Annotated in this window: 220 protein-coding genes, 1 pseudogene and 4 riboswitches (1 of these 225 cut by a window edge); of the genes and pseudogenes, 111 read left to right on the forward strand and 110 right to left on the reverse strand. The window is 74.6% G+C overall.

Translation table 11 applies throughout. The features are described 5' to 3' along the window. Window positions 1-105: 105 nt before the first annotated feature. Entirely contained in the window at window positions 106-1,062 is a 957-nt protein-coding gene (locus DQ244_RS12455) for a hypothetical protein (protein WP_113811802.1), read from the forward strand. Between the two features lie 16 nt (window positions 1,063-1,078). On the opposite strand, the gene purU (DQ244_RS12460) is transcribed toward DQ244_RS12455, so the two are convergent. Then, on the reverse strand, window positions 1,079-1,951 hold the full coding sequence (gene purU, locus DQ244_RS12460; protein ID WP_113811803.1) for a formyltetrahydrofolate deformylase: 873 nt from the start codon (window positions 1,949-1,951) through the stop codon (window positions 1,079-1,081). A 250-nt stretch (window positions 1,952-2,201) separates the two neighbouring features. On the opposite strand from purU (DQ244_RS12460), the gene DQ244_RS12465 reads away from it, so the two are divergent. Continuing rightward, on the forward strand, window positions 2,202-2,831 hold the full coding sequence (locus DQ244_RS12465; RefSeq protein WP_233491353.1) for a hypothetical protein: 630 nt from the start codon (window positions 2,202-2,204) through the stop codon (window positions 2,829-2,831). 18 nt (window positions 2,832-2,849) lie between these two features. On the opposite strand, the gene DQ244_RS12470 is transcribed toward DQ244_RS12465, so the two are convergent. From DQ244_RS12470 to DQ244_RS12525, 12 genes are all read right to left on the reverse strand, one after another. Further along, window positions 2,850-3,869, reverse strand: coding sequence for an amidohydrolase family protein (locus DQ244_RS12470; protein ID WP_113811804.1), 1,020 nt, complete (start codon window positions 3,867-3,869; stop codon window positions 2,850-2,852). Further along, window positions 3,866-4,645, reverse strand: coding sequence for an NAD(P)-dependent oxidoreductase (locus DQ244_RS12475; RefSeq protein ID WP_113811805.1), 780 nt, complete (start codon window positions 4,643-4,645; stop codon window positions 3,866-3,868). The genes DQ244_RS12470 and DQ244_RS12475 overlap by 4 nt, the downstream gene beginning before the upstream one ends. Continuing rightward, a complete protein-coding gene (locus DQ244_RS12480; RefSeq protein ID WP_113811806.1) occupies window positions 4,642-5,607 on the reverse strand; it encodes a VOC family protein in 966 nt (321 codons plus the stop codon). The genes DQ244_RS12475 and DQ244_RS12480 overlap by 4 nt, the downstream gene beginning before the upstream one ends. Before the next feature lie 25 nt (window positions 5,608-5,632). Then, window positions 5,633-6,709 (reverse strand): 4-oxalomesaconate tautomerase, encoded by a 1,077-nt coding sequence (locus DQ244_RS12485; protein WP_113811807.1) that lies wholly within the window; start codon window positions 6,707-6,709, stop codon window positions 5,633-5,635. Next, the gene (locus tag DQ244_RS12490) at window positions 6,709-7,410 is read right to left on the reverse strand and encodes a 4-carboxy-4-hydroxy-2-oxoadipate aldolase/oxaloacetate decarboxylase (protein WP_113811808.1); all 702 of its coding nucleotides are present in this window, start codon (window positions 7,408-7,410) and stop codon (window positions 6,709-6,711) included. Before DQ244_RS12490 ends, DQ244_RS12485 begins: the two co-directional genes overlap by 1 nt. Beyond that, window positions 7,407-8,057, reverse strand: coding sequence for a GntR family transcriptional regulator (locus DQ244_RS12495; RefSeq protein WP_113811809.1), 651 nt, complete (start codon window positions 8,055-8,057; stop codon window positions 7,407-7,409). Before DQ244_RS12495 ends, DQ244_RS12490 begins: the two co-directional genes overlap by 4 nt. A gap of 155 nt (window positions 8,058-8,212) precedes the next feature. Beyond that, window positions 8,213-9,475, reverse strand: a complete 1,263-nt coding sequence (locus DQ244_RS12500; RefSeq protein ID WP_113811810.1) for an ABC transporter substrate-binding protein — start codon at window positions 9,473-9,475, stop codon at window positions 8,213-8,215. Beyond that, complete coding sequence (locus DQ244_RS12505; protein WP_113812024.1) at window positions 9,472-10,599, reverse strand: branched-chain amino acid ABC transporter permease; 1,128 nt, start codon at window positions 10,597-10,599, stop codon at window positions 9,472-9,474. Before DQ244_RS12505 ends, DQ244_RS12500 begins: the two co-directional genes overlap by 4 nt. Then, window positions 10,599-11,480, reverse strand: a complete 882-nt coding sequence (locus DQ244_RS12510; protein ID WP_113811811.1) for a branched-chain amino acid ABC transporter permease — start codon at window positions 11,478-11,480, stop codon at window positions 10,599-10,601. The genes DQ244_RS12505 and DQ244_RS12510 overlap by 1 nt, the downstream gene beginning before the upstream one ends. 1 nt (window position 11,481) lies before the next feature. Then, window positions 11,482-12,192, reverse strand: a complete 711-nt coding sequence (locus tag DQ244_RS12515) for an ABC transporter ATP-binding protein (protein WP_113811812.1) — start codon at window positions 12,190-12,192, stop codon at window positions 11,482-11,484. Next, a complete protein-coding gene (locus DQ244_RS12520) occupies window positions 12,179-12,934 on the reverse strand; it encodes an ABC transporter ATP-binding protein (protein WP_199580370.1) in 756 nt (251 codons plus the stop codon). The genes DQ244_RS12515 and DQ244_RS12520 overlap by 14 nt, the downstream gene beginning before the upstream one ends. A gap of 198 nt (window positions 12,935-13,132) precedes the next feature. Continuing rightward, on the reverse strand, window positions 13,133-14,389 hold the full coding sequence (locus DQ244_RS12525; RefSeq protein ID WP_147251520.1) for a CynX/NimT family MFS transporter: 1,257 nt from the start codon (window positions 14,387-14,389) through the stop codon (window positions 13,133-13,135). A 282-nt stretch (window positions 14,390-14,671) separates the two neighbouring features. On the opposite strand from DQ244_RS12525, the gene DQ244_RS12530 reads away from it, so the two are divergent. The 6 genes from DQ244_RS12530 (at window position 14,672) to DQ244_RS12555 (ending at window position 20,380) form a co-directional block, all read left to right on the forward strand. After that, on the forward strand, window positions 14,672-16,072 hold the full coding sequence (locus DQ244_RS12530) for an aminomethyltransferase family protein (RefSeq protein ID WP_113811815.1): 1,401 nt from the start codon (window positions 14,672-14,674) through the stop codon (window positions 16,070-16,072). A gap of 194 nt (window positions 16,073-16,266) precedes the next feature. Continuing rightward, window positions 16,267-17,850 carry a histidine kinase gene (locus DQ244_RS12535; RefSeq protein WP_233491355.1) on the forward strand — a complete coding sequence of 528 codons (1,584 nt, stop codon included), beginning with the start codon at window positions 16,267-16,269 and terminating at the stop codon, window positions 17,848-17,850. Then, window positions 17,847-18,509: a response regulator transcription factor gene (locus tag DQ244_RS12540; protein WP_113811817.1), complete on the forward strand. Its 663-nt coding sequence runs from the start codon at window positions 17,847-17,849 to the stop codon at window positions 18,507-18,509. Before DQ244_RS12535 ends, DQ244_RS12540 begins: the two co-directional genes overlap by 4 nt. A gap of 150 nt (window positions 18,510-18,659) precedes the next feature. Then, window positions 18,660-18,953: a 2Fe-2S iron-sulfur cluster binding domain-containing protein gene (locus DQ244_RS12545; protein ID WP_233491356.1), complete on the forward strand. Its 294-nt coding sequence runs from the start codon at window positions 18,660-18,662 to the stop codon at window positions 18,951-18,953. A 37-nt stretch (window positions 18,954-18,990) separates the two neighbouring features. Further along, window positions 18,991-19,854 carry an alpha/beta fold hydrolase gene (locus tag DQ244_RS12550; protein WP_113811819.1) on the forward strand — a complete coding sequence of 288 codons (864 nt, stop codon included), beginning with the start codon at window positions 18,991-18,993 and terminating at the stop codon, window positions 19,852-19,854. Window positions 19,855-19,909: 55 nt separating this feature from the next. Continuing rightward, window positions 19,910-20,380, forward strand: coding sequence for a hypothetical protein (locus DQ244_RS12555; protein ID WP_158544557.1), 471 nt, complete (start codon window positions 19,910-19,912; stop codon window positions 20,378-20,380). A 62-nt stretch (window positions 20,381-20,442) separates the two neighbouring features. On the opposite strand, the gene DQ244_RS12560 is transcribed toward DQ244_RS12555, so the two are convergent. After that, complete coding sequence (locus DQ244_RS12560; RefSeq protein WP_113811821.1) at window positions 20,443-21,192, reverse strand: IclR family transcriptional regulator; 750 nt, start codon at window positions 21,190-21,192, stop codon at window positions 20,443-20,445. A 79-nt stretch (window positions 21,193-21,271) separates the two neighbouring features. Here DQ244_RS12560 and DQ244_RS12565 point away from each other — a divergent pair, with 79 nt between their 5' ends. From DQ244_RS12565 to DQ244_RS12625, 13 genes are all read left to right on the forward strand, one after another. Next, window positions 21,272-22,249 carry a PDR/VanB family oxidoreductase gene (locus DQ244_RS12565; RefSeq protein WP_113811822.1) on the forward strand — a complete coding sequence of 326 codons (978 nt, stop codon included), beginning with the start codon at window positions 21,272-21,274 and terminating at the stop codon, window positions 22,247-22,249. A gap of 20 nt (window positions 22,250-22,269) precedes the next feature. Then, the gene (locus DQ244_RS12570) at window positions 22,270-23,496 is read left to right on the forward strand and encodes a cytochrome P450 (RefSeq protein ID WP_199580371.1); all 1,227 of its coding nucleotides are present in this window, start codon (window positions 22,270-22,272) and stop codon (window positions 23,494-23,496) included. Window positions 23,497-23,600: 104 nt separating this feature from the next. Then, on the forward strand, window positions 23,601-24,962 hold the full coding sequence (locus tag DQ244_RS12575; RefSeq protein ID WP_113811823.1) for an aminomethyltransferase family protein: 1,362 nt from the start codon (window positions 23,601-23,603) through the stop codon (window positions 24,960-24,962). Between the two features lie 148 nt (window positions 24,963-25,110). Beyond that, window positions 25,111-25,827, forward strand: coding sequence for an alpha/beta fold hydrolase (locus tag DQ244_RS12580; protein WP_113811824.1), 717 nt, complete (start codon window positions 25,111-25,113; stop codon window positions 25,825-25,827). A gap of 1 nt (window position 25,828) precedes the next feature. Further along, complete coding sequence (locus tag DQ244_RS12585; protein WP_113811825.1) at window positions 25,829-26,131, forward strand: muconolactone Delta-isomerase family protein; 303 nt, start codon at window positions 25,829-25,831, stop codon at window positions 26,129-26,131. Next, the gene (gene ligA / locus DQ244_RS12590; RefSeq protein ID WP_233491357.1) at window positions 26,128-26,538 is read left to right on the forward strand and encodes a protocatechuate 4,5-dioxygenase subunit alpha; all 411 of its coding nucleotides are present in this window, start codon (window positions 26,128-26,130) and stop codon (window positions 26,536-26,538) included. The genes DQ244_RS12585 and ligA overlap by 4 nt, the downstream gene beginning before the upstream one ends. Then, the gene (locus DQ244_RS12595; RefSeq protein WP_113811826.1) at window positions 26,531-27,379 is read left to right on the forward strand and encodes a class III extradiol dioxygenase subunit beta; all 849 of its coding nucleotides are present in this window, start codon (window positions 26,531-26,533) and stop codon (window positions 27,377-27,379) included. Before ligA ends, DQ244_RS12595 begins: the two co-directional genes overlap by 8 nt. A gap of 46 nt (window positions 27,380-27,425) precedes the next feature. Next, entirely contained in the window at window positions 27,426-28,289 is an 864-nt protein-coding gene (locus DQ244_RS12600; RefSeq protein ID WP_113811827.1) for a methylenetetrahydrofolate reductase, read from the forward strand. Between the two features lie 84 nt (window positions 28,290-28,373). Next, entirely contained in the window at window positions 28,374-29,234 is an 861-nt protein-coding gene (gene folD, locus DQ244_RS12605) for a bifunctional methylenetetrahydrofolate dehydrogenase/methenyltetrahydrofolate cyclohydrolase FolD (protein WP_113811828.1), read from the forward strand. Next, complete coding sequence (pabB, locus tag DQ244_RS12610) at window positions 29,234-31,015, forward strand: aminodeoxychorismate synthase component I (RefSeq protein ID WP_113811829.1); 1,782 nt, start codon at window positions 29,234-29,236, stop codon at window positions 31,013-31,015. Before folD ends, pabB begins: the two co-directional genes overlap by 1 nt. A gap of 33 nt (window positions 31,016-31,048) precedes the next feature. Then, entirely contained in the window at window positions 31,049-31,678 is a 630-nt protein-coding gene (locus DQ244_RS12615) for a cyclodeaminase/cyclohydrolase family protein (RefSeq protein ID WP_113811830.1), read from the forward strand. Beyond that, the gene (gene folP / locus DQ244_RS12620) at window positions 31,675-32,637 is read left to right on the forward strand and encodes a dihydropteroate synthase (RefSeq protein ID WP_233491358.1); all 963 of its coding nucleotides are present in this window, start codon (window positions 31,675-31,677) and stop codon (window positions 32,635-32,637) included. The genes DQ244_RS12615 and folP overlap by 4 nt, the downstream gene beginning before the upstream one ends. Further along, window positions 32,634-34,130, forward strand: coding sequence for an aldehyde dehydrogenase family protein (locus DQ244_RS12625; RefSeq protein ID WP_113812028.1), 1,497 nt, complete (start codon window positions 32,634-32,636; stop codon window positions 34,128-34,130). Before folP ends, DQ244_RS12625 begins: the two co-directional genes overlap by 4 nt. A gap of 51 nt (window positions 34,131-34,181) precedes the next feature. Here the strand turns inward: DQ244_RS12625 and DQ244_RS12630 are convergent, their stop codons facing one another. After that, on the reverse strand, window positions 34,182-34,781 hold the full coding sequence (locus DQ244_RS12630; protein ID WP_113811831.1) for a 5-formyltetrahydrofolate cyclo-ligase: 600 nt from the start codon (window positions 34,779-34,781) through the stop codon (window positions 34,182-34,184). Window positions 34,782-34,871: 90 nt separating this feature from the next. Here DQ244_RS12630 and DQ244_RS12635 point away from each other — a divergent pair, with 90 nt between their 5' ends. Continuing rightward, on the forward strand, window positions 34,872-35,738 hold the full coding sequence (locus tag DQ244_RS12635; protein ID WP_113811832.1) for a siderophore-interacting protein: 867 nt from the start codon (window positions 34,872-34,874) through the stop codon (window positions 35,736-35,738). Window positions 35,739-35,912: 174 nt separating this feature from the next. Here the strand turns inward: DQ244_RS12635 and DQ244_RS12640 are convergent, their stop codons facing one another. Further along, window positions 35,913-36,395, reverse strand: coding sequence for a DNA-directed RNA polymerase subunit alpha C-terminal domain-containing protein (locus DQ244_RS12640; RefSeq protein ID WP_147251521.1), 483 nt, complete (start codon window positions 36,393-36,395; stop codon window positions 35,913-35,915). 111 nt (window positions 36,396-36,506) lie between these two features. Here DQ244_RS12640 and DQ244_RS12645 point away from each other — a divergent pair, with 111 nt between their 5' ends. Together DQ244_RS12645 and DQ244_RS12650 are read left to right on the forward strand one after the other, a co-directional pair. Continuing rightward, complete coding sequence (locus DQ244_RS12645; protein WP_113811834.1) at window positions 36,507-37,328, forward strand: SDR family NAD(P)-dependent oxidoreductase; 822 nt, start codon at window positions 36,507-36,509, stop codon at window positions 37,326-37,328. Beyond that, window positions 37,325-38,071: an SDR family oxidoreductase gene (locus tag DQ244_RS12650; protein ID WP_113811835.1), complete on the forward strand. Its 747-nt coding sequence runs from the start codon at window positions 37,325-37,327 to the stop codon at window positions 38,069-38,071. The genes DQ244_RS12645 and DQ244_RS12650 overlap by 4 nt, the downstream gene beginning before the upstream one ends. Before the next feature lie 18 nt (window positions 38,072-38,089). On the opposite strand, the gene DQ244_RS20075 is transcribed toward DQ244_RS12650, so the two are convergent. From DQ244_RS20075 to DQ244_RS12665, 3 genes are read right to left on the reverse strand one after another with little or no spacing between them, the layout of a single operon-like run. Next, window positions 38,090-38,692: an MFS transporter gene (locus tag DQ244_RS20075; RefSeq protein WP_113811836.1), complete on the reverse strand. Its 603-nt coding sequence runs from the start codon at window positions 38,690-38,692 to the stop codon at window positions 38,090-38,092. Next, entirely contained in the window at window positions 38,605-39,186 is a 582-nt protein-coding gene (locus tag DQ244_RS20080) for an MFS transporter (protein WP_113811837.1), read from the reverse strand. Before DQ244_RS20080 ends, DQ244_RS20075 begins: the two co-directional genes overlap by 88 nt. A gap of 9 nt (window positions 39,187-39,195) precedes the next feature. Further along, entirely contained in the window at window positions 39,196-39,399 is a 204-nt protein-coding gene (locus DQ244_RS12665; protein WP_113811838.1) for a hypothetical protein, read from the reverse strand. A gap of 132 nt (window positions 39,400-39,531) precedes the next feature. Here DQ244_RS12665 and DQ244_RS12670 point away from each other — a divergent pair, with 132 nt between their 5' ends. Next, window positions 39,532-41,187, forward strand: a complete 1,656-nt coding sequence (locus DQ244_RS12670) for an AMP-binding protein (RefSeq protein WP_113811839.1) — start codon at window positions 39,532-39,534, stop codon at window positions 41,185-41,187. 49 nt (window positions 41,188-41,236) lie between these two features. On the opposite strand, the gene DQ244_RS12675 is transcribed toward DQ244_RS12670, so the two are convergent. Both DQ244_RS12675 and DQ244_RS12680 read right to left on the reverse strand, forming a co-directional pair. Then, window positions 41,237-42,481, reverse strand: a complete 1,245-nt coding sequence (locus tag DQ244_RS12675) for an MFS transporter (RefSeq protein WP_199580372.1) — start codon at window positions 42,479-42,481, stop codon at window positions 41,237-41,239. An 84-nt stretch (window positions 42,482-42,565) separates the two neighbouring features. Beyond that, window positions 42,566-43,522, reverse strand: coding sequence for a LysR family transcriptional regulator (locus DQ244_RS12680; RefSeq protein ID WP_113811840.1), 957 nt, complete (start codon window positions 43,520-43,522; stop codon window positions 42,566-42,568). Window positions 43,523-43,607: 85 nt separating this feature from the next. Between DQ244_RS12680 and DQ244_RS12685 the strand changes: the two genes are divergently transcribed. From DQ244_RS12685 to DQ244_RS12735, 11 genes are all read left to right on the forward strand, one after another. Further along, window positions 43,608-44,606: a cyclase family protein gene (locus tag DQ244_RS12685; protein ID WP_113811841.1), complete on the forward strand. Its 999-nt coding sequence runs from the start codon at window positions 43,608-43,610 to the stop codon at window positions 44,604-44,606. Between the two features lie 10 nt (window positions 44,607-44,616). After that, the gene (locus DQ244_RS12690) at window positions 44,617-45,747 is read left to right on the forward strand and encodes an FAD-dependent monooxygenase (RefSeq protein ID WP_113811842.1); all 1,131 of its coding nucleotides are present in this window, start codon (window positions 44,617-44,619) and stop codon (window positions 45,745-45,747) included. A 9-nt stretch (window positions 45,748-45,756) separates the two neighbouring features. Then, entirely contained in the window at window positions 45,757-46,695 is a 939-nt protein-coding gene (locus DQ244_RS12695; RefSeq protein WP_113811843.1) for a VOC family protein, read from the forward strand. Beyond that, complete coding sequence (locus DQ244_RS12700; protein WP_113811844.1) at window positions 46,695-47,657, forward strand: fumarylacetoacetate hydrolase family protein; 963 nt, start codon at window positions 46,695-46,697, stop codon at window positions 47,655-47,657. Before DQ244_RS12695 ends, DQ244_RS12700 begins: the two co-directional genes overlap by 1 nt. Window positions 47,658-47,671: 14 nt before the next feature. Continuing rightward, window positions 47,672-48,847: a S9 family peptidase gene (locus DQ244_RS12705; RefSeq protein ID WP_113811845.1), complete on the forward strand. Its 1,176-nt coding sequence runs from the start codon at window positions 47,672-47,674 to the stop codon at window positions 48,845-48,847. 10 nt (window positions 48,848-48,857) lie between these two features. Next, the gene (locus DQ244_RS12710; protein WP_113811846.1) at window positions 48,858-49,343 is read left to right on the forward strand and encodes a heme-degrading domain-containing protein; all 486 of its coding nucleotides are present in this window, start codon (window positions 48,858-48,860) and stop codon (window positions 49,341-49,343) included. Window positions 49,344-49,578: 235 nt separating this feature from the next. Then, a complete protein-coding gene (locus DQ244_RS20165) occupies window positions 49,579-49,896 on the forward strand; it encodes a WhiB family transcriptional regulator (protein WP_113812030.1) in 318 nt (105 codons plus the stop codon). 38 nt (window positions 49,897-49,934) lie between these two features. Next, the gene (locus tag DQ244_RS12720; protein WP_113811847.1) at window positions 49,935-50,918 is read left to right on the forward strand and encodes a YihY/virulence factor BrkB family protein; all 984 of its coding nucleotides are present in this window, start codon (window positions 49,935-49,937) and stop codon (window positions 50,916-50,918) included. Between the two features lie 51 nt (window positions 50,919-50,969). After that, window positions 50,970-52,847 (forward strand): helicase-related protein, encoded by a 1,878-nt coding sequence (locus DQ244_RS12725; RefSeq protein WP_233491359.1) that lies wholly within the window; start codon window positions 50,970-50,972, stop codon window positions 52,845-52,847. A gap of 70 nt (window positions 52,848-52,917) precedes the next feature. Further along, a complete protein-coding gene (locus tag DQ244_RS12730) occupies window positions 52,918-53,955 on the forward strand; it encodes a uroporphyrinogen decarboxylase family protein (RefSeq protein WP_113811848.1) in 1,038 nt (345 codons plus the stop codon). A gap of 7 nt (window positions 53,956-53,962) precedes the next feature. Beyond that, window positions 53,963-54,403 (forward strand): hypothetical protein, encoded by a 441-nt coding sequence (locus tag DQ244_RS12735; protein ID WP_113811849.1) that lies wholly within the window; start codon window positions 53,963-53,965, stop codon window positions 54,401-54,403. A 45-nt stretch (window positions 54,404-54,448) separates the two neighbouring features. On the opposite strand, the gene DQ244_RS12740 is transcribed toward DQ244_RS12735, so the two are convergent. Genes DQ244_RS12740 through DQ244_RS12750 form a run of 3 tightly spaced genes read right to left on the reverse strand, consistent with a single transcriptional unit; the run spans window position 54,449 to window position 58,444 of the window. After that, complete coding sequence (locus tag DQ244_RS12740) at window positions 54,449-55,912, reverse strand: YdiU family protein (protein WP_113811850.1); 1,464 nt, start codon at window positions 55,910-55,912, stop codon at window positions 54,449-54,451. Window positions 55,913-55,951: 39 nt separating this feature from the next. Beyond that, window positions 55,952-56,761 carry a TSUP family transporter gene (locus DQ244_RS12745; RefSeq protein ID WP_113811851.1) on the reverse strand — a complete coding sequence of 270 codons (810 nt, stop codon included), beginning with the start codon at window positions 56,759-56,761 and terminating at the stop codon, window positions 55,952-55,954. Between the two features lie 54 nt (window positions 56,762-56,815). Then, on the reverse strand, window positions 56,816-58,444 hold the full coding sequence (locus DQ244_RS12750; RefSeq protein ID WP_113811852.1) for a bifunctional 3'-5' exonuclease/DNA polymerase: 1,629 nt from the start codon (window positions 58,442-58,444) through the stop codon (window positions 56,816-56,818). A gap of 70 nt (window positions 58,445-58,514) precedes the next feature. On the opposite strand from DQ244_RS12750, the gene DQ244_RS12755 reads away from it, so the two are divergent. From DQ244_RS12755 to DQ244_RS19670, 5 genes are all read left to right on the forward strand, one after another. Next, window positions 58,515-58,802, forward strand: coding sequence for a hypothetical protein (locus DQ244_RS12755; protein WP_233491360.1), 288 nt, complete (start codon window positions 58,515-58,517; stop codon window positions 58,800-58,802). Between the two features lie 9 nt (window positions 58,803-58,811). Next, the gene (locus tag DQ244_RS12760) at window positions 58,812-59,744 is read left to right on the forward strand and encodes an MBL fold metallo-hydrolase (protein ID WP_113811853.1); all 933 of its coding nucleotides are present in this window, start codon (window positions 58,812-58,814) and stop codon (window positions 59,742-59,744) included. A gap of 109 nt (window positions 59,745-59,853) precedes the next feature. Further along, complete coding sequence (locus DQ244_RS12765; protein ID WP_233491361.1) at window positions 59,854-61,116, forward strand: multidrug effflux MFS transporter; 1,263 nt, start codon at window positions 59,854-59,856, stop codon at window positions 61,114-61,116. 32 nt (window positions 61,117-61,148) lie between these two features. Further along, window positions 61,149-61,508 (forward strand): ArsC/Spx/MgsR family protein, encoded by a 360-nt coding sequence (locus tag DQ244_RS12770; protein ID WP_113811854.1) that lies wholly within the window; start codon window positions 61,149-61,151, stop codon window positions 61,506-61,508. Window positions 61,509-61,555: 47 nt separating this feature from the next. After that, window positions 61,556-61,711, forward strand: coding sequence for a hypothetical protein (locus tag DQ244_RS19670; RefSeq protein ID WP_199580373.1), 156 nt, complete (start codon window positions 61,556-61,558; stop codon window positions 61,709-61,711). A gap of 28 nt (window positions 61,712-61,739) precedes the next feature. On the opposite strand, the gene DQ244_RS12775 is transcribed toward DQ244_RS19670, so the two are convergent. Further along, window positions 61,740-62,588, reverse strand: coding sequence for a hypothetical protein (locus tag DQ244_RS12775; RefSeq protein WP_113811855.1), 849 nt, complete (start codon window positions 62,586-62,588; stop codon window positions 61,740-61,742). Between the two features lie 275 nt (window positions 62,589-62,863). Further along, window positions 62,864-63,025, reverse strand: a riboswitch (cyclic di-AMP (ydaO/yuaA leader). Window positions 63,026-63,301: 276 nt separating this feature from the next. On the opposite strand from DQ244_RS12775, the gene DQ244_RS12780 reads away from it, so the two are divergent. Continuing rightward, window positions 63,302-64,954 carry a GGDEF domain-containing protein gene (locus DQ244_RS12780; protein WP_233491362.1) on the forward strand — a complete coding sequence of 551 codons (1,653 nt, stop codon included), beginning with the start codon at window positions 63,302-63,304 and terminating at the stop codon, window positions 64,952-64,954. A 6-nt stretch (window positions 64,955-64,960) separates the two neighbouring features. Here the strand turns inward: DQ244_RS12780 and DQ244_RS12785 are convergent, their stop codons facing one another. Continuing rightward, on the reverse strand, window positions 64,961-65,797 hold the full coding sequence (locus DQ244_RS12785; protein WP_113811856.1) for a CoA ester lyase: 837 nt from the start codon (window positions 65,795-65,797) through the stop codon (window positions 64,961-64,963). 69 nt (window positions 65,798-65,866) lie between these two features. Next, window positions 65,867-67,312: a lipase maturation factor family protein gene (locus DQ244_RS12790; RefSeq protein WP_113812035.1), complete on the reverse strand. Its 1,446-nt coding sequence runs from the start codon at window positions 67,310-67,312 to the stop codon at window positions 65,867-65,869. Window positions 67,313-67,498: 186 nt separating this feature from the next. On the opposite strand from DQ244_RS12790, the gene DQ244_RS12795 reads away from it, so the two are divergent. Together DQ244_RS12795 and DQ244_RS12800 are read left to right on the forward strand one after the other, a co-directional pair. After that, the gene (locus DQ244_RS12795) at window positions 67,499-68,674 is read left to right on the forward strand and encodes a DUF222 domain-containing protein (RefSeq protein ID WP_369832110.1); all 1,176 of its coding nucleotides are present in this window, start codon (window positions 67,499-67,501) and stop codon (window positions 68,672-68,674) included. A gap of 103 nt (window positions 68,675-68,777) precedes the next feature. Then, window positions 68,778-70,313 carry an ATP-dependent DNA ligase gene (locus DQ244_RS12800; protein WP_113811857.1) on the forward strand — a complete coding sequence of 512 codons (1,536 nt, stop codon included), beginning with the start codon at window positions 68,778-68,780 and terminating at the stop codon, window positions 70,311-70,313. On the opposite strand, the gene DQ244_RS12805 is transcribed toward DQ244_RS12800, so the two are convergent. Together DQ244_RS12805 and DQ244_RS12810 are read right to left on the reverse strand one after the other, a co-directional pair. Then, complete coding sequence (locus DQ244_RS12805; protein WP_113811858.1) at window positions 70,310-71,344, reverse strand: LLM class flavin-dependent oxidoreductase; 1,035 nt, start codon at window positions 71,342-71,344, stop codon at window positions 70,310-70,312. The genes DQ244_RS12800 and DQ244_RS12805 overlap by 4 nt on opposite strands. A 106-nt stretch (window positions 71,345-71,450) precedes the next feature. Further along, window positions 71,451-72,683 (reverse strand): trans-acting enoyl reductase family protein, encoded by a 1,233-nt coding sequence (locus DQ244_RS12810; protein ID WP_113811859.1) that lies wholly within the window; start codon window positions 72,681-72,683, stop codon window positions 71,451-71,453. A 135-nt stretch (window positions 72,684-72,818) separates the two neighbouring features. Between DQ244_RS12810 and DQ244_RS12815 the strand changes: the two genes are divergently transcribed. Beyond that, a complete protein-coding gene (locus DQ244_RS12815; protein ID WP_113811860.1) occupies window positions 72,819-74,453 on the forward strand; it encodes a glycoside hydrolase family 13 protein in 1,635 nt (544 codons plus the stop codon). A gap of 3 nt (window positions 74,454-74,456) precedes the next feature. Here DQ244_RS12815 and DQ244_RS12820 read toward each other — a convergent pair whose 3' ends face one another. Further along, the gene (locus DQ244_RS12820) at window positions 74,457-75,092 is read right to left on the reverse strand and encodes a hypothetical protein (protein WP_113811861.1); all 636 of its coding nucleotides are present in this window, start codon (window positions 75,090-75,092) and stop codon (window positions 74,457-74,459) included. A 220-nt stretch (window positions 75,093-75,312) separates the two neighbouring features. Here DQ244_RS12820 and egtA point away from each other — a divergent pair, with 220 nt between their 5' ends. The 6 genes from egtA to DQ244_RS12850 are packed head-to-tail and all read left to right on the forward strand — an operon-like array spanning window position 75,313 to window position 81,626. Next, entirely contained in the window at window positions 75,313-76,563 is a 1,251-nt protein-coding gene (egtA, locus tag DQ244_RS12825) for an ergothioneine biosynthesis glutamate--cysteine ligase EgtA (protein WP_233491363.1), read from the forward strand. Continuing rightward, entirely contained in the window at window positions 76,560-77,843 is a 1,284-nt protein-coding gene (egtB, locus tag DQ244_RS12830; RefSeq protein WP_113811863.1) for an ergothioneine biosynthesis protein EgtB, read from the forward strand. Before egtA ends, egtB begins: the two co-directional genes overlap by 4 nt. A gap of 2 nt (window positions 77,844-77,845) precedes the next feature. Next, window positions 77,846-78,550 carry an ergothioneine biosynthesis protein EgtC gene (gene egtC, locus DQ244_RS12835; protein ID WP_113811864.1) on the forward strand — a complete coding sequence of 235 codons (705 nt, stop codon included), beginning with the start codon at window positions 77,846-77,848 and terminating at the stop codon, window positions 78,548-78,550. Then, complete coding sequence (gene egtD / locus DQ244_RS12840) at window positions 78,547-79,524, forward strand: L-histidine N(alpha)-methyltransferase (protein WP_113811865.1); 978 nt, start codon at window positions 78,547-78,549, stop codon at window positions 79,522-79,524. The genes egtC and egtD overlap by 4 nt, the downstream gene beginning before the upstream one ends. Window positions 79,525-79,559: 35 nt before the next feature. Continuing rightward, window positions 79,560-80,765 (forward strand): MFS transporter, encoded by a 1,206-nt coding sequence (locus DQ244_RS12845; protein ID WP_113811866.1) that lies wholly within the window; start codon window positions 79,560-79,562, stop codon window positions 80,763-80,765. Window positions 80,766-80,774: 9 nt separating this feature from the next. Then, complete coding sequence (locus tag DQ244_RS12850; protein ID WP_113811867.1) at window positions 80,775-81,626, forward strand: DUF1028 domain-containing protein; 852 nt, start codon at window positions 80,775-80,777, stop codon at window positions 81,624-81,626. A gap of 22 nt (window positions 81,627-81,648) precedes the next feature. Here DQ244_RS12850 and DQ244_RS19935 read toward each other — a convergent pair whose 3' ends face one another. From DQ244_RS19935 to cobN, 3 genes are read right to left on the reverse strand one after another with little or no spacing between them, the layout of a single operon-like run. Continuing rightward, window positions 81,649-81,846, reverse strand: coding sequence for a hypothetical protein (locus tag DQ244_RS19935; RefSeq protein ID WP_233491364.1), 198 nt, complete (start codon window positions 81,844-81,846; stop codon window positions 81,649-81,651). Further along, window positions 81,804-82,112 (reverse strand): SRPBCC family protein, encoded by a 309-nt coding sequence (locus DQ244_RS12855; protein WP_233491365.1) that lies wholly within the window; start codon window positions 82,110-82,112, stop codon window positions 81,804-81,806. Before DQ244_RS12855 ends, DQ244_RS19935 begins: the two co-directional genes overlap by 43 nt. A gap of 39 nt (window positions 82,113-82,151) precedes the next feature. Continuing rightward, window positions 82,152-85,769 carry a cobaltochelatase subunit CobN gene (cobN, locus tag DQ244_RS12860; RefSeq protein ID WP_113811868.1) on the reverse strand — a complete coding sequence of 1,206 codons (3,618 nt, stop codon included), beginning with the start codon at window positions 85,767-85,769 and terminating at the stop codon, window positions 82,152-82,154. Between the two features lie 54 nt (window positions 85,770-85,823). Further along, window positions 85,824-85,899: riboswitch (cobalamin riboswitch) on the reverse strand. Between the two features lie 105 nt (window positions 85,900-86,004). Here cobN and DQ244_RS12865 point away from each other — a divergent pair. The 6 genes from DQ244_RS12865 (at window position 86,005) to DQ244_RS12890 (ending at window position 92,826) form a co-directional block, all read left to right on the forward strand. Further along, window positions 86,005-86,712, forward strand: a complete 708-nt coding sequence (locus DQ244_RS12865) for a DUF4383 domain-containing protein (RefSeq protein ID WP_113811869.1) — start codon at window positions 86,005-86,007, stop codon at window positions 86,710-86,712. 10 nt (window positions 86,713-86,722) lie between these two features. Further along, window positions 86,723-87,874: a precorrin-3B synthase gene (gene cobG, locus DQ244_RS12870; protein ID WP_113811870.1), complete on the forward strand. Its 1,152-nt coding sequence runs from the start codon at window positions 86,723-86,725 to the stop codon at window positions 87,872-87,874. 256 nt (window positions 87,875-88,130) lie between these two features. Beyond that, a complete protein-coding gene (locus DQ244_RS12875) occupies window positions 88,131-89,375 on the forward strand; it encodes an HNH endonuclease signature motif containing protein (RefSeq protein ID WP_113811871.1) in 1,245 nt (414 codons plus the stop codon). A 49-nt stretch (window positions 89,376-89,424) separates the two neighbouring features. Further along, window positions 89,425-90,051, forward strand: coding sequence for a precorrin-8X methylmutase (locus tag DQ244_RS12880; protein WP_113811872.1), 627 nt, complete (start codon window positions 89,425-89,427; stop codon window positions 90,049-90,051). After that, window positions 90,048-91,544: a precorrin-2 C(20)-methyltransferase gene (locus DQ244_RS12885; RefSeq protein ID WP_113811873.1), complete on the forward strand. Its 1,497-nt coding sequence runs from the start codon at window positions 90,048-90,050 to the stop codon at window positions 91,542-91,544. The genes DQ244_RS12880 and DQ244_RS12885 overlap by 4 nt, the downstream gene beginning before the upstream one ends. A 49-nt stretch (window positions 91,545-91,593) precedes the next feature. Then, window positions 91,594-92,826, forward strand: coding sequence for an MFS transporter (locus DQ244_RS12890; RefSeq protein ID WP_233491366.1), 1,233 nt, complete (start codon window positions 91,594-91,596; stop codon window positions 92,824-92,826). Window positions 92,827-92,832: 6 nt separating this feature from the next. On the opposite strand, the gene DQ244_RS12895 is transcribed toward DQ244_RS12890, so the two are convergent. The 3 genes from DQ244_RS12895 to DQ244_RS12905 form a co-directional block, all read right to left on the reverse strand. Then, window positions 92,833-93,450, reverse strand: a complete 618-nt coding sequence (locus DQ244_RS12895) for a flavodoxin family protein (protein WP_113811875.1) — start codon at window positions 93,448-93,450, stop codon at window positions 92,833-92,835. 72 nt (window positions 93,451-93,522) lie between these two features. After that, entirely contained in the window at window positions 93,523-94,047 is a 525-nt protein-coding gene (locus DQ244_RS12900) for an FBP domain-containing protein (RefSeq protein WP_233491367.1), read from the reverse strand. Between the two features lie 18 nt (window positions 94,048-94,065). Beyond that, on the reverse strand, window positions 94,066-94,818 hold the full coding sequence (locus DQ244_RS12905; RefSeq protein WP_199580374.1) for a cobalt-precorrin-6A reductase: 753 nt from the start codon (window positions 94,816-94,818) through the stop codon (window positions 94,066-94,068). Between the two features lie 26 nt (window positions 94,819-94,844). Between DQ244_RS12905 and DQ244_RS12910 the strand changes: the two genes are divergently transcribed. Further along, window positions 94,845-95,930 carry a cobalt-precorrin-5B (C(1))-methyltransferase gene (locus DQ244_RS12910; protein WP_113811876.1) on the forward strand — a complete coding sequence of 362 codons (1,086 nt, stop codon included), beginning with the start codon at window positions 94,845-94,847 and terminating at the stop codon, window positions 95,928-95,930. Here DQ244_RS12910 and cobM read toward each other — a convergent pair. The 4 genes from cobM to DQ244_RS12930 are packed head-to-tail and all read right to left on the reverse strand — an operon-like array spanning window position 95,927 to window position 98,955. Further along, a complete protein-coding gene (cobM, locus tag DQ244_RS12915) occupies window positions 95,927-96,667 on the reverse strand; it encodes a precorrin-4 C(11)-methyltransferase (RefSeq protein ID WP_113811877.1) in 741 nt (246 codons plus the stop codon). The genes DQ244_RS12910 and cobM overlap by 4 nt on opposite strands. Then, window positions 96,664-97,899 carry a precorrin-6y C5,15-methyltransferase (decarboxylating) subunit CbiE gene (cbiE, locus tag DQ244_RS12920; RefSeq protein WP_113811878.1) on the reverse strand — a complete coding sequence of 412 codons (1,236 nt, stop codon included), beginning with the start codon at window positions 97,897-97,899 and terminating at the stop codon, window positions 96,664-96,666. Before cbiE ends, cobM begins: the two co-directional genes overlap by 4 nt. Before the next feature lie 11 nt (window positions 97,900-97,910). After that, entirely contained in the window at window positions 97,911-98,369 is a 459-nt protein-coding gene (locus tag DQ244_RS12925; protein ID WP_113811879.1) for a hypothetical protein, read from the reverse strand. Continuing rightward, the gene (locus DQ244_RS12930; RefSeq protein ID WP_199580375.1) at window positions 98,359-98,955 is read right to left on the reverse strand and encodes a TetR/AcrR family transcriptional regulator; all 597 of its coding nucleotides are present in this window, start codon (window positions 98,953-98,955) and stop codon (window positions 98,359-98,361) included. The genes DQ244_RS12925 and DQ244_RS12930 overlap by 11 nt, the downstream gene beginning before the upstream one ends. 83 nt (window positions 98,956-99,038) lie before the next feature. Then, a riboswitch (cobalamin riboswitch) is annotated at window positions 99,039-99,171 on the forward strand. A 54-nt stretch (window positions 99,172-99,225) separates the two neighbouring features. Here DQ244_RS12930 and DQ244_RS12935 point away from each other — a divergent pair. Genes DQ244_RS12935 through cobA form a run of 8 tightly spaced genes read left to right on the forward strand, consistent with a single transcriptional unit; the run spans window position 99,226 to window position 107,406 of the window. Next, window positions 99,226-101,268, forward strand: a complete 2,043-nt coding sequence (locus DQ244_RS12935; RefSeq protein ID WP_113811880.1) for a putative cobaltochelatase — start codon at window positions 99,226-99,228, stop codon at window positions 101,266-101,268. 1 nt (window position 101,269) lies between these two features. Continuing rightward, entirely contained in the window at window positions 101,270-101,884 is a 615-nt protein-coding gene (gene cobO, locus DQ244_RS12940) for a cob(I)yrinic acid a,c-diamide adenosyltransferase (RefSeq protein WP_113811881.1), read from the forward strand. After that, window positions 101,881-103,266 carry a cobyrinate a,c-diamide synthase gene (locus DQ244_RS12945; protein ID WP_113811882.1) on the forward strand — a complete coding sequence of 462 codons (1,386 nt, stop codon included), beginning with the start codon at window positions 101,881-101,883 and terminating at the stop codon, window positions 103,264-103,266. Before cobO ends, DQ244_RS12945 begins: the two co-directional genes overlap by 4 nt. Continuing rightward, a complete protein-coding gene (locus tag DQ244_RS12950) occupies window positions 103,253-103,945 on the forward strand; it encodes an energy-coupling factor ABC transporter permease (RefSeq protein ID WP_113811883.1) in 693 nt (230 codons plus the stop codon). The genes DQ244_RS12945 and DQ244_RS12950 overlap by 14 nt, the downstream gene beginning before the upstream one ends. Then, the gene (locus tag DQ244_RS12955; protein WP_113811884.1) at window positions 103,942-104,247 is read left to right on the forward strand and encodes an energy-coupling factor ABC transporter substrate-binding protein; all 306 of its coding nucleotides are present in this window, start codon (window positions 103,942-103,944) and stop codon (window positions 104,245-104,247) included. The genes DQ244_RS12950 and DQ244_RS12955 overlap by 4 nt, the downstream gene beginning before the upstream one ends. After that, a complete protein-coding gene (gene cbiQ / locus DQ244_RS12960) occupies window positions 104,244-104,978 on the forward strand; it encodes a cobalt ECF transporter T component CbiQ (protein ID WP_113811885.1) in 735 nt (244 codons plus the stop codon). Before DQ244_RS12955 ends, cbiQ begins: the two co-directional genes overlap by 4 nt. Beyond that, the gene (locus DQ244_RS12965; RefSeq protein ID WP_113811886.1) at window positions 104,975-105,820 is read left to right on the forward strand and encodes an energy-coupling factor ABC transporter ATP-binding protein; all 846 of its coding nucleotides are present in this window, start codon (window positions 104,975-104,977) and stop codon (window positions 105,818-105,820) included. Before cbiQ ends, DQ244_RS12965 begins: the two co-directional genes overlap by 4 nt. Further along, entirely contained in the window at window positions 105,817-107,406 is a 1,590-nt protein-coding gene (gene cobA / locus DQ244_RS12970) for a uroporphyrinogen-III C-methyltransferase (RefSeq protein ID WP_113811887.1), read from the forward strand. The genes DQ244_RS12965 and cobA overlap by 4 nt, the downstream gene beginning before the upstream one ends. A 63-nt stretch (window positions 107,407-107,469) precedes the next feature. Here the strand turns inward: cobA and DQ244_RS12975 are convergent, their stop codons facing one another. Together DQ244_RS12975 and DQ244_RS12980 are read right to left on the reverse strand one after the other, a co-directional pair. Then, entirely contained in the window at window positions 107,470-108,306 is an 837-nt protein-coding gene (locus tag DQ244_RS12975; RefSeq protein ID WP_113811888.1) for an ABC transporter permease, read from the reverse strand. Beyond that, a complete protein-coding gene (locus DQ244_RS12980; RefSeq protein WP_113811889.1) occupies window positions 108,303-109,289 on the reverse strand; it encodes an ATP-binding cassette domain-containing protein in 987 nt (328 codons plus the stop codon). Before DQ244_RS12980 ends, DQ244_RS12975 begins: the two co-directional genes overlap by 4 nt. Window positions 109,290-109,568: 279 nt before the next feature. On the opposite strand from DQ244_RS12980, the gene DQ244_RS12985 reads away from it, so the two are divergent. Then, on the forward strand, window positions 109,569-111,179 hold the full coding sequence (locus DQ244_RS12985) for a peptide chain release factor 3 (protein ID WP_113811890.1): 1,611 nt from the start codon (window positions 109,569-109,571) through the stop codon (window positions 111,177-111,179). Window positions 111,180-111,185: 6 nt separating this feature from the next. Here the strand turns inward: DQ244_RS12985 and DQ244_RS12990 are convergent, their stop codons facing one another. Beyond that, entirely contained in the window at window positions 111,186-112,052 is an 867-nt protein-coding gene (locus DQ244_RS12990; RefSeq protein ID WP_113811891.1) for an alpha/beta fold hydrolase, read from the reverse strand. 31 nt (window positions 112,053-112,083) lie between these two features. On the opposite strand from DQ244_RS12990, the gene DQ244_RS12995 reads away from it, so the two are divergent. Continuing rightward, window positions 112,084-112,446 (forward strand): DUF1330 domain-containing protein, encoded by a 363-nt coding sequence (locus tag DQ244_RS12995; RefSeq protein ID WP_113812039.1) that lies wholly within the window; start codon window positions 112,084-112,086, stop codon window positions 112,444-112,446. 22 nt (window positions 112,447-112,468) lie between these two features. Here DQ244_RS12995 and DQ244_RS13000 read toward each other — a convergent pair whose 3' ends face one another. The 4 genes from DQ244_RS13000 to DQ244_RS13015 form a co-directional block, all read right to left on the reverse strand. Then, on the reverse strand, window positions 112,469-114,100 hold the full coding sequence (locus DQ244_RS13000; protein WP_113811892.1) for a thiamine pyrophosphate-binding protein: 1,632 nt from the start codon (window positions 114,098-114,100) through the stop codon (window positions 112,469-112,471). After that, a complete protein-coding gene (locus tag DQ244_RS13005; protein WP_113811893.1) occupies window positions 114,097-114,873 on the reverse strand; it encodes a cyclase family protein in 777 nt (258 codons plus the stop codon). The genes DQ244_RS13000 and DQ244_RS13005 overlap by 4 nt, the downstream gene beginning before the upstream one ends. 90 nt (window positions 114,874-114,963) lie before the next feature. After that, window positions 114,964-115,146, reverse strand: a complete 183-nt coding sequence (locus tag DQ244_RS13010) for a PspC domain-containing protein (protein WP_113811894.1) — start codon at window positions 115,144-115,146, stop codon at window positions 114,964-114,966. Between the two features lie 40 nt (window positions 115,147-115,186). Next, window positions 115,187-116,521, reverse strand: coding sequence for an alpha-amylase family glycosyl hydrolase (locus tag DQ244_RS13015; RefSeq protein WP_113812040.1), 1,335 nt, complete (start codon window positions 116,519-116,521; stop codon window positions 115,187-115,189). Between the two features lie 244 nt (window positions 116,522-116,765). Between DQ244_RS13015 and DQ244_RS13020 the strand changes: the two genes are divergently transcribed. From DQ244_RS13020 to DQ244_RS13030, 3 genes are all read left to right on the forward strand, one after another. Further along, entirely contained in the window at window positions 116,766-116,969 is a 204-nt protein-coding gene (locus DQ244_RS13020) for a cold-shock protein (protein WP_104524457.1), read from the forward strand. Between the two features lie 85 nt (window positions 116,970-117,054). Continuing rightward, entirely contained in the window at window positions 117,055-117,291 is a 237-nt protein-coding gene (locus tag DQ244_RS13025; RefSeq protein ID WP_113811895.1) for a hypothetical protein, read from the forward strand. A gap of 102 nt (window positions 117,292-117,393) precedes the next feature. Further along, window positions 117,394-119,154: a SpoIIE family protein phosphatase gene (locus DQ244_RS13030; protein WP_113811896.1), complete on the forward strand. Its 1,761-nt coding sequence runs from the start codon at window positions 117,394-117,396 to the stop codon at window positions 119,152-119,154. On the opposite strand, the gene DQ244_RS13035 is transcribed toward DQ244_RS13030, so the two are convergent. Then, a complete protein-coding gene (locus tag DQ244_RS13035; RefSeq protein ID WP_113811897.1) occupies window positions 119,151-119,876 on the reverse strand; it encodes a dienelactone hydrolase family protein in 726 nt (241 codons plus the stop codon). The genes DQ244_RS13030 and DQ244_RS13035 overlap by 4 nt on opposite strands. 61 nt (window positions 119,877-119,937) lie before the next feature. Beyond that, complete coding sequence (locus DQ244_RS13040; RefSeq protein ID WP_113811898.1) at window positions 119,938-120,378, reverse strand: flavodoxin family protein; 441 nt, start codon at window positions 120,376-120,378, stop codon at window positions 119,938-119,940. A gap of 38 nt (window positions 120,379-120,416) precedes the next feature. Here DQ244_RS13040 and DQ244_RS13045 point away from each other — a divergent pair, with 38 nt between their 5' ends. Further along, window positions 120,417-120,686 (forward strand): YciI-like protein, encoded by a 270-nt coding sequence (locus DQ244_RS13045; protein WP_113811899.1) that lies wholly within the window; start codon window positions 120,417-120,419, stop codon window positions 120,684-120,686. On the opposite strand, the gene mug is transcribed toward DQ244_RS13045, so the two are convergent. From mug to DQ244_RS13060, 3 genes are read right to left on the reverse strand one after another with little or no spacing between them, the layout of a single operon-like run. Continuing rightward, a complete protein-coding gene (mug, locus tag DQ244_RS13050) occupies window positions 120,676-121,185 on the reverse strand; it encodes a G/U mismatch-specific DNA glycosylase (RefSeq protein WP_113811900.1) in 510 nt (169 codons plus the stop codon). The genes DQ244_RS13045 and mug overlap by 11 nt on opposite strands. Before the next feature lie 5 nt (window positions 121,186-121,190). Next, window positions 121,191-121,835, reverse strand: a complete 645-nt coding sequence (locus DQ244_RS13055) for a histidine phosphatase family protein (protein ID WP_113811901.1) — start codon at window positions 121,833-121,835, stop codon at window positions 121,191-121,193. Continuing rightward, on the reverse strand, window positions 121,826-122,893 hold the full coding sequence (locus DQ244_RS13060; RefSeq protein ID WP_113812041.1) for a phosphotransferase family protein: 1,068 nt from the start codon (window positions 122,891-122,893) through the stop codon (window positions 121,826-121,828). The genes DQ244_RS13055 and DQ244_RS13060 overlap by 10 nt, the downstream gene beginning before the upstream one ends. Before the next feature lie 258 nt (window positions 122,894-123,151). Here DQ244_RS13060 and DQ244_RS13065 point away from each other — a divergent pair, with 258 nt between their 5' ends. Next, a complete protein-coding gene (locus DQ244_RS13065) occupies window positions 123,152-123,622 on the forward strand; it encodes an STAS domain-containing protein (RefSeq protein WP_113811902.1) in 471 nt (156 codons plus the stop codon). Between the two features lie 12 nt (window positions 123,623-123,634). Here DQ244_RS13065 and DQ244_RS13070 read toward each other — a convergent pair whose 3' ends face one another. The 4 genes from DQ244_RS13070 to DQ244_RS13085 all read right to left on the reverse strand — a co-directional run bounded on the left by DQ244_RS13070 (window position 123,635) and on the right by DQ244_RS13085 (window position 126,269). Next, window positions 123,635-123,868, reverse strand: coding sequence for a ketohydroxyglutarate aldolase (locus DQ244_RS13070; protein ID WP_113811903.1), 234 nt, complete (start codon window positions 123,866-123,868; stop codon window positions 123,635-123,637). Window positions 123,869-123,893: 25 nt separating this feature from the next. Then, entirely contained in the window at window positions 123,894-125,210 is a 1,317-nt protein-coding gene (locus DQ244_RS13075; protein WP_113811904.1) for a S8 family serine peptidase, read from the reverse strand. Window positions 125,211-125,333: 123 nt separating this feature from the next. Further along, window positions 125,334-125,735, reverse strand: coding sequence for a VOC family protein (locus tag DQ244_RS13080; RefSeq protein WP_113811905.1), 402 nt, complete (start codon window positions 125,733-125,735; stop codon window positions 125,334-125,336). Window positions 125,736-125,816: 81 nt separating this feature from the next. Then, window positions 125,817-126,269 carry a helix-turn-helix domain-containing protein gene (locus DQ244_RS13085; protein WP_233491368.1) on the reverse strand — a complete coding sequence of 151 codons (453 nt, stop codon included), beginning with the start codon at window positions 126,267-126,269 and terminating at the stop codon, window positions 125,817-125,819. A 136-nt stretch (window positions 126,270-126,405) separates the two neighbouring features. Between DQ244_RS13085 and DQ244_RS19440 the strand changes: the two genes are divergently transcribed. After that, complete coding sequence (locus tag DQ244_RS19440; RefSeq protein ID WP_158544559.1) at window positions 126,406-126,549, forward strand: hypothetical protein; 144 nt, start codon at window positions 126,406-126,408, stop codon at window positions 126,547-126,549. A gap of 15 nt (window positions 126,550-126,564) precedes the next feature. Here the strand turns inward: DQ244_RS19440 and DQ244_RS13090 are convergent, their stop codons facing one another. Then, window positions 126,565-127,170 (reverse strand): TetR/AcrR family transcriptional regulator, encoded by a 606-nt coding sequence (locus DQ244_RS13090; protein ID WP_113811907.1) that lies wholly within the window; start codon window positions 127,168-127,170, stop codon window positions 126,565-126,567. Between the two features lie 96 nt (window positions 127,171-127,266). Between DQ244_RS13090 and paaA the strand changes: the two genes are divergently transcribed. The 5 genes from paaA to paaE all read left to right on the forward strand — a co-directional run bounded on the left by paaA (window position 127,267) and on the right by paaE (window position 131,053). Beyond that, the gene (paaA, locus tag DQ244_RS13095) at window positions 127,267-128,226 is read left to right on the forward strand and encodes a 1,2-phenylacetyl-CoA epoxidase subunit PaaA (protein ID WP_113811908.1); all 960 of its coding nucleotides are present in this window, start codon (window positions 127,267-127,269) and stop codon (window positions 128,224-128,226) included. Then, window positions 128,223-128,513 carry a 1,2-phenylacetyl-CoA epoxidase subunit PaaB gene (gene paaB, locus DQ244_RS13100; RefSeq protein ID WP_113811909.1) on the forward strand — a complete coding sequence of 97 codons (291 nt, stop codon included), beginning with the start codon at window positions 128,223-128,225 and terminating at the stop codon, window positions 128,511-128,513. The genes paaA and paaB overlap by 4 nt, the downstream gene beginning before the upstream one ends. 82 nt (window positions 128,514-128,595) lie before the next feature. After that, window positions 128,596-129,498, forward strand: coding sequence for a 1,2-phenylacetyl-CoA epoxidase subunit PaaC (gene paaC, locus DQ244_RS13105; protein ID WP_113811910.1), 903 nt, complete (start codon window positions 128,596-128,598; stop codon window positions 129,496-129,498). Between the two features lie 23 nt (window positions 129,499-129,521). After that, window positions 129,522-129,995 (forward strand): 1,2-phenylacetyl-CoA epoxidase subunit PaaD, encoded by a 474-nt coding sequence (paaD, locus tag DQ244_RS13110; RefSeq protein ID WP_233491369.1) that lies wholly within the window; start codon window positions 129,522-129,524, stop codon window positions 129,993-129,995. After that, window positions 129,995-131,053 (forward strand): 1,2-phenylacetyl-CoA epoxidase subunit PaaE, encoded by a 1,059-nt coding sequence (paaE, locus tag DQ244_RS13115; RefSeq protein ID WP_113811912.1) that lies wholly within the window; start codon window positions 129,995-129,997, stop codon window positions 131,051-131,053. The genes paaD and paaE overlap by 1 nt, the downstream gene beginning before the upstream one ends. A gap of 11 nt (window positions 131,054-131,064) precedes the next feature. On the opposite strand, the gene DQ244_RS13120 is transcribed toward paaE, so the two are convergent. Further along, window positions 131,065-131,916, reverse strand: a complete 852-nt coding sequence (locus DQ244_RS13120) for a formate/nitrite transporter family protein (protein WP_113811913.1) — start codon at window positions 131,914-131,916, stop codon at window positions 131,065-131,067. A 219-nt stretch (window positions 131,917-132,135) separates the two neighbouring features. Here DQ244_RS13120 and DQ244_RS13125 point away from each other — a divergent pair, with 219 nt between their 5' ends. Beyond that, window positions 132,136-133,344 (forward strand): alcohol dehydrogenase catalytic domain-containing protein, encoded by a 1,209-nt coding sequence (locus DQ244_RS13125; RefSeq protein ID WP_113811914.1) that lies wholly within the window; start codon window positions 132,136-132,138, stop codon window positions 133,342-133,344. 87 nt (window positions 133,345-133,431) lie between these two features. On the opposite strand, the gene DQ244_RS13130 is transcribed toward DQ244_RS13125, so the two are convergent. Continuing rightward, a complete protein-coding gene (locus DQ244_RS13130; RefSeq protein WP_233491370.1) occupies window positions 133,432-135,153 on the reverse strand; it encodes a protein kinase domain-containing protein in 1,722 nt (573 codons plus the stop codon). Between the two features lie 166 nt (window positions 135,154-135,319). On the opposite strand from DQ244_RS13130, the gene DQ244_RS19680 reads away from it, so the two are divergent. Then, window positions 135,320-135,469: a hypothetical protein gene (locus DQ244_RS19680; RefSeq protein WP_199580377.1), complete on the forward strand. Its 150-nt coding sequence runs from the start codon at window positions 135,320-135,322 to the stop codon at window positions 135,467-135,469. A 40-nt stretch (window positions 135,470-135,509) separates the two neighbouring features. On the opposite strand, the gene DQ244_RS13135 is transcribed toward DQ244_RS19680, so the two are convergent. The 4 genes from DQ244_RS13135 to DQ244_RS13150 form a co-directional block, all read right to left on the reverse strand. Continuing rightward, on the reverse strand, window positions 135,510-136,373 hold the full coding sequence (locus DQ244_RS13135) for a dioxygenase (RefSeq protein WP_113811915.1): 864 nt from the start codon (window positions 136,371-136,373) through the stop codon (window positions 135,510-135,512). A gap of 80 nt (window positions 136,374-136,453) precedes the next feature. Next, on the reverse strand, window positions 136,454-137,425 hold the full coding sequence (locus DQ244_RS13140; RefSeq protein ID WP_113811916.1) for a zinc-binding dehydrogenase: 972 nt from the start codon (window positions 137,423-137,425) through the stop codon (window positions 136,454-136,456). Between the two features lie 4 nt (window positions 137,426-137,429). After that, on the reverse strand, window positions 137,430-138,260 hold the full coding sequence (locus DQ244_RS13145; protein WP_113811917.1) for a citryl-CoA lyase: 831 nt from the start codon (window positions 138,258-138,260) through the stop codon (window positions 137,430-137,432). After that, window positions 138,257-139,459 (reverse strand): CaiB/BaiF CoA-transferase family protein, encoded by a 1,203-nt coding sequence (locus tag DQ244_RS13150; RefSeq protein ID WP_113811918.1) that lies wholly within the window; start codon window positions 139,457-139,459, stop codon window positions 138,257-138,259. Before DQ244_RS13150 ends, DQ244_RS13145 begins: the two co-directional genes overlap by 4 nt. Window positions 139,460-139,693: 234 nt before the next feature. Here DQ244_RS13150 and DQ244_RS13155 point away from each other — a divergent pair, with 234 nt between their 5' ends. The 3 genes from DQ244_RS13155 to pdxY all read left to right on the forward strand — a co-directional run bounded on the left by DQ244_RS13155 (window position 139,694) and on the right by pdxY (window position 142,987). Further along, a complete protein-coding gene (locus DQ244_RS13155; RefSeq protein WP_113811919.1) occupies window positions 139,694-141,184 on the forward strand; it encodes an amidohydrolase family protein in 1,491 nt (496 codons plus the stop codon). A gap of 60 nt (window positions 141,185-141,244) precedes the next feature. Next, complete coding sequence (locus DQ244_RS13160; protein ID WP_113811920.1) at window positions 141,245-142,072, forward strand: IclR family transcriptional regulator C-terminal domain-containing protein; 828 nt, start codon at window positions 141,245-141,247, stop codon at window positions 142,070-142,072. A 63-nt stretch (window positions 142,073-142,135) separates the two neighbouring features. Continuing rightward, complete coding sequence (gene pdxY, locus DQ244_RS13165; RefSeq protein WP_113811921.1) at window positions 142,136-142,987, forward strand: pyridoxal kinase PdxY; 852 nt, start codon at window positions 142,136-142,138, stop codon at window positions 142,985-142,987. Window positions 142,988-142,996: 9 nt separating this feature from the next. On the opposite strand, the gene DQ244_RS13170 is transcribed toward pdxY, so the two are convergent. Together DQ244_RS13170 and DQ244_RS13175 are read right to left on the reverse strand one after the other, a co-directional pair. Beyond that, entirely contained in the window at window positions 142,997-143,818 is an 822-nt protein-coding gene (locus DQ244_RS13170; protein WP_113812043.1) for a hypothetical protein, read from the reverse strand. 23 nt (window positions 143,819-143,841) lie between these two features. Continuing rightward, a complete protein-coding gene (locus DQ244_RS13175) occupies window positions 143,842-145,266 on the reverse strand; it encodes an NADP-dependent succinic semialdehyde dehydrogenase (RefSeq protein ID WP_113811922.1) in 1,425 nt (474 codons plus the stop codon). Window positions 145,267-145,392: 126 nt separating this feature from the next. Here DQ244_RS13175 and DQ244_RS13180 point away from each other — a divergent pair, with 126 nt between their 5' ends. Beyond that, the gene (locus DQ244_RS13180) at window positions 145,393-146,418 is read left to right on the forward strand and encodes a sensor histidine kinase (protein WP_233491371.1); all 1,026 of its coding nucleotides are present in this window, start codon (window positions 145,393-145,395) and stop codon (window positions 146,416-146,418) included. Between the two features lie 34 nt (window positions 146,419-146,452). Here the strand turns inward: DQ244_RS13180 and DQ244_RS13185 are convergent, their stop codons facing one another. Then, window positions 146,453-146,758 carry a zf-TFIIB domain-containing protein gene (locus DQ244_RS13185; protein ID WP_233491372.1) on the reverse strand — a complete coding sequence of 102 codons (306 nt, stop codon included), beginning with the start codon at window positions 146,756-146,758 and terminating at the stop codon, window positions 146,453-146,455. Between the two features lie 246 nt (window positions 146,759-147,004). On the opposite strand from DQ244_RS13185, the gene DQ244_RS13190 reads away from it, so the two are divergent. Beyond that, on the forward strand, window positions 147,005-147,802 hold the full coding sequence (locus DQ244_RS13190) for a CoA transferase subunit A (protein ID WP_113811925.1): 798 nt from the start codon (window positions 147,005-147,007) through the stop codon (window positions 147,800-147,802). Next, complete coding sequence (locus DQ244_RS13195) at window positions 147,802-148,470, forward strand: CoA transferase subunit B (protein WP_113811926.1); 669 nt, start codon at window positions 147,802-147,804, stop codon at window positions 148,468-148,470. Before DQ244_RS13190 ends, DQ244_RS13195 begins: the two co-directional genes overlap by 1 nt. Before the next feature lie 91 nt (window positions 148,471-148,561). Here the strand turns inward: DQ244_RS13195 and pcaC are convergent, their stop codons facing one another. Genes pcaC through pcaH form a run of 5 tightly spaced genes read right to left on the reverse strand, consistent with a single transcriptional unit; the run spans window position 148,562 to window position 152,486 of the window. Continuing rightward, a complete protein-coding gene (gene pcaC, locus DQ244_RS13200; RefSeq protein WP_113811927.1) occupies window positions 148,562-148,963 on the reverse strand; it encodes a 4-carboxymuconolactone decarboxylase in 402 nt (133 codons plus the stop codon). Continuing rightward, complete coding sequence (gene pcaD, locus DQ244_RS13205; RefSeq protein WP_113811928.1) at window positions 148,960-149,736, reverse strand: 3-oxoadipate enol-lactonase; 777 nt, start codon at window positions 149,734-149,736, stop codon at window positions 148,960-148,962. The genes pcaC and pcaD overlap by 4 nt, the downstream gene beginning before the upstream one ends. After that, on the reverse strand, window positions 149,733-151,058 hold the full coding sequence (pcaB, locus tag DQ244_RS13210; RefSeq protein ID WP_113811929.1) for a 3-carboxy-cis,cis-muconate cycloisomerase: 1,326 nt from the start codon (window positions 151,056-151,058) through the stop codon (window positions 149,733-149,735). Before pcaB ends, pcaD begins: the two co-directional genes overlap by 4 nt. Window positions 151,059-151,083: 25 nt before the next feature. Then, on the reverse strand, window positions 151,084-151,743 hold the full coding sequence (gene pcaG, locus DQ244_RS13215; RefSeq protein ID WP_233491373.1) for a protocatechuate 3,4-dioxygenase subunit alpha: 660 nt from the start codon (window positions 151,741-151,743) through the stop codon (window positions 151,084-151,086). After that, on the reverse strand, window positions 151,740-152,486 hold the full coding sequence (pcaH, locus tag DQ244_RS13220) for a protocatechuate 3,4-dioxygenase subunit beta (protein WP_113811930.1): 747 nt from the start codon (window positions 152,484-152,486) through the stop codon (window positions 151,740-151,742). The genes pcaG and pcaH overlap by 4 nt, the downstream gene beginning before the upstream one ends. Window positions 152,487-152,558: 72 nt before the next feature. Between pcaH and DQ244_RS13225 the strand changes: the two genes are divergently transcribed. Genes DQ244_RS13225 through DQ244_RS13235 form a run of 3 tightly spaced genes read left to right on the forward strand, consistent with a single transcriptional unit; the run spans window position 152,559 to window position 154,839 of the window. Beyond that, window positions 152,559-153,335, forward strand: coding sequence for an IclR family transcriptional regulator (locus DQ244_RS13225; protein WP_113811931.1), 777 nt, complete (start codon window positions 152,559-152,561; stop codon window positions 153,333-153,335). Window positions 153,336-153,384: 49 nt separating this feature from the next. Next, entirely contained in the window at window positions 153,385-154,557 is a 1,173-nt protein-coding gene (locus tag DQ244_RS13230; RefSeq protein ID WP_113811932.1) for a 4-hydroxybenzoate 3-monooxygenase, read from the forward strand. A gap of 45 nt (window positions 154,558-154,602) precedes the next feature. Next, window positions 154,603-154,839 carry a hypothetical protein gene (locus DQ244_RS13235; RefSeq protein WP_113811933.1) on the forward strand — a complete coding sequence of 79 codons (237 nt, stop codon included), beginning with the start codon at window positions 154,603-154,605 and terminating at the stop codon, window positions 154,837-154,839. Window position 154,840: 1 nt separating this feature from the next. On the opposite strand, the gene DQ244_RS13240 is transcribed toward DQ244_RS13235, so the two are convergent. Then, window positions 154,841-156,253, reverse strand: a complete 1,413-nt coding sequence (locus tag DQ244_RS13240; protein ID WP_233491374.1) for a mannitol dehydrogenase family protein — start codon at window positions 156,251-156,253, stop codon at window positions 154,841-154,843. Between the two features lie 211 nt (window positions 156,254-156,464). On the opposite strand from DQ244_RS13240, the gene DQ244_RS13245 reads away from it, so the two are divergent. The 3 genes from DQ244_RS13245 (at window position 156,465) to DQ244_RS19445 (ending at window position 160,298) form a co-directional block, all read left to right on the forward strand. After that, window positions 156,465-157,640, forward strand: coding sequence for an acyl-CoA dehydrogenase family protein (locus DQ244_RS13245; protein WP_113811935.1), 1,176 nt, complete (start codon window positions 156,465-156,467; stop codon window positions 157,638-157,640). A gap of 6 nt (window positions 157,641-157,646) precedes the next feature. Then, a complete protein-coding gene (locus tag DQ244_RS13250) occupies window positions 157,647-158,795 on the forward strand; it encodes an acyl-CoA dehydrogenase family protein (protein ID WP_113811936.1) in 1,149 nt (382 codons plus the stop codon). Between the two features lie 219 nt (window positions 158,796-159,014). Continuing rightward, on the forward strand, window positions 159,015-160,298 hold the full coding sequence (locus tag DQ244_RS19445; protein ID WP_158544561.1) for a hypothetical protein: 1,284 nt from the start codon (window positions 159,015-159,017) through the stop codon (window positions 160,296-160,298). A 72-nt stretch (window positions 160,299-160,370) separates the two neighbouring features. Here the strand turns inward: DQ244_RS19445 and DQ244_RS13260 are convergent, their stop codons facing one another. The 3 genes from DQ244_RS13260 to DQ244_RS13270 form a co-directional block, all read right to left on the reverse strand. Next, window positions 160,371-161,168: an SDR family oxidoreductase gene (locus tag DQ244_RS13260; RefSeq protein WP_113811937.1), complete on the reverse strand. Its 798-nt coding sequence runs from the start codon at window positions 161,166-161,168 to the stop codon at window positions 160,371-160,373. A gap of 67 nt (window positions 161,169-161,235) precedes the next feature. Next, the gene (locus DQ244_RS13265; RefSeq protein ID WP_113811938.1) at window positions 161,236-162,075 is read right to left on the reverse strand and encodes an HDOD domain-containing protein; all 840 of its coding nucleotides are present in this window, start codon (window positions 162,073-162,075) and stop codon (window positions 161,236-161,238) included. After that, on the reverse strand, window positions 162,072-164,147 hold the full coding sequence (locus DQ244_RS13270) for a bifunctional diguanylate cyclase/phosphodiesterase (protein WP_233491375.1): 2,076 nt from the start codon (window positions 164,145-164,147) through the stop codon (window positions 162,072-162,074). The genes DQ244_RS13265 and DQ244_RS13270 overlap by 4 nt, the downstream gene beginning before the upstream one ends. Before the next feature lie 307 nt (window positions 164,148-164,454). Between DQ244_RS13270 and DQ244_RS13275 the strand changes: the two genes are divergently transcribed. The 4 genes from DQ244_RS13275 (at window position 164,455) to DQ244_RS13290 (ending at window position 168,982) form a co-directional block, all read left to right on the forward strand. Further along, window positions 164,455-166,014, forward strand: coding sequence for a Re/Si-specific NAD(P)(+) transhydrogenase subunit alpha (locus tag DQ244_RS13275; protein ID WP_113811939.1), 1,560 nt, complete (start codon window positions 164,455-164,457; stop codon window positions 166,012-166,014). Further along, on the forward strand, window positions 166,011-167,417 hold the full coding sequence (pntB, locus tag DQ244_RS13280; RefSeq protein WP_113811940.1) for a Re/Si-specific NAD(P)(+) transhydrogenase subunit beta: 1,407 nt from the start codon (window positions 166,011-166,013) through the stop codon (window positions 167,415-167,417). The genes DQ244_RS13275 and pntB overlap by 4 nt, the downstream gene beginning before the upstream one ends. A gap of 62 nt (window positions 167,418-167,479) precedes the next feature. After that, window positions 167,480-168,340 carry an MEDS domain-containing protein gene (locus tag DQ244_RS13285; protein ID WP_147251523.1) on the forward strand — a complete coding sequence of 287 codons (861 nt, stop codon included), beginning with the start codon at window positions 167,480-167,482 and terminating at the stop codon, window positions 168,338-168,340. 195 nt (window positions 168,341-168,535) lie between these two features. Next, a complete protein-coding gene (locus tag DQ244_RS13290; RefSeq protein ID WP_113811942.1) occupies window positions 168,536-168,982 on the forward strand; it encodes a hypothetical protein in 447 nt (148 codons plus the stop codon). Here DQ244_RS13290 and DQ244_RS13295 read toward each other — a convergent pair. Beyond that, complete coding sequence (locus DQ244_RS13295) at window positions 168,976-169,377, reverse strand: hypothetical protein (protein ID WP_113811943.1); 402 nt, start codon at window positions 169,375-169,377, stop codon at window positions 168,976-168,978. The two genes, DQ244_RS13290 and DQ244_RS13295, sit on opposite strands and share 7 nt — an antisense overlap. A 146-nt stretch (window positions 169,378-169,523) precedes the next feature. Between DQ244_RS13295 and DQ244_RS13300 the strand changes: the two genes are divergently transcribed. Further along, window positions 169,524-170,702 carry a glycoside hydrolase family 3 N-terminal domain-containing protein gene (locus DQ244_RS13300; RefSeq protein ID WP_113811944.1) on the forward strand — a complete coding sequence of 393 codons (1,179 nt, stop codon included), beginning with the start codon at window positions 169,524-169,526 and terminating at the stop codon, window positions 170,700-170,702. 4 nt (window positions 170,703-170,706) lie between these two features. Here DQ244_RS13300 and DQ244_RS13305 read toward each other — a convergent pair whose 3' ends face one another. The 5 genes from DQ244_RS13305 to DQ244_RS13325 all read right to left on the reverse strand — a co-directional run bounded on the left by DQ244_RS13305 (window position 170,707) and on the right by DQ244_RS13325 (window position 175,745). Continuing rightward, complete coding sequence (locus DQ244_RS13305) at window positions 170,707-171,435, reverse strand: DUF72 domain-containing protein (protein WP_113811945.1); 729 nt, start codon at window positions 171,433-171,435, stop codon at window positions 170,707-170,709. A 79-nt stretch (window positions 171,436-171,514) separates the two neighbouring features. Further along, on the reverse strand, window positions 171,515-172,288 hold the full coding sequence (locus tag DQ244_RS13310; RefSeq protein WP_113811946.1) for a transglycosylase SLT domain-containing protein: 774 nt from the start codon (window positions 172,286-172,288) through the stop codon (window positions 171,515-171,517). 196 nt (window positions 172,289-172,484) lie between these two features. Next, window positions 172,485-172,642: riboswitch (cyclic di-AMP (ydaO/yuaA leader) on the reverse strand. A gap of 112 nt (window positions 172,643-172,754) precedes the next feature. Next, window positions 172,755-173,408 (reverse strand): methyltransferase, encoded by a 654-nt coding sequence (locus DQ244_RS13315; RefSeq protein WP_113811947.1) that lies wholly within the window; start codon window positions 173,406-173,408, stop codon window positions 172,755-172,757. A 4-nt stretch (window positions 173,409-173,412) separates the two neighbouring features. Further along, a complete protein-coding gene (locus DQ244_RS13320) occupies window positions 173,413-174,261 on the reverse strand; it encodes an SDR family oxidoreductase (RefSeq protein ID WP_113812046.1) in 849 nt (282 codons plus the stop codon). Next, entirely contained in the window at window positions 174,261-175,745 is a 1,485-nt protein-coding gene (locus tag DQ244_RS13325) for an NAD(P)/FAD-dependent oxidoreductase (protein ID WP_113811948.1), read from the reverse strand. The genes DQ244_RS13320 and DQ244_RS13325 overlap by 1 nt, the downstream gene beginning before the upstream one ends. A 163-nt stretch (window positions 175,746-175,908) precedes the next feature. Here DQ244_RS13325 and DQ244_RS13330 point away from each other — a divergent pair, with 163 nt between their 5' ends. After that, window positions 175,909-176,562: a TetR/AcrR family transcriptional regulator gene (locus DQ244_RS13330; protein ID WP_113811949.1), complete on the forward strand. Its 654-nt coding sequence runs from the start codon at window positions 175,909-175,911 to the stop codon at window positions 176,560-176,562. A gap of 1 nt (window position 176,563) precedes the next feature. Here DQ244_RS13330 and DQ244_RS13335 read toward each other — a convergent pair whose 3' ends face one another. The 3 genes from DQ244_RS13335 to DQ244_RS13345 form a co-directional block, all read right to left on the reverse strand. Continuing rightward, window positions 176,564-177,484 (reverse strand): SMP-30/gluconolactonase/LRE family protein, encoded by a 921-nt coding sequence (locus tag DQ244_RS13335; RefSeq protein WP_113811950.1) that lies wholly within the window; start codon window positions 177,482-177,484, stop codon window positions 176,564-176,566. A gap of 70 nt (window positions 177,485-177,554) precedes the next feature. Beyond that, entirely contained in the window at window positions 177,555-178,049 is a 495-nt protein-coding gene (locus DQ244_RS13340; RefSeq protein WP_113811951.1) for a universal stress protein, read from the reverse strand. 49 nt (window positions 178,050-178,098) lie between these two features. Further along, window positions 178,099-178,833, reverse strand: a complete 735-nt coding sequence (locus tag DQ244_RS13345) for a hypothetical protein (protein WP_147251524.1) — start codon at window positions 178,831-178,833, stop codon at window positions 178,099-178,101. Window positions 178,834-179,111: 278 nt separating this feature from the next. On the opposite strand from DQ244_RS13345, the gene DQ244_RS13350 reads away from it, so the two are divergent. Both DQ244_RS13350 and DQ244_RS13355 read left to right on the forward strand, forming a co-directional pair. Continuing rightward, the gene (locus tag DQ244_RS13350) at window positions 179,112-180,257 is read left to right on the forward strand and encodes an LLM class flavin-dependent oxidoreductase (protein WP_113811953.1); all 1,146 of its coding nucleotides are present in this window, start codon (window positions 179,112-179,114) and stop codon (window positions 180,255-180,257) included. Continuing rightward, window positions 180,254-180,874, forward strand: coding sequence for an FMN reductase (locus DQ244_RS13355; protein ID WP_113811954.1), 621 nt, complete (start codon window positions 180,254-180,256; stop codon window positions 180,872-180,874). The genes DQ244_RS13350 and DQ244_RS13355 overlap by 4 nt, the downstream gene beginning before the upstream one ends. Before the next feature lie 25 nt (window positions 180,875-180,899). Here the strand turns inward: DQ244_RS13355 and DQ244_RS13360 are convergent, their stop codons facing one another. The 4 genes from DQ244_RS13360 to DQ244_RS13375 form a co-directional block, all read right to left on the reverse strand. Continuing rightward, the gene (locus tag DQ244_RS13360) at window positions 180,900-182,474 is read right to left on the reverse strand and encodes an FMN-binding glutamate synthase family protein (protein WP_113811955.1); all 1,575 of its coding nucleotides are present in this window, start codon (window positions 182,472-182,474) and stop codon (window positions 180,900-180,902) included. Between the two features lie 72 nt (window positions 182,475-182,546). Next, the gene (locus tag DQ244_RS13365; RefSeq protein ID WP_113811956.1) at window positions 182,547-184,004 is read right to left on the reverse strand and encodes a GntP family permease; all 1,458 of its coding nucleotides are present in this window, start codon (window positions 184,002-184,004) and stop codon (window positions 182,547-182,549) included. Window positions 184,005-184,022: 18 nt separating this feature from the next. Beyond that, a complete protein-coding gene (locus tag DQ244_RS13370; protein WP_233491376.1) occupies window positions 184,023-185,597 on the reverse strand; it encodes a gluconokinase in 1,575 nt (524 codons plus the stop codon). A gap of 56 nt (window positions 185,598-185,653) precedes the next feature. Beyond that, window positions 185,654-186,970, reverse strand: coding sequence for a nitrate/nitrite transporter (locus DQ244_RS13375; protein ID WP_233491377.1), 1,317 nt, complete (start codon window positions 186,968-186,970; stop codon window positions 185,654-185,656). A gap of 100 nt (window positions 186,971-187,070) precedes the next feature. Here DQ244_RS13375 and DQ244_RS13380 point away from each other — a divergent pair, with 100 nt between their 5' ends. Further along, window positions 187,071-187,703 carry a TetR/AcrR family transcriptional regulator gene (locus DQ244_RS13380; RefSeq protein WP_113811958.1) on the forward strand — a complete coding sequence of 211 codons (633 nt, stop codon included), beginning with the start codon at window positions 187,071-187,073 and terminating at the stop codon, window positions 187,701-187,703. A gap of 15 nt (window positions 187,704-187,718) precedes the next feature. Here the strand turns inward: DQ244_RS13380 and DQ244_RS13385 are convergent, their stop codons facing one another. Beyond that, window positions 187,719-189,551 carry a hypothetical protein gene (locus tag DQ244_RS13385; protein ID WP_158544563.1) on the reverse strand — a complete coding sequence of 611 codons (1,833 nt, stop codon included), beginning with the start codon at window positions 189,549-189,551 and terminating at the stop codon, window positions 187,719-187,721. Window positions 189,552-189,908: 357 nt separating this feature from the next. Between DQ244_RS13385 and DQ244_RS19940 the strand changes: the two are divergent. Then, a pseudogene (locus DQ244_RS19940) lies at window positions 189,909-190,832 on the forward strand (acyltransferase family protein); the annotation flags it as partial. Window positions 190,833-190,848: 16 nt separating this feature from the next. Here DQ244_RS19940 and DQ244_RS13395 read toward each other — a convergent pair. From DQ244_RS13395 to DQ244_RS13405, 3 genes are all read right to left on the reverse strand, one after another. Further along, window positions 190,849-195,177, reverse strand: a complete 4,329-nt coding sequence (locus DQ244_RS13395) for a DUF3367 domain-containing protein (protein ID WP_113811961.1) — start codon at window positions 195,175-195,177, stop codon at window positions 190,849-190,851. A gap of 36 nt (window positions 195,178-195,213) precedes the next feature. Beyond that, window positions 195,214-196,185: a DUF3068 domain-containing protein gene (locus DQ244_RS13400; RefSeq protein ID WP_113811962.1), complete on the reverse strand. Its 972-nt coding sequence runs from the start codon at window positions 196,183-196,185 to the stop codon at window positions 195,214-195,216. Window positions 196,186-196,419: 234 nt separating this feature from the next. After that, a complete protein-coding gene (locus tag DQ244_RS13405; protein ID WP_199580379.1) occupies window positions 196,420-197,145 on the reverse strand; it encodes a bifunctional 2-polyprenyl-6-hydroxyphenol methylase/3-demethylubiquinol 3-O-methyltransferase UbiG in 726 nt (241 codons plus the stop codon). A gap of 70 nt (window positions 197,146-197,215) precedes the next feature. On the opposite strand from DQ244_RS13405, the gene DQ244_RS13410 reads away from it, so the two are divergent. Beyond that, complete coding sequence (locus DQ244_RS13410; RefSeq protein WP_199580380.1) at window positions 197,216-198,586, forward strand: glycosyltransferase family 4 protein; 1,371 nt, start codon at window positions 197,216-197,218, stop codon at window positions 198,584-198,586. Here the strand turns inward: DQ244_RS13410 and DQ244_RS13415 are convergent. Next, a complete protein-coding gene (locus DQ244_RS13415; RefSeq protein ID WP_147251526.1) occupies window positions 198,478-200,211 on the reverse strand; it encodes a hypothetical protein in 1,734 nt (577 codons plus the stop codon). The two genes, DQ244_RS13410 and DQ244_RS13415, sit on opposite strands and share 109 nt — an antisense overlap. 67 nt (window positions 200,212-200,278) lie before the next feature. Between DQ244_RS13415 and DQ244_RS13420 the strand changes: the two genes are divergently transcribed. The 5 genes from DQ244_RS13420 to DQ244_RS13440 all read left to right on the forward strand — a co-directional run bounded on the left by DQ244_RS13420 (window position 200,279) and on the right by DQ244_RS13440 (window position 206,749). Further along, complete coding sequence (locus tag DQ244_RS13420; RefSeq protein WP_113811964.1) at window positions 200,279-201,571, forward strand: polysaccharide biosynthesis protein; 1,293 nt, start codon at window positions 200,279-200,281, stop codon at window positions 201,569-201,571. A gap of 126 nt (window positions 201,572-201,697) precedes the next feature. After that, window positions 201,698-202,099 (forward strand): cupin domain-containing protein, encoded by a 402-nt coding sequence (locus tag DQ244_RS13425; protein ID WP_113811965.1) that lies wholly within the window; start codon window positions 201,698-201,700, stop codon window positions 202,097-202,099. A gap of 103 nt (window positions 202,100-202,202) precedes the next feature. Continuing rightward, window positions 202,203-205,058: an FAD-binding and (Fe-S)-binding domain-containing protein gene (locus DQ244_RS13430; protein WP_113811966.1), complete on the forward strand. Its 2,856-nt coding sequence runs from the start codon at window positions 202,203-202,205 to the stop codon at window positions 205,056-205,058. A 35-nt stretch (window positions 205,059-205,093) separates the two neighbouring features. Continuing rightward, on the forward strand, window positions 205,094-205,579 hold the full coding sequence (locus tag DQ244_RS13435; protein WP_113811967.1) for a cation:proton antiporter regulatory subunit: 486 nt from the start codon (window positions 205,094-205,096) through the stop codon (window positions 205,577-205,579). A 6-nt stretch (window positions 205,580-205,585) separates the two neighbouring features. Further along, window positions 205,586-206,749, forward strand: a complete 1,164-nt coding sequence (locus DQ244_RS13440; protein WP_113811968.1) for a cation:proton antiporter — start codon at window positions 205,586-205,588, stop codon at window positions 206,747-206,749. Between the two features lie 15 nt (window positions 206,750-206,764). Here the strand turns inward: DQ244_RS13440 and DQ244_RS13445 are convergent, their stop codons facing one another. The 13 genes from DQ244_RS13445 to DQ244_RS13505 form a co-directional block, all read right to left on the reverse strand. Further along, window positions 206,765-207,394 (reverse strand): SGNH/GDSL hydrolase family protein, encoded by a 630-nt coding sequence (locus DQ244_RS13445; protein ID WP_113811969.1) that lies wholly within the window; start codon window positions 207,392-207,394, stop codon window positions 206,765-206,767. A 129-nt stretch (window positions 207,395-207,523) separates the two neighbouring features. Then, entirely contained in the window at window positions 207,524-208,291 is a 768-nt protein-coding gene (locus tag DQ244_RS13450; RefSeq protein WP_113811970.1) for a crotonase/enoyl-CoA hydratase family protein, read from the reverse strand. 79 nt (window positions 208,292-208,370) lie between these two features. Continuing rightward, window positions 208,371-209,147, reverse strand: coding sequence for a 3-oxoacyl-ACP reductase FabG (gene fabG, locus DQ244_RS13455; protein ID WP_113811971.1), 777 nt, complete (start codon window positions 209,145-209,147; stop codon window positions 208,371-208,373). A gap of 140 nt (window positions 209,148-209,287) precedes the next feature. Continuing rightward, window positions 209,288-210,583, reverse strand: a complete 1,296-nt coding sequence (locus DQ244_RS13460; protein ID WP_113811972.1) for an AI-2E family transporter — start codon at window positions 210,581-210,583, stop codon at window positions 209,288-209,290. A 64-nt stretch (window positions 210,584-210,647) separates the two neighbouring features. After that, on the reverse strand, window positions 210,648-211,043 hold the full coding sequence (locus tag DQ244_RS13465; protein WP_113811973.1) for an ankyrin repeat domain-containing protein: 396 nt from the start codon (window positions 211,041-211,043) through the stop codon (window positions 210,648-210,650). A 4-nt stretch (window positions 211,044-211,047) separates the two neighbouring features. Further along, window positions 211,048-211,488: a GNAT family N-acetyltransferase gene (locus DQ244_RS13470; protein ID WP_113811974.1), complete on the reverse strand. Its 441-nt coding sequence runs from the start codon at window positions 211,486-211,488 to the stop codon at window positions 211,048-211,050. A 47-nt stretch (window positions 211,489-211,535) separates the two neighbouring features. After that, window positions 211,536-212,288, reverse strand: coding sequence for a dienelactone hydrolase family protein (locus tag DQ244_RS13475; RefSeq protein WP_113811975.1), 753 nt, complete (start codon window positions 212,286-212,288; stop codon window positions 211,536-211,538). A gap of 6 nt (window positions 212,289-212,294) precedes the next feature. Further along, window positions 212,295-212,840, reverse strand: coding sequence for a hypothetical protein (locus DQ244_RS13480; protein WP_113811976.1), 546 nt, complete (start codon window positions 212,838-212,840; stop codon window positions 212,295-212,297). 71 nt (window positions 212,841-212,911) lie between these two features. Beyond that, window positions 212,912-215,356, reverse strand: a complete 2,445-nt coding sequence (locus DQ244_RS13485) for a hypothetical protein (RefSeq protein ID WP_113811977.1) — start codon at window positions 215,354-215,356, stop codon at window positions 212,912-212,914. 10 nt (window positions 215,357-215,366) lie between these two features. After that, window positions 215,367-216,014 carry a hypothetical protein gene (locus DQ244_RS13490; protein ID WP_199580381.1) on the reverse strand — a complete coding sequence of 216 codons (648 nt, stop codon included), beginning with the start codon at window positions 216,012-216,014 and terminating at the stop codon, window positions 215,367-215,369. Window positions 216,015-216,102: 88 nt separating this feature from the next. Next, window positions 216,103-216,627: a hypothetical protein gene (locus DQ244_RS13495; protein ID WP_113811978.1), complete on the reverse strand. Its 525-nt coding sequence runs from the start codon at window positions 216,625-216,627 to the stop codon at window positions 216,103-216,105. After that, window positions 216,624-217,211: a hypothetical protein gene (locus tag DQ244_RS13500; RefSeq protein WP_113811979.1), complete on the reverse strand. Its 588-nt coding sequence runs from the start codon at window positions 217,209-217,211 to the stop codon at window positions 216,624-216,626. The genes DQ244_RS13495 and DQ244_RS13500 overlap by 4 nt, the downstream gene beginning before the upstream one ends. Before the next feature lie 38 nt (window positions 217,212-217,249). Further along, window positions 217,250-217,717: a PPOX class F420-dependent oxidoreductase gene (locus tag DQ244_RS13505; RefSeq protein ID WP_113811980.1), complete on the reverse strand. Its 468-nt coding sequence runs from the start codon at window positions 217,715-217,717 to the stop codon at window positions 217,250-217,252. A gap of 77 nt (window positions 217,718-217,794) precedes the next feature. Between DQ244_RS13505 and DQ244_RS13510 the strand changes: the two genes are divergently transcribed. Together DQ244_RS13510 and DQ244_RS13515 are read left to right on the forward strand one after the other, a co-directional pair. Further along, entirely contained in the window at window positions 217,795-219,090 is a 1,296-nt protein-coding gene (locus DQ244_RS13510) for an AI-2E family transporter (protein WP_113811981.1), read from the forward strand. A gap of 95 nt (window positions 219,091-219,185) precedes the next feature. Continuing rightward, the gene (locus tag DQ244_RS13515) at window positions 219,186-220,133 is read left to right on the forward strand and encodes a proteasome assembly chaperone family protein (protein ID WP_113811982.1); all 948 of its coding nucleotides are present in this window, start codon (window positions 219,186-219,188) and stop codon (window positions 220,131-220,133) included. 16 nt (window positions 220,134-220,149) lie between these two features. On the opposite strand, the gene DQ244_RS13520 is transcribed toward DQ244_RS13515, so the two are convergent. The 4 genes from DQ244_RS13520 to DQ244_RS13535 form a co-directional block, all read right to left on the reverse strand. Continuing rightward, a complete protein-coding gene (locus DQ244_RS13520) occupies window positions 220,150-221,460 on the reverse strand; it encodes an aromatic acid/H+ symport family MFS transporter (RefSeq protein ID WP_113811983.1) in 1,311 nt (436 codons plus the stop codon). 148 nt (window positions 221,461-221,608) lie between these two features. Then, the gene (locus tag DQ244_RS13525; protein ID WP_113811984.1) at window positions 221,609-223,270 is read right to left on the reverse strand and encodes a catalase; all 1,662 of its coding nucleotides are present in this window, start codon (window positions 223,268-223,270) and stop codon (window positions 221,609-221,611) included. 199 nt (window positions 223,271-223,469) lie between these two features. Then, entirely contained in the window at window positions 223,470-224,345 is an 876-nt protein-coding gene (purU, locus tag DQ244_RS13530) for a formyltetrahydrofolate deformylase (protein ID WP_113811985.1), read from the reverse strand. Between the two features lie 24 nt (window positions 224,346-224,369). Beyond that, a protein-coding gene (locus DQ244_RS13535) for an HNH endonuclease signature motif containing protein (RefSeq protein ID WP_113811986.1) crosses the window boundary here: on the reverse strand, window position 224,370 shows a 1-nt sliver of it. It continues 1,508 nt past the right edge of the window; just 1 of its 1,509 coding nucleotides falls inside the window; its start codon lies beyond the right edge, outside the window; only part of the stop codon is in view: it crosses the right edge, with 1 base visible at window position 224,370.

Raw genomic sequence — 224,370 nt, forward strand, 5'->3', positions numbered from 1 at the left:
GGTGAGGGCTCCCGCCGGGCGGCCGCCGGGGGGCCGGAACCGCCGTAGCGTTCCGATCTCCCCTGGATCTCCCCGGGGGACGCCACTGCGCAGGAGACGCTACCGATGAGCACCGACATCCACACCGTGGCCGCACCGGTGGAGACGCCCGGAGCCGGCCGGCACCGCGACCCGAACGACCCCGAGCGCCCGAACGTCGGCGGCGACCTGGCCGGCCTCATGGGCTCCGCGCCGATGTTCCGCCGCGCCGTCGCCGGCTACGACCGCTTCGAGGTCGACACCTACGTCCGGTGGGCCGAGGAGGAGCTGGCCACGGCCGGACGGGCGCACGAGCACCTGCTGGTCCGGCACCTGAACACCGTGGCCGCGCTGGACGACGCCCGCGCCCTGCTCGACCACTCCTCCGACGGCCGGGAGCTGCTCGGGACCTCTCAGCGCATCGGCACCCTGCTCGCCGCGGCCGCCGACGAGGCCGACGGCATCCGGGCGGAGGCCGAGGCCGAGCGCGCGGCCGCCGCCGAGGCAGCCGCGCAGCTCTCCGCCGAGGCGACGCGCGCGCTCGCCGAGGCCGGCGACACCGCGGCCCGGAAGGTGGCCGCCGCGGCCGCCGACGCCGCGGCCCTGGTCGCCGACGCCCGTCGGGTGGTCGAGGAGGCCGAGCGCACCAGCGCCGGGCTCCGCACCGAGGCCGAGCGCTACCTGGCCGAGGCCCGGCTCACCGCCCGGCTGGCCGAGCAGGACGCCGTCCTCGTCGGGCAGCAGGCCGCCGAGCAGGCCGAGGAGGCCCTCGTGCGGGCCCGGGGCGAGGTCGTGCGGATGCTCGGCGTCGGTCGCGACGAGCGGCGCCGCGCGGACGAGGAGGCCGCCGGGATCCGGCTGCGCCTGGACTCCGCCGCCGCCGACCGCCGCGCCGCGCTGCTCACCGAGATCGAGGCCCTCGAGGGCCGGCGGGACGCGCTGCGCGCCGAGCTCGACGCGCTGGCACGCCCGGCCGGTGCGCCGGCCGGCCGGTCCTGGTCGCTCGCCCTCCGCCGCTGGGCCAGGTCGCTGCACACGCACTGACCCGGCCGCCGGTCCGTCACTCGAAGACGACGGTCCGGCTGCCGTGGATGATCACGCGGTTCTCGGTGTGCCAGCGCACCGCGTGCGCCAGCGCCCGCGTCTCGGCCTCGCGCCCCCGGGCGGCGAGCTGCTCGGGGTCCAGCGCGTGGTCGACCCGCAGCATCTCCTGCTCGATGATCGGGCCCTCGTCGAGGTCGGCGGTGACGTAGTGCGCGGTCGCCCCGATGAACTTGACGCCGCGGGTGTGCGCCTGGTGGTAGGGCCGCGCGCCCTTGAAGCTCGGCAGCATCGAGTGGTGGATGTTGATCGCCCGCCCGGCCAGCTCCCGGCACAGGTTGTCGCTGAGGATCTGCATGTAGCGGGCGAGCACCACCAGCTGGACGCCCTCCGTCCGCACGATGTCGAGCAGCGCCTCCTCCGCCTCGGCCTTGGTCTCCTTCGTCACGGGGATGTGCCGGAAGGGGACGCCGTAGAACGACGCGATGTTCTCCAGGTCAGGGTGGTTGGACACCACGGCCACGACGTCGAGGTTCAGCTCGCCGATGGAGTTGCGGAACAGCAGGTCGATCAGGCAGTGCGCGTACTTGCTGACCATGATCACCACCCGCTGCCGCTCGGCGGCGTCGGCGAGCCGCCAGGACATGCCGAACCGCTGCGCGGTCCCCTCGAACGCGGCGCAGAGGGCGGTGAAGTCCAGCGCCCCGCCCTCCAGGTGGGCGAACTCCACCCGCATGTAGAACATCCCGCTGGTCGGGCTGTCGAACTGGTGGCTCTCCAGGATGGTGCACTGCTGCTCCATCAGGAACCCGGACACCGCGTGCACGATGCCGGGCGAGTCCTCGCACGAGAGCACCAGGACACCGTGCTGGGCGCCGGCGAGCCGAGTCATCGAGCCTCCTCCTGGGTCGGTCCCCGCGACCGGGGCCGGCCGGGTCCACGTCTGCGCTGAACCTATGCAGCGCGCCGAGTGTGACGGATGCCGCAGATGACGTCTCGTGGACGGCGGGAGGTGCCGCCCCGCCCGCGACAATCGACGTAGGCGGCCGCACCGTCCCGACCCTTGCCCGCCGCACGCGGGGCGCGCACCCTGGCCGCACGCCTCTGCCCGGGGGCGCCGAGGACCCTGACCCGGAGGACCGATGGCCCGCATGCACGCCCGTTCGACGACGATCCACGGCGACCGGGGGTCGGTGGACCGGGGTATCGCCTACGTCCGCGACGAGGTCATGCCGCGAATGCGCGCGATGGACGGCTGCGTCGGGCTGTCGATGCTCGCCGACCGGGGGTCCGGTCACTGCATCGTCACGACGTCGTGGGCCGACGAGTCGGCGCTGCGCGCGAGCGAGGACGGCGTCCGGGCGCTGGCCGAGCGCACCGTGGAGACCCTGGGCGGGCGGCCGGAGCTCGAGCGGTGGGAGATCGCCGCCATGCACCGCGTGCACGAGCCGCACCCCGCGGCGGCCTGCCGGGTGACGTGGCTGCGCAGCGACCCCGGCTCGGTCGACCGCGCCGTCGACGCCGTCCGGCTCTCCCTCATGCCCAAGCTGGAGGACCTGCCCGGCTTCTGCGGCGTCAGCGTGATGGTGCGCCGCGCGGACGGGCTCACCGTCGCCGCGGTCTCCTACGACACCGCCGAGGACCTCGAGGAGGCGGCCGAGGGCGCGCGGCAGTTCCGCGAGGAGTTCGCGCCGACCATGGGCATCGAGGCCCTGGGCACCGCCGACTTCGAGGTGGCGATCGCCCACCTGCGGGTGCCCGAGACCACCTGAGGCCGGGCACCCGCGAGGTCAGCCGAGCGCCGCGGCCAGCCGGGGGTAGACGCGCTTCACGTTGTGCTCGAGGACGTCGGCGCGCGCCGCGTCGTCGAGCGTGCCCTTCGCGAACGCGGCCTCGATGTAGCGCCGGGTGTCGTCGTAGTGGTGACCGGTCCGCTCGTCGATGCCGCGCACCGCCCCCACCATCTCCGAGCCGAACAGGATGTTGGGGGTGTCGACCACCTCGAGCAGCAGGTCGATCCCCGGCTGGTGGTAGACGCAGGTGTCGAAGAAGACGTTGCCCATCACGTTCGACTCGACCGGCGGCTGCCCGAGCATGTCGGCCAGGCCCCGGTAGCGCCCCCAGTGGTAGGGCACCGCTCCCCCGCCGTGCGGGATCACCAGCCGCAGCCCCGGCAGGTCGGTGAACAGGTTCCCCTGGACCAGCTGCATGAACGCCGTCGTGTCGGCGCTGATGTAGTACGCGCCGGTGGCGTGGAAGAACGGTGTCGCCGAGCCCGAGACGTGCACCATCGCCGGCACGTCGAGCTCCACCATCGCCTCGTAGAACGGGTACCAGCTGCGGTCGGTCAGCGCCGGTGAGGTCCAGGCGCCGCCGCTGGGGTCGGGGTTGAGGTTGCAGCCGACGAAGCCGAGCTCCTCCACGCATCGGCGGAGCTCCTCGATCGAGCCCTCGATCGGCGCACCCGGCGACTGCGGCAGCTGGCAGACGCCGATGAAGCGGTCGGGGTACAGCGAGGTGACCCGGTGGATCAGGTCGTTGTTCCGCCGGGCCCACTCCAGGCTCACCGCGGCGTCGCCGACGTGGTGGGCCATCGCCGAGGCGCGGGGGGAGAACAGCGTGAGGTCGATGCCGCGCTCGTCCATCAGCCGCAGCTGGCTGCCCTCGATGGTCTCGCGGATCTCGTCGTCGCTGATGGAGGGGTAGGCCGGTGGCGTGGCCCCCGCCTTCCAGGCCGACACCTGCTGCTCGCGCCAGGCCGTGTGCGCGGCCGGCGCGGTGGTGTAGTGGCCGTGGCAGTCGATGATCACGCCGTTCCCTCCTGGGCGTCGCGCAGGTCGGTGAGCAGGTCGCGGGCCGCGGCGGCGACGCGCGGCGCCACCCCGAGCTCGGTCAGCTGCTCGGTGGCCGCGGCCATCTCGTCGGCCCGCCGCCGGGCGTGCCGGTGCGTGCCGTCGACCAGCCGGTCGATGGTGCGGTCGTCGAAGGAGGCCAGCTCCGCGCCGATGTTGCCGCGCAACCACTCCGCGCAGCCGGCGGCCTCCCCCGCGGCCAGCGCCTCGACGACGGCGGCGGCCAGCCCCTTGTAGAAGACGCTGCGCAGCAGCTTGCGGGAGATCGCCTCGCCCACCGGCCCGGGCTGCACGGTGACCTCGGCGCCGAGCGGCGTCATCACCTCGGCGTACCGCTGCGCGGCCGGGCCCGAGACGAGCATCGGCGTCCGCAGCCCCTTGCCGGGCACCGGCGCCATCAGGGCGACGTCGACGACGTCGATCCCCTCCCCCGCCGCCTCGGCCACGGCCACCTTCACGCCGGGCGAGGCGGTGTTGAGCTCTGCCCACATCGTTCCCGGCCGCAGGCCGGGCAGCGCGTTGGTGAGCGCGGTCAGGGCGTCGTGCGAGCTGTTCACGCTGAGCACCAGGTCGGCGTCGGCGACCGCCTCGGCCTCGCTGCCGCGCGGGTGCACGCCGTCGACGGCGATCCCCTTCGGGTCGTAGCCGCGGACGTCGGCCCCGGCCGCCACCAGGTCGCGGGCGATCTCCGACCCGGCCTCGCCGAGCCCCAGCAGTGCGATGCGCGCCGTCACCCTGCCGAGCCCGGCTGCTCGACCGGCGGCGTGCCGTGGGTGTGGAACGTGGAGATGGTCTGCAGCCCCCAGGCCTGGCCCTTCGCGCGCTCGGCCTCCGACCAGTTCACCGGCTGCCAGTCGGGCGCGAAGACCAGCCGGGCGCCGGGGTTGTCCAGCTCGATCCGGTTGCCGGCCGGCTCCCACACGTAGAGGAAGAAGCTCTGCTGGATGGTGTGCTTGTGCGGCCCGGTCTCGATGTGGATGCCGTGCTCCAGCGCCAGGTCGGCCGCCCGGATGATGTCGTCGCGGCTGTCGACGGCGAACGAGATGTGGTGCAGCCGGCCGGCCGTGCCGGTCTTGTCCTTGGTCCAGACCGCGGTGTAGCCCTGGTTGGTGAAGGTGGTCCAGGTACCGGCGATCTCGCCGCTGTCGAGCACGATCTGCTCGGTGGTCATCGCACCGAGGGTGTCGACGAAGAAGTCGCGGTTCTCCTGCGGGTTCACGCCGAGGTAGTTGATGTGGTCGATCCGGCGCACGCTGACGCCGCGGCCGGGGTAGGCCTGCGCCTGGTTCTTCAGCGCCGGCTTCAGCGCGCCCTCGGGCCGGTACCACTCGGTCTCGTGGTAGACGCCCATCTCGTGGCCGTCGGGGTCGGTGAAGACGTACACCGGGCCGTAGCCGGGGTCGCCGTCCTGCCAGCCCTTGCCGAGCCCGGTCGCCTCGATGGCGGCAACCCGCCGCTGCAGCGCCTCCGGCGTGGCGGCACGGAAGTTCGTCCGGCCGACACCGGGCTGCGCGGCCGCGGTCAGCTTGATCGTGGTGTTCTCGTAGTCGTCCCAGGCGCGCAGGAACACCGAGTCGCCGGACGAGCCGTTCTCCGTCATGCCGAGGTAGCGCACGAAGAAGTCGAGGCTCTCCTCCGGCTTGTGGGTGAGCAGCTCGATGTGGGCGAGGTGCGCGATGTCGTGCAGCGGCGGCACGGGGATCTCCTCTGGTGGGGTCGGGTCAGCGGGGGAAGGCGGTGCCGTCGAACAGCTTGCGGGCGGTGCGGACCACACCCGACCGGACGACCCGGGGCGGGGTCACCGAGCCGTCGACGACGACGTCGACCACCAGGTGGCCGGTCGGGTGCTCGACGTCGACCCGGGAGGTGTCGGCGGGCCAGTCCTCGGTCAGCTCGTGCCCCACGGCGCCCGGGAGCAGCATCCCGGTGACGACGCTGACCGCTCCGAGCACGCCGATGGAGGTGTGCGGCTGCACCGGGATGAACGACCGGGTGCAGACCTGGCCGCCGTCGCGGGGGGCGGACAGCAGCACCGTCTTGGGCACCGACGCGGCCGAGACGTCGCCCATGCCCATCAGCTCGGCGGCCTTGCGGCGGAAGGCGTCGATCCGCTCCAGCAGGGCGGCGTCGGCGGCGAGCTCCTCGTGCGGCTCGTGCCCGGTGAGGCCGAAGGACTCCGCCATCGCCAGCACGACCGGCATGCCGTTGTCCACGCAGGTCACCTCGATGCCCTCGACGGTGTCCCGCACGTGGCCGGTCGGCAGCAGCGCGCCGGTGGCCGACCCCTCGGTGTCGGTGAACGCGAGGACGACCGGCGCCGCCGTCCCGGGGACGCCGGCGATCGCGACGTCGCCGCGGTACTCGACCGAGCCACCGGGCGTCGGGAAGGTGGCGACGGCGACGCTGTCGGAGTTGACCATCCGGATGCGCACGCTGGTCTCCCCGTCGCCGGCGGGCACCAGGCCGCGCTCGACGGCGAACGGGCCCACGCCGGAGAGGATGTTCCCGCAGTTCTGCCGGTCGCTGACGGTGGCCTCGTCCACGCCCAGCTGCAGGAACAGGTACTCGACGTCGACGTCCGGGTCCGCCGAGGGCCAGACCACGGCCACCTTGCTGGTGAGCGTGGTGGCACCGCCCAGCCCGTCGATCTGCCGCGGGTCGGGCGTGCCCATCAGGCGGAGCAGCAGGTCGTCCCGAACCGCTGAGTCGGCGGGCAGGTCGGCCGCGGTGAAGAAGAGGCCGCGGGAGGTGCCGCCGCGCAGCATCGTGCAGCGGACGCCGGTGTCGTCGTAGTCCATCACTGCTCCCTGACGTACTCCTCGTAGGGCACGTACTCGATCCCGAAGCCCGGGAGCTGGTCGCGCAGGCCGTAGCGGTCCAGGCCCAGCTCCCCCGAGGCGAAGGCCGCGCGGCTGGCGGCCTCCTTGTCGATGCGGGCCTGGCCGGCGGTCAGGGCCCGGGGCACGTCGGCGCGCGGCACCACCATCACCCCGTCGTCGTCGGCGAGCACGACGTCGCCCGGGGAGATCGCCTGGCCCCCCAGCACGATCGGCACGTTGACCGCCCCGGCCGTCGCCTTGACCGACCCCTGCGCGCTGACCGCGCGCGACCAGGCCGGGAAGCCCATCTCCTGCAGCTCGGCGACGTCGCGGATCCCGCAGCCGAGCACGACCCCGCGCACCCCGCGGGCGGCCAGGGCGGTGGCGAAGAGCTCGCCGAAGAGGCCGTCGGTGGACGGCGAGTTGGTGGCCACCACCAGCACGTCGCCGGGGCGGCACTGCTCCACGGCGACGTGGATCATCAGGTTGTCGCCCGGCCAGCAGAGCACCGTGACCGCCGTGCCGCCGATGCGGGCGCCGGGCCACGCGGGGCGCAGCTCCGGGCCGAGGTAGCCCACCCGGCCCAGCGCCTCGTGCACGGTGGCCACGCCGAACTCGCCCAGGCGGGCGGCGTCCCCGGCGTCGGCGCGCGGCGGATCGGTGACGACGACGTTCCTCATGCAGGTCCTCCGGAAGAGCTGGTCTCGGACAGCGCGGCGATGACGCCGCGGAGGTGGGTGGTGACGGCGACCTCGGCCCGCGCGGGATCGCGGTCGGCGATCGCCTCCACCAGCGCGCCGAGCCCGCTCAGGCTCACGCGCGGACGCCCCGGGCGCAGCGAGAGCCGGAACTGGTGACGGACCAGCTGCGCCTGCAGCCGCGAGACCAGGTCCGCGGCGATCGGGTGGCGGGCGGCCTCGGCGACCATGCCGTGCAGCTGCTGGATGAGCTCGGAGTACTTCTGGAGGTCGCCGGAGTCGACCGCGGCGGTCATGATCTGCAGGTGGGCCCGCAGCCGCTCGGCCTCGGCGTCGGTGATCCGCTCGGCGGCCTTCGCGGCGAGCAGGCCCTCGAGCGGGACCCGGCACTCGGTGATGGCGATCGCCTCCTCGGTGGAGACCACCCGGACGCGGGCGCCCTTGTTCTGGATCCGCTCGACGAGGCCCTCGGCGGCCAGCACGTCGATGGCCAGCCGGACGGCGCTGCGGCTCACGCCGATCAGCTCGACCATCTCGGCCTCGACCAGCCGGTACCCCGGCGGCATGTCACCTCGGGAGATCGCGTTCCGCAGGACGCGCTCCGCCATTTCCTGGCCCGGGGATGGCATGGCCGAACGCTAGCCCACCAGGGTGCGATTGCCAACAATCCTGCCGACAATCCAGGAGGAGCCCGGCACCGTCGGGTGCCGGGCTCCTCAGGGGGGTGCGGGCGAGGGGCGGGCGTCCCGTCCGAGGACGGGCCGCCCGACCCCTCACCGCGGGATCACTCGAAGGACTCGACCGTGTCGTAGCCCTTGCCGTTGTACTTCTGGACGACCACGGTCGAGACCGCGGGCTGGCCGGCCTCGGTGGTGCTCACCGAGGTGTCGGGCAGCATGAGCGGCGCCTCGAAGCCCTCGATGCCGCGCAGCGCCTCCATGAAGCTGTCCCGCGTCGGCTCCTCCATCTCCATGAAGGCCTGCTCGAGGGTCGCGCCGACCATCCAGCTCCACTGGCAGTGCGGGAACGCCGGCGGCTCCGGGTAGTTGCCGTACTCCTTGAGCGCGGAGAGGTAGGTCTGCACGTCCTCGTCCTGGGCGAACGCCGGGCTGGCCGGCGCCTTCGCGAAGGACACCGAGTAGACGCCCGGGAAGGCCGCGGCACCACCGGGCTGCAGGATCGCCCCCGGGCTCGACGTGTTCGACGGCAGGAACCAGTTCGGCTTCCAGTTCAGCTGCTGCGCCTTCTGCAGGGCCGAGATCGTCAGCGGGGTCACCGACATCGCGTTGAAGATGACGTCGGCGCCGCTGTTGGCGAGCTCGGTGATCTGCGCGTCGACCGACGTGTCGGTCGCCTCGTAGGTGAGCTCCTGGACGATCTCGATGTTGTCCGCGCCCTCGACGGCCGACTTGAAGCCCTCGACGTACCCCTCGCCGAAGTCGTCGTTCTGCGACAGGATCGCGACCTTGTGGTCGGCGCTGGAGCCGGCCAGCAGCTCGCCGAAGGCCTCGCCCTCGTTCTGGTAGATCGGCACGAAGCCGAGCTGCCAGGGGCTCTCCTCGGTGTCGCTGAAGATCGGGTCGCCGGTCATGATCAGCGCCTGCGGGACCTCGTCGGCGATCGCCGCCTCCCGCCAGGCGCGGTTGGTCGGCGTGCCGAGCCCCGCGGTCATCGCGAAGACATCGCCCTTGAGCGAGTCGTAGTTCGCCGCCGCCTGCTGCGGGTCGTAGGTGTCGTCCAGCGCCTCGATCTCGACGGTGCGGGTCTTCCCGTCGCCGAACTCGATGCCGCCCTCGGCGTTCTTCATGCCGAAGTACGCGGTGACGCCGGCGACCGTGCAGGTGCCCGGCCCGGCGGTGGCACCGCTGAGCGGGGTGGTGATGCCGAGCGTGACCGAGTCGTCGGTGATGCCGGGGCTGGGCGCTCCCTCGGCGGCGTCGCCGCTGCGCCCGCTGTCCGCGCCACCGCCGCACGCGGTGAGCGTCAGCGCGAGCGCCGACACCGCGGCGATGCCGGCCGCCTTGCGCGATCCGAAGTGCCTGTTCATGCGGAACCTTGCCTCTCTGTCTCGGTTGGCTCCGCCGCGGTGCCCGACCCGGTGGTCGATGACGGAGTGGTCGGTGGTGCGGCGGAGCCGCGCCCGGCGGGAGAGCGCCGCAGCCCGCGCATCACGGCGCGGGGCAGCGACACGAGGCCGCCGGGGAGGACGAACAGCACGGCGAGGAGCAGCGCGCCCTGGAGCAGCGCCGTCAGGCTCGGGTCGATGGCGTTCGTGAGGTCGGGGACGACCACGTAGAACACGCCGCCGAGGATCGAGCCCACGATGCTGCCGGCGCCGCCGATCACCATCGCGACGAGCAGCTCGATCGAGTGCCCGAAGCTCATGGTCTCCGGCGACGTGTACTGGACGACGACCATGTACAGGAACCCGCTCACGCCGCCGATGAGCGACGCGATGGTGAAGGCGAGCACCTTGTAGCGGTAGGGCGAGATGCCCATGGACGACGCCACGTTCTCGTTGCCCTTGACGATCGCGAAGGCCCGGCCGTACTTGCCGCGGACGAGGAAGTACGTCAGCAGGAACACGATCCCGCCGATGACCAGCACGAGGTAGAGCTGCCACTGGTCGTCGTAGAGCCCGCTGCCCTCCGGCGCCTCGACGAAGCGTGCGGACATCCCCTGCGAGCCGCCGGTGAACTCGCTCAACCGCTTCGCCAGCGGCACACCGACGATGGGCAGCGCGATGGTGACCATCGCGATCGCGAGCCCACCCAGGCGTGCGGCGGCCAGCGCCACGAGCAGTCCCGCGACGGCGGGGATCAGGCAGGTGAGCACGAAGACCAGGACGATGTTCCAGCCGCTCTGCACGCCGTACGCGGTGACGTAGGCGCCGAGGCCGAGGAAGAAGATCTGGCCGAGCGAGACCTGCCCGGTGTAGCCCATCACCACGTTGAGGCCGAGCACCGCGACGGCGAAGACGCCGATGCGGGCGAGCGTGTCGTTGGCGGACTCCGTCCCGATCAGGGGCAGGACGGCGAGCCCGACCACCAGCAGCAGCGGAGCCCCCCAGCGCACCCACGGGCTCTGCCGGAACGACGAGGCCGGCGACGGGGTGGCCGACGGCGGCGGGGCGGTCGTCGTCGGGGCGGACGTCTTCGAGGAGGAGGCCATCACACACGCACCACGGTCTTCCGGCCGAACAGGCCCTGGGGTCGGACGATGAGGACGACGAAGATCAGGATGAACGGCACCGCGACCTTCAGGTCGAAGCCGATGAACCCGACGTAGACGGCGGCCAGGTTCTCCAGGACGCCGATCAGCCACGCCGCGATGACGACGCCGACCGGGCTGGTCAGCCCGCCGAGGATGACGGCGGCCAGCGCGTACACGAGGGCGTTGTCGAGCATGCCCGGCGTCAGGGTGAGCTGCGGGGCGACGAGCGCTCCGGCGACGGCCCCGAGCACCGCCGCGATGCCCCAGCCGACCATGAGCAGCCGTTCGACGGGGAGCCCGGAGTACGCGGCCGACTGCGGGTTGATCGCGACGGCGCGCAGCGCCAGGCCGAGCTTCGTGCCGACGAAGAGCGCCTGGGTCGCGACCATCGCCACGACGATCACGAGCGTGGTCCCGATCGAGCGGATGCTGACCGAGACGCCCAGGACCGACACGGTGTCCAGCGGGAAGAGCGAGGGGAACTGCTGGTTGTTGTAGCCCCACAGCCACCCGGCGATGCCGGTGACCAGGGTCAGCAGACCGACCGTGACGACGACGGCCGTGTCGGGGTCGCCGCGCTCGAACCGCCGCATGAGGAACCGCTCGATGACCGCGCCGAGCACGAAGGAGAAGAGGATCGAGGCCACGATGGCGAGCACGAGCGGCACGCCCTGGTTGGTGAGCACCCAGGCGACGTACGCGGCCAGGACGGCCATGCCGCCCTGCGCGAAGTTGATCAGGCCGGTCGCCGAGTGGACGAGCACGATCGCGAGGGCGAGCGCCGCGTAGACCGAGCCGGTGGACAGTCCGTCGACGACGAGTTGGACGAATTTCTCCATGTCAGCCTCCCAGGTATGCGCGACGGATCTCGTCCATGCCCTTGAGCTCGGCGGACGTGCCGGTGAGCACGCTCCGCCCGGTCTCCAGGACGGTCGCGTCGTCGACGACGGTGAAGGCGAGATTGGCGTTCTGCTCGACCACGACCATGGCGATGCCGGACTCCAGGCGCAGCCGCCGGATCGCGTCGTAGACGTTCTTCGCGGTGCTCGGCGCCAGGCCGAGCGAGGCCTCGTCCAGGAGCAGCATCCGCGGCTTGCTCATGATCGCCCGGGCCACCGCGAGCATCTGCTGCTCCCCGCCGGACAGGGCCGAGGCGTTCGACCTGATCCGGTCCTGCAGGTTCGGGAACAGGTCCAGGCAGTACTCGATGTCCTGGTCGATCCCCTTGCGGTCCTTGCGCAGGTACGCGCCGACCCGCAGGTTCTCGCGGACGGTGAGGTCACCGAACGAACCGCGGCCCTCGGGGACGTGCGCGATGCCGAGCGCGGCGACCTGGTCGGGCCGCAGGCCGCCGATCTCCTTGCCGTCGAAGACGATCCGGCCACCGGTGCGGACGGCGCCGGAGATGGCGCGGAGGGTGGTCGTCTTGCCGGCGCCGTTGGCGCCGAGGATGCCGAAGGCCCCGTTCTCCGGAACGCGCAGCGAGACGCCGTCCAGCACCTGCACGGGACCGTAGGACGCGGTGACGTCCTCGAGCTCAAGCAGCGTCATCCGCCGCGTCCTTTCCGATGTAGGCCTCGATGACCCGGGGGTCGGACTGCGCCTCGGCGGCCGTCCCCTCCATGAGCTTGGCGCCGTGGTCGAGCACGACGACGCGGTCGGTGAGGGCGGCGATGAGCCCCATGTGGTGCTCGACGATGACCACGGTGATGTCGTCCTCGGCGCGCAGCCGCCGCACGGTCGCGATGAGCGTCTCGACCTCGCTGTGCGGGAGGCCGGCCGCGGGCTCGTCGAGCAGGAGCAGCTTCGGCTTCATGAGCAGCGCGCGGCAGAGCTCGACGCCCTTGTGCAGGCCGTGCGACAGCTCGTCGGCCGGCAGGTGCGCCGCCCAGCCGAGGCCGTTGCGCTCCAGGAGGTCGAGCGCCTCGGCGCGCAGCTCCTTCTCCGCACGCCGGGTGCGCGGCAGCCGCAGCGCCCACTCCAGCGCTCCACCGGGCAGGCGCGAGTGCGCGCCCAGCAGCACGTTCTCGAGCACCGTCGCGTGCAGCTGCAGCGCGGGGTGCTGGAACGTGCGCGCCAGGCCGTGCGAGGCCAGCGTCGCCGGACGGTGCCCCTGCACCTCGGTGCCGTCGATCCGCACCGAGCCCGCGGTGGGCTTGTAGTGCCCGCTGATGCAGTTGAACAGCGAGGTCTTCCCCGCCCCGTTGGGCCCGACGAGACCGAAGATCTGCCCGGGCTCGACGGTGAAGGTCACCTCCTGCAGGACCTTGATGCCGCCGAACTGCAGGCTCACGTCCTGCAGGGTCAGCTCAGCCGCCATTGACCGTGTCTCCCGTCGGGTGGGTTCGGTTCGGTGCCGTTCGGTGGTGCGCGTCACAGGCCCGCTCGCGGTCGGAACCTACGGATCGCCGGTGAGATTGACAACAATCTTGCCGGGAAAGTTGTCGAGCTGTCATCGAGGAGGCCGTGCCCCGGGTCGGATCCTGGCCTGTCACGACGGCTGGATCCGCTCGCCGCGCGGGAGCACCGCCGCGCCGACCGCGACCAGCGCGGCGAAGCACCCGAGCAGCCCCGCCCGGGCCACCACCCCGGCGGCGACGGCGCTCCCGACCGCGACCACCAGCGGCGGGCCGAGCAGCTGCCCGAGGGCCGACCCCTGGGTCAGCAGGCCGATGGCCGCGCCGGCCGACCGGGTGCCCCCGGAGACCGCCGCCAGGGCGGCGAAGAGGCTGGCGGGGACGAGGCCCCCCGTGAGCGAGAAGACGATCGCCGCGGCGACGCGCAGCGCCGCTGGGTGCGCCGGGTCGAGCACGATCCAGGCGGTGCCGACCATGCCGGCGCAGCCCGCGGGGACCACCCACCGCAGCGGTGCCCCCCGGTGCAGCAGGTACGCGCCGAGGAAGTTGCCGGGCGCGCTGACCAGGAAGGTGATCGCGCCCAGCACCCCCGCCGCGGCGACGGACATCCCCTCGTCGGACACCAGGGAGGCCGGCAGCAGGCCGACCACGGCCAGGAACTGCGCGGAGTACAGGCCGAAGGCGACGGTGATGATCAGGACCGAGCGCGACCGGAGGGCCCCCAGCAGCCCCGCCGCCGTCGCCCTCCCCCGCTGCCCCGCCGACGGCACCCACCGCAGCAGGAGGACGAGGACGACCGCGGCGAGCACCGCGTCGGCGACCGAGGTCCCCCGCCATCCCACCCACCCGATCGCGGGCGGCACGAGCAGCGCGGCCAGGCCCGAGCCCACCGGCAGGTAGGCCCCCCACGCGCCGGAGACGAGCCGGCGGTGCGCCGGCGCGGACACCTCGGCGAGCAGGGGTGGCGCCGCGAGGATGACCATCACGAGGCCGAGCCCCTCCCCCACCCGCGCGATCAGCAGCCCGGCGAGGGAGTCGACCGCCGCGCCGCCCAGGTCGGCGAGCACGATCGCCAGCAGGCCGATCCGGATCTGCCGGCCGAACCCCAGGGTCTGCCCCAGCCACCCGAGCAGGGCGCCGCAGGCCGCGCCCAGGGCGCTGACCGTCGAGAGGTACCAGGCGGCGGCGGTCGAGCTCAGCCCGAACTCGTCCTGCAGGACCGGCAGCGCGGCCGCGGCGCCGCCGATCTGCGCGGCGGCGACCACCCCGGCGCCCATCAGGACGGCGACGGCGCTCCAGGAGGTCGGGCCGGGCTCCGTCGCCAGGGGCGGGCCGGTGCGGCCGGCACTCGTCGCGGGGCCCCCGTCGCTGGCCCCTCCCCTGGTCGGCACGCGGCCACTGTGGCCGATCGCGACGCCGCCGTCGCGCAACCGCCGGAGTAATACGTCAAATGACCGATCGGGCCGGTCATCCGACGCACGCGGGGCGGCCACAACGGCCGCCCGGGAAGGGCGGATGGCTGTGTGCCCGACCACACCGGCGGCTCTACGCTGCAGACGACCGGGTGGGCCCCGACGCTCCGGGCGGGTCGCCGTCGCGAGCCGACCTCCGGCCGACAGACCCTGGACCGGCCCCGCCGGCCCGCAGAAGTGAACCCCGACGAATGGACGGACATGACCGCGAAGAACCTGCAGGAGCTGCTCGACCAGAAGGGCGACACCGTCGGCCTGCTGCGCAACGCCCAGCTGGGCACCTACATCTACCCGGTCGTGCCGTCGGAGTTCACGAACTTCCGGCGGGAGCAGAAGGCCTGGCAGCAGACCGCCGTCCTCTTCGACCAGTCGCACCACATGTTCAACCTGTTCATGAAGGGCCCGGACGCCCTCAAGCTGATCTCGGACACCGGCATCAACAGCGTGGCCACGTTCCCGGTGAACATGGCCAAGCAGTTCGTCCCGGTGACCCCGGCCGGCAACGTGATCGGTGACGGCATCCTCTTCCACCTCGACGAGGACGAGTACGTCTACGTCGGCCGCGCGCCCGGTGCCAGCTGGCTGCAGTTCCAGGGCGAGACCGGCGGCTACGACGTCGAGATCCGCAACGACCCCCGCTCGCCGTCGCGGCCCTACGGCAAGGCCGTCACCCGCGACGTGTGGCGCTTCCAGATCCAGGGCCCGAACGCCTGGCCGATCATCGAGAAGCTCAACGGCGGCACGGTCGAGCAGCTCAAGTTCTTCCGCATGGGCGAGATGACGATCGCCGGCGAGAAGGTGCGCACCCTGCGCCACGGCATGGCGGGTGCGCCCGGCCTGGAGATCTGGGGCCCGTACGAGAGCTACGACCGGATCCGCGACGCCATCCTCGAGGCCGGTCGCGAGTTCGGCCTGGAGCCGGTCGGCTCCCGCGCCTACTCGACCAACACCCTCGAGTCGGGCTGGATCCCCTCGCCGCTGCCGGCCATCTACACCGGTGAGGAGCTGCGCCCCTACCGCGAGTGGCTCGGCGTCGACAGCTACGAGGCCACCAACGCCATCGCGGGCAGCTTCGTCTCCGACGACATCGAGGACTACTACACCAACCCGTGGGAGCTCGGGTACGGCTCCTTCGTGAAGTTCGACCACGACTTCATCGGCCGCGACGCCCTCGAGGCGCTCGACAAGGACGCCCAGCGCCGCAAGGTCACCCTGGAGTGGAACTCCGACGACCTGGCCACGCTCCTGGCCTCCCCGGTCCAGGGCGCCAAGTACCAGTTCTTCGACCTGCCGAACGCCAACTACGGGTCGTCGAACTTCGACCGGGTCATCGACGCCGACGGCACCGACCTCGGCGTCTCCATGTTCACCGGCATCTCGGCCAACGAGCAGAAGGGCCTGTCGCTGGCGACCATCAGCCCCGACGTGCCGCACGGCGCCGAGGTGAAGGTCGTCTGGGGCGAGCCCGGCGGCGGCAGCGAGAAGACCACCGTCGAGCCGCACGAGCAGTTCGAGGTGCGCGCCATCGTCAGCCCGGTCCCCTACGCCAAGATGGCGCGGGAGACCTACCAGGGCGGCTGGCGCACCGAGGGCAAGGCCTGACCGCACGACCCCGGGGCCGGGTCGCGACCGCAGGACGTCCTGCGGTCGCGGCCCGGCCCTCGTCGTCCCGGGACCAGCTCGCCGCCCCCGACCGGGGGATGCCCGCTCCCGGCGGGGCCGGTAGCCGAGGGGCGTGGGTCACAATGGCCGCGCCGGTGCCCGGCGGGGAGAGAGGGACGACCATGCAGCTCGACGTGCGTTCCGGAGCCACCCCGACCCCGGCCGGCGCCTTCCCCGTCGACGTGTTCCGGCACGCGCCGGAGGGGCTGGCGGTCATCGACGCCGACGCCCGGTTCCTGGAGGCCAACCCCGCCGCCCGCGCGCTGTGCGGGCTGCCCGACGGCGCGGTGACCGGTCTGCCCTCCCCCTTCCCCGCCCCGGACCCCGCGGCGCCGCCGGGGGCCGGCAGCGCCGCGGAGGCCACCGTCGAGTGGCGCACCGGGCCGGGTGGGCGGCGGGAGTTCGCCTACCTCGTCGACCGGGTCCCGGACCGGGAGCAGTGGGTGGTGTCCTTCCGCGACGTGACCGTGAGCCGGCAGCAGCAGCGGCGGCTGGCCGCGATCGCCACGGCGGCGTCCAGCGTGGCCACCAAGCGCTCGCTCGTCGGCACCCTCGAGGCCCTGGCCCGCGAGGTGGCGCGCACCGACTCCCTCGCCGGCGTCCAGGTGCTCACCGTGAACTCCACCGGCGACCGGCTGCACGTCATGGGTGCGGCCGGGTTCGTCCGCACCCCGGACTTCTTCGACAAGCTGGTGGCGTGCCGCGCCCGGGGCGCCCGGCTGGTCATGCTGGACGCGCTGCAGAGCCGCACCCCCCTCGTGCTCGCCGACCGGTACGACGCGGTCATGCAGGACCCGGCCTGGGAGCCCCTGCACGAGATGATGGGCACCCCGAAGTGGGACTGGTTCGCCAGCGTCCCGCTCTTGGCGCGCGGCGAGCCCGTCGGCATCCTCAACGCCTTCTTCGCGCCGGGCCAGACCGTGGGCGACGCCGAGCTGGAGTTCCTGCTCGCCATGGCCGAGCAGGCCGCGATGGCCGTCGACCACGCCGCCCTGCTGGAGCGGGAGCGGGACGTCGCCAGCCGCGAGGAGCGCCAGCGGCTCGCGCGCGACCTGCACGACTCCGTCGTCCAGCAGGTCTTCTCGATGATGATGCAGGCGCGCTCGCTCGGGGTGCTCGTGGAGCGGGGCCTGCCGCCCACGCCGGAGAAGGTCGCCCAGGTGGCCGACGACCTGAGCACCAGCGCCGAGGACGTCCTCGCCGACCTGCGCGGCATGGTCGTCGAGCTCCGCCCCGCCACGGGTACCGCGCGCGGGCTGGACTCGGCCCTGCGCAGCCTGGTCGACACCACCGGGGCCCGCACCGGCCTGGACACGACCCTGGAGGTGGACGACCCCGCCGGCGAGCTGACCCGGCTCGACCCCGACCTGCTCGAGGACGTCTACCGGATCATCGCCGAGGCGGTGCACAACAGCGTGAAGCACGCCTCGGCCTCGACCATGCGGGTCGCGGTGTCGGTGGCCCCCCACGGCAGCCGCCGGCGGCTGGTCGCCGAGGTCACCGACGACGGCTGCGGCCTCGGCGACGGCGACCGGGCGGCCGGGACCACCTCGCCGGGCGGCTTCGGCATGACCGCCATGCAGGAGCGCGCGGCCCGCTGGGGCGGCGTCGTGCGGGTGCGCAGCCTCTCCCCCTCCGGCACGCGGGTGCACCTCACCCTGCCGCTGCTGCCCTCCCTGCCCACGACCACGAACGACGACGAGGAGCCCGCCCCATGACCGGTCCGCACCCGATCCGGGTCCTGGTCGTCGACGACCACGCGGTCGTGCGCCGCGGGGTCGTGGCCTACCTGGAGGCGCTCGAGGACGTCGAGGTGGCCGGCGAGGCGGGGAACGGGCAGGAGGCCCTGGACTTCCTGGCGCGGGCGTCCTCGCTCGGCGAGCAGCCGCACGCCGTGCTCATGGACCTGCAGATGCCGGTGATGGACGGCGTGACGGCGACGCCGGAGATCGTGCGCCGGTTCCCCGAGGTGCGGGTCGTGATCCTCACCAGCTTCGGCGAGGTGGAGCGGGTGCACGCCGCGCTCGAGCGCGGCGCGTCGGGCTACCTGCTCAAGGACGCCGGACCGGCCGAGGTGCACGCCGCGCTGCGCGCCGCCGTGCGCGACGAGGTGTTCCTCGACGCCGCGGTGACCCGCCGGCTCACCCAGGAGATCCGGGCGCCGCGGACCGGGCTCGGGGTGCTCACGGCCCGGGAGAAGGAGGTCCTGGTGCTGATCGCGGAGGGCCGGTCCAACAAGGACATCGCCCGGCACCTGGTGATCAGCGAGCGGACCGCGCGCACCCACGTCAGCCACCTGCTCACCAAGATGAACCTCACCTCCCGCACCCAGGCGGCGCTGCTCGCGGTCAAGGAGGGGCTCGTCCAGCCGCGGTGACGTGCGTCGGATGTCGCGCCCCGGTGACGACGTCCGACGCACCGCGCGCCGGTCAACCGCGTGATCCGCGGGTGCTGCGGCGCTCCTAGCGTTCCGGTCAGGAGCGCCGCCACTCCCCGGGCCGCGCCTCCTCGCGACGGGAGGGACGACGTGACCACCCCGGACCCGATCGAGGACACCGCCGGCCTCTCGGTGGTCTGCGAGACCGCGGGCACGCGGCTCGTGGTCCCGCCGGGGACCTCGATCCTCGACGCGGCCCGGCAGGCGGGCCTGGACGTGACCGCCCCGTGCGCGGACGCCCTCTGCGGCGCGTGCGAGACGTGGGTGCTGGAGGGCCGGCCCGACCACCGGGACGCGCTGCTCAGCGCCGAGGAGCAGGCCCGGGGCGAGACGATGCTGATCTGCGTCTCCCGGGGCAGGACGCCGCTGGTGCTCGACCTGTGAGCCGGCCGGCAGGAGACGACGACGGAGGAGAGCGCCCGTGAGCAGCAGCAGCACGCCGGTGGACGGGTTCCGCCTGACCTACGACCGCGCCGGCGAGGGCCCGCCGGTGGTGCTCCTGCACGGCTGGCCCGGTGACCGGACCGACTACCGGCTGGTCGTGCCGCTGCTGACCAGCGCGGCGGACGTCGTCGTCCCGGACCTGCGCGGCTTCGGCGACTCCGACCGGCACGAGGTCGACCCCGAGGAGGGGTACACCGCCGACGCGCAGGCCCGCAGCGTGGCCGGGCTGCTCGAGGAGCTCGATCTCGGCCCGGTCGTCCTGGCCGGGTACGACATCGGCAGCCGCATCGCGCAGACCGTGGCCCGGCTGGTCCCCGAGCGGGTCCGGGCGCTCGTCGTCGCCCCACCCCTGCCCGGTGCCGGACGGCGGCTGCTGGACCCGGACGTGGTGACCGAGTTCTGGTACCAGAACCTGCACCGCACCGGGCTGCCCGCACAGCTCCTCGACGGGAACCGCGACGCCGTCCGCAGCTACCTCGAGCACTTCTGGACCCACTGGTCCGGGCCCGCGTTCACCCCGGCCCCTGCCGACCTCGACCGGCTGGCCGACCGCTACGCCCGGCCCGGGGCCTTTCTCGCGTCGATCGGCTGGTACCGGGTGGGTCCGGGCATCCTGGTCCGCGGTCTCGCCGAGCAGGCACCCGACCCCGCCGGCCGCCTCGCGACCCCCACCCGCGTCCTGTGGCCGGCGCACGACCCGCTGTTCCCCGCGGCCTGGGCCGACCGGCTGGAGGAGTTCTTCAGCGACGTGACCGTGACGCCCGTGCCGGACGCCGGGCACTTCCTCCCGCTCGAGGCGCCGGAGGTGCTCGCCGGGGCGATCCGGGCGGCGCTGGCCTGATCCGATCGCGCCTCCGGAGAGGGTGGGACGCACAGGTGTGCCCGAGACTGTCGGGGTGCAGCGACCGCCGTTTCCCTTCACTCCCAGGTCTACGGCGCACGTCCGGTCCGGGGACTTCTGGGGCATCCCACTTCGGCGAGGCGGCTGGTACGCCTGTGGGCGGGTGCTCCGGGTCTGGGAATCCCGTGTCCTCTGCACCATCGGGCTGATCGACTGGTGCGAGGCCGTCCCTCCCACGGCGGGCGACATCGCAGGGGCGCGGGTTCTCGAGCACGGCAAGGCGCACATCAAGACGGTCGCCCACACCGGCGGGACGCTGCTCGGCCACCGACCTCTCGAGGATGACGGGGGCTGGTCGGCGCTGGTCGGGATACCGGACAGGGGCCCCAGTCTCGACGAGCCGGTGTGGGGCTACGGCATGGTCGCGGACCGAGCGCACTCGTACTTCGGACGGCACTTTCCCGAGCGGCCCAGCCCAGCGGTCGAACGACCCGCACCGCTACAGAACGAGTGGCGCGGCTTCTGAGCCGGATCGAGCCGCGGCTACCGGACTGCGCCAGTTCGCCGCCACCGTGCGGGGGCGCAGGCTCAGGGGTCGCGCAGCGCGCGGCCGATGCCCCGGGCGGCGGCCAGGAGGACCGGTACCGCCGAGGCGGCCCGGTCGTCGTTCGGCAGGATCACCGACAGCGAGGCCACCACCTCGCCCAGCCCGTCGCGCACCGGTACCGCGATGCCCGTCGCGTCCTCGTGCACGTGCCCGGGCAGGAGCGCGTAGCCCTGCTGGCGCACCTGCCCGAGCAGCGCCCGCAGCCGCTCGGGCGAGGTCACCGTCGCCGCGGTCCGGCCCTCCAGCGGCCGGGCGAGCACCCGCTCCCGCAGCTCCGGCGGTCCGTAGGCGAGCAGGACCACGCCCGAGGACGAGATGTGCAGCGGCAGCCGTCCGGCGATCCGCGAGAAGTTGACGACGGCGTCGCGCGCCGACAGCCGCTCGAGGAAGATCACCTCGTCGCCGTCCCGGACGGCGAGCTGCGCGTGGTGGCCGACCACGGCGTGCAGGTCCTCCAGGAAGGGCATCGCCGCGTCGCGCAACGACCGTGTCGGCGCGGCCCGGGAGGCCAGCTCCCACAGCCGCATGCCGCCGCGCACGCTGCCGTCCTCCCCGCGCGCGAGCAGCCCCTCCTCGACGAGGTGGCCGACGATGCGCGAGGCCGTCGCGACGTGCAGCCCGGCGCGCCGCGCGATCTCGGAGACCCGCAGCACCGGCTCGTCGGCCGTGAAGGCGTCCAGCACCCGGACGGCGCGGGCCAGCGAGGACTCCCCCGTCGCGGTCCGTGGCACGGGGCGGAGTGTGGCAGGCCGTCTCGACCATTGAGAAGGTGTTGGCCGCGCCACATCCCCCCGGAGGACCGTCTCTCCCATGACCGCTCCTCCCCCGGCGCCCGCCCCCGAGGGCGCCGACGTCGCGATGCTGCGGGTGACCGGCAAGCAGCTGCAGGCCGACGGCGTGCTGACCCTCGAGCTGGCCTCGCCGTCCGGGGCCCGGCTGCGCGACTGGACGCCGGGCTCGCACATCGACCTGGTGCTGCCCACCGGGCTGACGCGGCAGTACTCCCTCTGCGGCGACCGGTGGGACCCCACCACGTACCGGGTGGGCGTGCTGCTGGAGCCGGAGAGCCGGGGCGGCTCGACCTACGTACACGAGCAGCTGCAGGTCGGCGACCTGGTCGGCGCGGGCGGACCGCGGAACAACTTCCCGCTGGTGCCTTCGGAGCGGTACCTGTTCGTGGCCGGCGGCATCGGGATCACCCCGATCCTGCCGATGGTGCACCAGGCGGAGCTCCTCGGCGCCGACTGGCGGCTGCTCTACGGCGGCCGGCGCCGCGGGTCGATGGCGTTCCTGGACGAGCTCGCCGGCTACGGCGACCGGGTCCAGGTGCGCCCCCAGGACGAGTTCGGTCTGCTCGACCTGCCCGGGTTCCTCGGCGAGCCCCGGGAGGGGGTGCGCGTCTACGCGTGCGGTCCCGCGCCGCTGCTCGCCGCGGTGGAGCGGGCCTGCGCGTACTGGCCGCCGCACGCCCTGCGCGTCGAGCGGTTCGTCGCCGAGGACGCGGGCGCGCCGGCCCGGGTCGCGCCGTTCGAGGTCGAGCTCGCCCGCACCGGCACCACCGTGACCGTGACCCCGGACGTCACGGTGCTGGAGGCGCTGAGCCGGGTCGGTGTCGAGATCCTCTCCTCCTGCCGCCGCGGGGTCTGCGGAACCTGCGAGACCACGGTCCTGGCCGGCCGGCCCGACCACCGCGACGCCCTCCTCGACGACGACGAGCGCGCGGCCGACGACTGCATGTACGTCTGCGTCTCCCGCTCGCGCGACGAGCGCCTCGTCCTCGACCTCTGACCCACCGGAAGGCCTCCCCCGTGACCGCCACCGCCGCTCCCGGCACCACCCCTCCCGGCACCGCCGTCCCGACCAGCGACGTCGACCCGTTCAGCCACGAGGTGCTGGAGGACCCGCTCCCGATGCACGAGGCCCTCCGCGAGGCCGGGCCGGTGGTCCTGCTCAGCGAGTACGACGTGTTCGCGCTGGCCCGCTACGACGACGTGCACGCGGCGCTGGTGAACTGGCAGGACTTCCAGTCCTCGGCCGGGGTGGGGCTGTCGAACTTCCGCTACGAGGAGCCGTGGCGACCGCCCAGCATCCTGCTCGAGGCCGACCCGCCGCGGCACGACGCCCCACGCCGGGTGCTGCAGAAGGTGCTCGGGCCCCGGGCGCTCCGCCGGCTCCGCGAGCAGTGGGCCGCCGACGCCGACGTCCTGGTCGACGAGGTGCTCGCGCGGGGCAGCTCCTTCGACGCCGCCCGGGACCTCGGGGCGGTGTTCCCGCTGCGGGTGTTCCCCGAAGCCGTGGGCATCCCGCAGCCCGGCCGCGAGAAGCTGCTGCCCTACGGCGACCACGCCTTCAACGCCTTCGGGCCGGCCAACGACCTGGTCGCGAAGGGAGCGCCCCGCGTCGCCGAGCTGTCCGGCTGGGTGAACGAGCAGTGCCGGCGGGAGGTGCTGGCCCCGACCGGCTTCGGGGCGGACATCTGGGCGGCCAGCGACCGCGGCGACATCACCCCCGAGCAGGCGCCGCTCGCCGTCCGCTCCCTGCTGACCGCCGGGGTCGACACGACCGTGCACGGCATCTCCGCGATCCTCTACGCCTTCGCCACCCACCCCGAGCAGTGGGCACGGCTGCGCGCGGAGCCGTCGCTGGCGCGCATCGCCTTCGACGAGGCGGTGCGCTGGGAGTCCCCGGTCCAGACCTTCTTCCGCACCGCGACCACCGACGTGCGCGTGGGCGACGTCGTCATCCCCGAGGGGCGCAAGATCCTCATGTTCCTGGCCGCGGCCAACCGGGATCCGCGCCGGTGGGCCGACCCCGACCGCTTCGACCTCGGCCGCGACCCCTCCGGGCACGTCGGCTTCGGCATGGGCATCCACCAGTGCGTCGGCCAGCACGTGGCCCGGCTGGAGGCCGAGTCGATCGTGACGGCGCTGGCCCGGCGGGTGCGCACGATCGAGCTCGACGGCCCGCCCGTTCGGCACCACAACAACACGCTGCGGGCCCTGGAGAGCGTGCCGGTGCGGGTCGTCCTCGACTGATCCGGCGCTACGTCGGATGTCGCGGCACCGGCGCGCGCCGGCGCCGCCGGGACGCGACATCCGCGCGATCCGGTGGCCGCCCCGCGCTCCCTACGGTGTCGTCCATGTCGTCCGAATCCCTCGCCGCCGCACTCGCCCGGGTGGGCAGCCCGGTCGAGCTGCTCCGCAACCTGGCCTTCCCGCCGAGCACCTTCCCGGTCAAGCCGGAGTTCACCAACTGGCGCTCCGAGCAGCGGTCGTGGGTGGAGTCGTGCGCGCTGCTGGACCAGTCCCACCACATGACCGACCTGTTCCTCTCCGGTCCCGACGCGCTCCGTCTGCTCAGCGACGTCGGCGTCAACAGCTTCGCGAACTTCGGCGTCGGCAAGGCCAAGCAGTTCGTCGCGGTGGACCCCGAGGGCCACCTGATCGGCGACGCCATCCTCTTCCACCTCGAGGACGAGCTGTTCGACCTCGTCGGGCACCCGATGGTCCTGGACTGGGTCACCTTCCACTCCGAGCGCGGCGGGTACCAGGTCACCGTGGAGCGCGACGACAACTCGGCGGTGCGCACGTCGGGACCGCCCCGGCTCTACCGGTTCGAGCTGCAGGGCCCCACGGCCGCGGCCCTGATCGAGCAGGTGAGCGGCGCTCAGCTCCCGGACGTGAAGTTCTTCGACATGGCCGAGTTCACCATCGCCGGCCGCCGGGTCCGCGGCCTGCGGCACGGCATGGCCGGGCAGCCCGGCTTCGAGCTGTTCGGGCCGTGGGAGGACGGCGACGCCGTGCTCGCGGCGCTCCTGGAGGCCGGCGAGGACCACGGCCTGGTGCGGGTCGGCGCCAAGGCGTACTCGACGGCGAACCTGGAGTCCGGCTGGGTCCCCGCCCCGCTGACCGCCCTGTTCTCCGACGACCCGCTCATGCAGGAGTACCGCGAGTGGCTCCCGCTCGCGAAGGTCGGGTCGATCGGCGGCAGCATGGACTCCCCCGACATCCGCGACTGGTGCCTGACCCCCTTCGAGGTCGGCTACGGCAAGACGGTGAAGTTCGACCACGACTTCATCGGCCGCGCGGCGCTCGAGCGGAGGGCGCAGGAGCCCTCGCGCACCAAGGTGACGCTGGTGTGGAACGCCGACGACGTCACCGCGGCGATCGGCTCCCTGTACGCGCCCGGCCCCGGCGCCAAGTACATCGAGCTGCCCAAGGCCCGCTACGCCACCCACCACGAGGACACGGTGCTGGTGGACGGCCGGCCGGCCGGGATCTCCCTGGACTGCGGCTACCTCGCCAACGAGCGGGTCATGGTGTCCCTCGCCGTCCTCGACGCCGGGTTCGCCGAGCCCGGCACCGAGGTGACGGTGCTGTGGGGCGAGCAGCCGGTGTCGGCCAAGCCGGCCGTCGAGGAGCACCGCCAGGTGGAGATCCGGGCCACGGTCGCGCCCGCCCCGTTCGTGGACTTCGCGCGCGAGAGCTACCGCGCCCGGTGAGCCCCACGACAGATGACGTAGGCGGTCCGGCCGCTCTCGGCGGCGCCGCCGGTGACATCGCGCCGATCCGTCGTCGGGTCCCGCTGCCTAGCGTGGACGTGAGCCACCCCACGCCCGACGCCAGCCATCCCCCGGAGGACGCAGCCGCATGAGCACGTTCGTCCTCGTGCACGGCGCCTGGCACGGCGGCTGGTGCTGGGACCGCGTGGCGGCGCCGCTGCGGGAGGCCGGCCACGTCGTCCACGCCCCCACCCTCACCGGCCTGTCGGAGCGCGCGCACCTGCTCTCGCCGCTGGTCGGGCTGGACACCCACGTGGAGGACGTCGTCCGGCTGATCGACACCCTGGGGCTGACCGACGTGGTGCTGGTCGGGCACAGCTACGCGGGCCAGGTCGTCACCGCCGTCGCCGACCGCCGTCCGGACGCGGTCGCGCAGCGGATCTACCTGGACGCCTTCGTCGGCGCCGACGGCGAGGCCGCCCGCGACCTGCTCCCCGAGACGGTCGAGCACCACTGGGCGGAGTCCGCCGCCGAGCAGGGCTTCGGCTGGCTGGTCCCGGTGCGCAAGCTGTCGGTGCTGGGCGTGACCGAGCAGGCCGACGTCGACTGGCTGCTGCCGAAGCTGACGCCGCACCCGTGGAAGACCTACACCGACGCCCTGCGGCTCACCGGCGCCGTCGAGCGGGTGCCGGCGGCCTTCGTCGAGTGCGTGAGCTGGATGCGCGTCTTCGCCGGTCAGGCCGACCGGGCGCGCGAGCGCGGCTGGCCCGTGCACGAGCTCGAGACCGGTCACGAGGCCATGGTCACCGCGGCTCCGGAGCTCGCCGGGCTGCTGGACCGCCTGGCCACCGAGAGGGGTGCCTGAGATGGAGTTCCTGGTCCGGTCGGAGAACCGGCTGCCGGCCGACACCCCCGCGGAGCGCCGCGAGGAGCTGCGGGCCGGCGAGCGGGCGCGGGCGATGGAGCTGCGCGCCGAGGGCGTGCTCAAGCGGCTGTGGCGCGTTCCCGGCCGGAACGCGACGATCGGCCTGTACGAGGCCGCGGACCCGGCTGCGCTGCACGACGCGCTCATGTCGCTGCCCATGGCTCCCTGGCTGGACGTCCACGTCGAGGCCTTGGCTCTGCACCCCCAGGAACGAGCCACCCACCCGCAGGAGCGGACGTCGTGACCGCCGTCCTGACCGCGATCCCGACCGAGGGGACCTCGATGAGCACGCACGAGACGGGCGGCCGGCTGAACGTGCCGGGCACGCCGATCTTCGACGGGCAGACCAGCCGGCGCGGGCTCCGCCTGAACAAGATGCTGATGAGCTTCCGGTCGGCGGACAACCGCGAGCGCTTCTCCGCCGACGAGGCGGCCTACTGCGCGGAGTTCGGTCTGGCTCCCGAGCAGACGCAGGCGGTCCTCGACCGCGACTGGACGGCGATGATCGACCTCGGCGGGAGCATCTTCTACGTCTACAAGCTCGCCATGATGGACGGCCGGTCGATGCAGTACCTCGGTGGCGTGTTCACCGGCATGACCGAGGAGGAGTTCCAGGCGGAGCTGCGGGCTGGAGGTCGCCGCGATGGCTGACGTGCTCTGGGGTCTGGCCACGTCGCACGTGCCCTCGATCGGCGCGGCGATGGACCGGGGCAAGACCGAGGACCCGAACTGGAAGGACCTCTTCGACGGCTACGCCCCCGCCCGGGCGTGGCTGGCCGAGCACCGGCCGGACGTGGCGATCGTCGTCTACAACGACCACGCCAACGGCCTGGACCTGGACATCGTGCCCACCTTCGGGATCGGCACCGCGGACTCCTACCCGGTCGCCGACGAGGGCTACGGCCCGCGCCAGGTGCCCGATGTGATCGGTGACCCCGAGCTGTCGCTGCACCTGCTGGAGAGCCTGGTCGACGAGGGCTTCGACCTCACCGTGTTCCAGGAGCTCGAGGTCGACCACGGGCTCACCGTGCCGCTGTCGGTGTGGACGCCGGACCCCGGCGACGCGTGGCCGTGCCCGGTGGTGCCGATCCTGGTCAACGTCATCCAGTACCCGCAGCCGACCGCCGCGCGCTGCTACGCCCTGGGCCAGGCACTGGGCCGGGCCATCCGCTCCTACCGCGAGGACGTGACCGTCGGCATCCTCGGGACCGGCGGCATGTCCCACCAGCTGGCCGGCTCCCGCGCCGGGTTCATCAACCCCGAGTTCGACGCCATGTGGCTGGAGAAGATCCAGACCGACCCCGCCGCGCTGGCCGGCCTCAGCCGCGAGGAGCTCATCCGCGAGGCGGGCTCCGAGGGCATCGAGCTGATCATGTGGCTGATCATGCGCGGCGCCATGCACGAGCAGGTCACCAAGGTGCACTCGCACTACTTCCTGCCGGCCTCGAACACCGCGGCCGGCATCGCCCTCTTCGACAACCGCCCCGCCTGAGCCGCACCGAGGCGATCCTCCCCCTCCGCACGAGAGAAGGCCCCCCGTGAACCGCGCTCTCACCATCCGCGACGCCTCCACCCGCGCCTCGCTGCGGCAGACCTTCCAGACCCTCGGGTACGAGGTCATCCCGTTCAAGAAGACCCAGGAGCAGGTGCTCCAGCACGTGCCCCGGGGCGTCCCGCTGACCGTGACCGCCTCCCCGGCCAAGGGCCAGGACGTGACCGTCGACCTCGCCGTCGCGCTGGCCGCCGCCGGGTACTCGGTGTCGCCGCACTTCTCCGCCCAGCAGGTCCGGGACCGCTCGCACCTGGCCGACCTGGTCGCCCGCTGCCGCGAGGCCGGGATCACCGGCGCCTTCGTCATCGGCGGCGACCCGACCGACGTGCCGACGGAGTTCCGGGACGCGCACGCGCTCCTCGTCGCGCTGCACGAGCTCGACCACGGGTTCACCGACATCGGCATCGGCGGTCACCCCGAGGGCCACCCGTCGGTCAGCGAGGACGTGCTGTTCAAGGCACTGCAGGACAAGGCATCGCTGGCCACCCACATCACCACCCAGATCGTCTTCGACCCGGCGGTGATCCTGCGGTGGGCGCGCGAGCTCAAGCGCCGCGGCATCGACCTGCCGGTGCACGTCGGCGTCCCCGGGTCGGTCAGCCGGCAGAAGCTCCTCCGGGTCTCCGGCGGGCTGGGGATCGGCGAGTCCGCGAAGTTCCTGAAGAAGCAGCAGACGCTGCTCTGGCGCTTCTTCGTGCCCGGCGGCTACGACCCGACGAAGATCATCAAGGGCCTGGCCCCGCACCTCGGCAAGCCGGACAACACCCTCGCCGGCTTCCACGTCTTCACCTTCAACGACCTCGAGCCCACCGAGGAGTGGCGCACGCGCACCCTGCGCAACCTGTCCTGAGACAGTTTCCTCCCCCGGCCGCGACCGGCCGCCGTCGACCGGAGATCCCATGACCACGCTCCCTCCCGCCGCAGGAACGCTCCGATGACGGCCCGGGTGATCGACGGCACGGCCGTCGCGCGCGAGGTGCGGGCCGAGGTCGCCCGCGGGGTGGAGCAGCTGCTCGCCGCCGGTGGCACCGCGCCGGGCCTCGCGACGGTCCTGGTCGGCGACGACCCGGCGTCGGAGGTGTACGTCCGCAACAAGCGCCGGCTCAGCGTCGAGGCCGGCATGGTCGACCAGCACCGGCACCTGCCCGGCGACGTCGACCAGGCGACGGCGGAGGCCCTGCTCGACGAGCTCGCCGCCGATCCGGCGGTGTCCGGCATCCTGCTGCAGCTGCCCACGCCGAAGCACCTGGACTCCGACGCGCTGGTGCTCCGCATCCCGGCGGAGAAGGACGTCGACGGGCTGACCACGCCCAACGCCGGGCTCCTCGCCCAGGGCCGGCCGGGCCTGCGCCCGTGCACGCCGGCCGGGGTGATGCGGCTGCTGGACGAGTACGACGTCGAGCTGTCCGGCGCCGAGGCCGTGGTGGTCGGCCGGTCCGCGCTGGTGGGCAAGCCGATGGCGCAGCTGCTGCTGGGCCGGAACGCGACGGTGACGACCTGCCACTCCCGCACCCGCGACGTCGCCGAGGTGTGCCGCCGGGCCGACGTGCTCGTGGTCGCGGCCGGCATCCCGGGCCTCATCGGTGCCGACGCCGTCCGGCCCGGTGCCACCGTCATCGACGTCGGCATCCACCGCGGCGAGAACGGGCTCGTCGGCGACGTCCGATACGACGAGGTCGCCGAGGTCGCCGGGCTGCTGACCCCGGTCCCCGGCGGGGTCGGGCCCATGACCATCGCGATGCTGCTGGCCAACACGCTCACCGCGGCCAAGGCCCAGCAGGGGCTCGGCGACTGATGCCCGGGCCGTGGGCGCGGTTCGACGACCTGCGGGCGGGGACGGCCCTGCGCTGCCCCCCGCCGCGGCAGGTGCTGACCGCGAACCGGCCCGACGAGGTCGCCGGCGTGCTCCAGGAGGTGCACGACGCGACCGAGCGCGGCAGCTGGGCGTTCGGCTACGTGGCCTACGAGGCGGCGTCCGGGCTCGACCCGCGGCTGCCGGGCCGGACCACCGACGGCGAGCCGCTGGTCTGGTTCGGGCTCTGCGACGAGCCGGTCCCGGTGGACCCCGTGACGCCGCCCGCCGCTGCCGCCGACGACACCACCTGGCTGCCGGACTGGTCGGACACCGGGCACGCCGCCGCCGTCGCCACCGTGCGGGAGCGGATCGCCGCCGGTGAGACCTACCAGTGCAACCTGACCGACCGGCTCCGCTCGGCCGTTCCCGGGAACCCCGAGGAGCTGTACGCGCGCCTTGCCCTCGCCCAGCGGGGAGCGCACAACGCCTACCTGGACCTGGGGCGGCACGTGGTCGCCAGCGCCAGCCCCGAGCTGTTCTTCGAGTGGGCCGGCGACGAGGTCCGCACCCGCCCGATGAAGGGCACGGCCGCCCGCGGCCGCACCACGGCAGAGGACCGGGAGCGGTCGGCGGCCCTGCGCGCCAGCGCCAAGGAGCGCGCCGAGAACCTGATGATCGTCGACCTGCTGCGCAACGACCTCGGCCGGGTGGCCGAGATCGGCAGCGTGCGGGTGGACGAGCTGTTCACGCTGGAGCGCTACCCGACGGTGTGGCAGCTGACCTCGGAGGTCTCCGCGCGGGTGCGCCCCGGCACCGGGCTGCTCGAGCTGTTCCGGGCGCTGTTCCCCTGCGGCTCGGTCACCGGGGCGCCCAAGCAGCGCACGATGGAGCTCATCAGCGAGCTGGAGCCGACCCCGCGGGGGATCTACTGCGGCGCCGTCGGCCTGGTCGCGCCACCGACGGCGCCGTTCCGGGCGCGGTTCAACGTCGCCATCCGGACCGTCGTGCTCGACCGCGCCACCGGCCGGGCCGTCTACGGCGCCGGCGGGGGCATCACCTGGGACTCCGACGCCGCCCGCGAGCGGGCCGAGCTGCACGCCAAGGCCGCCGTGCTCACCCACGACGCCGCCGAGCACCGGCTGCTGGAGACCCTCGCCCTCGACCCCGGCACCGGGCCGCGCAACCTCGACCGGCACCTGGCCCGGCTGGTCGACTCCGCGGAGTGGGCCGGCTTCCGCTGCGACGTCGAGGCGGTCCGCGCGGCCGTCGGGAGGTCGGTCGCCGGGCGGACCGGGCCGGCCCGCCTCCGCGTGCTGCTGTCCCGCGACGGCACCGTGGAGGTCGGGGTCGGGGCGCCGCCGCCGCCGTCAGATGGTCCCGTGCGGTTGGCCCTGGACGACGAGCCGGTCGACGCGGACGACCCGTGGCTGCAGCACAAGAGCACCCGGCGCGGGGTCTACGTCGCCGCCGCGCTCCGGCACCCCGGGGCCGACGACGTGGTCCTGGTGAACCAGGCGGGCGAGGTCACCGAGACCACGATCGCCACCCTCGCGGTGCGCCTGGACGGTCGGTGGTGGACGCCGCCGACCACCTCGGGCTGCCTGCCCGGCGTGGAGCGGGCGCGACTGCTGGACCTCGGGCTCCTGCGCGAGCGGGTGCTCCGGCCGGCCGACCTGCTCGCCGCCGAGGAGATCGCCGTCGTCAGCTCGCTGCGCGGCTGGCGTCCCGCGACCCTCGTCGTCCGCCAGCCGCCCGGCCCCGCCCTGCAGCCCTCCTCCTGACCACTTCCCCGCCGACCCGCTGAGACCGGAGCCATGGACACCGACCCCGACCTGCCCCGCCAGTCGATGGGCCAGTTCCTCGACGAGCTCGCCGCGCGCCTGTCCGCGCCCGGCGCCGGCGCCGCCGCGGCGATCGAGGCGGCCCTGGCCGCGTCGCTGGTCGCCATGGTCGGGCGGTTCACCCCCGACGAGGAGCACGCGGACCTGGTCGGTGCGGTCGTGGCCGAGGCCGACCGCCACCGGGCCGCCGCCCTGGAGGCCGCCGCCGACGACGAGACAGCCTTCTCCGCCGTGGCCGAGGCGATGAAGCTGCCGCGCGGCAGCGACGAGGAGAAGGAGGCCCGCCGGCGGGCGATGGCCGAGGCCCAGCTGGCCGCCGCGCGTCCTCCGCGCGCCGTCCTCGCGATCGCCGGTGAGCTGGTGCAGCTGGCCGAGCGCATCCTGCCGGTCGCCAACCGCAACCTGGTCAGCGACGTCGCCGCCGCGACCGCCGCCGCCCGGGCAGCCGCCACGACCGCGCTGCTGGCCGTCGAGACCAACCTGGTCGGCCTGGACGAGCCGGGCGCGGCCGACGACCTCACGGCGGCGGCCGGCGCCGCCGCCGAGGTGGCCCGGCGGGCCGACGCCGTGGAGGCCGACGTGCGGACGGCGATCCGCGGATGACCCGGGCCCTCGCCGCGGTGCGGATGCGTCCCTCGCTGCCGCGCACCGACCGGTGCCAGGTCATGGGCATCCTCAACGCCACGCCGGACTCCTTCTCCGACGGCGGCCGGTACGACTCGACCGGCGCCGCGGTGGCGCACGGCCTGGCCCTGGCCGCCGCGGGCGCGGACTCCGTGGACGTCGGCGGCGAGTCGACGCGGCCCGGCGCCCGGCGCGTGCCGGTCGAGGAGGAGCTGCGCCGGATCGTCCCGGTCGTCACCGAGCTCGCCCGCGCGGGCGTCGCGGTCAGCATCGACACGACGCGGGCCCGCGTGGCCGCTGCCGCGCTGGAGGCCGGCGCCGTCCTGGTGAACGATGTGAGCGGCGGCCTGGCCGACCCCGGCATGGCACGGGTGGTGGCCGACGCCGGGGTGCCGTGGGTGCTGATGCACTGGCGCGGGCACAGCCGGGACATGTACGCGGCCGCGTCCTACCGCGACGTCGTCGGCGAGGTGCGTCGGGAGCTGTGCGCCCGCGTCGACGCCGCGATGGCGGCCGGCGTCGCGGCCGACCGCCTGGTGGTCGACCCGGGCCTGGGCTTCGCCAAGCACCCGGAGCACGACCTGGCGCTGCTGGCCGGCCTCGCCGACATCGTCTCGCTCGGCCTGCCCGTGCTGGTGGGGGCCTCGCGCAAGCGGTTCCTCGGCACAGTGCTCGCCGGGGCGCACGGCCCGGTGCCGGCCACCGGGGACCGCGACAGCGCCACCACGGCGACCACGGTGCTCGCCGCCTGCGCGGGCGCGTGGGGCGTCCGGGTGCACGACGTGACCGGCAGCGCCGACGCGGTGCGCGTGGTCGCCGCCACCCGGCGGTACCGGGCCCCGGGCCCGGCGGAGAGCTCGGCGCACGCTGCGCCGGAAGGAACGGCGGCGGGCATCCCGCCGGCAACGGAAGACACAGAGAGGTGGCGATCCGCATGACCAGCACGGTCAGCACGACGGCTCCGGTGACGACGGGGCTCTACATCGGCGGGGAGGCGCGGTCCGCGGCGGAGACGATGGACGTCATCGACCCGGCCCGCCCGGGTGCCGTGGTGGGCACCGCGGCGGCGGCGTCGAAGGAGGACGTGGCGGACGCCGTCGCGGCGGCCAAGGCGGCCTTCCCGGCGTGGGCCGCCCTGTCCGCGACGGAGCGCGCGGCGCAGATGGCCGCCGCCATCGAGGGGATCGCCGAGGACCGCGACGAGGACGCCCGCGTGCTCTCGCTGGAGAACGGCAAGATCCGCATGGAGGCGTGGATCGACGCGCTGGTCTTCGACATCCGGTGGCAGCTCGCCCTCTCGATCGCCGACGAGGTCGACGGCACGAAGGTGCTCTCCCCGGCCCCGGGCATCCCGGTCGAGACCACCGTGGGCTACCAGCCGCTCGGCGTGGTGACGATCATCGTCCCGTTCAACTGGCCGATCGCGATCCTGGGCGCGGCCCTCCCCCACGCCCTGCTGGCCGGCAACACCGCGATCGTCAAGCCGCCGCCGACCACGCCGCTGGCCATCACGCGGCTGGTGCAGCGGGTCGCGGAGAAGCTGCCGCCGGGGGTGCTCAACATCGTCACCGGCAAGGACACCGAGATGGCCGGCCTGATCGACAACCCCGACATCGCCAAGGTCTGCTTCACCGGCAGCGTGGGCGGCGGCAAGCGGATGATGGAGATGGCCTCGCGCAACCTGACCCGGGTCACCCTGGAGCTGGGCGGTAACGACGCCGCGATCTTCCGCGAGGACGCGATCCTGGACGACGACCACCTCGACCGGCTGTTCGCCGGCATCTTCGACACCACCGGCCAGATCTGCATGGCTGCGAAGCGGATCTACGTGCACCGGTCCCGGATGGACGAGCTGGTGGCGGGCCTCTCGGCACGGCTGGAGAAGGTCGTGCTCGGCCACGGCCTGGCCGAGGGCACCACGATGGGCCCGCTGCACCAGAGCGCCCAGAAGGCGTTCGTCGCCGAGATCATCGAGGAGGCGAAGTCCGCCGGGGCGACGGTGCTGGAGTTCGGCGAGCTGCCCGGCGGCGAGTTCGCCGAGGGGAACTTCTTGCGTCCGGCCATCGTGGTCGATCCCGACCCGTCGCTGCGGGTCGTGACCCAGGAGCAGTTCGGCCCGGTCATCCCGGTGCTCCCCTTCGACGACGACGCCGAGGCGGTGCGGGCGGCCAACGACACCTGGGGCGGCCTGTGCGGCTCGGTCTGGACGGCGGACACCGAGGCCGCCAACCGGATCGGCGGTCAGCTGGCCTGCGGCTACGTCTGGGTCAACGACCACGGCGCCACGCGGCTGGACCTGCGCGCTCCCTTCGGCGGCATGAAGCAGTCGGGCATGGGCCGCGAGCAGGGCATCGAGGGGATCCGGGCCTTCCAGGACACCCGCTCGATCGCGCACCTGGACGCTGCCGCGGCGGCGGCCGGGGCGCACTGACCCGCTCCGGGCGGGCCGGTGGGGTGCTCCCCCGCCGGTCCGCCCGGCCGGTCAGCCGGCGGTCGGGGCGAGGTCCTGCCAGCCGCCGGACGGCGTCACGACGGCGTCCACCGGCCGGTCGTGCGCCTCGCGCGGGAGCTCCTCGAGGCGTTCGTCGTCGAACACGAGGGTGACCAGCACCGCGTCCGGCCGCGCGTACGCCAGGGCCCGGTCGTAGTAGCCGCCGCCGCGGCCCAGCCGGATGCCGTACCGGTCGACGGCGAGCGCGGGCACGACGACGGCGTCCGCCGCGGCGAGGGCGTCGGCGCCCAGCCGGGGACCGACCGGCTGCGACAGCCCGTACCGGCCGACCTCCAGCTCACCGGTGTGCTCGGCCCAGTCCAGCACCCGGCCGGTGGAGGGGACGACCGGCAGCAGCAGCCGGGCGCCGAGGGCGGTGAGCGCCTCGGGCAGCCGGCCGGAACCGGGCTCCTCCGGGTCGGGCACGAAGGCCGCGAGCGTGGACACCCGCCCGCGGAGCGCACCGACGAGCGCGGCCGCGACCGCGTCGGCGGCCGCCGCCCGCTCCGCCGGCGGCCGCGCCAGCCGGGCGGCCAGCAGGCGCTCGCGGAGCACGGTCTTGGCGAGGGCCGGCTCCGCGGGGGTGGTCACGCCGGCAGCCTAGGACGGCGGGCGCGGGCCTGCGCTGTAGCGTCGTGGCCAGTTAGGGCAGCCTCACCAGGGCGCCGGAACGGAGCAGCCATGACCGAGCCACGAGCCGCCGGCGACGCGCGAGCGCCGCGCAAGCGCACGCCCCGCATCGGCGAGGTGGTGCGCACCTCGCGGATCACCCCGCACATGATCCGCGTCGTCCTGGGTGGCGAGGGCCTCGCGGGCTTCCCCGAGGGCGACCAGACCGACCGCTACGTCAAGCTGCTCTTCCCGCCGGTGGGCGCGGCCTACGGCGTCCCCTACGACGTCGAGCAGGTGCGCGCCGACCACCCCTCGGACCAGTGGCCGGTCACGCGCACCTACACCGTGCGGGGCTGGGACGCCGTCGCCGGTGAGCTGACGATCGACTTCGTGCACCACGGCGACGAAGGCCTCGCCGGACCCTGGGCCGCCGGCGCGCGCCCGGGCGACCTGATCCAGTTCATGGGCCCGGGCGGTGGCTACTCGCCCCGCCCGGACGCCGACTGGCACCTGCTGGCCGGTGACGAGGCCGCCCTCCCGGCGATCGCGGCGACGCTCGAGCAGCTCCCCGCGGACGCCCGCGGCCTGGTGTTCGTCGAGGTGGCCGGCCCCGAGGAGGAGCAGGCCGACGTCGTCGCGGGTCCCGGCCTCGAGCTGCGCTGGGTGCACCGGGGCGACGCTGCGCCGGGCGAGGCGCTGGTCGCCGCCGTGACCGCCACGCCGCTGCCGGAGGGCCGGGGGCACGTCTTCGTGCACGGCGAGGCGTACGCGGTCCGGGCGCTGCGCGGGCACCTGCGGGAGACCTGCGGGCTGGACCCGGAGTGGACCTCGGTCTCGGGCTACTGGCGCCGGGGCGACACCGAGGACCGCTGGCAGGCCACCAAGCGCGAGTGGAACGCCGAGATCGAGGCCGAGGAGGTCGGCGTCCGGTCCTGACCGCGGGAGCTCGTCGTCGGCGACCGAGCGGGTCAGGCCCGGGCTGGGCCGTCTCCTCACCGCCGCGTGCTGGCCGCGACCGCCGCGTGGCAGCGCGGCGGTCGGCACCACACGGCGGCGGTGGCGGGCTCAGGTGGTGGTGGTCCGGCCGCGGAGATACCGGCGGCCGGAGCCTCAGCCGAGCAGGCGCCGCACGGTCCGCGCCGGCTGCTGCAGCCACCACCGGGCCACCCGCAGGCCGAGGTGCCAGAGGTCGGCCCACTCGGGCGGACGCGGAGGCGCCACCGTGCGGGCGGGCTCCGGCTCGGGCAGCGGGAGCTGCTGCGGCACCAGCAGGTCGATCGGGCTCCGACGGCTGGTGTCGCGCAGCGAGGCGAAGGACGGGATCGACGGCGCGGCCGGCGAGTCCTCGTCGTCCGGGTCCCGCGGCGCCGCGGACCGGGTGATCGTCCCGACCGGCTCCGGCACGACCTGCCGGATGGCGGCGACCATCCCGGCGCCCAGCCCCGGGACGGCGGCCAGCTCGGCCCGGGTCAGGCTCGACAGGTCCTCGACGGCGGTGATCCCCGCCCTGGTCAGCGCGGTGACCGCGCGACCGGGCAGATCCAGCTCGCGGACGGTCTGGGCGGGCACGGCTCCGGGCGACTTCCTCGGCATGCCCACCGACGCTAGTCGCCCGGGACCGTCCCGACCCGCCCCGGGCGGCGCGCGGGGGTGCCGAGGCGGACCGGCGGCGGGACGGCGGGCGGCCCTCCGTACCGTGCGCGCATGTCTCCGAGCCCCTCTCCGGCCGCCGCCCCCCGGCGCGTCCTCGTCACCGGCGGCGCCTCCGGCCTCGGCGCCGCGCTCGCCGCCCGGTACGCCGCGCGCGGCGACCGCGTCCTGGTGACCGACCTCGCCCCGTCCGCCGACGTCCCGGCCGGCGCGACCTACCAGCGCCTCGACATCACCGCCGAGGCCGACTGGGCCGCGGCGCTGGACCGGGTCCGCACCGATCTCGGCGGGCTGGACGTCCTGGTCAACAACGCCGGGATCGCCGCCGGCGGGCGGATCGACCGGCTCGGTGCCGACCACTGGCGCCGGGTGCTCGACATCAACGTGCTCGGCGCGGTGACCGGCTGCCGCACGTTCGCGCCGATGCTCAAGCAGCAGGGCTCCGGCCACCTGGTCAACATCGCCTCCGCTGCCGGCCTGGTGCACCCGCCCGCCATGACGTCCTACGACGCCGGGAAGGCCGCCGTGGTCGCGCTGTCGGAGAGCCTCCGGTGGGAGCTGGGGCCCTGGGGCGTGGACGTGTCCGTCGTCTGCCCGACGTTCTTCCGCACCAACCTCGCCGCCTCCCTGGGCGACGACGACCCGCTGATGAACACCGTCGCGACCCGGCTGATCGAGAAGTCGAAGCTCGGCGCCGACGAGATCGCCGACCGGGTCGTGCGGGCAGTGGACGCCAAGCGCTTCCTGGTGCTGCCCGACCGCAACGCGCAGATCGCCTACTGGACCAAGCGCCTGGCCCGGCCGCTGTACGAGCGGCAGATGCGCGGCATGGGCGCCCGCATCCACCGCGCCGAGCAGGACGAGGCCCGGGCATGAGCACCGGCACCGTCCTGATCACCGGGGCCAGCGCCGGCCTGGGCGCTGAGATGGCCCGCCAGTTCGCCGCCCTGGGCTACGACCTCGCCCTCTGCGCACGGCGCACCGAGCGGCTGGACGCCCTCGCCGAGGAGATCCGGACCTCGACCGGGCGGCGGGTCGAGACCGCGGCGCTGGACGTGACCGACCCCGACGCCGTCCCCGCCGTCTTCGGCCGGTTCGCCGAGCAGTTCGGCACGGTCGACCGGGTGGTCGTCAACGCCGGCCTCGGCAAGGGCGCGCCGCTGGGCACCGGCCGCGCCGAGGCCAACCGCGAGACGGCGATGACCAACTTCGTCGGGGCGCTGGCGCAGACCGAGGCGGCGCTGGAGATCTTCCGCCGCCAGCAGCGCGGGCACCTGGTGCTCATCTCGTCCATGTCCGCGCTGCGCGGCATGCGGAAGTCGATGACCACGTACGCGGCGACCAAGGCAGGCGTGGCCTCGATCGCCGAGGGCCTGCGGTCCGAGCGCATCCGCGGGCTGGACGTGTCGGTGATCTACCCCGGCTACATCCGCTCGGAGATGAACGAGCACGTGCAGCAGAAGACCCGCTTCATGGTCGACACCCCCACCGGCGTCCGCGCCATGGTGGCCGCGATCGAGGCCCGCCGGACGAAGGCTCACGTGCCGTCCTGGCCGTGGGTGCCGATCGGCGTCGCCATGCGGGTCCTGCCGCTATCGGTCGTCCGGAAGCTCACCTGAGCGCGCCTGCCGGTCCGGTCAGCGCACCGACCGGATCGGCAGGACCGCCAGCGCACCGGCCACCGCGACCACCATCGCGATCGGGAAGAGCGCGGCGTAGCTCAGCAGGCTCACGATCAGCCCAGCGATGGCCGGCGCCAGCGCCTGGGGCAGCGTGACGGCGATGTTGAGCACCCCGAGGTAGCGGCCGTTGTCCTCCGTCGTCGGCAGCACCTCGGTGAGCAGCGCCTGGTCGACCGCGAGGTAGGAGCCGAACCCCAGCCCGGCCAGCACGGCGAAGACGATGATCCCGGTCATCGTCGGCATGAGCCAGGGCGCGACCAGGCCGGCGGCGATGAGCAGCCCGGCAGCGACCGCGACCGGCTTGCGGCGGCCCATGCGGTCGCTGAGCGGGCCACCGACCACGGTGCTGACCAGGGTGGCGAGCAGGCTCACCACCGAGATGAGCGGGATCGCGTCGACGGCGTCGTCCCCGAGGCCGATGTGGTCCTGCAGCACGTAGAGCTGGAACGTCGTGGTGATGTAGTAGCCGGTCAGCGTGAGCAGCCGGCCGAGGAAGCCCCAGGCGAAGTCGGGGTGCCGCCGGGGCTCACCCAGAAGGTCCGGAGGAACGCCGTCCACTGCAGCGGCGGCCGGGGCTCGCCCCGGTTGTCGTGGTCGGGGTTGAACAGCGCGAACCCGCCGGCCGCGAGCACGATGACGACGGCGAGCACGGTGTAGCCGACGGCGGGGGTGCCGGAGAGGACCGCGCCCAGGCCCATGCCGCCGGTGATGCCGACCAGCACCCCGAGACCGCCGGAGGCGGAGAACAGCCCGCGCACGCCGCGGGGCACCCGGTCGGGCATGACCGCGGCCTTGGGGCTGAAGTAGATGTTGAGCGCCACCATGACCAGCAGGTAGAGCGCGCCGATGCCCACCAGCCCGGTCATGCCGCCGAGCACGACCATGCCGCCGGCGGCCAGCAGCGCCCCGGCGAAGATCCACGGCGCCCGCCGGCCCCAGCGGGTGCGGGTGCGGTCGGACAGCAGGCCCGCGATCGGCTGGGCGATCATGCCGCCGACCGCACCGACCGCGGTGACGATCGCCAGGTTGGCCGCCTTCTGCGCCGGGTCCACCGCCTCGACCTACAGCGGCAGCAGCACGCTGTTGACCGCGCCGAGGGCCAGGTAGACGCCCAGGCTGGCGACGCCGTACCAGACCAGCAGCCGGCGCAGCGGGCCGCTGACGGGGATCCGCTCGGTGCTCTGCGGGTCGTGCCCCTCCGGGCTGAGCCGGGGGGTGGGCAGCTGGGCGGTCACCGTCTCGGACGAGTGCGGGACGACAGACATGGATCCCCTTCCCGCGCGGCGGGCGCTGGGGCGGAGGCGGCCACCCCGTTGTGACCGCCCGGAGCCGGACGGCAGCGTAGGGGCGGAGTGATCCGGGCCACAAGAGGCGCCGCCGGTCCCTAGGCTGGGCGGGTGACCGCCGACGCGCTGCCCTCGTACGCCCACGGCCCCTCGACGGTGCCCCTGCTGGGCGACACCATCGGCGCGAACCTCGACCGCACGGCGGCCCGGGTGGGCGACTCCGAGGCGCTGGTGGAGTGCGCGACCGGCCGGCGGTGGAGCTATCCCGAGCTGGTGGCCGACGTCGACGCCTGCGCTCTCGGGCTGGACGCGCTCGGCGTGGCCACCGGCGACCGGGTCGGGATCTGGGCACCGAACTGCGCGGAGTGGGTCTTCGTCCAGTTCGCGACGGCGAAGCTCGGCGCGGTGCTGGTGACCATCAACCCCGCCTACCGCACGTCCGAGCTGGCGTACGTGCTGGACCAGGCCGGCATCTCGGTGCTGGTCTCCGCGCCCGAGTTCAGGACCAGCGACTACCGGGCGATGGTCGCCGAGGTCCGCCCCGACCGGCCGGGCCTGCGCGAGGTCGTGTTCCTGGGCTCCCCCGAGTGGGAGCAGCTGATGGCGACCGGACGGGCGGCCGACCGCGGTCTGCTGGCGCGCCGGGCGGCCGAGCTGTCGGCCGACGACCCGATCAACATCCAGTACACCTCGGGCACCACCGGCTTCCCCAAGGGCGCGACGCTCACGCACCACAACCTGCTCAACAACGGCTTCTTCGTGGGTGAGGGCTGCGGCTACACCGAGGCCGACCGCATCTGCATCCCGGTGCCGTACTACCACTGCTTCGGCATGGGGATGGGCAACCTCGGGGCCACCTCGCACGGCGCGACGATGGTCATCCCGGCGCCCGGCTTCGACCCGGCCCTGACGCTGCAGGCGGTGCAGGACGAGCGCTGCACCTCGCTGTACGGCGTCCCCACCATGTTCATCGCCGAGCTCGGGCTGCCCGGGTTCGCCGACTACGACCTCTCGTCGCTGCGCACCGGGATCATGGCGGGCTCGCCCTGCCCGGTCGAGGTGATGAAGCGGGTGGTCGACGAGATGGGCATGACCGAGGTGACCATCTGCTACGGCATGACCGAGACCTCCCCGGTGTCCACCCAGACCGGTGCCGACGACGACCTGGACCGCCGGACGGCGACCGTCGGGCGGGTGCACCCGCACCTGGAGGTCAAGGTCGTCGACCCGGCCACCGGGCTGACCGTGCCCCGCGGGACGCCCGGTGAGTTCTGCACCCGCGGCTACTCGGTGATGCTGGGCTACTGGGACGAGCCGGAGAAGACCGCGGAGGTCATCGACCGCGCCCGGTGGATGCACACCGGCGACCTCGCCGTCATGGACGACGAGGGCTACCTGACCATCGTCGGCCGGATCAAGGACATGGTCATCCGCGGCGGCGAGAACGTGTACCCGCGGGAGATCGAGGAGTTCCTCTTCACCCACCCCGACGTCGTCGACGCCCAGGTCATCGGCGTTCCCGACGAGCGGTACGGCGAGGAGCTCATGGCCTGGGTGCGACTGCGCGAGGGAGCCGAGCCGCTCACCGCGGAGGCGCTGCGGGAGTTCTGCACGGGCAAGCTGGCCCGCTACAAGGTGCCCCGGTACGTGAAGGTCGTCGAGGAGTTCCCGATGACCGTGACCGGCAAGGTCCGCAAGGTCGAGATGCGCCAGGTGTCGGTCGCGGAGCTCGGGCTGGAGCCCGCGGCGGCCGTGCGCAACGCCTGACGCCGGCCGCCCCGCGGGACGGCCGGCGTCAGGGGGTCTCGCCGGGAGCTCAGTGCGCGGCGACCGGCTCCGGCCGGCCGAGCCGGACACCCACCGCGGCGGCCACGGAGAGCGCACCGAGCACGGTCAGCGCCGATCCGAGCCCGCCGATGGCACCCGTGAGGGCCAGGACCAGCAGCGGGCAGAAGAACTGGCCGACGAAGAACGCCGACGTCCAGACGCCGGTGCCGCGGCCGCGCTGCTCGAAGGCGAGCGAGCCGAGGGCCCAGGTGAGCAGCGAGGGCAGCAGCAGCCCGTTGCCGACGCCGGTCACCACGGCGGCGGCGATGACGGCGGGGACCGACGTGGCGACGCCGAGGCCCAGGATGCCGACGCCGGAGAGCGCGAAGGCCAGGGGCACCAGCACCGCCGGGCCGCGCTGCGCCAGCCGGCCGAAGAGCAGTCCGCCGACCGCCGTGCCGAGCGAGGCGACGGCGCTGGCGGCACCGATGGTCGCCGTCGACTCCACGCCGATGCCGTCGAGCACGAAGGACAGCTGCACGATCAGGACGTAGAAGACCAGGCCGCCCAGCAGCGACACGGCCACCGGAGCGCCGACCCGGCGCCACGGCAGGGGCTCCAGCTTCCCCGTGCGAGCGGCGGCCTGCGCCTGCGGCGCGGGCTGCCAGATCAGCTTCGCGGCCGCCGCCGCGAGCGGCAGGCTGACCGCGTACAGCCAGAACGGCGTGCGCCAATCGGCCGCACCGAGCGCGCCACCGATCCCGAAGAAGAACGTGGCGGCGACGGTCGTGAACACGACCTGGAGCCCGAAGTACTTCTCCCGCTTGGAGCCGTGGAAGTAGTCGGCGAGCAGCGTCGTGCAGCAGGTCATGATCGCCGCCTCGGTGAGCCCGAGGAGGACGCGGCTGGCGATGATCAGCTCGAGCGACGGCAGCCACAGCGGAGCGGTGCCGACGACCGCGTAGACGACCAGCGAGGAGACCAGCAGGCGCTTGCGGCCGACCCGGTCGACGATCCGGCCGGCGACCATCGCCGTGAGGCCGATGACCAGCGCGGGCGCGGTCAGCACGATCGGCGTGAGCGCCTCGACGCCCGGGGTGCCGGCGAAGGCGCGCTGGATGCTCGGGAGCACCGGCGCCAGCAGCACGGCGCCGAGGACGGCGAGGCAGCTGGAGAGCAGCAGGACCAGCGCCTGCGGACGACCGGCGGGGCGGCCGGTGGCGGGGTCGACGGCGACCTCGCCGGCGAGGGTCTCCCCCGCCGTCCGGTCAGGGCTCAGGACGTTCTCCGACACGGGCATCTCCGATGACAGGGAGCCGATCCAGGTGATCGGCGTCACTGCCGCAGAAGTGTCAGGAGTGCGCCGTCCGAGCGGAAATCACTTCTTCTGAGCCTGGGTATCAGTGAGGTCGATGACCGCCTCGGCCCCGACCGCCAGCTCCGCGGCCCGCAGCACGAGGTCCCGGAGGTAGCGGTGCTCGGGATCGTCGTCGAAGGCCGGGTGCCACCACATGGCCTCGATGAGGGGGGCGACCTCGAACGGGGGCGCCACCGACCGGATGCCGGCGTTCAGCGGCAGCTGGTCGACCAGGCGCCGCTGCAGCAGGGCGATCCGGTCGCTGCCGGCGATGAGGGTCGGGACGGTCAGGAAGTTCTCGTTGATGACCGTCACCTTCGGCTCGATGCCGAGCATGCGCATCTGCCGCGCGGCCATCGTCGACGCCGTCTGCCCGTGGTAGGTGGCCACCCACGGCAGGGTCTCCAGGTCCTCGATGGTGAGCCCCTCGTCGGCGATCGGGTTGTCCGAGGCGAGGACGACGACCCACTCGTCCCGGTAGAGGTCCCGGTGCGAGACGTCGGTGACGAAGCCGTGCGGCATGAAGAGCAGGTCGGCGCCGAGCAGGGTCTGGTCGGCCCGCTCCACCAGCGCCGGTGAGTGCGGCGTGAGCCGCAGCCGGGTGTGCGGCGCCTCCTCGGACAGCAGCTCGGCGATCGTGTCGCCGAGGATGACGACGACGTAGTCGCTGACCAGCAGCGTGAACTCGCGGGTCGAGGACGCCGGGTCGAACTCCGGCTGCGCGGTGAAGACCCGCTCCACCCCCGACAGCGCGATGCGGACGAGCTCCTTGAGCTGCACGGCCAGCGGGGTGAGCCGGTACTCGTTGCCGACCCGGCTGAGCAGCTCGTCCCCGAAGTGCCGCCGCAGCCGTGCCAGCGACGCCGACAGCGCCGGCTGGCTCAGCCCCATCTGCGCGGCGGCCCGCGTGACGCTGCGCTGCTGGAGCAGGGCGTCGAGGGAGACGAGCAGGTTGAGGTCCAGGCTCGCCAGGTTCACGCCGCAACGCTATCGACGCCGCTGATGCCTGTCATCAGACATCTCGTCTTCCCTCACCCGTGTGGGCCGCACCACTCTCGGAGCCGTGCAGCCGTCTCCCGAACCCCTCGACCGGTCCGACCCCGAGGGCGCCATCGCCGCCGCCGCGAAGCGCTGCTCCAACTGGGGTCGCTGGGGCGCCGACGACGTCATCGGCACGCTGAACTTCCTCACCGAGGACAAGCGGGTGGAGGGCGCCCGGCTGGTGCGCCGCGGGGCGAGCTTCTCGCTCTCGCAGGCCTTCGACACCGACGGCCCGCAGAAGGGCTGGCGCCGCCGGACCAACCCGGTGCACACGATGACCGACACCGGCACCGACGCCGAGCGCGGCGTGCAGGGGTTCCCGCACGGCATCGGCGGCGCCGACGACGTCATCTCGATGCCCCTGCAGTGCTCGACGCAGTGGGACGGTCTCGGGCACATCTTCGACCACGGCAACGCCTGGAACGGCCGTCGCGCGGGCGACGTCGTCACCAGCCTCGGCGACTCGGTGACCGGCATCGAGACGGTCGCCTCTCTGATCGCCGGGCGCGGCGTGCTGCTCGACGTCGGCCGGGCGATCGGCACCGGCGGCGAGCTGCCCGACGGGTTCGCCATCACCGCCGAGCACCTCGAGGCGACCATCGCCGCCCAGGGCGCGTCCTCCCGCGTCGGCCGGGGTGACCTCCTGCTGGTGCGCACCGGCCGGCTGACCCGGGCCCGCCGGGACATCGCCGAGGGGCGCGGCTGGGGCGACTACGCCGGCGGTGCCGCCCCCGGCCTGTCCTTCACGACCGCCGACTGGCTGCACGGCAGCGAGGTCGCCGCCGTCGCCACCGACACCTGGGGCTTCGAGGTGCGGCCCAACGAGTTCGACGTGGCCTTCCAGCCGCTGCACCAGGTCGCCATCCCGAACATCGGCCTGTTCATCGGCGAGATGTGGGACCTCGACGCGCTCGCCGCCGACTGCGCCCAGGACGGCGTCTACGACTTCTGGCTCACCGCGGCCCCGCTGCGCGTGACCGGCGCCGTCGGCGCACCCGTGAACCCGATCGCCGTCAAGTGAGGAGCACCCCGTGCCCGCTGTGAACACCGTCCTCGTCGTCGGCGCCGGCCTGGCCGGCGCCGCGACCGCGATCCGCCTCGCCGAGGCGGGCGTCGCCGTGGAGCTCGTGGAGATCAAGCCCGACCTCGCGGCGATCGGCTCGGGCATCACCCTGCAGGGGAACGCGCTGCGCGAGCTGCGCACCCTCGGCGTCTGGGAGCAGGTGCAGCGGGAGGGCTACGCCTTCGACGTGACCGGCATCCGGGCGCCGGACCCGCACGGCACGGTCGTCGCCGAGATCCCCGACGCCAAGACCGGCGGCCCGGACCTGCCGGCCGCCATGGGCATGCCGCGACCGGCGCTGGCGCGCATCCTGTGCGAGCGTGCCACCGAGGTCGGCGTGAAGCTGCGCTACGGCACCACGCAAACCGGGCTCGTCCAGGACGACGCCGGCGTGGACGTCACCTTCGCCGACGGCTCGTCCGGCCGGTACGACCTGGTCGTCGGCGCCGACGGCGTGCGCTCCTGGACCCGCCGGGCCCTCGGCGTGAACCTGGAGACGCGCTCGGTGGGCATGGGGATCTGGCGCGCCTTCGGGCCGCGGCCCGCGAGCGTCACCCGCACCGACCTGTACTACGGCGGCCCGTCCTTCATCGCCGGCTACTGCCCCACCGGCGAGGACTCGCTCTACGCCTACATCGTCGAGCCGGCGCAGGACCGCAGCGGCCTCTCCCCCGACGAGCAGCTGGCCACCATGAAGCAGCTGTCGCAGGCCTACCACGGCCCGTGGGACGAGATCCGCGAGACGCTCACCGACCCGTCCCGGGTCAACTACACCTGGTTCGAGACGCACCTCCTCGACGAGCCGTGGAACCGCGGCCGGGCGGTGCTCGTCGGCGACGCCGCGCACACCTGCCCGCCCACCATCGCCCAGGGCGGCGCGCAGGCCCTGGAGGACGCATTCGCGCTCACCGACCTGCTGCTCACCCGCGACGTCCTCGACCAGGACCTGTGGGACGCCTTCCACGCCCGCCGTCACGCCCGAGCGACGACCGTCGTCGAGGCCTCCAACCAGCTCGCGCAGTGGCAGCTCGACCACGTCCAGGGCGACATCCCGGGCCTGATGCGCTCGATCGCCCAGCTCACCAGCCAGCCTGCTTAAGGAACCGCAATGACCCAGCGCCTGATCACCCACCTGCGGCACGTCGACCTCGCCGTGCCCGACTTCCGCACGCAGCTCGACTTCTACTCCGGCACCTGGGGCCTGACGACCGAGCACACCGACTCCGGCCTGGCCTTCCTGGCCGCCGAGGGCTCGCCGGAGCAGTACATCGTGCGGCTGCGGGAGGCTCCCGACAAGCGGATCGACCTGATCGCCTTCGGCGCCGCCACCGCCGCCGACGTCGACACCCTCGCCGGGCAGCTCGCCCGCGACGGCGTGCAGCTGATCGGTGAACCCGACACGCTGCAGACCCCCGGCGGCGGCTACGGCTTCCGGTTCTTCGACAACGAGGGCCGCACCGTCGAGATCAGCTCCGACGTGGCGGTCCGGCGGCACCGCGCCATCGAGGAGGGCGAGTCGATCCCGGTGCGGCTCTCGCACGTGGTCCTGAACTCCACGGACCCCGAGGGCACGGTCGCCTTCTACGACAAGCACCTGGGCTTCTCGCTGTCGGACACGCTCATGCACCCGCGGATGGGCAACATGATGTGGTTCCTGCGCACCAACGCCTGGCACCACAGCATGGCGATCGCGCGCGGCCCGCACGCCTCGCTGCACCACGCCTCGTTCGAGATGCGGGGCGTCGACGAGTACATGCGCGGCACCGGGCGGCTGCTCCGTGCCGGGGTGGAGAAGATCTGGGGCCCCGGCCGGCACCTGGCCGGCAACAACACCTTCAGCTACTTCCTCGACCCGCAGGGCAACACCGTCGAGTACACGACGGAGCTGGAGACCCTCGACGAGGACACCTGGCACCCGCACCTCTACGACATCAGCAACCCCGAGGTCAGCGACCAGTGGGGCACGGCGAACGCGATGAACGAGTTCGTCGCGCAGAAGTCGTTCAACGACCCGGACAAGGGTCTCTTCGTCGCTCCCCCGGTCTGATGCGGTTCGCCACCTGGGAGGCTGGAGGCCGCGTGCAGGCCGGCGTGGTGGAAGCCGCCGGCCTGCACGCCCTGCCCGACGGGCGCAGCATCCTCGACCTGGTCCGCGCCGGGCTGCCGGCCGCCCTGGACGCGGGCGCCGCCGCGCTCGACGGCCCGGCCGTGCCGCTGGAGCAGGTGCGGCTGCTGCCGCCGCTGGCCGCGCCGACCGTGCGCGACTTCGTCGCCTTCGAGGAGCACGTCGAGGGCATGGTCGCGCCGAGCGGTGAGCCGGTGCCGCCGGAGTGGTACCAGGCGCCGACGTTCTACTTCACCAACCCCTACGCGCTGGTCGGCGCGCACGACGACGTCGCGGTGCCGCCGGGGTCCCGGCGGTTCGACTTCGAGCTCGAGGTGGCGGTCGTCGTCGGCCGGGACGGCGCCTCGCTGTCACCGGAGCAGGCCCGCGACCACGTGTTCGGCTACACGATCCTCAACGACTGGTCCGCCCGCGACCTGCAGATGCGCGAGATGGCCGTGCGTCTGGGTCCGGCGAAGGGCAAGGACTCCGCGACCACGCTCGGGCCGTGGCTGGTGACCGCCGACGAGCTGGAGCCCTACCGGGACGCCGAGGGCTTCCTCGGCCTCGACATGCGGGTGCAGGTCAACGGCGTCGAGATCGGCCGGGACCTGCTGTCGAACATGGGCTGGCCGTTCGAGGAGCTGATCAGCTACGCCTCCCGCGGCACGCAGGTGCGCGCCGGCGACGTCCTCGGGTCGGGCACCTGCGGCAACGGCGGCTGCCTCGCCGAGCTCTGGGGCGTCCGGGGCGACGCCGCTCCCCCACCGCTGCAGGTCGGCGACGTCGTCGAGATGACCGTCGAGGGCCTCGGCACCATCCGCAACCGCGTGGTGGCCGGCCACGACCTCCCCCCGGTGCGCCCGGCCCGTCCGCGGCCGCGCACCCGTACGCGCACCCCCTGAGAGAGGAACCACCCGTGTTCGAGTACTTCCCCACCGGTCCCTACACCTGGAACCTCGGCGTCGTCGCGACGCTGAACTCCGGCGGGCTCATCGACGAGGTCGACCGGGCCTGCCGGCCGATCAAGGACGCCGCGAACGCCGGCGAGGACGCCGGCACACCAGACTTCCTGCGCGCCTGGACGGCGCTCACCGACCAGCTGGTCGCCCAGGCCGAGGAGGCCGAGAAGGCCGGGCACGTGCGCACCGCCGGGCAGCTGTGGTTCCGCGCCAGCAACTACCTCGCCCAGGCCGAGCGGATGCTGGCCCACTCCGACCCGAACCGGGTCCCGACCTACCGGCGGATGCTGGAGATCGCGCAGAAGGCCTTCGACACGCACAGCCCGGGCGTCACCCGCGTCGCGATCCCCTACCAGGGCACGACGCTGCCGGCCTACTTCAGCGAGGCGCCGGGCGACGGCCCGAAGCCGGTCGTCGTCCTGGTCAACGGCCTGGACTCCACCAAGGAGCACATGTACGCGTCGAACCACTGGGAGGAGCTGGCCGCCCGCGGCATCTCCTGCCTGATGCTCGACCAGCCCGGCACCGGCGAGTCGCTCCGGCTGCAGGGGCTCACCGCCCGGATCGACACCGAGGTGTGGGCCGGCGCGGCGGTGGACTGGTTGGAGACCCGGGACGACGTCGACGCCTCCCGCATCGGCATCGTCGGCTGGTCGCTCGGTGGCTACTACGCCCCCCGCGCGGCGGCGTTCGAGAAGCGCTTCGCGCTCTGCGTCGCCTGGGGCGCCAACCACGACTGGGGCTCGGTGCAGCGCCGGCGCAAGGAGCGCGAGGGCGAGCGCCCGGTCCCGCACTACTGGTCGCACGTACTCTGGGTGTGGGGGCAGGACGGAGACGAGAACCACCTCGACGGGTTCCTCGACTTCGCCGACGACATCCACCTGGACGGCGTCGTCGAGCAGATCACCGTGCCGTTCCTGATCGCGCACGGGGAGAACGACCGGCAGATCCCCCTGGCGATGGCGCACCGCTCCTACGACCAGGCGGTCGGCTCGCCCAAGCGCGAGCTGCGGGTGTTCACCCCGGAGGAGGGCGCGACGGAGCACATCGGGCTGGACCACCTGCCGCACGTCAGCACCTTCGTCGCCGACTGGGTCGCCGACACCTTCGCCGAGCTGGGCGGCCGCGCCTAGGGTCGGGTGCATGGCCGACTCCTTCCCGACCGTCGCCGAGCTCGCCGCCGAGGAGGCGGAGCTGCAGCTCGACTCGTTCACCAACGACGACGCGTGGGAACTCGGCGCTGCGCTCGTGGCGGCCGCCCGCGCGGAGGCGGCGCCGGTGGCGGTCGAGATCGTCCGCAACGGGCACCGGCTGTTCTCGGTCGCCCTGACCGGGGCGACACCGGACAACGCCTCCTGGATCGAGCGGAAGTCCCGGGTGGTGCACCGGTTCGGGCACAGCTCCCTGCACGTCCGGCAGGCCAGCCGCGAACGAGGGACGACGTTCGAGGACGAGTTCGGCCTGGACCCGGCGCTGTACGCGGCGCACGGCGGGGCCCACCCGCTGCTGGTGCGCGGGGTGGGCCCTGTCGGCGTCGTGACGGTGTCCGGGCTCCCCCAGCTCGAGGACCACCGCATGGTCGTCGAGGCGCTCCGGCGACACACCCTCGCCGGTCCGGCGCAGCGGTAGGACACAACTCACCAACAGCACCAGACGGTTTCGTCCTCTTATTGCCAGTGCGTGGCCGGCGAAGGTCTCAGTAGCGTTACGGACAGCAGTCGGGCCGTACCGGTCCGTCACCCAGACGCCGACCGAGGAGCTTCCCATGCCTTCCTTCTCCCGCCCCGCCCTGACCCTGGTCCACGGCCAGTCCGCTCCCGAGCTCAGCTACGCCGAGCCCGCCTGGGACGCCGGCTGGGACGACCTGACCGAGTGGGACGCCGAGTCGCAGTGGGACGAGCCGGCCGCCGAGACGGCTCCGCTCTGGCCGCAGGCCGCCCCGGCCACCGGCGAGGAGTGGCGTCTGGACGCGCTGTGCGCCGAGACCGACCCCGAGGCCTTCTTCCCGGAGAAGGGCGGCTCGACCCGCGACGCCAAGCGCGTCTGCACCGGCTGCCCGGTGCGGGCCCAGTGCCTGGAGTTCGCCCTGGCCAACGACGAGCGCTTCGGCATCTGGGGCGGGCTGTCCGAGCGCGAGCGTCGCCGCGTGCGCGTGCAGCGCAACGGCTCGATCAGCGCCTGACGCGCATCCCCGGGCGCCGCCCGGGGCACTGAGCGCCCATGCCGGACGCACCGGGCCCCGCGCCCACCCGGAGCCACGCCACCGGCCCGGGGTGGGACGCCACCGCTCCCCACCACATCCCGCTGCGCGGCTGGGTCCAGATCCTCCGGCGGGCCGGCCGTCAGGTGCTGGGCGACCGGCTCCAGGTGCTCAGTGCCGGCATCGCCTTCTTCGCCCTGCTCTCCCTGGCACCCATGCTCATCGCGGCCCTGTCGGTGTACGGCGCGCTGAACAGCCCCGAGGCGGCGCTGCGCCAACTCTCCGACGTCACCGGGCTGCTGCCCGACGACCTCGAGCCCGTCGTGGGCGAGCAGCTCGCCACCATCACGCAGGCCGCCGGCGTCGTGAGCACGCGAAGCCTGGTCGGCCTGCTCGTCTCCCTCTGGACGGCGACGACCGCGGCCACCTGGCTGGTCGACGCCCTCACCCTGGCCTACCTCCAGCACGACACGCGCGGCTGGCTGCGGCGCGCCTCGATCGGCCTGGGCGTCGTCGTCGGCGGTGCGCTGCTGGTGGGCGGTGCCCTGAGCGTGTCCGGGTACGTCGACGGCCTGCTGGCGGGCGCACCGGGCCCCGTCCGCGCTACGGGCCGGCTGCTCGGCTGGCCGGTCCTGGCCGCGCTGATCGCGACCGCCCTGTCCGTGCTCTACCGCTTCGTGCCCGACCGGACGGGCGCCCGGTGGCGGTGGATCAGCGGCGGCGCGGCGCTGGCCACCCTGCTGTGGCTGGGCGCGACGGCAGTCCTGTTCGCCTACGTGGAGACCCTCGGTGGCTACCGGTCGACCTACGGGTCGCTGGCCGGCGTGGCCGTGAGCATGTTCTGGCTGTGGCTGACCGTCTTTCTCGTGATCGTCGGCGCCGCGATCAACGCCGAGACCGAGCGGCAGACGGCGCGGGACTCGACGGTGGGCCCCGAGCGGCCGCTGGGCCAGCGCGGCGCGGTGGTCGCCGACAGCGCGCCGCCCTACCCGGAAGACGGTTGAGCCGCGCGTCCGGCCACCCGCGGGCATGGATCGGCCACCGAGCGTGTTGTCATGGGCAACGACGCACTCGTCCGCCCTCCCGGGCGTCGACCCCTGCCTGGAACCAGCGAAGGACCACTCCTGCCCGAGACGCCGCCCCAGCCCGCCACCGCCCGACGTCGGGAGCGCTCCTCCTCCCGCCGGACGCAGGCCCGCGAGTCCGACAGCATCGCCGCCCGCGCCGAGAAGCTGGCCCAGCAGAGCTGGGTCGAGGGCGCCGAGCCCGAGCTCCCCGTGCGCCCCGTGCCCCCCGAGAACGTGGTCTTCCACCTCGGCCCGACGAACTCCGGCAAGACCTACGAGTCGCTGCAGGCGCTCGCCGCCACCGGCTCCGGCGTCTACGCCGCGCCACTGCGCCAGCTGGCCCACGAGGCCTACGCGAAGCTGTCGGCCCAGCTGCCCGAGGGCATGGTGGGCCTCTCGACCGGCGAGGAGGAGATCGACCCCTTCGCGCCCATCGTCTGCTGCACCGTCGAGAAGGCGCCCCCGCGCGGCGAGATGCTCGTGCTCGACGAGGCGCACTGGGTCACCGACCCCGACCGCGGCCACCACTGGGCCCGCCTGCTGCTCACCGGCGAGTACCGGGAGATGCACCTCATCTCCGCGGCGGAGGCCTACCTGGTGCTCAAGCCGCTGGTCTCCGACGCCGAGCACGTCGAGGTCGTCAACCACAAGCGGCTCTCCCGCCTCGACGTCCTGAGGGCCCCGGTGCGGGCCGACGGCGTCCGCCCCCAGACGCTGGTCGTCGCCTTCTCCCGCAAGGCGGTCTACGCCGTGGCCGCCGAGCTCGACCAGCACCGGCCCGGCAAGGTCGGCGTCCTCTACGGCGCCCTGCCACCGGCCACCCGCCGCGAGGTCATCGAGCGCTTCACCAGCGGCGAGCTCGACGTGCTGGTCACCACCGACGTCATCGGCCACGGCATCAACGTGCCCGCCACGACCGTGCTCTTCGCCGAGACGACGAAGTTCGACGGCCAGGAGATGCGGCCGCTGCGCACCTGGGAGGCCGCCCAGATCGCCGGGCGGGCCGGTCGCTACGGCCTCACCGGGCACGGCGCCGTCGGCATCCTGATAGGGGTCAGCGGGCTCAGGCCGATCGCCTCCCTGGTCGGCGCCGGTGCCGCCGTCGCGCGCGGCGACGAGATGAGCGACCTGCCCAAGCGGGCGCCCCGGCTGCGACCGGAGCTGGAGGACCTCGGCGCCTTCGAGCCGGTCGACCTCCCCGAGGCCCTCACGCGCTGGATGGCGTGGGCGCGCGCCGCCACCCGCGACCAGGCGATGACCGCCGACGACGTGACCAGCCTGGTGCTGCGGGTGCACGCCCTGCTGCCGCTGCTGCGCGGCCCGCTGGGCGCGGCCGGCGACCTGCGGACCGTCTGGCGCCTGGTCAACCTGGCGATCGACTACAACCCGCCGCGGCGCACCCGCTGGCTGGTGCTCGCCAAGGCCGCGCTGCAGCACGAGGTCGGCATCCCCGTCCCGCCGGAGACCGTGCTGCCCGACGTGCCGCGCGGCGGCGGCGTCGAGGACTACGAGCAGGCGGCGGCCGCCGCGCGCGACGCGCAGACGCTGCTGCGCCAGTTCCCCGGCGTCGGCGGGCTCTCCGGCGACGACGCCGCCTGGGTCGAGGAGGAGTGCGCGGAGATGATCACCGAGCTGCTCCCCGACGCCATCGCCCTGGGCCGCTCCGGGAAGTGCACCGACTGCGGCCGGCCCATCGCGCCCTGGTTCACCACGTGCCGGCCGTGCAGCGCCCCCGCGGGCCGCGGCAGCGCCGGCGAGCGGGACCGCCGTCCCTCCTCGGGCGGGCGCCGGACCGCCGGACGGGCCGCCGGGCGCGCCCTGGGCGGACGGCAGGGCGGCCCGCGGGGGCGGTCCCGCCGGGGCTGAGTCCCCCGGCGCCCGGTCGGTGCGCGTGCGGCAGGATCGACGCGCGCACCCGACCGTCCGGAGGACACCGATGACCGCTCAGCTCCCGCCGCTGCCCACCATGGTCGTCGGCAGCCTGCCGCAGCCCGACTGGCTGATCGACCGCGAGCGGCTGGGCCACCAGTTCCCGCCGCGGGTGCGGGCGGCGGAGCTGTGGCGCGTGCCGGAGCAGTTCCTCGCCGAGGCGCAGGACGACGCCACGCTGGTCACGATCCGCGCGCAGGAGGAGGCCGGCCTCGACGTCCTCACCGACGGCGAGATCCGCCGCGAGTCCTACTCCAACCACTTCGCGACGGCGCTGGACGGGCTGGACCTGGACAACCCCGGCAGCGTCCGCAACCGGTCGGGCATCGACATCCCGGTGCCGCGGGTGACCGGGGAGATCCGGCGTCCCCGGCCGGTCCAGGTCGACGACGTCCGCTTCCTCCGGGCGCACACCGACCGCGCGGTCAAGATCACCGTGCCGGGCCCGTTCACGATGGCCCAGCAGGCCCAGAACGACCACTACCCCGACGACCGCGCGCTCGCCCTGGCCTACGCCGACGTCGTCCGCGAGGAGATCGCCGACCTGTTCGCCGCCGGCGCCGACATCGTGCAGGTCGACGAGCCGTGGCTGCAGGCCCGCCCGGACGTCGCCCGGAAGTACGGCGCCGAGGCGCTCACCCGCGCGATCGAGGGCGCCGCCGGCCCGGTGCACGTGCACCTGTGCTTCGGCTACGCGGCGATGGTCGCCGAGCGGCCCGACGGCTACTCGTTCCTGCCGGAGCTGGCCGACACCCCCGCGCACACGATCTCGGTGGAGACGGCGCAGTCCTCCCTCGACCCCGCCTCGCTGCGGCCGCTGCGCGGAAAGGGCATCGCCCTCGGCGTCCTGGACCTGTCCACGCCCGAGGTGGAGACGCCGGAGGTCGTCGCCGACCGGGTCCGGCGCGCGCTGGACGACGTCGACGTCGACAAGCTGATGCTGTCGAGCGACTGCGGCCTGAAGTACCTGCCGCGCGCCTCGGCCGTCGGGAAGATGCGCTCGCTGGCGCGGGCCGCGGCGATCGTGCGGGCCGAGCTCGGCTGACCCGGGCGTGCTGGGCTTCCTCCTCGAGCTCCTGCTGGACCCCAGCGGTGTGCTCGAGGGGATGCGGGAACGGCGTCGCGAACGACGCATCGAGAAGCGGGCGCGGGCGACGCAGATCCGCTGCGCCCTCCGGGTCGTCGAGGGCGCCCACCCCGGGCTCGGCCGCCGGTGGAGGCGCGGGACGGCCCGCGTCCCGCCGGGTTCCGTCGTCTTCGAGCCGGACTCCCGCTGGCGGTCGCGGCTGACCGTCGCCGTCCGTTCGTGCACCCTGCGCCCGCCCGGGGACACCCCTCGACGCGGTCCGCGGGCGGTGGGGCCGCGACCGCGCCTGATCGTGCTGGAGACCGCCGGCGCGACCCTGGAGTGGCTGGTGCCGGAGGAGCAGGTGGAGCGATCGATGCGCGTGACCCGGCGCAGCGTGCGCGACGCGCGCCCGCCGACCGGGTGAGCCCGTCGGGCCCTCCCGGCGAGATCAAGTCCCGCAGAAGCGAGGTCAGGTCCCGCAGAACGTGACGTAGGCGCCGAACGCCTCCGGCGCCGGCTCGGCGTAGCGCTCCAGGCCGGGGCGCTCGTCGAACGGCCGGGCGAGCACCTCGAGCAGGCGGTGGAGCGGCTCCAGGTCGTCGGCGGTCGCCGCCGTGAGCGCCTGCTCCACGAGGTGGTTGCGCGGGATGTAGACGGGGTTGACCCGGTCCATGGCGGCGGCGTCGGGGCCGACGGCGCGCCACCGCTCCAGCCAGGCGTCGAACCCGGCGAGGTCGAGCACCAGCAGCCGCGCGGGCTCGGCGTCGCCGCGTGCCGCGTCGCCGAGCCGGCGGAAGAACGTCGTGTGGTCGACCCGGTTGTCCCGCATCAGGGCCTGCAGGTCGTCGATCAGGCCGGTGGCCACCTCGCCGTCGAGCCCGTCGGGGAGGCCCAGCTTGGCCCGCATGCCCGCGGTCCACGCCTCGCTGTACCGGCGGCGGAAGGTCCCCAGGGCCTCGGTGGCGATGCCCACTGCGGCCTCGGTGTCCTCGGCCAGCAGCGGCAGCATCGCCTCGGCCAGCCGGGCCAGGTTCCACTCGGTCACGATCGGCTGGTTGCCGTAGGCGTAGCGCCCGGCGGTGTCGATGGAGCTGTAGACGCTGCCCGGGTCGAACACGTCGAGGAACGCGCAGGGCCCGTAGTCGATGGTCTCGCCGGAGATCGTCACGTTGTCGGTGTTCATCACCCCGTGCACGAAGCCGACCAGCATCCAGCGGGCCACCAGCTCCGCCTGCACCTGGAGCACCTGCTCGTACAGCGCCAGGTAGGGCTGCGCGGCGTCGGCGGCGGCCGGGTGGTGCCGGGCGATCGCGTGGTCGGCGAGCCGGCGCAGCAGGTCGGCGTCGCCGGTCGAGGCGGCGTACTGGAAGCTGCCCACCCGCAGGTGGCTGCTCGCGACCCGCGCGAGCACGGCGCCCGGCAGCTCGGTCTCGCGGCGCACGCCGCGCCCGGTGGCGACCACGGCGAGGGCGCGGGTGGTGGGGATGCCGAGGGCGTGCATCGCCTCGCTGACCACGTACTCGCGCAGCATCGGCCCGACCGCGGCCAGCCCGTCCCCGCCGCGGGCCACCGGGGTGCGCCCGCTCCCCTTGAGGTGCAGGTCGAGCAGCCGGCCGTCGGCGCGGGTCAGCTCGCCGAGCAGCAGCGCCCGGCCGTCGCCCAGCCGCGGGCTGTACCCGCCGAACTGGTGCCCGGCGTACACCTGGGCCACCGGCGTCGCGCCCGCGGGCACCGCGTTGCCGACCAGCAACCGGAGGCCGTCGGCGCCCCGCAGGGCGGCCGGGTCGAGGCCCAGCTCGCCGGCCAGCGCGTCGTTGAGCACCAGCAGCCGCGGCTCGGGTGCCTCCTCGGCCGTCCAGCGGATCGCCAGCTCGGGCAGCTCGGAGGCGAAGCGGTCCCCGAGGACCAGGGTCGGGGCAGGTGCGACGCTCACGGTTCCGAGCGTACGAGCGCGTCGCACGCGCCGCCGGGCTCAGCCCAGGGCGGAGGAGATGTTCTCGCTCCACACGTCGGCGCCCAGCCGGACGATCAGCGCGGTGACCACGACGAGGAAGGCGATCCGGATGAACCGGCTGCCCCGGCTGGTCGCCGTCCGCGCGCCCAGGTAGCCGCCCAGCATGTTGGCCGCGCCGAGCAGCAGCCCCAGGCCCCAGAAGACCGAGCCGTGCGGCACGAAGAACAGCAGCGCGCCGAGGTTGGTCGCGCAGTTGACGATCTTGGCCTTGGCGCTGGCGTTCAGGAAGTCGTAGCCCAGCAGCGACACCATGGCGAACACGAGGAACGAGCCCGTGCCCGGGCCGAGGATCCCGTCGTAGAACCCGATGACCAGGCCCAGCGCGGCGGCGATGCCGTGGTGCCGGCGGCCGGTGTGCCGCAGCGCGGTGACCTCCCCCAGCGCCGGGCGCAGCAGCGTGAAGGCACCGATGCCGACCAGCGCGACCACGATCACCGGCTTGAAGACGGCGGCCGGCAGCAGCGCGGCCACCGACGCGCCGACGAAGCTGCTGACCAGGGCGATCCCGGCCATCGGCAGCGCGGTGCGCAGGTCCGGCCGCACCCGCCGGTAGTAGGTGAGCGCGCTGGTGCTGGTGCCGAACACCGAGCCGAGCTTGTTCGTGGCCAGCGCCTGCACCGGGCTCATCCCCGGCACGAGCAGCAGGGCCGGCAGCTGGATCAGCCCGCCCCCGCCGACGACGGCGTCGACGAAGCCCGCGGTGAGGGCGGCGAGCAGGACCAGCAGGAGGGTGGCGGTGGTCAGCCCCTCCGGCAGCAGATCGGTCATCCGCGGGCGTAGGGCAGGACGACGGCACGCACGCGGGGATCCTGCCTCACGCGGTCACCCGGCCTCCGCCCAGGACCGGACGACGGCGACGTCGAGCGGGAAGTCCACCGGGAACCCGCCGAACAGCAGCCGGCCGGCGGAGGCCGCCGCGCGGCGCACCTCCTCGGCCACCTCGGCGGCCAGCTGCTCGGGGGTGTGCACGACCACCTCGTCGTGGAGGAAGAAGACCAGGTGCGGCCGGTCCTCCAGCGGGCCCTCGCCCAGCTGCCACAGCCGGTTGCGCAGGTCGGCCAGCCAGCACAGCGCCCACTCGGCCGCCGTGCCCTGGACGACGAAGTTGCGCGTGAACCGGCCCCAGGCGCGCCGCCGGCGGTCCTGCTCGTGCAGCGGACCGGAGGGTTCGGGCGGCTCCCCGAGGTCCGCCGTCCGCTCGCCGCCGGGCACCGGCGATCCGCGCCCCAGCAGGGTGCGCACCACCTCCCCGCGCTCGCCGGCCCGGGCCGCCTCCTCGACCAGCGCGATCGCCTGCGGGTAGCGCCGGGTCAGCCGCGGCATCATCCGCCCGCTCTCCCCGCGGGTGCCGCCGTACATCGCCCCGAGGATGCCGAGCTTGGCCTCGGCCCGGGTGGCGACGGTGCCGGCGTCGACCATGCCCTGGTAGAGGTCGGCCGCGCGTGCGGCCTCGGCCATCGCCAGGTCCCCGCTCATCGCGGCCAGCACCCGGGGCTCCAGCTGGGCGACGTCGGCGACGACGAACCGGTGGCCCTCGTCCGCGACCGCGGCGGGCCGGATCTGCACCGGCACGGAGAGCGCGCCTCCGCCGGTCGAGGACCACCGGCCGGTGACCACGCCGCCGGGCAGGAACCACGACCGGAAGCGGCCGTCGCGCACCCAGGTCTCCAGCCACGACCACCCGTTGGCCGTGAGCAGCCGGGAGAGCTTCTTGTACTCCAGCAGCGGCGGGACGACGGGGTGCTCGAGCTGGACGAGGGTCCACGAGCGCGTGTCCTCGACCGGGAGGCCGGCGGTCTGCAGCGCGCGCAGCACGTCGGCCGGGGAGTCCGGGTTGAGCGACGGCGCACCGAGGGCGGTCCGGATCTCGGCCGCCAGGCGCTCGAGGACGGCGGGCCGGTGCCCGGCGAGCGGCCGCGGGCCGAGCAGGTCGGTGAGCAGCCGCTCGTGCACGTCGGCCCGCCAGGGCAGCCCGGCGTGCGTCATCTCCGCGGCGACCAGCGCTCCGGAGGACTCGGCGGCCAGCAGCAGCTCCAGGCGGCGACGCTCCGGGGACGCGGCGAGGGTCGCCAGCTGGCGGTCGTGCTCGGCGACCGGGTCCAGCTCGTCGGCGGGGTCGGCCAGCGGGAAGAGCGCGGCGTCGGACGCGGTCACCGGCTGGAGCGCGTCCCACCCGCGCGTGGTGGCGGCGGCCAGCAGCCGCTGGTCGGCGAAGGGCGTGCGGCGCAGGAGGGCGTGCGTGAGTCGCAGGTCGGTGCACCGCGCCACCCGGACCCCCGAGGCGAGGAGCGCCGGGTACCAGCGGGTGGTGTCGTCCCACACCCAGCGCACCCCGGCGGCCTCGTGGGCCAGCACGAAGTCGGCGAGCCCGTCGGCGGCCAGCCGCGAGACGGTCGCCGGCCCGTGCGCCTCGACGTCGTCCCCGCGGCGCACGAGGACGATCCGGTTCACCGCCGCAGTGTCGCCGACGGCTCCGCCTCCCGCGCTGCCCGCCCGGCCGGTCGCGCGCAGACTGGCGGGCGTGACCCCGGCGTCGCGCGGCCTCGTCCGCCTGCTGAACACCGCCGGCGGGCGGGTGCTCTGCCTGGCCGGTGAGATCGACGCGGCGACGGTGGACTCGCACCTGCGGCGCTACGGCCGGGAGCCGATGCCGGTCGAGGTGATCGACGCCGGATCGGTCACCGGGCTCTCGGCACCGGCGCTGGACCTGGTGCTCGACCACCTCGACGCGGCTGCCCGCGCCGGGCGGCCGGTGCGGGTCCGCCGCTCCCCCGCCGTCGAGAGGCTGCTGGCGGGTGCCGAGCGCTAGCGTGCGCGCGTGCGCATGAAGCCGGGCCGCCCGGACCTCGGCCCGCGGGCCGCCCTCTTCGACGTCCCGGCGGCCGGTGGGGGTCCCGGCGTCACCTTCCTGGGCGTCTCCAGCCTGCTGTTCGACGACGGCGAGCACGCCGTCCTCACCGACGGCTTCTTCTCCCGTCCCTCCCTGCTGCGGGTCGGGCTGGGCCGGATCGCCCCCGACGCCGCCCGCATCGGCGCCGTCCTGGGCCGGCTCGGTCTGGACGACGAGGGCTCCCGGCTGCGGGCCGTCGTGCCCGTGCACACCCACTACGACCACGCCCTGGACTCCGCCGTGGTCGCGCGGCGGACCGGCGCGGCCCTCCTGGGCGGGGAGTCCGCGGCGAACGTCGGCCGCGGCGCCGGCCTGCCGGCGGACCGGATCCGCGTCGTCGGACCGGGCGCGCAGGTGGAGCTCGGCTCGTTCACCCTCACCTTCGTCGGGTCCGCGCACTGCCCGCCCGACCGCTATCCCGGCACCGTCGACCGGCCGGTCGTGCCCCCGGTCCGCGCGGGCGCCTACCGCTGCGGTGAGGCGTGGTCGGTCCTCGTCGCGCACGCCGGCGGGCGCACCGCGCTGGTCCAGGGCAGCGCGGGCTTCGTGCCCGGCGCCCTGGACGGGCTGCGCGCCGACGTCGCCTACCTCGGCGTCGGGCAGCTCGGCGTGCAGGACGAGAGCTACCTCCGCGGCTACTGGACCGAGACCGTCGCCGCGGTCGGCGCCCGGGACGTGGTGCTGATCCACTGGGACGACTTCTTCCGGCCCCTCGACCGGCCGCTGCGCGCGCTGCCGTACGCCGGCGACGACCTCGACGTCACCCTCCGCGTGCTCGGGCAGCTGGCCGCGGAGCAGCAGGTGGGGCTGCACCTGCCGACGGTCTGGCGGCGCGAGGACCCCTGGAGCCTGCGGAGCTGAGGGGACGGCGCGCCGAGGGGGGAATGAACCGGCACCTCGATGGTATTTGCAACTGGTGAGAGGGCCAACGGCGGTCGCTCGACACCGCTGCTCCCCCTGAGAGGCCCCCGTGACAGTCACCGCGCCCGCACCCGCCCCGGTCGAGGCCTCCCCGCGCCCACCCCGCACCGCAGCCCTGGCACTGATGCTGGGTGCCTTCGTCGCGCTGGGCCCGCTCACCATCGACATGTACCTGCCGGCGCTGCCGGAGATCCGGGCCGACCTCGCGACGACGTCGGCGACCGTGCAGCTCACCCTCACCGGGACCCTCGTCGGCCTGGCCTTGGGACAGCTGGTGATCGGCCCGCTGTCCGACGCGTTCGGCCGCAAGCGGCCGCTGCTCGCGGGCGCCGCGCTGCACGTGGTCGCCTCGCTGCTCGTGCTGGTCGCCCCCACCATCGGCGCCCTCGGTGCCCTCCGGGTGCTGCAGGGCGTGGGCACCGCGGCCGCCAGCGTGGTGGCGCTGGCCATCGTGCGGGACCTCTTCGAGGGCCGCGCCGCCGCCACGATGCTCTCCCGGCTGTTCCTCGTCATGGGCGTCGCCCCGGTGCTCGCACCGACGCTGGGCGGTGAGGTCCTGCGGTTCACCTCGTGGCGCGGGGTGTTCGCCGGGCTCGCCCTCTACGGCGTGGCCGTGCTCGTCGTCGGCAGCCTCGCCCTGCGCGAGACCCTGCCGGCCGAGCGCCGCCGCGGCTTCGGCGTCGGCAGCACCCTGCGCACCTACCGGATGCTGCTCCGCGACCGCACCTACGTCGGCCTGATCCTCTCCGCCGGGCTCACCATGGCTGCGCTGTTCGCCTACGTCTCGGGCTCCTCGTTCGTCTACCAGCGCGAGTTCGGCCTCGACGAGCAGCAGTTCGGCATGCTCTTCGGGGCCGGCGCGGTCTGGCTGATCGCGGCCACCCAGCTCAACCCGGTGCTGCTGCGCCGCTGGTCGCCGGCGCAGATCCTGGTCACCGCCACCGTGGGCGGCACCGCGGCGGGCGCCGTGCTGCTCGGGATCGCCGCGGCCGGGTTCGGCGGCCTCTTCGGCGTGGCCGTCCCGCTGTGGGCGGTGCTCTTCGCCACCGGGCTCGCGCTGCCCAACGGCCCGGCGCTGGCGCTGTCCGGCTACGGGGAGTCCGCGGGCTCGGCCGCGGCGCTGCTGGGGGCCGTCCAGTTCGGCGTCGGTGCCGCGATCTCCCCGCTGGTCGGGATCCTCGGCAACGACGCCGTGGCGATGTCGACGGCGATCGTGGGCTCCCTGGCCCTCGCCGTCCTCGTGCTCCTCGCGATCCGGCCCTGGCGGCTGCCCGACCCGCAGGACGACGTCGCCCCGGCCCTCGCGCACTGAGCCCGCGGGGCCCGCCGCCTACGGTGGGCCCCGTGGAGGTCTGGTTCAACCCCTCGTGCTCGAAGTGCCGCACCGCCCGGGACGAGCTGTCCGGCGCCGGGGCGGACGTCACCCTGCGCCGCTACCTCGACGAACCGCCGAGCGAGGCGGAGCTGCGGGCGGCGCTGACCGCGCTGCGCCTGCAGCCCTGGGACATCACCCGGCTGTCGGAGCCGCTGGCCCGCGAGCTCGGGCTGCGGGACCTGCCGCACGACCCCGACGCGTGGATCGCGGTGCTGGCCGAGCACCCGCAGCTGATCCAGCGCCCGATCGTGCTCGCCGACGACGGCCGGGCCTGGGTCGCCCGCGACGGCGAGACCCTGGCCGAGGTCGTCGCCGCGGCCAGGGGCTGACCGCCCCCGCCGATTACGCCCGGCCTGCCCGGGGGTAGGGCTCCCGGGTGACCAAGGAGATCGACCCCCGGGATCCGGACACCCTCTACGCCGAGGGCCCGGTGGCCGCGGAGCCGCCGGACGACGACCTGCCCGAGACCTCGCCGCTGCCCGACTCCGGCGGGACCGGCCCGGGCCCGGACGACCTGGACAGGCTGCTCTGACCGCCGACGGCGGCCGGCCCCGCGGGGGTCAGCGGTAGTTCACGTGCGGGTGGTCCATGTGGTTGGCCGTGGCGCTGCCCCGGTTCTCCATGGCCTTCCAGCTGCCGTTCGCCGAGGACAGCATCCGCTGCTGCCAGATGATGTAGTCCACGCCGAGCTCGTCCCAGTGGGCGCGGTGGTAGGCGACGATCGCGTCGCCGAGGGCGCTGTCGCTCATGACCATGTAGTCCAGCGCGTTGCCCGAGGGGTGCCCGCCGGGGTCGGCCGCGCTGGCCCGCGTGCCGCCGAGGGTGATGCTGTCGGCGCCGGGCACGTTGCTCACGACGGCGTTCGCGGCCGCCTGCACCCGTGCGGACACCGGGCCGGCGCTGTTGCTGATCCTGGCGATGACGTCGACGGCGGTCGAGGCAGCGGCGGCGGCGACGCCCCCGGCCGACTTCTCGACCGCGGACTGCTGCTTCTCGGCCTCGGCTGCCGCCGCGGCGGCGGCCGCCTCGGCCTCCGCGCGGATCTTGGCCTCCTCCTCGGCCTTGCGCCGGTCGAGCTCGGCCTGGTCCGCGGCGGCCTGCGCCTGCTGGGCCTGGGTCTCCTCGGCCTGCCGGCTGCTGCGGCTGGCGGTGAGCTGCTCCAGCGACTCCAGGTCCTGGGTGGTCACGTCGATCGGGGCGGACTGGGCGCTGAGGCCGAGCTCCTGCGCGACGCTGACCGACTGGGAGGCGCCGGCCTCGGCCTGGGCGGCCGGCTCGACGCCGATCAGCACGTTGACCAGGACGGCGCCGGCGGCGGCGACCCCGAGGTAGAGGCCGGGACGGCGCCCGGGGGTGGGCGGGGTGAGCGATCGGGTGCTGCGGCCGGACGTGGTGGTGCGGGGGTTCATGGGGTGCTGGTGCTCCGTGTCGTGCGAGCCGCGGGGCCCCTCGGAGGAGCGCGGCGGCGGCGGGTGTGCGGGCATCGGCGGCCGGGCCGGGCGGATCGCGGGGCACCTGGGAAGCGGCGAGGAGCCGGTCGAGCGGTGGTGCTCGGGGCGGTGCGCCCGTGGGTCCGCGGCGTCAGGGACGGCCGCGCGGGGTCACATCCGGGCGCGCACCCGGGTCGAGCGGGAGGTGGGGCTGGGTCGAGCGTTGGTGCACGGGCACGCCATGCGGCGGCTCTCCGTTCTTCCGTTGCCGCCTACCGAGTTAGCTGACGGATTCGGGCTCAGAAGTAGCCCTACCGCCCCGGGCTGGCGCCCCGGGCGGATTCACCCCAGTACTGCGATGGGTCCCCGGCTCCCCCGCGGTCCGAGGACCACGGGCGACTCGGCGGCGTCCGCTCGGACTCCCCGGACGGGGACGAAACGACCGATCGGACCGAGCCACGGTAGCCGTCGTTATGGAGTCGTGACAACGCGAAGCCCGGATTTCGTCGGCGTGACACGCGTCGCGGCGTTTCGGGGAATGCCCTGCGGTGTATGCGGCACTCCCGCCGCTCCGCCGATCCGGGGGTGGACCGTCGCAGGTCAGGCCCACGCATGACCCCTCCGGCGGATGCGGTACAGGTCACTTCCGGAAATGGCTCAAGCAATCGCCCCGTGCGCTCGATGGGGTGACTGTGACCAGCGTTGCCGAGCGACCGGACGAGGAGTGCGCACCCCCTGCGCACCCGTCCCTCGACGGCGACCCCGCCCGCCTGTGGGCGGCAGTCGCCGATCTGACCGCCGACGTGGCCGACCTGGAGATCCTCTCCCGCTTCGAGCGGGACGACGTCGAGCCGCTCGCCGAGCGCGCCGTCTCCGCGGCCCGCGAGCTCGGTCTCGTCGAGCTCGAGCTGCGCGCCACGCTGGTGCAGGCCGACCTCGAGCGGAAGCGCGGCAACGTGGCGGAGGCCGGTCGTCGTGCGCAGGACGTGCTCCGCTGGGCCGGGGAGAACGACGCTCGGCACCTCGAGGCCCGCGCCCACTTCCTGCTGGCGGGCGCCTTCCAGGAGCTCGGCGACCTCTCGCGCGCCCTCGAGCACGCCGTCCGCTCCGCGGAGCTCCTCGACGACGACGCCCGGCCCGAGCTCCGGGTGGACCACCACGCCCGGCTGGCCGACTGCCTGGGCCTCAACGGCGATCTCGCCGCTCGTGAGCGCTACGACCACGTGCTCGCCCTCGCCGAGGACCTCGGCGACGTCGAGCGCCAGGTGCTCGTCCTGAACAACCGCGCCTACTGCGAGACGATCTGCGGCCACTACGACGAGGCCCTGGTCTGGACGACGCGGCTCCAGGCCGTCTCCGCGCGGCACGGGATCCCCCTCCGCGTCGGACGGCTCGACACCCTCGGCCGGGTGCTCATGGAGCTCGACCGGCTGGAGGAGGCCGAGGCGGCGATGCTGCCCGGGCTCCACCCGGAGGTGCTCGACGCCTCGCTGGACGGCGACGGCGGCGCGGACTTCCTGCTCACCCTGGCCGAGCTCCGCCGCCGTCGCGGGCACCTCGACCAGGCGCAGGAGGTCCTCGACGAGTGCGTCCGCCGGTGCGATCGGTACGGGCTGAACTCGATCCGGGTGCGGGCGTGGCGCGAGCAGGCCGAGCTGCACGCCGCGGGCGACCGGTACCGGGAGGCCTTCGAGGCGCACAAGCTGTACGCCGCCGCGCTGGTGGACCTCCAGTCCACCGAGCGCGACGCCCGGGCCAGGGCCCTGCAGGCCATGTACGAGACGGCCGAGGCGCGCCAGCAGACCCTGCGGTACCGCGAGCTGTCCCTGCGCGACCCGCTCACCGGGCTGTACAACCGCCGGTTCGTCGACGACGAGCTGCCGCGCCTGCTGGCCGAGCCCGCGGCCGCCGAGGGCGCCGTCACCATCGCGCTGCTGGACCTCGACCACTTCAAGCGGATCAACGACGAGTGCTCGCACGAGACCGGGGACGAGGTGCTGCGCACCGTCGCCGCGCTCCTGGAGGAGGTGGGCCCGCCCAGCGGCGCGACCGCCCGCACCAGCGGCTCCTTCGTCGCCCGCCTCGGCGGCGAGGAGTTCCTGCTCGTGCTCGTCGGCCTGTCCCCCACCGAGGCGGCCGCGCACCTCGAGGAGGTCCGGGTCGCCCTGGGCACCCACCCGTGGTCGGCGATGACCCACGACCTGCCGGTGACGGTGAGCATCGGCGCCGCCAGCACCGAGAGCCTGGTCTCCCCCACGCCGTCGGACATGCTCGCGCGCGCCGACGCCCGCCTCTACACCGCCAAGCGGCAGGGCCGCGACCGGGTGGTCAGCGAAGCCGGCTGACCCCGGTCAGGACGGCTGGACGCCGAAGACGTCCGCCAGCCGCTCGATCTTGCGGGCCCGGCCCAGCCGGGGCAGGTCGCTGCCGTCGCGGATGACCTGCCCGCGTGCGTCGAAGTCGGCGAGGAAGTCCCGGGCCCACGCCACGTCCGACGGCGTCGGGCTGATGACCTCGTTGATCACCGGCAGCTGGTCCATGTCCAGGCACAGCTTCCCGGTGAGACCGAGGGAGACGGTGACGGCGGTCTGCTCGCGCAGCACCGGGTGGCTGCTGCTCACCGTGGGCCCGTCGATCGGCCCGGGGAGGCCGCCGATCCGGCTGGCAACCACCAGACGGGACCTCGGGTAGGCCATCGCCAGGTCGTCGGCGCTGGTGCCGGTGTCGCGGCGGTAGTCACCGCTGCCGAAGGCCAGCCGGGAGGCGCCCCGGGCCCGGGCGATGTTCACCGACTCCTCGATGCCCAGCGCCGACTCGACCAGCGCCAGCACCGGGGCGGCGCCCCCGAGCCGGTCGAAGGTCTCGGTGACGTGCTCGGCCGCCTCGGTCTTGGCGAGCATCACGCCGAGCAGGCCCGGCACGCCGGCCAGCTGCGCGACGTCGTCGGCCCAGAAGGGGCTGGCGTGGTCGTTGATCCGCACCCACGCCGTGCGGTCGCCCTGGGCCAGCCACCGCAGGACGCCCTCGCGGGCCTCGTCCTTGTGCGCCGGGTCCACGGCGTCCTCGATGTCCAGCACGATCTGGTCGGCCCGCGACTCGTGCGCGACGTCGAAGAGCTCCGTGCGCGCGCCGTTGACCAGCAACCAGGACCGGGCGTCGTCGGGCCCGATCGTCCTCCGTCTCGCCATGCGCCCATCCTGCCCGGCTGGGCTGCGCCCGCCCACCGCACCGCCCCGGCACGGGGCGTCGGCTTCCGGTCAGCGGGAACGCGGGATCAGGTGGTCGAGCGACACCGGGTCCACGAGGACGCCGACCGGCGTGCGCACCCACCAGGCGCCGGTCGCCCGGCGCTCCTCGCGGGTGGTGAAGCGGTAGCGGTAGAGGCGCACCCGCACGTACCGCGGTGGCGCCCCGGGCGGGAACGGCGAGGAGCGCAGCAGCCGCAGCGTCGCCCGGTCGCCCTCGAGCAGGAGCCGCAGGAACTCCGGGAGCCAGCGCCCGCCGTAGCGGGGGTCGATGCCGACGAACCACATCATCCAGTCCAGCCGCAGGTGGTACGGGGCGTACTGCGGCGGCCGGCGGTGCACGTCGCCGGGTTTCCCGCGGAACTCGTACTCCTGCCAGGCGGCGTCCGGGCCCGCGACCGGGTCGTCGGTCCCCTCGACCACGGCCTCGTGCCGGACGCGGGTCACCGAACCGAAGGCGCCGTAGGTGTTGACCAGGCGGAGCGGGTCGAAGCTGGCGTTCATCACCTGGCGCCGGGAGAAGAGGTTGCGGGCTGGTCGCCAGCTGAGCACGAGCAACCCCGCGGTGACGACGACGACCAGCACCTGGTGCCAGAGCGGCGAGGCGAGCTCCGCCGGCCGCTGCACGGGCAGCACCGCCTCCCACACCCGCCCGTCGACGACGGAGGTGGCGAGCACGAGCGTCAGCCAGTTCAGCCAGGCGAAGTTGCCGCTGATCACCAGGTAGCCCTGGGTCACGATCACCACCACCGCGGCGACGGTGGCGACCGGCTGCGGCATCAGCAGCCCCCAGACGACGACGAGCTGGGTGGCGTGGTTGGCCAGCGCCTCGACCCGGTGCAGCCGGGGGCTCAGCGAGTGGAACCAGCGGCTGGCCGGGTTGGGCATCGGCTGGGTCTCGTGGTGGAACTGCAGGCAGGTCAGGTCGCGCCAGCAGTCGTCCCCGCGGAGCTTGATCAGGCCGGCCCCGAACTCCAGGCGGAAGAGCAGCCAGCGCAGCAGCCACAGGACCAGCACCGGCGGGGCGACGTCGGCCGGGCCCAGCCAGATCGCCAGGAACCCGGCCTCGACCAGCAGCGACTCCCAGCCGAAGCCCCACCAGGTCTGGCCGACGTTCACGATGGACAGGTACAGCGCCCACAGCACCGCCCAGAGCACCATCCACGCCCAGAGCGGCAGCCGGTCGGCGACGCCCACGAGTGCAGCCGCGGAGAGCGCGATGCCGACCCAGCAGACGGCGGCGAAGAAGCGGTCCGACCAGGGCAGGTGGAACAGGCTCGGCGAGCGGCGGAACGGCGTGCGCGCCAGGTACGCCGGCACCGGCAGCATGCCGCCGGTGCCGATCAGCGGCCGGAACTGCCGCAGCGCCGCGACGAACGCGACCAGGTAGACCAGCGCGAGGCCGCGGGTGAGCACCAGCCGGCTCGCCCAGTACCCGGGGTCCGAGAGCCAGTCCACGTTCGCCTCCCCCTCGTGCGGCGCCGCCTGCCCGGTTCCCCGGTGCACCGGTCGCCATGCCTCATCCGGCAGGCCCGCTGCTGACCGTTCCACCGCTGTCGTCAAGAGTCCGCTGACATCTGTGGAAGGGCCGCTGAGCTGGGGATTCGCGCTGCGGAGGCCATCGAGAGCGGCCAGTATCCGTACATGCGTTCGAACACGTTAGCGGCTCTGGAGGCGGCTCTCGACGAGCTGTCCGCCGAGCGGTTGGACGGCATGTTCGGACCGCAGCTGCTGGAGCGGCTGGGTGATCTGCTGACGGCGCAGAACCGGCTGGCCGCTGAGGTCGCGCGCACGGTTCGCCAGTGCGAGCTGGCCGGGGCGGCGGACGTCGACGGCAAGGCGTCGATGGCGGCCTGGCTGCGCGGGCACGCCCGGTTCTCGGCTGCGGCGGCGAACAGGGTGGTCGTCGCGGGCCGGACGATGGAGCAGTTGCCGGTCCTTGCAGCAGCAGCCGCCGCCGGTGAGGTGAGCGCCGAAGCGGTGTCCGCCGTCGCGCCGGTTGCGTCGGCGGAGAACGTAGCTGCGGCTGACGCGTCGGGTATCGACCTGGCCGACATCGACCAGCTCCTCACCGACGTCGCCCGCAACCAGTTCCACCCCGTCCTCCGCCGGGCGGTCGCCCACTACCTGGACCGGCTGGACCCCGACGGCACCGAGCCTGACCCCACCGACCAGCGGTCGCTGACCTGGTCGAAGCACGCCGACGGCAGCGTGACCGGTCGCCTGGAGCTGGACCCGGTCGGTGCGGAGAAGGCGATGGCGGCGGTCGAGTCGATCGTGCAGGCATCCCGCCCCGCCGGTGACACCCGCACCCGAGCCCAGCAGCAGGGCGACGCCTTCGTGCAGCTGTGCGACAACTCCTTCGCCGCCGGTCGACTGCCGGTCCTCCGGACTCAGAAGCCGCACGTCGTGGTCACCATCCCCATCGAGGACCTCGTGGACCCCTCCACCGGCCAGGGCGCCGCCGATCTCGGGTTCGGCGCCACGATCTCCGCCGCCCGCGCCCGCTGGCTCGCCTGCGACGGCAACGTCACCCGCATCGTCATCGGCCCCGAAGGCCAGCCCCTCGACCTCGGCCGCAGCCACCGGGTGGTGCCCCACCACCTGCGCCGGGCGGTCGAGGCCCGCGACGGGGGCTGCATCTTCGCCGGCTGCGACGCCCCCAGCCACTGGTGCGACGTCCACCATTCGGCCATCCCCAGGGGCCCGCGGCGAGCTGGCGAGTCGTGGGGAGGGGGTGGTCCTTCTGCACACCAAGGTCCACCACGGGTTCCGGGTGGAACGACAACCCGATGGCCGATGGCGCACCTGGCGACCTGACGGCACCGAGATCCTGCTCCTCCACCGCGTCGTCGACGGGACCGCGAGCCCGCGGGCGGGCTGACGACCCGCGACGGTCGGTGCCGGCTGCCACGATGGCCGGGTGCTGCTCGCCGAGGTCGTCGCCGCGTCCACCGAGGTCGCGGCCGTCCGCGGGCGGACGGCGAAGGCCGCCCTCATCGCCGACGCCCTCCGCCGGGCCGACGCTGACGAGGTCCCGGCGGTCACCGCCTGGCTCTCCGGCGAGCCCCTGCAGCGGCGGCTGGGGGTCGGCTGGCGCTCGCTGGCCGCGCTCACCGGCGGGACCGCCGCGCAGCCGTCGCTGTCCGTCGAGGCGGTGGACACCGTTTTCGCCGAGCTCGCCGCCACTGCCGGTCCCGGGTCCGCCGCGAGGCGGGAGGAGCTGCTGCGCGGCGTGCTGTCCACCGCCACCGCCGAGGAGCAGCGCTTCCTGGTCCGCCTGGTCACCGGCGAGCTCCGCCAGGGGGCGCTCGAGGGTGTCGTGCTCGAAGCCGTGGCCGCGGCCTCCGGCGTCCCTGCGGCCGACGTCCGTCGCGCCTTCATGCTGTCGGGGAGCCTGCCGGCCACCGCCGCCACCGCGCTCGCCGGTGGCTCCGCCGCGCTCGCCGCCGTCGGGCTGGAGGTGGGGCGGCCCGTGCGGCCCATGCTGGCCAGCCCCGGCTCCTCGCTCGACGCCGCGCTGACCGACCTCGGCCCCGACGTCACCGTGGAGTTCAAGCTCGACGGGGCCCGCATCCAGGTGCACCGGGACCGCGACGACGTGCGGGTCTGGACCCGGACGCTGCGCGAGGTGACCGCCGGCGTCCCCGAGCTGGTGGAGCGGGTTCGAGCGCTCCCCTGCCGCACCGCCGTCCTCGACGGCGAGACGCTCGCCCTGGACGACGACGGCCGGCCGCGGGCGTTCCAGGACACGATGAGCCGCTTCGGCAGCGACGCGGCTGACGCGGGGGTGCTGCTGAGCCCGTTCTTCTTCGACCTGCTGCACCTCGACGGCCGCGACCTGCTCGACGAGCCGCTGCACGTGCGCCTCGACGCCCTCGCCGGGTTGCTGGCCGACGACGCGCACGCCCCGCTGCGCATGCCCGGTGCCCGCCGGCCGGACGCCGAGCGGGCCACCCAGGTGCTCGACGACGCGCTCGACGGCGGGCACGAGGGCGTCGTCGTCAAGGACCTCGCCGCGCCCTACGCCGCCGGCCGGCGCGGCAAGGCCTGGCAGAAGGTCAAGCCGGTGCACACCCTCGACCTCGTCGTCCTCGGCGCGGAGTGGGGCTACGGCCGGCGCACCGGGAAGCTCTCCAACATCCACCTCGGCGCCCGCGACCCCGAGGGCGGCGAGCCGGTGATGGTCGGCAAGACGTTCAAGGGCATGACCGACGAGCTGCTGGACTGGCAGACCGCCACGTTCCCCGCGCACGCGCGGGAGGAGGCGCCGTGGGGCGTGCTCCTACAGCCCGGACTCGTGGTCGAGATCGCCGTGGACGGCGCGCAGCGCAGCCCCCGCTATCCCGGCGGCGTCGCGCTGCGGTTCGCGCGGGTGCTGCGCTACCGGCCGGACAAGACGCCGGCCGAGGCCGACACGCTCGAGGCGGTGCGGGCGCTGCTGGCCGGCGCGCCCTAGGCCGTCGCGGCCGTCACGCGCGGCGCGACCTCGGTGCCCAGCAGCTCGATGCCGCGCATCAGGTCGGCGTGCGCCAGGCGCGGGTTGGTCATCTGCAACGCCACCCGGTCCACGCCGCCGAGCTGCTCGCCGATCCGCACCAGCTTCTCGGCCACCGTCTCCGGGTCACCCATGAAGAAGGCGCCGTCGGGACCGCTGGTGGCGTCGAACTGGGCCCGGGACGGCGGGGCGAAGCCGCGCTCGCGGGAGACCTTCGTGAACATCTCGTGCCAGCCGGGGTAGATGGTGTCGGCCGCGGCCTGGGTGCTCTCTGCGACGAACCCGAACACGTGCAGCCCCACCTGCAGCTTCTCCGGCGCGTGGCCGGCGTGCGCCCCGGCGCGGCGGTAGAGGTCGATCAGCGGCGCGAACTGCCGGGGCTCCCCGCCGATGATCGCGACCATCAGCGGCAGGCCCAGCAGCCCGGCCCGCGCGAAGGACTCCGGCGTCCCGCCGACGCCGACCCAGATCGGCAGCGGGTCCTGCAGCGGCCGCGGGTAGATGCCCTGGCCGGTGAGCGGCGGCCGGTGGTTGCCCGACCAGGTGACGTGCTCGGACTCCCGGATCCGCAGCAGCAGGTCCAGCTTCTCGGCGAACAGCTCGTCGTAGTCGCCCAGGCTCAGCCCGAACAGCGGGAACGCCTCGGTGAACGAGCCGCGGCCGACGACGAGGTCGATCCGGCCCTTGGAGATCAGGTCGAGGGTGGCGAACTGCTGGAACACCCGCACCGGGTCCGCCGCGCTGAGGACGGCGACGGCGCTGCCCAGCCGGATGCGCGAGGTGCGCGCCGCGGCGGCGGCGAGGATCACCGGCGGGGCGGAGTCGTAGTACTCGCTGCGGTGGTGCTCGCCGATGCCGAAGGAGTAGAGCCCCACCCGGTCGGCGAGCTCGATCTCCTCCAGCAGGTCGCTCATGCGCTCCTCGGGCCCGATCTGCCGACCGGAGACCGGGTCGGTCACCGCCGCCACGAAGCTGTCGACGCCGAGGTGCATGACATCCCTCCCAGGGTCCGCTGACGACGCCGTCCGGACCGACGGCGACCGCGTAGGTCGTTCAACATTCAACCACCGGCCCTGCTTCCGGGCCCGGTGCGGCGGCTCAGCGCTCGGTGACCTCGTAGGTGTGCCCGGCGGCGCGGAGCCGCTCGACGAGCACCTCGCCCATCGCCGTCGCCGGGGTGAGCGAACCGGCCGCCGCGGGCAGCCGGTCGCCGTCCAGGGCCAGTGCGAGCGCGGCCTCCCCGAGCATGACGGCGGTCGCGGCGTAGCCGGGATCCCCCTTCCCCGCGGCGGTGGCCCGGTAGCGACGGCCGCTCTCGGTGGTCGCGTCGACCGCCATGCGGAACCAGCCCTTCTCCCGCGCCTCCGCGCCGGGGCCGGTGCCCGGGGCCGGGAGCACGCGGTCCAGCAGCGCTCGGGTCGGCCCGAAGCCCATGGCCGCCATGGCCCCGGCCAGACCGGCGGTGATCCCGGTCGCGGTCACCGCGCCCAGCGGTCCGCGCCCGGCGCCCATGACCTCGCCGTAGCTGAGCTCGCGGCCGTAGGCCCAGTCCTGCAGCGCGTTGCTGCGCCGGACGATGCGGGTGTTGAACGAGGCCATGACGAAGGGCGCCGTCCACCGGCCGTCGGCGGTGCGCGCCGGGGGCCCGGCGTCCCGCGGCTGCCGGGTGCGCGGCTCGGCCGGGCGGTCGGGGCTGAGCGCGAACGGGTCGCCCAGCACGCGGCGCAGCGCCGGGTCCGCCGTCACGGCCTCCATCTGCGCCCGCATCGAGTCGATCGTCCCGCCGCTGAAGCCGCCGCGGGCCGTCGCCACGAGCTGCACGTCGCGCAGGCCGCCCGCGCCGTCGGCCGCCGCCTGCCGGGCCAGGAGGAAGGTGCTCAGGTCCGAGGGGATGGAGTCGTAGCCGCAGGCGTGCACGATCCGGGCACCGGTCTCCCGGGCCACCGCGTCGCAGCGCTCGATCGCGTCGCGGACGAAGAGCACCTCGCCGGTGAGGTCGGCGTAGTGCGTGCCGGCGCGGGCGCACGCCTCGACCACGGGCAGCCCGTACCGGGCGTAGGGGCCCACGGTCGTGGCCAGGACGCGGGTGCTCTCCGCGAGCGCCCGGAGCGACGCCGCGTCGCCGGAGTCGGCCTCGACGAGGGCCCAGTCCCGCGCGGCCGCGGGAAGACCGGCCCGCACCTCCTCCAGCCGGGAGCGGGACCGCCCGGCCAGCGCGATCCGGAGCCCGTCCGGGGCGGAACCGGCCAGGTAGTCGGCGAGGAGCCGCCCGACGAAGCCGGTGGCTCCGTAGACGACCAGGTCGTGGGTGCGTGCACCGTCGGCTGCCATGCGGCCATCCTGACCGGTCCCGCGCGGACCGGCTGACGGAGGGCCCAGGTCACGGGCAGGTCACGGTCGGCCACGGGGGTCACTCGGCACCCAGGAGTGCACAAGTCAGGGGTCGTTCCTGCCGATTGATGGCGCATGGCAGCTCGGCTCGCAACGGTGCGGTCCTCGGCGCGGCGGCAGTTCGCCCCCGAGCAGGCGACGTCGCCCTGGTGGCGCGACGCGGTCGTCTACCAGGTCTACCTGCGCTCGTTCGCCGACGGGAACGGCGACGGCATCGGTGACCTGGCCGGCCTGCGCGCCCGCCTGCCGTACCTGAACTGGCTGGGCGTGGACGCCCTCTGGATCAACCCGCACTACCCCTCGGGTGGCGCGGACGGCGGCTACGACATCAGCGACTACCGCGCCGTCGACCCCGAGTACGGCGACGTCTCCGACCTCGAGGCCCTCGTCGACGACGCCCGCGCGCTCGGGCTGCGCGTGCTGCTCGACGTCGTCCCCAACCACACCTCCGACCAGCACCCCTGGTTCCAGGCGGCGCTGGCCGACCCCGACTCCCCCGAGGCGGCGCGCTACCACTTCGCGCCGGCGTCGGAGGAGCCGCCGAACAACTGGCGCTCGCTGTTCGGCGGGCCGGCCTGGTCCCGCACCCCGGACGGCCGCTGGTACCTGCACCTGTTCGCCCCGGAGCAGCCCGACCTCAACTGGCGCGACCCCGCCGTGGCCGAGGACTTCGAGCGCACGCTGCGCTTCTGGCTCGACCGCGGGGTGAGCGGCTTCCGCGTCGACGTCGCCTACGGCCTGTTCAAGGACGCCGACCTGCGCGACAACCCGGGCGCCTACTCCCCCACCCTGTTCGGCCACGGACCCGAGCAGGCCATGACGTGGAATCAGCCCGAGGTGCACGACGTGTGGCGCCGCTGGCACTCGGTCTGCGACGAGTACCCGGACACCATGCTCGTCGGCGAGGTCTGCCTGGCCGACCCCGAGGAGATCGCGCTCTACTCCCGGCCCGACGAGCTGCACCAGTCCTTCTCCTTCCGGCTGCTGAAGTCCGGCTGGTCGGCCGAGTCGTTCGCCGACGGCGTCCGCAGCGCGCTGGACGCCTTCGGCAAGGTCGGCGCCCCGGTGTCCTGGGTGCTCGGCAACCACGACAAGGACCGTCAGGTCACCCGCTTCGGCGGCGGCGAGGTCGGCGACGCCCGCGCCCGCGCGGCCGCGCTGCTGACCCTGAGCCTCCCCGGCTCGGCCTACATCTACGCCGGCGACGAGCTCGGCCTGCCGCAGGCCTCCGTTCCCGACGAGGCCAAGAAGGACCCGATCTTCTTCCGCAGCGGTGGCGAGCGCAGCGGCCGGGACGGCTGCCGCGTGCCGATGCCGTGGAACGCCACCCCCGGCGTGGGCTTCTCCCCCCGCGGCTCGGCCAAGCCGTGGCTGCCGATCCCGGCGGAGTGGCGGCGCTACGCCGTCTCCCGCCAGACCCGCGACGACAGCTCGATGCTGCACCTCTACCGCCGGGCGCTCGCCGTCCGCGCGGAGCACCCGGCGCTGGGTTCCGGTGAGGCGACGGTGAGCCGTCGCGGTGAGGTGCTGACCGTGCGCAGCACCGCCGAGGGCCGTTCGGTGCGGTGCGTCGTCAACATGGGCGACCACACGGTCCTGGTGCGGACGGCGGGCACGGTGCTGCTGTCCTCGGCACCGCAGGTGTCGCACACCTCCGGCCGCTCGCTGGCCCTGCCGGCGAACACCGCCGTCTGGATCGCGGAGGACTGACCCTCAGGCGCTGATCTCCTCGTGCGTGTTCACCCCGGGGATGCGGCGCACCGAGCCCCAGCCGAACCGAGCCCAGACGACGAGCAGGGCGGCCCCGGCGACGGCGCCGAGGCTGTCGCGGACGAGATCGCCGTTGGTGTCGTCGTTGCCCTCCGACAGGTTCGTGCCGAGCCACGCGTCGGACCGCCACTCGTAGATCTCCCACAGGGCGCCGACCGTGATGCCCAGGGCCGCGGTGACGACGGCGATGCCCACGTAGTGCCGCAGGTGCGTCTCCTGCCGCGGATCGGGGACGACGTCGAGCCGGGCGAGCGCGATGTAGACGACGGGCGCGGTGAGCATCGGCAGCGTGACGTGCACCAGGTCGTCGAAGCGGACGAACCGGTCGTAGAGACCCCACACCTCGCCGAAGCCCTGCAGCGCCATGGCCGCGGTGACCGACAGGTCGTAGACGCGGGGCAGGTTCACCGCGCGGGCGGCGAGGGTCACCGCCGCCATGACGGCGAGGACCGCGGCCGACCCGCCGTCGCCGGCGAAGGCGTACCAGAGCGCTCCGCCGATCAGCAGCACCCGCAGGACGTCGATGCCGTCCCGGACGACGGGCGACCAGTCCCCCAGCAGCAGTCGGCGCGCGTCCACGGCCGACGGCTACCCCCGGGGACCCGTCCGGCAATCCGTCGTCGTCGACACATCCGGACGGCGAACCGGATCCGAAGACCTGGACGACGGGGACGCCAGGGCTTGCCCCTGCCCCGTCGGCAGGGATCAATGGACACGCACGTGGACGGCGGCCCCGAGCCGCCCCCGCACCGACCCGCGGTCGACGTCGACCGGTCCGGACCTGGAGGGGGTGGTCGTGGTGACCGCGTCCGCCGCTCGCGACCTCGACGACGCCGTCGCCCGCATCGCCGGCTCCGCGCTGCGTCCGGGCCCGGTGGGCCGCGTCGGCCTGGAGCTGGAGAACCACCTCGTCGACCTGGCCGATCCCGGGGCGCCCGTGGACTGGCACCGGCTCACCCGGTCCGCCGCCGGCTGCGGGCCGCTGCCCGGGGGCAGCCGGATCACCTTCGAGCCCGGCGGCCAGGTCGAGCTGTCCGCACCGCCGGCGGACGACGTCGCCGCGGCGGTCCTGGGGTTGCGCGCCGACCAGGCAACGCTGGGCGCGGCGCTGGCCGCCGACGGCCTGGGCCTGGTCCTGCTCGGCGCCGATCCGCTGCGGCCGGCCCGCCGGCTGAACGGCGCCGCCCGATACGCCGCCATGGAGGCGCACTTCGCCGCGGTGGGCTGCGCCGACGCGGGCGCCCGCATGATGACCTCGACCGCCGCGCTGCAGGTGAACCTGGATGCGGGTCCGGCCGCCGACTGGTCGTCCCGGCTGGCCCTCGCCCACCGGCTCGGGCCGGTGCTGGTGGCCGTCTCGGCCTGCTCGCCGCTGCTGGCCGGCCGCGCCGTCGGGTGGCGGTCCTCCCGCCAGCAGATCTGGGGCGAGCTGGACTCCGCCCGCTGCGGTCCGTTGCTGACCGGCGACGACCCGGCGGCGGAGTGGGCGGCCTACGCCCTCGCCGCGCCGGTGATGCTCGTCCGCGACCCGGTCAGCGGCGCCGCCGAACCGGTGCGCGGGCGGGTGCCGCTGGCCGACTGGGTGACCGGCGAGACCCGGCTGGGCGACCGCACGGCCACCGACGCCGACGTCGACTACCACCTGACCACGCTCTTCCCACCGGTCCGCCCCCGCGGCTACCTGGAGATCCGCTACCTGGACGCGGCCCCCGAGCCGTGGTGGCCGGCGCTGGCCGCGGTCACCGCGACCCTGCTGGACGACCCGGTCGCCGCCGACCGGGCCGCCGACGCGTGCACCCCCGTCGCGGACCGCTGGAGCGACGCCGCCCGGTTCGGGCTGGCCGACGCCGCCCTGCGGACCGCGGCCGCCGACTGCCTCGCCGCCGCCCACGACGCGGCCCCGCCGGCCCTGCGCGCCGAGGTCGGGCTCCTGCGGGAGCTCGTCTCCCGTGGGGAGAGCCCCGGCGACGCCGTGCTCCGTCAGGCGGGCAGCGCCGATCCGCTCGCCGTGCTCCGCGCCGCCCTCGATCTCCCTGGAGGAACGCCATGACGTCCCCGACGCTGCGGGAGCGCCTCGCCCGCGATCTGGAGAGCGCCCGCGGGCGCACGCTCCTGCTCACCGACCACGACGACCCGGTCCTGCTGGCCCAGCACACCCCGCTGCTCAGCCCGCTGGTCTGGGACCTGGCGCACATCGGCCAGCAGGAGGACCTGTGGCTGCTGCGCGCCGGCGACGGCCGGCGGGAGGGCCTGCTGCCGCCCGACGTCGAGGCGCTCTACGACGCCTTCACCCATCCGCGGGCCGGGCGGGCGCGCCTGCCGTTGCTGCCGCCGGTCGAGGCGCGGGCGTTCTGCCGCGAGGTGCGCGGCCGGGTGCTGGACCGGCTGGAGCGCCTGGGGCCGGACGACGACCCGTTCGACTTCGCGATGGTCGTCAGCCACGAGCAGCAGCACGACGAGACGATGCTGCAGGCGCTCGCGCTGCGCCCCGGGGCGGCGCTGCTGGGCCGGGGCGCACCGCTGCCCGCCGGTCGGCCCGGCGTCGCGGGCACCTCCGTCGCGGTGCCGGGCGGCCCGTTCCTGCTCGGCGTGGACGCCGCCGACGAACCGTTCTCGCTGGACAACGAGCGGCCCGCCCACCGGGTCGACGTCCCGGCCTTCCGCATCGGCCGGGTGCCGGTGACCAACGCCGAGTTCGCCGCGTTCGTCGCCGACGGCGGCTACCGGGCGCCGCGGTGGTGGTCGGACCGCGGCTGGGAGCACCGGTGCGCGGCCGGGCTGGAGCGCCCGGAGTTCTGGGGGCCCGACGGCACCCGGCGGCGTTTCGGCGTCGTCGAGGACCTGCCGCCCGACGAGCCGGTCCAGCACGTCACCTTCTTCGAGGCCGAGGCCTACGCGGCGTGGGCCGGCGCGCGGCTGCCCACCGAGGTGGAGTGGGAGAAGGCCGCCGCCTGGGACCCCGCGACCGGCCGCCGCCGGCGCTACCCGTGGGGCGAGGCGGAGCCCACGCCGGAGCTGGCGAACCTGGGCGGAGCGGCGCTGCGGCCGGCACCGGTCGGCGCCTACCCGCGGGGGGCGTCGGCGTACGGGGCCGAGCAGCTGATCGGCGACGTCTGGGAGTGGACCTCCTCGCCGTTCCGTGCGTGGCCGGGGTTCCGCCCGATGCTCTACGCCGACTACTCCGCACCCTTCTTCGGGGGTGACTACCGGGTGCTGCGCGGTGGCGCCTGGTCGGTCGCGCCGTCGGTGATCCGGCCCAGCTTCCGCAACTGGGACCACCCGATCCGGCGGCAGATCTTCAGCGGCTTCCGGCTGGCCTGGGACGCCTGACCGTGTGCCGTCACCTCGCCTGGCTGGGCGGGCCGCGCACGCTGGCCGAGCTCCTGCTGGACCCACCGTCCTCGCTGCTCGTGCAGTCCTGGGCGCCGCGGCGCCAGCGGCACGGCACCGTCAACGCCGACGGCTGGGGCGTCGGGTTCTGGACGCCGGGCCGCGCGGAACCCGCCCGGTGGCGCTCGGCGCGCCCGCTGTGGGCCGATCCCTCCTTCGCCTCGGTGGCGCCGTCGCTGTCGTCGGGGTGCGTCGTGGCCGCCGTCCGGTCGGCCACCGTCGGCATGCCGATCGAGGAGAGCGCCGCCGCGCCCTTCACCGACGGGCGGGTGCTGCTCTCGCACAACGGCCGGGTGGACCGCGCCGTGCTGCCGCCGGTGCGCGACGCGGAGTCCACCGTCGACAGCGCGTTGCTGGCGGCGCTGGTGTTCGACCGCGGGCTCGACGCGCTGGGCGACGTCGTCCGGGAGGTCGGCCGGCTCGATCCGGCGGCCCGGCTCAACCTGCTCGCCGCCGATGGCGCCCGGCTGGTGGCCACGACGTGGGGCGACACCCTCTCGGTGCTCAGCACCCCCGACGGCACGGCTCTGGCCAGCGAGCCGTGGGACGACGACCCCGCGTGGACCGACGTCCCGGACCGCTCCCTCGTGGTGGTGACGCCCGACGGCGTCGCCGTCACCCCCCTCGACCGATCGGAGCCCGCGTGACGCTCTCCCTGACCGACCACCTCTCCCCCGGCGACGCCGGCGCGGCGCTGCGGGCCGACGCCTCGGCCGGGCTGACCGCGCAGCCGAAGTCGCTGCCGCCCCGGTGGTTCTACGACGAGCGCGGCAGCCTGCTGTTCGACGAGATCACCCGGTTGCCGGAGTACTACCCGACCCGGGCCGAGCGCGCCGTGCTGGAGGCGCGCGCCGCGGAGATCGCCGCGGCCTCGGGCGCCGACGTCCTCGTCGAGCTGGGCAGCGGCACCTCGGAGAAGACCCGCCTGCTGCTCAGCGCCCTGCGCGACGCCGGGACGCTGCGCCGGTTCGTGCCCTTCGACGTCGACGCGTCGGTGCTGCAGACCGCCGGGGCGTCGGTGAGCGCCGAGTACCCCGGGGTCGAGGTGGCCGCGGTGATCGGCGACTTCACCCGGCACCTGGGCACCCTGCCCCGCGAGGGACGGCGGATGGTCGCCTTCCTGGGCTCCACGATCGGCAACCTTGAGCCGGGGCCGCGGGCCGAGTTCCTCGCCGAGCTGGCCGCCACGCTGGGCCCCGACGACACGTTCCTGCTGGGCACCGACCTGGTCAAGGACCCTGACCGGCTGGTCCGGGCCTACGACGACGCGGCCGGCGTCACCGCCGAGTTCAACCGCAACGTCCTCGCGGTGCTGAACCGGGAGCTCGACGCCGACTTCGACCCCGACGCCTTCGAGCACGTGGCGCTCTGGGACGCCGAGCGCGAGTGGATCGAGATGCGGCTGCGCTCCCGGGGGGAGCAGCGGGTGCGGGTGGCCGCGCTGGACCTCGACGTGCGCTTCGCCGCCGGTGAGGAGATGCGCACCGAGGTGTCAGCGAAGTTCCGGCGCGCGACCGTCGAGGCGGAGCTGGCCGCGGCCGGGATGGAGCTCACGCACTGGTGGACCGATCCCGACGGCGACTTCGGCGTCTCGCTGTCCCGGGTGGTCGCCGCCGGCTGAGCGCCGGTGCCACCCGCACCTGACAGGATCGGGGTGTGCCGTCCGCTCCTCCGGTCCCGGCCCCGCCGCGGGCCGCCCGTGCCGCCGTCGGCACCTGGTTCTTCGTCAACGCGGTCCTCTACGCGAACGTGCTGCCCCGCCTGCCGGAGATCAAGGCCGACCTCGGCCTGAGCAACGCCGCGCTCGGCACCGCGCTCGCCGCCGCCCCCGTCGGGGCGCTGCTCGCGGCGCTGTGGTCCGCGCCGCTGATCCGGCGGCTCGGGTCCGGGCGGGTGGCGGCGCACGGGCTCGTGCTGCTCGCCGCCGCGATGAGCGCGGTCGCGATCGCGCCGTCGTGGGCCGTGCTGGCGGCCGTCCTCCTGCTGGTCGGCGCGGTGGACGCGCTGGTCGACGTCGCGCAGAACGCGCACGGCCTGCGGGTGGAGCGGCGCTACGACCGGTCGATCCTCAACGCGTTCCACGGGCTCTGGAGCGTCGGTGCGGTCGCGGGTGCGCTCCTCGGGTCGGCCGCCGCCGGGCTCGGCGTCCCGCTCGGCTGGCACCTGGGCGGGGTCGGCGTCTTCTTCGCGGCCGTCGCGCTCGTCTCGGGCCGGGCGATGCTGCCGGGAGCCGACGAGGACGACCGCGCGCCCGAGCCGGTCGCGGCCGCCGGCGGGGCGCTCAGCGCGCGGTCGCGCTCGCTGCTGCTGCTCGCCGTGCTCGGCCTGCTCGCGGCCGCCGGGGTCTTCGTCGAGGACGCGGGCGCCTCGTGGAGCGCGATCTACCTGCGCGAGGACCTCGGCGCCGGCGCCGCCGTCGCCGGGCTCGGGCTGGTGGCCCTGCAGACGACGATGACCGTGGGCCGGCTGACCGGTGACCGCGTCGTCGACCGGTTCGGCCAGCGGGCGGTGACCCGGGTCGGCGGTGCGCTGGTCGCGGTCGGCATGGGCGCGGCGCTCGCGTTCCCCTCGATCCCCGGGACGCTCGCCGGCTTCGCGGTCGCCGGCCTCGGCGTCGCCACCCTCGTGCCGGCCGCCTACGCCGCGGCCGACCGCCTCCCGGGGCTGCCTCCGGGGGCCGGGTTGTCGATGATCAACTGGCTGCTGAGGGCCGGCCTGCTGCTCTCCCCGCCGCTGGTCGGGGTGATCGCGGACGCCGCCGGGCTGCGCACCGGCCTGCTCACCGTGGTCGCCGCCGGCATCGTCACCGTGCTGGCCGCCGGGGTGCTGACCGGCCGGGCGGGCGGCCGCCCCGCTGGCTAGGGTCCGCCGGTGACCTTCTCGATCGTCGGACGCTCCCCGGACGGCGCCGCTCTCGGCGTCGCGGTGGCCAGCAAGTTCCTGGCCGCGGGCGCCTACGTGCCGGCCGCGGCGGCCGACGCCGGAGCGCTCGCCACCCAGGCCCACGTCAACCTCGAGCTACGCACCCGGGGCATCGAGCTGCTGCGGGAGGGCGTGGCGCCCGGGGAGCTGCTGACCCGCTTCTTCGCCGACGACCCGGAGCGCGACCAGCGGCAGGCCGGCGTCGTCGACCGCACCGGAGCCGCGGCGACGTTCACCGGCGAGCGCGCCCAGCCCTGGGCCGGCGGGCGCACCGGCGAGGGCCCGGAGGGCTCCTTCGCCGCGCAGGGCAACCTGCTCGCCGGGCCCGAGGTCGTCGACGCCATGGTCGACCGGTGGCTGGCCACGGCCGCAGAGCCCTCCCTCGCCCGGCGCCTGGTCGCCTGTCTCGCGGCCGGGCAGGAGGCGGGTGGCGATCCGCGCGGCAAGCAGGCGGCAGCGGTTCTCGTGGTGTCGGCCGGCGCCGGCTACGGCGGGCTCGGCGACGTCGTCGTCGACCTGCGCAGCGACGACTCGCCCGAGCCGATCGGCGAGCTCGACCGCATGCTCGGCCTGCACGACCTCTACTTCGGCTCCACGCCCGCCGACGAGCTGCTGCCCCTCGACGACGCGCTCGAGGAGGAGCTGCGCGGGCGCCTGGCGGTCACCGGCTACGCGACCGGCGACGTCCGGCGCGACCTGTACGACTGGATGGGCCGGGAGAACTTCGAGGAGCGCTGGCACGAGGGCCGCCTCGATCCCGTCGTCCTGGAGCACCTCCGCGCCACCACCGCGGAGCGCTGACCGGCGGTGCGTCCGGGCCGGCTCAGCCGGCCTCGGCGATCCGCTTGATCGCCGCGAGCGTCACCGGGATGCCCTCGTGCGCGTCACGGGTGCGCTGGGCGATCTGCTCGTCGGCGGCCTCGCCGTAGCGCTCCGCGAAGAACGCCTGCCCGGCGGGGAGGAACTCCCACTCCTCGGTCAGCAGGGTGCCGCCGTCGACGGGGCGAGCACGAACCCCCACCGGACGTAGCCCTGACCGACCTCCCAGGCGAACTCGCGCCCGCGGTCGGCGACGACCACGCGCGAGCGCGTCTCCCACGTCCGCCCCGCGGTGACGTTGCGGCCGGTGAACCAGTCCCCCACCCGCCCGGATCCGCCCTCGTCCCACCAGCAGACCTCGCAGATCGGGCTCCACTCGCCGGTGCGGGTCACATCGGCGACCAGGTCGTAGACCGCCTCGGGTGACGCGTCGACGGACACCGAACCGGAGAAGCGGAGCTCGCGCATCCGCGCAGTCTCGCAGCCGGGGCCGCGTGCCCGCCCGGGTCAGCCGCCCACCTGCGCCGGGGTCTCGCCACCTTCGAGGTCGCCCTCGGTGTCGAGGTAGGCCTGCTGCAGCTCGGCCAGCAGAGCGGGGTCGGGCTCGGCCCACATCTTCCGGTCCACCGCCTCCAGCAGCCGCTCGGCGATGCCGTGCAGCGCCCACGGGTTCGACGTCTCCATGAACTCGCGGTTCTCGGGGTCCAGCACGTAGGTCTGCGCGAGCTTCTCGTACATCCAGTCGGCGACGACGCCGGTCGTGGCGTCGTAGCCGAACAGGTAGTCCACCGTCGCGGCCAGCTCGAAGGCGCCCTTGTAGCCGTGCCGGCGCATGGCGGCCAGCCACTTGGGGTTGACCACGCGGGCGCGGAAGACGCGGGCGGTCTCCTCGGTGAGCGAGCGGGTGCGCACCTGCTCGGGGCGGGTCGAGTCGCCGATGTAGGCCTTGGGCGCCGTGCCCGTCAGCGCGCGGACGGTCGCGACCATGCCGCCGTGGTACTGGAAGTAGTCGTCGGAGTCGGCGATGTCGTGCTCGCGGGTGTCGACGTTCTTCGCCGCGACCGCGATCCGCCGGTACGCGGACTCCATGTCCGGCCGAGCCTCGACGCCGTCGAGGTCGCGGCCGTAGGCGTAGCCGCCCCACACCGCGTAGACCTCGGCGAGGTCGGCGTCGCCGCGCCAGTTCCGGCTGTCGATGAGCGGGAGCAGGCCGGCGCCGTACGCACCGGGCTTGGAGCCGAACACCCGGGTGGTGGCGCGGCGCCGGTCGCCGTGCTGCGCGACGTCGGCGTCCACGTGCGCCTTCACGTAGTTGCGGTCGGCCGGCTCGTCGAGGGAAGCGGCCAGGGTGACGGCGTCGTCGAGCATGGTCACGACGTGCGGGAAGGCGTCCCGGAAAAAGCCGCTGATCCGCACGGTGACGTCGATCCGCGGACGGCCCAGCTCCTCGAGGTCGATCGCCTCCAGGGAGGTGACCCGGCGCGAGGCGTCGTCCCACACCGGCCGGACGCCGAGCAGCGCGAGCACCTCGGCGACGTCGTCACCCGAGGTCCGCATGGCCGAGGTGCCCCACACCGAGAGCCCGACCGACCGCGGGTGCTCCCCGGTGTCGGCGACGTACCGCTCGACCAGCGACTCGGCCATCGCCTGGCCGGTCTCCCACGCCAGCCGCGAGGGCACCGCCCGCGGGTCGACCGAGTAGAAGTTCCGGCCGGTCGGCAGCACGTTGACCAGCCCGCGCAGCGGCGAGCCCGACGGGCCGGCCGGCACGTAGCCGCCCTCGAGGGCGTGCAGCGTCGCGTCCATCTCGTCGGTGGTGCGGGCCAGCCGGGGCACGACCTCGTCCACGGCGAACCGGAGCACGGCGCCGACCGTCGCGTCCTCGCGGCCCAGCACCTCGCGCACGACGTCGTCCACCGCGTCGCCGGTCCAGCCGCGCGCCTCCATGGCGGCGACGAGCGCCTCCGCCCGCTCCTCGACGGCGTCGGTGGCCCGCAGCCCCGCGGTGCCGTCCTCGACCAGGCCGAGCGCCTCGCGGAGCCCGGGCAGCGCCACCGAGCCGCCCCAGATCTGGCGGGCGCGCAGGATCGCCAGCACCAGGTCGATCCGGTCCTGGCCGCTGGGCGGGGACCCGAGCACGTGCAGGCCGTCGCGGATCTGGGAGTCCTTGATCTCGCACAGCCATCCGTCGACGTGCAGGATCATCTCGTCGAAGTGGTCGTCCTCCGGGCGCTCGTTCAGCCCCAGGTCGGAGTCGAGCTTCGCCGCCTGCAGCAGCGTCCAGATCTGCGCCCGGACGGCGGGCAGCTTCGCCGGGTCCATCGCCGCGACGTTGGCGTGCTCGTCGAGCAGCTGCTCCAGCCGGGCGATGTCGCCGTAGGCGTCGGCGCGGGCCATCGGCGGCACCATGTGGTCGACCAGGGTGGCGTGCGCGCGGCGCTTGGCCTGGCTGCCCTCGCCCGGGTCGTTGACCAGGAACGGGTAGACCAGCGGCAGGTCGCCGATCGCGGCGTCCGGGCCGCAGGAGGCCGACAGCCCGACGGTCTTGCCCGGCAGCCACTCCATGTTGCCGTGCTTGCCGACGTGCACGAGCGCGTGCGCGCCGAAGGTCTCCCGCAGCCACGCGTAGGCCGCCAGGTAGTGGTGGGACGGCGGCAGGTCGGGGTCGTGGTAGATCGCGATCGGGTTCTCCCCGAAGCCGCGGGGCGGCTGCACCATGACGACGACGTTCCCGGCGCGGAGGGCGGCGAAGACGATTGCCTGGTCGGGGCCGGAGCCGTCCACGAACAGCGAGCCCGGCGCCTCGCCCCAGTGCTCGGTCATCGCCTCGCGGAGATCGGCGGGCAGCGTGTCGAAGAAGCGCTGGTACTCGGCCGCCGGGATGCGCACCGGGTTGCCGGACAGCTGCTCCTCGGATAGCCAGTTCTCGTCCTGGCCGCCGGCGGCGATGAGCGCGTGGAACAGGGCGTCGCCGTCCAGGTCGGCCACGCCGGGCAGCGCGCCGGGGCCGTCGAACGGGCCGATGTCGTAGCCCGCGCCGTGCAGGGCGGCGAGCAGCCGCACCACCGACGCCGGGGTGTCCAGGCCGACCGCGTTGCCGATCCGCGCGTGCTTGGTCGGGTAGGCGCTGAGCATCACCACGATCCGGCGCTCCCCGGGCGGGGTGTGCCGCAGCCGCGCGTGGGCCACGGCGGTGCCGGCGACCCGCGCCGCGCGCTCGGGGTCGGGGACGTAGGAGGTCAGCCCGTCCTCATCGGTCTCCTTGAAGGAGAACGGCACGCTGATCAGCCGGCCGTCGAACTCCGGGATGGCGACCTGGTTGCCCACGTCCAGCGGGGAGAGCCCGTCGTCGTCGGCCAGCCAGTCCGCCCGCGAACGGGTCAGGCACAGCCCCTGGATCACCGGCACGTCGAGCTCGGCGAGCTGGCCGACGTCCCAGGCTCCGTCGTCGCCGCCGGCCTGGGCGGTCGCCGGTCGCGAGCCGCCGGCGGCGAGCACCGTGACGACCAGCGCGTCGGCGGTGCGCAGCGTGGCCAGCAGCTCGTCGGACACCGACCGGAGCGAGGAGGTGAACACCGGCAGCGCCCGCCCGCCGGCGTCCTCGATCGCGGTGCACAGGCCCTCGACGAAGCCGGTGTTCCCGGAGAGGTGGTGGGCCCGGTAGTAGAGGACGGCGACGGTCGGGCCGGTGCCACGGCTGTCCCGCTCGAGCAGCCCCCACTCCGGGGCGACCGACGGCGGCTCGAAGCCCTCGCCGGTGAGCAGCACCGTGTCGGACAGGAAGCGGTGCAGCTGGACCAGGTTGTCCGGCCCGCCCTGCGCGAGGTAACCGTGCGCCTCGGTGGCCACGCCCATCGGCACGGTGGAGAGCTCCATCAGCTCCGCGTCGGGCAGCTGCTCGCCACCGAGGACGACCACCGGCGCGGACCCGGCCAGCAGCGGCGCGAGCATCTCCTCGTACTGCCGCCGCACCCCGAGGATCCGGACGACGACGACGTCGGCGCCCTCGGTCAGCGCTGCCATCCCCGCGTCGTCCAGCCGGGCCGGGTTGCCGAGCCGCCAGTCGGCGCCGCTGGCGCGGGCGGAGAGCAGATCGGTGTCGCTGGTGGAGAGCAGGGTGAACACGGCGGCGCCGCCTCCCTCGGGGTCCGCGCCCCGAATCGATGGGTACGGCAGCCGGAGTGTCTGGCTCGCCCGGCCTGGAGGGGCCGGGCTCACAGTGGCGGGACCGCGCCGGAATCGCACCGGCTTCCTCGCTGCGCTGCCGCGGTGGACCGCACGCTACCGCCGGCGCGTCCGCATCCGGACGGCGGCCCGCAGGTGAAGTCCCTGCACCACCCGGACCGCCCGAGGAGTCGTCATGACCCTGCGTTCTCCGTCCCGTCGCACCCCCTCCGGCACGAGCGAGCCGCGCCCACCCGGCGCCCGGGTCCTCGCCGTGCACCGCATCGGCGCGCTCGTCGTGGCCGCGGTCATCGCGGTGTTCGGCGTCCTCGGCTTCGCTGACGGCCTGGAGTTCTTCTCGACCGAGGGCGAGCGAATCCTCGGCCTGTCCTCGAACGGCCTGCTGTCGACCATCTCGATCGTCACCGCGATCGTGCTGGTCGTGGCGGCGCTGCGCGGCCCGCGGGTCGCCTCGACGGTCATGATCGTCGTCGGCGTGCTGTTCCTGGTGTCCGCGCTGGCCAACCTGGCCGTGCTGCGCACCGACCTCAACCTGCTCGCCTTCCGCTTCCCCAACGTGGTGTTCTCAGTCGTCGCCGGTCTGCTGCTGCTCACCCTGGGCACCTACGGGCGGGTCACCGGGAACCTGCCGCCCGACAGCCCGTACGCCCGGCCGCGTGCCGAGGAGGACGAGGACTCCGTCGACGGGATCCCGTCGACGCCGGAGGAGTTCGCGGCCGAGCGGGCCATGCGCGAGGCGGAGGTCGCGGTCGTGCAGCACATCGCCAGCGCCGAGCAGCGCCGCCGCGTGGCCGCCATGGCCGAGCACACCCGCCGGGCCGACCGACGCCGGGTGTGGATGTCGTTCGACTCCGGGACCGGCGGCGGGTCCTCGGCGTCGTAGCGTTTCCCGCATGACCGTTCCCCGGAGCCGGGCCGACGCCTGCCCGGGTGCCCTGCAGACGCACGCCGCGGCCGACGGGCGGCTGGCCCGGGTCCGCGTCCCCGGCGGACTGCTCACCGCCGCGCAGCTCCGGGTCCTGGGCGCCGCCGCGCTCGACCTCGGCGACGGCGCACTGGAGCTGACCAGCCGCGGCAACGTGCAGCTGCGCGGCCTCCGGGACGGCGGCGGGGCCGAGCTCGGCGAGCGGCTGGCCGACGCCGGGCTGCTGCCCAGCGCCACCCACGAGACGGCGCGCAACCTCCTGGCCAGCGTCCTCAGCGGCCGGTCCGGCGGGGTGCTGGACGTGCGGCCGTGGGTGCGCGCCTTCGACGCCGCGCTGTGCGGGGAGCCGTCGCTCGCGGCGCTGCCCGGCCGGTTCCTGGCCACCTTCGACGACGGCCGCGGCGACGTCTCGGCGCTGGGCGCCGACGTCGGACTGGTGGCGCTCGGGGCGGGCACGGTGGCCCTGACGCTCGGCGGCCGGGACAGCGGGCTGCGCTGCGCGCCCGTGGACGCCGTCGGGGTGGCGATGGCGGCCACCCGGGCCTTCCTCGACGAGCGCGCCGCGCAGGGCGGGTCGGCCTGGCGGCTGGCCGAGCTGGTCGAGGGACCGGCTCTCGTGGCGGCGCGGCTGGGTGTGGCTCCGGCGTCCGAGCCGGTGGTGCTGCCGGCCGAGCCCCGGGTCCGGCCGGTCGGCGCGGTGCGCCAGGACGACGGCCGGACGGCGCTGGCCGCGATCGTGCCGTTGGGCCGGCTGACCGCCGCGCAGGTCGGCCTCCTGGCCGGGCTCGCGGCGGAGGTGCAGCTGAGCCCGTGGCGCGGTGTGGTGGTGCCCGACCTGCCCGACGACTCGGCGGCGGCGCTGCTGGTGGGCGCGGGCCTCGTGCTCGACCCGGCCAGCCCGTGGACGCGGGTGACGGCGTGCGCCGGGCTGCCCGGCTGCGCGAAGTCGCTGGCCGACGTGCGGGCCGACGCGACGGCCGCCGTCGTCACGGGCACGCTGCCCCTCGCCGGTGCCCGTCAGCACTGGGCCGGCTGCGAGCGCCGGTGCGGTCGACCTTCGGGTGAGGTCGTGGACGTCGTCGCCACCGGCTCGGGCTACCGCGTCGGCGCTCCGGGCTGACCCGCTCGGCCGCCGCGCCCGGCAAGGGTGGCCCTGCCTGGCAGGGGGCCTTACCTCGCCGAGCTCGGGCGGCATCGCCCTGCACAGGCGGACACACCAGCCCGAGTCGCCGCCGCCACCGGCTCGGGCTACCGCGTCGGCGCCCCGGGCTGACCTGCTGGCCCGGCGGTGTCAAGAGCCTTGCCGGATCTGTGGACAGGCTTCTGAGCTCGGGATTCGCGCTGCGGATGTCAGTCCGGTCCGTTAGTATTCGTACATGCGTTCGACTAGTTCAGTAGCTCTGGAGGCGGCTCTCGACGAGCTGTCGTCCGAGCGGCTGGACGGTCTGTTCGGGCCGGCGCTCATCGAGCGGGAAGCGCAGCTGATCGTCGCGGCGAACCGGCTCGCAGCCGAGCTGGCCAGGACGACGCGGCAGTGCGAGCTGGCCGGAGCGGCAGACGTCGACGGCAAGGCGTCGATGCCCGCCTGGCTGCGCGGGCACGCCCGCTTCTCCGCGTCCGCCGCCTCGGCACTGGTCCGCAACGGCCGGGCGTTGGAGCGGCTGCCCACCCTCGCCGTGGCGTTCGCGTCCGGTGCGGTGTCTGCCGAGGCCGTGGCCGCGATCGCGCCGGTGGTGGCACCCAAGAACGTGGCCGCCGCCGAGGCCTCGGGCGTGGACCTGGCCCAGATCGACGAGCTGCTCACCGAGGTCGCCGCCGGTGCCTTCCACGCCGATCTGCGCAAGGCGGTCGCGCACTACCTGGACCGCCTGGACCCCGACGGCACCGAGCCCGACCCGACCGAGCAGCGCTCCTTCACCCTGGTCAAGCATGCCGACGGCTCGTCCACCGGCCACTTCGAGCTCGACGCCGTGGGAACCGAGAAGGCGCAGGCGGCGCTGGAGTCGATCGTGCAGGCCGACCGCCCCGCCGGTGACACCAGAACGCGGGCCCAGCAGCAAGCCGACGCGTTCGTGCAGCTGTGCGACAACCAGCTCGCCGCCGGTGGTCTCCCGACCCTGCGCACGGTCAAGCCGCACGTCGTGGTGACCATCCCGCTGGACGACCTCGTCGGTTCCGACATGAGCCCGGCGACGGCCGACCTCGGGTTCGGGGCCACGATCTCCGCCGCCCGCGCTCGCTGGCTGGCCTGCGACGGCAACGTCACCCGCATCGTCATCGGCCCCGAAGGCCAACCCCTCGACCTCGGCCGCAGCCACCGCGTCACACCGCACCCGCTGCGCCGCGTCATCGAGCACCGCGACCACCACTGCGTCTTCGCCGGCTGCGACGCACCGACCCACTGGTGCGACGTCCACCACCTCGTCCACTGGGCCCACGGCGGCGAAACCGAACCCGGCAACCTCGCGCTGCTGTGCGAACGGCACCACACCAAGGTCCACCACGGCTTCCGGATCGACCGCGACGAACACGGCCGATGGCACACCTACCGGCCCGACGACACCGAGATCCTGATCCTCCCCCGCATCCCCGACGACGCGGTGCGCGCCCGCGCGGGCTGACCCGCCCCGGCGGCCGGGCCGCGCTCCCGGGACGTAGCCTCTGCGCCCGATGGTGGTCTACGAGTACGAGAAGGACGGCGCCGAGATCTACCGGCAGTCGTTCGCGACGATCCGCGCCGAGGCCGATCTGGCGGGCCTGCCCGCTGACCTGGCGCGGGTGGCGGTGCGCATGATCCATGCCTGCGGGCAGGTCGACCTGGTCGACGACATCGCGTACTCCCCCGCCGTCGTGCAGCGCGCCCGCGAGGCCCTCGACGCGGGTGCTCCGGTGCTCTGCGACGCCACGATGGTCTCCAGCGGCATCACCCGGCGGCGGCTCCCGAAGGACAACGACGTCGTCTGCACGCTCAACGACCCGAGGACCCCGGGCCTCGCCGCGGAGCTCGGCACCACCCGCACCGCGGCGGCGCTGGAGCTGTGGCGGGACCGGCTCGACGGCGCCGTCGTCGCCATCGGCAACGCCCCCACGGCCCTGTTCCACCTGCTGGAGATGGTCGCCGCCGGTGCGCCCCGTCCGGCCGCCGTCCTCGGCATTCCGGTCGGCTTCATCGGCGCCGTCGAGTCCAAGGACGCGCTGGCCGCCTCCGACCTCGACTTCCTCGTGGTGCGCGGACGCCGGGGCGGCAGCGCGATCACCGCGGCTGCCGTGAATGCGATCGCGAGTGATGTGGAGTGAGCGGGCGGCTGTACGGGGTCGGGCTCGGCCCGGGTGACCCGGAGCTGGTCACGGTCAAGGCCGCCCGACTGATCGCCGCGGCCGACGTCGTCGCCTTCCACGCCGCCCGGCACGGCCGGTCCGTGGCCCGCGCGCTCGCCGAGCCCTACCTGCGCCAGGGTCAGATCGAGGAGCTGCTGGTCTACCCGGTCACCACCGAGACCACCGACCACCCCGGCGGCTACCAGGGCGCGATCGACGAGTTCTACGAGGCCGCCGCCGCCCGGCTCGCCGCGCACCTGGACGCCGGGCGCGACGTCGTCGTCCTGGCCGAGGGCGACCCGCTCTTCTACGGCTCCTACATGCACATGCACAAGCGCCTGGCGCACCGGTACCCGACCGAGGTCGTCCCCGGGGTCACCAGCGTCAGCGGCGCGGCCGCCGCCGTCGGCCGCCCGCTGGTCGAGCGCGACGAGGTGCTCACCGTGCTGCCCGGAACCCTTCCGGTGGAGCAGCTCGCCGAGCGGCTGGCCGCCACCGACTCGGCCGCGGTGATGAAGCTCGGTCGCACGTTCCCGCAGGTCCGGGAGGCGTTCGAGCGGGCCGGCGTCATCGACCGGGCGCTGTACGTCGAGCGGGCCACCACCGACCGCCAGCGCACCCTGCCGCTGGCCGACGTCGACCCGGCGAGCGTCCCCTACTTCTCGCTGGCCCTGCTGCCGAGCCCGTTGACCCCGCAGCTCGTCGAGCCGGCCACTCCCGCGGCGGCCACCCCGGGCGCGGGCGAGGTCGTCGTCGTCGGCCTCGGACCGGGCGCGCGCGGCTGGACCACCCCGGAGGCCGCCGAGGCGCTCGCCGCCGCCGACGACCTCGTCGGCTACGGGCCCTACGTCGACCGGGTGCCGGCGAACCCCCGCCAGGTCCGCCACCCCAGCGACAACCGGGTCGAGGCCGAGCGGGCCGCCCACGCCCTGGAGCTCGCCCGCTCCGGACGCCGGGTCGCCGTCGTCTCGAGCGGCGACCCCGGCGTCTTCGCCATGGCCGCCGCGGTCCTCGAGGTCGCCGCCCGGCCCGAGTTCGCCGGCGTCCGGGTCCGCGTGGTCCCGGGGCTCACCGCGGCCCAGGCGGTCGCCTCCCGGGTGGGGGCGCCGCTGGGCCACGACTTCTGCGTCCTCTCGCTCTCCGACGTCCTCAAGCCGTGGCACGTGATCGTCGACCGGCTCCGGCACGCCGCCGCCGCGGACCTGGTCATCGCCCTCTACAACCCGCGGTCGAAGCACCGGCCGCACCAGCTCGGCGAGGCGCTGCAGGCGCTGCTGGAGGTCAGGGCCGCGGAGACGGTCGTCGTCGTCGGTCGCGACGTCGGTGGACCGGAGGAGCGGCTGACCGTCACCACCCTCGGCGAGCTCGACCCGGAGACCGTCGACATGCGCTGCCTGGTGCTGATCGGCTCGTCGCAGACGCGGGTCACGCCCACCGGCGCGGTGTACACGCCACGGACGTATCCCGGCTGACACGCCGGAGCCGGGAATGATCCGGCTCTCGTTGCGCTTGGCAACGACCATGCCCGTGCCGACGCTTCCGCGCACCCCGGCGTTCTGGACGGCGGCCGGACTGCTGCTGCTGATCCTGGCCGCCTCGGGTGTCCCGACCCCCCTGTACCGCGTCTACCAGGAGCAGTTCGGGTTCGGCCCGGGGATGCTGACGATCGTCTTCGGCATCTACGCCTTCGCACTGCTGGCCACGCTGCTGGTCGTGGGAGGGCTGTCCGACCACGTCGGCCGGCGTCCGGTCCTGGTCGGTGGCCTGCTGCTCCAGGCGGTGGCCATGGGGATCTTCCTCGCCGCCGACGGCATCGGCTGGCTGCTGGCGGCGCGGGTGGTGCAGGGCCTCTCGGTGGGCGCGCTCACCGGCACGCTCGGCGCCGTGCTGCTCGACACGCAGCGCCCCGAGCGGCCGCTGGGCCCGCTCCTGAACAGCGCGGCACCCGGCCTGGGGCTCTCCGCCGGCGTCGTCGGTGCCGGCCTCGCCGTCGAGTTCGCGGACTCGCCGACCCGCTGGATCTTCGCCGTCCTCACCGTCGCCGTGCTGGCGGCCGCGGCGGTCGTCGCCTTCCTGCCCGAGACCTCGCCCCGCGCCCCGGGTGCCCTGGCGTCGCTGCGCCCGACGGTGCGGGTGCCGCGGTCCCAGCGGTCGGCGTTCCTCACCGCGCTGCCGGTGCTCGTCGCCGCCTGGGCGCTCGGCGGCCTCTACCTCTCCCTCGGGCCCTCGCTCGCCGCCTCGGTCTTCGGCATCGAGGCCCCGCTGGTCGGCAGCCTGCTGGTCCTGGCCATGCAGGGCACCGCCGCGTTCGGCGCGGTCGTCGGCCACAACCTGCCGGCCGAGCGGGCCATGGTCGCCGGGGCGTCGGTCTTCGCCGCCGGCGTCGCCGGGACGATCGCGGCCCTGCTGACCGGCGAGACCGTCGTGCTGTTCCTGTCCGCGGTCGTCTCCGGGCTCGGCTTCGGCATGGCGTTCCTCGGCGCGGTCGCCCTCTCGAGCGCCGGGGTCGCCCCCGGCGAGCGGGCCGGGCTGCTGTCCAGCGTCTTCGTCGTCGGCTACCTGAGCTTCAGCGTGCCGGCGATCATCGCCGGCTCCCTCTCGGCCACGGTCGGGCTCGAGCGGGTGACCGAGGTCTACGCCGCCGTGCTCGTGGTGCTCGCCCTGACGGCGGTGGCCGGCGTCCGGATGCGCCGGCGCCGCGCCGCCCGGCCCGAGCAGCCGGTCGGCGCGGCGCGGGAGTCGCTCGCGGCCTGAGCCGGCTCAGCGCCCCGGGTACGGCGCCGCCCGCAGCGCCTTGGCGAGGTGCGCGGCGTTCTCCGCCAGCGTCGCCGTCGTGGAGGCCACCGCCTCCGGCGTCTCGTCGAGGTCCATGTAGTCCGTGCCGCCCATCGCCTGGTCGTTCCAGTAGGTCGACCCCTGGGCCGGGATGGTGAACCCGATGTCGTCGAGGCCCTGGAACAGGTCGGCGACGATCTTGTGCGCGCCGTCCTCGTTGCCGACGACGGACACCACCGCCACCTTGCCGGTGACCAGCGGGCGGCCGGAGTCGTCGGTCTCGGACAGCTCGCCGTCCAGCCGCTCCAGCACGCGCTGGGCCACGCTGCTCATGTGCCCGACCCAGGTCGGCGTCGACACGATCAGGATGTCCGCGGCCATCATCTGCTCGCGGATCGCCGGCCACTGGTCGCCCTCGCCCATGTCCACCTCGACACCCGGCTTCACGTCGTGGTCGACCACCCGGACGACGTCGCCGGTGACGCCGTGCTTCTCCAGCTCGGCCAGGATCTGGCGGGCGATCAGGTCGCTGCTGGAGGGGGCGGGCGAGGCCTTGAGGCTGCAGACGAGGGCGAGGGCGCGGAGCGGCTGGGTCGAGGTCATGGCCGGTCTCTGCCCCGCTCACCAGCGGTTCCACACATGTTGCGCACGACCGATCCAGCTGCGACCCGCCGGTCAGGCCTTCCGCACCGCGTCGAGGAAGCCGTCCACGCGCTCGCGCAGCTCCGCCACGCGCTCCTCGGCGACCTCCTCGGGGTCGCGCTCGCGCAGCCACGGCGGGATCTCGCTCCGTGCCCGCTCGGCGCACCGGAGGTCGGCGCAGATGTAGGTCCCGACCGTGTTGCCGTTGCGGCCGGCCTCGCCGCTGCGCCGGGCGGTGAACAGCGAGATCGCATCGCCCGACTGCGCCGTCTGGCACAGCAGGCACATCGCCGGGGTGCGGCTGGACATCCTCGTGTCGGCGGCGCGCAGCGAGACGCCCACCGGACCGTCCCCCTGCGGCACGACGAGGTAGCCGCGCAGCGGGGCCTTCGCGTCGCGCCAGCCCAGCAACGCCAGCTCCGCCAAGGCCAGCTGCCCGAACTCCCTGGGCAGCGTCAGACCCGACGCCTCGCCCCGCGAGCAGTTGATGAACGACCGGCGCACCTGCTGCTCGGTCATGGCGTCCACGGTGGCGTGCTCCTGTCGGTCGTGCCGCATCCCGGTGGGGATCCTCCGTCAGGATCCTTCGCGCCGCGAACAGTTTTCGGCCAGCCACGCCAGGGCCGCCGCCACCGTCGCCACGACCGGCACGCCGGGCGGCAGCGGCGGACGTCGCACCAGCACGACCGGCAGCCCGAGCTCGCGAGCGGCGGTGAGCTTGGCCGCCGTCATCGACCCGCCGCTGTCCTTGGTGACGACGACCTCGACCGCGTGCTCGCGCAGCAGGGCGCGCTCGTCGTCGAGGCCGAACGGCCCCCGCGCGAGCACGACCGTGGTGCGCGCCGGCAGCGGCGGGTCCGGCGGATCGACCGAGCGCACGAGGCAGTGCGCCGTCAGCCCGGCGAAGGCCCCGAGCCCCTGCCGGCCGGTGGTGAGGAACACGCGGTCGAACCCCGCGACGGCGGCGGCTGCGCCCTCCAGCGAGTCCGCCCAGCGCCAGTCGTCGCCCGGACCGGCGAGCCAGCCCGGCCGCTGCAGCCGGAGCAGCGGGGTGCCCGTGCGGCTGCAGGCAGCGGCGGCGGAGGCGGTCATCGTGGCGGCGAAGGGGTGCGTCGCGTCCACGACGGCATCCACCGCCGCACCCCCCAGCCAGGCGGCCAGACCGTCGGCCCCGCCGAAGCCCCCGACGCGCACCTCGCCCGGCGGCAGCACCGGGTCGGACACCCGGCCGGCCAGCGAGCTGACGACGTCCACGCCCCGCTCCACCAGCGCCGTGGCCAGCGCCCGCGCCTCGCCGGTGCCGCCGAGCACCAGCACCCGCCCGGTCACGCCGCGCCGCCGTGCATGCTGACCGGGTGACGACGGCGGCGGAGGGCACCGGTCTGCGCTCCGGCTGGACCACCGGCGCGTGCGCCACCGCGGCGACCACCGCGGCCTACACCGCGCTGCTCACCGGCGAGTTCCCCGACCCGGTGACCATCGACCTGCCGCACGACCGGCACCCCTCCTTCGCGCTGGCCACCGAGCTGCTCGAGGACTGCGCCGCGACCGCGGGCGTGGTCAAGGACGCCGGCGACGACCCCGACGTCACCCACGGCGCCCTGGTCTCGGTGCGGGTGACCCCCGGCGACCCGGGCAGCGGCGTCACCTTCCGCGCCGGGCCGGGCGTCGGCACGGTGACCAAGCCCGGCCTGCCCCTGGAGGTCGGCGAGCCGGCGATCAACCCGATGCCGCGGCAGTTCATCCGCGAGCACGTCGCGGCGGTCGCGGCGCGGCACGGCGGCACCGGCGACGTCGTCGTCGAGGTGTCGGTCGAGCACGGCGAGGAGCTGGCCCGGCGCACCTGGAACCCGCGGCTCGGCATCCTCGGCGGGCTGTCGATCCTGGGCACCACCGGCGTCGTCGTCCCGTACTCGTGCTCGGCGTGGATCGACTCCATCCGCCGCGGCATCGACGTCGCCCGCGCGGCCGGGTACGCGCACGTCGCCGCGTGCACCGGCAGCACCAGCGAGCGGGTCGCGGTCGAGACCTACGGCCTGCCCGAGGACGCGCTGCTCGACATGGGCGACTTCGCCGGCGCCGTCCTGAAGTACCTGCGCCGCCACCCGGTCGACCGGCTCACCGTGGCCGGCGGCATCGGCAAGCTCGCGAAGCTCGCCGACGGGCACCTCGACCTGCACTCGGGCCGGTCCCAGGTGTCGTTCGGGTCGCTGGCCGACCGGGTGCGCGACGCCGGGGGCGCACCGGAGCTCGTGGCCGGCGTGCGCGGGGCGAACACCGCGCTCGACGCCCTCCGGCAGTGCGAGGCGGCCGGCCTGCCGCTGGGCGACCTGGTCGCCACCGCGGCCCGGGAGACGGCGCTCGGCGTGCTCCGGGGAGCCCCGGTGACCGTCGACGTGATCGTGATCGACCGCGCCGGCGTGGTGGTCGGCCGCGCCTAGCGGCATCGCGAGGTCGAGTACAGGTGGCTGTCGGGGAACTCCCCCGCGGTGAGCACCGAGCCGACGATCACCACCGCGGTCCGCTTCACGCCGGCCTCGGCGACCTGACCGGCGATGTCGGCGAGCGTCCCGCGCAAGATCAGCTCGTCGTCGCGGCTGGCCCGGGCGACGACGGCGACCGGGCAGTCGGCGCCGTAGTGCGGCACCAGCTCCGGCACCAGCTCGTCGATCCGCTGCACGGCCAGGTGCAGCACCAGCGTGGCGCGGGAGGCGCCGAGGGTGGCCAGGTCCTCCCCCGGCGGCATCGGCGTGGACCGGGCCGACGTGCGCGTGAGGATCACCGTCTGCCCGACGCCCGGCACGGTCAGCTCGCGCTTGAGCGAGGCGGCGGCCGCGGCGAACGCGGGCACCCCGGGGACGACGTCGTAGGGCACCCCCGCGGCGTCCAGCCGGCGCATCTGCTCGGCCATGGCGCTGTACACCGACGGGTCGCCGGAGTGCAGCCGGGCGACGTCTTGCCCGGCCTCGTGCGCGGCGACCAGCTCGGCGGTGATCCGGTCGAGGTCGAGGTCGGCGGTGTCGACCAGCCGGGCGCCGGGCGGCGCGGTGTCCAGCAGCTCCCGGGGCACCAGGGCGCCCGCGTACAGGCAGACCGGCGCGGTGGCGATCAGCCGCGCGGCCCGGACCGTGATCAGGTCCGCCGCCCCCGGACCGGCTCCGATGAAGTGCACGGTCACGGCTTGGCTCCCGACCAGATCGTCACGGGCATGGCGGCCTTCCAGCCGGTGAAGCCGCCCACCGGGGCGGCGGTGGCGACGGCCAGGCGCACCAGGTCGCCCCCGTGCCGGGCGTGCAGCTGCGCGAGCACCGCCTCGGTCTCCAGCGTGACGGCGTTGACCACCAGCCGGCCCCCCGGGCGCAGCGCGGACCAGCACGCGTCCACGACGCCGGGCACCGTCGCGCCGCCGCCCACGAACACCGCGTCCGGCGCGGGGAGCCCGGTCAGGGCCTCCGGAGCCGCGCCCTCGACGACGTCGAGCCCCGGCACGCCCAGCCGCGCGGCGTTGCGCCCGATGCGCCGCACCCGCACCGGATCGCGCTCCACGGCCACCGCGCGGCACGACGGGTGCGTGCGCATCCACTCGATGCCGATCGATCCCGCGCCCGCGCCGACGTCCCACAGCAGCTGCCCGGGCAGCGGGGCCAGCCGGGCGAGCGTGACCGCCCGGACGTCGCGCTTGGTCAGCTGGCCGTCGTGCTCGAAGGCGTCGTCGGGCAGGCCCGGGACGGTGGGCAGCGGCACGGTGCCCGGATCGGGGACGACCTCGACGGCGGTGACCACCAGCGGATCGGTGCCGGCGTGCGGCCAGCCGGCGGCGGTGGCCGCCAGCACCCGCTCCCGCGGACCGCCCAGCTGCTCCAGCGCGAGCACCCGGCTGGCGCCGTGGCCGAGCCCGGCCACCAGCGCCGCGACCTGCGCGGGGGTGCGCCCGTCCGAGCCGAGCACCAGCAGCCGGCGACCGGGCGTGACGTGCGGCGCCACCAGCTCCACCGCCCGGCCGACCACGGTCACCACCGTCGTCTCCTCCACCGCCCAGCCCAGCCGGGCGCAGGCCAGCGTGACCGACGAGGGGTGCGGCAGGACGTCGACCGCGCCGGCACCGTGCAGCCGGACCAGCGAGGTGCCGACGCCGCTCAGCATCGGGTCGCCGCTGGCCAGCACCACCACCCGCCGCCCCGGGTGCGCGGTGGGCAGATCGCGCAGCGCCGGGCCCATCGGCGAGGGCCACGGCACCCGCTCGGCGGGCACGTCCCCGGGCACCAGGCCCAGCTGGCGGGCGCTGCCGCGCAGCACGTCGGCGGCCTCGACGGCGCGCCGGGCACGCGGCGAGAGGCCGTCCCACCCGTCCGCGCCGATGCCCACGACCGTGATGCGGTCGGCGGACGACGAGGGCTCGGTGGCGGGCACGGGCGCCGATCCTAGGCAGGCCGCCCGATCGCGCCAGGCGCCGCGGCCGTCGCGTGCAGCCGTCGCTTGGCGAGCGCGATGGGCACCTGACCGACGACGGCGGGGAGCACCCAGAACACCGGGTTGCCGGTCTCGGCGACCAGCAGGGCGGTGACCAGCGCGAGGTAGGACCCGCCGAGGAGGTGCGGCTGCAGCGTCCGCCACGCGGGCCAGCCGCGGCGGCGGGCCAGGGCGCCCGCGACGGCCAGGCCCTCGGTGAGGACGGCGACCGGCAGCAGCCACGCCAAGCCGGGTGCGGCGAGAGCGAGGACCGCACCGGTGACGGCGGCGACGGCGACCGCCGCCTGGTAGCCGACGGCCAGGGACCGGCCGTGCGCCCCCGACAGGCGGGCCAGCAGCCATGCCGGCCCGAGGAGCAGCCCCGCCGAGCCGGCCAGGACGTGCACGCCGAGCACCGCGTCACGCACCATCGGGACCGCCTCCGGGTGAGCCGTAGAGCATCCCGGCCGTCCGCCGGGCCAGGTCCAGCAGCGCGTCGCCGTCCCCGTCCGGAGCGAGGCCGGCGGCCGCGAGGTTGCCGCTCGCGGCGAGACCGGCGAGCCCGTGCACGAGCGACCAGGCGGCGACGACGGCGGCGCGGGCGTCGTCCACCCGGCCGGTGGAGGCCAGCACGTCCACGCCGCCCTGCAGCACGCCGAAGGTGCGTGCGCGGGCGGCGGCGAGCTCGGGGTCGGCCAGGTCGAGGGCGTCCGGCGTGAACATCACCGCGAAGTGGCCGGGGTGGTCGCGGGCGAAGCGGACGTAGGCCACCCCGACCTCCAGGAACCCGGCCGGCGCCGCCGCCTCGAGCTCCGCGGCGAGCAGCCGGTGCCCCTCGGCCGCGACCGCCGTGAGCAGCCCGGTCCGCGAGGCGAAGTGGTGCCGGTGGGCGGCGTGCGAGACGCCCAGCGAGCGGGCCAGCGCCCGGATGGACACCTCGGCGACGCCGGACCGCGCGGCCACCTCGGCCGCGGAGCGCATCAGCAGCTCGCGGAGGTCGGCGTCGGTGCGGGGCACGCTCCCACCTTGCCACCGGCAACTTGCCAGTGGCAAGGGACCGGCGCGCGAGCAGCCGTCGGCCGGCCTGTCGCCGCGCCGAGCGGTCGTGGTCTGATGTCGGAGCCACACGCGACGGCAGTGGAGGAAGCCCGGTGAGAATCCGGCGCGGTCCCGCCACTGTGAGCCGGCCCTCGGGCCGGTGAGTCAGGAACTCCCGCCGTCGCGCTCCTGCCACCTCCGGGCGTGGACACCCGGGGAGAGGACGCGTGTCATGCGCGGGTACCCCGCATGAGCTTTCCCTTCGCCGCCGTCGTCGGCATGGACGACCTGCGCCTGGCGCTCCTGCTCAACGCCGTCTCCCCCGCCGTCGGCGGGGTGCTGGTGCGCGGCGAGAAGGGCACCGCGAAGTCGACCACCGTGCGTGCGCTGACCGCGGTGCTGCCACCGGTCGACGTCGTCGCCGGCTGCCGCTTCGGGTGCGACCCGGCGGCGCCCGACCCGGCCTGCCCGGACGGTCCGCACGAGCCCGGCGTCGCCGCACAGACCCGCCCGGCGCGGCTGGTCGAGCTGCCGGTCGGGGCGTCGGAGGACCGGCTGGTCGGCTCGCTGGACCTCGAGCGGGCCCTGACCGAGGGCGTGAAGGCCTTCGAGCCCGGGCTGCTGGCCGCCGCGCACCGCGGCGTCCTCTACGTGGACGAGGTCAACCTCCTCCACGACCACCTCGTCGACCTGCTGCTGGACGCAGCGGCGATGGGCACCGCCTACGTCGAGCGCGAGGGCATCTCCGTGCGGCACGCCGCCCGCTTCCTGCTGGTCGGCACGATGAACCCCGAGGAGGGCGAGCTCCGGCCCCAGCTGCTGGACCGGTTCGGGCTGACCGTGGAGGTCGCCGCCCCGCGCGACCCCGACGTCCGCGCCGAGGTGGTGCGCCGCCGCTTCGCCTCCGACGCCGACCCGGCCGGCTTCGCCGCCACCTGGGCCGCGGAGGAGACCGCGCTCGCCGGGCGGATCGCCGCCGCCCGCGAGCTGCTGCCCCGGGTGGTCCTCTCCGACGACGCGCTGCGCCAGGTGACCGCCGTCTGCGCCGCCTTCGACGTCGACGGCCTGCGCGCCGACCTGGTCACCGCCCGGGCCGCGATGGCGCACGCCGCCTGGTGCGGCCGGGAGGAGGTCACCGAGGACGACGTGCGGGTGGCCGCCCGGCTGGCGCTGCCGCACCGCCGGCGTCGCAACCCGTTCGACGCGCCCGGGCTGGACGACGACACCCTCGACCGGGCGCTGGAGGACTCCCGCCCGGACGACGACCCCCCGCCCCCGCCGGACGGTCCGGAGGACGACGGCCCTGACCCCGCCGGCCCCTCCCCCGACGGCGGCAGCACCCCGGACGGCGGCGGCCCGGGCGGCGACGACCCCGACGGGGGCCGAAATGGCCATTTTGGCCCCGCCGCGGAGGGTGGGAGCGAGGACGGCGAGGCGCCGCGGTCCGGGCCGGCACCGGAGCGCGCGGCCGTCGCGCCGGCGGACCCGGTGCGCGTGCGCCGGCTCGAGGTGCCCGGCATCGGCGCGGGTGCACCCGGCCGCCGTTCGCGGGCGCGGTCCGAGCGCGGCCGCGTCGTCGGGTCCACCCGTCCCGCGGGTCCGGTCACCCGGCTGCACCTGCCCGCCACCGTGCTCGCCGCCGCGCCCCACCAGCACGCCCGCGGTCGCACGGGGCCCGGCCTGCGGGTGGTCCGCGACGACCTGCGCCAGGCCGTGCTCGAGGGTCGCGAGGGCAACCTCGTGCTCTTCGTCGTCGACGCCAGCGGCTCCATGGGCGCCCGCTCGCGGATGGCCGCGGTCAAGGGCGCGGTGCTCTCGCTGCTGCTGGACGCCTACCAGCGGCGGGACAAGGTCGGCCTGGTCACCTTCCGCGGCGGCGACGCCGAGCTGGCACTGCCGCCCACCTGGTCGGTGGAGGCGGCGGCCGCGCGGCTCACCGGGCTGCCCACCGGCGGGCGCACCCCGCTGGCCGCCGGCCTGCTGCGCGCGGCCGAGGTGCTGCGCGTGGAGCGGGTCCGCGATCCCCGCCGGCGCCCGCTGCTCGTCGTCGTCACCGACGGCCGGGCCACCGGCGCGCGGGGCGGCGACCACCTCGGTGAGGCCCGCCGGGCGGCGGCGCTGCTCGCCGGGACCGGCACGTCGGCCGTCGTCGTCGACTGCGAGTCGGGGCCGGTCCGGCTGGGGCTCGCCGCGGCGCTGGGCACGGTCCTCGGCGCGGAGACGCTGCGGCTCGACGAGCTCGGCGCCGACTCGCTCGCGGGCACCGTCCGCGCCGCCCGGCGGGTGGCCTGACATGCCGCAGGGGCAGGTCGAGGTCGTCCCGGCCGACGGGCTGACCACCCGGCAGCGCCGCAACCGCCCGCTGCTCGCCGTGCACACCGGCGAGATGAAGGGCAAGTCCACCGCCGCCTTCGGCATGGCCATGCGCGCCTGGAACCAGGGCTGGTCGATCGCGGTCTACCAGTTCGTCAAGAGCGCCAAGTGGAAAGTCGGCGAGGAGAACGCGCTGACCGCGCTGGGCCGGCTGCACGAGCAGACCGGCGAGGGCGGCCCGGTGGTCTGGCACAAGATGGGCAGCGGCTGGAGCTGGTCGCGCCGTCAGGGCACCGAGACAGACCACGCCGCCGACGCCGCCGAGGGCTGGGCGCAGATCAAGCGCGACCTGGCCGCCGAGGCCCACCGGTTCTACGTGCTCGACGAGTTCACCTACCCCCTGAAGTGGGGCTGGATCGACGTCGACGACGTGGTGCGCACGCTGGCCGACCGGCCCGGCAGCCAGCACGTCGTCGTCACCGGCCGGGACGCACCGGCGGCGCTGGTCGGGGCCGCCGACCTGGTCGTGGAGATGACCAAGGTCAAGCACCCGATGGACGCCGGCCAGAAGGGCCAGCGGGGGATCGAGTGGTGACCGCCCTGCCGCGGCTGGTCCTGGCGGCACCGTCGAGCAACGCGGGCAAGACCTCGATCGTCACCGGGCTGATCGCTGCCCTGACCGCCCGCGGGCTCACCGTGTCCCCGCACAAGGTCGGCCCCGACTACATCGACCCCGGCTACCACGGCCTGGCCGCCGGCCGCCCGGGCCGCAACCTCGATCCCTGGCTGGTGGGCGAGGAGCGCATCGCCCCGCTCTTCCTGCGCGGGGCGCTGCACCCCTCCCCCGCCGACGTCGCGGTGGTCGAGGGGGTCATGGGCCTGTTCGACGGCGCCGCGCACCCCGCGGTCGGCCCCGGGTTCGCCTCCACCGCGCACGTCGCCCGGCTGCTCGGCGCACCGGTCGTGCTCGTGGTGGACGCCGCGTCGCAGGCGCACAGCGTCGCGGCGCTGGTGCACGGCTTCGCCACTTTCGACCCCGCGATCCGGGTGGGCGGGGTGGTGCTCAACCGGGTCGGCAGCGACCGGCACGAGGCGATCCTGCGCGGCGCGCTGGCCGCCGCCGGGGTGACCGTGCTCGGTGCGGTGCGCCGGCACGAGCAGCTGCACACCCCGTCCCGGCACCTCGGGCTGATCCCCGCGGCCGAGCGCTCGGCCGCGGCCACCGCCACCGTGCACCGGCTCGGCGAGGTGGTCGGCGACGGGCTCGACCTGGACGCGGTGCTGGCCGTGGCCCGGTCCGCTCCCCCGCTGCACGCGACGCCGTGGGAGCCCACCGCCGAGGTCTCCGCGGTCGCCGGCCGGCCACGGATCGCCGTCGCCGGTGGAGCCGCCTTCACCTTCGGCTACGCCGAGAACGCCGAGCTGCTGGCCGCGGCCGGCGCCGAGGTCGTGACCGTCGACCCGCTGCGCGACGAGGCGCTCCCGGCCGGGACGGCCGGCCTGGTCGTGGGCGGGGGCTTCCCCGAGGTGCACGCCGCCGAGCTCTCGGCCAACGGATCGCTGCGCGCCGACGTCGCCGCGCTCGCCGCCCGCGGCGCTCCCGTGGCCGCGGAGTGCGCCGGTCTTCTGTACCTCGCCCGCGAGCTGGACGGTCTGCCCATGTGCGGCGTCCTGGACGTGGCGACGGCGATGAGCGGCCGGCTCACCCTGGGCTACCGGGAGGCCGAGGCCGCCGGACCGTCGGTGCTGGCTCCGGCCGGCACCCGGGTGCGCGGCCACGAGTTCCACCGCACGGCCGCCGTCCCCGTCGCCGGAGCGACCCCCGCCTGGCGGTGGGGCGGCGGCACCGAGGGCTTCACCTCCGGGGGCGTGCACGCCTCCTACCTCCACCTGAACTGGGCGGGCAGCCCCGAGCTGGCCACCCGCTTCGCCACCGCCTGCGCCGTCCGATCGGAGAAGGTCCGTGCACATCGCTGAAGGCTTCCTGCCCGCCGCGCACGCGATCGGCTGGACGGTCGCGGCCGCGCCGTTCGTCGCGCACGGCGCCCGTGCCGTGGTCAGGGAGGTGCGCGAGAACCCCGAGTCCACCCTGCTGCTCGGGGCGGCCGGCGCCTTCACCTTCGTGCTGAGCGCCATCAAGCTGCCCAGCGTCACCGGCAGCTCGAGCCACCCGACCGGCACCGGACCCGGGGCGATCCTCTTCCGGCCACCGGTGATGGCGCTGCTCGGCACCGTCGTGCTGCTGTTCCAGGCGCTGCTGCTCGCGCACGGCGGGCTGACCACGCTGGGGGCCAACGCGTTCGCCTTCGCCGTCGTGGGGCCGTGGGCCGGGTACGCCGCCTACCGGCTGGTCCGCGCCGCCGGTGCCGGCCTCCTGCCCGCCGTCTTCGCGGGCGTCGCGCTGGCCGACCTGGCCACGTACGGAACGACGTCGCTGCAGCTGGCGCTCGCGTTCCCCGACGCCTCCACCGGGCTGGCCGGCGCGCTGGTGAAGTTCCTCGGCGTCTTCGCCCTCACCCAGGTGCCCCTGGCCATCGGCGAGGGCCTGCTCGGGGTGCTGCTGTTCCGCGTGCTGACCGTCAACGCCCGGCCCGAGCTCGAACGGCTCGGGATCCTGCGTCCCGAACCCGCTGCCACCCCCGGAGGTGCCGCGTGAGCCGCCGCACGCTGGTCACCGGCCTGCTCGTCCTCGCCGTGATCGCGCTCTTCGCCGTCCCGCTGCTGGTGGACGGCGGGACGTCGGAGTACGGCGGCACCGACGCCGCCGTCACCGAGCAGCTCGAGGCCGACGGGTACACCCCGTGGTTCGACTCCCTGTTCAGCCCGGCCGGCGAGGTCGAGTCCGGTCTGTTCGCGCTCCAGGCCGCGCTCGGCGCGGGCGTGCTCGGCTACGTGCTCGGCCGGTTGCACGGGCGCCGTCGCGCAGCGGCGAGCGCCCCGGGACGCGACCCGCGGTGAGCCTCGCCGTCGACGACGCCGCCTGGGCCAGCGCCTGGCGCGGGCGCGCGCCCGGCGACAAGGTCCTCCTCTGCGGCGGGCTGGTCGGGTGCGCGCTGCTGCTGCCGGCCTGGCCGGGCAGCGTCCTGGTCGTGCTCGCCGTGGTGGGGCTGGCGCTGGGCCCGGCCCGCGTGCCGGCCCGCACCTTCGCTCGTGCCATCCGCTGGCCGCTGGCGTTCATCGCGGTCGGGGCGATCACGTCGGTCGTCGCCGTCTCGACCGACGGCATCGGCTGGGCGCCCGACGCGGTCGAGCGCGGCGGATCGCTGGTCGGCCACGCGCTCGCCGGGTCCGCCGCCGTGCTGCTGCTGGCCACCACGACCCCGGTCTCGGACCTGCTGCCGGCCCTGCGCCGGGCTCGGGTGCCGGCGGCCGTCGTGGAGGTGGCATCGCTGGTCTACCGGCTGCTCTTCGTGCTGCTGGACAGCCTGCGCACCATCCGGGAGGCGCAGGCCGCGCGCATGGGCCACTCCTCGCTGCGCCGCTCCTACCGCTCCTCGGGGGTGCTCGCCGCCGCCGTCCTGACCCGCTCGTGGGACCGGGCCCGCCGCCTGCAAGAGGGGCTGGCCTGCCGCGGGTTCGACGGCGGTCTGCGGGTGCTGCCCGAGGTCCTGCCGTCCTCCCGGATCTTCCAGGCCGCCTCGGTCGCGGGGCTGGGCGCGCTCGTCGCCACGTCGGTGCTGGTCCGGTGAGCCACCGCGACCTGACCGCCACCGGTCTGGTGGCCGGCTACGAGCGCGGCCGGCCGGTCCTCGACGGCGCCTCGCTCCGAGTGCCCGCCGGACGCCGGCTGGCCGTGCTCGGGGCGAACGGGTCGGGGAAGACGACGCTGCTGCGCTGCCTGTCCGGCGCGCTGGAGCCGTTCGGCGGCGAGGTCACCGTCGACGGGGTCGGGCTGGCGCACTCGCGCCGCGCGCTCCGGGCGCACCGCCAGGAGGTGCAGCTGGTGCTGCAGGACCCCGACGACCAGCTGTTCAGCGCCTCGGTCGCCCAGGACGTCTCCTTCGGCCCGCTCAACCTCGGGCTGGATGAGGCCGCCGTGCGCGCCCGCGTCGCCGAGGCCCTCGAGCTGCTCGCCGTCGGCCACCTGGCCGGCCGGCCCACGCACCGGCTGTCCTACGGCGAGCGCAAGCGGGTGGCGATCGCCGGGGCCGTGGCCATGCGCCCCTGCGTCCTGCTGCTGGACGAGCCGACGGCGGGCCTCGACCCGTCCGCGGTGGCCGACACCCTCGCCGCGCTGGCCCGGCTCCAGGCCGCCGACTCGACGGTGGTGATGAGCACCCACGACGTCGACCTCGCGCTGGCGTGGGCCGACGAGGTGGCCGTGGTGGCCGGCGGGACCGTGGTGCAGGGCGAGCCGGCCGCGCTGCTCGCCGACGACGCCCTGCTCCGTGCCGCCCGCCTCGCCCGCCCCTGGGCGCTGGAGGTCGGGGCCCGGCTGCGGGCGCTGGGGCTGCTCGGGGACGGCCCGCTCCCCCGCGACGCGGCCCGGCTGCTGGCCGCGCTGCCGGACCGCCCGGGGGTGCCCACGTGAGGACCGTCGGGATCGGGCTGGCCTCGGGGGTGAGCGCCGAGGAGGTGCTCGCCGCGGTGGACGCCGTGCTGCCCGACCCCCGCGCCCCCGTACGGCTGGCCACGCTGGACACCCGGGCCGGCGAGCCGGGGCTCGTCGCCGCCGCCGCCCGGCGCGGCTGGGCCCTGACCGGGCACCCCGCTTCTCGCCTGGCCCGCGTCGCCGTCCCCACCCCCTCGGCCGGGGTCGCGGCGCGGGTGGGCACCCCGTCGGTCGCCGAGGCGGCCGCCCTGGTCGAGGGCGGGTCGCTCCTGGTTCCCAAGACGGTGCACGGCCGGGTGACCGTCGCCCTGGCCGTCCCTCCCCCGCACCCACTCGTCCCTGGAGGACCGCTGACCCCCCGCACCGCTCCCGCTGTCCTCCAGCCGACCGGCCTGCGCCTGGCCGGCCGCGCGGTCGTCGTCGTCGGCGGCGGCACCCGGGCGCACCGCGCGGTCGCCGGGCTGCAGGACGCGGCCGCGGTCGTCACCGTGGTCGCCCCGGAGGTGACCCCGGCGCTGGAGGCGCTGGCGACGGCCGGCGCGCTCACCTGGCACCCGCGGCACTACGGGCCCGGCGACCTGCGCGGCGCCTGGTTCGCCGTGGCCGCGTCCGGGGACCCCGCGGTCGACGCCGCCGTCGCGCGCGAGGCCGAGCGGGAGCGGGTGTTCTGCGCCTCCGACGACCCCGCCGCCGGCGCCGTGCTCCCCGCCACCGGACGGATCGGCGACCTCGTCGTCGCCGTGCACGACGCCGGCTCGGCGGAGCGGGCCACCGACGTGCGCGACGCGGTGCTCGCGGCGATGACCGACGGGCTGCTGCCGGTCGCGGCTCCGACGACCGCCCGCGGCACCGTGGTGCTGGTCGGTGGCGGGCCAGGCGACCCGGGGCTGATCACCGTGCGCGGCCGCCAGGCCCTCGCCCACGCCGAAGTCGTCGTCGCCGACCACCTCGCCCCGCAGTCGCTGCTCGCCTCGCTGCCCCCCGAGGTCGAGGTCATCGACGCCTCCAAGCTCCCCCGCGGCCGCTCCATGGCCCAGGAGCAGATCAACGACCTCCTGGTCACCCACGCCCGGGCCGGCCGCCGCGTCGTCCGCCTCAAGGGCGGCGACCCCTTCGTCTACGGCCGCGGCATGGAGGAGCTCCAGGCCTGCGCGGCAGCCGGCATCCCCGTCGAGGTCGTCCCCGGCATCACCAGCGCCATCGCCGTCCCCGCCCTCGCCGGCATCCCGGTCACCCACCGCGGCCTCACCCACGAGTTCGTCGTCGTCTCCGGCCACCTGCCCCCCGGCCACCCCCAGTCCCTGGTCGGCTGGACCGCCCTGGCCCGGCTCCGCGGCACCATCGTCGTCCTCATGGGCGTCGACACCGCACCCGCCATCGCCGCCACCCTCGTCGAGCACGGCCGCGCACCCGAGACACCGGTCGCCATCGTCAGCGACGGCTCCACCCCCACCCAGCGCACCGTGCGGACCACGCTGGCCGACCTGCCCCGCACGATCGCCGAGACCGCCGTCCGCCCACCCGCCGTCTGGGTCGTCGGCGAGGTCGTCTCCCTGGCGACGTGATGGGACGGCCCCTTCGCGGGGACCCACCCTGAGCGTGCGAAGGGTGGGGGGCGAAGGGGTCCTTCACCGACTGCGGTAGAGCCTCGTCGTCAGCGGCAGGAACACCGCGGCGAGACCGGCGGCGACCAGCAGCGACACGACGATCGCTCCGACGTCGGGAGTGCCGTCCATCAGCGAGCGGCACGCCGTCGCGAGGATCGAGATCAGGTTGACGTCGACGAACGCCTGCAGCGGCCCGGGCAGCGTCGCCGGGTCGACGAAGACGTTGGACAGGAACGTGAGCGGGAAGATGCCGGTGAAGCCCGCGTTCATCACCGCGTTCGGGCTGCGCAGCAGCAGGCCCAGCACGGAGAACACCCACGACAGCCCGAACGAGAAGACGACGACCAGCGCCAGGGCCGCCACCGCGCCCGCCACGCCCGCGTCGGGCCGGTAGCCCAGCAGCACCCCGACGACGATGATCACCGTGCCCGCGATGACGTAGCGGACGCTGTCGCCGAGCAGGGAGCCCAGCAGCGGCGCCGGCCGCCAGATCGGCAGCGAGCGGAACCGGTCGACCACGCCCTTGGTCAGGTCGGTGTTCAGCGAGACGCCGGCGTACACGGTGGTGAACAGCACCGACATGACCAGCAGCCCCGGGAGCGTGTAGTCCAGGTAGGCGCTGGTGGAGCCGGCGATCGCCCCGCCGAACAGGTACGTGAACATCAGCAGGAACATCACCGGCGTGAGCGTCACGTCCATGAGCTGCTCGGGCACGTGCTTGACCTTGAGCATCCCCCGCCAGCCGAACGTGAGTGCCGTGGAGAGCGGCCCGGGCCGGGGCGGCCGCGCGGTCGAGGCGATCGCCCGCCGGACGGCGGCGGTGTCGGCGGCGTCGGGGGCCGTGGTGGCTGCGCTCATGACGGCTGCTCCTCGAGGGTGGCGGCGGGCGGGGGCACCTCGGCGGCGTGGCCGGTGAGCGCCAGGAAGACCTCGTCGAGGCTGGGCTGGTCGAGGGCGAACTCGGCGATGCCGATGCCCGTCCGGGCGAGCTCGCCCACCCCGGTCGCGGCGCGGGCGGAGTCCGGGCACTGCGCGGTCAGGCCGGCCGGGTCGGCCTCCAGGGTCACCGGTCCGACGGCCCGTTCCAGCAGGGCCGCAGCCTCCGGGCGCCGCTCCGCGTCGAGCAGCCGCACCCGCAGACCGCCGCTCCCGACCGAGGCCTTGAGCTGGGCCGGCGTGCCCTCGGCGATCACCGTGCCGCGGTCGATGACCGCGATGCCGTCGGCCAGCTGGTCGGCCTCCTCCAGGTACTGCGTGCAGAGCAGGATCGTCGTCCCCTCCGCCACCAGCGCCCGGGCGATCTCCCACACGTGGTTGCGCGACCGCGGGTCCAGGCCGGTGGTCGGCTCGTCGAGGAACATCAGCCGCGGGGTGACGACGATGCTGGCGGCGATGTCGAGGCGGCGTCGCATGCCGCCGGAGTAGTGCTTGACCAGCTTGCCCGCCGCGGCGGCGATGCCGAACGCCTCGAGCAGCTCGTCCGCCCGGGCGCGGGCGCCGGCGCGGCTCAGCCCGAGCAGGCGGCCGAGCAGCACGAGGTTCTCCCGCCCGGTGAGCTCCTCGTCCACCGAGGCCAGCTGCCCGGTCAGGCTGACCTGCGCCCGGACCGCGTCGGCCTCGGTGACGACGTCGTGACCGAGCACCCGGGCGCTGCCGGCGTCCGGCCGGATGAGCGTGGCCAGCATCCGGATCGTCGTCGTCTTCCCCGCCCCGTTGGGTCCGAGGACGCCGTAGACGACGCCGGGAGGCACGGCGAGGTCGATGCCGGCGACGGCGGTGGTGTCCCCGTAGGTCTTGACCAGACCCGTCGCCTCGATGGCCAGCGGAGCGTGCAGCGTCATGAGGTCCTCGCCCGGGGTGCGGTCGTCGGCGTGTTCTCAGGATCAGACGCACTGTCCTCCGCGAACTGAGCGGTCGCGAGCGACTTTTCCGGCATCCGGCCGGCGGGTGGCCCGGCGCCTGTAGATTCGGCGTCTCCGGACATCCGCGGGGCCCGCGCCCCGGACGTCCGCGCGCGCACCGGCTCCGGCCGACCGACGCCGCGGGCGCGATGTCCCCCGCACCCCGCGCGCGGCCCGCCCGCCCCGTCGCCGCGCGCCCTCGTCCGAGGAGAACTCCCCGTGTCCGTCGCCACCTCCGCCGGTGAGGCCGCCCGCTCCGCGGTCCAGGAGGCCGCCCGGCGGCGCACGTTCGCCGTCATCAGCCACCCCGACGCCGGGAAGTCCACCCTCACCGAGGCGCTCGCCCTGCACGCCCGGGTGATCGGCCAGGCCGGTGCGGTGCACGGCAAGGCCGGCCGGCGCGGCACGGTCAGCGACTGGATGGAGATGGAGCGCGACCGCGGCATCTCGATCACCTCGGCCGCGCTGCAGTTCGGCTACCGCGACGCCGTCGTCAACCTGCTCGACACCCCCGGGCACGCCGACTTCTCCGAGGACACCTACCGGGTGCTGACCGCGGTCGACGCCGCGGTGATGCTGGTCGACGCCGCCAAGGGCCTCGAGGCGCAGACGATGAAGCTCTTCGCCGTCTGCAAGCACCGCGGCATCCCGATCCTGACCGTGATCAACAAGTGGGACCGCCCGGGCAAGGACGCGCTCGAGCTGATGGACGAGATCGCCGAGCGCACCGGCCTGACCCCGACCCCGCTCACCTGGCCGGTGGGCATCGCCGGGGACTTCCGCGGCGTGCTCGACCGGCGCACCGGCGACTTCCGCCGCTTCACCCGCACCGCCGGCGGCGCCACCATCGCCCCCGAGGAGCTGCTGTCGGCGGCCGAGGCGGCGGAGCAGGAGGGCGACGTCTGGCTGCAGGCGCAGGAGGAGGCCGAGCTGCTGGCCGAGTCCGGCCAGGACCACGACCAGGAGTCGTTCCTCAGCGGGATCAGCACGCCGGTGCTCTTCGCCTCGGCGGTGTCGAACTTCGGCGTCGGTGCGCTCCTGGACACCCTGGTCGACCTGGCGCCCGCCCCGGCGGGACGGCCGGACGCCGAGGGCGTGGTGCGCGACCTCGCCGCCCCGTTCAGCGCGTTCGTCTTCAAGGTGCAGTCGGGCATGGACGCCGCGCACCGCGACCGGCTGGCCTACATCCGCATCTGCTCCGGCGTCTTCGAGCGCGGCATGGTGGTCACCCACGGCCGCACCAAGCGCCCGTTCGCCACGAAGTACGCCCAGCAGGTGTTCGGCCGGGACCGCGAGGTCGTCGACCTCGCCTACCCCGGTGACGTCGTGGGCCTGGTGAACGCCAACGCCCTCGGCGTGGGCGACAGCCTCTACAGCGAGAAGCCGGTCTCCTACCCCCCGCTGACCACCTTCGCCCCCGAGCACTTCGGGGTCGTGCGCAGCAAGGACACCGCCAAGCACAAGCAGTTCCGCAAGGGCATCGAGCAGCTGGACTCCGAGGGCGTGGTCCAGGTGCTGCGCTCCGAGCGACGCGGTGACGGCTCGCCCGTGCTCGCCGTCGTCGGGCCCATGCAGTTCGAGGTGGCGACCCACCGGATGGAGCACGAGTTCAACGCCGCGGTGCACCTCGACCGGCTGCCCTACAGCATCGCGATGCGCACCGACGCCGACTCGGTGCCGCTGGTCACCGCCTCCGGCGGCACCGAGGTGGTCCAGCGCTCCAACGGCGAGCTGCTGGCGCTGTTCACCGACAAGTGGGCGCTGCGGATGCTGCAGCAGCGGCACCCCACCATCACCCTCGAGCCGCTGGTGGCCGCGCAGCTGGCCTGACCCGGCTCAGGCCAGCAGCGTCCGGTAGATGTCGCGGGCGTGGTCGAAGACGAGGAAGTGCCCCTCGCCGGCCATCCAGTGCGCCGAGCAGTTCGGGAGCATCGTGCTCAGCACCTGACCGAGCACCAGCGGCACCTGCCAGTCCTGGGTCCCGTGCCAGATGTGCACCCGCTGCCGCACCTCGGCCACCGGGAAGCCCCACGGCCGGAACAGCAGCGCGCGGTCCTCGGCCAGCGCCGCCGAGCCGTTGCGCATCCCCTCGGTGAAGGTCCTCGCGAGCACCTGCCGGACGACCGGCCGGCCGATCACGCGCCGGTCGGCCGGGTTCAGGCGGACCTGCAGGTAGCGCGGGATCAGCTCGGGGCGCAGCGCCAGCGGCGCGAAGGCAGGCCGGAGCACCGACGCCAGCTGCGCGGGCCGGTGCAGGCCGGCCCGCACGCGCGACGGGATCCAGCGCGGCCACGGCCAGGGGACGTCCGGCGGCGGGGCGCCACCGAGGATCCCGACCGCCCGCACCCGGTCGCCGAACTCGTGCGCGCAGGCCAGCGCGTAGGCCGCGCCGCCGGAGAGGCTCAGCGCGGCGAAGCTGTCGACGCCGAGGGAGTCCAGCAGCTCCTCGACGTCGCCGGGCCAGTCCGCGACCCGGCGGCCGGGGTGCGGGTCGGACCGGCCGAAGCCGGGCCGGTCGGGCACGACGAGGCGCACCCCCCACCGCCGGTAGTCCTCGGGGTCCTCGACGTGCCGCTCCAGCCGGGAGCTCGGCGAGCCGTGGCAGCCGAGCACCACCTGCCCCTCGGGGTCCCCGTACTCCGCGTACGCCAGCGTGCGGCCGTCGCTGAGCCGGACGCTGCCCTCGCGAGGTCCTGGGTGCATCCCGCGCCCCTACCCCGTTAGCGTGCCGGTCATGGCTGTCGACCCCCGCGGTGCCGATCTCAAGCGCTACCTCCAGGAGGACCCCGGCGGGCCGGTGGTGATGCTCAACCTCCTGCGCTTCGCCGAGGGCGGGCGCGAGCTCTACGCGCAGTACGCCGATGCGCTGAGCAGCACCTTCCTCGCGCGGTACGGCGGCGAGGTGCTCTACGCCGGCGACGGCTCGACGTCGCTGGTCGCCGAGGACGGCCAGGCCTGGGACGCGGTCCTGCTGGTGCGCTACCCCTCGCGGAAGGCCTTCAGCGAGATGGTGGCCGACCCCGAGTACCAGCAGGTCACCGAGCTGCGCACCCGCGCGCTGTCGGAGGCGGTGCTGCAGGCGACCACCGCCTGGTAGCTCCGCCCGGTGACGTGCCGGGTCAGTGCCCGCGGAACGCCTCCTCGAGCCACCAGGACGGCGCCCCGCGGGTGACCTTCGCGTCCACGAGCAGCGGCGCGGTGCGGGGGCCGGCCAGCCAGTCGGCGACGCCCGCCAGGTCGCCGGGCTCCCGCACGGTCACCGCCTCGTAGCCGTAGCCGCGGCCGATCGCGGCGAAGTCGGTCTCCGGGAAGCGGACGGTGTCCAGCGGGTGCCCGTCCGGCCCGAAGTGGTGCACCTCGGCGCCGTACGCGGCGTCGTCGTGCACCACGACGACCATCGGCAGCCCGAGGCGCACGACGGTCTCCAGCTCCGCGGCGCCCATCAGCGCACCGCCGTCGCCGAGGGCGGCGACCGGGAGCCGGTCGGGGCGGGCCAGCGCCGCGCCGATCGCCGTCGCCAGGCCCAGGCCGACGGACTGGAAGGCCTGGGTGAAGCAGAACCCGTGCTCGTCGGGGACGTCGAGGAACATGCTGGGGTAGCCCATGAAGTTGCCGGAGTCCACGGCGACCACCCGCTCGGCGGGCAGCAGGTCGTCCAGCGCGGCGTTGAGCGTCCGGGGGTCGATCCGGCCCGCTCCCCCGGCGTCGTCGTAGGGCTCGTCCCGCCAGCGCCGCCGCGCGGCGATCGCCGCGCGCACCTCCGCCGTCCGGTAGCCCTCCGCCGTCTCCTCCAGCAGGGCGGTCACGGCGGTGGCGACCGCGCACACGTCGCCCACGACCCCGAGGGCGACGTCGCGCTGCGCGCCGATGGCGTCGGGCTCGTCGTCGACCTGGACCACGACGGCGCCGTCGGCGATCAGCCGCCCGTGCCGCATCGTCCACATGTTCAGCTGGCAGCCCCAGCCCACGACCAGGTCCGCGCCGGAGATGAGCTCGGCGGCCAGCGGGGTCGCGAAGCCCCCGGAGACGTCGAGGTCCCACGGGCTGCCGCGGAACAGGCCCTTCGCCACCGCCGAGGTCGCCAGCAGCGCCCCGCACCGGCCGGCGAGCTCCTCGAGCTCGGCCCGGGCCGCGCGGGCGCCGCGGCCGGCCACGAACACCGGACGCCGCGCCCGGCGCAGCGCCTCGGCCAGCCCGCCCACGTCGCCCGGACCGGGGCGGTCGGCGGGCGGGACGGGCTCGGCCTGCGGTCCCTCGGCCGGTCGCGCCTGCACGTCCAGCGGCAGGTTGAGCACGACCACCCGCCGCTGGTCCCGCGCGGTCGCCACGGCGACGGCGGCGTAGCGCTCGGCGGTGGCCGCGGACGTCACCCGGATCGACACCGCCCCCACGGCCTCGGCCAGCGCCGGCTGGTCGACGAAGAAGTTGGACCGCCGGTTCGTCGTCTCCGCGGTGACCACCACCAGCGGCGTGCGGCTCTTGGCCGCCTCGGTGATGCCGGTGAGCGCGTTCGTCAGCCCGCACCCCTGGTGCAGGCTCACCGCAGCCGGCCGGCCGCTCACCCGCGCGAACGCGTCGGCCATCGTGGCCGCGCCGCCCTCGTGCCGGGCCGCGACGTAGCGGGCCCCGGCCGCGACCATCGCGTTGGTGGCCACGAAGTTGCCCGACCCGACGACGCCGAACACCGTGTCGATGCCGCAGCGGACCAGCGTCTCGCCGACCGCCTGGGCGACGGTGCGCGCCGCCGTCATCCCCGCTCGACCAGCGCCAGCACGCGGGACGGGGAGCCGGAGCCGCCCACGATCGGCAGCGGGGCCGCGACCACGAGCGCACCGGTCGGCGGCAGCTGCGCCAGGTTCTGCAGCTGGGTGAGGCCGTACTTGCCGCTGCCCATCAGCGCGGAGTGGCACGGGAACGGCGGGTCGAACGAGTGCGCCCGGCCCGCGTCGGTGCCCACGGTCTCCACGCCCAGGCCGATCACCGGGGACTCCTCGGCCAGCCAGCGGGCGCACTCGACCGACAGGCCCGGGGTGTGCGGCCCGTTCTCGTCGGCGTTGAGGAACTCGCCCTGGGACTCCGCGCGGGCGTCCCAGCCGGTGCGGAACAGCAGCCAGCCGCCCTCGGGCAGCGGGCCGTGGGTCGCCTCCCACTCCCGGATGTGCTCGACCTCCAGGAGGAAGTCCGGGTCCTGCGCCGCGCGCTCGGAGAAGTCGAGCACCGCGGCCGGGGCGATGAGCTTCCGCGCGGCCACCGACGCGACGTCCTCGCCGTCCCGGCCGGTGACCCAGTGGTTGGGCGCGTCGAAGTGGGTGCCGGTGTGCTCGCCGGTCCGGAAGTTGTTCCAGTACCAGGCCGGCCCGCGGTCGTCGTACCGGCTGAGCTCCTCCAGCTCGAACGTCGCCGTCTGGGCGAACGGCTCGGGCAGCTGGATGACCGGGGTCCCGGAGTGCAGCGGCGCGGTGAGGTCGACGACCTCGATCCGGGCGGTGGCCAGGGCCTCGGCGAAGCTGGACAGGATCGACATGCGCGGTCCCTTCACAGGCGGTCGGACGGCGGACAGTCAAGCACGATCAGCCACCCCGGAGCCGCGGAAGGGCGCAGGCCGGGCTCCCGGTCAGCGCGCCTTGGGGATGATCAGCCAGAGGCCGATGTAGACCAGCTCGCCCACACCGACCAGGCCGAAGACCACGAAGCCCAGTCGCACGAGCACTCGGGAGATCCCGAACCTGTCGGCGAGGGCCGCGCACACGCCGGCGATGAGCTTGCCCGACCGAGGTCTGATCAGCGTCGAGGTCACGGGGTGCCCGCTACCCGGAGGCTGCCGCAGCAACCACGCGTCAGCCGAGGACCGCCCACCCGTGCGCGGGCACCCGGACCCGGTCCCCGGCCGGCTCCGTGGCACCGGCGAGCACCTCGCCGGCGCCCGGGGCGGGGATCTCGGCGGGCGCGTCGGCGAGGTTGAGCGCCACCACCAGCCGCTCGCCGTCGGCGGTCACCTCGTAGGCCAGCTGCTCGTTGGCCAGGTGCAGCGCCCGGGTCCGCGCGGTGTGCAGCCACCGGTGCCGACGGCGCAGGCCGATCAGCTCCTGGTGCAGCCGGTAGACCGGCAGGCCCAGCGGGGACAGCTCCCCCGGCGTCGCCGGGAAGGGCGGGCGGACGGCGTCGTCGCCACCTGCCCGGTCCTCCTTGACGCCGCGGAAGGCGTGCTCGTCGCCGGCGTAGACCGCCGGCGTGCCGCCCACGGTGAAGAGGACGACCAGCGCGTGCGCGAGGTGGCGCTCGTCGGTGACCTTGCTGGCGATGCGCGTGACGTCGTGGTTGCCGACGAACGTGTACGGGGTGAACCGGTCGAGCAGCGCGCCGTGCCGGGCCAGCGCGGCGTCGAGCTCGAAGAAGTTGGCGTCGTTGAGCGAGCTCCAGACCGCCTTCCACAGCTCGTACTGGGTGACCGCGTCCAGGTGGCCGTCGCCGACCGCCCGGGCGTAGTCGCCGTGGATCACCTCGCCCATCAGGTAGGCGTCGGGGTGCCGCTGCCGCACGCGGTCGGCCACCCGGGCCCAGAACGCCGCCGGGACGGCGTAGGCGGCGTCCAGCCGCCAGCCGTCGGCGCCCCGGTCCAGCCAGTGCGTCATCACCTCGACCACGTGGTCCTCGACCCCCGGCGCGGAGTGGTCCAGCGCCACGAGGTGCGCGTGGCCCTCGAAGTCGTCGTACCCCGGCTCGACCCCGGGGGCCCACCCGCCGTCGGGCCAGCGCAGCCGGAACCACGACGCGGTGGGCGCGGCCGGCCCCTGCTCGAGCACCGCCCGGAACGCGGGGTGGTCGCGGCCCACGTGGTTGAAGACGCCGTCCAGCAGCACCCGCAGGCCGCGCTCCCGGCAGGCGGCCAGCAGCGCGTCGAGGTCGTCGTCGTCGCCGAGCCGGGGATCGACGCGGAGGTGGTCGACGGTGTCGTAGCCGTGGGTCTCCGACGCGAACACCGGACCGAGCGCCAGCCCGGACGCGCCGAGCTCGACCGCGTGGTCCAGCCAGGCGGCGAGGTGGGGCAGCCGGTGGGCGACCGGCCGGCCGGGCTCGTCGCGCGGTTCGGCGCCGACGAAGCCCAGCGGGTAGACGTGCCACCAGACGGCGTCGCGCACCCACGCCGGCCCCTCTGTACGCCCCGCGCTCATGCCGGCGATGCTGCCCCACGGCCGGGCGCGGGACACTCCCCAGGGGGACCCGGCCACCCACCTGCCGTTTTTTCGATCTCTGTGGGTAGAATTCCCCACGGTCGCTGTTGCGCCTCTGCTTTCGTTCTTGGACGTCCGCAGTCGTCTCTGCCTGACGTTCCTCTCGGTCCTGCCGGTCGGTGCGGCGGCCCCGTCACCGGCACGTGCCGGTGACGGACACCTCCCAGCACGGAATGAGAACGACATGGCTCAGGGCACTGTGAAGTGGTTCAACGCGGAGAAGGGCTTCGGGTTCATCGCCCAGGACGGCGGCGGCGCCGACGTCTTCTGCCACTACTCCGCCATCGTCAGCGACGGCTACCGCTCGCTCGACGAGGGCCAGCAGGTCGAGTTCGACGTCACGCAGGGCCAGAAGGGCCCGCAGGCGGAGAACGTCCGCCCGCTCTGATGTGAGCGTTCGACGGGGTCACGGCGCGCTGCGCCGTGGCCCCGTCGTCATGTCCGGCCCATCCCGTCGTCCCGAGGAGCACCCCATGGCCCAGCACGTCGGACTCTGCGCGGACGCGCCGCTGGGCTGCCCCTGCCGGGGCGACGCGACGATCCACCAGGACCGCTCGCGGGAACTGAGCGAGGCACGGGCCGCCGGCTCCGCGGCCGTCGAGTGCCCGGAGTGCGGCGAGGCCACGACCGCGGTCTCCATCGCCGCGTGGGGCAACTGCCGCGCCTGCCGGACCGCGCACTCGCGGTCCACCCATCCCCTGCGCTGGTGAGGGCCCTACCCCGCCGTGGGCGGGGTCACGGTGGGGTTCCGCGCCGGGATCGGTGACAATGGCCCGGTCCGAGCAAGGGCGATCCGACAGCAGCGGGGTGGCGTGACCGGCGAGCTTCCCGAGCCCGACTTCCGACGGGTGTTCGACGCGGCGCCGACGCCGTTCATCCTGCTCACGCCCGATTTCGACATCGTGCACGCGAACGAGGCGCGCCTGGAGGCGACGGCCACCACGCTCGAGGACACGGTCGGGCGGAACATGTTCGACGTCTTCCCGATGAACCCCGACGATCCGGGCGCCGACGGGCTGGCCAACCTGAAGGCCTCCCTGGAGCGGGCACGTGACACCCGCCGGCCGCACACGATGGCCATCCAGAAGTACGACATCGCCATGCCCGACGGCCGCTTCGAGGAGCGGTTCTGGAGCCCGCGCAACGTGCCGATCCTCGACGAGCACGGCGAGGTGGTGCTGATCCTGCACCGCTCCGACGACATCACCGAATACATCACCGCCCGGGACGACGCCCGCAGCGAGGCCGCCCGCGGGCAGGAGTGGCGCGACCGCGCCGCCCGGGTCGAGGGCGACCTGTACGCGCGCACCCTGGAGCTGGAGCAGGCCAACACCCGGCTGCAGACCCTCACCGAACGGGAGCAGCGCACCGCCCGGTCGCTGGCCGGGCTGGCCAGCACCGTCTCGGCGCTGGCCGCGGCGGAGACGCACACGGACCTCTTCCGGCTCCTCGGCGACCACGGGGGTCCCGGGTTGTCGGCCGACGTGCTCGCCGCCGCCGTGGTCCGGCCGGGGAGCCAGGAGCTGACGGTGGTCGACCGGTCCGGCCGCGGCCGGCGCATCCCGGCCGGTTCCGGTTCCCCCCTCGCCGTCGCCGCCGAGGGTCGGCCGGTGCTCGTGGCCGACGCCGGGCTGGAGGGCTCCGGGCCTCCTCCCGCAGCCGGGCTGCGCGCCTGGGCGGCGCTGCCCATGCGCACCGGCGACCGCGTCCTCGGCGCCCTCGCCGTCGGTTGGCGGGAGCCGCACCCCCTCGAGGACGACGACGTGCGGGTGCTGCAGGCCTTCGCCGCCCAGTGCGCCCTGGCGCTGGACCGCGTCGGCCGGCTCGAGCGGGAGCGGCAGCAGGCCGAGGCCACCCGCAGCCTCGCCGAGGCGCTGCAGCGCTCGATGCTCACCGATCCCCCGCAGCCCCCTGGCCTGCGGATCGCCGTCCGCTACCGGCCGGCCGCCCGCGAGGCCGAGGTGGGTGGCGACTGGTACGACGCCTTCACCGCACCCTCCGGCGCCACCACGATCGTGGTCGGCGACGTGGCCGGCCACGACCGGACGGCCGCCGCGGTCATGGGCCAGCTGCGCAACATGCTGCGCGGGGTCGCCCACGCCGTGGCGGGTGACCCCGCCCAGGTGCTCACCGCGCTGGACCGGGCCGTGGTCGACCTGGGCGTCAACACGCTGGCCACGGCGGCGCTGGCGCACGTCGAGCGGGCGACCGCGACCGGCGCGCTCACCCTGCGCTGGTCGAACGCGGGCCACCCGCCGCCGCTGCTCGTCGGGCCGCGGGGGGACGCCGAGCTGCTCGAGCGACCGCGTGACCTGCTGCTCGGTGTGGCCCCGTGGACCCCCCGCCGGGCGCACGCCCTGCCGCTGGCCCCCGGCTCGACCGTCGTCCTCTACACCGACGGCCTGGTCGAACGGCGCGACGCCACCCTCGACGACGGCTTCGAGCGGCTGCTCGACGCCGGCCGCGACCTGCACACCCTGCCGCCCGAGGACGCCTGCGACGCCCTGATCTCCCGGCTGGCCCCCGACTTCACCGACGACGTGGCGCTGCTGGTGCTGCGGGTGGAGCCCTAGCCGTCCAGCCGATCGGCGCCCAGGTGGGTGTCGAAGAAGCGCAGGATCCGGGCCCACGCGTCCTCGGCCGAGGGCTGGTGGTAGCTGAACCCGGTCACCCGCTCGACGACGGCGAACGGCCCGCTGTTGTGCCGGTTGAGGAACGAGTGCCCGGCGTCGGGGTACTCGACGACGTCGTTCGGCACCTCGAGGGCGTCCAGCGCCCTACGAAGGCGGCCGGCCGCACCGCGCAGGACCGGGTCCCGGCGCCCGTAGCTGGCCACCACCGGGCAGGCGCCCTGGAGCACGCTCTCGACGTCCCGGGGCACGAAGCCGTAGTTGGGAGCGGCGGCGTCGAAGCCCCGCGTGGCGGTCAGCAGCGCGAAGCCACCGCCCATGCAGAAGCCGACGACGCCGACCCGCCCGGTGCAGTCGGGCTGGTCGGCGGTCCACCGCCGGGTGGCCTCGATGTCGCCGAAGGCCGGCCCGGTGCGCTTCAGCAGCGACCGGAAGGTCCCCTGCAGGCACCGCAGCGCTCCCCCGGCGGTGAACAGGTCCGGCGCCACCGCGAGGTAGCCGGCGGCGGCCAGCCGGTCGGCCTGCTGCCGGATGTCGTCGGTCAGCCCGAACGCCTCGTGCAGCACGACCACTCCCGGCCACGGGCCCTCGCCGACGGGGGGCCGGCTCACGTGGGCACGCAGCTCCGGAGCGCTCTCGGCGCCGGGGATCGAGGTCAGGGGCACGGGCTGGTCCTTCCGCCGGGGTCCGCGCCGACGCTAGCGGGGGCGCCCGCACCCCGCCCGCTCAGAGGCCGACCGCGACGGTGGCGGCCAGCTCGCGCACGCCCTCGAGGTCCGCGCCCGAGGGTGCGCCGGTCAGGCTCAGCGGCGCGGCCACCCGCTTCCACCGCAGGGCGCCGGTGATCCGCTCGATCGCGGTCAGGGCGCCGGCCGTGTCGTCGGTGCCGTGCACGTACACGCCGTAGGGCAGGCCCGGGGTCGCGTCCAGGCACGGGTAGTAGACGGTGTCGAAGAAGTGCTTGAGCGCGCCTGACATGTAGCCGATGTTCGCCGGCGTCCCGAGCAGCACGCCGTCGGCCGCGAGCAGGTCGGCAGGGCCGGCCGACAGCGCCGGCCGCAGCACGAGTTCGACGTCGTCGACCATCGCCGCGCCCTCCTTGACCGCCTCCAGGACCGCCTGCATGGCGGGCGAGGGCGTGTGGTGGACGACGAGCAGACGCGGCATGCCCGCATCCTCCCCGACCGGGTGGCAGATTCGACGGCATGCACCTGGTCCTGGAGTACACGCTGGCCGACGACTACCTCGACCGCCGGACGGCGTTGCGCGAGGACCACCTCGCGCTCGCCCGCGCCGCGCACGAGCGCGGAGAGCTGCTGCTCGCCGGCGCCCTGCCCGATCCCTTCGACCGCGCCCTGCTCGTCTGGACGGCGCCGCGCGAGGTGGTCGAGCGGTTCGCCGCCGAGGACCCCTACGTGCGCGAGGGCCTGGTCACCTCGTGGTCGCTCCGCCCCTGGAACGTGGTCATCGGCTGACCGGGCGCAGCTGCGCGTAGGCGCGGGCGAGGTCGGGCAGCTGGGCATGCGCGTTGAGCCCGCTCGGGTTCGGCACCACCCAGGTCACCGCGCCGCCCAGCCGCTCCTCCTGCAGCCCGGCGACCGCGCGCGGGCGGCCGAAGGCCTGCCGCCAGGCGGTGATGCCCAGCACCGCCAGCACCCGCGGGCGGTGCTCGGCGACCAGCCGCTCCAGCGCCACCGCGCCCTCGGCCAGCTCCTCGGCGGAGAGCTCGGCCGCGGCGCGGGTGGGCCGGTCGACGAGGTTGGTCACGCCCAGCCCGTGCTCCAGCAGCTCCCGGTCCTCCTCCGGCCGCAGCCGCCGGGGGGTGAGGCCGGCCAGGTGCAGCGCGGGCCAGAAGCGGTTGCCGGGCCGGGCGAAGTGGTGCCCCCGCTCGGCCGACATCAGCGAGGGGTTGATGCCGCAGAACAGCACGTCGAGCCCTGGCCCGATGATGTCGGGCAGCGGCTTGGCGGGCACGGTGGTCAGCGGTAGGTGAGCAGCGCCCGCCGCGGCCCGGTGACGTGCGCGTGGTCGTTGAACGCGAGCAGCGTCAGGCCGGTGCTCCCCGCGATCAGCGAGGTGACGCCGACGTTCACAGCGGACCGGTTGAGCGCGACGACGGCGTCGGCCGGCGCTCCCAGCAGCGACGCGACGACCGCGGCGATCACCCCGCCGGAGCTGACGACGACGGCGTCGCGGCCCTTCTCCAGCCCGGCGGCCAGGTCGCGCACCGCCGCCACCGCGCCCGTGGAGAACGCCGGCCAGCCGTCGGCGTCGCCGGCCGCGATCCAGGATCGGAGCGCGCCGTCGAGCAGCTGCTGCACCTGGCGCGACCCGGCGCCCTCCGCCTCCCCGGGATAGCGCTGCAGCAGGTCGACGTGGTCGTACTCGTCCAGGCGCGCGTCGGGGGCCGCCGGTGCGTCGTAGCCCGCCGCCTCCGCCAGCAGCGCCGCCGTGTCCCGCTGCCGCCGCAGGGTGCCCGAGACGACCAGCGGGTCGCGCAGTTCGCGCCGCCGCAGCTCCTCGCCCACGCAGCCCGACTGCTCCCGCCCCAGGTCGCTGAGGACGTCGTAGTCGTCGGCGCCGAAGGAGGCCTGGCCGTGGCGGACCAGGCAGATCAGCGGCATCCGGCCAGCCGCTCGGCGCGCTGGAGCAGGACGGCGGCGGCGATGCCGAAGTGGGCGAACCGCGGGTTGGTCGTGTGGCCGGACCGGAAGCGCGCCCAGATCTGCTGGATGATCACGGCCAGCCGGAACAGGCCGAAGACCTCGTAGAAGGTCCAGTTCTCGGCGCGCAGCCCGGTCCGGGCCAGGTAGCGCTCGACGATCTGCTCGCGGGTGGGCATGCCCGCGAGGGTGCTCGGCTGGGTGGAGATCAGCCCGAACTCCTCGTCGTCGTCGGCGGTGACCCAGTAGGCGAGCGACGCCCCGAGGTCCATGAGCGGGTCGCCGACCGTGGCCATCTCCCAGTCCAGGACGCCGGTGATCCGCGGCGTGCCCGAGAGGTCGAGCACCAGGTTGTCCAGCTTCCAGTCGCCGTGCAGCAGGCTGGCCCGCACGTCCTGCGGCTGGTGCTCGGCGAGCCACCCCATGAGCTCCTCGGCGGGCGGCACGTCGTCGGTGAGGGCATCGCGGAAGCGGCGCGACCAGCCCTCCACCTGGCGGCGGACGTAGCCCGGGCCCTTGCCGAGGTCGGCCAGCCCGGCGGAGTCCACGTCGATGGAGTGCAGGTCGGCGAGGGTGTCGTAGGCGGTCTCGCCGAGGACCCGCGCCTGCTCCGCGGACAGCTCCACCCCCTCGGGGAGCTTCCGGCCCAGGACGACGCCGCGCAGCCGCTCCATCACGTAGAAGTCGCTGCCGATGACCGACGGGTCCTCGCAGAACCCGAAGATCTCCGCGACCACGTCCAGGTGGGGGCGCAGCCGCTGCTGGACGCGCACCTCGCGGCCCATGTCGTGGGCCGAGGCGGCCTTGTGCCCGTGCGGGGGGCGGCGCAGCACCAGGTCCAGGTCGCCGTAGTCCAGCAGGTAGGTCAGGTTGCTGGCCCCGCCGGAGAACTGGCGCACCTGCGGCGCGGGGTGCCCCTCGAGTGCCGGCACGCGCGGCGTCAGCCAGGCGTGCACGGCCTCGACGTCGAAGGTGTCCTCGGGGCGGACGTCGCGGAGTCGGGTCGCGTTCTCGCTCATCGCGCCCATCCCACCACGAGCCGGTCCGCACCACTCCGCCGTCCTCCCGCCGGACCGGTGCCTCCGTGTCATCGCACCACCCCGAGGCGTCCCGCCACCCCGCCGTCCCGGCCGGCCGCGGACCCGGCGGTCTCGCTGCCTGCTCCGGAGGCTGGTCCGGGAGTACCGTTCGCGACGGGTCGAAACCCCGGCCCCGCGTTCCGCGAGCGGGACGACGGCCGGGGGCCTGCGGGCACCGGGCCAGGGCAGGAGGCAGCCATGGCACTACCTGCGACCCCTCCGGTGGACCTCGACCACGAGTTCCAGCCGGTCCCCTTCCACGTGTCCGTCGACGTCGTGGGTGCCACCGTCGCCGTCGCCGGGGAGCTCGACCGGCCGAACGGCCACCACGTGCTGGACGGGCTCGCCGCGCTCGTCTCCGGCGGCTGCCGGCAGTGGACGGTCGACATGACCGCGGTGTCCTTCTGCGACGCCGCGGGCCTGCGGGTGCTGCTCACCGGCCACCACCTCGCCCGGCGGCACGGCTGCGAGCTGGTCCTGGAGCGCCCGAGCCGGTGCGTGCACCGGCTGCTCCTGCTGACCGGCCTGGACCGGGTGCTCGACGTGCGGCCCGGCGGCCCCGTGCCGGCCCCCGCCGCGGGCGGGCAGCGCCCGCTCCCGTCAGCCGGGCCGCTGCGCTCCGCGCGACGGATCCGGGCGGTGCCCGGCACCGGCCGGCCCCGCCCCTGACGCGGCCGCCCGCTACTGGACGGGCGCGTCCGGCGGTGGCAGCTGGACGCCGAGCTGCTCGTCCACCGATGCCACCCCGGCGACGGCGGCGAGCCCTCCGGCTGCGTCGGGCGGGACCGAGCCGGTGATGATGCCGAGCCCGTCGAGCACCTGGTCGACCTGCATGCCACGCGCACGCAGACCCTCCACGACGCCGTCGAGGGCGGCCAGGTGCCCGTCGTCGACGGTGACGCTCACGTGGGTCATGCGCGGAACGCTACGCGGGACCGCCTCACTGCGGGGCGATCGCCAGCCCGCTCCCCGCATCGAGCGAGGGCTGCAGGAGCCGCTCGCTCTCCTGCAGCAGCGTGGCCCACAGCTCCAGCCCGCGCCTGCCGGTGGCCTCGGCCCAGAGCGCGGCCAGGCCCGCGACGTGCGGCGTGGCCATGCTCGTGCCGCTGATCGTGTTGTACCGGGTCGGCATGGGCCAGGACGAGTACACCTGATAGCCGGGGGCGGCGACGTCGACCTGGCCGCCCCGCGCGGGCAGGCTGCGGGCGGAGAAGTACGCCATCTCCAGCGCCTGGTCCAGCGCACCGACGGCCATGATCTCGACGCTGTTGGCCGGCGCGCCCACGAAGCCGACATCACCCGATCGCCGGTCGGCGTTGTTGCCGGCGGCCGCGATGATCAGGGAGCCGCGCTGCAGGGCCCGGCGCCCGGCCGCGGAGTACGGCGGGTGGGCCGTCATGACGTCGGCCCCGAGGGACATCGAGATCACCGGGCACTGGCTGGTCACCGCCCAGTTGATGCCGGCGAGGATCCCGGCGTCGGTGCCGCTGCCGTCGGTGCCCAGCACCTTGCCGGCGAAGATCTCGGACTCGGGGGCGACCCCGTACCGCGGACCGGTCGAGGGGGTGCGCGGGCCGCACGCGGTGCCGATGCAGTGCGTGCCGTGCCCGTGCCCGTCCTGCGCGTCCTCCCCCGGGACGAACGACCGGGCGGTGACCGCGCGGCCGGCGAAGTCCGGGTGGGCGGCGTCGAACCCGGTGTCCAGCACGGCCACCCGGATGCCCCGGCCGGTGCGGGCGGAGGCGTCGGCCCGGACCGCCTGCACCCCCCACGTCGCCTGGGCGGTGTCCTCGAAGCGGGCGGCCGCGGCCGGCGGCGCCGCACCGGGGACGGGCTCCCCGGCGAGCAGCCGGCCGGAGAGGTCGGCGACGCCGTCGCGGTAGCCCGCGGTGTAGGAGCGGGTCTCGTCGCCGAGCACGTGGTGCACCAGCTCCGGCGACACCGAGAGCACCGGCCGGCCGGCCGCCTCCGCCGTCTGCAGCCGGCTCACCTGGCCGGGGTCCGCGGTGACGACGGCGATGCCCAGGGCGCTGAAGACCGTGGCCTCGGCGTCCTGCAGCGCCTCCGGCGACACGTCCCCCTCGGCGAAGTCGCGGGAGTCGGCCACCCGGTGGAGGCCCACCCGGCCCCAGTCCACGCGGGCGTCGTCGTCGGTGCCGGCGAAGACGACGATCTGGCGGCCGGTGGTCCGCGGCAGCGGACCCACCGCCCCGTGCGTGATGTCGCCCGGGATGCCCGGGCGCCTCGGATCGATCACTGTTCCCCCTCGGCTCGCTGACACCGGCGACGCCAGCGTGCGCGGCCGGGGGCCCGCCCGCCAGCCGGCCCGCGTGTCGCAGCGTGGCCCTCCCCTACGACAAGTCCGGGCCCGCCGAGAGGGTCAGCCCTGGACCGCCGAGGGGTCCATCCACATGACCTCCCAGACGTTGCCGTCCGGGTCGGCGAAGCTCGAGCCGTACATGAAGCCGTGGTCCTGGGCGGGCATCCACGGCTTGCCGCCGGCCTCGATCGCCACGGCGACCATGCGGTCGACGTCCTCCCGGCTGTCGGCGGAGACGGCCAGCAGGGCGGAGGTGGCCTGGGCGGGGTCGCCGACCTCGCCGGCCACGAAGTCGGCGAACCGCTCGCGGGTCAGCAGCATGACGACGATGTTCTCCTCGATGACGTAGGAGACCGCCTTGTCATCGGAGAACTGGTCGTTGCGCCGGAACCCGAGCGCCGCGTAGAAGGCGTCGGTGCGGGCCAGGTCGGTGACGGGGAGGTTGACGAAGATCGCGCGCACGGAGGGCTCCTCGGGTGCTTGGTACCGGCCGCGGGGTGCGGACGGCGGGTCAGGAGGGGAGACCGGCGGCGTCCGCGGAACTCATCGGCGCTCGCCGGGCCGGGCCAGCACCTCGCGCGGTCCGGGCACCTCGTGGCCGTCGGCGCACACCAGCGCGACGTGCACCGGTGCTCCGCAGTCCACGTGCTCCAGCGCCAGCGGAGGCGGCCCGTCGGCCAGGTAGCGGTCGCCCCACTGCATCAGCGCGACGAGGGTCGGGTAGAGGTCGCGGCCCTTCGCGGTGAGCCGGTACTCGTGGCGCTGGCGGGCCCCCTCCTCGCGGTAGGGCTCCCGGCTGAGCAGGCCCTCCTGCACGAGGGTGGCCAGCCGGTCGGTGAGCACGGCCTTGGGCGCCCCCAGCGCCTGCTGCAGGTCGGCGAAGCGGCGGACGCCGAGGAACGCCTCCCGCATGACGAGGAGGCTCCACTTCTCCCCCACGACGGCGAGCGTCCCGGCGACGGAGCAGCGGGAACGGTCGTACGTGGCGTCGCTCACGGGTGTGATCGTAACCATGCTGAGTTCGCTTGACGAACCCCGAAAGGAGGAGCATGGTTCAGGTAGCGAACCCAGAGACGGACGCCCCGCCCGCCCGCGGCGCTCGCTCCCATCCGCTGCTCCCGAAGGACCCGCCATGACCCGCCTGCGCACCGCCCTCGCCCGCCGCTCCGCCGTCCGCGCCCACCTGCGCGAGGAGCGTGCCCTCGACCGCGCCCTGGCCGCCGCGCCGACGCTCGAGTCGGCGCACGAGATCGCCGTCCTCAGCGCCCGCCGCTGATCCCGCGCGGCGCCCTCAGGGCGCCGCGCGGAGCCCGGAGAACGTCGTCGCCACCAGGGCGTCGGCCAGCACCTCCGGCGCCAGGTCGCCCTCGGGGCGGTACCACTCGGTCAGCGAGTTGACCGTGCCGAAGAGCAGCCGGCTCAGCACGGCCGGGTCGACGTCGGGCCGCACGTCCCCCTGCTCCAGCGCGTCCCGCACCAGACCGGTGACCAGCCGGTCGAAGTCCCGCCGGCGCTGCAGCGCGGCCCGCTCGACGGCGGAGTTGCCGCGCAGCCGCAGCAGCAGCGTGACCGACGGCAGCTCCGCCGCCAGGACCCGCACCGAGCGGCGCACCACGTGCTCCAGCCGGTCGATGGCCGGACCGGTCGTGGCTCCTGGCTCCTCGGTCACCGCGAACAGCGCGTCGAGGGCCCGGTCCACGGCCAGCCGGAGCAGCTCCACCTTGCTCGGTACGTGGTGGTAGATCGCCGACTTTGTGATACCCAGCCGCCCGGCCAGCTCCTCCATGCTCGTGGCCTCGTAGCCCCGCTCGTTGAACAGCGCGACGGCGACGGCCAGCAGCGAGTCCAGGGAGTGGCCCGGACGCCCGCGCCGCGCGACGCCTCCCGACGAGCTCATGGCGCGAAGCCTCCTCCCCCGGTCCTTGTGGTCGAGCGTGCCCTGCGTCACACTATTCCTGACCGTTCGGTCGGTAAAGGTGGCCTGGAGGTGCCCGTGCCCGCTCCCCCGCTGGACCCCGTGGTCGACGAGGCACGCCTCCAGGAGCTCTTCGACGCCACCGTCGCCGCCGAGCGGCGGATCGAACCGCGCGACTGGATGCCGGAGGGGTACCGCCGCACGCTGGTCCGCCAGATCGCGCAGCACGCCCACTCCGAGATCATCGGCATGCAGCCCGAGGGCGACTGGCTGCTCCGCGCGCCCAGCCTGCGCCGCAAGGCGGTCCTGCTCGCGAAGGTGCAGGACGAGGCCGGTCACGGCATGTACCTGTACTCCGCCGCGGAGACCCTCGGCGCCGACCGGACCGACCTGACCGACCGGCTGATCGACGGCCGGCAGAAGTACAGCTCGATCTTCAACTACCCGACGCTCACCTTCGCCGACGTCGGCGTCATCGGCTGGCTGGTCGACGGCGCGGCCATCTGCAACCAGGTGCCCCTGTGCCGGTCCAGCTACGGCCCCTACGCCCGCGCGATGATCCGGGTCTGCAAGGAGGAGTCCTTCCACCAGCGGCAGGGCTACGAGCTGCTGCTCACGATGATGGGCGGCACCGACGAGCAGCGGGCGATGGTGCAGGACGCCGTCGACCGCTGGTGGTGGCCCTCGCTGATGATGTTCGGCCCGCCCGACACCGACAGCCCGAACTCGGCGCAGTCGATGGCGTGGGGCATCAAGCGGCACAGCAACGACGAGCTGCGGCAGCGCTTCGTGGACATGACCGTGCCGCAGGCGGAGTTCCTCGGCGTCCGGCTGCCGGACCCGGACCTGGCGCTCGACCCCGAGACCGGCCGCCACCGGTTCGGCCCGATCGACTGGGACGAGCTGAAGCGGGTGATCAGCGGCGACGGCCCGTGCAACGCCGAGCGGATCGCCCGCCGCCGGGCGGCCCGGGACGACAACGCCTGGGCCCTGGAGGCCGCGTCGGCTTACGCGCAGAAGCACGGGGCGCGGTCGTGAGCGCCCGGGCGGGCTGGCCGCTGTACGAGGTGTTCGTGCGCGGGAAGCGCGGCCTCAACCACGTGCACGTCGGCTCGCTGCACGCGCCGGACGACGAGATGGCGGTGCACGCGGCGCGCGACGTCTACACGCGGCGCAACGAGGGCGTGAGCATCTGGGTGGTCCGCGCCGACGCGATCACCGCCTCCAGCCCGGACGAGAAGGACCCGATGTTCGCCCCCAGCGGCGACAAGGTCTACCGGCACCCGACGTTCTACGACATCCCCGCCGACGTCCCGCACATCTGAAGAAGGACCCCCTCTCCGCCCACGACCGCTCGTTCCTCGCAGCAGCGGGGCCCTGAGAGCGGGCCACCCACGGAAGGTCACCTTGGAAACGGTCTACGACGCGCTGGACGCCGCGCACGGCGGCGGCGGGCAGTGGGCGTTCGGCACCGGGTTCGACGACCCGCTGGTCGGGGTCGACACGACCGTCCCCGACGGCGTCGACCCCGCCGACCTCGGCGCCTACTGCCTGATGCTGGGCGACGACGCCCTCGTCCTCGCGCAGCGGCTGACCGAGTGGATCACCGCGGCCCCCGAGCTCGAGGAGGAGGTCGCGTTCGGCAACACCGCGCTGGACCTGCTCGGCCAGGCCCGGCTGCTGCTCGCCCGCGCCGGCTCCGTCGGCGTCCTCGGCAGCTCCCGCGACCGGGCGAGCGCCACCGTCCCCGACGAGGACGCCCTCGCGTACTTCCGCGACGCCGACGAGTTCCGCTGCACCGGCCTGGTCGCCGCGGTCAACGGCGACTTCGCGCGGACGATGGTGCGGCTGCTGGTCGCCTCGACCGTCCGGCTCGCGGTGCTCACTCGGCTGCGCGGCTCCCGCGACCCGGTCCTCGCCGCCGTGGCGGCCAAGGGCGTGCACGAGCTCGCCTACCACCGCGACCACGCGGCGCGCTGGGTGCTGCGGCTGGGCGACGGCACGGCGGAGTCGCACTCCCGGGCGCAGGCCGGGGTCGATGCGGTGTGGCCGCACCTGACCGACCTGTTCACCGCCACCGACGTCGAGCAGCGGCTGGCCGCCGCCGGCGTGGCGGTCGACCCGGCCGACGTCCGCGAGGAGGTGCACGACGTGCTGGCCACCGTGCTGACCCGCGCGACCCTTCGGGTCCCCGACCGGCCGGGCGACGTGCCCCCGCGCGGCCGGACCGGCGTGCACGGACCCGAGCTGACCGAGCTGCTCGGCACCCTGCAGGGCCTGGCCCGCGAGCACCCGGCGGCGACGTGGTGACCGCGGCGCCCGATCCGCGCGCGGTGGCCGAGACCGTGACCGATCCCGAGCTGCCCGCGCTCACGCTCGCCGACCTCGGGGTGCTGCGCGACGTCCGGGTGCACGACGGGACGGTCGTCGTCGACCTCACCCCGACCTACACCGGCTGCCCGGCGATGGGCGTCATGCGCGCCGACCTGCTGCACGCCCTGCACGCGGCCGGCTTCGACGACGTGGAGGTGCGCACCGTCCTCTCCCCCGCGTGGAGCACCGACTGGATCACCGTCGACGGCCGCCGGAAGCTGGCCGAGGCCGGCATCGCGCCGCCCGGCCCCGCCCCGGAGCGCGCCCCCGGGCCGGTTCCGCTGCAGCTGGGGCCGTCGCGGCGGACCGCGCCCTGCCCGCTGTGCGGCTCCCCCGACACCGAGGAGCTCAGCGAGTTCGGCGCCACCGCCTGCACCGCGCTGCGCCGCTGCCGTGCCTGCCACGAGCCCTACGAGCACATGAAGGAGATCTGATGCGGGCCTCCTTCCACCGGCTGACCGTCGCCGACGTCGAGCGGCTGACCGACGACGCCGTGGCCGTCACCTTCGCCGTCCCGCCCGAGCTGGCCGAGGACTACCGGTTCCGCCCCGGCCAGGCGCTGACCCTGCGCCGGGTCGACGGCGACCGGGACGAGCGCCGCTCCTACTCGATCTGCGCGCCGGCCGGGGCGCCGCCCCGCGTGGGGGTCCGCGAGGTGCCCGGCGGGCTCTTCTCCTCCTGGCTCGTGCACTCTGTGCGCCCCGGGGACGAGATCGAGGTGCTGCCACCCGCGGGCACCTTCACCACCGACCTGGACGCACCGGCCGACCACGTCTTCGTCGTCGCCGGCTCCGGGATCACGCCGGCGCTCTCGCTGGCGGCCACGGTGCTGGGCGACGGCCGGTCCACCGTCACCGTGTTCTACGGCAACCGGCGCACCGACACGGTGATGTTCGCCGACGAGCTGGCCGACCTGAAGGACCGGTACGGACCCCGCCTGCAGCTGGTGCACGTGCTCTCCCGGGAACCGCGGGACGCCGAGCTCACCAGCGGACGGCTGGACGCCGACCGGCTGCGCGCGCTCGTCGGCGCGCTCGTCGACCCCGGCGAGGTCGACCACTGGTGGCTGTGCGGCCCGCACGGCCTGGTGACCGGCGCCCGCGAGGTGCTCGCCGGCCTCGGGGTGCCCGCGAACCGGGTGCACCAGGAGCTGTTCTACGTCGACGACCTGCCACCCCAGCCGGTGCGCGGGGACGACGCCGCGGTCGAAGGGCCGAGCAGCCGGGTCACCGTCGTCCTCGACGGCCGGACCACGACGCTCGCGCTGCCGCGGGACGTGCCCGTCCTGGACGCGGCGCAGCAGGTGCGGGCGGACCTGCCCTTCGCCTGCAAGGGCGGCGTCTGCGGCACCTGCCGGGCGCGGGTCACCGTCGGGCAGGTGGAGATGCGGCGGAACTACGCGCTCGAGCCCGGCGAGGTCGCGGCCGGCTACGTGCTCACCTGCCAGGCCCTGCCGGTGTCCGGCGAGCTCACCGTCGACTTCGACGCCTGAGCGCCCCCGGGTCAGGCGCGCTCGGCGGGCTCCGCGGCGGCCGCCGCGGGCGACGTCCCCGGCTGGTCGCGGAGGAACAGGTACCAGTACGACGTCGACACGAAGATGACCGCACCGACCAGGTTCCCCGCACCCGCCAGCAGCCAGTTCAGCCCCGTCTCGCCCCACCCGATGTCCGGCACCCCGGCGAACATCGCCGCGGGCAGGAAGAACATGTTGGCGACGACGTGGTCGAAGCCCATGGCCACGAAGGCCATGATCGGGAAGAAGATCGCCAGGACCTTGCCGGAGACGCTCGTGGCCGCGAGCGACATCCAGACGCCGAGGCAGACCAGCCAGTTGCAGCCGACGCCGCGCAGGAACGTCTGCCACGGCGACTCCCCCAGCGCCTTGCCCTCGGCGATGCCCGCCAGCCGCTCGTAGGTCAGGCCCGCGTTCCCGGACGCACCCGCCTCGCCGATGACCCCGGTCTGCACCGCCAGGAAGAACGCCACGAACAGCGCGCCCAGCAGGTTGCCGAGCAGCACCAGCGTCAGGTTCCGGGCCACGTCGCCCAGGCCGAGCTTGCCGTTCATCGCGCCCAGCGGGACCAGCATCATGTTGCCGGTGGCCAGGTCGGAGCCGGCGATGAGCACGAGGACCAGCCCGAGGGTGAACGCCGCGCCCATGAAGAGCGTGGGCAGCGTGCCCCAGGTCTCCGGGTCCAGCCCCGAGGAGACGGTGATCGCGACCAGGGCGCCGAACGCGATGTAGGCCCCGGCGAGGAACGAGCTGACCAGCACCCGGTCCCAGGTGCGGTGGACCTTCTTGGCCCCGGTCTCGGCCGCTACCTGGGCCATCTCCTGCGGTTCGCGTGCCGACATCGAAAGCCTCCCGGGGTCCCTGCCGCCCCCTCCTGCCCGAGCCGTCACTCCGCAAACCGCCTCACCAAACCGCCTCGCCGGACGGAGCCGGCCGGAGTAGCCGCAGAGCCCGCGGGTAGGGGCGGAGCGGCCGTGGACGCCGGTGAGCAGGGCCGGCCACCGTCCGGGCCGGAACCACCCCTGCCTCCTCCGCGGAGGGACGGGGCAGAGGAGCGACACATGAAGGCAGTGGTGTGGCACGGCGTCGGGGACATCCGGCTCGACGACGTCCCCGACCCGACCATCCAGGACCCGACCGACGCCATCGTGGAGATCACGGCGACCGGCATCTGCGGCACCGACCTGCACTTCGTCCGCGGCACGATGTCGGGCATGGTCGAGGGCACGATCCTCGGGCACGAGGCCGTCGGCATCGTGCGCGAGACCGGCCCGGGGGTGCGCAACCTGCGCGCCGGCGACCGCGTGGTGATCCCCTCCACGGTCGGCTGCGGCATCTGCTCGTACTGCCGCGCCGGTTACTACGCGCAGTGCGACAACGCCAACCCCAACGGGCCGTCCGCCGGCACGTGCTTCTTCGGCGGGCCGAAGACCACCGGACCGGTCGACGGGCTGCAGGCCCAGTACGCGCGGATCCCGTTCGCGCACGTCGGGCCGGTGTGGCTGCCGGAGCAGGTCACCGACGACCAGGCGATCCTGATCTCCGACATCTACCCGACGGCGTGGTTCGGCGCCCGGCTGGCCGAGGTGGGCCCGGGGAACACGGTCCTCGTCCTGGGCGCGGGCCCGGTCGGGCAGTTCGCGATCACCAGCGCCTTCCAGCAGGGCGCGGGCCGGGTGCTCGTCGTCGACGGCATCGCGAGCCGCCTGGACCAGGCCCGGGCCCGCGGCGCCGAGGCGATCGACTTCAACGCCGAGGACCCGGTCGCCGTCGTGCACGAGCTGACCGGCGGCATCGGGGTGGACCGGGTCATCGACGCGGTGGGCGTCGACGCCCAGCGCCCGAGGACCGGCCCGGCCGCCGAGGCGGCCGAGCAGCAGGCGGACGCCTTCGAGCAGGAGCGCTCCCAGGTCGCTCCAGAGCAGAACCCGCAGGGCAGCACCTGGGTGGCCGGCGACGCGCCGAGCCAGGCCGCGCAGTGGGCGGTCCAGGCCGTGGCCAAGGCCGGCACGATCGGGATCATCGGCGTGTACCCGCCGGACATGACCAGCTTCCCGATCGGCGCGGCGATGAACAAGAACCTCACCGTGAAGATGGGGAACTGCAACCACCGCCGGTACATCCCGCACCTGGTCGACCTGGTGCGCACCGGGGCGGTCGACCCGTCGACGGTCCTCACCCAGGTCGAGGACATGCCCTCGGTCCTCGACGCCTACGAGACCTTCGACCGCCGCGAGAGCGGCTGGACCAAGGCCGTCGTCGCGCCCTGATCGCGGGGGTCGGGAGGAGCGCTGCCCCTCCCGGCCGCCGGGACACCGCAGCCGGACCGGACGAGTGCCTCCCGCCGCGACGACCGGTCAGCCGGCGGCGCCGTCCTCCCCGGGTCCCGCCGGCGCCGGTTCGGTGGCCGTGCCGGCGTCCGGAGCGGGCTCGGACGGCTCCGTGGTCGGCTCGGCGCTCGGCTCGGCGGTCGGCTCCGCGGTCGGCTCGGCGGTCGGCTCGGTGGTCCCGCCGCTCGGCGACGACGGCGCGGTCGTGCCGCCGTCCTCGGCCCCGCCGGCCGCCGGCCGGGTCGTCTCCTCCGCGGTCGGGGTCGGGTCGGGGGCCGGAGTGCCGGAGTCCCCGGGCGTGGTGTTCCCGGCGGTCCCGGTCGACCCGGGCTCGCCGGCCGGTTCCCCGGTGGGCGTGGTGCCGGCCGGCTGGTCCGGTGCGCCCGTCGTCCCCTGCGCGGCCTGCGTCGGCGCCGGTCGGTCGCCGGGAACGGCTCCCGCCGGTCCGGACGGCGCGACCGCGACGTCGAGCCGCACCTCGTCGCCGGCCGACAGCGGCCGCCCCGCCGGGTCGAGCGCGACGACCGTGCCGGCCGGCTCCTCGTCCGTGACGACCTCCCGGCGCTCGACCTCGAGCCCCAGCGCGGTCAGGTCGGCGGCGACCTCGTCGGCCGGCCGCCCCACGTGGTCGTCCGCCGCCAGGACGATGGCCCCCTCGGCGGTGGGCGCCGAGGCCACCGGGTCGACCGCCGGCTCCCGCCCGCCGGGGAGACCGAGCACCCCCGCGACCACGCCCGCGCCGAGGAGGAGGGCCAGCAGCGGCGCCAGGACCATCCAGCGGCGGCGCGCGCCCGGTCGACGGTGGGCGGCCCGCCGCGCCCCCGCCCCGGCGGCCCGCGGAGCGGCGGGCGGAGAGCTCGGGGACGTCGCCGCCACCGGGAGGGTGCGGGTGGCGGAGGCCTCCGCCTCGCCGTCGAGGGTGGCGTCGATCGCGGCGAGGAAGGCGTGCGCGTCCGGGAACCGGGCGTCGGGGTCCTTGGTCAGCGCACCGCCGATGAGGCTGCGCACCTCCTCGGGCACCGCGGCCGGCATCGGCTCCGGCTCCTGCTGCACCTGCTTGAGCGCGAGGGTGACCGGGTTGTCGCCCTCGAACGCGGCGTGCCCGGTCAGCGACTCGTACCCGACCAGGCCGAGCGCGTAGACGTCGCTCGCCGGGCGCGGGGACTCCCCCACCGCCTGCTCCGGCGACATGTACTGCGGGGTGCCGATCACCTGGCCGGTCTGGGTCAGGGGGACGCTCGCCGCGGACCAGGCGATGCCGAAGTCGGTGAGCTTCACCTGGCCGTCGCGGTCGATGAGGATGTTGGCGGGCTTGACGTCCCGGTGCACGACGCCGGCGCGGTGGGCCTCGGCCAGGGCGGCGGCCGCCTGGCGCAGCACCGACAGCGCGGTGGCGGTGTCCATCGGGCCCTCGTCGCCGAACAGGGCCGACAGCGGCGCACCGTCGACCAGCTCCATCACCAGGTAGGCGATGCGCTCTCCGGTCGCCGCCGTCTCGGTCTCGCCGTAGTCGTGCACCGCGGCGATGTTCGGGTGGCTGAGGGCCGCGGCGTGCGTGGCCTCGGCGCGGAAGCGGGCGACGAACCCGGGGTCGTCGGCGTACTCGCTGCGCAGCACCTTGATGGCGACGGGCCGGTCCATCCGGACGTCGCGCCCCCGCCAGACCTCGCCCATCCCGCCGGTGGCGATCAGGTGGTCGAGCGCGTAGCGCCCGTCCAGGAGCTCGCGCTCGTGTCCGACGATGGTCACTCCTGGCTCCGTCCCCCACGACGCGGCCCCTGATGGCGCTGCGTCCGATCCGTTCTCGGAAGTGCCCGGCGGGGGCCGGGGCTACACCCCGGACCGGGGATCAGGAGCCGCCGGGACGGCCGCCGCCGGACCGGCCGGGCGCGCCCGGCGGGGTTAGCGTCGGTCCATGACGACACCTCCCGACCCGCAGGCCCCGCCGCCGGACCCGACGCCGGCCGACCCCGACACCCCCGGCGCCCCCGATCCCTCGGGGCTCCCCGACCCGACCGGTCCGGTGGCGCCGCCGCCGGACGGAGAGCCGGCACCGATCGTCTGAGCGGCCGTCCCCCACCCCGGAGGCGGGGTGGGGGCCCCGGTCAGGCCTGCTTCTGCAGCACGAAGTCGTACGTCGACTCCAGCCACGGCACGTCGCTGGTGCCGCCGTCGGGCGTCGGACCCGGCTCGCGCTCCTCGAACGCCGTCACCAGCTCCTGCTTCGTGCCGAACACGACGTCGCTGTCCAGGTAGTCCGACCCCTCCTGGAACAGGTGGGTGATCAGCGGCTCGTAGCCGGGCACGTTGATCAGGAAGTGGATGTGCGCCGGGCGGAAGTAGCTGATCTCGGTGCGGCCGATGAGGTCACCCACCGGGCCGTCCATGGGGATGGCGTACCCCAGGGGCGCGATGGTGCGCACGCAGTAGGTGCCGTCCTCGCGGGTCGTGTACTTCGCCCGCAGCCGCGCCTCGTCGATGTCGGGGATCTGCGACTCGTAGGCGCCCTCGGTGTCGGCCTGCCAGACGTCGAGCACCGCGTTCGGGACCGGGTTGCCCTCCAGGTCGCGCAGGGTCCCGTGCAGGTACAGCGGGGTGCCCGGCAGACCCTCGGACATGTCCTCGGCGTAGCCGAGCTCGGGCGAGCCCTCGATGTGGAACGGGCCGAGCACCGTCGCCGGGGTCGCCCGCGGGTCCAGCCGGTGGTTCATCTGGACGACGAGCATCGACAGCCCCAGCACGTCGGAGGTGAGGATGAACTCCTCGCGCTTGTCGTTGCTGATCTGCCCGGTGCGGGTCAGCCACTGCACCGCAGCCATCCACTCGGCCTCGGTGAGCCGCACCTCGCGGGCGAAGTCGTGCAGGTGCCGCACCAGCGCCGTCATGAGCTCGGCCAGGCGCGGATCGCCGGCGGTGGCCCACCGCTGCACGGCGAGCTCGGTGATGTTGTCCTCGGTGACCAGCTGCACGGGAGTTCCTCCTGCCGTCCGCGCGCCGGGGAGGCCGGTCGCGCTGCCTCCTCCGCGACTGCCGCGGAGGTCGTGGGTGCCTAGGGCGTGAGCACCAGACGCACGCCGGGGTCGCCGGTGGCCTGCCGCCGCCAGGCGTCGGCGGCGTCGGCGAGGGAGACCTGCTCGTGCGCCACCGCGAGCGCGCCGGCGGCGGCGTGCTCCGCGACGGCGGTCAGGGCGTCGCGACGCTGCTCGACCGTGAGCGCGTTGTTCGTGTAGCCCAGGACCGAGGCGCTCTTCGCGCGGAGCACCGCCGAGGAGAACTCCGCGACGTCGCCGGAGGCGCCCCCGAGGTTGACCAGCCGGCCGGCGGGCGAGAGCGCCCGCGAGGCGGCGGTGGCGGCGATGCCGAAGACCGGGTCGACGACGAGGTCCAGCCGGCCGCCGGTCGCCTCGGCGAGGCGGGCGGTGAGCGCGTCGACGTCGTCCCCGGGGGCGATCGCCTCGTCCGCGCCGGCGGCCAGCGCCCGCGCCCGGGACTCCTCGGAACGGGCGACGGCGACGACCCGGCCGGCGCCGAGGACCTTCGCCGCCCCGACCGCGGCCTGGCCCACGGCACCGCCGGCGCCGAGGACGAGCACGTGCTCGCCCGTGCGCAACCCGCCCCGCCAGGTGAGCGACATCCACGCGGCCACCGCGGACAGGCCGAGCGCGGCCAGCGCGGCGTCGGGCACGTCGGCGGTCACCGGCACGACGTCGGCGTCCGGGACGGCGCACAGCTCGGCGAGGCTGCCGTCGCCCGGCGCCATCCCGGCCGAGGTCGCGAACCACACCCGGGTGCCGGCGGTCAGCGTGGTCGAGCTCTCGACCACCCCGACGCCCTGCACCCCCGGCACGTAGGGCACGGCCGGGCGACCGAAGTACGAGGTGCCCGACGCGCACAGCAGGTCCAGCGGCACGATCGGAGCGGCGGTCACCCGGACGACGGTGCGACCGGCGCCCGCCGCGGGCGCGGGGTGGTCGGCGACGACGGGGGTCTCCCCCGGCTCCTGGACGACGGCGGCGCGCATCGGCTCAGCCCTTCTCGCGCGGCAGCGGCTCGGGGACGAACGGATCGGGGTCGACCGGGCGGTTGTTCAGGTCGACGGAGAGGAAGACGTCGTTGCCCACTGGGTTGCGGATCTCCTCGGCGAGCTGGCCGATGAGCCCGGCGGTGCGGGCGAGCAGCGCGAACCCGCGGAGCAGCTGCATCGGCAGCCCGAGGTCGGCCAGCGCCGCGCCGCACACGCCGGCGCCGTTGAGCGGCAGCTGCTTGCCCAGCACCTGGGAGTGCACCCGGCCGATGGCGGCGAACAGCGACAGGTGCGGGCCGTAGAGGCCCTCCTCGGTCGCGATCCGGAACAGCCGCGGGGTGCGCGGGTCGCCCTGCTTGTGCACGTGGTGGCCGAGCCCCGGGACGAAGCGGCCGGCCGCGCGGGAGGCGGTCACCGTCTCCAGGGCCAGGGCGTCCCAGCCGGCGTCGTCGGTGGGCAGCGGACCGTCGACGGCGGCGAGCACCTCGTGCAGGAACTTCCCGCAGTCCTCGGTGACGCCGAGGAAGCGCGAGCCGCCACCGAGCAGCCCGGCGGCCAGCGCGCCCTGGATCGAGTCGGGCGCGGAGAGGTAGGTGAGCCGGGTGACGATCGCCGTCGGCGTGAACCCGTGGTCGGCCAGCGCGGCCAGCACGGCCTCGAAGACGCGGATCTCCCCCGGGCTGGGGCGGCGCTGGGTGGCCAGCCAGAAGGCCAGCTCGCCGAAACCGACGGACCCCATCACGTCCTCGGCGAGGTCCGAGCCCAGCAGGGTGATCCGCTCGAGGCTCGAGGCCCCGAGCGCGGTCGGGTAGACCGGGCGGTCGTCGGTCACTGCTGCCCCTCCTCGGCCGGTGCGGCCAGCCACCGGCGGATCTCGTCCCCGTGCTCGTCGACGGCCGGCGGCGGCAGCCGGTAGGAGGCCGCGGTGTCGGAGAAGCGGATGGGGTGGCGCACCGACGGGACGGCCGCGTCCCCCTCGCCGACGGTGACGACCGGGTCCAGGCCCACCTCTTCGGCGAAGGCGACGCCCTGGTCGATGGTGTTGATCGGCCCGCACGGCACCCCGGCGGCGATGATCTCGCGGAACCACTCCATCTTGGTCCGGGTCGCCAGCCGCTCCACCAGCAGCGGGCGCAGCTGGTCGCGGTTGGCGGTGCGGTCCTCGTTGCGGAGGAAGCGCGGGTCCTCGACGAGCTCCGGCAGGCCCAGCACCTCGCACAGCTTGCGGAACTGGCCGTCGTTGCCCGCGGTGATGATCAGGTCGCCGTCGGAGCACGGCAGCGGCTCGTAGGGGAAGAGGCTCGGGTGGCTGTTGCCCATCCGGAAGGGGACGACGCCACCGGCGACGAACGCGCTGGTCTGGTTCACCAGCCCGGACATGGCCGACGCCAGCAGGCTGACCTCGACGTGCTGCCCGCGCCCGGTCTCGCGCCGGTGGTTCAGGGCGGAGAGGACGCCGATGGTGGCGTGCAGGCCGGCCATCACGTCGAAGACCGCGACGCCGGCGCGGTACGGCTCGCCCTCGGGGTCGCCGGTCAGGCTCATCAGCCCGGAGATGGCCTGCACGATGAGGTCGTACCCGGGCAGCGACCGCCCGCCCGGGCCGCTGCCGAAGCCGCTGATCGAGGCGTAGACGACGCCGGGGTTCGTGGCGGCCACCGTGTCGTAGTCCAGGCCGAAGCGGCCTAGGCCGCCGGGCTTGAAGTTCTCGACGACGATGTCCGCGCGGCGGGCGAGCTCCTGGGCCGCGGCCAGGTCCTCGGGGTTCTTCAGGTCCAGGGCCACCGAGCGCTTGTTGCGGTTGACGCCCAGGTAGTAGGTGGAGACGCCCTCGCGGACGGGGGGCGCCCAGGTGCGGGTGTCGTCGCCGCCCGGGCCCTCGACCTTGACCACCTCGGCACCGAGGTCGGCCAGCAGCATGGTGCTGTACGGACCGGCGAGGATGCGCGAGAAGTCGGCGACGAGCAGTCCGGACAGCGGCCCCGGACGGTCCTGCGCCGATGCCGTCGACCCTGCTCCGGAATCGCTCATGAGGTGCTCAGCCGCTCCCTGCCTCGAGGTGCACACGGACAGCCGTCCGCAGATCCGCGGTCGAGTCTCGGCCCGCCGCCGCGGTGCTGTCAACCGGTGCTCATGCAGCAGGTCGCCGACGTGGGCCGAACTGTTGACACACGCCGCCCGGAGCAGCATCGTGACCCACATCGCACCCGGCGTCCGTCAAGCGGACAGACGTCCGAGGAGGCCCCCGACGTCCAGGAGGAGACCATGTCCCAGTCCGAGCCCACCCCGGTGACCGGCCGGCCGGTCGTCCTGCGCGGCGGCACGGTCCTGACCATGGACGACGCGGGCACGATCCTGCCCGACGCCGACGTCCTGGTGGTCGACGACCGCATCGCCGCCGTCGGACCCGCCCTGGAGGTTCCCGAGGGCACCCAGGAGGTCGACGCCCGGGGCGGCATCGTCATGCCCGGCATGATCGACACCCACCGGCACATGTGGCAGACCGCGATGCGCGGCTACGGCGCCGACTGGACCCTGACGCAGTACTTCGTCTGGTACTACCTGGAGCACGGCCGGAAGTTCCGCCCCCAGGACGTCGCCGCCGGCAACCGGCTCTCGGCGCTGGAGTCGCTCGAGGCCGGCGTCACCACCACCGTCGACTGGTCGCACGGCCTGCAGTCTGTCGACCACGCCGAGGCCGCCGTGGAGGCCCTCCGCTCGGTCCCCGGCCGCTTCGTCCTGGCCTACGGCAACATCCAGGCCGCCCCGTGGGAGTGGACCGCCGACCCCGCCGTCCGCTCGTTCCTGGAGCGGCACCGCGACTCTGGCGACGGCATGCTCGGCCTGCAGCTCGCCTTCGACGTCACCGGCGACCCGAGCTTCCCCGAGAAGGCCGCCTTCGAGGTCGCCCGCGAGCTGGCCCTGCCGGTCACCACGCACGCCGGCGTCTGGGGCGCGACGAACGACGACGGCATCCGGCTCATGCACGAGCACGGCTTCATGAACCCCGAGACCGTCTACGTGCACGCCGCCAGCCTCAGCCCCGACTCCTACCACCGGATCGCGGCCACCGGCGGCTCCATCTCGGTCTCCACCGAGTCCGAGCAGAGCGCCGGCCAGGGCTACCCGCCCACCTGGCAGGTGCGCCGGCACGGCATCCCGGTGTCGCTGTCGATGGACACCAGCGTCTGGTGGAGCGGCGACCTGTTCACGGCCATGCGGACGACGCTGGGCGCCGACCGCTCCCGCGAGCACTTCGAGGCCCACCTCAAGGGCGACACCATCACCCAGCTCGAGCTGCGCGCCGAGGACGTCGTCCGCTGGGCCACCCGCGGCGGCGCGGCGGCGCTCGGCCGCGACGACCTCGGCAGCCTCGAGGCGGGCAAGAAGGCCGACGTCGTCCTGATCAAGAACGACGCCTCGCCGGTGTCCTTCCCGGTGCTCAACCCCTACGGGCACGTGGCGTTCCAGGCCCAGCGCGGTGACGTGCACACCGTGCTGGTCGACGGGCGGGTCGTGAAGCACGCCCACGCGCTGGTCGGCAGCGACCTGTCCGGCGTGCGCCGCGAGATCGAGGACACCGTCGAGCACCTGCGGTCGGAGCTGGGCGAGGAGACCTGGGTGGCCGGCATGCACCCCGAGCTCCCCGACCCGAAGCTGCTGGACAACCCGTACCAGTACACCGACTACAAGTCCGAGGGCACGCACGCCGCCCGCGAGGAGATCTTCGAGGAGCACCTCAACACCGAGCGATGACGCACCGGCCGGCCCCCTGCGCCGCGGGGGGCCGGCCATCCACCACCGAAGGGAGCCGCAATGGCGGGACGCGGCACCGGGCCCGACTTCGTCGAGGCCCTCGCCCGGGGGCTCGACGTCCTCACCTGCTTCGACGCCGGGCGGCGCAGCATGTCGCTCAGCGACGTGGCGACCGCGGCGTCGCTGGCCCGGCCGACGGCCCGGCGGCTGCTGCTGACGCTGGAGGAGCTCGGCTACGTCCGGTCCGCCGACGGCGCCTTCACGCTCACCCCCAAGGTGCTCGAGCTCGGCATGGCCTACGTGACGTCGCTCGGGCTGTGGGACATCGCCCGGCCGCACATGGAGGCGCTCGTCGGGCGCACCGGCGAGTCGTCGTCGATGGCCCAGCTGGACGGCTCGGACATCGTCTACGTCGCCCGCGTGGCCGTGCCGAAGCTGATCGCGCTGCGCGTCGACATCGGCACGCGGTTCCCCGCCGTGCAGACCTCGCAGGGCAAGGTGCTGCTGGCGGCCCTCTCCCCCGCCGAGCTCGCCACCACCCTGTCCGAGCCCTCGCGGTCCGGGCTGCCCGTCCCGCTGCACCGGTCGCCGGCCCAGGTCCAGGACCAGCTGACCGAGGTGCGCGCCCGGGGCTGGGCGCTGGCCGACGAGGAGCTGGCCCCGGGCGTCCGGTCGGTGGCGGTCCCGGTGAGGGACGGCGCCGGCGTGGTGCGGGCGGCCATGAACGTCACCGTGCACGCGGCGGAGACCTCGACCGAGCAGCTGCTGACCGAGCACCTCCCGCAGCTGCTGCGCACCGCGGGCGACGTCAGCGCCGAGTGGGCGCTGTGGCAGTCCCGGCCGCACGTCGAGCTGCGCCCGGCGCCGGGGAGCTCCGCCGCGGGCTGAGGCCGGCGGCGTCGGCGAGAGACGGTCTCCCCGGCCCTTCGGTCGGTGTGCCAGGGTTCCGGCGTGACCGCCGTCCTCTCCATCCAGTCGCACGTCACCTACGGCCACGTGGGCAACAGCTCGGCGGTGTTCCCGCTGCAGCGCCTCGGCATCGAGGTGTGGCCGGTGCACACCGTCCAGTTCTCCAACCACACCGGCTACGGCGAGTGGACCGGCCGCGTGTACGACGGCCAGTCGATCGACGAGCTCGTGCAGGGCGTCGCCGACCGCGGCGTGCTCGGTTCCTGCGACGCCGTGCTGTCGGGCTACCTCGGCTCGGCCGACATCGGCCACGCGGTCGTGGGCACCGTGGCCCGGGTGCGCGAGGCCAACCCGGCCGCCGTCTACTGCTGCGACCCGGTGATCGGCGACGTCGGCCGCGGGGTGTTCGTGCGCCCGGGCATCGAGGAGTTCATGCGCGAGGTCGCCGTGCCCGCCGCCGATCTCGTGACGCCCAACCACTACGAGCTCGACCTGCTGTCCGGGGCGCAGACCCGCTCCCTCGCCTCGGTCAAGGACGCCGTCGCGTCGGTGCAGGCGCTGGGTCCACGGGTCGTGCTGACCACCTCGCTCGTCGCCGACGACACCCCGGACGACGCCGTCGACCTGCTGGCGTCCGAGGGCGGCCGGCACTTCCGCGTGCGCACGCCGCGGCTGGGCGTCTCGGTCAACGGCGCCGGCGACGCGATCGCCGCGCTGTTCCTGGCGCACTGGCTGGACACCCGGTCGGCGTCGGAGGCGCTCGGCCGGGCGTCGGCGTCGGCGTTCGGTCTGCTGGCCCGGACCGAGGAGGCCGGCTCGCGGGAGATCCTGCTGGTCCCCGCCCAGGAGGAGTTCGTCGCCCCGACCCGGACCTTCGAGGTCGAGGAGGTCTGACCCGGCGCCTCAGCGCTGGGCCAGGGTCGCCTCGATCCTCGTGATCGTCGCCTCCTCGACCGGCAGGTGCGGCAGGACGGCGGACACCTCGTCGGGCTCCAGGCCGTTGTCGCCGAGGGCCGCCAGCAGCAGGTCGGCCTCCTCCGGGCGCACGGGCACCGTGCAGCCGGAGCCCTCCAGCGCGGCCCGGGCCAGGAACAGCGCTCCGGCCAGGCTGTCGTCGGGCACCGGGACGGGCTCGGGGACGGCGGCGGTGCGGGTGACCGCCTCGGCCGCGCGCACCAGCGAGAGCGGCAGCCCTTCCGCCTCCACCTCGATGAGCGGGACCCCGCCGAGCGCGGCCAGCACGAGGTGCTCGGCGTCGATGCGCAGCGGCGCCTCCCAGCCAACCGCCCGCACCACGTCCAGCGCGTCGCGCGGGCTCTCGCCGAGGTCGTCGGCGAGCTCGGCCCAGTCGGCCGGCCGGGTGGCCCGGGCGCGCTCGGCCGCGACCAGGCAGGTGTCGCGCACGAAGGGCACCAGCACCTCGTCGTCGAACCGCTCGGCCTGCACGCGCCCCTGCGCATCGACCATGTTCAGCGCGTCCTGGAACGTGCCGGGCCGGGCGTCCCCCAGCTCGAGGCGACCGTCCTCCTCACCGGCCAGCGGCCGGCCGTGGGCGGCCCGCTCACCCACCGTCAGACCGGTGGCGACGAGCCGCCCGGCCCGCCGCTCGTGGTGCGGCTGGTCGGACATGCCCACCGCCCAGGCGCAGCTCTCGGCGATCAGCGCGGCTCCGCGCTCGCGGAGCACCTCCCGGGTCAGCAGGCCCATCCAGTCGACGTCGAACACGCCTCCACCGTCCCCCGCGATCGTCACTCGGCGGCGGCCCCGGCGGTGTCGCCCTCGCCCTGCTCGCTGCTCGGCGGCCCGACCCAGACCGTCTTGGCGTTCATGAACTCGCGCATGCCGACCTCGGTCAGCTCGCGGCCGTACCCGCTCTGCTTGATGCCGCCGAAGGGCAGGTCGGGGTAGCTGGTGGTCATCCCGTTGATGAAGGCCATGCCGGACTGGATGTCCCGCACGAACTGCGTGCGCTCCTCCTCGTCCTCGCTCCACAGGTTCGAGCCGAGGCCGTACTCGTGCGAGTTCGCGATGCGGATGGCCTCGTCCAGGCTGTCGACGACGTACAGCGCGGCGACCGGCCCGAACACCTCCTCGCTGTGCACCCGCATCTCCGGCGTCACGTCGGTGAGCAGCGTCGGCTCGTAGAACCAGCCCGGCCGGTCCACCCGCTTCCCGCCGACGGCGACCGTGGCGCCCTTCGCCCGGGCGTCCTCCACGTACTCCTCGACGTCCTGCAGGCCGGACTCGGTGGCCAGCGGACCGATCTGCGTGTCGGCGTCCATCGGGTCGCCCACGGTCAGGGCGCCGATCTTCTCGGCGAAGAGCCGGGTGAACTCCTCGGCGACGTCGCGGTGCACGAAGAACCGCTTGGCCGCGATGCAGCTCTGCCCGTTGTTCTGGTTGCGGGCCGTGGTGGCCACCTCGGCGGCTCGGTCCAGGTGCGCCGACGGCATGACGATGAACGGGTCCGAGCCACCCAGCTCGAGCACCGTCTTCTTCAGCGCGTCACCGGCGATCGACGCCACCGACTGGCCGGCCGGGCCGCTGCCGGTGAGGGTCGCGGCCATGACGCGGTCGTCGCGCAGCACCTTCTCGACGGTGGAGGAGCCCACCAGCAGGGTCTGGAACACGTCGGCGGGGAAGCCCGCCTTGCGGAACAGCTCCTCCAGGTACAGCGCGGTCTGCGGCACGTTGCTCGCGTGCTTGAGCAGGCCGACGTTGCCGGCCATCAGCGCCGGGGCCGCGAAGCGCATCGCCTGCCACAGGGGGAAGTTCCACGGCATGATCGCCAGGACCACGCCCAGGGGCTGGTAGGTGACGTAGGCGCGCTCGGCCTTGACCGCGGCGGCGTCCTTCTCGTCCGGCTCCAGGAACGACGGGCCGTGCTCGGCGTACCAGCGCAGCGCTGCGACGCACTTGCCCGCCTCCGCCTTCGCCGACGCGAGCGTCTTGCCCATCTCCGTCGTCATCAGCTCGGCGACGGAGTCGGTGTCCGCCTCGAGCGCGTCCGCGGCGGCGCGCAGCCAGCCGACCCGCTGCTCGGCGGTGGTCAGGCGGTACCCGTCGAAGGCAGCCGCCGCGCGGGCGAGCTTGTCCTCGAGGGCCTCGTCGGTGAGCGGCTCGTAGGTCTTGAGCGTCTCGCCGGTGGCCGGGTTGATGGTGGCGATGGCCATGGTTGTCTCCCTCCGCTGGAACCCTCGTCACCTGCCCGGGAGCACGTCGTCGAAACCGGAGGACCCGGGGCGGGTCCGGTCTCGAGCTGTCCGGTCCGGCGACGTCGCCTACCGTGGGGAGTGCCGGTGAGCAGGCCGGTGGCGCAGACGGCGGGGGCACGGGTGAACTGGACGGCGACGGGCGGGGTGGGTCACCCCTCACCCGGGGGCTTCCCGCACGACGCGCTCCTCTACGACTCGGTCGACGACCTCGTCGGCACGGTGTCGCCCTTCCTGACCGACGGTCTCGCGGCCGGGGACGCCGCCGTCGTCGCCGTGCGGCCGCGCACCGCCGCGGTGCTGCGCGAGGTCCTGGGCGAGGACCCCCGCATCCTCGTGCTCGACGAGACCGTCGCGTACGCGAGGCGGGCCCCCGCCGCGATCACCGCCTTCCGCCGGGTCGCCGAGGAGAACGCCCCCGGTGGCTCCGGCCGCGTGCGCGTGGTCGGCGAGGTCGACTTCGGCCCCACCGAGCGCGACTGGCTGGAGTGGGAGCGGTACGAGGCGGTCATCAACGAGGCGCTGCGCGGCTGGGACCTGTGGGGCCTGTGCCTCTACGACACCGTCCGGCTGCCGGGGCCGGTCGTGGAGGCCGGGCGGCACACCCACCGCCAGCTCGTCACGCCGACCAGCCGCACGCCCAGCCCGGCGTTCATCCAGCCCGCGCTCCACCTGCGCAACCTGCCGGTGCCCGACGAACCGCTGGAGCGCACTCCCCCGCGGTTCGCCGCCGACGACGTCGCCGACTTCATCGGCCTGCGGCACGCCGTCGCCGGCGAGCTCGCCGGCCTGACCGCGCCGGCGGAGCTGATCGAGGACTTCCTCCTCGCCGTCGACGAGATGACCTCCAACGCGGTGCGGCACGGCCTGCAGCCGGTCGGGCTGCGGCTGTGGACCGCGCCCGACCGCGTCGTCTGCACCATCACCGACGGCGGTCCCGGGTGGGACGACCCGTTCGCCGGGTACGGCCCGGCGCACGGCGACGACCTCTCCCGCGGCGGCATGGGCCTGTGGCTGGCCCGGCAGCTGTGCGACTACGTCGACATCCGCGGCGGGGAGCACCACGAGGGCGACGGCGGCATCAGCGTGCGGCTCACCATCCGGCTCCCCTGAACCCGGGCGGCACCGGCCGCCGGGCTCGCGGGCGTCAGCCGAACAGCTCGCTCATGAGCGACTTCTTCTTGTGCGGCTTGCCGTAGCCCGAGTGCGACGAGTGCCCGGAGCCCTGCACCTGCCGGAGCACCTCGCCGACCACCGAACCGAGACCTCCGGCCGCCGGCGCGCCGTGCCGCTGGGCGGGAGGCCGGTGCGACGGGTCGGGCCGCTGGGCGGGGGCGTCGTGGTAGGCGGTCTCGGCGTCGATCAGGCGGTCCAGCTCCCCGCGGTCGAGGAAGATCCCGCGGCAGTCGGAGCACTGGTCGACGTGCACGCCGTTGCGCTCGTAGGTCCGCATGGTGCCGTGGCACTTCGGGCAGGTCAGCTCCATGCCCGCGCAACGGGCCCCGGGGCACCGGAGTTCCCGCCGGCATGTGCGCGGAACGCATTCCGCCCAGTGGGGTCCGCACGTCGATCCGGGACCGGTGGACGGCGATACTGGAGTTCCCGCAGGCCGACCGATGGGAGCACTTGGTGGACCGGACGCTTTCGCGCCACACGTGGGACGCCGCGCCCACCGCACTCCTCGAGCGGGAGGTCTGACGTGGACAAGGTGGTGGCCTCGGCCCGCGAGGCGGTCGCCGACATCGCGGCCGGCTCGGTCCTCGCCGTCGGCGGCTTCGGGCTCTGCGGGGTCCCGATCGCGCTGATCGACGCCCTGCTCGAGCAGGGCACCGACCAGCTGACGACGATCTCCAACAACTGCGGCGTCGACGACCAGGCGCTCGGCGTCCTGCTCTACGCCGGCCGGATCCGCAAGACGATCAGCTCGTTCGTCGGCGGCAACAAGGAGCTGGCGCGGCTGTACCTGACCGGGCAGATGGAGGTCGAGCTGACCCCGCAGGGCACGCTCGCCGAGCGGCTGCGCGCCGGCGGCACCGGCATCCCCGCCTTCTACACCCCCACCGGCGTGGGCACGCTCGTCGCCGACGGGGGCATCCCGATCCGCTACGACTCCGACGGGAACGTCGTGGAGACGAGCCGGCCCAAGGAGGTGCGCGAGTTCGACGGCCAGCAGTACGTGCTGGAGACGGCGCTGACCGCCGACTTCGGGCTCGTGCGCGCCGCCCGCGGCGACCGGCACGGCAACCTGGTCTTCCACGAGTCGGCGGCGAACTTCAACCCGCTGGCCGGCATGGCCGGGCGGATCACCATCGCCGAGGTCGAGGAGCTGGTCGAGCCCGGCGAGATCACCCCGGAGCACGTGCACCTGCCCGGTGTGTTCGTCGACCGCGTCGTCGTGGTGGGCACCGAGGGCAAGAAGATCGAGAAGCTCACGAACCGTCCGCGCACCGACCGCTCCGAGACCCCGGCCGCCGCCGGCGAGGAGGCCTCCGCCTGATGTCCCTGACCCGTGAGCAGCTCGCGGCCCGGGTGGCCCTCGAGCTCGAGGACGGCCAGTACGTGAACCTGGGCATCGGCATGCCGACGCTCGTCCCGAACTACGTGCCCGACGGCGTGCACGTCGTCCTGCACTCGGAGAACGGCGTGCTGGGCGTGGGCCCCTACCCGTTCGAGGGCGAGGAGGACCCGGACCTCATCAACGCCGGCAAGGAGACCGTCACGATCCTGCCGGGCGCGAGCTTCTTCGACTCCGCCCTGTCCTTCGGGATGATCCGCGGCAAGCACCTCGATGTCGCCGTCCTCGGCGCCATGCAGGTCAACACCCGCGGCGACCTCGCCAACTGGCTGATCCCCGGCAAGATGGTCAACGGCATGGGCGGGGCGATGGACCTCGTCCACGGCGCCAGGCGCGTGATCATCATGATGGAGCACGTCGCCCGGGACGGGTCCCCGAAGATCGTCCAGGAGTGCACCCTGCCGCTGACCGGCAAGGCCTGCGTCGACCGGATCGTCACCGAGCTGGCCGTGATCGACGTGGCACCCGAGGGCCTGGTGCTCCGCGAGACCGCGCCGGGCGTGACCGTCGAGGAGGTCGTCGAGAAGACCGGCGCACCGCTCACGATCGCCGACGACGTCCGCGAGATGCCGCTGCCCGCCACCGTCTGACCGGGCGGACGCACCGCGTGGCGCAGGCCACGCGGTGCGCCGGCGTCAGCGGGAGTCGATCCGGGTGGGCGCGGGAGGTCGTGCCGCCGGGTCAGGCGGGGTCGCCGCGGAGCTCCTCGAGGATCGGCGCGGCGACCTTGAAGGCGTGGTTGGCCGCCGGGACCCCCGCGTAGACGGCCGCGTGCTGGATCACCCCGCCGATCTCCTCGTCGGAGAGGCCGTTGTTCTTCGCCGCCCGCACGTGCAGCGCGAACTCCTCCCAGTGCCGCAGCGCGATCGTGATCGACAGCGTCATCAGGCTGCGGTCGCGCCGGGACAGCTCCGGTCGCTGCCAGACGTCGCCCCACGCGACCCGGGTGATGAAGTCCTGGAATCCCTCGGTGAACGGGGTGACCCCGGCGACGGCGCGGTCGACGTGCGCGTCGCCCAGCACCTCGCGGCGGGTGCGCATGCCGGCCTCGCGGCGGGCGTCGTCGGTGGTCGGCTCGCTCATCGGGTGGTCCCCTCGGCGTCGAAGTGGGCCAGCAGCGCCCCGGTGACCTCGAGCGTCCGCTCCAGGTTGGCCAGGTGGGCGCCGCGCACGGTGAGCAGGCCGGCGCCGCGGATGCCGTCGGCGATCGCCGTCTGGTGCGGGGGCGGCAGCGCCGGGTCCTCGGACCCGGAGACCACGAGGGTCGGGGCGGCGATCCGGCCCAGGTCCTCCCGCAGGTCGATCCCGCCGACCACCTCGCAGCAGGCGGCGTAGCCCTCGTCGTCGGCGCCGGCGATCATCGCCTCGAGCTCGGCCACCAGCTCGGGGTGCTCCGCGGCGTGGGCCGGGGTGAGCCACCGCTGCACGACCGTCGGGGCGAACGAGGCGGTGCCCTGGGCCCGGGACTGCGCGGCCCGGTCGAGGAAGCCCTGCGGATCGACCTTCGCCGAGCTGAACATCACCGCCAGCCGGTGCACCCGCGACGGCTCCCGGGCCGCCATCCGCATGCCCACCATGCCGCCCAGGGAGACCCCGGCGACGTGCGCGCGCTCGGCGCCGATCCGGTCCAGGATCCCGAGGACGTCGTCGACGAGGTCGTCGATCGTGTACGGCCCCGCCGGCGCGGGCGACTCCCCGTGCCCGCGGCCGTCGTAGGTGACCACGCGGTACCGCTCGGCCAGCGCCGGCACCTGCGGGTCCCACATCCCCCGGGTCGCCCCCAGGGAGTTGGACAGGACGACGACCGGCGCGTCGGCCGCCCCGTCCACGGTGTACGACACGTCGGTCGCGGTCATCGCTCCCCCTCGGTCAGCCGGGCGTGCTCGGCCAGGACGGCGTCCACCTGCTCGGCCGCCTCGCCGACGTCGGGACCGCCGGCGAGCAGCTCCGTGACGTCGACGTCGTCGCGGCCGGCGATCACGTCGGCGAGCGGGCGCCCGGCTGCGGCGGCCTCGCGGACGGCGGCGGCGGCCTCGTCGTGCGCGGCGCCCCGCCCCAGCCGCGGGGTGAGCGCCTCGGCCAGGGCGCCGGCGAGCTCCGGGTCGCGCGCGGCGCCCGCGGCGGCGGCCATGCGCGCGACGTCGGGACGCAGCCCGTCGAGGCTCTCGACCAGCCAGGCCGCGGCCGAGCCGACGGTGGTGAGCAGGTCGGTCATCGCCGGCCACTCGCTGTGCCAGGCGCCGGCGGCCCGCTCGTGCTCCTGCTCCATGGCACCGAGCAGGGTGGCGACCAGGCCGGGCGCGCGGCGGGCGCAGGCGCGGGCGGAGATCGCGGCCACCGGGTTGCGCTTGTGCGGCATGGCCGAGGAACCGCCGCGGTCGGCGCCGCTCTCGGCGGCCTCGGCGACCTCGGTCTGCGCCAGCAGCACGACGTCGACGGCGATGGTCGCCAGCACGCCCGCCGCGGCGCCGAGCGCGCCGGCCAGGTCGGCGATCGGCAGCCGCATCGTGAACCACGGCGCGGCGGGCGCGACCAGGCCGAGCTCGGCGGCGAGGGCGGCGCGCAGCGCGACCCCGGAGCCCTGGCTCGCGGCCAGCGTGCCGACGGCCCCGCCGTACTGGACCGGCAGCGTCGCGACGACCTCGGCCAGCCGCAAGCGGGCGCCGTCCAGGCCGCTGAGCCAGCCGGCCGCCTTGAGCCCGAAGGTGGTGGGCAGCGCCTGCTGCATCAGCGTGCGACCCATGACGACGTCGTCGCGGTGCGCGCGGGCCAGCCCCGCCGCCGCCTCGGCGGCGAGCGCCAGGTCCCGGTCGATGGCGCTGATCGCCCGCCGGGCGAGCAGCACCAGCGCGGTGTCGACGACGTCCTGGCTGGTGGCGCCCACGTGCACGGCGACGGCGTCCCGCTCCCCCACCGCGGTCTGCAGCACGCGCACCAGCGGCGGCACCGGGTTGCCGGCGTCGGCCGCCTTCGCGACCACGGTGGCGAGGTCGAGGCCGGCGGGCTCGGCGCAGGCGCGGGTGACGGCGTCCGCCGCGGTGGTGGGGACCAGGCCCGTCGCCGCGGCGGCCCGGGCGAGCGCCGCCTCGACGTCGAGCAGGGCCGCGAACCAGGCCGCGTCGGACACTGCGGTCGCCGCACCGCCGCGCGCGAAGGTGCCGCCGAAGAGTCCGCTCACGCGCGAGTTCCCGTCACGCAGCAGTTCATACCGCGAAGAAGACCGTCTCGCGCTCACCCTGCAGGTAGACGTCGAAGCGGTAGCCGTCCTCGCTCGGCTCGGCGACCAGCGTGCGGCGCTGCTCCTCGGAGAGCCCCCGGAGCACGACGTCCTCGGCGTTGGCCTCGGCCTCGTCGGCGAAGTAGATGCGCGTGACGACCCGGTCGAGGATGCCGCGGGCGAAGATCGAGACGTCGATGTGCGGTGCCTGGAGCCCGCCCTCGCCGTCGGGCACCCGGCCCGGCTTCAGCGTGTGGATCGCGAACTCGCCGGACAGCGTCTGGGCGCGGGCGTAGCCGCGGAAGCCGGGGTAGGACGCCGCTCCGCGCGGGTCCTCGGGCGAGGCGAAGCCGCCGTCGGGGTCGGCCTGCCAGGTCTCGACCATGGCGTCGGGGACGACGGCGCCGGCGCCGTCGACCACCGTCCCGCGGAGCCAGAAGCCGCCCGGGGTGCCCTCCTCGGCGGCGTACTCGCCGTCGGGCCAGGTGAGGCCGATGGCCAGGTACGGGCCGACGGTGGCGCTCGGGGTGGTGCCGAGCCGGTGCGGGCCGGTCAGGAAGCCGCTGCCCCGCTGCCCGGACCTCGGCTGGAAGGGCTCGTCCGGGTTCGGCGGGACGTCGAGGGGGTTGCCGATCGGCTTGCTCACGCCACGTCTCCGTCGTCCTCGGTCTCGAACGGCGTCTGGTCGACGCCGCGCAGCACGATGTCCCACTCGAAGGCCAGCGCCCAATTGTCCTGGGTGCGCTCGAGGGAGAACCGGCTGATCGCGCGGTGCCGGGCGGCGGCGGGGATCGCGTTGAAGATCGGGTCCTGGCCGAAGAGCGGGTCCTCGGGGAAGTACATCTGCGTGACGATCCGCTGGGTGAAGGCCCGCCCGAAGAGGCTGAAGTGGATGTGCGCCGGACGCCAGGCGTTGTGGTGGTTGCCCCACGGGTAGGCGCCGGGCTTGATCGTGAGGAACTCGTAGCGGCCCAGGCTGTCGGTGACCACCCGGCCCAGCCCGTCGAAGTGCGGGTCCAGCGGCGCCGGCCAGTTGTCGACGACGTGCCGGTAGCGGCCCGACGCGTTGGCCTGCCACACCTCCACCAGCGCACCGGGCACCGGGCGGCCGTCGCTGTCGAGCACCCGCCCGTGCACGAGGATCCGCTGCCCGACGGCCTCGCCGCCGTTGCGCCAGGTGAGGTCGGCGTCCTGGGCCAGGACCCGGTCCTCGCCCAGCACGGGGCCGGTGACCTCGGTCAGCCGGTGCGGCAGGTCCACCGGAGTGCGCAGCGGGGCGCGGAGCCCGGTGCTGCGGTACTCGGGGAAGCCGACGGGGGTGCGCGTCGCCGCGTCCTCCCGCGTGTAGCGCGGCAGGACGAGCCCGCCGCCGGTCGTGATCCCGGTCATGCCGGGACCGTACGGCCGCCGGGCTAGGCTGCCCAAGCCACTGCTTCCACTGGACGGGAGGAGGTCCCTCGCATGGCCGGACACAGCGCCGCGCCGGGCCGATCGGTCACCTCGCGGGCCCTCGGCATCCTCGACGCCTTCGGCAGCGACTCCCCGCGGCTGTCCCTGTCCGACATCGCCGAGCGCTCGGGCACGCCGCTGACCACGGCGCACCGGCTGCTCGGCGAGCTGACCGAGTGGGGAGCGCTCGCCCGCCGTCCCGACGGCCGCTACGAGATCGGCCGCAAGCTCTGGGACCTCGGGCTGCTGGCCCCGGTCCAGCTGGGCCTGCGCCAGGTGGCCGCCCCCTTCCTGCAGGACCTGCACACCACGATCCGCGACACGGTGCACCTCGCCGTCCGCGACGGGCTCTCCGCCCTCTACGTCGAGCGGATCTCCGGGCGGGAGTCGGTGCCGGTCCTGAGCCAGGTCGGCAGCCGGCTGCCGCTGCACGCGACCGGCGTCGGCAAGGTGCTCCTGGCCTCGGCGCCGGACGACGTCGTCGAGCAGGTGCTGGGCTCGCTGCACCCGGTCACCCGCCACACCGTCGTCGACCCGGAGCGGCTGACCCGCGAGCTCGGCGAGATCCGCCGGCGGCGCTACGCCCGCACCTGCGAGGAGATGTCGCCCGGCGCGGCCTCGATCGCCGTCCCGGTGCAGGTCGAGCGGCCGACCGGCGCGCTCGCGGTCGCGGCGCTGGGGATCGTCGTCCCCCCGCACCGGCGCGATCTGGCCCGCCTGGTGCCCGCCCTGGAGATGGCCGCCCGGGGCATCGGGCGCGAGCTCGCCCGCTCGCTCGAATTCCACTGAGCAGAAGTTCGGTCCCTGCGTGGCGCCGCCGCCCCCCAGACTCGGCGGGGTGCGCACCCAGGTAGGCATCATCGGCGCCGGCCCGGCCGGACTCCTGCTCTCCCGGCTCCTCGCCCGGCGCGGCATCGACTCCGTCGTGCTGGAGAACCGCTCGCGGGAGTACGTCGAGTCGCGCATCCGCGCCGGCATCCTCGAGCAGCACACGGTCGACACGCTGACCGAGGCCGGGCTCGGGGACCGGCTGCGCCGCGAGGGGCTGGAGCACCGCGGCATCCACCTGCAGCACCCCGGCACCCGGCACACGCTGGACTTCCCCGAGCTGTGCGGGCGCACCGTGTGGGTGTACGGGCAGACCGAGGTCACCAAGGACCTGATCGCCGCCCAGCTGGACGGCGGCCCGCCGCTGCTGTTCGAGGTCTCCGACGTGACCCCCGAGGACGTCGACGGCGACAGCCCCCGCATCCGGTTCACCGACGCCGAGGGGAACCCGCAGGTGCTCGAGTGCGACGTGATCGCGGGCACCGACGGTTTCCACGGCCCCTCCCGCGCCGTCGTCACCGAGGGCACCGCCGGTCAGGTCTGGGAGCGCACCTACCCCTACGCGTGGCTGGGCATCCTGGCCGACGCCGCGCCCTCGACCGACGAGCTCATCTACGCCTGGCACCCCGAGGGCTTCGCGCTGTACTCGATGCGGTCGCCGAAGGTCTCCCGCCTCTACCTGCAGGTGGACCCCGGCGAGAAGATCGAGGACTGGTCCGACGACCGCATCTGGGACAACCTCTCGCGCCGGCTGGACATCGACGGCTGGACGGTGAACACCGGCCCGGTCACCGAGAAGTCGATCCTGCCGATGCGCTCGTTCGTCAGCGCCCCGATGCGCCGCGGCCGCCTCTTCCTCGCCGGCGACGCCGCGCACATCGTGCCGCCGACCGGGGCCAAGGGCCTCAACCTCGCCGTCGCCGACGTCACGCTGCTGGCCGCGGCCCTGGACCGGCTGCTCACCGAGCGGCGCACCGACCTCGTCGACGCCTACTCCGACACCGCCCTGCGCCGCGTGTGGCGGTGCACCCACTTCTCCTGGTGGATGACCTCGATGCTGCACACCTCCGGCGACGACTTCGACGCCCAGCTCCAGCTCTCCCAGCTGAGGCGCGTGTGCTCGTCGGAGGCGGCGGCACGGGAGCTGGCCGAGAACTACACCGGTCTCCCCCTCGAGGGCTGACCGCCGGCAGCATCCGGAACGGCCCCTGCGCGCGAAGGGTGGTGCGTGGAGCACCTCGTACCGCGCGAGCAGACCGATTGGCTGGTCCAGCTCCTCGTCGAGGCCGGCCTGGGCCCCGCCGAGATCCGCGTGCTGGTGACCCGCCTGTGCTTCGAGGTGATCGTCGCCGACGACGCCGGGACCGACGCACGGCTGCTCGAGGTGATCGCCGACCGGCGGCCGGCGGTGCGCGCGGCGTGGGTCGAGGTGATCGACCGCATGACCTCGCCGACCGGCCGCTGAGTCACCCCGCGTCGGCGAGGGTGGCCCGGATCCCCCGCTCGCGCAGCGAGGTGCGGGCCGCCAGGAACGCCGCGGTGAAGCGCGGGTCGTCGACGAGGTCGCCGAAGAGCTCGCGGTCGGCGACCGGCGCCAGCGGGTCGGCCGCGCCGGCGGCAGCCACGAGCCGGTCGCGGCGGGAGTCGACGACCTCCAGCGGGCGCCCGTCGTCGTCGGTGCCCTCCAGCGACCGCGCCCAGGCCGCCAGCACGAGGACGGCGCGGCGGATCTCCCCGCCCGAGGCGAGGTTGGCCCGGAGCACCGGCAGCACGAACTGCGGGATGCGGTCGGAGGCCTCGGCGGCGATCCGGTCCAGGGTGTCGGCGATGGCCGGGCTGCCGAAGCGTTCCAGCAGGCCGTCCTTGTAGCCGTCCAGGTCGATGCCCGGTACCGGGCGCAGCGTCGGCGTCGCCTCCTCGTCCAGGTAGCCCCGGAGCAGGTCGCGGAAGGCCGGGTCGGCGCACGCCTCGTGCACGTAGGTCAGCCCCGCCAGCCGGCCGGTCTGGGCCAGCACCTGGTGGCCGGCGTTGAGCAGCCGCAGCTTCATCAGCTCGTACGGCGCGACGTCCTCGACCAACTGCACCCCGGCGTCCTCCAGCGGGGGCCGGCCGCAGGCGAACGTGTCCTCCTGCACCCACTGGGTCCACGGCTCGCAGACCACCGGCCACCGGTCCTCGACGCCGAACCGCTCGGCCAGGCCCGCCCGGTCGGCATCGGTGGTGACCGGGGTGATCCGGTCGACCATCGAGTCGGGGAACGGCACCTCCTGCTCGACCCACTCCCCCAGCTCGGCGTCGCGCAGCCGGGCGAACGCCCCGAAGCTGGCCCGCGCGAGCCGGCCGTTGCCCGGGATGTTGTCGCAGGAGACGACGGTGAACGGCGGCTCGCCCCGGTCGCGGCGCCGGGCGAGCGCCTCCACGACCAGGCCGAACGAGGTGCGCAGCGCCGCCCCCGGCTGCAGGTCGTTGACCACGCCGGGGTTGCTGCCGTCGAACTCGCCGGTGACCGCGGAGGCGTTGTAGCCGCCCTCGGTGACGGTCAGGCTGACCACGCGGGTGGCCGGGTCCGCCATCCTCTCCACCACGGCGTCGGGGTCGTCGGGGGCGAACAGGTACTCGACCAGCGAGCCGATCACCCGCGCGTCCTCGGTGCCGTCGGGGTGGCGCACCACGAGCGTCCAGAGGCAGTCCTGCGCGGCCATCACCTCGGCCATGCGCCGGTCGACCGGCAGCACGCCCACCCCGCAGATCCCCCAGTCCAGCGCCTCCCCCTGCTCCATGAGCCGGTCGAGGTACATCGCCTGGTGCGAGCGGTGGAACCCGCCCACCCCCAGGTGGACGATGCCGACGCGCACCCGGCTCCGGTCGTAGGAAGGCACGGAGACCCTGCCGTCCAGTGCCTGCAGGGTCCGGGGGGCGAGAGGCGTCACGGGCCCACCATGCCCACTCCCGGCCCCCGGGAACGGAGGCACGCGGGAAAAGCGCGCCGCTCCCCTGCCGGGCCGGAGCTACCCGCCGGTACGGGATGTGGGATCGTCCGACGTACACGTCGAGACGCCGCTTCCGTGGCGGCGTCGGGAATGAGGACCGATGCGGTTGCAGCTGTCCCCGGAGCTCGAAGCCTTCCGGGAGGAGATGCGGACCTTCTTCACCACGCAGGTGCCGCAGGAGATCCGCGACACGGTCGCGGCACACCGGCACGTGTCCAAGGAGCAGTACGTCGAGGCGCAGCGGGCGCTCAACGCCGCCGGCCTGTGCGTGCCGCACTGGCCGGTCGAGTGGGGCGGCAAGGACTGGACGCCGCTGCAGCGCCACATCTGGCGCGAGGAGATGCAGCTGGCCAACGTTCCGGAGCCCCTGGCCTTCAACACGTCCATGATCGGGCCGGTCATCGCGGCCTTCGGCAACCAGGAGCAGAAGGAGCGCTTCCTGCCGAAGACGGCGAACCTCGACATCTGGTGGTGCCAGGGCTTCTCCGAGCCCGACGCCGGCTCCGACCTGGCCTCGCTGCGCACCAACGCGGTGCGCGACGGCGACGACTGGGTGGTCAACGGCCAGAAGACCTGGACCACGCTGGGCCAGCACGCCGACTGGATCTTCTGCCTGGTGCGCACCGACCCGACGGCGGAGAAGAAGCAGCGCGGCATCTCGCTGCTGGTCTTCCCAATGGACACCCCGGGCGTCACCCTCCGGCCGATCGAGCTGATCGACGGCGGGTTCGAGGTCAACGAGGTCTTCTTCGAGGACGTCCGCGTCCCCGCCGAGAACCTCATCGGCGAGGAGAACCGCGGCTGGGACTACGCCAAGTTCCTGCTGGGCAACGAGCGCGTCGGCATCGCCCGCATCGGCACCACCAAGCGGCTGCTCGCGCAGGCCAAGGAGCACGCGCGGGAGATCGTCGCCGACGGCCGACCGCTGCTGGAGAACCCGCGCATGGCCGCGCGCATCGCCGAGCTCGAGAACGAGCTCGTGGCGCTGGAGCTGACCGCGCTGCGCGTGGTCGCCAACTCCTCCGACGGCAAGCCGCACCCCGCGTCCTCGGTGCTCAAGCTCCGCGGTTCGGAGCTGCAGCAGGCAGGCATGGAGCTGCTGGTGGACATCGCCGGCCCGCTCTCGCTGGCGTCCTTCGCCGAGGAGGGCTCGGACGTGCCCGACTTCGCGCGGGTCGCCACGCCGTCGTACCTGAACTACCGGAAGGTCTCCATCTACGGGGGCTCGAACGAGGTTCAGCGCACCATCATCGCCGGCACGATCCTGGGGCTGTGATCTGAGATGGACTTCACCTTCGACAGCGAGCAGAACGACCTCCGCGAGGCCGTCCGCGGTCTCCTCGAGCGCGCCTACGGCGACAGCGAGGCGCGCCGCAAGGTCGCCCTCAACGACCCCGGCTTCGACGAGAAGACCTGGTCCCGGCTGGCCGAGATGGGCCTGCTGGGCCTGCCCTTCGCCGAGGAGCACGGCGGCATGGGCGCCGGCCCCATCGAGGTGGCGATCGTCGCCGAGGAGATGGGCCGGGTCATCGCGCCCGAGCCGTTCATCGAGGCGGTCGTGCTGGCCGGTGGCCTGATCGCCGCCGTCGGCACCGACGAGCAGAAGGGCGAGCTGCTCGGCGCCATCGCCGAGGGCGCCTCCGTGCCCGCTTTCGCGCACGCCGAGGTCGGCACCCGCTGGAGCGCGTCGGCGTCGGCGGTCACCGCCACGCAGGCCGGCGACGGCTGGACCCTCACCGGGGTCAAGGAGCCGGTGGCCAACGGCGCCCGCGCCGACGTCCTCGTCGTCTCGGCGGCGGTCGACGGCGGCACCGGCCTCTTCGTCGTCCAGGGCGACGCCGAGGGCCTGACCCGCACCGGCTACCGCACCCACGACGGCGGCCGCGCGGCCAACGTCCGCTTCGAGAACACCCCCGCGGTGGCTCTCGGCGCGGGCGGGGACCAGACCGCCGCCATCGAGCGGGCGCTCGCCGAGGCGCGGATCGCCTACAGCCACGAGTCGATCGGCGCCATGGACACCGCGCTGCGCACCACGGCGGAGTACCTGAAGACCCGCAAGCAGTTCGGCGTGACGCTCAACCGGTTCCAGGCGCTCACCTTCCGCGCCGCGGACATGTACGTGTCCCTGGAGCTGGCCCGCAGCACCGCGCTGTGGGCGTCGATGGTGCAGGACGCCGGCGGCGACGTCGTCTCCGCCGCCGACCGCGCCCGGCTGCAGACCAGCCGCGCCGGCCGGCACATCGGCAAGGAGGCCATCCAGCTGCACGGTGGCATCGGTGTGACCGCCGAGTACAAGGTCGGCCACTACACCAGCCGGCTCACGGCGATCGACCACGTGCTCGGCGACGGCGACTGGGCCGCCGACCGGCTCGCGGCCGAGGTCGCGGCGCACGAGACGGTCGACCCGCTGGGTGCCCCGTACGCGGTCTGATCCACCCGCGTCCGCGCAGCGGCGTCATCCCCCGCACAGGGGGATGGCGCCGCTGCCGCGTTTACGGCACGCTCCGGTCACGGTCGGCCCGCTGCCGTCCCAGGCGCCCCACGCGCGTCGACACGCGCAGCGGCTGACCGCGCGCACGCCCGGTAGGAGCCAGGCTCCGACCGTCACCGTCAACCCGGGTTGCCCCCGGGACGTACCCGGAGGTCCAGAGTGCGCCTGACCCGACTGCTCGCGGGAGCCGCGGTTCTCGGTCTGCTGAGCGGCACCGCCGCCTGCGGCATGCAGAGCATCGAACCCAAGATCCAGCTGCGCGACGCCCTGCGCGCCTTCGGCGACCAGTCGTCGGGGGCCCTGCGGCTGTCGATCCCGAGCTCCGAGGACGACGTGCGCGCCTTCATGGCTGCCGCGGACGAGGCCACCGGTGGCGAGGACGTGCCCGACGACGTGCTCTCGACGCTGCTCGGCTCGTCGCTGGTCCTCGGGTTCGACGAGGGCGAGGACGCCGACGACCCGGCGGACGACGCCGTCCGCACCGTGCTCGAGATCGGCGACCTGGACGCGGCCGAGTTCCGCGGCATCGGGGAGGAGCTGTTCGTCCGGGCCGACGTCGACGGCCTGGTCGACGAGTTCCCCGACATGGCCGCCGACGTGGAGTCCTTCCGCGAGAGCCTCGAGTCCGGCGCCGACATCCCCGAGCCGCTGCTCGAGCCCGCGCAGGCCCTGCTCGACGGCGACTGGGTGTCGCTGGACGGCGCGGCGCTGGTCGAGCAGATCGAGACGCTGAGCGGGACCAGCACGGCGGAGGACGAGGCCGAGCTGCAGAAGGAGCTGCAGGACCTGGCCGGCAAGGCCGTGCAGGAGGCCGTGGTCTCCGTAGAGCGCAAGGGCGAGGACGACGACCTGGGCGACCACCTCGTGGTGACGCTCAACCTGCGCAAGGGCTACGCAGCGGTGCGCGAGGACCTGCCCGAGGTCCTCGCGGCGGATGACCCGACGGCGCTGGAGCAGCTGCCGCCGGTCGAGGAGGTCCCGGACACCGACGTCGCCGTCTCCGTCTGGGTCCAGGACGACGAGCTGTCGCGGATCGAGCTCGACGCCGCCCAGTTCCTGGACGAGCCGGCCGGGCACCTGGTGCTGCGCGCCGACGTCCTCGACGCCGAGCCGGTCACCGCGCCGGAGGACTCGGTGCCGGTCGACGTGATGGCCCTGTTCGAGGGCGCCATGAGCGCCGCCCCTCCGGGCACCGAGGAGATCGACGCCTACACGATCGCCGCCTGGATCGACATGGACCTCGCGACGGTCGCCTCCGAGGCCGGCGACGAGTCCTCGGTCGCCTACCTGCCCGAGGTGCTGCCCTGGTACGAGGGGACGACGCCGGACCTGGTGATCACCGCCGTCGGCCCGCTCGTGCAGGTCTCCACCGGCGGTCAGGTCGTGTGCCTCACGCCCTCGCCGGACGGCTTCGGCGAGCAGATCGCGGACGGCCCCTGCTGACCTTGCGGTCCACCGCACGACGACGGAGCCCCGTCCCCCGACCCGGGGGGCGGGGCTCCGCCGCGTCCAGGGTCAGCGCGCGAGGCGGCCGACGACCAGGCGGTTCACCCAGTCCGGGCTCATGGCCGAGGCGAGCGCCAGGGCGCGGGTCTGCCGGCCGACGGTGCGGTGCGGCGAGCGCGGCAGCGGGACCCGCTCGTGGACGACCCGCCAGGCGGCCGCGGCCACGTCGTCGGGCGTCAGCCGGACGCCGAGCCGCTCGACCGGGGCCATGTGCACCCCGTCCCGGGTGACCATCTCGGTGTCGACGAACAGCGGGATCAGGCTGCGTACCCGAACTGCCTGCCCCCGGATGCCGTCGGCCCGCCACTCCAGGTCCAGCGCCTCGGTCAGCGACTTCACCGCCGCCTTGGTGGCCCCGTACGTCGCGAGGGTCGGCTGGCCGTAGAGCGCCGAGGCCGAGCACAGATTGAGCAGCAGCCCCCGCCGTGCGCGGGAGAGGTACTCGTGGCCGGTCAGCGCGCCGAGCACCACACCGGTGACGTTGACGTCGACCTGGCGCCGGTGGGTGGCCGCGTCGATGCCCGCGAACGGCCCGGACGCGAGCACACCGGCGTTGTTCACCAGCACGTCGAGCCGTCCGTCCGGGCAGAAGCGCTCCAGGGCGCTCCCCCACTGGTCGGCGTCCCGGACGTCGAGCCGGCCGTGCACGGCGTTCGCCCGGCCGTCCGCGACCGCGGCCACGCCGGCGGGATCCACGTCGAACAGGCCGACCCGCCAGCCGGCATCGAGGAACCGCTCGGCGATCGCGCGGCCGATGCCGCGCCCCGCGCCGGTGACCAGGATGCTGCCCGGAGGTCTGCGCGTCATGGTGCAGTTCTTACCTGGTGACGCGCTGGAACGGCCCCGTCGCCGGGGGGGCGACGGGGTCCTTCGACTACTCGCCCAGCATCGCCCGGCGGAGCTCGTCGGCGTCGGCCCGCACCTGGTCGAGCACGGGGACCAGGTCGTCCTCGCGGAGCTGACCGCAGCTGAGCCGCACGATGGGGACCGTGTCGTGGTCCTCGATCGTGAGCCGGGCGGCCACCTCGAAGGCGGAGCGGAGCAGACCGCCCTCCAGGGACGTGAAGTCGTCGACCTGGTTGAGCCGGCTGGTCATCCCGTGCGGGAAGCCCCACTGCTCCAGGGCGACGGCGGTCAGCCGCAGGCTGTTGATGCCGTACCGGCGCAGCTCGGCGGTCCGCCGGGCGGTGAAGTCGGGGTTGTCGTCGACCAGCTCGGCGTACCCCTCCCGGTCGTTGTGGTTCAGCAGCGCGGCGCCCATCTGGGCCAGCAGCCCGAGGCACAGGGCGTCCTGCGGCCGCTCGCCGAAGCGGGGCGCCAGCGCGGAGGCGGCGAGGGCCAGGCTGGTCGTGACGTCCCAGAAGTTCTCCGGCAGCCGCGACTCGTCGTCCAGGTCGGTGAGCGCGACGGTGGCCATCGTGCGCACCGTGGTGAAGCCGACGACGGTGACGGCGAACTGCAGCGAGGTGACCCGCCCGCGCATGCCGAAGTAGGCGGAGTTGGCCAGCTTCATCACCCGGCTGGCCAGCGCCACGTCGGAGGCGAGGATCCGCGACAGCACCTTGGCGCTGGTGTCGTCGGAGTTGGCGACCGAGACGATCTGCGCGGCCACCGGCCGCTGGGCGGCCATCGTGTCGATGCTGGCGAGCACCTTCTCCAGGTCGAAGAGGTGGTGGGCCCCCTCCCAGGGGACCGGCAGCGGGGTCACGGTCATCGGGTGCGGTCTCCATGTGCGGCGAACCAGGCGGCGGCGTGCCCCCCGGTGAGGGGCTGGCTGAGGCTGAAGCCCTGCAGGTACGTGACTCCCATGCGGGTGAGCTCCGCGGCCTGCTCGGGCGTCTCGACGCCCTCGGCGACGGTGCTCAGGTTGAGGCTGCGGGCCAGCGCGATGACCGCCGAGGCGATCTCGGTGTACCCGTGCGCCAGCTCGGCCACGAACGAGCGGTCGACCTTCAGGCAGTTGACCGGCAGGTGCCGGAGGTAGGCGAGCGAGGAGTAGCCGGTGCCGAAGTCGTCGATGGCCAGTTCCACGCCGAGCTCGCGCAGCTGGTGGAGGACCTCGCTGGCGGAGTGCGGGTCCTTCATCAGCGCGGACTCGGTGATCTCGATGGAGATGCGGGACGGGGCGAGCCCGTGCCGCTCGAGGGCGTCGGACACCTGCGACGGCAGGTTGCCGTCCAGCTGCAGCGCCGACACGTTCACGTTGGCGCGCGCGGGCGCGGCCCACCCCATCAGCCGGTCCCACTCGGCCAGCTGGCGGCAGGTCTCGTCGAGCACCAGCAGCCCGAGGCCGGCGATGAGCCCGCTCTCCTCGGCCAGCGGCACGAAGACCACCGGGCTGATCGAGCCGCGGTCGGGGTGGTCCCACCGGGCCAAGGACTCCACCGCCACGGGGCTGCCGTCGGCGGTGCTGAAGATCGGCTGGTAGAGCAGCGTGATCTGGCGGTGCTCGATGGCGTCGCGCAGCTCGGCGACCAGGCGCAGCTTGTCGCGCGCCTCCTCGCGGGCCCGCTGGTCCAGGACGGTGATCCGGCCCTTGCCGCCGGCCTTCGCCTGGTACATCGCGATGTCGCAGTCGCGGATGAGCTCCTCGGCGCCGGTGTGCTCGTCGGTCTGCACCGTCACACCCACGCTGGCGTAGGGCCGCACGTCCACCCCGCCGAGCCGGACCGGCCGGGCCAGCTCCACGGAGATGCGCTCGGCCAGGGCGACCGCGGCCGCCTCGTCCACGCTCTCGCAGACCACCACGAACTCGTCGCCGCCGAAGCGGGCCACGAGGTCACCGGGGCGCACCACGGCACGCAGCCGGTAGGCCACCTCGGCGAGCAGCTCGTCGCCGGCGGTGTGCCCGAGGGAGTCGTTGACGACCTTGAAGTTGTCCAGGTCGAGGAAGAGGCAGGCCAGGCCGCTGGTGCCCGGCGTGAACCGGCTGGCCACGTACTGGGCCAGCAGCGTCCGGTTGGGTAGCCCGGTGAGCGGGTCGTGGTTGGCCTGGTGCGCCAGCTTGGCCTCGAACGCCAGCCGGTCGGTGATGTCCTCGATGGTGCCGACGAAGCCGGCGCCGACCCCCGGGGTGAACAGGTGGGCGAAGCGGATGACCGTCGTCCGCACCGTGCCGTCCTCGCGCAGCAGCCGGGCCTGGGTCTCGACCTCCTCGCCGTCGAGCGCCGCGGAGACCTGCTCGATGACCGTGTCGAGGTCGTCGGAGTGCACGGTGTCGATCCAGCCGGTGCCCAGCAGCTGCTCGGCCTGCCGGCCGACGAGGGTGCAGAACGCGTCGTTGACGTGCGCCAGGCGCATGCCCTGCTCCGAGAGCAGGGTGGGCACGGGCGAGCGCTCGGTGAGGGTGGAGAAGCGTCGTTCGTGCGCGTCCGCGGTGGCCCGCAGCGCCCGCTCCTGCTCGTTGGTCGTCGAGACGATGCGGATGGTCCACATCCGGCCCGAAGGCGACGGCGTGGTGCCGACCACGGCCTCCATGACCGCACCGCTGGCCGTGCGCACCGACAGCGTCATCCTCGCGGCGCGCTCGCGGCGCAGCAGGAGCTTGAGCTCCCCCGCGCCGAGCGTCGGGAAGAGGTGGTCGACCGGCAGGGCGCGCAGGTCGTCCAGGCCGTAGCCGAGCAGTTCGACGGCGCCGACGTTCCCCCACGTGATGCGGGTGCGGCCTCCGGTGGTCTCGGCCACGAGGAGCGCCAACTGGTCGCTCACGGTCGCGCTGTAGAAGATCGACGAGACGATCTCCGGTGGAACGCGATCGTCGTCGGGCACGCTGATGGTGACGCTCACGGTCCTCCCTCGCTGGTTCGGCGGGCGCTCCTGCTGGACGCCTTGCACGGAAGTTCTCGGCCGACCGACCCCAGCGCTTGCAGCCGAACGTGCGCGGGGTCCCCCGTTGGGGGGAGGGCGCGCGCACGACCCGCAACCCCCTGGAGGACCGTTCCCCCATCGGGCGTGCCGTGCCTCACATTCGCGGAGCCATCCGCCGTCACGCCTCGTTGACAGGCAAGATCCACCCGTTCCACGAGCACCGCGTACGACCCCACCACTGGCGGACCGGCGACGACGCCCGTCCCCCGAGGATCGGAGCGCCACGATGCACCTCGGAGTCCCGCGCGAGACGCGCGCCCGCGAGACACGGGTCGCGGCCACGCCGACCACGGTCCAGAAGCTCGTGGCGCTGGGCTACGAGGTGGTCGTCGAGACCGGCGCGGGAGCGGCGAGCAGCTTCCCCGACGAGGCCTACGCCGAGGCCGGGGCGCGCGTGGGCAGCGCCGAGGAGGCCTGGCAGGCCGACGTCGTGCTGCGGGTCAACGCCCCCGCGGCAGAGGAGCTGCCCCGGCTGCGGGACGGCGCCACGCTGATCGGCCTGCTCGCCCCGGCCTTCAACCCCGACCTGGTGGAGGCGCTGGCGCAGCGGCCGGTCACCGCGCTCTCCATGGACGCCGTGCCGCGCATCTCCCGCGCCCAGTCCATGGACGTGCTGAGCTCGATGGCCAACATCGCCGGCTACCGGGCCGTCGTGGAGGCCGCGCACGTCTTCGGCCGGTTCTTCACCGGCCAGGTCACCGCCGCCGGCAAGGTCCCGCCGGCCAAGGTCCTCGTCGCCGGCGCCGGCGTGGCCGGGCTCGCCGCGATCGGCGCGGCCAGCAGCCTCGGCGCGATCGTGCGGGCGACCGACGTCCGCCCCGAGGTGGCCGAGCAGGTGCGGTCGCTGGGCGGTGAGTACGTCGCCGTCCCCGCCGGGGAGCAGGAGGTGAGCTCCGACGGCTACGCCCGCGAGATGGGCGAGGACTTCAACCGCCGCGCGGCGGAGATGTACGCCGAGCAGGCCCGTGACGTGGACATCGTCATCACCACGGCGCTGATCCCGGGGCGGCCCGCTCCCCGGCTGATCACCGAGGAGATGGTGGCCTCGATGAGGTCGGGCAGCGTGATCGTCGACATGGCCGCGGCGCAGGGCGGCAACGTCGCGGGCTCCGTGCCCGACGAGATCGTGGTGACCGGCAACGGCGTCTCGATCATCGGCTACACCGACCTGCCCGCCCGGCTCCCCGCCCAGGCCTCGCAGCTCTACGGCCAGAACCTGGTCAGCCTGCTGACCCTGCTGACGCCGGGGAAGGACGGCCGCCTGGTCCTCGACCTCGACGACGTCGTCCAGCGCGCGATCACGGTGGTGCGCGACGGCGAGAAGACCTGGCCGCCGCCCCCGGTGCAGGTGTCCGCTGCTCCGGCCCCGGCCCAGCCGCCGGCGGTCAAGGAGCCCGCTCCCCCACCGGAGCCCCCGAGGCCCGGACGGCAGCTGGCGGTCGTCGGGCTGGGCGCGGCGCTGCTGTTCCTCGTCGCGGCGCTGTCCCCGGACGAGCTGGTCGGCCACTTCACCGTCTTCGCGCTCGCCGTCGTCGTCGGCTTCTACGTCATCGGGAAGGTGCACCACGCGCTGCACACCCCGCTGATGAGCGTCACCAACGCGATCTCCGGGATCATCGTCGTCGGCGCGATCCTGCAGCTGGGCAGCGACGACGCCGTCGTCCGGACGCTGGCCTTCGTCGCGACGCTGCTCGCCAGCATCAACGTCTTCGGCGGCTTCGCCGTAACCCGCCGCATGCTGGGCATGTTCTCCCGCGGCCCGAGCGCAGAGGTCGCCGCCCGATGACCGCCGTCTCCGCCGCCTCCGCGGCCTACATCGTCGCCGGCCTGCTGTTCATCCTCAGCCTCGCCGGGCTCTCCAAGCACGAGACGGCCAAGGCCGGCAACGCCTACGGCATCGCCGGCATGGCGCTGGCGCTCGCCGCGACCGTCGGCGTGGTGGCCGAGGACATCTCCGCCATCGGCCTGACGCTGCTGGTCGTCGCGGTGGTCGTCGGAGCGGCCATCGGGATCTGGCGCGCGCGGGTGGTCGAGATGACCGGCATGCCGGAGCTCATCGCCCTGCTGCACAGCTTCGTCGGCCTCGCCGCGGTGCTGGTCGGCTGGAACGGCTACCTCTCGGTCGAGGGGGCCGACGGCGGTTCGTCGCTCACCGGCGCCGAGGCCGGCATCCACTCCGGCGAGGTCGTGATCGGGGTCTTCATCGGCGCGGTCACCTTCACCGGGTCGATCGTCGCCTTCCTCAAGCTGTCCGCGCGGATCAAGAGCAACCCGCTCATGCTGCCGGGTCGCAACTGGCTGAACCTGGGCGCCCTGGCGCTGTTCGCCGTCCTCACCGTCGTGTTCGTCGTCGAGCCGAACCTGCTGGTGCTCTCGGTGGTCACCGCGCTGGCGCTCGCCCTGGGCTGGCACCTCGTCGCCTCGATCGGCGGCGGCGACATGCCCGTCGTCGTCTCGATGCTCAACAGCTACTCCGGCTGGGCGGCCGCGGCGTCGGGCTTCCTGCTGGGCAACGACCTGCTGATCATCACCGGCGCGCTGGTCGGCTCCTCGGGTGCCTACCTCTCCTACATCATGTGCAAGGCGATGAACCGCTCGTTCCTCTCCGTCATCGCCGGCGGCTTCGGCAACGAAGGCGGCGCCGCCTCCTCCGACGTCGACTACGGCGAGCACACCGAGATCGGCGCCGACGAGGTCGCCGAGCTGCTGCGGGACGCCGAAACGGTCGTCATCACGCCGGGCTACGGCATGGCCGTCGCCCAGGCGCAGGGCGCGGTGGCCGACCTCACCCGGAAGCTCGCCGACCGCGGCGTCGACGTGCGGTTCGGCATCCACCCGGTCGCCGGCCGCCTGCCCGGGCACATGAACGTGCTGCTCGCCGAGGCGAAGGTGCCCTACGACGTCGTCCTCGAGATGGACGAGATCAACGACGACCTGGCCGCCACCTCCGTCGTCCTGGTGATCGGGGCGAACGACACGGTCAACCCGGCCGCGGCCGAGGACCCGAGCAGCCCGATCGCCGGCATGCCGGTGCTGCGGGTGTGGGAGGCCGAGCGGGTGGTGGTGTTCAAGCGCTCCATGAACACCGGCTACGCCGGCGTGCAGAACCCGCTGTTCTTCCGGGAGAACAGCCGGATGCTGTTCGGCGACGCCCGCGAGCGCGTGGAGGACATCCTCCGCGCGCTGTGAGCGCGGCAGATCAGTGCCGAACGTCCCTGTTCCGAAAGGCCGTTCTGCTTTACGGTGAGTACGTGCGCGGTCACGGAATGGTCAGCGAGGTCCCGACGTCGACGGCGCACGACCACGTGTGCTGGATCTACCGGGACGACGCCGAGCTCCATGCCGTCGGCATGGAGTTCCTCGCCGGTGGCCTGGCGCAGGGCGAACGCCTGCTCTGCGTCGGCGACCGGATGGCCGAGGGCCTGCGCCGGGACCCCGGAGCCCTCGGCGGAGCCGCCGCGCTGATCGCCGCGGGGACGTTGGAGGTGCTGACGCTCACCGAGGCGTACGAGGCCGCCGGCGGGTTCAGCACCGAGCGCCAGCGGGCCTTCTACGACGCCGCCACGCGCCGGGCGCTGACCGACGGGTACACCGGCCTGCGGGTGCTCGCCGACGTCACCGCCCTGGCGGGCGACCCCGTCCACCACGACGAGCTGGTCCGCTGGGAGCACGTCGCCGACGAGTTCATCGCCAACGGCCCGGGCATGTCCGCGCTGTGCGGCTACCGGGCGGATCTCCCGGAGGCCGCGCTCGCGGACGTCACCTCCGTGCACCCGCTGGTGCACACGACCGCTGACGACGCCGTCCCGTTCCGGCTGTTCTTCGACGGACGTCGGCTGGTGCTGGCCGGCGACGTCGACACCCTCGGCGCCGAGCGCCTCGTCCGGGCGCTCCGCTCCTCCCCCGTCGAGTCCGGCGCGCCCGCCCTGGACCTGACCGACCTGCGGTTCGCCGACGTGGCCGCGTACCGGGCGATCGCCGCGTGGGCGCGCGCGCTGGCCGACGACGGGGAGCCGGTGGAGCTGTGGAACGCCCCGGCCCTGCTGCGACGCACCTGGCAGCTCCTGGGCCTGGACGAGTGGGCGTCCGTGTCCTTCCCCTCGACCGCCTGACGGCGACCCTCCTCCTGACCCACCTGGTGCCCGCAGGCGTGCGACGCGGCTGCACTGGGCATCCCTCCGCCACGGCCCCTCCGGGTCGCCGGCGGCCCGGGGGCCGAGATCCAGCGGTCGAGAACACGGCCGCTGGATCGCCCCCGGTCGGGTGGCCGGGTTGCGTGTGCGTCGGCAGGCGCGGACGGTGATCACGTGGACCCCTTCCGCGGCCTCGGCCTGCCCCGCATCCCCGGGTTCGGCGAGCTGCTCGCTCTGCTGCAGACCCAGACGGAGGCGCTCGCGCAGCTCCCCCGCACGCTGTCGGACCTGAACGGCACCGTGCGGCAGCTCACCGAGCTGGTCAACTCGGCCTCCGAGACGATCGCGTCGGTCCAGCGCACGGCCGTGCGCCTGGAGACGTTGGTGGACGACCTGGAGGAGCCGCTGCGTGCCCTGAAGCCGGGCCTCGAGCGGGTGGGCCGGGTGCTCGACGACCCGGTCGTGGAGACCGTGCCCGACACGCTCCGCCACATCCAGGACGACCTGGTGCCGCTGATCGCCGGGCTCCGGCAGGCGCAGACCCGCGTCGGCTCGGTGACCGGGCTGCTCCGGCGTCCGCCCCGCCGGCCGCGGGACGACGAGGAGGACGACGGCTACTGAGCCGGGTCGGGCCGCTCGGACCGGCGCTCCCCGTGCCGGACGAAGTCGCCGACTGCTTCTTCGAGCCGGGCCCAGGTCGAGCTCCACTCCACGAGCGGGTCGAGGATCCGCTCGAGCACCTCGAGCTGCTGGTCGAAGGCGTCCAACTGGGCGCGCATCGCGGCCATCGAGCTGCGCTGGGCGCCGACCATCTCGGCGATCGCACGCACCTGGGCGGCCGACAGCGCACCGGGCGGGCTCGGCAGCGCCGGCAGGGGCAAGCGGGCCGTGGCGCTGCCCGCGAGGGTGCGCGCCCGGTCGGTGAACCCGCGGAGCTGGTTCACGAACTCGTCGATCGACCGGCCGACGAGCCCGGGAGGCGGCACGGAGCGGTCGGCGTCGTCGGGCTCGGTCATCGTTCTCCTCGGCTCGGGTCAGTGCCCTGACCTTAGGCAACGCGGCTGCCGTCGGGCGACCCGTCGGGCGCCGGGGCGGGCTCGCACTGCGGGACCGCGCACGGGACCATGGAGAGCGTCCCCCTCCGACCGACCCCGGGAGAAGCGTGCGCAACCGCGGTCCCCTGCTGCCCGCCGTCGCCGCGGCGACGCTGGCCGTCGTGCTGACCGCCTGCGGCACCACCGAGACCCGGACGGCCGCCTCGCCGGGAACCGAGCCGTCGTCGCCGTCGTCCTCGGCCGCGCCCGCGCCGGATGACCGAGTCGGCGCCGTGCTGGAGGAGCTGGAGCCCCGCGAGCGCGTGGCCCAGCTGTTCGTGGCCGGCGTCCCCCTCGACGACCTCGGCAGCGGGGGCGAGATCGTCCGGACCGGCGTGGGAGGCGTCTTCCTGCACGGCCGGACCACCGCGACGGCCGAGGAGCTGGCGTCCCGCACGAGCGCCTGGCAGGAGGAGGCCCCCGGCCCCGGGCTGTGGGTGGCCGCCGACCAGGAGGGCGGCCTGGTGCAGACCTTCAAGGGGCCGGACTTCGAGCTGCTCCCCACCGCCGTGGTGCAGGGGCGGCTCCCCGATCCCGAGCTGCGGGCGCTGGGCGACCGGATGGGCGCGTCCATGAACGCCGCCGGGCTGAACGTGAACCTCGCACCGGTGGCCGACGTCGTCCCCGCGGGCGCCGAGGCGGGGAACGAGCCGATCGGCGCCGTCGAGCGCCACTACGGCAGCACCGGCGCCGACGTCGCCGCCGACGTGGCCGCGATCGCCGACGGGCTGGCCGCGCACGGCGTCGTCCCGACGCTGAAGCACTTCCCGGGCCTGGGCCGGGTGCAGGGCAACACCGACACCAGCGCGAGCGTGGTCGACCCGGGCGTGGGCCCCGCCGACGAGCAGGTGGCCGCGTACTCCGACGCGCTCGGGCGCACGTCCGCCGAGCCGTTCGTGATGATGTCCAGCGCCGTCTACCCGCTGATCGACCCGGAGAACCAGGCCGCCTTCTCGCGGCCCGTGGTGACCGGGCTGCTCCGCGAGCAGCTCGGCTTCGACGGCGTCGTCATCTCCGACGACCTGGCGAACGCCGACGCCGTCGAGGGCATCCCCCCGGGCGAGCGGGCGGTGCGGTTCATCGAGGCCGGCGGCACCCTCGTGCTCACCGTCGACGGCGGCCCGGTGCCCGAGATGATCGACGCGGTCGCCGCGCGGGCGGAGCAGGACCCGGCGTTCGCCGAGCTCGTCGACGGCGCCGTCCGCACCACCCTCGCGGCCAAGGAGCGGGCCGGCCTGCTCGGTTAGGCCCTCAGCCGCCGGTGAGCTCGCGCAGCCGGTCGGCGTTCCGCACGGCGTGGCCGTACCCGTCGTTGTTGAAGTAGACGAAGACCTCCCGCCCGTCGGCCCGCCACTCCCCCACCCGGTCGGCCCACCAGCGCAGGTCGTCGTCGGAGTACGAGCCGGCGTAGAGGTGCTCGTGGTCGGGACCGTGCATGCGCACGTAGACGAAAGGCGCGGTGGCCCGCAGCACGCACGGCAGCCCGGCCCCGCTCATGACGGTGTACGCGGCGCCGTGCCGCTCCAGCAGAGCCTGCACGGCGTCGTCGTGCCAGCTCGGGTGCCGGAACTCCACCGCCACCCGCATCCACCCCGGCAGCCGCTCGAGCACGTAGGCCAGCCGGGCGTCGTCGCGCTGGTGCGCGGGGTGCAGCTGCAGCAGCAGGACCGCCCGCCGGTCGCCGAGCTCGTGCCAGGCCGACGTCATCCGCCCGATCCACGCCTCGGGGGCGTAGAGCTTCTTCGCGTGCGTCAGGCCCCGGGGCGCCTTCACCGAGAGCTGGAACCCCGGCGGCAGCCGCCGGCGCCAGCCCGCGAAGCTGGCGTCGCGCGGCCACCGGTAGAAGCTGGCGTTGAGCTCGACGGTCCCGAACCGCCGGACGTAGTGCGCCAGCCGGTCACGCGGCGGCGTGCCCGCCGGGTAGAGGACGTCGTCCCAGTGGTCGTAGCTCCACCCCGACGTCCCGATGTGGACCGTCACCCAGGTGACGAACTGGAACGGCCCCGCTGCAGGGACCCGCCGCGAGCGCGCGAGCGGTGGGGGGCAGCGGGGTCCTTCGTCAGTACCAGCCCTTGGACTGCGAGTGCGCCCAGGCGCCGCAGGGCGAGCCGAAGCGGTTCTCGATGTAGATCAGGCCCGCGTCGATCTGCCGGTAGCCGTCAGAGGTCTTGGCGATGCCCGTCCCGGCCCAGGTCGAGTCGAGGAACTGGGCGATGCCGTAGGCGGTGCTCGAGGGGTTCTGCGCGTTGGGGTTCCAGCCGCTCTCCTTGCCCCACAGCTTCTCCAGGCAGCTGAACTCCGAGCCGCTGCCCCCGAGCTTGCCCATCGCGTAGTCCTGGTAGGAGCCGGCGGGGGCGACGGCGGCGCTGGTGCCGCGGCCCGGGCGGGCCGACGCGGCAGCGGCCTCGGCGGCCCGGGCGGCCTCGGCCTCGGCGGCGACGCGCGCGGCCTCCTGCTCGGCGGCCAGGCGGGCGGCCTCCTCGGCGGCACGACGGTCGAGCTCGGCCTGGTCGGCGGCGGCCTGCGCCTGCACGGCGGCGTCCTGCTGCGCCTGCCGCTCGCTGCGGCTGGCGGCCAGCACGCCGAGGGAGTCGACGGCGGCGACCGCGGACTCCTCGTGCGGCGCCTGCTCGGTGATGCCCAGCTGCTCGGCGACGCTGACCGAGGCCAGCTCCGGCTCGGCCTGGGCGGCGGGCTCGCCGGCGGTGACCACGTTGACCAGAAGGGCACCGGCGGCGGCCACCGACAGCAGGAGCGCGGGACGCCGGGCGCGCAGGGCGGCGCTGCGATCGCCGGTCGACGGGCGTGCGGCACGGGTGAGACGAAGGTTCATGGGGAGGAACTGCTCCAGGTGCAGGGTGCGGCGGTCCGCAGGTGTTCGGCGGCGGACGGCTGCGACGTGGTCGGGTGGCAGCGGGTGTCGGGCGGGAGGCCCGGGCTCTCAGCGCGGGGAAGGCGCGCGCGAGGCTCCGTACCGGCTGCTGGTCCGTGCAAGGTGGGCCCGCAGGCTCGCCATGCGGCGGTGCTCCGTTTCTTCTGTGAGCCGCCTACCGAGTTAGCTGACGGATTCGGGCGCAGAAGTAGCCCTACCCGCGCCGGTGCGGCGCAGGATTCACCCCAGTACTGCGGTGGGTCCCCGGTTCACCTGCGGCTCGACGAGCAGCGGGCGATTCGGCGGCGCCCGGCGGACCTCCCCGGGGAGGGAGTGGGTGACCGGCCGGGCTCAGCCACGGTAACCAGCGTTACGCGTTCGTGACAATCCCCTGGGCCGAACTACCGGGGTGTGAGACGAGTCGCGGTCAGGGCAGCCGCCACACCGTCGTGCGGCGGATAGTTGTCGGGTGGGTGGGGGACGGCTCGGTGTCGGGCACCTCGTAGGTGGCGAGCGCGCTCAGCCGGTCCTCCGGCAGGTAGATCCGGCCGGGGTCGCCGATCAGGACCTCCGCGCCCCGCGCCCGGGCCGCCTCCAGGAACGGCAGCACCCGGTCGGTCATCTCGCGGTCGTAGCAGACGTCGCCGGCCAGGATCACCGCGACGTCCGGCGGCTCGCCGCCGAGGACGTCGCCCGTCGGCGTGATGCCCGGGGTCCCGTTGCGCTCGGCGTTGACCCCGATCGCGGCCAGGGCGAACGGGTCGACGTCGCTGGCCAGCACCGAGGACGCGCCGGCCTGCACCGCCGCGACGGCGACCAGACCGCTGCCCGCACCGAGGTCGAGCACCGACCGGCCCGCCACGAGCTCGGGGTGGTCGAGCACGTAGCGGGCCAGCGCCTGGCCGCCGGGCCAGGCCGCAGCCCAGAACGGCGGATCGGTGGACGTGCGCCCCTGCTCGGTCTCCATCGCCTCCCACAGGGCGACGACGTCGGCGGCGATCAGCAGCTCGACCTCGGGCACCAGCTCCGGGCGGACCGGGCGGGTGTGGGCGCGGATGAACTCGGGAGGGACGTCGGGCACCGGGTCAGTCTGCGGTGCGTGACCTGCGCGGCGGACCGGCGACCCTGCCGACCAGCCGCCAGTACCGCCCCGGCATCAGCCGCACGAGCACGTCGGGCACCTTCGCGCTGGCGCCGATGAGCAGCCGCGGACGGCGCTTCTCGACGGCCGCGACGATCTGCGCGGCGGCCTTCTCCGGCGGGATGCGGAGCATGCGCGAGAACTGCTTGCGCCCCTGCTCGTACTCCTCGGCGGAGACGCCGGCGCCGGTGCGGGCGGTCTCGGCGATGCGGGTCCTGATCCCGCCGGGGTGCACCACGGTGAGGCCGACGCCGTCCTCGGCGAGCTCGTGCCGCAGCGACTCGCTGAAGCCGCGCACGGCGAACTTGCTGGCCGCGTAGGCCACCTGGCCCGCCGGCGCGAAGATGCCGAAGACGCTGGACACGTTGACGACGTGCGCCCCCGGGTGCGCCTTCAGCACCGGCAGCATCGCGTAGGTGAGCCGGACGACGGCGGAGAAGTTGATGGCCATGACCCAGTCGAAGTCCTCGAGGCTGACCTGGTCGAGCCGCCCACCGAGCGCGACGCCGGCGTTGTTCACCAGCAGCGTGGTCTCCGGGTGCTCGGCGACCAGCGTCTCGGCGAGCACCGCGGTGGCCTTGTCGTCGGCGAGGTCCACGACGTGCGTGACCACGCGCAGACCAGGGCGCTCGGCGCGGATCCGCCCCGCCACGCCCTCCAGCCGCTCGGCGTCCCGGTCGACGAGGACCAGGTGACTGTCCCGTCGGGCCAGGTCGAGCGCCAGGGCCTCACCGATGCCGCTCGCGGCACCGGTGACGACCGCCGTCCCACCCGCGAAGGAGTAGTCGCGCATCACGCGACCGACTTCTGCGTGCCGGCGGCCACGGGCTGCTTCTGGAAGGTCATGCCCTCGTCCTCGAGCGAGCCGCGCTTCATCATCCGCACGTCGAGGATGTAGTTCTGGTGCAGCCGCCACGGGGTGCGGCCGCCCTGCTTGGGCAACCCGTCCAGGCTGCGCTGCACGTAACCGGACGCCAGGTCGAGGAACGGCGCGTCGGCGCCCTCCGGCGGCGCGACCGGGGTGGCGGTCACGTAGCCCTGGTCGTCGAGGTGGTCGAGCAGCCGGCACACGTACCGGTTGACCAGGTCGGCCTTGAGCGTCCAGGAGGCGTTCGTGTACCCGATGACCATCGTGAAGTTGGGGACGCCGGAGAGCATCATCCCCTTGTAGGACACGGTCTCGGACAGGTCGACCCGCTTCCCGTCCAGCGACAGCGTCATCCCGCCCACCGGCAGCAGGTTGAGCCCGGTCGCAGTGATCACGACGTCGGCCTCGAGGTGCCGGCCCGACTCCAGCTGGATCCCGGTCTCGGTGAAGTGCGCGATCCGGTCGGTGACCATGTCGGCCTTGCCCTTGCGCAGGGTGCGGAACAGGTCGCCGTCGGGGACGAGACACAGCCGCTGGTCCCACGGGTTGTACGGCGGGTTGAAGTGCGTGTCGACGTCGAAGCCGGGCAGCTGCTTGAGGGTGAGCCGGCGGATCAGCCTGCGCACCAGGGCCGGCCGGCGGCGGCTGAGCTGGTAGAGCGCGGTGGAGGCCAGCACGTTCTTCCACCGGACGATCGGATAGGTGAGCCTGTCGGGCAGCCGCTTCTTCAGCGCCTTCGCCAGCGGGTCGCGCCCCGGCAGCGAGAGGATGTAGCTCGGCGTCCGCTGCAGCATGGTGACCTTCGCGGCCTGGTCGGCGAGGTTGGGCACCAGGGTGACGGCGGTGGCGCCGCTGCCGATCACGACGACCTCCTTGCCCGAGAGGTCGAGGTCCTCGGGCCAGTGCTGCGGGTGGATCACCTGGCCGGTGAAGCGCTCCTCGCCCTCGAAGCTCGGGCTGAAGCCCTTCTCGTAGCTGTAGTAGCCGGAGCAGGTGTGCAGCCAGGAGCAGGTGAGCGTGACGGTCTCGCCGGTGTCGGTGCGCTCGACGGTCACCGCCCAGCGGCTGTCCGCGCTCGACCAGTCCGCCGAGACCACCTTGTGGTGGTAGCGGATCTTCTGGGTGACGCCGTACTCACGGGCGGTGTCCTCGATGTAGCGGCGGATGTCGGCGCCGTCGGCGATGGCCTTGGACTCCTTCCACGGCCGGAACGAGTAGCCGAGGGTGAACATGTCCGAGTCCGACCGGATGCCCGGGTAGCGGAAGAGGTCCCACGTGCCGCCCATCGCGGCGCGGGACTCCAGCACGGCGTAGCTGGAGCCGGGCCGCTCGGTCTCCAGGTGGCAGGCCGCCCCGATGCCGGAGAGCCCGGCCCCGACGACCAGGACGTCCAGGTGCTCGCTCGTCATGTGCGCTCTCCACGCTTCGCTCGTCCGGCCGCGGCCGGGGCTTGATCGTCGCTGTCGCAGGACCGTTGTCGGAAGAATCTGCGCCGACGACGCTATCGACGCCTTGTCGAACGAGTCAACACGGTGTCGAGTTACGCGGGAGCAGCGGCTATCCTGCCGTGCTGTGTCGGCTGCACCGCGTGAGGGATCCAGCACCGGACGCGGCCGGCGGCCCGTCCGGCCCTCCGGCGACGACCGCGAGCTGGCCATCCTCGCCACGGCCGAGCGCCTGCTCTCCGAGCGCTCCCTGGCCGCCATCTCCGTCGACGACCTCGCACGCGGCGCCGGCATCTCCCGCCCGACCTTCTACTTCTACTTCTCGTCCAAGGACGCCGTCCTGCTCTCCCTGCTCGACCGGGTCGTCGCCGAGGCCGACACCGCGATGCGGGAGGTCTTCGGCGCCCCGGCGGCCAGCGCCCGCGAGGGCTGGCAGCGGGCGATCGCCGCCTACTACGAGACGTTCCGCGTCCACCGCGCCCTCACCGTGGCGTGGGCCGAGGCGCGGTCGAGCAACGCCGAGGTCAGAGCCCTCTGGTCCTCGGTCTTCGAGCGGTGGGTGCAGCAGTGCGCCGACGCCATCGAGGGCGAGCGCGCCCGCGGGGCGGCCCCTCCGGGACTGCCCGCGCGGGACCTGGCGATCGCGCTCACCTCGATGAACGAGCGGGTCCTCTACGCCACCTTCACCGGCGACGGGCCCTCGGTCGCGGAGGCCGACGTCGTCGACGTGCTGCTGGGCGTGTGGCTGTCGGCGGTCTACGGCGCCGTCGACGGCGTCTGACTCAGATCTCGAGGGTGGCCAGCGTGCTGCCCGTGAGGCTGCCGAACCACAGCCGGCCCTGCGCCTCGCGCACCCCGGTCAGCATCTCGAAGCCGGGGATCTCCCCGCTGAACCGGTGCACGAGCCGGCCGTCGGCGTCGACCGCGAGCACGCCGAGCGTCCGGCCGGGGCTGGGCAGCAGGCTGGGCGGCAGCTTGCTGATCAGCACCCGCAGCAGCGCGGGCAGCCGGTGGATCGCCGCCAGCGAGGCCACCCGCGGACTGGGCAGGGTGATCCAGACCAGCCCGTCGGACCCCAGGGCGATGTTGTCGGGGTGACCGGGCAGGTCGTCGACGAACACCTCGGCCTCGCCGGCCCGCTCCCCCGTCAACCAGACCCGGCGCACCCGCGAGGCGCCGGTCTCGGCGACGGCGACCCATGACTCGTCCGGCGCGAGAGCCACCCCGTTGGCGAACTCCAGACCGCCGAGCAGCTCGGTGACGCTGCCGTCGGGCGCCCGCCGGAACAGCCGGCCGGTGGCCGTCCGCTGCACCAGGTCCGCGCGCCACTGCGGGATGCGGAAGCGCTGCGAGGAGTCGGAGAAGTAGATCGTGCCGTCGGCGGCCACCGCGGCGTTGTTGACCGCCTCGAGCGGTCGGCCACCGACCCGCTCGACCAGGCTGCGCACACCGCCGTCGGCCAGGGAGACGGCGAGCAGGCCCCCCTCGGAGGAGCACACGAGCAGCTCGCCCTCGCCGAGGAACTCCACGCCGAGCGGCCGTCCCGGAACGCGGGCGACGGTCTCCACGGGACCGTGCAGACCCGCCACGCGCACGATGCGGCCGTCGGCCAGCCCGGTGTACACGCGCCCGGCGCCGTCGACGAGGACGTCCTCCGGCCCGTCGCCGACCGCCACCACCGTGGTCCCGCTGAAGTCGCGCACGCCGTTCCTCCCGCTCCGGCCCACGGGCTGCCCGCGGATCAGCGGCAGTGTGCCCGACCGCCCCAGCGGATCAACGGGGTGCTTCCGCCGCGAAGGCGTGCCCGCCGTGGCCGCTGCGCACCACCGTCACCGGGCACGGCGCGTGGTGGACCAGCTGGTCGCCGACCGATCCGAGCAGGAGGCCTGCGAACCCACCCCTCCCCCGCGCACCGACGACGAGCAGATCGGCCCCCTCGGCCGCGCCCAGCAGCGCCGGCACCGGTGAGCGGTGCACCACGTGCGGGGTGACGCGGACAGCTGGGTCCAGCCCGGCCGCCGCCACGTGCGCGGTGAGCTCGTCGCGCACCGCCGTCTCCCAGTCCGCCAGCGGTGGCACGTAGCCGTGCTCCCAGGAGGCGGGACGGGGCGCCGTCGTCATGGACCAGCCGCGCACGACGTGCAGGTCCAGCCCGGCCCGAGCCGCCAGCCGGCCCGCCCACTGCAGCGCCTCCTGGGCGCAGGTGGACCCGTCGTGCCCCACGACGATCCCGCCGTCGACCCGTACGGCCTCGCTCACCTCGTCCACGCCGACCTCCTCGTACCCGGTTGGTGGGGCCAGACTGCCACCGGAGACCTCAGGCGGGAACCGGTCCTGCCGGTCCGCCGGCCAGGGCGAGCTCGTCCTCGGAGACGCCGACGGCGCGGAGGGCCTCTCCCAGCCGGGCGGCGAGCCCGCGGAGCGCATCCCGGGCGTCGTCGTGCTGGCGGTGCAGGTCGGCCAGCTCCGCGGTGAGCCGTGCCCGCTCGGCCACGGCCTCGGCAGCGAGCCGCTCCCGCTCCTCGGCCGCCTCCTGCAGGATCAGCTCGGCCCCGGCACGGGCCTGGGCCAGCATCGCGGCGGCCTGGGCCCGGTCCCGCTGGGCGTCCGCCCGCAGCTGGTCGGCGATGTCGGCGGCCCGCTCCTTGATCTCGTGGGCCTTGCGCAGCCGGGCGTCGGCCTCCAGGCGCGCGTCGGCGAGCAGGCGCGCCGCCTCGGCGTCGGCGGCGGCCACGACCTGGGCGGCCTGGTCCTCGGCGAGCCGCAGGATCGCGTTCACCCGGTCGCTGAACACCGGCTGGGCCTGCGGGCGCTCCTGGAGCTGCCGCCGCATCACCTCCAGCTCGGTGGCGCCGGCGACGACGCGATCGAGCAGGTGCTCGCGCTCGCGCTGCGCCGCGGCGATCTCGCCCTCGGCCCAGGCGACGTAGTTGTCCACCTCGAGGCGGTCGTAGCCCCGGACCGAACCGCGGAAGGCCGGCCGGTGGTCGAGCAGGGTCTCCAGTGCTCCACCGGGCCGCGGCGGGCCCTCCGGCGACGCCTCTCCGTCCACGACACGGTTGTCGGCGAACTCGACACGTCGGACCGACCGCATGCGCCCCCCTGGGAAGTCTGGTGCTCCCGAATCTGCCAGACGCCGCACTCCGCGTGAGCCGCCGTGACAAGGCCGTGACATGCCACGCCGGAGGGCTTGTGGCGCCACGGCGGCGCGTGGCGGACCGACTACGGATCGCTGCCCCCCACCCCTCGCGGGTACCCGGGCATAGCCGGGAGCGACGCCGTGTTGGAGCCGGTGAGATAGTTGCACTCTCAACTAGCACGGAGGCGGACATGCAGTTCGGCATCTTCACGGTCAGCGACATCACGACCGACCCGACCACCGGCCGCACCCCCACCGAGGCGGAGCGGCTGCAGGCGGTCCTCACCATCGCGCAGAAGGCCGAGGAGGTCGGGCTCGACGTCTTCGCCCTGGGCGAGCACCACAACCCGCCGTTCTTCTCGTCCTCCCCCACCACGACCCTGGCCTGGATCGCCGCGAAGACCCAGAAGCTCCTGCTCTCCACGTCCACGACGCTGATCACCACCAACGACCCGGTGAAGATCGCCGAGGACTACGCGATGCTGCAGCACCTGGCCGGCGGTCGCGTCGACCTGATGATGGGCCGGGGCAACACCGGGCCGGTCTACCCCTGGTTCGGCCAGGACATCCGCAACGGCCTCGAGCTCGCGGTCGAGAACTACGCGCTGCTGCGCCGGCTCTGGACCGAGGACGTCGTCGACTGGCAGGGCAAGCACCGCACGCCGCTGCAGGGCTTCACCTCCACGCCGCGCCCGCTCGACGGCGTCCCGCCGTTCGTCTGGCACGGCTCGATCCGCAGCCCGCAGATCGCCGAGCAGGCCGCGTTCTACGGCGACGGCTTCTTCCACAACCACATCTTCTGGCCGCCGGAGCACACCCAGCGGATGGTCGAGTTCTACCGCCGCCGCTACGAGCACTACGGGCACGGCGCCGCCGACCAGGCGATCGTCGGCCTCGGCGGCCAGGTGTTCATGCGCAAGAACAGCCAGGACGCCGTGGACGAGTTCCGCCCCTACTTCGACAACGCCCCGGTCTACGGCCACGGCCCGTCGCTGGAGGACTTCAGCCGCGAGACCCCGCTGACCGTCGGGTCCCCGCAGCAGGTCATCGAGCGGACCCTCGGCTTCCGCGACTACGTCGGTGACTACCAGCGGCAGCTGTTCCTCATCGACCACGCGGGCCTGCCCCTGAAGACCGTGCTCGAGCAGCTCGACATCCTCGGCGAGGAGGTCGTGCCGGTGCTCCGCGAGGAGTTCGCCGCGCTGAAGCCGGCGCACGTCCCCGACGCCCCGACCCACGCCTCGCGCGTGGCCGCGGCCGGCGGGGCGAAGGACTCGACCGTGCACGCCGAGGGCGACAGCGTCACCGGCCGGACGGTGGAGACGGCGACCCGATGAGCACCCGCACGCTGGCCGTGGTGAGCGCGGGGCTGAGCGTCCCGTCGTCCACCCGGCTGCTGGCCGACCGGCTGACGACGGCGACGACGGAGGCCCTGCGCGAGCGGGGCCTCCCCGTCACCGTCGAGGTCGTGGAGCTGCGCCAGCACGCCCGCGACCTCGCCGACAACCTGCTCACCGGCTTCCCGAACGAGGCCCTGCGCGGCGCGGTGGACACCGTCGTCGGCGCCGACGGCCTGATCGCCGTCACGCCGGTCTTCTCGGCGTCCTACAGCGGCCTGTTCAAGACGTTCTTCGACGTCCTGGACAAGGACGCGCTGACCGGCAAGCCGGTGCTCCTGGGCGCCACCGCCGGCACCGCGCGGCACTCCCTCGTCCTCGAGCACGCGATGCGCCCGCTGTTCGCCTACCTGCGCTCGACGGTGGCCCCCACCGCGGTGTTCGCCGCATCGGAGGACTGGGCCGGCGGGGACGCCGGCACACCGGCCCTCACCGGCCGGGTGCAGCGCGCCGCCGGCGAGCTGGCCGACCTGGTCGCCGCCCGCCCGCCGGCGGCCCCGGCCGATCCGTTCGCCGACCCGACGACGTCGTTCGAGGACCTGCTCCGCGGCGCCTGAGGGGCCGAGACGGCCGTCTCGGCCCCTAGCCGGCGGCGGTCGGCGACGGGGGCGCGCTGCCGCCCTGCGGTGACTCCCCCGCCATGATCGCGGCGATCGCCGTCCGGTCGGCCGCCGACGGCAGCCCCCAGCCGGGCTCGTAGCCGTACACCTCGTCCAGCGGCCGCGACTCGGTGCGGCCGGTCAGCACCTCGACCGAGCCGGTGTCGATGAGGCCCGGGTGCTCGACGCCGCAGGCCTCGGACACCTTGAGCAGGTCCCGCCGCAGGGTGCGCACGTAGTTCGCGAGCCGGACGGACTTGAGCGCCGGGTCCAGGCCGTGGGCCAGCCAGGCGTTCTGCGTCGCGACGCCGGTCGGGCAGGTGTCGGTGTGGCACTTCTGGGCCTGGATGCAGCCGATCGCCAGCATCGCCTCGCGGGCGATGTTCACCAGGTCGCAGCCCAGGGCGAAGGCGACCACCGCGTTGTCGGGCAGGCCCAGCTTGCCGCCACCGACGAAGACGACGTCCTCGGCGAGCCCGGCCCGCGCGAAGGTGGCGTACACGCGGGCGAAGCCCAGCTGGAAGGGCAGCGACACCGAGTCGGTGAAGATCAGCGGCGCCGCCCCCGTGCCGCCCTCCCCGCCGTCGATCGTCACGAAGTCCACCCCGCGGCCCGTCGTCGCCATGAGGTGGACCAGCTCCTCCCAGAACGCCATGTCGCCGACCGCCGACTTGATGCCCACCGGCAGCCCGGTCGCGTCGGCGAGCAGCTCGACCCAGTCCAGCAGGCTGTCGACGTCGGAGAACTCGGCGTGCCGGGAGGGGCTCACGCAGTCGACCCCCGGGGGCACCCCGCGGGCGGCGGCGATCTCCGCGGAGACCTTCGCCGCCGGCAGCACCCCGCCCAGCCCCGGCTTGGCGCCCTGGCTCAGCTTGATCTCCAGCGCCCGCACCGGGGCGCCGGCCACCAGGTCGACCAGCCGCTGCAGGTCGAAGCGGCCGTGCTCGTCGCGGCAGCCGAAGTACGCGGTGCCGATCTGGAACACCAGCCCGCCGCCGTGCCGGTGGTGGGCCGACAGCCCGCCCTCCCCCGTGTTGTGCAGGCAGCCGGCCAGCGCCGCGCCGCGGTTGAGCGCCTCGACGGCGGCGCCGGACAGCGACCCGAAGCTCATCGCCGACACGTTGACCACCGAGTCGGGGCGGAAGGCCTTCGCCCGGCCGCGGGCGGCCCCCAGCACCTTGGCGCACGGCAGCTCGACACCGGTGCCGGCCTCGACGTGCGAGGCCGGCACCGCCCGCCCGAAGGTGCGGTGCTTGATGACCGGGTACCCGGCCGTGTACTCGAGGTCGTTGTCGGTGCCGAAGCCGAAGTAGTTGTTCTCCTGCTTGGCCGAGGCGTAGACCCAGCGCCGCTGGTCCCGGGTGAACGGCCGCTCCTCGTTGTTGCCGGCCACCAGGTACTGGCGCAGCTCGGGGCCGACGGCCTCCAGCAGGTACCGCGCGTGCCCCACGACGGGGAAGTTGCGCAGCACGGTGTGCTCGCGCTGCAGCAGGTCGCGCGCGGCGACCGCCGCCACCGCCGAGAGCCCGGCGGCGGCCAGGCGGGAGATCCTGGACATGGGCCTCAGCGTCCCAGCGGCGCGCCCGCCGGACCAGCTGATCGGTCGCGGCTCCTCAGAGGACGGGGCTCCTCAGAGGATGAAGCTCAGCACGAGGGCGAGCACGAACCCGATGGTGCCGAGCAGGGTCTCCATCACCGTCCAGGTCTTGAGCGTCGTCTTCTCGTCCATCCGGAAGAACCGGCTGACCAGCCAGAAGCCGGAGTCGTTGACGTGCGAGAGCACGGTGGCACCGCCGGCGATGGCGATGACGATCAGCGCGAGGTCCGGCCCCGAGAGCCCGTCCGTGGCCTCCACGACCGGCGCCATGAGCCCGGCCGCCGTGGTCAGGGCCACCGTCGCCGACCCCTGGGCCACCCGGAGCAGCACCGAGACGACGAACGCCGCCACGATGACCGGCAACCCGATGTCACCGAGGACGTCGGCCAGCGCCGTGCCGATGCCGCTGGCGCGCAGCACGCCGCCGAACATGCCGCCGGCGCCGGTGATCAGGATGATCGCGCAGACCGGCCCCAGGGCGCTGTTGACGATCGACTCGACCTTCTCGCCGCTCTCCCCGCGGCGCAGCCCGAGGACGACGCTCGCGACCAGCACGGTGATGAGCAGCGCCACCGGCGTCGCGCCGAGCAGCTGACCGGCCCGCACCACGAACGACTCCTCGTCCAGCGCGCCGGCCGTGGCCAGCGTGCTGAGCCCGGTGTTCAGGAAGATCAGCACGAGCGGCAGCAGCAGGATCGCCACGACCGTGCCGAAGCTCGGCGGTGCCGGCCGGGTCGCGGTCTCCGTGCGCGTCCCGCCCCCGGACGCGATCGCCGGCGAGGTCCCCTCGACCGAGGGGTCGGGGGTGTCGTCCAGCGTCTTCTCGTCGGAGAGGATGTCGGGCACGGCGACGTCGTAGCGGCGGCCGGCCCACAGGCCGAACAGGTAGCCGCCGAGGTACCAGGTCGGCAGCCCGATGAGCAGGCCGAAGACCAGCACCAGCCCGATGTCGGCGCCGATCAGCTCCGCGGCGGCGACCGGGCCCGGGTGCGGTGGGACGAACGCGTGCATCACCGCGAAGGCGCCGGCGGTCGGCAGCCCGTAGGTCAGGAGCGAGCCGCCCAGCCGCAGGGCCACGGTGAAGACGATCGGCAGGAACACCACGAGCCCGGCGTCGAAGAAGATCGGGAAGCCGAAGAGCAGCGCGGCGACGCCGAGCGCCAGCGGCGCCCGCTTCTCCCCGAACCGGCGGATGAGGCTGTCGGCCAGGACCTGCGCCCCGCCGCTGTGCTCCAGCAGCCGCCCGAGCATCGCGCCGAGCCCGACCAGCAGCGCAACGTTCGCCAGCGTCGAGCCGAAGCCGGTGGTCAGGGTGGTGACCACGTCCTCCAGCGGGATCCGGGTGGCCAGCGCGGTGAGCAGGCTGACCAGCACCAGCGCCAGGAAGGCGTGCAGCTTCAGCTTCATGATCAGGAACAGCAGGACGCCGACCGCCGCGGCCGCGATCAGCAGCAGCGGCCCGGCGCTCAGGACGGGTTCGACCTCGGGCATGGGTGCCTCCGCGTGGGATCAGGGGGTGGGAGCGTCGGCGGCCGGACCGGTGAGGCCGTCGAGCGAGGCGAGGACGTCGGTCAGCGCGGTCGTGGACCGGGCGACGAGCGGGCGCAGCCGGGCGTAGACCGCGGCGTCGGCGGGATAGGGCAGCACCGGGTCGCCGACCGCGACCAGCGCGGTGGCCGCGTCCAGGTCGGGCAGCGCGCCCAGGGCGTGCAGGCCCAGCAACGCGGCGCCCAGCCCCGCGCCCTCCGGGGAGTCGGCGACCCGCACCGGCAGGTCCAGCGTCGCGGCGAGGGTGCGCAGCCAGAGCCGGGAGGAGACCGAGCCGCCGGTGGCCCGCACCTCGCGCACCGGCAGCCCGGTCGCGGCGAACGCGTCCCGCACCAGTGCGAGCTGCTGGCACACGCCCTCGACCGCCGCCCGCACCAGGTGCGCACGGCGGTGCTCCCGGCGCAGGCCGAGATAGGCCCCGCGCAGCCCCGGCCGCCACCAGGGGGCGCGCTCGCCCAGCAGGTAGGGCAGGCAGAGCAGCCCCGAGCTGCCCGCGGGCACGCCCTCGGCCTCGGCCAGCAACCGCGCATCGAGGTCGTCGGCCGCCTCGCCCTCGGGGTCGGGACCACCGTCACCGGCCATCGCCCGGGCGGCCCAGCGCACGACCGATCCGGCGTTGTTCACCGCTCCCCCGACCACCCAGCGGTCGTCGGTGAGGGCGTAGCAGAACAGCCGGCGCTCGGGATCCACGACTGGCGCGGGGACGACGACCCGCATGGCGCCGCTGGTGCCCAGCGAGACGGCGGCGACGTCGCCCCGCACCGCCCCGATGCCCAGGTTGGCGAGCACGCCGTCGGAGGCGCCGATCACCACCGGGAGCCCCGCCGGCAGCCCGGTCGCCGACGCCGCCCCGCGGGTCAGGCCGTCCAGCACCGCCGTCGTCGGCAGCACCTCGCCCAGCTGGCCGGGAGCGACGCCGGCGACGTGCAGCGCCTCGTCGTCCCAGCGGGCGGTGTGGATGTCGTAGAGCCCGCTGGCCGAGGCGCAGGAGCGGTCGACCACGTGCGGCCCGCCGACGAGGGCGCCCACCACGAGCTCCTTCACCCCACCCCAGCGCGGCACCCCGGTCACCCGGTCGGGGTCCTGGCCGAGCTCCCAGGCCAGCTTCAGCAGCGGCGACATGGGGTGCACGGGGGTGCCGGTGCGGGCGTGCAGGCCCGCGGCGCGGCCGTCGGCCTGCAGCACGGCCGCCTGCTCGGCCGCCCGGTCGTCGGCCCAGGTGATCACCGGGCCCAGCGGCGTGCCGGCGTCGTCCATCGGCACGAGGCCGTGCATCGCGGCGCTGAGCGAGATGCCGACGACGACGTCGCCGCGCTCGCGCGCCCGGGCCGCCACCTGCGCGAGGGCCTCGACCGCCGCGCGCTGCAGCCGGCCGGAGTCCAGCTCCGCCCGGCCCGGCGCGGGCACCTGCAGCGGGTAGCCCACGCTGGCGAGGTCCCGGACCCGGCCGTCGACACCGGCGGTGACCGCCTTGGTGGCCGTCGTCCCCGAGTCGAGCCCGATGACGACGTCCACGACACCTCCCCCGACCGGCACGGCTGCTCCTCGTGATCCTGCTCGTGCCGCCGGTCGGGCGGCAAGCGGGGGTCGGGTCAGCTCGCGCGACGGCGCAGCCGGGCGCCCATCGCGACGTGCAGCGGCCGCAGCACCACGCCGTCGCGCGCCAGGCGCGCCCGCAGCTCGCGCCGGTGGCGGACCACCCCGGCCAGCCCGATCGCCCAGAACAGGTACTGGACCGCGAACGCCGCCCGGAACGCGTCCAGGTCGTAGGCCGTGGAGCCGCCCGGGGTGAGCAGGTCCAGGACCGCCCCGACCGCCAGGATCGTGAGCAGCGAGGCGACGAAGCCCCCGACGTTGACCACGCCGCTGGCGCTGCCGTGCCGCTCCACCGGGTTCTCCGTACGGGCGTAGTCGAAGCCGATCATCGACCCGGGACCGTTCGTGCCCAGCACGACGACGAGCAGCACCAGGAGCCACAGCGGCGACCGCCCCGGCCACAGCAGGACGACGGTCCAGGCGGTCACGGTGGCGAGGAGGATGCCGAAGACCAGCACCGACCGGCGCAGCGGCCAGCGCGCGCAGAGCCGCCCCAGCGCCGGGCCGACACCCATGCCGACCAGGACCAGGAGCGTGAGCAGGCCGGCCGCCGTCCCCGGCGTCAACCCCTGGCCGACGACGAGGAACGGATAGCCCCACAGCAGCGCGAACACCGTGCCGGAGAACTGCGTGACCAGGTGGGTGTAGAGGCCGATGCGGGTGCCCGGCTCCCGCCAGGTGTCCAGCAGACCCTGGCGCAGCTCGGCCATCCCGGGCGGGACCGGCCGGGGCGTGCCCTCGGGTGCGTCGCGCAGGGCCACCAGCACGAGGACGCCGACCAGCACGCCGGTCGCCGCCGCCCCGAGGAACGTCGCCGTCCACGACGTCGAGTGCAGCAGCGCCACCAGCGGGTAGGCGGCCACGATCGAGCCGATCTGCCCGAGGATGCCGGTCAGCTGCGTGACCAGCGGCGCCGCGGTACCCGGGAACCAGAAGGAGACGACGCGCAGCACGCTGATGAACGTCATCGCGTCACCGGCGCCCACCAGCACGCGGGCGGCGATCGCGGTCGGCACGTCCTCGGCCAGCGCCAGCACCAGCTGCCCCGCGGCCATGGTCCCCGCGCCGGCCATGATCATGCGGCGGGAGCCGAACCGGTCCAGCGCCACCCCCACCGGCACCTGGAACGCGGCGTAGACCGCCAGCTGGAGCACCAGGAACAGCGAGACCGCCGACGCGCCCGCCGAGAAGCGCTCCTGCGCGTCGACCGCGGCCACCCCGAGCGAGGAGCGGTGGAACACCGCGACGCCGTAGGCCAGCAGGCCCACGACCCACATCGCGTAGGCGCGGGCCGGTGGGCGGGTTCCGGGCACGGAGGTCACCCAGGAACGACGCCCCGGCGGGCCCGACACTTCCTCGACGGCGGATGAGATGCGTCACCGGAGGGTCGCGCGCAACTAGAGTCCCTCGCCGATGAACAACCTGGTCGACCTCACCGACGACCCGGCCGTGGACGACGGGCAGCGTCGCGGCCGGATCCTCTGGGCGCTCGCCACCTGCATGGCCGAGAAGGGTTACCAGGCGACCACGATCGCCGACATCGCGCGCGAGGGCCGCGTGTCGAAGACGATCGTCTACGCCCACTTCCAGGACAAGGAGCAGTGCCTCCTCGAGCTGTACACCCGCGCCAACGACAAGGTCCTCGAGACCGTGCGCCGGGCGCAGGACGAGGCGCGGGCGGCGGGGCTCCCGTGGCGGGACCGGCTGCGCGCGGGCATCGGCGCCTACCTGGAGACGCTGGCCGCCGGCCCGGCCGTGGCCTGGGCGGCGCTCGTGGAGGTGCAGGCCGCCGGTCCCCGGGCGCGGGCGCTGCGCCGCACGGTCATCGACCGCTACGTCGACCTCATCTGCGACGTCGCGTCCGGCCTGGCCCGGGAGCACCCCGCCGACGTGCGCCCGGTCGGCCGCGAGCTCGTGCTGGCCGCCGTCGGCGGGATGAACGAGCTGATGCTGGCCCGGGTCGAACGCGGCGAGACGGCCCGGCTCCCGGAGGACGTGCCGGCCGCGGCCGACATCCTCATCGGCCTGCTCGAGCAACGCGCCTGACGGCGGCCCACCCGCTCAGCGGATCGCGATGTTCCCCACGACGCCCGCACGGACGCACAGGACGAGATCCGCGGTGCCGCTGGTGACGACCAGCTCGTCGCCGCCGCTGACGAAGCGCAGGTAGACGGTGTTCGCCCCCTGCCGCACCGGGGCCTCCACGGTCTGGGATCCCAGGGTCACGGTGATCGTGCCGTCGCGGTCGGCCTCGTACTCGAGTTCCGCCGTCCAGACCCAGTCGAACAACGGCGCGTCCAGCGGGACGTCGACCGCGCTCCCGGCCGGCACCGCCCACCCGCAACCGGCCACGGGCCCGCCGGACAGCCGGATGCCACCGTCCACGAACGCCGGCCGCATCCGCCCGGCGTCGTCGAGCATCCGCAGCTCGTGCGTGGAGCCGGCGAAGGTCGGCCGGTCCTCCAGCGGGCCGAACACCTTGGAGGCCTCGTTCCACGGCGTCATCAGGCTCCACACCAGGTGGTCGGCCACCGCCTGGTCGAGCAGGGGTTCGTCGCCGGCGGCCGCCAGCGACTCCTTCGCCGTCGCCAAGTACGGCTTGGACGGCTCGGTCTCCCACACGTCCATGTAGCCGATCGTCGACCACGCCGAGCTGGCGACGAAGGCGGCGGCCGACACCCCGAGCGCCACCCGCCGCGCCCGCGCCGCGCCCGGCCGCCGCGCCGCCCGGTCCGCGAGCCGCCCGATCAGCGCCCGGGTCCGGCTCGAACCCGGCTCCGGGCGGTGGAGGGGCAGGACCAGCAGCACCGCGACCACGACGGCGGCGATCACCACCTCGGCGGCGAAGTAGCGGTAGGCCAGCGGCAGGACGTTGGAGACCCCGAAGGCGGCCCGCCCGGCTCCGACCAGGAGCGTGCCGGCGAAGAAGTAGCCGGCGGCGAGCAGCCAGAGCCACGCCGCGCCGCGGCGGCGCAGCACGGTCCACCCGACCAGCAGACCCAGCAGGACCAGGCTCGCCGTCACCGCGGTCGGCGACGGGTCGGCGGCCGGTGAGTTCGCGATGTTCGCCCAGCGCCAGGGGCCGCCGAAGAGCGCGGGCACGAAGCTGCGCACGGTGATGACGGTCAGCTCGCCGATCTGGCCCAGCGTCGCCGAACCGACCGCCTCGGAGGGGACGGCCAGGGTGAAGGTCGCGAACCAGGCGGCGAGGACCGCCATGGCACCGAGCCACAGCGCCCGTCCGCGCACCCAGGCGTCCCGGAGCGGCGTCGCCACGCCCTCGCCGTGCAGCAGGACCGCCGCGAGGACGAACGCGAACGGCACGATGAGCACCGCCCGCTCGTAGAACAGCAGGGTGATCACGAGCGCCACCGTGCCCGTGAGCGCGTACCGCCGACGGCGGGTGCGCACGAGGAGGACCGCGTCGGCGGCGATCCACGCCAGGCCGATCTGCAGCGGGAGCGAGTTCATGGCGGCGGCCCACCAGACGTAGGCGCCTAGGATCAACGGGCTGAAGAGGTAGACCGCCAGCGGTACCAGGAGGCGCGGACGGTCCCCCATCAGCACGCGCAGCAACCGCAGCACCGCGAGCGCGCCCGCCGCCGAGAGCGCGACCATCACGACGGCGAAGGGACCCCACTCGAGCGGGAAGAGCCGGTAGAGGACCCCGTGCAGCAGCATCGCGCCGGGCATGAAGTGCCCCCCGCGGTCCTCCACCAGGTACTCGGAGGACAGCAGCGGCATCTCGAGGGCCTGGCTGCCGTAGAGGAAGTCGTCCTGGAACAGCTCCCGCTCGGACGCCATCCAGGCGCGCAGGACGAGGTGGGAGAGGATGAGCAGCGCCGCGCCGACGAACACGGGACGACGGCCCGTCCAGCGCCGCATCGTCGCCACGGGCACCTCGGCGCCGGGTCGCTCAGGACGCGCCTCCGAGCGCTCCATGACCGGCGATCCACCTGCAGAAGCCACTGTTCTCCCATCGGGTCAGCCGACGGAGTGTAGACACGCGCAGGTCTCGAAAGGCAGGAATGCCGGGAACGGGCCCCCGAGCTGGTGAGACGCCGTTCCTCCGCGCGGGTGGGGCGGCTGTCGGTCACCGGCCGGTTTTCGTACGCTTCCCGGGTCCTGCCCCGCGGAGATGGAGCTCGTGTGACCGCATCGGCCACGCTCGACGGCGGCCCCGCCGCCCGCACCGAACGCTCCTTCCCCGCACTGGACGGCATGCGCGTCCTCGCCGCGACGGCGGTGGTGATGACCCACGCGGCGTTCTGGACCGGCACGGACGCCGCCGCGCCGGTCGACCGCGCCCTCGCCCGGCTGGACGTCGGCGTCGCCATCTTCTTCGTGCTGTCCGGCTTCCTCCTGGGGCGGCCGTTCTTCCTCGCCGCCGCGGAGGGCCGCGCCGCACCTCGCGCCGCCGCCTACCTGTGGCGCCGGGCCCTGCGCATCCTGCCCGCCTACTGGCTGGCCGTGTCCCTCGCGCTCGCCTTCCTGCCCGGCAACGCCGCGGCGGGGGTGGGCGACTGGGTGCGGCACCTGCTGCTCGTGCAGATCTACGACGACCGCCCCGACGGCGAGGCGCTGACCCACCTCTGGAGCATGTGCACCGAGGTGAGCTTCTACCTGGTGCTGCCCTGGCTGGCCGCCGGCCTCCTGCGGCTCGCCGGCCCGGCGTGGCGGCCGGGACGGGTGCTCGCGGGCCTCGGCGGGCTGGCCGTCCTCAGCTGGCTCTGGGTGGGGCTGGCCTGGCAGCTGCAGTCGTTCGGCAGCACGGTGCACCTCTGGCTCCCTGCGCACCTCGGGTGGTTCGCCGGCGGGATGGCGCTCGCCGTCCTCACCGTCAGCGACCGCGCGTGGCCGGTCCTCCGGGTGGCGCGGGAGCTCGCCTCGAGCCTCTGGACCTGCTGGGCACTGGCCGCCGGCCTCTTCTGGGTCGCCTGCAGCCCCGTCGCCGGCCCGCTCGGGCTCGACTCGCCCACGTGGGTGGAGGCGGTCGTCAAGAACGCCCTGTACCTGGCGATCGGCGTGCTGCTCGTCGGGCCGCTCGTCCTGCGCGCCCGGCCGGCCGGCGCCACCGGGCAGCTGCTCGCCGGCCCTCCGGCACGCATGCTGGCCGAGATCTCCTACGGCCTGTTCCTCTTCCACATGCCGGTGCTGGTCAGCATCTACTACCTGCTCGGCTGGGCCCCGTTCACCGGGCCGTTCTCCTTCGTGGTCGTCCTCGCCTGGCTGGGCGGCGCCCTGCTGGCGACGGCCGCCTACCTGCTGCTGGAACGGCCCGCGCGTCGGCTGCGCTCGCTGGTGCCGGCGTCCGGCCCGCGTCGGCGCGGCCGCCGGGCAGGAGCGCCGAGGGCACCAGCGAGACGGTGACCGCAGCGAGCGCGGTCGACGCCAGCACCTGACGCACCGGCTCGAGATCGGCGCCGAGGACCAGCAACCCACCCCCGGCGAGCAGGCAGGCGACGGTCACCACCGTGAGCACCGCGGTGCGCCTCGTCGGGACGAGGACGGCGACGGCGGCCAGGACCGCCGCGGCGAGCAGCGCCCAGTACCCGCCGATCACGCCGAGCAGCAGCACCGCGCCGACCGCGGGGAGGACGCCTGCGGACGGACGGCGCACCCTGCCCGCCGGGAGCTGGCTGCCCGGCGCGGGTACCCGCGCGGGCAGCCGCGCCAGCAGGGCCAGGCCGACGACGGCCACGGCACCGGCGAGGAGTGCCGCGCTGTACGGGCCGCCGGGCCCGAACGTCAGCTCGACCGTCCCGGGCCCGCCCGCGGGGAGCACGTAGCCCTGCTGCCACCCGTCGACCTGGACCGCGGCCAGCGGCACCCCGTTCAGGGTCGCCCGCCATCCGTCGTTGACGTTCTCCGGCACGACGAGCAGCGTGCTCGCGGCCCGGGCACCGACCCCCAGCTCTCTGTACTCGGCTTCCCAGCGCACGACGTCGACCGCGCCGCGGGGCTCGGGCGGGCCGGACACGGTCGAGGTCCGCAGGGTCGCGGACTCCACGGTGAACTCCGGGGAGCTCTCGGCGACGAGATCGTGCCGCCCCGCCCCCAGGACGAGCTCCGCGGGACCGCAGAGGGCCGGCTGCAGCGGTGCCAGGGCCAGCAGCTCACCCACCGTGGACCGCAGCGAGGTCTCGTACCGGGCGCCGTCGACCACGACGTCGGGCCCCTCGCCGCACGGCAGCTCCACCGCGGCATCGCGATCGAGACGGGGGACCCCGGCGATCTCCAGCTCGCTGACGCCGACCCCGAGCTCGACGGCCTCGCCGGTGTAGGTGTCGATGCTGGTCAGCTTCACGCGGTCGAGGAACTCGACGGTCAGCGTGTCGGTGGTGAGAGCGGGGAAGGACCCGTTGCCCCACCGGTCGAGGGTGACCAGGCGCTCGATCCCGCCGCCGGACACCGCGACGATCGCGGGACGGGCGGCGGCGGTGCCCTCGGTGTAGCGCAGCCGGATGTCCGAGACCTGCCGCGGGGTCGGCCAGCTCACGGTGAGGCGCTCGCGGGTACCGGGTTCGGACAGCCAGGTCGTCCGGGGATCGCCGTCCACGGCCGCCCAGGGGCCGGCCACCGGGTCCGGCACCAGCGTGCCGTTGGCCTCCGCGCGGACGCCGGGGGACGCGGCTGCGACGAGGGCGTCGAGGGCCGCCCCGGGCCGGGGTCGCACGGTGAGCGACAGGTCGTAGCCGGCCGACGACGGCACCCGGAAGCTGCGGTGCAGCCCCTGCGGCTCCTCCGCCGCGGTGACCAGCGACGGGGTGCACCGGGCTCGACCGTCGGCGTGCGTCACGCAGCCGTACGTGGCCGGGTTGGCGGCGTCGAACGCGAAGCCCGCGACTCCCGCGCTGCCGGGACGGGGGGCGGGCACCTCCACCGACCGCGAGACCTGCAGGCCCGGGATCGTCACCTCGGCCAGCCCGAACGTCACCTCGCCCACCGGGCCCGGTTCGGGCTCCGCGGCGATCCGGACGGACCGCGTCGTGCCCTCGGGCAGCCGGACGCGGACGGTCCGCCTGCCCTCCTCGAGGTCGACGGTCACGCTGCCGGCGTCGGTGACGACCCGCAGCTGCGGAGGCGGCGCGGCGACGGTCTGCTCGTCGAACCGCACCGTGACCACGCCGCCGGGCAGCGGCCGGTCCAGCTCGATCCGCCACTCGTCGGGGGCCGGCTCCCCGTACCGGGGAGCCGGCCGCCACGCGGTCGAAGGATCGCCGTCGACCGCGGCGAACGGCTGCTCCCCGGGCCGGACGCCCTGGGGGTTGTCGGCGTCGGCCCCGGAGGAGGACGCCGAGACGGTGGCGCCGAAGATCCGGACGACGGACTCGTTGGCGGCGTGGTCGTCGAGCAGGTAGTCGCGGGCCGGGCGGTCCAGCCGCTGCGGGTCGTCCTCCGTCATCCCGGCCGAGGCCGCTCCGGTGATGACTCCGGGGTTGCGCTCCCGCCGCACCAGCGCGTCGCTGACCAGCGTCGCGCCCAGCGGTTCGGGGTTGTCGCCGGCGACGATCGCGGGCCGGTCCTGCAGCAGGCCGTGCTCCTCGAGCGCCAGGACCGCGTCGGGGCCTCCGACCACCTCCACGGCGTCCTCCAGCGGAACGGTCCAGGCGGCGGGCGGCGGGGCCCCGATCGCGTAGATCTCGACGGCCGGGACCGGGGCGTCGATGCGCCCGTCGCTGATCGTCGGGAAGAGGCCGCCGCCGGCGAACAGCTCCGGACCGAAACCTGCGACCCGCACGATGCCCGGCGAGCCCGCCAGCGCCTGGTGCACCTGGGCCAGCCGCGACGACCTCGCGGCCGGGGCGTCGAGGTCGTTGCGCACCACCACGTGGGAGTAGCCGGAGCGGGCGAGGAAGCGCGTCAACGCCTCGGAGCCCTCGCCCCGTCCCAGTCGGTCCTCGATGACGTCCACGGCGCGGATGTGACCGGTGGGCGTGAGCGGGATGGCGTTGCGCACGTCCCACTCGGACTCGGCCAGCGGCTGGAGCGGCTCGTCCGACGTCGAGCCCCAGAGGTAGGTGCCGAACGACGTCGCCGGGACGAGCAGCGCCCGCCCGCTGTCGCGCTGGTCCCCGAGCCAGGTGGCCGTCTCCTGCCAGTAGCCCGGGATGTCGAGGAAACCGGTCGGTGGCGTGAGGCGGCCCGCGACCGCCGGCTGAGCGGTTCCGGCGACCCCGGCGACGATCAGCGCGACCGTGGCCGCGCCGGTCAGCCGCACGGCGGACCCCCACCACCGGCGCCCGGCCCCCGGTCCGGCAGTCACGGTGGCGGGCCGGGTCGCTGCCCGGAGCAGCACGGCCAGCAGGTGCACGGCTCCCAGCGCCAGCGGGAGCCGCAGCACCGGATCGAACTTGTGCACGTTCCGCAAGGGCGCGAGCGCGCCGTCGAGGAGCTCGTTGATCGCTCCGGCGCCCGCGCCGGCGACGGTGCCCACGTGCCCGGCCGACACCAGGGCGACGCCGGTCAGCAGGCCGAGCACCAGCCACCGCCGGTGCGGGAGGTCCCGCCGCAGCAGCGCCGCCACGCCGGCGGTGGCCACCACGAGGCTGGCGGCGACCGGCAGGGCCGCGTGCAGCAGGTCGAATCCGGCCGGCCAGGACGGTCCGCGCAGGCCGCCCAGGCCAGCGAGCCACTGCGTGGTCCCGCGGAGCACCTGCACCAGCTCGGTGCCGGCCGTCGTGATCGCCGCCGTCTCGATGTAGTCGAGGAACGGCGGGCTGTACCGGCCCAGCAGGAGCAGGGGGACGAGCCACCAGGCGGTCGCCAGTGCGACCGACAGCACCCACCAGCCGATCAGGCGCCGCTTCCGCGGACCGGACGGCAGCATCAGCAGCCACAGCGCCGCGAGCGGCAGGACGGCTGACGTCGCGACCGCGTTCACCCCACCGACGCAGAAGACGGCGAGCCCGGAGAGGGCTGCGGCACGACGCGGCGACCCTTCCCGGGCCGCGGTCACGAGCGGGATCAGCACCCATGGGGCCAGGGCCATGGGCAGGACCTCGATCGAGGTCAGGCCGATGCCGCTGATCATGCGGGGGGCGAGCGCGTACGCGAGACCACCCACCAGGCGGGTCCCCGGGGTACCCAGCCCCAGCCGGTCCGCGAGCCGGACCACGCCGTAGAAGGCGACGCTCAGCAGCACCGCCCACCACAGCCGCTGCACCACCCAGGTGGGGATGCCCAGGAGGTTGCCCGCCGCGAAGAACGGGCCCATCGGGAAGAGGTATCCGTAGGCCTGGTTCTGCACCTGGCCGGCGTAGCCCTCCGGCTCCCACAGCTGCAGGGCCCGGCCGAGGAACGCCAGCGGGTCGACGGCGAGGTCGAGCTTCGTGTCGGCGACCACCCGGCCCGGCTGCTGGGTGAGGACCAGACCCAGGAAGCCCAGGTACACCGCCACCAGGCGCGCCCGCTCGAGCAGGCGCGAGCCGGACCGTGCGGGCGGGCCGGTCGGTCCGGGGAACGGGACGGAGCCCGCCGGACGGTGTCCGGCGGGCTCCGTGGTGACGATGCTTGCCATGGGTCCTCACCGCGGGGACGACGTCCCCGCCGGGGTTCAGCGCAGGGCGTCCTGGAGCTGCAGGTTCTCGGCGGAGTGGGCCGGGCCGGCCCGCCGGGGAGCGCGCAGGGCGAGGAACAGCCCGGCGGCCAGCGCCACGAGCCCGACCAGGGCCAGGATCAGCGGGAGGACGTTCTTGAGCAGGTTGATCTGCCCCGCGGTGTCCTCCGCCCGCTCCACGCCGGCGGCGATGGTCTCGTCGGTACCGGCGAACGAGCCCGCGAGCAGCGTGGGGCCGGCGGTGCCGTCCGCGCCGCGCAGGACCGTGCGCGGCTCCTCCGAGGCGGTCACCTGCACACCGCTGGTCGGCTCGACGTACATCGTCCGCTCGTTGCTGTAGACGATCTCGACATCGGCCAGGAACTCGTCCGAGCCCACCACGGCGCCCGGAACCTTGGTCTCGCGGATCACGGTCTCCGGCACGGTCTGCACGAACTTGTAGACCTCGAGGCCCTCGAGCTCCTCGACCGACTCGAACCGGGCCGGGAAGGCCTGTCCGGTCGTGGCGTTGAAGACGTCGTAGTCCCGCTTCTCGGTGCCGAAGGGGAAGGTCAGGGTCAGGCCCTCGATCGACCGCTCGCGGCTGTAGTCGATGTGGTCGGAGCCGCACTCCACGGCAACGGCCTCGAGGCGGTCGAGGCAGACGCGGTAGGTGGAGGCGTTCAGCAGCGTGCCGTCGGCGTCGGTCATGGTGGACCCGAAGTTCCAGACGGCCACGTCGTCGCCGGCGTCCTCGGACCCGGGATCGCCCTGGACGCGCTGCTGGACCTCTGCCTCCAGGCCGCGCAGCTGACGCCCCGCCGTCAGGTCGAAGTAGTCGACGTCGGTGCCCTTCGCCGTCGGGCTGGCGGTCTGGTCCAACGGGAGTCGGACGAGCGTGTCGACGAGGACGAGGCGGACCAGCAGAGCCGCGACGAGCGCGAACGCTCCGAGCCCGACCAGGCCCAGTCCGATGGCACGACGGCGCATGGCGAAGGTCCTCCAAGTTCGGCGCGACGGCTCCTGCGGCGTCGCGGCGCGCGTCACACTACTGGCCAGTAGCCCCGAATTGACAAGGTGGTACGCCCGGTTACCGCCCCTCGGAGGAGAATTCGGCCCATTCCGCGGCGGGAGCCGGTGCGGAATCACCCGAATGGCGGAAGCGAGCCCGGTACGTGCAGGTATCGAGCCGGTCCCGCGATTTTCTGCGTCAGCTCGACACACCTATCTCTTGCGCATCACCAGCACCAGGTTCCACGCGACGACCTCCCGCAGCCCGGGCACCGCGACGACCCAGCGCGCCCACCAGGGGTGGTACCGGGGATACGCGGCGACGACCTCGACGTCGGGGCACCCGCGCGCCCAGCGCAGGGCCGAGCCCACCGAGACGGCGAAGAGGCTCTCCCCGAACCGGTTCTTGGGCTCCTGGCCCGTGCGGCGCTGATAGCGCCGGCGCGCGTACCGGCCGCCCAGGTAGTGCCACGGCCCGGTCTCGTGCCCGCCGTGCGGTGACCACCACGGGGTGAAGGACAGGTAGACGGTGCCCCCGGGACGCGTCACGCGCACCATCTCCGCGGCCATCACCCACGGGTGCGCCACGTGCTCCAGGACGTTGGACGAGTAGCAGACGTCGACGGCGCCGGTCCGGACCGGGAGCGCCTCCCCGCTGCCCCGCAGCGTGCCCGGCTCGGGCGCGCCGCGGGCGACCATCTCCCCCGCGTCCGGCTCCAGCCCGACGTACACCGCTCCTGCGCGGCGGAACTCCTGGGCGAAGTACCCCGGCCCGCCGCCGACGTCGAGCACCGTCGCCCCGTCGAGCGCGACGTGCCCGGACAGCTGCGCCACGGAGTCCTCCGCCAGGGTCTCGTAGAACAGATCGGGGTCGGACTGCTCCCGCAGGAATACGCGGAACAGCGCAATGGATCGCGCCAACGTGGCGGTGCGTGCCATTTCCGGCCGACCCCTTCCTAGTGGTGAATGGGCTTGGGAAAACCCTGGTACCGGTGGGTACTCTCCCGCGGTGCCCAAGCGATCGACGGCGATCGACGTCCTGTTCGTCAACTGGCGGGACGCCAGCCACCCCGAAGGCGGGGGTTCCGAACGCTACGTGCACCACATGGCCGAGGGACTCGCGGCCGCGGGGCTGCGCGTCACCCTGCTGTGCGCTGCGCACGACCGGGCGCCGGCCGACGAGGTGGTCAACGGGGTCTCCGTGGTGCGCCGCGGCGGCCGGCTGAGCGTCTACCCGCGCGCCCTGGCGTTCGTCCGGGAGCACCGGCCGCGCCTGGTCGTCGACGTCCAGAACGGCCTGCCCTTCCTCAGCCCGCTGGTGAGCACCGCACCGGTGCTGAACCTGGTGCACCACGTGCACCGGGAGCAGTGGCCGATCGTGTTCGGCCGGCTCGGTGGAGCCGTCGGCTGGTGGCTGGAGTCCCGGCTGGCGCCGCGGCTCTACCGCCGGTCGCCTTACGTCACGGTGTCCGGGGCCACGGCCGACGAGCTGGCCGGTCTCGGGGTCGACCCCGGGCGCATCACCATCGTGCCGAACGGCATCGAGCCCGCGCCGGCGGTCACGGCCACCCGGTCGTCGAGCCCGCGGCTGGTGGTGCTCGGCCGGCTCGTGCCGCACAAGCGGGTCGAGCACGCCCTCGAGGTGGTCGCGCGCCTGCGGCACCGGTGGCCGGACATCCGGCTGTCCGTCGTCGGCGAGGGCTGGTGGGCCGACGACCTCCGGGCGACCGTGGAGCGGCTCGGCGTCGAGGACCTGGTGGAGTTCCACGGCTTCCTCGACGAGCAGGCCAAGCACGAGGAGCTGGCCCGGGCGTGGGTGCACCTGTGCCCCTCGGTCAAGGAGGGCTGGGGCCTGGTGGTCAGCGAGGCCGGGCACCACGAGGTGCCGACGGTGGGCTACCGGGCGGCCGGAGGCCTCAAGGAGTCGGTCCTCGACGGCAGGACGGGGCTGCTGGTCGAGGACCTGGACGAGTTCACGGCCGCGGTGGAGCGGCTGCTGGCCGACGAGGCGACGCGTCGCGAGATGGGACGCGCCGCCGCCCGGCACGCGGCGTCGTTCAGCTGGCCGGCGAGCGTCTCCGCCTTCGCCACCGTGCTGCGCGCCGCGGCCGAGGGGTCAGTCGCGGGAGCCGTAGTCCAGGACGTCGGCCTGCATGTTGCTGGACTCCTGGACCGAGTTGTCCGGGTTCACGGCGGACGAGACACCCAGGACGGCGGCCGCGGCGAGCCCGCTGCCACCACCGACGGTCAGCAGGAGGGCGATCAGGGTCTTCATCGAGGAACTCGTTTCCATGAGGGAAGGCGACGGCCCGTCACGGTAGAGGTCGCCGCGATGATCCACAACAGCGCCACCCCGCAAACGCCCAGCCCCAGGGCGTGAGTTCCTCCTACAGCGGTAACCCGGACGAGCGAGGCGGACGGCGAGGGCGCCGCCCCCGGCACCCGGTGGAGGCGCAGGTCCGGACCGTCCACCACGACCGGGAGCGCGTCCACCTCGGCCGGGACGGGGCGCCCCGGGGTGCCTCGCTCCACCAGCACCCAGCCGACGCCGAGTCGCGCCAGCTCGGCCGGATCGCCGGCCGCCGCCGCGACGGTGCGGGCACGCACGTCCTCCCCCGCGACCGGTCGTCCGCCCACCACCAGCTCGTCGTCGGTCACGGTCGGACGCGGCAGCCAGCGCGACGCCGGGTCCAGCTGCGGCCGCCCCTCGTTCCAGTCGAACGACCGGTAGGCGCCGAAGGGCAGGACGAGGACGTCGCCCTCCTGCCCGTGCAGCGCGTCGCGCACCCGCTGCCAGTCGGCCGGGTACTCCACGGCCTGGAGACGTCCTCCGACTCCCCAGGCCAGGTCGGGCAGGGTGATCACCGGCAGGAGGGCCAGCACGGTCGCCAGGGCGCCGGTGGCGATCCGGCCACCGCCGTGCGCCCGGACCAGCTCGAGCAGCCGGGCCGTCCCCAGTCCGGCGCCGATCGCCAGCGGCAGGGCCCACCACGCCACCCACTTCTGCCCGTCGCGCAGCAGGCCCGCCCCGGGCACGGCGCGGACCGCCCCCTCCAGCACGTCCGAGAGGCCGGGCAGCGTGCCGGCGCAGGCCAGCAGCACCCCGGCGCCCCCGAGGATCAGCAGCCCACCGGCCGGCCGGGAGCGCGCGCCGCGCGCCGTCCACCCCAGCACCGCGAGGCCGACGACGAGCAGGGTGAGCAGCGGGACCAGCACCGACTCCCGGCTGCCGGGCACCGCGCCGGCGTTCCAGACGCCGCCGGTGCCGAGCACCGAGACCAGCGTCCCGCCCCACCCCTCGGCCCGGCTGGCGAAGGCCTCGACGCCCGCGGGGTCGGAGAGGCCGGCGGCCGGGTGCAGGGCTCCGGCGACGATCCAGGGCGACGCCAGCAGCAGCACGGCGCCGAGCGCGACCGGCGCCCGTGCCCGGCCCACCGTGACGAGCACGAGCCCGGCCGCGAGCACCGAACCGGTCGGGGTGAGCGCCGCCGGGGCGACGGCGAGCACCAGCCGGGGCAGCGCGCCGGGGACCCCGGCGCGCAGTCGCAGCGACTGGCGGAGGACCCACGGCAGGGCGGCCCACGCGACCAGCAGCGCCCAGTGCCCGAGGAGCAGCCGCTCGGCCAGGTAGGGGCTCCAGCCGTACACCAGCCCGGCCACCAGGGCGGCCGGCCCGCGCCGGCCGTCGTCGTCCGGCGGCACCAGCCGGGCCGCGCCGAGGACGGCGCCGGAGACGACGGCGAGCAGCACGAGCTTCTGCACGAGCTCGCCCGGGACCACGCTCGTGACCAGGCCCATGGCGGCGTCGACCGGGACGGCGCGGGGCAGCGACCCACCCAGTCCCAGCGCGTCGGCATCCAGATCCTGGCGCGGGACGAAGACCATGTCACGGAGGAGTACGAAGCCGGGGGCCAGCGCGGGCCCGGTGACCAGGAGCGCGACGACCACCGCCAGCACGCGGGCCGGCCACGGCCTCGCGTCTGCGCGGGTCCATCGCTCGTCCACCTGCTGGGGATCTCCTCTTCCGACACCCGCGCGCCGGGTTCCCGGTCGACGTGCGCAGAGTAAGGGGGTGAGCGCGCTGCAACCGAACACCAGCCGGGGACGGCGCTTCGCCGGCACCGCCCCGTCGTCGAAGCTGCTCGGTGCGACCGCCGTCGTCTCGGTGGCCTTCCTCGGCGCGAACGCGCTCGCCTACGTCTTCACCGTCGTCGCCGCGCGGCAGCTCGCGCCGTCGTCCTACGGCGAGCTGGCCGCGCTGCTCAGCGTGCTGCTCGTCGGCTCGGTGCCCGCCTCGGGCCTGCAGACCGCGACCGCGCTGCGCCTCGGTGGCCGCCGCGGTGATCCCGGCACGCTCGCCCGGCTGCACGCGACGAGCCTCCAGCTCGGCGTCGCCGTCTGCGTGCTGGGCTTCCTGCTGGTGCCGGTCCTCGTGCAGTTGCTGCACCTGCCGGCCGCGACCGCCGCGCTGTGGCTCGCCGCGCTCCTGCTGCCGCAGACGATGGTGCAGGGGTACCAGGGGCTGCTGCAGGGCGCCGGGCAGTACCGGCGGCTGGGCGTCCTCACGCTCGTCTTCGGGACGGGCAAGCTCGTCGGCGGCGTCGCCGGGCTGGTGGTCGGGGGCAGCCCCGCGGCGGCCCTGGCCGGGATGTGCGCGGCCGCCGTCCTGGCCTCGGTGTGCGGCTGGCTGGCCACCGGCCGGCCCGGTCTGGCCGGGGGCACGCGGGCGCCGGTGCTGGCGGCCCTGCGCGCGGCCGGCGCCCTGCTGGGGTTCGCCGTCCTGCTGAACCTCGACCTGATCCTCGCGCGGCACCACCTGCCGGCCGACGTCACCGGTGAGTACGCGGTCGCGGCGATCATCACCAAGATCGCCTTCTGGCTGCCGCAGGGCGTCGGGGTCGTCCTGCTGCCCAAGCTGGCCGACGCCGGTGGCAGGTCGCGGGCGCTCCCCGCGGCCCTGGCCGCCGTGGGCGGGCTCGGCGCGGTCCTCACCCTCGGCACGGCACTGGTCGGCGAGGCCGCGCTCCCGCTGATCGGCGGTGCGGCCTACGGCGGCGCGCTGGGCTCGGCCACCTGGGTCTTCGCCGCACTGGGAACCCTGCTCGCCCTCGCGCAGCTGATGCTGTTCTCCGGTATCGCGGCCGCCGACCGGCTGGCCACGGTCGCCGTCTGGAGCGCCGCCGCCGTCGAGGCCCTGGTCGTCCAGTTCCTGTCGGTCACGGGCCGGCTGACCCTGGTCTCCCTGGCCGGCACCGCGCTGCTCACCGCGGTCGCCCTCGTCGCGACCGGGCTGGTGCGGTCCCGGCGCGCCCGCGGCGCGACCCCGGTCCCCCTCGACGAGATGGTCCCCGCCGTCGGCCAGTGATCAACACCTCGGGTCCGGGAGGACTACTCGGCTCCCGAACAGGGCAGGAGCACCGCCGTCGTCCGCCCGGCGCGCTCCGGCGACCGGGCGGCACCCTCGGCCCCGAGACGAGAGGAGCGCCAGCCCATGGCGTCCGTCATCCACTACACGATCGCGACCGAAGCCGAGAAGAGCCCCGACTTCCGTCGCGTGCTCTGGACCGGTTCGAAGACGCAGCTGGTCATCATGACCATCCCGCCGGGCGGTGAGATCGGCGAGGAGGTCCACGAGGACATCGACCAGATCCTCACGTTCGTCAGCGGGACCGGCAGGGCGATCGTCGCCGGCTCCGAGAAGAACGTCGCCCAGGGCGACCTCGTCGTGGTGCCCGCCGGGAAGAAGCACAACTTCGTCAACACCGGCGCCAACCCGCTGATCCTCTACACGGTCTACGGCCCGCCGGAGCACGCCGACGGTGCGGTCCACAAGACCAAGGAAGAGGCCGACCGCCTCGAGGAAGAGGGCAAGGACGAGCCTCCGACGGAGTGACCTCCCCTTTCTGCGGGTGTGGCCGGGCACGCGGGTGCCCGGCCACACCCGTCTCCGGGGACCGGGTGCGCCGGCGTCGGACCCCAGGACCAGACTCGACCGCATGAGCGCACCCGCGGCCCCTCCCTCGACGGACCAGGCGGACGCCGGCCGGGCCCTCGTCGCCGAGCTCCGGCGCGCGGGCATCGGCGACGTCGACGACTCCGGCCTGGCCCGCGCCCTGTACTCCTCGGACGCCTCGCTGTACCGGGTGCTCCCCCGGGCCGTGGTCCGCCCGCGCTCGACCGACGAGATCGTCGCGACGCTCGAGGTGTGCCGGCGCCTCGGCGTGCCGCTGACCGCCCGGGGAGCGGGCACGTCCATCGCCGGCAACGCCGTCGGCACCGGCGTCGTCCTGGACACCAGCCGGCACCTGGCCCGCGTGCACGCGATCGACGCCGAGGCCCGGACGGCGACCATCGACCCCGGTGTCGTGCAGTCCGCCCTGCAGACCGCGGCCCGCCCGCACGGGCTGCGGTTCGGTCCCGACCCGAGCACGCACAACCGCTGCACGGTCGGCGGCATGATCGGCAACAACGCCTGCGGCTCCCGCGCCCTGGGCTACGGCCGGACGTCGGACAACGTGGTGTCCCTCGACGTGGTCACCGGCACCGGCGAGCGCCTGCGGGTGGGCGCCGGCACGAGCCCGGACGGCTCCGCCGTCCTCGGGCAGCTGCAGCGGCTGGTCGCCGGCGACCTCGCCACGCTGCGCACCGAGTTCGGCCGCTTCGGCCGCCAGGTGTCGGGCTACTCGCTGGAGCACCTGCTGCCCGAGCGCGGTTTCGACGTCGCCCGGGCGCTGGTCGGCAGCGAGGGCACGCTCGCCGTCGTCCTCGGCGCCACCGTGCGGCTGGTCACCGACGCCCCCGTGCGCGGCCTGGTCGTGCTCGGCTACCCCTCGATGGCCGAGGCCGCCGACGCCACCCCCGCCCTGCTCCCCCACGAGCCGACCGCCGTCGAGGGGCTCGACGAGCGGATCGTGCAGCGGCTCCGCGACGTGCCGGCCGCCGTCGTCCCCGACCTCCCCCGGGGGGCGGGCTGGCTGATCGTCGAGCTGACCGGGGAGAGCGTCGCCGAGGTCGAGGCCAAGGCCCGCGGCGTCCTGGCCGACGCCGGCGCCGTCGACTCCCTGGTGGTCACCGACCCGGCGCACGCCGCCGCGATCTGGCGGATCCGCGAGGACGGCGCGGGGCTGGCCAACCGGACCTCCGACGGGCACCCGGCGCACGCCGGCTGGGAGGACGCCGCCGTCCCGGTCGAGCAGCTGGGCGCCTACCTGCGGGAGTTCGACGCCCTGCTCGACCAGCACGGCCTGCAGTGCGTCCCCTACGGCCACTTCGGCGACGGGTGCGTGCACGGGCGGATCGACTTCCCGCTCGGGGCCGGACCCGACTCCGGCCGCGGCCGCTACCGGGCGTTCGTGCAGGACGCCGCCCAGCTGGTCGCCGGTTACGGCGGGTCGCTCTCGGGCGAGCACGGCGACGGCCGCGCCCGCAGCGAGCTGCTGCCGCTCATGTACTCCCCCGCCGCGCTCTCGCTGTTCGAGCAGGTCAAGGCGGTGTTCGACCCCGACGACGTGCTCAACCCCGGCGTGCTGGTGCGCCCGGTGCCGGTGGACGACGACATCCGCATGGCTGCGGCCCCCCGGAAGCGCGAGAACCTGGCGCTGGCCTACCGGCACGACGGCGGCGACTTCTCGGCGGCCGTGCACCGGTGCACCGGTGTCGGCAAGTGCCGGGCGGACCTGCAGGCCTCCGGCGGGGTCATGTGCCCGTCGTGGCCGGCCACCCGCGAGGAGAAGGACACCACCCGCGGCCGGGCCCGGGTGCTGCAGGAGATGCTCGCCCCCGGCGGGCCGGTCACCGACTGGCGCTCGCCGGAGGTGCACGACGCCCTCGACCTCTGCCTGAGCTGCAAGGGCTGCTCGAGCGACTGCCCCACCGGCGTGGACATGGCCTCCTACAAGGCCGAGGTGCTGCACCAGTCCTACCGGCGCCGGCTCCGTCCGATGTCGCACTACACGCTCGGCCGGCTGCCCTTCTGGGCCGACCTGGCCGCGAAGGCCCCCCGCCTGGTGAACGCGGTGCTGCGCTCACGGCTGGGTGGACGGCTGGCCAAGTGGGGTGCGGGCATGGACCAGCGCCGGGAGGTGCCGCCGTTCGCGCGGCGCACGTTCCGGGACGAGTGGGCCGCCCGGCCGGCGCAGACGACCGGGGGCGCACCGGTCGCGCTGTGGGTCGACTCGTTCACCGACCACTTCGCCCCCGAGGTCGCGCACGCCGTCGCCCGCGTGCTCGAGCAGGCCGGCTACCGGGTGCAGGTGCCCGGCGCCGACACCTGCTGCGGGCTGACCTGGATCACCACCGGCCAGCTCGACACCGCCCGCGCCACGCTCGCGCACACCGTCGACACGCTGCTGCCCCTCGTCGACGCCGGCATCCCGGTGGTCGGCGTCGAGCCCTCGTGCACCGCGGCGCTGCGCGGGGAGTCGCTGGAGCTCGTGGGCGGGGAGGCCGCCGAGCGCGTCGCGCGCGGCACCCGCACCCTGGCCGAGCTGCTCGCGGACACACCCGGCTGGGAGGCGCCGTCGATGGCCGGCCTGGAGATCGTCGCCCAGCCGCACTGCCACCACGCGTCGGTGCTGGGCTGGTCGGCCGACGCCGCCCTGCTCAAGAAGGCCGGGGCGAACGTCACCCGGCTCGGTGGCTGCTGCGGGCTGGCCGGGAACTGGGGCGTGGAGAAGGGCCACCACGACGTCTCGGTCACCATCGCGGAGCAGCAGCTGCTGCCCGCGGTGCGCGACCTCTCGCCCGACGCGGTCGTCCTGGCCGACGGTTTCTCCTGCCGCACCCAGCTCGACCAGCTCGCCGGACGGCGCGGTCTGCACCTCGCCGAGCTGCTGGCCGACCGGCTGGGCTGAGCGACCGGGCCTCCGCCGTCTGCGACGATGCCGTCGTGGAGCTCGAGGAGACCCTGCTGCCCGGAGTCGGCGTCCGCTACGAGATGCGGTGCAGCTCCGGCCAGGTCCTGGGCATCGTCGTGCAACGCCAGGGTGGCGCGGAGATCTCCGTCTACGACCGGCGCGATCCCGACCGCGCCCTGGGCATGTTCCGGCTCAGCCCCGACGAGGCCGACGCCGTCGCCGAGGTCCTCGGCGCTCCACGGCTGACCCAGCGCTTCGCGGACCTCTCCAAGGAGGTCCCGGGCCTGGAGTCCGCCCGGCTGGGCATCGGCGCGGGCTCGCCGTTCGACGGGCGGCCGCTCGGCGACACCCGGGCTCGGACGCTCACCGGCTGCTCCATCGTCGCCCTGGTCCGCGGCGCCGAGGTGGTGCCGTCCCCCGGACCGGAGGACGTGCTGCGCGGCGGCGACGTGCTGGTGGTGATCGGATCCGGCGCCGGGCTCGCGCAGCTGGAGCGCCGGCTCTCCGACGGGGGCTAGACCGGCGTGGACCACGTCGCCGCACTGCTCGTCGAGCTGGGCCTGCTGTTCGTCGGTCTGTCGGTGCTCGGCATGGTCGCCCGCCGCCTGGGCCTCTCTCCCGTCCCGTTCGTGCTCGTCGCCGCCCTCGCCGTGGGCGACGGCGGGGTGGTGCCGTTGACGACGGCGGAGCCGTTCCTCACCGCGGCCGCCGAGATCGGCGTGGTGCTCCTGCTCCTCACGCTCGGCCTGGAGTTCTCCGCCACGGAGCTGTTCAGCTCCTTCCGCCGGCACGCGCCCTCCGGCCTGGTCGACCTGGTGCTGAACGCGCCACCGGGCTTCGTCGCCGGCCTGCTCCTCGGACTGCCCTGGCAGGGGGCCCTGGCGCTGGCCGGCGTCACCTGGATCTCCTCGTCGGGGATCGTCGCCCGCCTGCTCGGCGACCTCGGCCGGCTGGCCAACCGCGAGACCCCGGCCGTGCTCGCCGTGCTGGTGCTCGAGGACCTCGCGATGGCGCTGTTCCTGCCGCTGCTCGTCGTCGCCCTCGCCGGGCAGGGGCCGGCGGCGGCGGTCGCCGGCGTCGCCCTGGCCGTCGGGGCCGTCGTCCTGGTGCTGGCGGCCGCGCAGCGGCACGGTCACCGGCTCGGCCGGCTGCTCAGCCACGACGACGACGAGCAGGTGCTGCTGCGCCTGGTCGGGCTGACGCTCCTGGTCGCGGGCGCCGCGCAGGCCATGGGGGCCTCGGCGGCGGTCGGCGCGTTCCTGGTCGGCCTGGCGCTGCCGGCCTCCTTCGCCGAGCGCGCCCGGGCGATCCTCGGCCCGCTGCGCGACCTGTTCGCCGCGCTGTTCTTCGTCGCGTTCGGCTTCGCCACCGACCCGGGCGCGATCCTGCCGGTCCTGCCGGCCGCGCTGGCCCTGGCCGTGGTCACCGCCGCCACGAAGATGGGCACCGGCTGGTTCGCCGCCCGGCGCGACGGCATCGCCGTCCCGGGACGGCTGCGCGCCGGTACGGCGCTGATCGCCCGCGGCGAGTTCTCCATCGTCATCGCCGGGCTCGCGGTCACCGCGGGGCTGGCCGAGGTCGGCCCGATCGCCACCGGCTACGTGCTGGTGCTGGCAGTGGCCGGACCGGTGCTCACGCGCTTCGCCGAGCCCGCCGGGCTGCGGCGGCAGGCGTTCGCGCCCACCTGACCCTCAGGTCGAGGGTCAGGCCGCGGCGTCGTCCCGGCGCGCCCGGGCGGCGGCGAGCACGTGCGGGCCGAGCGCACGGGCGATCCGCGCGTAGCCGGCCGAGGACGGGTGGAACCGGTCGGCGGAGAAGAGCGCAGGGTCCGCGACGAAGGCACCGGCCAGGTCGGCCACGACCGACGCGACCGTGGCACCGGCGCCCTCGGCGACCCGCGTCTGGCCGCTCTGCAGGACCGAGCAGGCGCCCCGCACCAGCGGGCGGAGCGCCGGCGGCACGAACGGCACCATCGACATGTCCGGTGCCGGGACGACGACGACGGCGCTGCCGGCGGCGCGCAGTGCGGTGACCGCAGCCCCGAGCGCGGCAGTCGCCTGCGGGGCGGGCACGAAGCGGGCCAGGTCGTTGGCCCCGATCACGACGAGCGCGAGGTCGGGCTCGAGCGGCAGCGCGCGGCGCACCTGCGCGGCCAGGTCCGCCGAGACGGCTCCGGGGACGGCCAGGACGTGCAGGTCGACGTCGAACCCGTCGGCGGTGAGCTCGGCGGCGAGACGGCGGCCGAGGGTGTCCTCGGCGCGCGCGGCACCGGTGCCGAAGGCGATCGAGTCGCCGAGGACGAGCAGTCGGAGCGGAGAAGCAGCAGGGGCCACGACCGGATCAACGCCGGTCGTGGCCCCCCTATGCCGCCGCAGGTCAGTGCAGCGACACCCCCGCGGCGCCCTGCTCCTCGGCCAGACGCTGGGCGCCCGACGTCGTCTCGAGCGACCCCCCACAACGGATCAGCGGCCGCGCCACACCGGGTCCCGGCGCTCGGCGAACGCCGTCGAGCCCTCGCGAGCGTCCTCGGAGGAGAACACCGGCCGCACGATCTCGTCCTGGCGGTCCCACTGCTCCTCCGGCGACCACGCGGGGGAGGCCAGCACGACCTGCTTGGTCGCCGCAACGGCGAGCGGCCCGTTCGCCGCGATCCGCCCGGCCAGCGACACGGCCGCGTCCAGCGCCGTCCCGTCCTCGACCACCTGGTTCACCAGGCCGACCGCCGCCGCCCGCTCGGCGTCGATCGGGTCGCCGGTGAGCAGCAGCTCGAGCGCCACCGCCCGCGGTATCCGCTGCGGCAGCAGCAGCGCCGCTCCCCCGGCGGCGACCAGGGAGCGCTTCACCTCCGGGACGCCGAACCGCGCACCGCGCCCGGCGACGACGAGGTCGCAGGCGAGCACCAGCTCGAACCCGCCGGCGAGCGCGCCGCCCTCGACCGCGGCGATCAGGGGCTTGCGCGGTGGGGTCTTCGTGATGCCGCACAGCCCACGACCCTCGATGGCCGGCGTCTCGCCGCGCAGGAACGCCTTGAGGTCCATCCCCGCGGAGAAGAAGCCCCCGGCGCCGGTCAGGACGCCGGCGCGCAGGTCGTCGGAGGCGTCCAGCTCGTCGACGGCGGCCGCGACGTCCCGGGCGACGGCGGCGTCCAGGGCGTTCTTCGCGTGCGGCCGGTTGATCGTGACGACCTGCACCGCACCGCGGCGCTCGACGAGGACTGGCTGCTCGGACACGGGACCTCCGGGGTCGGGAAAGGCGCGAGGCCGGGCAGCCTAGTGGCTGCCCGGCCCCGTGACGTGCTGGAACCGATGGTTACGCCTTGGGGCCACCGGCGGCGTAGACGACCTGGCCGGAGATGAAGCCGGCGCCCTCGCTGACGAAGAACGACACCAGGTGCGCGATGTCCTCGGGCTGGCCGACACGGGCCACCGGGATCATCGAGGCGGCGCCCTTGATGAAGTCGTCGAAGGGGATGCCCATGCGGTCGGCCGTGGCCTTGGTCATCTCGGTCTGGATGAAGCCCGGGGCGATCGCGTTGGCGGTCACGCCGAACTTGCCCAGCTCGATGGCGAGGGTCTTGGTGAAGCCCTGGAGACCGGCCTTCGCGGTGGAGTAGTTGGCCTGGCCGCGGTTGCCCAGCGCCGAGGTCGACGACAGGTTCACGATCCGGCCGAACTTCTGGTCGATCATGTGCTTCTGGGCGGCACGGGTCATGAGGAAGGCACCGCGCAGGTGCACGTTCATGACGATGTCCCAGTCGGAGTCCGACATCTTGAACAGCATGTTGTCGCGGAGCACACCGGCGTTGTTGACCAGCACGGTGGGCGCGCCCAGCTCGGTGGCGATGCGCTCGACGGCCGCCTCGACGGCGGCGGAGTCGCTGACGTCGGCCCCGACGGCCAGCGCCTTGCCGCCCGCGGACTCGATCGCCTCGACGGTCGCCTTGGCGGCGCCCTCGTCCAGGTCGAGGACCGCGACGGCGAAGCCGTCCTGGGCCAGCCGGATGGCGGTCGCCGCGCCGATGCCCCGGGCCGCGCCGGTCACGATGGCCACGCGGGACGGTGCCCCCGTGGTGCCTGCCTCGCTCATGAGATCCCCTTCAGGTCGGATGCCGGCGGCACCGGGGACCCCGGTGCGCGGCGAGCTGCGACCGACACGTTACGGCCGCCGGTTGCGGCACCCGTCACAAGGTCGGGCAGGGCTCCCGCACGGGCACACCGGTGGAGCGGTCAGTCCTTCTCCGCGACGGCGCCCACGGGCTCGACCTCGGTCCCGGCCGACCGGCGGTGCGGGTGGTGGTGCAGCCGCCGCATCGAGGCCAGCGTCGCGTGCCGCACGTCCATCCGGCGGCGGGCGCGCTCCGTCCGCGGGGCCCGGGGTTCCTCGCGCAGCAGCGCGTCGAGCCAGTGCCCGCGCGGATCGACGTCCACCAGCAGTGCCTTGACCAGCAGCGTGAGCGGGATGGCGAGGAGCGCGCCGAGAGCGCCGAGCACCCAGCTCCAGAACAGCAGCGCGATGAACGTGACCGTCATCGACAGGCCGACCGAGTCGCCCACGAAGCGCGGCTGGACCAGCGTCTGGACGACGAAGTTCAGCAGCGAGTAGACGACCAGGATCGCCACGAAGTCGCCCCACCCGCCCGCGAGCAGCCCGAGCACGGCGGGGGGCGCCACGCCCAGCACGAAGCCGATGTTCGGCACGTAGTTGGTGATGAAGGCCAGCAGCCCCCACAGCGGCGCGGCCGGCACGTCGAGCCACACCAGCGCGAGGGTGTCGCCCACGGCCACGATCGCGCCGAACACCGTGCTGACCAGCAGGTAGCTGCGGGTGCCGCGGGTGAACAGCGTGAGGGCCACCGGCAGGTGCGGCCGCTCGGAGGCGACCAGCTGCATCCGCCGGCTGAAGCCGCCAGACTCGATGGCCATGAACACCAGCGCCGACAGCAGCAGGACCAGCGTGGAGGCCGCGCTGGTCAGGCGGGCGAGCAGATCGGTGGCCAGCCCGACCAGCGAGCCGTAGTCGATCTGCCGCACCAGGTCCGACACCTGACCGGAGACGATGCCCCGGTTGTTGAGGTCGGCGACGACGTCGTTGATGAGCACCTGGGCCTGGCCGGCGTAGTCGGGCAGCAGCGCGGCGAACTGGGCCACCGAGACGACCAGCAGCGCGACGAAGCCGAGCAGCACCGCCCACACCAGCAGGAGCAGCACGGTGGTGGCGAGCCACCGGGGCGCCCCGAGCCGCCGCAGCCAGCTCTGCACCGGAGCCAGCGCGATGACCACGACCAGCGCCATGAACACCGGGGCGACCAGCCAGGCCACCGCCTGCAGGCCGGCGATCGCGATCGCGGCGGCCGCGACGCCGCCGACGAGGAGCAGCCACCGGGGCAGGCCGGGCGCGGTGATCTCGGCCGGCGCGGGATCGGCGGCCGGCACGACGTCCTCGATCGCGACGTCGTCCTGCTCGCCGCCCCGGGTCGCCAGTGCGCGTGGACCCGTGGCGGGCAGATCGCGTGCTGCTGCCATGCCGCCCCTCCCCCCTCGGTGCGCCGATCCTCCCCCAGATCGCCTCGCGGCGACGGGAGCGACGCTAGGCCGGTCCCTCGAGGAGCGCAGCCATGGCCGGGAGCTCGAAGAAGGTCGCCATGTCCCGGGCGCTCGGTCCTCCGGCGTCCGGGTCGGCCCCGGCGGCGACGAGCGCCTGGACGGTCGCGGCCGACTGCTTGAACACCGCCGCGGCCAGCGCCGTCTGACCGCGGTCGTTGGCCCGCCCGTGGTCGGCTCCGTGCGCCAGCAGGGCGGCCACCGTGGCCGGGTGGCCGTGGTACGCCGCGAGGATCAGCAGCGTGTCGCCCTTGTCGTTGGTGAGGTTGGCCGGCACGCCCGCGTCGAGGTAGGCCGACAGCTCCTCGGTGTGCCCGCCGCGGGCGAGGTCGAAGACCCGGCCGGCGAGTTCGATGACCTCGGGGTCGATGGGCTGGCTCACGCGCTCAGCCTAGGAGACCCCTCTTGTAGCCGGCGTGCGTGTGCACGAAGCCCAGCCGCTCGTAGAACCGGTGGGCGTCGGCGCGGGTGAGATCGGTGGTGAGCTGCACGAGGGCGCACCCCTGCCGGCGGGACTCCTCGACCGCCCAGCGCACCAGGGCGTCGCCGAGCCCCTGGGCCCGGCGGTCGCGGCGGACCCGCACCCCCTCGATCTGGCCGCGCAGCGCGCCGGCCCGCGACAGGCCGGGCAGGACCGACAGCTGCAGGGTGCCGACGACGTCGTCGCCGTCGGCGGCCACGGCGAGCAGGTGCGCCGGATCGGCGTCGATCCGGTCGAACGCCGCCCGGTAGGCCGGATCCCCGGCGTGCTCGCGCCCCTGCCCGAGCGGGTCGTCGGCCAGCAGCGCCACGACGGCCGGGAGGTCGTCCGCCGTGGCCGGTCGCACGTGCGCCGAGGTTCCGGCGAGCGGACCCCAGGCGGGATCGGGCGCGCTCAGCTCCGGGCCACCCGGTCGGTGAGGGCGAGCACGTGCTCCCACGCGTCGCGGCAGGCCTCGGCCCAGTCTTCGGAGGACCTGTCGAAGAAGGAGTGCGGCGCACCGTCGTAGACGACGGCGTCGACGTCGGCGCCCGCGGCCCGCATCCGCTCGGCGAGCGCCTGCTGGTCCTCGACCGGCGTGGCGGTGTCCGCCCCGGCGATGAGCACCACGGTGGGCAGGTGCGCCCGGTCGGCGGCGTCGCCCACCAGCGAGGGGCGACCGTAGAACCCGGCGCAGCCGGCCAGGTCGAGGTCCCCGCCGGCCAGCCGCCAGGCGTGGCTGCCACCGAAGCAGAAGCCGACGGCCACCACGGGGAGGTCCTCCCCCGCCTGCGCCCGCAGGTGCGCGATCGCTGCGGTGACGTCGGCGTCGATCCCCTCGGGGGTGGTGCGCGGGACGTGCTGCTGGTAGTCGAAGTCCGCGCCGCGGGTGCCGGTCCCGGCGACCCCCGCCGTGCGGCCGAACCAGTCGATGGCGACCGCAGCGACGCCGGCCTCGGCGAACCGCTCGGCCAGCGCCACGTAGTAGGGGTGCAGACCGCGGACGTCCGGGAGGATCACCGCTCCCGTGCGCGCCCGCTCGGCGGGCAGGGCGGTGCTGACGGTGAACTCCGTGCCGTCGGCAGCGGTGAGGGTGGACGACGCGGTGGCGCCGACCGTCCCGCTCCGCGGTGGTGCGGGCGGCCGGCTGCCAGGGCTGTGGCACATGCCGGCTCAGGTGTCGGCGGCGTCGCTGGCGGCTTCGGACTCCCCGCCGAAGACCTGCTCGGCGACGTCGCGGCGCGCCTCGGCGAGCCAGTGGTGCTGGCGGTCGGCCTGGTCGATGAGCCGCTCGAAGAGGGCGGCGTCGATGCGGTGCTCCGACTCGCCCAGCGCGCGCAGCGTCTCGAAGCCGGCGCGCTTGGCCAGGACGGCGGTGGCGATGAACTCGAACTCCACCAGGTCGCTCAGCGGCGAGCGGGACACCAGCCGGCCGTTGAGCTTGCCCCGGCTGAGCTTCTCGGCGACCCACGACAGGATCAGCTTGTACTGCCGCACCGGGAGGCCGAGGGAGTCGATCGTGCTCCGCAGCGCGCTGCGCTCCTCGCGCAGCTCGTCGAGCAGCCCCTCCAGCCGGGCCTCGTAGGTGCCGCCGCGGTGACGGCCGAGCATCCGGCTGACCAGCTCGATGCCGCCGGCCGCCGCGGCCAGGTGGTCGTTGCAGTAGATGGCCAGCAGCTCGGGGTTGCGGACGGCGCCGGTGGCGGGTGAGTCGGGCACGAGGCCTCCAGGAGGGACGAGGGGGTCGGTGGACAGTCTTCCCTGCGGGCGCCGGGTCCGCTGACCGCCGGTCAGCCGGTGGGGCTCGCCGACGCCGTCGTGCCGGCGGCGCTCTCCTCCGGCGCGGTCGTCGTCGGGGTGGGCGCGGGAGTCCCGTCCCCCGCGTCGCCCGATCCCGTCGTCGGGCTCTCCGTCCTCGACGGCGTCCCGGTGGCCGGCGTCCCGGTCGCCGGCGTCTCGTCGCCGTCGGCAGGCGGGTCCTCCGCGGTGCCGCCCCCGGCGCCCGTGCGCTCGGCCGAGCCGGTCGGGGTCGGGGTGCCCGGCGGCGTGGTGCCGGCGGGCGCGTCCTCCTCGCGCGGCGGGGCCTCGGACCGCACCACCTCGGCGATGCGCTGCTCGAATGCGGTGAGCCGGTCCCGGATCTCGGCCAGGGGCAGACCCTGCAGCTGCCGGCCGAACTCCTGCAGCTCGGCCCAGATCGCCTCGAGCTCGCGGGCAGCATCCCCCTCGAGCGGTCCCGGCACGGTGAGCACCAGCTGCGTCGCAAGGGCGGCGGTCACGCACTCGACGCAGGCGTAGTTGACCGCGGCGGCGATGTTCTGCGGCACCACGACGTCGACGGAGCCGATCAGCAGGACCACCTGGAACGCCACGGCGACGGTCGTGCAGTCGCGGCAGCTGGCGAGTGCGTAGGCCTCGTTGCGGTTGAGCGCCGTCTCGTCGTCGGCCCAGACCAGGGCGAAGGAGACGTCGTAGAGCACCGAGCCGTCCTCGGTGTTCACCGCCAGCGCCTGGTTGTCGCCCTCGCCGGGCGGCACGGGCCGGTCGAAGGGGAACACCCACGTGGGCGCCTCCGTCGACGCGCCGGCCGCGCCCGGCTCCGTGCCCGGCTCCGTGCCCCGCTCCGAGCCCGTCGCGCTCCGGGGCACCAGCACGAGCGCCAGCTCCGGACGGTCCGCCGTCGGCAGCGGTCCGGCGTCGGCCGGCCAGACGGTGGCGGCGCGCCCGGTGCCGCCCTGGGCGAGGCCTGTCTCCGAGGAGGCGGGGAGGACGTCGAGGACGGTGCCGCCCTCCCAGGCGCGCACCGGCCGGTACCGGTCGTTGGCGGGCCACCACGCCCAGGCAAGCCCGGCCACGAGTGCCGCCGCGACGACGAGGGCGACGGCCCGGCGCACCGGGCGCCCCTCGGTCCTCCGCCACACCCCGGTCGCGATCTGCCGCACGGTCCGCACCAGCACGTACCCGATGCCCAGCAGCGGGATCAGCAGCGCGACGATCGCCAGCACCCGGGCGGTCACCCCGATGAAGTCCCCGTCGCCGAACGCGGACCCGAGCAACGACCCCTCGCGGGCCAGCGCGGTGGCGGCGGTGGCCAGCAGCCTCGGCAGGGCGAGCACCATCAGCAGCAGCGCGGCGGCCATCAGCGGCACGACGACCAGCACCCAGGTCACGATCACGATCCGCGCCCACGTCTTCAGCGCCGTCGCCTCGGGCTGGCGCCACCGTCCCGGCAGGAGGCCCGCCATCACCGGGCCCATGCGCTGGTAGAGGTCGGGCACGCCGGTCAGGTCGGCCAGCACGTGGTAGCCGTCGAAGCGCAGCAGGGGCGCGAGCTGCCGGATCATCTGCAGCACCTGGGTGGCCACCAGCAGCAGGACGGCGTGCCAGCCCGACACCCACCAGACCGCGAACGACAGCAGCACGACCAGGGCGTTGAAGTACAGGCCGCCGAGGTCGGTGCGCACCCGGCCCGCCCGGCCGAGGCGGTAGCTGTCGGTGACGTCGGTGTAGAACGCCGGCCAGAACAGGTAGATGCCGAAGCCCATGGTCCCCGGGCTGGCGCCGCCGTAGCGCGCGGCCGCGGCGTGCCCGAACTCGTGGAAGCCGGCCGACAGGACCGTCACGACGACGACGACGAGGAAGAGCGCCGGGTTCGCGAAGGCCTGCGCGGTCGCGGCGGCGAGCCCCTGGTCGAACAGGACCCAGGCGGCCACGGCCCCGAAGGCCAGCACGACCGGGACGACGACCAGCGGGGAGAACAGCGCGGCGAACGGTGCGGTCAGGCGCCGGGTGACCGCTGGATCGGTCACGACGCGGCGGAACCGGAGCGCCAGGAGCGGATCGGACCGGCGCAGTTCGGGCTCGCTACCGTCGGCGCGACGCAGCAGGCCCAGCGGCCGCAGCGAGCCGGCCACGAGCTGACGGACGTCGTCGGGCCGCACGAGCCGGCCGGAGGACGCGCTGACCCGCTCGGCGACCTCGGCGAGGGTCGAGCGGCCGTCGACCGCGGTGAGGACCTGGTGGAGCAGCGGGGTCAGGGAGACGACCTGGCCGTCGGCCCGCCGGGCGAGCGCGGGCGGGCGCCGGTAGCCCGAGCCCGGCACCTCGCCGAGCAGCTCGAGCCCCTCCGCCCGCGCCAGCACCTCCCCGTCGGCACCGGCCTCCCCGCCGGCACCGGCCGGCCGGGGGCCGGGCGCGGCGGCGACGGGGATCGGCCGGGTGCGGGGGTCGGTCACCGGCGGGCGGTCACTGCTGGATGGTGGAGGACTGGTCGGCCGTCGCCTGGGCGCTCGCGTCGATGTCCTGGGTGATGATCGCGTCCTGCTGGGCGACGGCGGTCGCCTCGGACCCGACCGACCCGATGTTGGCCGCCACGGCCGCGTCGATGGGGGCCGCGACGTTCGCGTTGGCGGCCACCGCGCCGGCGACCGGCGCCGCCAGGTCCACGTCGGCGGCGAGGTCGATGTCGATGTCGAGCAGGTCGCCCGACAGCGGGTCGCCGACCGTCTCGGTGGCCTCGCCGGTGGTGGGTGCCGGTGCGGGCGCGGGCTCGCCGCCGACGGCGTCGTCGGACTGGTCGACGGTGCTGTCCTGCGGCGCGTTGGCGACGGCCTCGCCGGTGATGCCCTGGTCGATCAGCACGCCCTGGTCCGACAGCGCCTGGGCCGAGGAGTCCACCGAGAGCACGTTGGCGGCCGCGGCGGCGTCGATCGGGGCGGCGACGTTCGCGTTGGCGGCCACGGCCAGGTCGATCGGGGCGGCGGCGTCGAGCGCGATGTCGAGGTCGGCGTTGAGGTCCAGGAGGGAGATGACCTCCTTGTCGGGCAGCGCGGCGCCGGTCTCGGCGGCCAGCTCCTCGGGCGAGAGCGGGCGCAGGTCGTCGGGCTGGCTCACGGGGTCCTCCTCGGTCGGTGGGGGCCCGGCATGCCCCAAGATCATCCGGGGCAAACGCGCAGCTCGCACGGGCCACCGATCGGGCGGGTCAGCCGCGCAGGAGGACCGCCACGCCCACGCAGCCGGCCGCCCACAGCCCGCTGGCGAGCGTGCCGACGATGAAGCGCTCCGCGGCGGCCGGGGCCCGCAGCTCCGAGAACCGGCCGAGCCCCTTCACGGCGAGGACGACCGCGAGCCCCTCGGGCCAGCCGGCCAGCAGCGTGGCGGCGAGGGCGCCGCGCTCGAGGATCCCGATCCAGGCTCCGCCGCGCAGGATGTCGGGGTCCTGGGGGCCACCGGAGACACCCGCGGCCGCCGGGTCGGCCGCGTGCAGCACCGCTGTGGCGACGGGGCCGCCGCCGGTGATCGCGGCCAGGACGGCGAGGAGGGCGCCCGCCTGCAGCTGCCCGTCCCCGGCCGGGTCCTCCGGCCAGGCCAGCCCGGCGGCGACGGCCAGGGCGACGACGAGGGCCACCGCCCCGCCGGTCACGACGGGCCGGCGCTCGCCGAGGACCACCAGCGCGAGCCCGGCCAGCGCGACGAGAGCCAGCAGCACGAGCACCGCGGCGGTCATCCGGCCGCCCTCGCCAGCAGCCGGGCGGCGGTGGGCCGCAGCTCCCGCTCCAGCTCCCAGGAGGCGGCGGCCAGCCGCTGCCCGACCGCCTGCCGCGAGATGCCCAGCTCCGCGGCCGCCTCGGCCTGCGTCCGGCCGCCGTCTACCAGGTCGATCGCCTCCCACGCCTGGTCGCTGCGCCGGCCGACGAGCACCGCCAGCGCGCTGAGCACCGCCTGCGCGTCGGCGGCGTCGGGTGCGACGGCGCCGCGGACCGCCAGCCGCATCGGCCGCTGCTTGGCCGCGTCGACGGCGCGGCGGGCGCTCAGGAACGCCGGCCCCGTGGCCGCCCGGGTGCTGGGCGGGAGCGGGCTCTGCACGGGACCGGCGCCGATGCCGATGCTCCAGCCGCCGAGCCGGACGAGGCGGACGGCGACGTCGACGACCGCCTCGGGCGTGGCGAGGACGCCCTGGAACTCGTCCCCGGCGGTCCGCTCGAACGGCAGCACGGGGCGCACGCCCGCCGTCAGCTCGGCGAGGGCCTCACCGACGCGGTCGGGGCCTCGCCGACTGGCTCGTTGGTCCACGGTCAGCACGTACGGCACCCGACAAGCCTGACACCTTTCATCGAGAGAAGCAAGGCTCAGAGCTTGTCAGCTACCTCTGCCGGGAAACCGCCCGTCGCGATCGGACCCCAGCCCGTGATGCTGATCCGCAGCAGCGACTTGCCCTGCGTCACCATCGCCGCCCGGTACTCGTCCCAGTCGGGGTGCTCGCCGCTGATCGAGCGGAAGTACTCGACCAGCGGGTCGAGCGCCTCCGGTAGGTCCAGCACCTCGGCCTCGCCGTCGACCTGGACCCACGGGCCGTCCCACTCGTCGGACAGGACGCACATCGAGACGGTCGGCTCCCGCCGCGCGTTGGCCACCTTCGCGCGCTGCGGATAGGTGGAGACCACGATCCGCCCCTCGGCGTCCACCCCGCAGGTGACCGGGGACAGCTGCGGACCACCCGAGGACCGGCGGGTCAGCAGCACGGCCCGGTGCCGTGGGCGCAGGAAGCCCAGGAGCTCGGCGCGCTCGACCCGGTCGGAGGTGGCGATCTTCGGCATGCCCGAACGCTACGACGCGGGTGTGACGATCGTCGTCCGGCCGGTCGGAGGTGGCGATCCGTGGTGGGATCGCCGGTATGAGGTTGCCCCTGCCAGGTCGGACGCCCGCTGCCCCGCGCGGCGAGGCCGAGCCACACCCCGAGCCGGCACCCCGCAGCAGCGACGTCGCCGCTCCTGCCGTCACCAGCGCACCCGCCCCCACCGACGGCCGCGGGCCCAAGATGCAGCGGGCACTGCGCGCGCTCGCCGTCACGTCCGGGCAGCTGCTGCTGATCCTCGCCGCGCTCACCGTCCTCGGCTACGTCCTCGGCAAGCTCTGGGTGATCCTGCTGCCGATCGTGCTCGGGCTGCTCATCGCCACCGTGCTGTGGCCACCGACGCGCTTCCTCCGGTCCCACCGGTGGCCGCCGGCCCTGGCCGCCTCGGTCGTGCTGCTGGCCTTCCTCGGCATCTTCGGCGGCATCATCGCCGCCATCGCCCCGCAGGTGGCCACCCAGGCGACCGAGCTCGCCGACCAGGCTTCCGCCGGCCTGCAGGACGTCCAGAGGTGGGTGCAGGGGCCGCCGCTGAACCTCGGCGAGGACCAGGTCGGCGACGCCGTCGACTCGGTCATCAACTCGATCCAGGGCAACGCCCAGAACATCGCGGGCTACGCCGTGACCGGGGTGTCCGCCGTCGGCAACGGGCTGATCAACCTCGTCCTGGCCCTGATCCTGTGCTTCTTCTTCCTGAAGGACGGGCCGCGCTGGGTGCCGTGGCTGTCGGCCCAGACGGGCCCGCGGGCGGCCCGCCACGTCGCGGCGCTGTCCTACAAGACCTGGGCGACGCTGTCGGAGTTCATCCGCCAGCAGGCCCTCGTCGGCTTCGTCGACGCCTTCTTCATCGGCCTCTTCCTCTGGATCTTCGACGTGCCGCTGGTCATCCCGCTGGCGATCCTGACCTTCTTCGGCGCGTTCATCCCGATCATCGGCGCCTTCGTGGCCGGCGCCTTCGCCGTCCTGATCGCGCTGGTCGACGAGGGCTTCACCGTCGCCCTGATCATCTTCGCCGTCGTGCTGGTGGTGCAACAGCTCGAGGGCAACGTGCTGCAGCCGATCATCCAGGGCCGCGGCTTCAACCTGCACGCCGCCGTCGTCATCCTGGCCGTCACCGCCGGCAGCAGCCTGGCCGGCATCATCGGCGCCTTCCTCGGGGTGCCGGTCGCCGCGCTCATCGCCGTCGTCTACCGGTACGTGCGCGACGAGCTCGACGGGAAGTCACCCGAGGTGGCCGACGACGGCACCCGCGCGCGGATCGACGGCGACGACTCCGGGGCCACCGTGAGCTCCGAGCAGGTGGCGGCCCCGGAGCCGCAGCAGACCCGCGAGGGCTGACCCCCGCCCCACGGGAGGACGATGGGAATGCCCGGGTCGCCCCCGGGCGCTGCACTCCCCGTACGGCGTCCGTCCCCACCTCAGGAGGTCTCACCGTGGCCCAGTTGCCGGAGGAGCTCGTCGAGCTGCTCCCCGCCGCCGACCGGTTCCTCGACCGCGAGGCCGCGGTCACCGACCCGGCCGAGCGACGCGGGCTGGTCCTGGTCCACGACCTCGCCGGGGACTTCGACGCCGCCTCCGCGGGCAGCCGCGCCGGCGCCCACCTGCTCGGCGCGCTCTCCTCCGAGGTGGTCGCCCGCTTCGACGTCGACAGCCTGATCGACTACCGGGCCCGCCGTCCGCGCATGACGTTCAACAGCGACCGGTACGAGAGGTTCGCCGCTCCCGAGCTGACCCTGCACGCGGTCGAGGACGACGCCGGTGAGACGTTCCTGCTGCTGCACGGCGCCGAGCCCGACTACGCCTGGGAGCGGTTCGTCGCCGCCGTCGGCTGGCTCGTGGACCGGCTGGGCGTGACGAGCGTCGTCGCCCTGCAGGCCATCCCGATGCCGGTGCCGCACACCCGCCCGGTCACCGTCACCGCCCACGCCACCCGCCGCCAGCTGATCGAGCCGTATCCCGTCTACTGGGGCGAGATGCAGATCCCCGGCAGCGTCTCGGCGCTGCTGGAGCTGCGGATGGGCGAGGTGGGCGTGGACGCGCTCGGGGTCGCCGCGCACGTGCCGCACTACCTGGCCCAGGCCAGCTACCCGGCCGCCTCGCTCACCCTGATCGAGCACCTGGAGCGGCTGACCGGGTTGCGCCTGCCCACCGACGCCCTGCGCGAGGCCGCCGAGGCCAACCGCACGGAGATCGACGAGCAGATCGGCCGGTCGGCCGACAACACCGCCGTCGTCGCCGCCCTGGAGCAGCAGTACGACTCGTTCACCGCCGCCCGCGAGGGCACCGACCTGCTGGGTGCGGCGGGCGAGGTGCCCAGCGCCGACGAGATCGGCGCGGAGTTCGAGCGCTTCCTGGCCGACCAGGACCGCAAGCGCGACTGACCGCTCCCCTCGCGGGTCAGGCCGCGGCGCGGTGCCGCGTGACGCTCAGGGCCAGGGCTCCGAGGACCCCGACGACGGCGAACATGTAGAAGCCCCACGGGTAGGCGATCCCGGCCGTGACCAGCGCTCCGGTGATCACCGGGCCGACGATGGCCCCGGTGCGCCCGGCCCCGGCCGACCAGCCCAGCGCCGTCGCCCGCACCTGCGGCGGGTAGTGGGCGCTGGTGAACGCGTAGACCAGCACCTGCGCGCTGAAGACGAAGCAGCCGGTGGCGAAGCACATCGCGTAGAGGCCGACCGTGGGCAGCTCGACCGAGAGCAGGGCGAGGAACAGCGCGCCGGCGGCGAACCAGGCCATGCCGGCGAGCCGGGCGCCGATCCGGTCGGCCACGGCACCGGCGACCAGCAGGCCGACGACGGCGCCCACGTTCAGCACGAGCAGGAAGGCCAGCGAGTCGCCGAGGTCGTAGCCGGCCTCGCGCATGATCGTGGGCAGCCAGTTGTTCAGGCCGTAGACCAGCAGCAGGCCCATGAACGAGGTGACGCCGACGGCCACGGTGTTGCGCAGGTAGCCGTCGCTGAACAGGGTGCGCAGCGTCGCGGCGGCGCCGCCGGCGCGGGTCTCGCCCGCCTTCGGGGCGACGGGTGCCGCGGGCTGCTCCAGCTCCAGGCCGTAGCGGGCGGCCACCACCTCGGCCTCCTCCCGACGGCCGTGCGCCACGAGGAAGGCGGCGGACTCGGGCAGCTTGGCGATCATGACCGGGACCAGGACCAGCGCCGGCAGCGCGCCGATCACGAACATCCACTGCCAGCCCAGCTCGGGGATGACCACGATCGCCAGGGCCGCCGTGGCGACGGCGCCCACGTGGTAGCCGGTCATCATCGTGGTGGTCGCGCGACCGCTGCGGCCGGCGCGGGAGAACTCGTTCACCATCGCGATCGCCGTCGGCAGGGCGCCGCCGAGACCGAGGCCGGCGAGGAAGCGCAGGACGCCGAACACCGTGGCGTTCGGCGCGAAGGCGCACAGCAGGGTGAAGAGGGAGAACGACACCACCGCGCCGATCAGGGCCTTGCGGCGGCCGACCAAGTCGGTGAGCGTGCCGATCGTCAGGGCGCCGATCATCATCCCGACGAGGCCGACGGTGATGACGGCGGTCGCGCCGCTGCCGCTGAGGCCCCAGACCTCCGGCGTCCGCAGGGTCGGCACGACGGTGCCCACGACGACGAGGTCGAACCCGTCCAGCAGGACGGCGATCCAGCAGAGCGGGGCCACCCAGCCCGCTGCGCGGGCGGTGGTGCCGCCGGTGGCGGTGGAGGTGGAGCTCACGTCGGTCCCACGAGGTCGGCGATCAGGTGCCCCAGAACGCTAGGACGCCCGCACTCCCCCGGCCACATCGCGCCTCCGCTGGGCGGAACGACGACGGGCCGCGACCGGCAGATCCCGGTCGCGGCCCGCCGTGCGGTGCTGGCTGGTGTCAGCTGACGGTGACGTGCTCGTTGGGCACGCAGTGCGTCATGTCCTTGCCGGTGACGTCGCGCGGGCCGTTCTTGCCGAGGTTGGCCGCCCGGGCCAGCTCGTCGTCGTCCAGCGTCTGCGTCTGCAGCGGCTCCAGGCCACGCACGTCGTCCGCGGTGATGCCCAGGGCGTCGCCGACGCGCTGGCCCCACTCGTCGTCGCACATGAAGAAGTGCCACACCATCCGCTCCTGGATGTCGCGGCGGCACTGCTCCAGGGCACCGACGAGGTTGGCGACCAGCTCGTCCTTCTCCCACTGCTCGGAGAGCTGGTAGCGCTCGCCGGCCTGCTGGTAGTCGTTCGTGCGCGGGATCCGCTTGCGGGTGACCCGGCCGGTGATGACCGGCCCCTGCTCGTCGTGGCTCGGGTACTGCGCCTCGCGCAGACCGCCGAGGACCGACGGCTCGTAGTTCACGTGGGGGTTGGTGCCCTCGGCGCGGTCGACGCCGTAGGCCATCTGGCCGTCGCGCTGGTTCGTGGCGACCTTGGCCTTCGGCTGGTTCACCGGCAGCTGCAGGTAGTTCGGGCCGACCCGGTAGCGCTGGGTGTCGGAGTAGGAGAACGTCCGGCCGACCAGCATCTTGTCGTCGGAGAAGTCCAGGCCGTCGACCAGCACACCGGTGCCGAACGCGATCTGCTCGTTCTCGGTGAAGTTGTCCACCGGCATGCGGTTGAGGGTCATCGTGCCGACCTTGCGGACCGGGAAGAGCTCCTGCGGCCAGGTCTTGGTGTCGTCGAGCGGGTCGAAGTCGAGCTCGGGGTGCTCGTCGTCGCTCATGATCTGGACGTAGAGGTCCCACTGCGGGAAGTCGCCCGCAGCGATCGAGTCGTGCAGGTCCTTGGTGTGGGTGCCCAGGCTCTTGGCCTGCGCGGCGGCGGCGTCGGCGGCGCCCCAGGACTTCACGCCGTCCTTCGGGTACCAGTGGTACTTGACCAGGACGGTCTCGCCGGCGGCGTTGACCCACTTGTAGGTGTTCACGCCGAAGCCCTGCATGTTCCGGTAGTTGGCCGGGGTGCCGCGGGGGCTGAAGACCAGCGAGATCATGTGCATGGCCTCGGGGGTCTGGCTGAAGAAGTCGAACGCGCGCTCGGCGACGTTGGCCTCGAAGGTGACCGGGTCGGGCTTCTGCGAGTGGATGAAGTCGGGGAACTTGATGGCGTCCCGGATGAAGAAGACGCCCAGGTTGTTGCCGACGAGGTCCCAGTTGCCGTCCTCGGTGTAGAACTTCACCGCGAAACCGCGGGGGTCGCGCGCGGACTCGGAGGAGTCGCGGCCACCGGCCACGGTGGAGAAGCGCAGGGCGACGTCGGTGCGCTTGCCCTTCTCCTGGAACAGCTTGGCGCGGGTGTACTTCGCGATCGGCTCGTCGCCGACGGTGCCGTCGGCCTCGAAGAAGCCGAACGCGGTGATGCCGCGGGCGTGCACCACGCGCTCCGGGATGCGCTCCCGGTCGAAGTGGCTGATCTTCTCGAGGAACTGGTAGTTCTCCAGGGTCGCGGGGCCACGGGCGCCCACCGTCCGCTGGTTCTGGTTGTCGTAGACCGGGTGGCCCTGACGGTTGGTCAGGACGGGGCGGTCGGCCTCGCTCGGGGCCGGGCCCTGCGATGCGACGTCGGTCATGCGGGTGTTCCTCCTCGGATCGGGTGCTCTTCGATCTGCACCGGCTCTGCTGCTGCCCTCGCTCGGCAGTCGCGACACGAGCCCCAGAGCACGACCTCGGCCTCGTCGACGACGGAGCCGGCCGCGCTGGTCCAGCCAACCCCCTTTTCTTGACCGAGTCAAAAGAAGGGGGCTGGATGTGGCGCGACTCCCACGGGCCTCAGGCGAAGACGATGGTGCGCGGCCCCTCGACGATGACCCGGTCCTCGACGTGCCAGGTGACCGCCTGGGCGAGCACCTGGCGCTCGACGTAGCGGCCCACCCGGCGCATGTCCTCCACGGTCGCGCGGTGGTCCACCCGGGCCACCTCCTGCTCGATGATCGGCCCGGCGTCGAGCTCCGCGGTCACGTAGTGCGCGGTGGCCCCGATGAGCTTTACGCCGCGGTCGTGCGCCGCCCGGTACGGGTTGGCGCCGACGAACGCCGGCAGGAAGCTGTGGTGGATGTTGATCAGCCGCTCCGGGAACCGGGCGCAGAACTCCGGCGAGACGATCTGCATGTACCGCGCGAGCACCACGAGGTCGACGTCGCCGACGAGCTCGAGCGCGCGGGCCTCGGCGTCGGCCTTGGTCTCCGGCGTCACCGGTACGTGGTGGAACGGGATGCCCGCGGCCGTGGCCACCGGCTCGAGGTCGGGGTGGTTGGAGACGACGGCGACGATGTCGGCCTGGAGGTCACCGGCGTTGACCCGGTAGATCAGCTCCTGCAGCACGTGGTCGGTGAGGCTGACGAAGACCGCGACCCGCGGGCGGTGCGTGGCCTCGACCAGCCGCCAGGTGAGCTGCCACTCCCCCGCCAGCTCGCCCAGGCGCTTCTCCAGCTCCGCGCGACGGCCGGCCAGATCGGCGAGGACGAACTCCAGCCGCAGCGTGAACGTGCCGCCGCTGGGGTCCGAGGAGTGCTGCTGCGAGTCGGTGATGTTGGCGCCGACCTCCGCCATCAGCCCGCTGATCGCCGCGACGATCCCGGGACGGTCGGGGCAGCGGACGACCAGCCGCCCGGCGTCGGTCGGCTGGAGGTCCTGCGAAGAAGCCATGATCAGGATGCTTCCAGACCTGCAT

This window comes from Blastococcus sp. TBT05-19, from assembly GCF_003319095.1.
Taxonomy (GTDB): Bacteria; Actinomycetota; Actinomycetes; order Mycobacteriales; family Geodermatophilaceae; genus Blastococcus.

Excerpts from the sequence above, each read along its gene's own strand:
- DQ244_RS13430 (WP_113811966.1), top strand. The coding sequence starts at position 202,203 with ATGAGCGCACCCGCGGCCCCTCCCTCGACGGACCAGGCGGACGCCGGC.
- folD (WP_113811828.1), top strand. The coding sequence starts at position 28,374 with ATGACGGCCCGGGTGATCGACGGCACGGCCGTCGCGCGCGAGGTGCGG.
- DQ244_RS12665 (WP_113811838.1), bottom strand. The coding sequence starts at position 39,399 with ATGTCTGTCGTCCCGCACTCGTCCGAGACGGTGACCGCCCAGCTGCCC.
- DQ244_RS12465 (WP_233491353.1), top strand. The coding sequence starts at position 2,202 with ATGGCCCGCATGCACGCCCGTTCGACGACGATCCACGGCGACCGGGGG.
- DQ244_RS13325 (WP_113811948.1), bottom strand. The coding sequence starts at position 175,745 with ATGACGAGCGAGCACCTGGACGTCCTGGTCGTCGGGGCCGGGCTCTCC.
- DQ244_RS12875 (WP_113811871.1), top strand. The coding sequence starts at position 88,131 with ATGCGTTCGACTAGTTCAGTAGCTCTGGAGGCGGCTCTCGACGAGCTG.
- DQ244_RS12565 (WP_113811822.1), top strand. The coding sequence starts at position 21,272 with ATGACCGCTCCTCCCCCGGCGCCCGCCCCCGAGGGCGCCGACGTCGCG.
- pabB (WP_113811829.1), top strand. The coding sequence starts at position 29,234 with ATGCCCGGGCCGTGGGCGCGGTTCGACGACCTGCGGGCGGGGACGGCC.
- DQ244_RS13000 (WP_113811892.1), bottom strand. The coding sequence starts at position 114,100 with ATGACGGCGGCGCGCACCGTCGCCCAGGCGGTCGGCGAGACGCTGGTC.
- cobG (WP_113811870.1), top strand. The coding sequence starts at position 86,723 with ATGACCGTTCCCCGGAGCCGGGCCGACGCCTGCCCGGGTGCCCTGCAG.
- DQ244_RS13185 (WP_233491372.1), bottom strand. The coding sequence starts at position 146,758 with ATGCGGACCTACGAGCGCAACGGCGTGCACGTCGACCAGTGCTCCGAC.
- DQ244_RS12615 (WP_113811830.1), top strand. The coding sequence starts at position 31,049 with ATGGACACCGACCCCGACCTGCCCCGCCAGTCGATGGGCCAGTTCCTC.
- DQ244_RS13245 (WP_113811935.1), top strand. The coding sequence starts at position 156,465 with ATGCGGTTGCAGCTGTCCCCGGAGCTCGAAGCCTTCCGGGAGGAGATG.
- DQ244_RS12645 (WP_113811834.1), top strand. The coding sequence starts at position 36,507 with ATGTCTCCGAGCCCCTCTCCGGCCGCCGCCCCCCGGCGCGTCCTCGTC.
- DQ244_RS13355 (WP_113811954.1), top strand. The coding sequence starts at position 180,254 with ATGAGCACCCGCACGCTGGCCGTGGTGAGCGCGGGGCTGAGCGTCCCG.
- cobO (WP_113811881.1), top strand. The coding sequence starts at position 101,270 with ATGCCGCAGGGGCAGGTCGAGGTCGTCCCGGCCGACGGGCTGACCACC.
- DQ244_RS13090 (WP_113811907.1), bottom strand. The coding sequence starts at position 127,170 with ATGAGCTCGTCGGGAGGCGTCGCGCGGCGCGGGCGTCCGGGCCACTCC.
- DQ244_RS13260 (WP_113811937.1), bottom strand. The coding sequence starts at position 161,168 with ATGACGCGCAGACCTCCGGGCAGCATCCTGGTCACCGGCGCGGGGCGC.
- DQ244_RS13045 (WP_113811899.1), top strand. The coding sequence starts at position 120,417 with ATGCACCTGGTCCTGGAGTACACGCTGGCCGACGACTACCTCGACCGC.
- DQ244_RS13405 (WP_199580379.1), bottom strand. The coding sequence starts at position 197,145 with ATGGCACGCACCGCCACGTTGGCGCGATCCATTGCGCTGTTCCGCGTA.
- DQ244_RS12625 (WP_113812028.1), top strand. The coding sequence starts at position 32,634 with ATGACCAGCACGGTCAGCACGACGGCTCCGGTGACGACGGGGCTCTAC.
- DQ244_RS12935 (WP_113811880.1), top strand. The coding sequence starts at position 99,226 with ATGAGCTTTCCCTTCGCCGCCGTCGTCGGCATGGACGACCTGCGCCTG.
- DQ244_RS13275 (WP_113811939.1), top strand. The coding sequence starts at position 164,455 with ATGCACCTCGGAGTCCCGCGCGAGACGCGCGCCCGCGAGACACGGGTC.
- DQ244_RS13505 (WP_113811980.1), bottom strand. The coding sequence starts at position 217,717 with ATGCCGAAGATCGCCACCTCCGACCGGGTCGAGCGCGCCGAGCTCCTG.
- DQ244_RS13005 (WP_113811893.1), bottom strand. The coding sequence starts at position 114,873 with ATGTCGATCCTGTCCAGCTTCGCCGAGGCCCTGGCCACCGCCCGGATC.
- DQ244_RS12725 (WP_233491359.1), top strand. The coding sequence starts at position 50,970 with ATGGGCAACGACGCACTCGTCCGCCCTCCCGGGCGTCGACCCCTGCCT.
- DQ244_RS19440 (WP_158544559.1), top strand. The coding sequence starts at position 126,406 with ATGACCCGCCTGCGCACCGCCCTCGCCCGCCGCTCCGCCGTCCGCGCC.
- fabG (WP_113811971.1), bottom strand. The coding sequence starts at position 209,147 with ATGAGCGAGGCAGGCACCACGGGGGCACCGTCCCGCGTGGCCATCGTG.
- DQ244_RS12745 (WP_113811851.1), bottom strand. The coding sequence starts at position 56,761 with ATGACCGATCTGCTGCCGGAGGGGCTGACCACCGCCACCCTCCTGCTG.
- DQ244_RS13060 (WP_113812041.1), bottom strand. The coding sequence starts at position 122,893 with ATGAGCGAGAACGCGACCCGACTCCGCGACGTCCGCCCCGAGGACACC.
- DQ244_RS12635 (WP_113811832.1), top strand. The coding sequence starts at position 34,872 with ATGACCGAGCCACGAGCCGCCGGCGACGCGCGAGCGCCGCGCAAGCGC.
- DQ244_RS12855 (WP_233491365.1), bottom strand. The coding sequence starts at position 82,112 with ATGCGCGAGCTCCGCTTCTCCGGTTCGGTGTCCGTCGACGCGTCACCC.
- DQ244_RS12495 (WP_113811809.1), bottom strand. The coding sequence starts at position 8,057 with ATGCCATCCCCGGGCCAGGAAATGGCGGAGCGCGTCCTGCGGAACGCG.
- DQ244_RS13295 (WP_113811943.1), bottom strand. The coding sequence starts at position 169,377 with ATGACCGAGCCCGACGACGCCGACCGCTCCGTGCCGCCTCCCGGGCTC.
- DQ244_RS13055 (WP_113811901.1), bottom strand. The coding sequence starts at position 121,835 with ATGCCGCTGATCTGCCTGGTCCGCCACGGCCAGGCCTCCTTCGGCGCC.
- DQ244_RS13065 (WP_113811902.1), top strand. The coding sequence starts at position 123,152 with ATGGCACTACCTGCGACCCCTCCGGTGGACCTCGACCACGAGTTCCAG.
- folP (WP_233491358.1), top strand. The coding sequence starts at position 31,675 with ATGACCCGGGCCCTCGCCGCGGTGCGGATGCGTCCCTCGCTGCCGCGC.
- DQ244_RS12585 (WP_113811825.1), top strand. The coding sequence starts at position 25,829 with ATGGAGTTCCTGGTCCGGTCGGAGAACCGGCTGCCGGCCGACACCCCC.
- DQ244_RS12975 (WP_113811888.1), bottom strand. The coding sequence starts at position 108,306 with ATGAGCGCAGCCACCACGGCCCCCGACGCCGCCGACACCGCCGCCGTC.
- paaE (WP_113811912.1), top strand. The coding sequence starts at position 129,995 with ATGCGGGCCTCCTTCCACCGGCTGACCGTCGCCGACGTCGAGCGGCTG.
- DQ244_RS13525 (WP_113811984.1), bottom strand. The coding sequence starts at position 223,270 with ATGACCGACGTCGCATCGCAGGGCCCGGCCCCGAGCGAGGCCGACCGC.
- DQ244_RS13380 (WP_113811958.1), top strand. The coding sequence starts at position 187,071 with ATGAACAACCTGGTCGACCTCACCGACGACCCGGCCGTGGACGACGGG.
- DQ244_RS13360 (WP_113811955.1), bottom strand. The coding sequence starts at position 182,474 with ATGTCCAGGATCTCCCGCCTGGCCGCCGCCGGGCTCTCGGCGGTGGCG.
- DQ244_RS12720 (WP_113811847.1), top strand. The coding sequence starts at position 49,935 with ATGCCGGACGCACCGGGCCCCGCGCCCACCCGGAGCCACGCCACCGGC.
- DQ244_RS13140 (WP_113811916.1), bottom strand. The coding sequence starts at position 137,425 with ATGCGCGCCGCCGTCGTCCAGGAGCCGGGGGAGACCCCCGTCGTCGCC.
- DQ244_RS12490 (WP_113811808.1), bottom strand. The coding sequence starts at position 7,410 with ATGAGGAACGTCGTCGTCACCGATCCGCCGCGCGCCGACGCCGGGGAC.
- DQ244_RS12650 (WP_113811835.1), top strand. The coding sequence starts at position 37,325 with ATGAGCACCGGCACCGTCCTGATCACCGGGGCCAGCGCCGGCCTGGGC.
- DQ244_RS13350 (WP_113811953.1), top strand. The coding sequence starts at position 179,112 with ATGCAGTTCGGCATCTTCACGGTCAGCGACATCACGACCGACCCGACC.
- DQ244_RS12785 (WP_113811856.1), bottom strand. The coding sequence starts at position 65,797 with ATGGCGAGACGGAGGACGATCGGGCCCGACGACGCCCGGTCCTGGTTG.
- DQ244_RS13425 (WP_113811965.1), top strand. The coding sequence starts at position 201,698 with ATGGCGTCCGTCATCCACTACACGATCGCGACCGAAGCCGAGAAGAGC.
- DQ244_RS13365 (WP_113811956.1), bottom strand. The coding sequence starts at position 184,004 with ATGCCCGAGGTCGAACCCGTCCTGAGCGCCGGGCCGCTGCTGCTGATC.
- DQ244_RS12595 (WP_113811826.1), top strand. The coding sequence starts at position 26,531 with ATGGCTGACGTGCTCTGGGGTCTGGCCACGTCGCACGTGCCCTCGATC.
- DQ244_RS12540 (WP_113811817.1), top strand. The coding sequence starts at position 17,847 with ATGACCGGTCCGCACCCGATCCGGGTCCTGGTCGTCGACGACCACGCG.
- DQ244_RS13015 (WP_113812040.1), bottom strand. The coding sequence starts at position 116,521 with ATGAGCGCGGGGCGTACAGAGGGGCCGGCGTGGGTGCGCGACGCCGTC.
- DQ244_RS12505 (WP_113812024.1), bottom strand. The coding sequence starts at position 10,599 with ATGGCCTCCTCCTCGAAGACGTCCGCCCCGACGACGACCGCCCCGCCG.
- DQ244_RS13025 (WP_113811895.1), top strand. The coding sequence starts at position 117,055 with ATGGCCCAGCACGTCGGACTCTGCGCGGACGCGCCGCTGGGCTGCCCC.
- DQ244_RS12515 (WP_113811812.1), bottom strand. The coding sequence starts at position 12,192 with ATGACGCTGCTTGAGCTCGAGGACGTCACCGCGTCCTACGGTCCCGTG.
- DQ244_RS13475 (WP_113811975.1), bottom strand. The coding sequence starts at position 212,288 with ATGTGCCACAGCCCTGGCAGCCGGCCGCCCGCACCACCGCGGAGCGGG.
- DQ244_RS12530 (WP_113811815.1), top strand. The coding sequence starts at position 14,672 with ATGACCGCGAAGAACCTGCAGGAGCTGCTCGACCAGAAGGGCGACACC.
- DQ244_RS13250 (WP_113811936.1), top strand. The coding sequence starts at position 157,647 with ATGGACTTCACCTTCGACAGCGAGCAGAACGACCTCCGCGAGGCCGTC.
- DQ244_RS12810 (WP_113811859.1), bottom strand. The coding sequence starts at position 72,683 with ATGGCAGCCGACGGTGCACGCACCCACGACCTGGTCGTCTACGGAGCC.
- DQ244_RS13125 (WP_113811914.1), top strand. The coding sequence starts at position 132,136 with ATGAAGGCAGTGGTGTGGCACGGCGTCGGGGACATCCGGCTCGACGAC.
- DQ244_RS12795 (WP_369832110.1), top strand. The coding sequence starts at position 67,499 with ATGCGTTCGAACACGTTAGCGGCTCTGGAGGCGGCTCTCGACGAGCTG.
- DQ244_RS12815 (WP_113811860.1), top strand. The coding sequence starts at position 72,819 with ATGGCAGCTCGGCTCGCAACGGTGCGGTCCTCGGCGCGGCGGCAGTTC.
- DQ244_RS12695 (WP_113811843.1), top strand. The coding sequence starts at position 45,757 with ATGACCCAGCGCCTGATCACCCACCTGCGGCACGTCGACCTCGCCGTG.
- DQ244_RS12510 (WP_113811811.1), bottom strand. The coding sequence starts at position 11,480 with ATGGAGAAATTCGTCCAACTCGTCGTCGACGGACTGTCCACCGGCTCG.
- DQ244_RS13310 (WP_113811946.1), bottom strand. The coding sequence starts at position 172,288 with ATGAACCTTCGTCTCACCCGTGCCGCACGCCCGTCGACCGGCGATCGC.
- purU (WP_113811803.1), bottom strand. The coding sequence starts at position 1,951 with ATGACTCGGCTCGCCGGCGCCCAGCACGGTGTCCTGGTGCTCTCGTGC.
- DQ244_RS12805 (WP_113811858.1), bottom strand. The coding sequence starts at position 71,344 with ATGCACCTCGGCGTCGACAGCTTCGTGGCGGCGGTGACCGACCCGGTC.
- DQ244_RS13040 (WP_113811898.1), bottom strand. The coding sequence starts at position 120,378 with ATGCCGCGTCTGCTCGTCGTCCACCACACGCCCTCGCCCGCCATGCAG.
- DQ244_RS13510 (WP_113811981.1), top strand. The coding sequence starts at position 217,795 with ATGAGGTTGCCCCTGCCAGGTCGGACGCCCGCTGCCCCGCGCGGCGAG.
- DQ244_RS13495 (WP_113811978.1), bottom strand. The coding sequence starts at position 216,627 with ATGACCGCCGCGGTGCTCGTGCTGCTGGCTCTCGTCGCGCTGGCCGGG.
- pntB (WP_113811940.1), top strand. The coding sequence starts at position 166,011 with ATGACCGCCGTCTCCGCCGCCTCCGCGGCCTACATCGTCGCCGGCCTG.
- DQ244_RS13020 (WP_104524457.1), top strand. The coding sequence starts at position 116,766 with ATGGCTCAGGGCACTGTGAAGTGGTTCAACGCGGAGAAGGGCTTCGGG.
- DQ244_RS12500 (WP_113811810.1), bottom strand. The coding sequence starts at position 9,475 with ATGAACAGGCACTTCGGATCGCGCAAGGCGGCCGGCATCGCCGCGGTG.
- DQ244_RS12995 (WP_113812039.1), top strand. The coding sequence starts at position 112,084 with ATGGCTGTCGACCCCCGCGGTGCCGATCTCAAGCGCTACCTCCAGGAG.
- DQ244_RS13225 (WP_113811931.1), top strand. The coding sequence starts at position 152,559 with ATGGCCGGACACAGCGCCGCGCCGGGCCGATCGGTCACCTCGCGGGCC.
- DQ244_RS12455 (WP_113811802.1), top strand. The coding sequence starts at position 106 with ATGAGCACCGACATCCACACCGTGGCCGCACCGGTGGAGACGCCCGGA.
- DQ244_RS12900 (WP_233491367.1), bottom strand. The coding sequence starts at position 94,047 with ATGCGGCACGACCGACAGGAGCACGCCACCGTGGACGCCATGACCGAG.
- purU (WP_113811985.1), bottom strand. The coding sequence starts at position 224,345 with ATGGCTTCTTCGCAGGACCTCCAGCCGACCGACGCCGGGCGGCTGGTC.
- DQ244_RS12865 (WP_113811869.1), top strand. The coding sequence starts at position 86,005 with ATGACCCTGCGTTCTCCGTCCCGTCGCACCCCCTCCGGCACGAGCGAG.
- DQ244_RS12925 (WP_113811879.1), bottom strand. The coding sequence starts at position 98,369 with ATGGTGCGTGACGCGGTGCTCGGCGTGCACGTCCTGGCCGGCTCGGCG.
- DQ244_RS12980 (WP_113811889.1), bottom strand. The coding sequence starts at position 109,289 with ATGACGCTGCACGCTCCGCTGGCCATCGAGGCGACGGGTCTGGTCAAG.
- DQ244_RS19680 (WP_199580377.1), top strand. The coding sequence starts at position 135,320 with ATGACGACACCTCCCGACCCGCAGGCCCCGCCGCCGGACCCGACGCCG.
- DQ244_RS13160 (WP_113811920.1), top strand. The coding sequence starts at position 141,245 with ATGGCGGGACGCGGCACCGGGCCCGACTTCGTCGAGGCCCTCGCCCGG.
- DQ244_RS13400 (WP_113811962.1), bottom strand. The coding sequence starts at position 196,185 with ATGCGCCGTCGTGCCATCGGACTGGGCCTGGTCGGGCTCGGAGCGTTC.
- DQ244_RS12880 (WP_113811872.1), top strand. The coding sequence starts at position 89,425 with ATGGTGGTCTACGAGTACGAGAAGGACGGCGCCGAGATCTACCGGCAG.
- DQ244_RS12895 (WP_113811875.1), bottom strand. The coding sequence starts at position 93,450 with ATGACCTCGACCCAGCCGCTCCGCGCCCTCGCCCTCGTCTGCAGCCTC.
- pcaH (WP_113811930.1), bottom strand. The coding sequence starts at position 152,486 with ATGACCGGGATCACGACCGGCGGCGGGCTCGTCCTGCCGCGCTACACG.
- DQ244_RS12575 (WP_113811823.1), top strand. The coding sequence starts at position 23,601 with ATGTCGTCCGAATCCCTCGCCGCCGCACTCGCCCGGGTGGGCAGCCCG.
- egtB (WP_113811863.1), top strand. The coding sequence starts at position 76,560 with ATGACGTCCCCGACGCTGCGGGAGCGCCTCGCCCGCGATCTGGAGAGC.
- DQ244_RS12485 (WP_113811807.1), bottom strand. The coding sequence starts at position 6,709 with ATGGACTACGACGACACCGGCGTCCGCTGCACGATGCTGCGCGGCGGC.
- DQ244_RS13195 (WP_113811926.1), top strand. The coding sequence starts at position 147,802 with ATGTCCCTGACCCGTGAGCAGCTCGCGGCCCGGGTGGCCCTCGAGCTC.
- DQ244_RS13070 (WP_113811903.1), bottom strand. The coding sequence starts at position 123,868 with ATGACCCACGTGAGCGTCACCGTCGACGACGGGCACCTGGCCGCCCTC.
- DQ244_RS13395 (WP_113811961.1), bottom strand. The coding sequence starts at position 195,177 with ATGGCAAGCATCGTCACCACGGAGCCCGCCGGACACCGTCCGGCGGGC.
- DQ244_RS12580 (WP_113811824.1), top strand. The coding sequence starts at position 25,111 with ATGAGCACGTTCGTCCTCGTGCACGGCGCCTGGCACGGCGGCTGGTGC.
- DQ244_RS13120 (WP_113811913.1), bottom strand. The coding sequence starts at position 131,916 with ATGTCGGCACGCGAACCGCAGGAGATGGCCCAGGTAGCGGCCGAGACC.
- DQ244_RS13175 (WP_113811922.1), bottom strand. The coding sequence starts at position 145,266 with ATGGCCATCGCCACCATCAACCCGGCCACCGGCGAGACGCTCAAGACC.
- pcaC (WP_113811927.1), bottom strand. The coding sequence starts at position 148,963 with ATGAGCGAGCCGACCACCGACGACGCCCGCCGCGAGGCCGGCATGCGC.
- DQ244_RS13320 (WP_113812046.1), bottom strand. The coding sequence starts at position 174,261 with ATGCGCGACTACTCCTTCGCGGGTGGGACGGCGGTCGTCACCGGTGCC.
- DQ244_RS12890 (WP_233491366.1), top strand. The coding sequence starts at position 91,594 with ATGCCCGTGCCGACGCTTCCGCGCACCCCGGCGTTCTGGACGGCGGCC.
- DQ244_RS12700 (WP_113811844.1), top strand. The coding sequence starts at position 46,695 with ATGCGGTTCGCCACCTGGGAGGCTGGAGGCCGCGTGCAGGCCGGCGTG.
- DQ244_RS12710 (WP_113811846.1), top strand. The coding sequence starts at position 48,858 with ATGGCCGACTCCTTCCCGACCGTCGCCGAGCTCGCCGCCGAGGAGGCG.
- DQ244_RS13155 (WP_113811919.1), top strand. The coding sequence starts at position 139,694 with ATGTCCCAGTCCGAGCCCACCCCGGTGACCGGCCGGCCGGTCGTCCTG.
- DQ244_RS12775 (WP_113811855.1), bottom strand. The coding sequence starts at position 62,588 with ATGAACCCCCGCACCACCACGTCCGGCCGCAGCACCCGATCGCTCACC.
- DQ244_RS13265 (WP_113811938.1), bottom strand. The coding sequence starts at position 162,075 with ATGACCGTGACCCCGCTGCCGGTCCCCTGGGAGGGGGCCCACCACCTC.
- DQ244_RS12730 (WP_113811848.1), top strand. The coding sequence starts at position 52,918 with ATGACCGCTCAGCTCCCGCCGCTGCCCACCATGGTCGTCGGCAGCCTG.
- DQ244_RS12990 (WP_113811891.1), bottom strand. The coding sequence starts at position 112,052 with ATGCACCCAGGACCTCGCGAGGGCAGCGTCCGGCTCAGCGACGGCCGC.
- DQ244_RS13460 (WP_113811972.1), bottom strand. The coding sequence starts at position 210,583 with ATGGCAGCAGCACGCGATCTGCCCGCCACGGGTCCACGCGCACTGGCG.
- pcaD (WP_113811928.1), bottom strand. The coding sequence starts at position 149,736 with ATGACCGCGACCGACGTGTCGTACACCGTGGACGGGGCGGCCGACGCG.
- DQ244_RS13150 (WP_113811918.1), bottom strand. The coding sequence starts at position 139,459 with ATGAGCGATTCCGGAGCAGGGTCGACGGCATCGGCGCAGGACCGTCCG.
- DQ244_RS12640 (WP_147251521.1), bottom strand. The coding sequence starts at position 36,395 with ATGCCGAGGAAGTCGCCCGGAGCCGTGCCCGCCCAGACCGTCCGCGAG.